212 protein-coding genes, 8 tRNA genes and 2 pseudogenes (1 of these 222 cut by a window edge) are annotated in these 230,686 nt (G+C 59.5%); 89 read left to right on the top strand and 133 right to left on the bottom strand.

The window, feature by feature from the left end; genetic code table 11:
• Positions 1-81: 81 nt before the first annotated feature.
• Together rhtA and ABH912_RS11675 are read left to right on the top strand one after the other, a co-directional pair.
• Positions 82-969, top strand: coding sequence for a threonine/homoserine exporter RhtA (gene rhtA, locus ABH912_RS11670; protein WP_429510730.1), 888 nt, complete (start codon positions 82-84; stop codon positions 967-969).
• A gap of 167 nt (positions 970-1,136) precedes the next feature.
• Positions 1,137-1,418, top strand: a complete 282-nt coding sequence (locus tag ABH912_RS11675) for a hypothetical protein (RefSeq protein ID WP_008156219.1) — start codon at positions 1,137-1,139, stop codon at positions 1,416-1,418.
• Positions 1,419-1,433: 15 nt separating this feature from the next.
• On the opposite strand, the gene ABH912_RS11680 is transcribed toward ABH912_RS11675, so the two are convergent.
• Positions 1,434-1,994, bottom strand: a complete 561-nt coding sequence (locus tag ABH912_RS11680; protein ID WP_429510731.1) for a TetR/AcrR family transcriptional regulator — start codon at positions 1,992-1,994, stop codon at positions 1,434-1,436.
• Positions 1,995-2,086: 92 nt separating this feature from the next.
• On the opposite strand from ABH912_RS11680, the gene ABH912_RS11685 reads away from it, so the two are divergent.
• Positions 2,087-2,815 carry an SDR family oxidoreductase gene (locus ABH912_RS11685; protein WP_429510732.1) on the top strand — a complete coding sequence of 243 codons (729 nt, stop codon included), beginning with the start codon at positions 2,087-2,089 and terminating at the stop codon, positions 2,813-2,815.
• Positions 2,816-2,850: 35 nt separating this feature from the next.
• Positions 2,851-3,441 carry a 2-hydroxychromene-2-carboxylate isomerase gene (locus ABH912_RS11690; protein ID WP_429510733.1) on the top strand — a complete coding sequence of 197 codons (591 nt, stop codon included), beginning with the start codon at positions 2,851-2,853 and terminating at the stop codon, positions 3,439-3,441.
• On the opposite strand, the gene ABH912_RS11695 is transcribed toward ABH912_RS11690, so the two are convergent.
• Positions 3,438-4,436, bottom strand: coding sequence for a zinc-dependent alcohol dehydrogenase family protein (locus tag ABH912_RS11695; RefSeq protein ID WP_429510734.1), 999 nt, complete (start codon positions 4,434-4,436; stop codon positions 3,438-3,440). The two genes, ABH912_RS11690 and ABH912_RS11695, sit on opposite strands and share 4 nt — an antisense overlap.
• Positions 4,437-4,540: 104 nt before the next feature.
• Between ABH912_RS11695 and ABH912_RS11700 the strand changes: the two genes are divergently transcribed.
• Complete coding sequence (locus ABH912_RS11700) at positions 4,541-5,461, top strand: LysR family transcriptional regulator (RefSeq protein WP_429510735.1); 921 nt, start codon at positions 4,541-4,543, stop codon at positions 5,459-5,461.
• On the opposite strand, the gene ABH912_RS11705 is transcribed toward ABH912_RS11700, so the two are convergent.
• The 4 genes from ABH912_RS11705 to ABH912_RS11720 form a co-directional block, all read right to left on the bottom strand.
• Positions 5,454-7,262 (bottom strand): aminopeptidase P family protein, encoded by a 1,809-nt coding sequence (locus ABH912_RS11705; protein ID WP_429510736.1) that lies wholly within the window; start codon positions 7,260-7,262, stop codon positions 5,454-5,456. The two genes, ABH912_RS11700 and ABH912_RS11705, sit on opposite strands and share 8 nt — an antisense overlap.
• A gap of 65 nt (positions 7,263-7,327) precedes the next feature.
• On the bottom strand, positions 7,328-8,485 hold the full coding sequence (locus ABH912_RS11710) for a cysteine desulfurase family protein (protein ID WP_429510737.1): 1,158 nt from the start codon (positions 8,483-8,485) through the stop codon (positions 7,328-7,330).
• A gap of 204 nt (positions 8,486-8,689) precedes the next feature.
• Positions 8,690-9,304: a LysE family translocator gene (locus tag ABH912_RS11715; protein ID WP_033059224.1), complete on the bottom strand. Its 615-nt coding sequence runs from the start codon at positions 9,302-9,304 to the stop codon at positions 8,690-8,692.
• 101 nt (positions 9,305-9,405) lie between these two features.
• A complete protein-coding gene (locus tag ABH912_RS11720) occupies positions 9,406-9,675 on the bottom strand; it encodes a hypothetical protein (RefSeq protein ID WP_429510738.1) in 270 nt (89 codons plus the stop codon).
• A gap of 402 nt (positions 9,676-10,077) precedes the next feature.
• Between ABH912_RS11720 and msuE the strand changes: the two genes are divergently transcribed.
• From msuE to ABH912_RS11740, 4 genes are all read left to right on the top strand, one after another.
• A complete protein-coding gene (msuE, locus tag ABH912_RS11725; protein ID WP_046049228.1) occupies positions 10,078-10,641 on the top strand; it encodes an FMN reductase in 564 nt (187 codons plus the stop codon).
• A 10-nt stretch (positions 10,642-10,651) separates the two neighbouring features.
• Complete coding sequence (gene ssuD, locus ABH912_RS11730; protein ID WP_033059220.1) at positions 10,652-11,797, top strand: FMNH2-dependent alkanesulfonate monooxygenase; 1,146 nt, start codon at positions 10,652-10,654, stop codon at positions 11,795-11,797.
• A gap of 195 nt (positions 11,798-11,992) precedes the next feature.
• Positions 11,993-13,195: an acyl-CoA dehydrogenase family protein gene (locus ABH912_RS11735; protein ID WP_429510739.1), complete on the top strand. Its 1,203-nt coding sequence runs from the start codon at positions 11,993-11,995 to the stop codon at positions 13,193-13,195.
• A gap of 23 nt (positions 13,196-13,218) precedes the next feature.
• On the top strand, positions 13,219-14,322 hold the full coding sequence (locus ABH912_RS11740; RefSeq protein ID WP_429510740.1) for a sigma-54 interaction domain-containing protein: 1,104 nt from the start codon (positions 13,219-13,221) through the stop codon (positions 14,320-14,322).
• Here ABH912_RS11740 and ABH912_RS11745 read toward each other — a convergent pair.
• Positions 14,319-14,684 (bottom strand): antibiotic biosynthesis monooxygenase, encoded by a 366-nt coding sequence (locus ABH912_RS11745; RefSeq protein WP_429510741.1) that lies wholly within the window; start codon positions 14,682-14,684, stop codon positions 14,319-14,321. The two genes, ABH912_RS11740 and ABH912_RS11745, sit on opposite strands and share 4 nt — an antisense overlap.
• Positions 14,685-14,779: 95 nt before the next feature.
• Between ABH912_RS11745 and soxR the strand changes: the two genes are divergently transcribed.
• Positions 14,780-15,235 (top strand): redox-sensitive transcriptional activator SoxR, encoded by a 456-nt coding sequence (gene soxR, locus ABH912_RS11750; RefSeq protein WP_033059214.1) that lies wholly within the window; start codon positions 14,780-14,782, stop codon positions 15,233-15,235.
• 152 nt (positions 15,236-15,387) lie between these two features.
• On the opposite strand, the gene ABH912_RS11755 is transcribed toward soxR, so the two are convergent.
• From ABH912_RS11755 to ABH912_RS11765, 3 genes are all read right to left on the bottom strand, one after another.
• Entirely contained in the window at positions 15,388-16,158 is a 771-nt protein-coding gene (locus ABH912_RS11755) for a MetQ/NlpA family ABC transporter substrate-binding protein (RefSeq protein WP_429510742.1), read from the bottom strand.
• A 76-nt stretch (positions 16,159-16,234) separates the two neighbouring features.
• Positions 16,235-16,900: a methionine ABC transporter permease gene (locus tag ABH912_RS11760; protein ID WP_429510743.1), complete on the bottom strand. Its 666-nt coding sequence runs from the start codon at positions 16,898-16,900 to the stop codon at positions 16,235-16,237.
• Positions 16,901-16,902: 2 nt separating this feature from the next.
• Positions 16,903-18,117 (bottom strand): SfnB family sulfur acquisition oxidoreductase, encoded by a 1,215-nt coding sequence (locus ABH912_RS11765; RefSeq protein WP_429510744.1) that lies wholly within the window; start codon positions 18,115-18,117, stop codon positions 16,903-16,905.
• Positions 18,118-18,382: 265 nt separating this feature from the next.
• Here ABH912_RS11765 and ABH912_RS11770 point away from each other — a divergent pair, with 265 nt between their 5' ends.
• From ABH912_RS11770 to ABH912_RS11815, 10 genes and pseudogenes are all read left to right on the top strand, one after another.
• Positions 18,383-18,841, top strand: a complete 459-nt coding sequence (locus tag ABH912_RS11770; protein ID WP_429510745.1) for a VOC family protein — start codon at positions 18,383-18,385, stop codon at positions 18,839-18,841.
• Positions 18,842-19,099: 258 nt separating this feature from the next.
• A pseudogene (locus ABH912_RS11775) lies at positions 19,100-20,061 on the top strand (IS110 family transposase).
• A gap of 264 nt (positions 20,062-20,325) precedes the next feature.
• Positions 20,326-21,525 (top strand): PepSY-associated TM helix domain-containing protein, encoded by a 1,200-nt coding sequence (locus ABH912_RS11780; RefSeq protein ID WP_429510746.1) that lies wholly within the window; start codon positions 20,326-20,328, stop codon positions 21,523-21,525.
• Positions 21,522-22,064 carry a hypothetical protein gene (locus ABH912_RS11785; RefSeq protein ID WP_008152768.1) on the top strand — a complete coding sequence of 181 codons (543 nt, stop codon included), beginning with the start codon at positions 21,522-21,524 and terminating at the stop codon, positions 22,062-22,064. Before ABH912_RS11780 ends, ABH912_RS11785 begins: the two co-directional genes overlap by 4 nt.
• Positions 22,061-22,390, top strand: a complete 330-nt coding sequence (locus tag ABH912_RS11790; protein ID WP_429510747.1) for a hypothetical protein — start codon at positions 22,061-22,063, stop codon at positions 22,388-22,390. The genes ABH912_RS11785 and ABH912_RS11790 overlap by 4 nt, the downstream gene beginning before the upstream one ends.
• Entirely contained in the window at positions 22,387-22,959 is a 573-nt protein-coding gene (locus ABH912_RS11795) for a DUF6162 family protein (RefSeq protein ID WP_429510748.1), read from the top strand. The genes ABH912_RS11790 and ABH912_RS11795 overlap by 4 nt, the downstream gene beginning before the upstream one ends.
• Before the next feature lie 35 nt (positions 22,960-22,994).
• The gene (locus ABH912_RS11800) at positions 22,995-23,921 is read left to right on the top strand and encodes a metal ABC transporter substrate-binding protein (RefSeq protein ID WP_429510749.1); all 927 of its coding nucleotides are present in this window, start codon (positions 22,995-22,997) and stop codon (positions 23,919-23,921) included.
• Positions 23,918-24,781 (top strand): metal ABC transporter ATP-binding protein, encoded by an 864-nt coding sequence (locus tag ABH912_RS11805; RefSeq protein ID WP_429510750.1) that lies wholly within the window; start codon positions 23,918-23,920, stop codon positions 24,779-24,781. The genes ABH912_RS11800 and ABH912_RS11805 overlap by 4 nt, the downstream gene beginning before the upstream one ends.
• Positions 24,781-25,680 (top strand): metal ABC transporter permease, encoded by a 900-nt coding sequence (locus tag ABH912_RS11810; RefSeq protein WP_003226663.1) that lies wholly within the window; start codon positions 24,781-24,783, stop codon positions 25,678-25,680. Before ABH912_RS11805 ends, ABH912_RS11810 begins: the two co-directional genes overlap by 1 nt.
• Complete coding sequence (locus tag ABH912_RS11815; protein ID WP_429510751.1) at positions 25,681-26,595, top strand: metal ABC transporter substrate-binding protein; 915 nt, start codon at positions 25,681-25,683, stop codon at positions 26,593-26,595.
• A 76-nt stretch (positions 26,596-26,671) separates the two neighbouring features.
• Here ABH912_RS11815 and ABH912_RS11820 read toward each other — a convergent pair whose 3' ends face one another.
• The 5 genes from ABH912_RS11820 to ABH912_RS11840 form a co-directional block, all read right to left on the bottom strand.
• The gene (locus ABH912_RS11820) at positions 26,672-26,899 is read right to left on the bottom strand and encodes an MbtH family protein (protein WP_033059194.1); all 228 of its coding nucleotides are present in this window, start codon (positions 26,897-26,899) and stop codon (positions 26,672-26,674) included.
• 81 nt (positions 26,900-26,980) lie between these two features.
• Positions 26,981-28,393: an aspartate aminotransferase family protein gene (locus ABH912_RS11825; protein ID WP_033059193.1), complete on the bottom strand. Its 1,413-nt coding sequence runs from the start codon at positions 28,391-28,393 to the stop codon at positions 26,981-26,983.
• Between the two features lie 77 nt (positions 28,394-28,470).
• Positions 28,471-28,956, bottom strand: a complete 486-nt coding sequence (locus ABH912_RS11830; protein WP_033059192.1) for a GNAT family N-acetyltransferase — start codon at positions 28,954-28,956, stop codon at positions 28,471-28,473.
• Between the two features lie 266 nt (positions 28,957-29,222).
• Positions 29,223-30,548 (bottom strand): ATP-binding protein, encoded by a 1,326-nt coding sequence (locus ABH912_RS11835; protein ID WP_033059190.1) that lies wholly within the window; start codon positions 30,546-30,548, stop codon positions 29,223-29,225.
• Positions 30,545-31,228, bottom strand: coding sequence for a response regulator (locus ABH912_RS11840; protein WP_033059189.1), 684 nt, complete (start codon positions 31,226-31,228; stop codon positions 30,545-30,547). Before ABH912_RS11840 ends, ABH912_RS11835 begins: the two co-directional genes overlap by 4 nt.
• Before the next feature lie 153 nt (positions 31,229-31,381).
• Between ABH912_RS11840 and dsbD the strand changes: the two genes are divergently transcribed.
• The 3 genes from dsbD to dsbG are packed head-to-tail and all read left to right on the top strand — an operon-like array spanning position 31,382 to position 34,730.
• Positions 31,382-33,118 (top strand): protein-disulfide reductase DsbD, encoded by a 1,737-nt coding sequence (gene dsbD, locus ABH912_RS11845; RefSeq protein WP_429510752.1) that lies wholly within the window; start codon positions 31,382-31,384, stop codon positions 33,116-33,118.
• Positions 33,118-33,984 carry a prolipoprotein diacylglyceryl transferase family protein gene (locus tag ABH912_RS11850; RefSeq protein ID WP_429510753.1) on the top strand — a complete coding sequence of 289 codons (867 nt, stop codon included), beginning with the start codon at positions 33,118-33,120 and terminating at the stop codon, positions 33,982-33,984. Before dsbD ends, ABH912_RS11850 begins: the two co-directional genes overlap by 1 nt.
• The gene (dsbG, locus tag ABH912_RS11855; protein ID WP_429510754.1) at positions 33,960-34,730 is read left to right on the top strand and encodes a thiol:disulfide interchange protein DsbG; all 771 of its coding nucleotides are present in this window, start codon (positions 33,960-33,962) and stop codon (positions 34,728-34,730) included. Before ABH912_RS11850 ends, dsbG begins: the two co-directional genes overlap by 25 nt.
• A 47-nt stretch (positions 34,731-34,777) precedes the next feature.
• On the opposite strand, the gene ABH912_RS11860 is transcribed toward dsbG, so the two are convergent.
• From ABH912_RS11860 to ABH912_RS11870, 3 genes are all read right to left on the bottom strand, one after another.
• The gene (locus tag ABH912_RS11860; protein ID WP_429510755.1) at positions 34,778-36,292 is read right to left on the bottom strand and encodes a hypothetical protein; all 1,515 of its coding nucleotides are present in this window, start codon (positions 36,290-36,292) and stop codon (positions 34,778-34,780) included.
• A gap of 154 nt (positions 36,293-36,446) precedes the next feature.
• A complete protein-coding gene (locus ABH912_RS11865; protein WP_429510756.1) occupies positions 36,447-37,271 on the bottom strand; it encodes an alpha/beta fold hydrolase in 825 nt (274 codons plus the stop codon).
• 211 nt (positions 37,272-37,482) lie between these two features.
• Positions 37,483-50,466, bottom strand: coding sequence for a non-ribosomal peptide synthetase (locus tag ABH912_RS11870; protein ID WP_429510757.1), 12,984 nt, complete (start codon positions 50,464-50,466; stop codon positions 37,483-37,485).
• 372 nt (positions 50,467-50,838) lie between these two features.
• On the opposite strand from ABH912_RS11870, the gene ABH912_RS11875 reads away from it, so the two are divergent.
• On the top strand, positions 50,839-51,387 hold the full coding sequence (locus ABH912_RS11875; protein WP_033059180.1) for an RNA polymerase factor sigma-70: 549 nt from the start codon (positions 50,839-50,841) through the stop codon (positions 51,385-51,387).
• 50 nt (positions 51,388-51,437) lie between these two features.
• Here ABH912_RS11875 and ABH912_RS11880 read toward each other — a convergent pair whose 3' ends face one another.
• The 3 genes from ABH912_RS11880 to ABH912_RS11890 form a co-directional block, all read right to left on the bottom strand.
• Positions 51,438-52,451 (bottom strand): GNAT family N-acetyltransferase, encoded by a 1,014-nt coding sequence (locus ABH912_RS11880; RefSeq protein WP_429510758.1) that lies wholly within the window; start codon positions 52,449-52,451, stop codon positions 51,438-51,440.
• 100 nt (positions 52,452-52,551) lie between these two features.
• The gene (locus tag ABH912_RS11885) at positions 52,552-53,358 is read right to left on the bottom strand and encodes a substrate-binding periplasmic protein (protein WP_429510759.1); all 807 of its coding nucleotides are present in this window, start codon (positions 53,356-53,358) and stop codon (positions 52,552-52,554) included.
• 94 nt (positions 53,359-53,452) lie between these two features.
• The gene (locus tag ABH912_RS11890; protein WP_008145910.1) at positions 53,453-54,079 is read right to left on the bottom strand and encodes a TetR/AcrR family transcriptional regulator; all 627 of its coding nucleotides are present in this window, start codon (positions 54,077-54,079) and stop codon (positions 53,453-53,455) included.
• A 190-nt stretch (positions 54,080-54,269) separates the two neighbouring features.
• On the opposite strand from ABH912_RS11890, the gene ABH912_RS11895 reads away from it, so the two are divergent.
• From ABH912_RS11895 to ABH912_RS11930, 8 genes are all read left to right on the top strand, one after another.
• Positions 54,270-56,060, top strand: a complete 1,791-nt coding sequence (locus tag ABH912_RS11895; RefSeq protein WP_429510760.1) for an acyclic terpene utilization AtuA family protein — start codon at positions 54,270-54,272, stop codon at positions 56,058-56,060.
• 12 nt (positions 56,061-56,072) lie between these two features.
• Entirely contained in the window at positions 56,073-56,942 is an 870-nt protein-coding gene (locus tag ABH912_RS11900) for an SDR family oxidoreductase (protein WP_429510761.1), read from the top strand.
• Between the two features lie 3 nt (positions 56,943-56,945).
• A complete protein-coding gene (atuC, locus tag ABH912_RS11905) occupies positions 56,946-58,562 on the top strand; it encodes a geranyl-CoA carboxylase subunit beta (RefSeq protein WP_429510762.1) in 1,617 nt (538 codons plus the stop codon).
• Positions 58,563-58,585: 23 nt separating this feature from the next.
• Entirely contained in the window at positions 58,586-59,743 is a 1,158-nt protein-coding gene (gene atuD / locus ABH912_RS11910; RefSeq protein WP_429510763.1) for a citronellyl-CoA dehydrogenase, read from the top strand.
• On the top strand, positions 59,740-60,537 hold the full coding sequence (locus ABH912_RS11915; protein WP_429510764.1) for an enoyl-CoA hydratase/isomerase family protein: 798 nt from the start codon (positions 59,740-59,742) through the stop codon (positions 60,535-60,537). The genes atuD and ABH912_RS11915 overlap by 4 nt, the downstream gene beginning before the upstream one ends.
• Positions 60,538-60,643: 106 nt before the next feature.
• Entirely contained in the window at positions 60,644-62,605 is a 1,962-nt protein-coding gene (locus ABH912_RS11920; RefSeq protein ID WP_429510765.1) for an acetyl/propionyl/methylcrotonyl-CoA carboxylase subunit alpha, read from the top strand.
• 71 nt (positions 62,606-62,676) lie between these two features.
• Positions 62,677-63,219 carry an exonuclease domain-containing protein gene (locus ABH912_RS11925; RefSeq protein WP_429510766.1) on the top strand — a complete coding sequence of 181 codons (543 nt, stop codon included), beginning with the start codon at positions 62,677-62,679 and terminating at the stop codon, positions 63,217-63,219.
• A gap of 69 nt (positions 63,220-63,288) precedes the next feature.
• Positions 63,289-63,573 carry a pyrimidine/purine nucleoside phosphorylase gene (locus ABH912_RS11930; protein ID WP_007940055.1) on the top strand — a complete coding sequence of 95 codons (285 nt, stop codon included), beginning with the start codon at positions 63,289-63,291 and terminating at the stop codon, positions 63,571-63,573.
• A gap of 84 nt (positions 63,574-63,657) precedes the next feature.
• On the opposite strand, the gene ABH912_RS11935 is transcribed toward ABH912_RS11930, so the two are convergent.
• The gene (locus ABH912_RS11935; RefSeq protein WP_429510767.1) at positions 63,658-64,464 is read right to left on the bottom strand and encodes an MOSC domain-containing protein; all 807 of its coding nucleotides are present in this window, start codon (positions 64,462-64,464) and stop codon (positions 63,658-63,660) included.
• Positions 64,465-64,554: 90 nt separating this feature from the next.
• Positions 64,555-65,490: a chemotaxis protein CheV gene (locus ABH912_RS11940; RefSeq protein WP_033059163.1), complete on the bottom strand. Its 936-nt coding sequence runs from the start codon at positions 65,488-65,490 to the stop codon at positions 64,555-64,557.
• A gap of 462 nt (positions 65,491-65,952) precedes the next feature.
• Between ABH912_RS11940 and ABH912_RS11945 the strand changes: the two genes are divergently transcribed.
• From ABH912_RS11945 to ABH912_RS11955, 3 genes are all read left to right on the top strand, one after another.
• A complete protein-coding gene (locus ABH912_RS11945; RefSeq protein ID WP_429510768.1) occupies positions 65,953-66,423 on the top strand; it encodes a hypothetical protein in 471 nt (156 codons plus the stop codon).
• A gap of 342 nt (positions 66,424-66,765) precedes the next feature.
• Positions 66,766-67,659: a sensor histidine kinase gene (locus ABH912_RS11950; RefSeq protein ID WP_429513093.1), complete on the top strand. Its 894-nt coding sequence runs from the start codon at positions 66,766-66,768 to the stop codon at positions 67,657-67,659.
• Positions 67,656-68,315, top strand: a complete 660-nt coding sequence (locus ABH912_RS11955; RefSeq protein WP_033059158.1) for a response regulator — start codon at positions 67,656-67,658, stop codon at positions 68,313-68,315. The genes ABH912_RS11950 and ABH912_RS11955 overlap by 4 nt, the downstream gene beginning before the upstream one ends.
• Here the strand turns inward: ABH912_RS11955 and yegS are convergent.
• A complete protein-coding gene (yegS, locus tag ABH912_RS11960; RefSeq protein WP_429510769.1) occupies positions 68,299-69,216 on the bottom strand; it encodes a lipid kinase YegS in 918 nt (305 codons plus the stop codon). The two genes, ABH912_RS11955 and yegS, sit on opposite strands and share 17 nt — an antisense overlap.
• Positions 69,217-69,445: 229 nt before the next feature.
• On the opposite strand from yegS, the gene ABH912_RS11965 reads away from it, so the two are divergent.
• Complete coding sequence (locus ABH912_RS11965; protein ID WP_429510770.1) at positions 69,446-69,760, top strand: hypothetical protein; 315 nt, start codon at positions 69,446-69,448, stop codon at positions 69,758-69,760.
• Positions 69,761-69,820: 60 nt separating this feature from the next.
• Here the strand turns inward: ABH912_RS11965 and ABH912_RS11970 are convergent, their stop codons facing one another.
• The gene (locus ABH912_RS11970) at positions 69,821-71,047 is read right to left on the bottom strand and encodes a molybdopterin molybdotransferase MoeA (protein ID WP_429510771.1); all 1,227 of its coding nucleotides are present in this window, start codon (positions 71,045-71,047) and stop codon (positions 69,821-69,823) included.
• Positions 71,031-71,570, bottom strand: coding sequence for a molybdenum cofactor biosynthesis protein B (gene moaB / locus ABH912_RS11975; protein ID WP_429510772.1), 540 nt, complete (start codon positions 71,568-71,570; stop codon positions 71,031-71,033). Before moaB ends, ABH912_RS11970 begins: the two co-directional genes overlap by 17 nt.
• A gap of 81 nt (positions 71,571-71,651) precedes the next feature.
• On the opposite strand from moaB, the gene mobA reads away from it, so the two are divergent.
• Together mobA and ABH912_RS11985 are read left to right on the top strand one after the other, a co-directional pair.
• Complete coding sequence (gene mobA / locus ABH912_RS11980) at positions 71,652-72,254, top strand: molybdenum cofactor guanylyltransferase MobA (RefSeq protein ID WP_033059148.1); 603 nt, start codon at positions 71,652-71,654, stop codon at positions 72,252-72,254.
• Between the two features lie 75 nt (positions 72,255-72,329).
• Positions 72,330-72,551, top strand: coding sequence for a YgdI/YgdR family lipoprotein (locus tag ABH912_RS11985; RefSeq protein WP_033059146.1), 222 nt, complete (start codon positions 72,330-72,332; stop codon positions 72,549-72,551).
• An 87-nt stretch (positions 72,552-72,638) separates the two neighbouring features.
• On the opposite strand, the gene ABH912_RS11990 is transcribed toward ABH912_RS11985, so the two are convergent.
• The 3 genes from ABH912_RS11990 to ABH912_RS12000 form a co-directional block, all read right to left on the bottom strand.
• Positions 72,639-73,529, bottom strand: coding sequence for a pseudouridine synthase (locus ABH912_RS11990; protein WP_033059144.1), 891 nt, complete (start codon positions 73,527-73,529; stop codon positions 72,639-72,641).
• Positions 73,530-73,600: 71 nt separating this feature from the next.
• Positions 73,601-73,918: a hypothetical protein gene (locus tag ABH912_RS11995; RefSeq protein ID WP_008145883.1), complete on the bottom strand. Its 318-nt coding sequence runs from the start codon at positions 73,916-73,918 to the stop codon at positions 73,601-73,603.
• A 169-nt stretch (positions 73,919-74,087) separates the two neighbouring features.
• Positions 74,088-74,324 carry a glutaredoxin family protein gene (locus tag ABH912_RS12000; protein ID WP_033059141.1) on the bottom strand — a complete coding sequence of 79 codons (237 nt, stop codon included), beginning with the start codon at positions 74,322-74,324 and terminating at the stop codon, positions 74,088-74,090.
• Positions 74,325-74,531: 207 nt separating this feature from the next.
• Between ABH912_RS12000 and ABH912_RS12005 the strand changes: the two genes are divergently transcribed.
• Positions 74,532-76,244: a cation:proton antiporter gene (locus tag ABH912_RS12005; RefSeq protein ID WP_429513095.1), complete on the top strand. Its 1,713-nt coding sequence runs from the start codon at positions 74,532-74,534 to the stop codon at positions 76,242-76,244.
• Here ABH912_RS12005 and ABH912_RS12010 read toward each other — a convergent pair.
• Positions 76,241-77,449, bottom strand: coding sequence for an ammonium transporter (locus ABH912_RS12010; RefSeq protein WP_033059138.1), 1,209 nt, complete (start codon positions 77,447-77,449; stop codon positions 76,241-76,243). The genes ABH912_RS12005 and ABH912_RS12010 overlap by 4 nt on opposite strands.
• A 305-nt stretch (positions 77,450-77,754) precedes the next feature.
• On the opposite strand from ABH912_RS12010, the gene ABH912_RS12015 reads away from it, so the two are divergent.
• The 8 genes from ABH912_RS12015 to ABH912_RS12050 all read left to right on the top strand — a co-directional run bounded on the left by ABH912_RS12015 (position 77,755) and on the right by ABH912_RS12050 (position 88,429).
• Positions 77,755-78,069 (top strand): DUF883 family protein, encoded by a 315-nt coding sequence (locus ABH912_RS12015; protein WP_033059137.1) that lies wholly within the window; start codon positions 77,755-77,757, stop codon positions 78,067-78,069.
• Position 78,070: 1 nt separating this feature from the next.
• The gene (locus ABH912_RS12020; RefSeq protein WP_008145878.1) at positions 78,071-78,460 is read left to right on the top strand and encodes a phage holin family protein; all 390 of its coding nucleotides are present in this window, start codon (positions 78,071-78,073) and stop codon (positions 78,458-78,460) included.
• On the top strand, positions 78,457-78,798 hold the full coding sequence (locus ABH912_RS12025; RefSeq protein ID WP_429510773.1) for a hypothetical protein: 342 nt from the start codon (positions 78,457-78,459) through the stop codon (positions 78,796-78,798). The genes ABH912_RS12020 and ABH912_RS12025 overlap by 4 nt, the downstream gene beginning before the upstream one ends.
• A gap of 193 nt (positions 78,799-78,991) precedes the next feature.
• Positions 78,992-80,320, top strand: coding sequence for a deoxyguanosinetriphosphate triphosphohydrolase (locus ABH912_RS12030; protein WP_033059133.1), 1,329 nt, complete (start codon positions 78,992-78,994; stop codon positions 80,318-80,320).
• A 183-nt stretch (positions 80,321-80,503) separates the two neighbouring features.
• Positions 80,504-80,896, top strand: coding sequence for a response regulator (locus ABH912_RS12035; protein ID WP_429510774.1), 393 nt, complete (start codon positions 80,504-80,506; stop codon positions 80,894-80,896).
• A 255-nt stretch (positions 80,897-81,151) separates the two neighbouring features.
• Positions 81,152-81,778 (top strand): response regulator transcription factor, encoded by a 627-nt coding sequence (locus ABH912_RS12040; RefSeq protein WP_033059130.1) that lies wholly within the window; start codon positions 81,152-81,154, stop codon positions 81,776-81,778.
• 8 nt (positions 81,779-81,786) lie between these two features.
• Positions 81,787-85,431 (top strand): transporter substrate-binding domain-containing protein, encoded by a 3,645-nt coding sequence (locus ABH912_RS12045; protein ID WP_429510775.1) that lies wholly within the window; start codon positions 81,787-81,789, stop codon positions 85,429-85,431.
• Positions 85,432-85,480: 49 nt separating this feature from the next.
• On the top strand, positions 85,481-88,429 hold the full coding sequence (locus ABH912_RS12050) for an HD domain-containing phosphohydrolase (RefSeq protein ID WP_429510776.1): 2,949 nt from the start codon (positions 85,481-85,483) through the stop codon (positions 88,427-88,429).
• On the opposite strand, the gene ABH912_RS12055 is transcribed toward ABH912_RS12050, so the two are convergent.
• Complete coding sequence (locus tag ABH912_RS12055) at positions 88,430-88,912, bottom strand: GAF domain-containing protein (RefSeq protein ID WP_429510777.1); 483 nt, start codon at positions 88,910-88,912, stop codon at positions 88,430-88,432.
• On the bottom strand, positions 88,909-89,799 hold the full coding sequence (locus tag ABH912_RS12060) for an ATP-binding protein (RefSeq protein ID WP_429510778.1): 891 nt from the start codon (positions 89,797-89,799) through the stop codon (positions 88,909-88,911). Before ABH912_RS12060 ends, ABH912_RS12055 begins: the two co-directional genes overlap by 4 nt.
• Positions 89,800-89,965: 166 nt before the next feature.
• Between ABH912_RS12060 and ABH912_RS12065 the strand changes: the two genes are divergently transcribed.
• Positions 89,966-92,287: a response regulator gene (locus ABH912_RS12065; protein WP_429510779.1), complete on the top strand. Its 2,322-nt coding sequence runs from the start codon at positions 89,966-89,968 to the stop codon at positions 92,285-92,287.
• On the opposite strand, the gene ABH912_RS12070 is transcribed toward ABH912_RS12065, so the two are convergent.
• The 3 genes from ABH912_RS12070 to msrB form a co-directional block, all read right to left on the bottom strand.
• Entirely contained in the window at positions 92,271-92,732 is a 462-nt protein-coding gene (locus tag ABH912_RS12070) for a MarR family winged helix-turn-helix transcriptional regulator (protein ID WP_429510780.1), read from the bottom strand. The two genes, ABH912_RS12065 and ABH912_RS12070, sit on opposite strands and share 17 nt — an antisense overlap.
• Positions 92,729-93,214, bottom strand: a complete 486-nt coding sequence (locus tag ABH912_RS12075; RefSeq protein WP_008002671.1) for a glutathione peroxidase — start codon at positions 93,212-93,214, stop codon at positions 92,729-92,731. Before ABH912_RS12075 ends, ABH912_RS12070 begins: the two co-directional genes overlap by 4 nt.
• A gap of 125 nt (positions 93,215-93,339) precedes the next feature.
• Positions 93,340-93,735: a peptide-methionine (R)-S-oxide reductase MsrB gene (msrB, locus tag ABH912_RS12080; RefSeq protein ID WP_033059242.1), complete on the bottom strand. Its 396-nt coding sequence runs from the start codon at positions 93,733-93,735 to the stop codon at positions 93,340-93,342.
• Between the two features lie 226 nt (positions 93,736-93,961).
• Between msrB and ABH912_RS12085 the strand changes: the two genes are divergently transcribed.
• Together ABH912_RS12085 and htpX are read left to right on the top strand one after the other, a co-directional pair.
• Positions 93,962-95,173, top strand: a complete 1,212-nt coding sequence (locus ABH912_RS12085; RefSeq protein WP_008145866.1) for a pyridoxal phosphate-dependent aminotransferase — start codon at positions 93,962-93,964, stop codon at positions 95,171-95,173.
• A gap of 316 nt (positions 95,174-95,489) precedes the next feature.
• A complete protein-coding gene (gene htpX, locus ABH912_RS12090) occupies positions 95,490-96,377 on the top strand; it encodes a protease HtpX (protein WP_008145865.1) in 888 nt (295 codons plus the stop codon).
• A gap of 65 nt (positions 96,378-96,442) precedes the next feature.
• Here htpX and ABH912_RS12095 read toward each other — a convergent pair whose 3' ends face one another.
• Positions 96,443-97,096: a thiopurine S-methyltransferase gene (locus ABH912_RS12095; protein WP_033059121.1), complete on the bottom strand. Its 654-nt coding sequence runs from the start codon at positions 97,094-97,096 to the stop codon at positions 96,443-96,445.
• 103 nt (positions 97,097-97,199) lie between these two features.
• On the opposite strand from ABH912_RS12095, the gene ABH912_RS12100 reads away from it, so the two are divergent.
• Complete coding sequence (locus ABH912_RS12100; RefSeq protein WP_429510781.1) at positions 97,200-97,967, top strand: DODA-type extradiol aromatic ring-opening family dioxygenase; 768 nt, start codon at positions 97,200-97,202, stop codon at positions 97,965-97,967.
• Positions 97,968-97,998: 31 nt separating this feature from the next.
• Here the strand turns inward: ABH912_RS12100 and ABH912_RS12105 are convergent, their stop codons facing one another.
• A complete protein-coding gene (locus tag ABH912_RS12105; protein ID WP_008145862.1) occupies positions 97,999-98,712 on the bottom strand; it encodes a UTRA domain-containing protein in 714 nt (237 codons plus the stop codon).
• Between the two features lie 349 nt (positions 98,713-99,061).
• Between ABH912_RS12105 and ABH912_RS12110 the strand changes: the two genes are divergently transcribed.
• The 6 genes from ABH912_RS12110 to ABH912_RS12135 all read left to right on the top strand — a co-directional run bounded on the left by ABH912_RS12110 (position 99,062) and on the right by ABH912_RS12135 (position 104,378).
• The gene (locus ABH912_RS12110) at positions 99,062-100,132 is read left to right on the top strand and encodes an ABC transporter substrate-binding protein (protein WP_033059118.1); all 1,071 of its coding nucleotides are present in this window, start codon (positions 99,062-99,064) and stop codon (positions 100,130-100,132) included.
• Between the two features lie 136 nt (positions 100,133-100,268).
• Entirely contained in the window at positions 100,269-101,075 is an 807-nt protein-coding gene (locus tag ABH912_RS12115; RefSeq protein ID WP_033059117.1) for an alkaline phosphatase family protein, read from the top strand.
• Positions 101,076-101,080: 5 nt separating this feature from the next.
• Positions 101,081-101,917, top strand: coding sequence for an ABC transporter permease (locus tag ABH912_RS12120; RefSeq protein ID WP_197281761.1), 837 nt, complete (start codon positions 101,081-101,083; stop codon positions 101,915-101,917).
• Entirely contained in the window at positions 101,904-102,704 is an 801-nt protein-coding gene (locus tag ABH912_RS12125) for an ABC transporter permease (RefSeq protein ID WP_033059115.1), read from the top strand. Before ABH912_RS12120 ends, ABH912_RS12125 begins: the two co-directional genes overlap by 14 nt.
• On the top strand, positions 102,701-103,690 hold the full coding sequence (locus tag ABH912_RS12130; RefSeq protein ID WP_033059113.1) for an ABC transporter ATP-binding protein: 990 nt from the start codon (positions 102,701-102,703) through the stop codon (positions 103,688-103,690). Before ABH912_RS12125 ends, ABH912_RS12130 begins: the two co-directional genes overlap by 4 nt.
• Positions 103,691-103,724: 34 nt before the next feature.
• The gene (locus ABH912_RS12135; RefSeq protein WP_046056551.1) at positions 103,725-104,378 is read left to right on the top strand and encodes an HAD family hydrolase; all 654 of its coding nucleotides are present in this window, start codon (positions 103,725-103,727) and stop codon (positions 104,376-104,378) included.
• 47 nt (positions 104,379-104,425) lie between these two features.
• On the opposite strand, the gene ABH912_RS12140 is transcribed toward ABH912_RS12135, so the two are convergent.
• Positions 104,426-105,388, bottom strand: coding sequence for a zinc-binding dehydrogenase (locus tag ABH912_RS12140; RefSeq protein WP_033059110.1), 963 nt, complete (start codon positions 105,386-105,388; stop codon positions 104,426-104,428).
• 182 nt (positions 105,389-105,570) lie between these two features.
• Between ABH912_RS12140 and ABH912_RS12145 the strand changes: the two genes are divergently transcribed.
• Positions 105,571-107,652 carry a carboxy terminal-processing peptidase gene (locus tag ABH912_RS12145; protein ID WP_429510782.1) on the top strand — a complete coding sequence of 694 codons (2,082 nt, stop codon included), beginning with the start codon at positions 105,571-105,573 and terminating at the stop codon, positions 107,650-107,652.
• A 162-nt stretch (positions 107,653-107,814) separates the two neighbouring features.
• Positions 107,815-109,605, top strand: coding sequence for a bifunctional diguanylate cyclase/phosphodiesterase (locus tag ABH912_RS12150; protein ID WP_033059107.1), 1,791 nt, complete (start codon positions 107,815-107,817; stop codon positions 109,603-109,605).
• Between the two features lie 57 nt (positions 109,606-109,662).
• Here the strand turns inward: ABH912_RS12150 and ABH912_RS12155 are convergent, their stop codons facing one another.
• The 5 genes from ABH912_RS12155 to ABH912_RS12175 all read right to left on the bottom strand — a co-directional run bounded on the left by ABH912_RS12155 (position 109,663) and on the right by ABH912_RS12175 (position 112,359).
• On the bottom strand, positions 109,663-110,070 hold the full coding sequence (locus ABH912_RS12155) for a sel1 repeat family protein (RefSeq protein ID WP_033059105.1): 408 nt from the start codon (positions 110,068-110,070) through the stop codon (positions 109,663-109,665).
• The gene (locus ABH912_RS12160) at positions 110,071-110,442 is read right to left on the bottom strand and encodes a hypothetical protein (protein ID WP_003223109.1); all 372 of its coding nucleotides are present in this window, start codon (positions 110,440-110,442) and stop codon (positions 110,071-110,073) included.
• Positions 110,439-110,780 (bottom strand): helix-turn-helix domain-containing protein, encoded by a 342-nt coding sequence (locus ABH912_RS12165; RefSeq protein WP_033059241.1) that lies wholly within the window; start codon positions 110,778-110,780, stop codon positions 110,439-110,441. The genes ABH912_RS12160 and ABH912_RS12165 overlap by 4 nt, the downstream gene beginning before the upstream one ends.
• A 113-nt stretch (positions 110,781-110,893) precedes the next feature.
• The gene (locus ABH912_RS12170; RefSeq protein WP_046056546.1) at positions 110,894-111,349 is read right to left on the bottom strand and encodes a YkvA family protein; all 456 of its coding nucleotides are present in this window, start codon (positions 111,347-111,349) and stop codon (positions 110,894-110,896) included.
• Between the two features lie 293 nt (positions 111,350-111,642).
• The gene (locus tag ABH912_RS12175) at positions 111,643-112,359 is read right to left on the bottom strand and encodes an FKBP-type peptidyl-prolyl cis-trans isomerase (protein ID WP_033059101.1); all 717 of its coding nucleotides are present in this window, start codon (positions 112,357-112,359) and stop codon (positions 111,643-111,645) included.
• 268 nt (positions 112,360-112,627) lie between these two features.
• On the opposite strand from ABH912_RS12175, the gene ABH912_RS12180 reads away from it, so the two are divergent.
• Both ABH912_RS12180 and ABH912_RS12185 read left to right on the top strand, forming a co-directional pair.
• Positions 112,628-114,436 (top strand): di-heme-cytochrome C peroxidase, encoded by a 1,809-nt coding sequence (locus tag ABH912_RS12180; RefSeq protein WP_429510783.1) that lies wholly within the window; start codon positions 112,628-112,630, stop codon positions 114,434-114,436.
• The gene (locus tag ABH912_RS12185) at positions 114,433-115,566 is read left to right on the top strand and encodes a catalase family protein (protein WP_429510784.1); all 1,134 of its coding nucleotides are present in this window, start codon (positions 114,433-114,435) and stop codon (positions 115,564-115,566) included. The genes ABH912_RS12180 and ABH912_RS12185 overlap by 4 nt, the downstream gene beginning before the upstream one ends.
• Positions 115,567-115,707: 141 nt before the next feature.
• Here the strand turns inward: ABH912_RS12185 and ABH912_RS12190 are convergent.
• The 4 genes from ABH912_RS12190 to ABH912_RS12205 form a co-directional block, all read right to left on the bottom strand.
• Positions 115,708-115,784, bottom strand: a tRNA-Asp gene (locus ABH912_RS12190).
• Between the two features lie 18 nt (positions 115,785-115,802).
• A tRNA-Val gene (locus ABH912_RS12195) sits at positions 115,803-115,878 on the bottom strand.
• Positions 115,879-116,079: 201 nt separating this feature from the next.
• Positions 116,080-116,156 (bottom strand) — tRNA-Asp (locus ABH912_RS12200).
• Between the two features lie 19 nt (positions 116,157-116,175).
• Positions 116,176-116,251, bottom strand: a tRNA-Val gene (locus ABH912_RS12205).
• Between the two features lie 160 nt (positions 116,252-116,411).
• Between ABH912_RS12205 and rdgC the strand changes: the two genes are divergently transcribed.
• From rdgC to sugE, 3 genes are all read left to right on the top strand, one after another.
• Positions 116,412-117,332: a recombination-associated protein RdgC gene (gene rdgC / locus ABH912_RS12210; protein WP_429510785.1), complete on the top strand. Its 921-nt coding sequence runs from the start codon at positions 116,412-116,414 to the stop codon at positions 117,330-117,332.
• A 115-nt stretch (positions 117,333-117,447) separates the two neighbouring features.
• Positions 117,448-118,413 (top strand): bile acid:sodium symporter family protein, encoded by a 966-nt coding sequence (locus ABH912_RS12215; RefSeq protein WP_033055287.1) that lies wholly within the window; start codon positions 117,448-117,450, stop codon positions 118,411-118,413.
• A 119-nt stretch (positions 118,414-118,532) separates the two neighbouring features.
• Positions 118,533-118,847, top strand: a complete 315-nt coding sequence (sugE, locus tag ABH912_RS12220) for a quaternary ammonium compound efflux SMR transporter SugE (protein WP_008151200.1) — start codon at positions 118,533-118,535, stop codon at positions 118,845-118,847.
• Positions 118,848-118,930: 83 nt separating this feature from the next.
• Here sugE and ABH912_RS12225 read toward each other — a convergent pair whose 3' ends face one another.
• The 7 genes from ABH912_RS12225 to ABH912_RS12255 form a co-directional block, all read right to left on the bottom strand.
• Complete coding sequence (locus ABH912_RS12225; RefSeq protein ID WP_429510786.1) at positions 118,931-119,692, bottom strand: TenA family transcriptional regulator; 762 nt, start codon at positions 119,690-119,692, stop codon at positions 118,931-118,933.
• Positions 119,693-119,770: 78 nt separating this feature from the next.
• Positions 119,771-122,230, bottom strand: a complete 2,460-nt coding sequence (locus ABH912_RS12230) for an EAL domain-containing protein (protein ID WP_429510787.1) — start codon at positions 122,228-122,230, stop codon at positions 119,771-119,773.
• Positions 122,231-122,512: 282 nt separating this feature from the next.
• Complete coding sequence (locus ABH912_RS12235; RefSeq protein ID WP_033055284.1) at positions 122,513-124,330, bottom strand: ABC transporter ATP-binding protein; 1,818 nt, start codon at positions 124,328-124,330, stop codon at positions 122,513-122,515.
• Positions 124,323-124,925 (bottom strand): DsbA family protein, encoded by a 603-nt coding sequence (locus ABH912_RS12240; RefSeq protein WP_177338865.1) that lies wholly within the window; start codon positions 124,923-124,925, stop codon positions 124,323-124,325. Before ABH912_RS12240 ends, ABH912_RS12235 begins: the two co-directional genes overlap by 8 nt.
• Before the next feature lie 39 nt (positions 124,926-124,964).
• Positions 124,965-125,906, bottom strand: a complete 942-nt coding sequence (locus ABH912_RS12245) for a rhodanese-related sulfurtransferase (RefSeq protein WP_095133037.1) — start codon at positions 125,904-125,906, stop codon at positions 124,965-124,967.
• A gap of 102 nt (positions 125,907-126,008) precedes the next feature.
• Positions 126,009-126,308 (bottom strand): BolA family protein, encoded by a 300-nt coding sequence (locus ABH912_RS12250; RefSeq protein ID WP_008151216.1) that lies wholly within the window; start codon positions 126,306-126,308, stop codon positions 126,009-126,011.
• A 12-nt stretch (positions 126,309-126,320) separates the two neighbouring features.
• Entirely contained in the window at positions 126,321-126,845 is a 525-nt protein-coding gene (locus ABH912_RS12255) for a DUF2059 domain-containing protein (protein WP_033055281.1), read from the bottom strand.
• A 192-nt stretch (positions 126,846-127,037) separates the two neighbouring features.
• Here ABH912_RS12255 and ABH912_RS12260 point away from each other — a divergent pair, with 192 nt between their 5' ends.
• Positions 127,038-128,432 carry a class II fumarate hydratase gene (locus ABH912_RS12260; protein WP_429510788.1) on the top strand — a complete coding sequence of 465 codons (1,395 nt, stop codon included), beginning with the start codon at positions 127,038-127,040 and terminating at the stop codon, positions 128,430-128,432.
• A gap of 102 nt (positions 128,433-128,534) precedes the next feature.
• Here ABH912_RS12260 and ABH912_RS12265 read toward each other — a convergent pair whose 3' ends face one another.
• Positions 128,535-129,494: a DMT family transporter gene (locus tag ABH912_RS12265; protein ID WP_429510789.1), complete on the bottom strand. Its 960-nt coding sequence runs from the start codon at positions 129,492-129,494 to the stop codon at positions 128,535-128,537.
• Between the two features lie 211 nt (positions 129,495-129,705).
• On the opposite strand from ABH912_RS12265, the gene ABH912_RS12270 reads away from it, so the two are divergent.
• Complete coding sequence (locus ABH912_RS12270) at positions 129,706-129,900, top strand: DUF6316 family protein (RefSeq protein WP_033055288.1); 195 nt, start codon at positions 129,706-129,708, stop codon at positions 129,898-129,900.
• Positions 129,901-129,967: 67 nt separating this feature from the next.
• Here ABH912_RS12270 and ABH912_RS12275 read toward each other — a convergent pair whose 3' ends face one another.
• Positions 129,968-131,152, bottom strand: coding sequence for a thiolase family protein (locus ABH912_RS12275; protein ID WP_033055277.1), 1,185 nt, complete (start codon positions 131,150-131,152; stop codon positions 129,968-129,970).
• A gap of 101 nt (positions 131,153-131,253) precedes the next feature.
• Positions 131,254-132,777: a polyphosphate:AMP phosphotransferase gene (gene pap / locus ABH912_RS12280; RefSeq protein WP_033055276.1), complete on the bottom strand. Its 1,524-nt coding sequence runs from the start codon at positions 132,775-132,777 to the stop codon at positions 131,254-131,256.
• A 189-nt stretch (positions 132,778-132,966) separates the two neighbouring features.
• On the opposite strand from pap, the gene mnmC reads away from it, so the two are divergent.
• The 5 genes from mnmC to ABH912_RS12305 all read left to right on the top strand — a co-directional run bounded on the left by mnmC (position 132,967) and on the right by ABH912_RS12305 (position 140,234).
• On the top strand, positions 132,967-134,949 hold the full coding sequence (gene mnmC / locus ABH912_RS12285; protein ID WP_429510790.1) for a bifunctional tRNA (5-methylaminomethyl-2-thiouridine)(34)-methyltransferase MnmD/FAD-dependent 5-carboxymethylaminomethyl-2-thiouridine(34) oxidoreductase MnmC: 1,983 nt from the start codon (positions 132,967-132,969) through the stop codon (positions 134,947-134,949).
• Positions 134,950-135,072: 123 nt separating this feature from the next.
• Positions 135,073-136,845: an N-acetylglutaminylglutamine amidotransferase gene (locus ABH912_RS12290; RefSeq protein ID WP_429510791.1), complete on the top strand. Its 1,773-nt coding sequence runs from the start codon at positions 135,073-135,075 to the stop codon at positions 136,843-136,845.
• Positions 136,846-136,848: 3 nt separating this feature from the next.
• Positions 136,849-138,594: an N-acetylglutaminylglutamine synthetase gene (gene ngg / locus ABH912_RS12295; RefSeq protein WP_429510792.1), complete on the top strand. Its 1,746-nt coding sequence runs from the start codon at positions 136,849-136,851 to the stop codon at positions 138,592-138,594.
• Between the two features lie 69 nt (positions 138,595-138,663).
• Positions 138,664-139,854 carry an osmoprotectant NAGGN system M42 family peptidase gene (locus ABH912_RS12300; protein ID WP_033055272.1) on the top strand — a complete coding sequence of 397 codons (1,191 nt, stop codon included), beginning with the start codon at positions 138,664-138,666 and terminating at the stop codon, positions 139,852-139,854.
• A 152-nt stretch (positions 139,855-140,006) separates the two neighbouring features.
• Complete coding sequence (locus ABH912_RS12305) at positions 140,007-140,234, top strand: YheU family protein (RefSeq protein WP_003199186.1); 228 nt, start codon at positions 140,007-140,009, stop codon at positions 140,232-140,234.
• Positions 140,235-140,238: 4 nt separating this feature from the next.
• Here ABH912_RS12305 and csrA read toward each other — a convergent pair whose 3' ends face one another.
• The 3 genes from csrA to ABH912_RS12320 form a co-directional block, all read right to left on the bottom strand.
• Positions 140,239-140,424, bottom strand: a complete 186-nt coding sequence (csrA, locus tag ABH912_RS12310; RefSeq protein WP_008151243.1) for a carbon storage regulator CsrA — start codon at positions 140,422-140,424, stop codon at positions 140,239-140,241.
• 153 nt (positions 140,425-140,577) lie between these two features.
• Entirely contained in the window at positions 140,578-140,910 is a 333-nt protein-coding gene (locus ABH912_RS12315) for a YnfA family protein (RefSeq protein ID WP_033055271.1), read from the bottom strand.
• A 66-nt stretch (positions 140,911-140,976) separates the two neighbouring features.
• Entirely contained in the window at positions 140,977-141,792 is an 816-nt protein-coding gene (locus ABH912_RS12320) for an SDR family oxidoreductase (protein WP_033055270.1), read from the bottom strand.
• Between the two features lie 280 nt (positions 141,793-142,072).
• Between ABH912_RS12320 and ABH912_RS12325 the strand changes: the two genes are divergently transcribed.
• Positions 142,073-142,231: a DUF3309 family protein gene (locus ABH912_RS12325; protein ID WP_174602692.1), complete on the top strand. Its 159-nt coding sequence runs from the start codon at positions 142,073-142,075 to the stop codon at positions 142,229-142,231.
• 60 nt (positions 142,232-142,291) lie between these two features.
• Here the strand turns inward: ABH912_RS12325 and ABH912_RS12330 are convergent, their stop codons facing one another.
• From ABH912_RS12330 to ABH912_RS12375, 10 genes are all read right to left on the bottom strand, one after another.
• Positions 142,292-144,385, bottom strand: coding sequence for an LTA synthase family protein (locus ABH912_RS12330; protein ID WP_033055269.1), 2,094 nt, complete (start codon positions 144,383-144,385; stop codon positions 142,292-142,294).
• A 1,031-nt stretch (positions 144,386-145,416) separates the two neighbouring features.
• Positions 145,417-146,022 (bottom strand): START domain-containing protein, encoded by a 606-nt coding sequence (locus ABH912_RS12335; protein WP_033055268.1) that lies wholly within the window; start codon positions 146,020-146,022, stop codon positions 145,417-145,419.
• Between the two features lie 41 nt (positions 146,023-146,063).
• Positions 146,064-146,318: a YkgJ family cysteine cluster protein gene (locus ABH912_RS12340; protein ID WP_033055267.1), complete on the bottom strand. Its 255-nt coding sequence runs from the start codon at positions 146,316-146,318 to the stop codon at positions 146,064-146,066.
• 163 nt (positions 146,319-146,481) lie between these two features.
• The gene (locus tag ABH912_RS12345) at positions 146,482-146,949 is read right to left on the bottom strand and encodes a hypothetical protein (protein ID WP_033055265.1); all 468 of its coding nucleotides are present in this window, start codon (positions 146,947-146,949) and stop codon (positions 146,482-146,484) included.
• 88 nt (positions 146,950-147,037) lie between these two features.
• Positions 147,038-148,477: a PLP-dependent aminotransferase family protein gene (locus tag ABH912_RS12350; RefSeq protein WP_008146981.1), complete on the bottom strand. Its 1,440-nt coding sequence runs from the start codon at positions 148,475-148,477 to the stop codon at positions 147,038-147,040.
• Between the two features lie 201 nt (positions 148,478-148,678).
• Positions 148,679-149,491 (bottom strand): OmpA family protein, encoded by an 813-nt coding sequence (locus ABH912_RS12355; protein WP_033055264.1) that lies wholly within the window; start codon positions 149,489-149,491, stop codon positions 148,679-148,681.
• Complete coding sequence (locus ABH912_RS12360) at positions 149,488-149,844, bottom strand: DUF4398 domain-containing protein (protein WP_033055263.1); 357 nt, start codon at positions 149,842-149,844, stop codon at positions 149,488-149,490. The genes ABH912_RS12355 and ABH912_RS12360 overlap by 4 nt, the downstream gene beginning before the upstream one ends.
• 9 nt (positions 149,845-149,853) lie before the next feature.
• Complete coding sequence (locus ABH912_RS12365) at positions 149,854-150,690, bottom strand: substrate-binding periplasmic protein (protein WP_429510793.1); 837 nt, start codon at positions 150,688-150,690, stop codon at positions 149,854-149,856.
• A gap of 81 nt (positions 150,691-150,771) precedes the next feature.
• The gene (locus ABH912_RS12370; RefSeq protein ID WP_415773734.1) at positions 150,772-151,701 is read right to left on the bottom strand and encodes an electron transfer flavoprotein subunit alpha/FixB family protein; all 930 of its coding nucleotides are present in this window, start codon (positions 151,699-151,701) and stop codon (positions 150,772-150,774) included.
• Positions 151,702-152,451 carry an electron transfer flavoprotein subunit beta/FixA family protein gene (locus tag ABH912_RS12375; RefSeq protein WP_033057000.1) on the bottom strand — a complete coding sequence of 250 codons (750 nt, stop codon included), beginning with the start codon at positions 152,449-152,451 and terminating at the stop codon, positions 151,702-151,704. It abuts the gene before it with no gap.
• Positions 152,452-153,000: 549 nt separating this feature from the next.
• Here ABH912_RS12375 and ABH912_RS12380 point away from each other — a divergent pair.
• Complete coding sequence (locus ABH912_RS12380) at positions 153,001-154,665, top strand: electron transfer flavoprotein-ubiquinone oxidoreductase (RefSeq protein ID WP_046056117.1); 1,665 nt, start codon at positions 153,001-153,003, stop codon at positions 154,663-154,665.
• A 198-nt stretch (positions 154,666-154,863) separates the two neighbouring features.
• Here the strand turns inward: ABH912_RS12380 and ABH912_RS12385 are convergent, their stop codons facing one another.
• Positions 154,864-155,754, bottom strand: a complete 891-nt coding sequence (locus ABH912_RS12385) for an AraC family transcriptional regulator (protein ID WP_429510794.1) — start codon at positions 155,752-155,754, stop codon at positions 154,864-154,866.
• A gap of 190 nt (positions 155,755-155,944) precedes the next feature.
• Between ABH912_RS12385 and ABH912_RS12390 the strand changes: the two genes are divergently transcribed.
• Positions 155,945-156,997 (top strand): NAD(P)-dependent alcohol dehydrogenase, encoded by a 1,053-nt coding sequence (locus ABH912_RS12390; protein ID WP_033056996.1) that lies wholly within the window; start codon positions 155,945-155,947, stop codon positions 156,995-156,997.
• Here ABH912_RS12390 and ABH912_RS12395 read toward each other — a convergent pair whose 3' ends face one another.
• The 6 genes from ABH912_RS12395 to ABH912_RS12420 all read right to left on the bottom strand — a co-directional run bounded on the left by ABH912_RS12395 (position 156,998) and on the right by ABH912_RS12420 (position 162,843).
• A complete protein-coding gene (locus ABH912_RS12395; protein ID WP_008152270.1) occupies positions 156,998-157,801 on the bottom strand; it encodes an IclR family transcriptional regulator in 804 nt (267 codons plus the stop codon). It abuts the gene before it with no gap.
• A gap of 60 nt (positions 157,802-157,861) precedes the next feature.
• On the bottom strand, positions 157,862-159,172 hold the full coding sequence (locus ABH912_RS12400; protein WP_033056994.1) for an MFS transporter: 1,311 nt from the start codon (positions 159,170-159,172) through the stop codon (positions 157,862-157,864).
• A 171-nt stretch (positions 159,173-159,343) separates the two neighbouring features.
• Positions 159,344-160,492 carry a galactonate dehydratase gene (gene dgoD, locus ABH912_RS12405; RefSeq protein WP_008152275.1) on the bottom strand — a complete coding sequence of 383 codons (1,149 nt, stop codon included), beginning with the start codon at positions 160,490-160,492 and terminating at the stop codon, positions 159,344-159,346.
• 46 nt (positions 160,493-160,538) lie between these two features.
• Positions 160,539-161,159, bottom strand: a complete 621-nt coding sequence (locus ABH912_RS12410; RefSeq protein ID WP_123364819.1) for a 2-dehydro-3-deoxy-6-phosphogalactonate aldolase — start codon at positions 161,157-161,159, stop codon at positions 160,539-160,541.
• A 19-nt stretch (positions 161,160-161,178) separates the two neighbouring features.
• Entirely contained in the window at positions 161,179-162,171 is a 993-nt protein-coding gene (locus ABH912_RS12415) for a 2-dehydro-3-deoxygalactonokinase (protein ID WP_429510795.1), read from the bottom strand.
• Between the two features lie 192 nt (positions 162,172-162,363).
• The gene (locus tag ABH912_RS12420) at positions 162,364-162,843 is read right to left on the bottom strand and encodes a GNAT family N-acetyltransferase (protein WP_033057004.1); all 480 of its coding nucleotides are present in this window, start codon (positions 162,841-162,843) and stop codon (positions 162,364-162,366) included.
• Between the two features lie 209 nt (positions 162,844-163,052).
• Between ABH912_RS12420 and ABH912_RS12425 the strand changes: the two genes are divergently transcribed.
• A complete protein-coding gene (locus ABH912_RS12425; RefSeq protein WP_429510796.1) occupies positions 163,053-164,258 on the top strand; it encodes an MFS transporter in 1,206 nt (401 codons plus the stop codon).
• A 101-nt stretch (positions 164,259-164,359) separates the two neighbouring features.
• On the top strand, positions 164,360-164,614 hold the full coding sequence (locus ABH912_RS12430; protein ID WP_033056985.1) for a hypothetical protein: 255 nt from the start codon (positions 164,360-164,362) through the stop codon (positions 164,612-164,614).
• A gap of 159 nt (positions 164,615-164,773) precedes the next feature.
• Here the strand turns inward: ABH912_RS12430 and ABH912_RS12435 are convergent, their stop codons facing one another.
• From ABH912_RS12435 to ABH912_RS12480, 10 genes are all read right to left on the bottom strand, one after another.
• Positions 164,774-165,703 (bottom strand): PfkB family carbohydrate kinase, encoded by a 930-nt coding sequence (locus tag ABH912_RS12435; protein WP_429510797.1) that lies wholly within the window; start codon positions 165,701-165,703, stop codon positions 164,774-164,776.
• Positions 165,696-167,162, bottom strand: coding sequence for a purine-cytosine permease family protein (locus ABH912_RS12440; protein WP_033056982.1), 1,467 nt, complete (start codon positions 167,160-167,162; stop codon positions 165,696-165,698). Before ABH912_RS12440 ends, ABH912_RS12435 begins: the two co-directional genes overlap by 8 nt.
• Positions 167,163-167,382: 220 nt before the next feature.
• Positions 167,383-168,381 carry an ADP-ribosylglycohydrolase family protein gene (locus tag ABH912_RS12445; protein WP_033056980.1) on the bottom strand — a complete coding sequence of 333 codons (999 nt, stop codon included), beginning with the start codon at positions 168,379-168,381 and terminating at the stop codon, positions 167,383-167,385.
• On the bottom strand, positions 168,378-169,091 hold the full coding sequence (locus tag ABH912_RS12450; protein WP_033056978.1) for a GntR family transcriptional regulator: 714 nt from the start codon (positions 169,089-169,091) through the stop codon (positions 168,378-168,380). Before ABH912_RS12450 ends, ABH912_RS12445 begins: the two co-directional genes overlap by 4 nt.
• A gap of 273 nt (positions 169,092-169,364) precedes the next feature.
• Complete coding sequence (gene araH / locus ABH912_RS12455) at positions 169,365-170,333, bottom strand: L-arabinose ABC transporter permease AraH (protein WP_076028213.1); 969 nt, start codon at positions 170,331-170,333, stop codon at positions 169,365-169,367.
• Between the two features lie 9 nt (positions 170,334-170,342).
• Positions 170,343-171,887 carry an L-arabinose ABC transporter ATP-binding protein AraG gene (gene araG / locus ABH912_RS12460; protein ID WP_033056976.1) on the bottom strand — a complete coding sequence of 515 codons (1,545 nt, stop codon included), beginning with the start codon at positions 171,885-171,887 and terminating at the stop codon, positions 170,343-170,345.
• A gap of 65 nt (positions 171,888-171,952) precedes the next feature.
• Positions 171,953-172,957, bottom strand: coding sequence for a substrate-binding domain-containing protein (locus ABH912_RS12465; protein ID WP_429510798.1), 1,005 nt, complete (start codon positions 172,955-172,957; stop codon positions 171,953-171,955).
• Positions 172,958-173,078: 121 nt separating this feature from the next.
• Positions 173,079-173,897: an SDR family oxidoreductase gene (locus tag ABH912_RS12470; protein ID WP_429510799.1), complete on the bottom strand. Its 819-nt coding sequence runs from the start codon at positions 173,895-173,897 to the stop codon at positions 173,079-173,081.
• 198 nt (positions 173,898-174,095) lie between these two features.
• Positions 174,096-174,971: an SMP-30/gluconolactonase/LRE family protein gene (locus tag ABH912_RS12475; protein WP_429510800.1), complete on the bottom strand. Its 876-nt coding sequence runs from the start codon at positions 174,969-174,971 to the stop codon at positions 174,096-174,098.
• Positions 174,972-174,997: 26 nt separating this feature from the next.
• Positions 174,998-175,714 (bottom strand): FadR/GntR family transcriptional regulator, encoded by a 717-nt coding sequence (locus ABH912_RS12480; protein ID WP_046049087.1) that lies wholly within the window; start codon positions 175,712-175,714, stop codon positions 174,998-175,000.
• 194 nt (positions 175,715-175,908) lie between these two features.
• Here ABH912_RS12480 and ABH912_RS12485 point away from each other — a divergent pair, with 194 nt between their 5' ends.
• On the top strand, positions 175,909-176,781 hold the full coding sequence (locus tag ABH912_RS12485; protein WP_429510801.1) for an esterase/lipase family protein: 873 nt from the start codon (positions 175,909-175,911) through the stop codon (positions 176,779-176,781).
• Between the two features lie 60 nt (positions 176,782-176,841).
• Here the strand turns inward: ABH912_RS12485 and ABH912_RS12490 are convergent, their stop codons facing one another.
• From ABH912_RS12490 to ABH912_RS12570, 17 genes are all read right to left on the bottom strand, one after another.
• Positions 176,842-177,402 (bottom strand): DUF1285 domain-containing protein, encoded by a 561-nt coding sequence (locus tag ABH912_RS12490; protein WP_046056103.1) that lies wholly within the window; start codon positions 177,400-177,402, stop codon positions 176,842-176,844.
• A gap of 17 nt (positions 177,403-177,419) precedes the next feature.
• Positions 177,420-178,028: a DUF4823 domain-containing protein gene (locus ABH912_RS12495; RefSeq protein ID WP_033056964.1), complete on the bottom strand. Its 609-nt coding sequence runs from the start codon at positions 178,026-178,028 to the stop codon at positions 177,420-177,422.
• 87 nt (positions 178,029-178,115) lie between these two features.
• Positions 178,116-179,084 carry a GTP 3',8-cyclase MoaA gene (locus ABH912_RS12500; protein ID WP_033056961.1) on the bottom strand — a complete coding sequence of 323 codons (969 nt, stop codon included), beginning with the start codon at positions 179,082-179,084 and terminating at the stop codon, positions 178,116-178,118.
• Between the two features lie 139 nt (positions 179,085-179,223).
• The gene (locus ABH912_RS12505) at positions 179,224-179,862 is read right to left on the bottom strand and encodes a TetR/AcrR family transcriptional regulator (RefSeq protein ID WP_008152317.1); all 639 of its coding nucleotides are present in this window, start codon (positions 179,860-179,862) and stop codon (positions 179,224-179,226) included.
• Between the two features lie 342 nt (positions 179,863-180,204).
• Complete coding sequence (locus tag ABH912_RS12510) at positions 180,205-180,990, bottom strand: TatD family hydrolase (protein WP_429510802.1); 786 nt, start codon at positions 180,988-180,990, stop codon at positions 180,205-180,207.
• 14 nt (positions 180,991-181,004) lie between these two features.
• A complete protein-coding gene (locus ABH912_RS12515; protein ID WP_033056958.1) occupies positions 181,005-181,361 on the bottom strand; it encodes a PilZ domain-containing protein in 357 nt (118 codons plus the stop codon).
• A 42-nt stretch (positions 181,362-181,403) separates the two neighbouring features.
• On the bottom strand, positions 181,404-182,393 hold the full coding sequence (locus tag ABH912_RS12520) for a DNA polymerase III subunit delta' (protein ID WP_033056957.1): 990 nt from the start codon (positions 182,391-182,393) through the stop codon (positions 181,404-181,406).
• Positions 182,386-183,018, bottom strand: coding sequence for a dTMP kinase (gene tmk, locus ABH912_RS12525; protein ID WP_008152325.1), 633 nt, complete (start codon positions 183,016-183,018; stop codon positions 182,386-182,388). The genes ABH912_RS12520 and tmk overlap by 8 nt, the downstream gene beginning before the upstream one ends.
• A 19-nt stretch (positions 183,019-183,037) precedes the next feature.
• Complete coding sequence (gene mltG, locus ABH912_RS12530) at positions 183,038-184,303, bottom strand: endolytic transglycosylase MltG (RefSeq protein WP_033056955.1); 1,266 nt, start codon at positions 184,301-184,303, stop codon at positions 183,038-183,040.
• A gap of 3 nt (positions 184,304-184,306) precedes the next feature.
• A complete protein-coding gene (gene pabC / locus ABH912_RS12535) occupies positions 184,307-185,122 on the bottom strand; it encodes an aminodeoxychorismate lyase (RefSeq protein ID WP_429510803.1) in 816 nt (271 codons plus the stop codon).
• Positions 185,122-186,366 carry a beta-ketoacyl-ACP synthase II gene (fabF, locus tag ABH912_RS12540; RefSeq protein WP_033056953.1) on the bottom strand — a complete coding sequence of 415 codons (1,245 nt, stop codon included), beginning with the start codon at positions 186,364-186,366 and terminating at the stop codon, positions 185,122-185,124. The genes pabC and fabF overlap by 1 nt, the downstream gene beginning before the upstream one ends.
• Positions 186,367-186,474: 108 nt before the next feature.
• Entirely contained in the window at positions 186,475-186,711 is a 237-nt protein-coding gene (gene acpP / locus ABH912_RS12545) for an acyl carrier protein (RefSeq protein ID WP_003442511.1), read from the bottom strand.
• A 191-nt stretch (positions 186,712-186,902) separates the two neighbouring features.
• Positions 186,903-187,646, bottom strand: a complete 744-nt coding sequence (gene fabG, locus ABH912_RS12550; RefSeq protein ID WP_033056950.1) for a 3-oxoacyl-ACP reductase FabG — start codon at positions 187,644-187,646, stop codon at positions 186,903-186,905.
• Between the two features lie 16 nt (positions 187,647-187,662).
• Complete coding sequence (gene fabD, locus ABH912_RS12555) at positions 187,663-188,601, bottom strand: ACP S-malonyltransferase (RefSeq protein ID WP_090186768.1); 939 nt, start codon at positions 188,599-188,601, stop codon at positions 187,663-187,665.
• A gap of 125 nt (positions 188,602-188,726) precedes the next feature.
• A complete protein-coding gene (gene plsX, locus ABH912_RS12560; protein ID WP_082459097.1) occupies positions 188,727-189,737 on the bottom strand; it encodes a phosphate acyltransferase PlsX in 1,011 nt (336 codons plus the stop codon).
• A 4-nt stretch (positions 189,738-189,741) separates the two neighbouring features.
• Positions 189,742-189,924, bottom strand: coding sequence for a 50S ribosomal protein L32 (gene rpmF / locus ABH912_RS12565; RefSeq protein ID WP_008152339.1), 183 nt, complete (start codon positions 189,922-189,924; stop codon positions 189,742-189,744).
• 13 nt (positions 189,925-189,937) lie between these two features.
• Positions 189,938-190,465 (bottom strand): YceD family protein, encoded by a 528-nt coding sequence (locus ABH912_RS12570; RefSeq protein WP_004371317.1) that lies wholly within the window; start codon positions 190,463-190,465, stop codon positions 189,938-189,940.
• A gap of 106 nt (positions 190,466-190,571) precedes the next feature.
• Between ABH912_RS12570 and ABH912_RS12575 the strand changes: the two genes are divergently transcribed.
• Positions 190,572-191,150 carry a Maf family protein gene (locus ABH912_RS12575; RefSeq protein WP_429510804.1) on the top strand — a complete coding sequence of 193 codons (579 nt, stop codon included), beginning with the start codon at positions 190,572-190,574 and terminating at the stop codon, positions 191,148-191,150.
• A gap of 48 nt (positions 191,151-191,198) precedes the next feature.
• Here the strand turns inward: ABH912_RS12575 and ABH912_RS12580 are convergent, their stop codons facing one another.
• Genes ABH912_RS12580 through rluC form a run of 3 tightly spaced genes read right to left on the bottom strand, consistent with a single transcriptional unit; the run spans position 191,199 to position 193,824 of the window.
• Positions 191,199-192,188 carry a S49 family peptidase gene (locus tag ABH912_RS12580; protein ID WP_033056943.1) on the bottom strand — a complete coding sequence of 330 codons (990 nt, stop codon included), beginning with the start codon at positions 192,186-192,188 and terminating at the stop codon, positions 191,199-191,201.
• Between the two features lie 24 nt (positions 192,189-192,212).
• Positions 192,213-192,875 carry an HAD-IA family hydrolase gene (locus ABH912_RS12585; RefSeq protein ID WP_033056942.1) on the bottom strand — a complete coding sequence of 221 codons (663 nt, stop codon included), beginning with the start codon at positions 192,873-192,875 and terminating at the stop codon, positions 192,213-192,215.
• Positions 192,862-193,824 (bottom strand): 23S rRNA pseudouridine(955/2504/2580) synthase RluC, encoded by a 963-nt coding sequence (gene rluC / locus ABH912_RS12590; protein WP_429510805.1) that lies wholly within the window; start codon positions 193,822-193,824, stop codon positions 192,862-192,864. The genes ABH912_RS12585 and rluC overlap by 14 nt, the downstream gene beginning before the upstream one ends.
• 700 nt (positions 193,825-194,524) lie before the next feature.
• Here rluC and rne point away from each other — a divergent pair.
• Positions 194,525-197,722 (top strand): ribonuclease E, encoded by a 3,198-nt coding sequence (rne, locus tag ABH912_RS12595; protein ID WP_429510806.1) that lies wholly within the window; start codon positions 194,525-194,527, stop codon positions 197,720-197,722.
• A 62-nt stretch (positions 197,723-197,784) separates the two neighbouring features.
• On the opposite strand, the gene ABH912_RS12600 is transcribed toward rne, so the two are convergent.
• The 12 genes from ABH912_RS12600 to ABH912_RS12655 form a co-directional block, all read right to left on the bottom strand.
• Entirely contained in the window at positions 197,785-198,375 is a 591-nt protein-coding gene (locus ABH912_RS12600) for a nucleotidyltransferase family protein (RefSeq protein WP_429510807.1), read from the bottom strand.
• Positions 198,372-199,355: an XdhC family protein gene (locus tag ABH912_RS12605; RefSeq protein WP_429510808.1), complete on the bottom strand. Its 984-nt coding sequence runs from the start codon at positions 199,353-199,355 to the stop codon at positions 198,372-198,374. The genes ABH912_RS12600 and ABH912_RS12605 overlap by 4 nt, the downstream gene beginning before the upstream one ends.
• A complete protein-coding gene (locus tag ABH912_RS12610; RefSeq protein WP_429510809.1) occupies positions 199,355-201,676 on the bottom strand; it encodes a molybdopterin cofactor-binding domain-containing protein in 2,322 nt (773 codons plus the stop codon). The genes ABH912_RS12605 and ABH912_RS12610 overlap by 1 nt, the downstream gene beginning before the upstream one ends.
• Complete coding sequence (locus ABH912_RS12615) at positions 201,673-202,143, bottom strand: (2Fe-2S)-binding protein (RefSeq protein WP_429510810.1); 471 nt, start codon at positions 202,141-202,143, stop codon at positions 201,673-201,675. The genes ABH912_RS12610 and ABH912_RS12615 overlap by 4 nt, the downstream gene beginning before the upstream one ends.
• A 244-nt stretch (positions 202,144-202,387) precedes the next feature.
• Positions 202,388-203,407, bottom strand: a complete 1,020-nt coding sequence (gene murB / locus ABH912_RS12620; protein ID WP_429510811.1) for a UDP-N-acetylmuramate dehydrogenase — start codon at positions 203,405-203,407, stop codon at positions 202,388-202,390.
• The gene (locus tag ABH912_RS12625) at positions 203,404-203,868 is read right to left on the bottom strand and encodes a low molecular weight protein-tyrosine-phosphatase (protein ID WP_033056931.1); all 465 of its coding nucleotides are present in this window, start codon (positions 203,866-203,868) and stop codon (positions 203,404-203,406) included. The genes murB and ABH912_RS12625 overlap by 4 nt, the downstream gene beginning before the upstream one ends.
• On the bottom strand, positions 203,868-204,632 hold the full coding sequence (kdsB, locus tag ABH912_RS12630) for a 3-deoxy-manno-octulosonate cytidylyltransferase (RefSeq protein WP_008152377.1): 765 nt from the start codon (positions 204,630-204,632) through the stop codon (positions 203,868-203,870). Before kdsB ends, ABH912_RS12625 begins: the two co-directional genes overlap by 1 nt.
• Positions 204,629-204,814 carry a Trm112 family protein gene (locus ABH912_RS12635; RefSeq protein WP_007945752.1) on the bottom strand — a complete coding sequence of 62 codons (186 nt, stop codon included), beginning with the start codon at positions 204,812-204,814 and terminating at the stop codon, positions 204,629-204,631. The genes kdsB and ABH912_RS12635 overlap by 4 nt, the downstream gene beginning before the upstream one ends.
• Positions 204,815-204,839: 25 nt before the next feature.
• Positions 204,840-205,850 (bottom strand): tetraacyldisaccharide 4'-kinase, encoded by a 1,011-nt coding sequence (gene lpxK, locus ABH912_RS12640; RefSeq protein WP_033056927.1) that lies wholly within the window; start codon positions 205,848-205,850, stop codon positions 204,840-204,842.
• On the bottom strand, positions 205,850-206,281 hold the full coding sequence (locus tag ABH912_RS12645) for an ExbD/TolR family protein (RefSeq protein WP_033056926.1): 432 nt from the start codon (positions 206,279-206,281) through the stop codon (positions 205,850-205,852). Before ABH912_RS12645 ends, lpxK begins: the two co-directional genes overlap by 1 nt.
• Complete coding sequence (locus ABH912_RS12650; RefSeq protein ID WP_033056924.1) at positions 206,278-206,913, bottom strand: MotA/TolQ/ExbB proton channel family protein; 636 nt, start codon at positions 206,911-206,913, stop codon at positions 206,278-206,280. Before ABH912_RS12650 ends, ABH912_RS12645 begins: the two co-directional genes overlap by 4 nt.
• Positions 206,914-207,011: 98 nt before the next feature.
• Positions 207,012-209,234 (bottom strand): DNA internalization-related competence protein ComEC/Rec2, encoded by a 2,223-nt coding sequence (locus ABH912_RS12655; RefSeq protein WP_429510812.1) that lies wholly within the window; start codon positions 209,232-209,234, stop codon positions 207,012-207,014.
• 135 nt (positions 209,235-209,369) lie between these two features.
• On the opposite strand from ABH912_RS12655, the gene ABH912_RS12660 reads away from it, so the two are divergent.
• Entirely contained in the window at positions 209,370-209,891 is a 522-nt protein-coding gene (locus ABH912_RS12660) for a DUF2062 domain-containing protein (RefSeq protein ID WP_429510813.1), read from the top strand.
• Between the two features lie 45 nt (positions 209,892-209,936).
• On the opposite strand, the gene ABH912_RS12665 is transcribed toward ABH912_RS12660, so the two are convergent.
• The 4 genes from ABH912_RS12665 to ABH912_RS12680 form a co-directional block, all read right to left on the bottom strand.
• Positions 209,937-210,716 (bottom strand): ABC transporter permease, encoded by a 780-nt coding sequence (locus tag ABH912_RS12665; RefSeq protein ID WP_429510814.1) that lies wholly within the window; start codon positions 210,714-210,716, stop codon positions 209,937-209,939.
• Positions 210,713-211,645, bottom strand: a complete 933-nt coding sequence (locus ABH912_RS12670; protein WP_008152392.1) for an ABC transporter ATP-binding protein — start codon at positions 211,643-211,645, stop codon at positions 210,713-210,715. The genes ABH912_RS12665 and ABH912_RS12670 overlap by 4 nt, the downstream gene beginning before the upstream one ends.
• Positions 211,646-211,778: 133 nt before the next feature.
• Positions 211,779-212,402: a glutathione S-transferase family protein gene (locus ABH912_RS12675; RefSeq protein WP_429510815.1), complete on the bottom strand. Its 624-nt coding sequence runs from the start codon at positions 212,400-212,402 to the stop codon at positions 211,779-211,781.
• Positions 212,403-212,445: 43 nt separating this feature from the next.
• A complete protein-coding gene (locus tag ABH912_RS12680; protein ID WP_033056916.1) occupies positions 212,446-213,105 on the bottom strand; it encodes a transglutaminase-like domain-containing protein in 660 nt (219 codons plus the stop codon).
• 249 nt (positions 213,106-213,354) lie between these two features.
• On the opposite strand from ABH912_RS12680, the gene ABH912_RS12685 reads away from it, so the two are divergent.
• Positions 213,355-215,802, top strand: coding sequence for an acyl-CoA dehydrogenase (locus ABH912_RS12685; protein ID WP_033056914.1), 2,448 nt, complete (start codon positions 213,355-213,357; stop codon positions 215,800-215,802).
• A gap of 65 nt (positions 215,803-215,867) precedes the next feature.
• Positions 215,868-216,275: a PA2817 family protein gene (locus ABH912_RS12690; protein WP_008152400.1), complete on the top strand. Its 408-nt coding sequence runs from the start codon at positions 215,868-215,870 to the stop codon at positions 216,273-216,275.
• 64 nt (positions 216,276-216,339) lie between these two features.
• Here ABH912_RS12690 and ABH912_RS12695 read toward each other — a convergent pair whose 3' ends face one another.
• Positions 216,340-217,338 (bottom strand): LysR substrate-binding domain-containing protein, encoded by a 999-nt coding sequence (locus ABH912_RS12695; RefSeq protein ID WP_429510816.1) that lies wholly within the window; start codon positions 217,336-217,338, stop codon positions 216,340-216,342.
• Positions 217,339-217,429: 91 nt separating this feature from the next.
• Here ABH912_RS12695 and ABH912_RS12700 point away from each other — a divergent pair, with 91 nt between their 5' ends.
• The 4 genes from ABH912_RS12700 to ABH912_RS12715 all read left to right on the top strand — a co-directional run bounded on the left by ABH912_RS12700 (position 217,430) and on the right by ABH912_RS12715 (position 221,493).
• On the top strand, positions 217,430-218,056 hold the full coding sequence (locus ABH912_RS12700; RefSeq protein ID WP_429510817.1) for an alanyl-tRNA editing protein: 627 nt from the start codon (positions 217,430-217,432) through the stop codon (positions 218,054-218,056).
• Positions 218,057-218,148: 92 nt separating this feature from the next.
• Entirely contained in the window at positions 218,149-218,919 is a 771-nt protein-coding gene (locus tag ABH912_RS12705; RefSeq protein ID WP_033056908.1) for a 2OG-Fe(II) oxygenase, read from the top strand.
• Position 218,920: 1 nt separating this feature from the next.
• A complete protein-coding gene (locus ABH912_RS12710; protein WP_033056907.1) occupies positions 218,921-219,556 on the top strand; it encodes a LysE family translocator in 636 nt (211 codons plus the stop codon).
• 197 nt (positions 219,557-219,753) lie between these two features.
• A complete protein-coding gene (locus ABH912_RS12715) occupies positions 219,754-221,493 on the top strand; it encodes a dipeptidase (protein WP_033056905.1) in 1,740 nt (579 codons plus the stop codon).
• A 148-nt stretch (positions 221,494-221,641) separates the two neighbouring features.
• Here ABH912_RS12715 and ABH912_RS12720 read toward each other — a convergent pair.
• The 4 genes from ABH912_RS12720 to ABH912_RS12735 all read right to left on the bottom strand — a co-directional run bounded on the left by ABH912_RS12720 (position 221,642) and on the right by ABH912_RS12735 (position 222,055).
• Positions 221,642-221,717, bottom strand: a tRNA-Gly gene (locus ABH912_RS12720).
• Between the two features lie 3 nt (positions 221,718-221,720).
• Positions 221,721-221,796 (bottom strand) — tRNA-Glu (locus ABH912_RS12725).
• Between the two features lie 105 nt (positions 221,797-221,901).
• Positions 221,902-221,977 (bottom strand) — tRNA-Gly (locus ABH912_RS12730).
• Positions 221,978-221,979: 2 nt separating this feature from the next.
• Positions 221,980-222,055: transfer RNA gene (locus ABH912_RS12735), tRNA-Glu, on the bottom strand.
• Positions 222,056-222,448: 393 nt separating this feature from the next.
• On the opposite strand from ABH912_RS12735, the gene ABH912_RS12740 reads away from it, so the two are divergent.
• A complete protein-coding gene (locus ABH912_RS12740) occupies positions 222,449-223,207 on the top strand; it encodes a hypothetical protein (RefSeq protein WP_429510818.1) in 759 nt (252 codons plus the stop codon).
• 529 nt (positions 223,208-223,736) lie between these two features.
• Here ABH912_RS12740 and ABH912_RS12745 read toward each other — a convergent pair.
• The 4 genes and pseudogenes from ABH912_RS12745 to ABH912_RS12760 form a co-directional block, all read right to left on the bottom strand.
• Positions 223,737-224,618, bottom strand: a complete 882-nt coding sequence (locus ABH912_RS12745) for a methyl-accepting chemotaxis protein (protein ID WP_429513097.1) — start codon at positions 224,616-224,618, stop codon at positions 223,737-223,739.
• Positions 224,598-225,701, bottom strand: a pseudogene (locus ABH912_RS12750) (HAMP domain-containing protein); the annotation flags it as partial. The pseudogene ABH912_RS12750 and the gene ABH912_RS12745, both read right to left, overlap by 21 nt.
• A 108-nt stretch (positions 225,702-225,809) precedes the next feature.
• Positions 225,810-227,201, bottom strand: coding sequence for a PLP-dependent aminotransferase family protein (locus ABH912_RS12755; protein WP_429510819.1), 1,392 nt, complete (start codon positions 227,199-227,201; stop codon positions 225,810-225,812).
• A gap of 183 nt (positions 227,202-227,384) precedes the next feature.
• The gene (locus ABH912_RS12760) at positions 227,385-228,146 is read right to left on the bottom strand and encodes an SDR family oxidoreductase (protein WP_429510820.1); all 762 of its coding nucleotides are present in this window, start codon (positions 228,144-228,146) and stop codon (positions 227,385-227,387) included.
• A 235-nt stretch (positions 228,147-228,381) separates the two neighbouring features.
• Between ABH912_RS12760 and ABH912_RS12765 the strand changes: the two genes are divergently transcribed.
• Positions 228,382-229,386 (top strand): NADP-dependent oxidoreductase, encoded by a 1,005-nt coding sequence (locus ABH912_RS12765; RefSeq protein ID WP_429510821.1) that lies wholly within the window; start codon positions 228,382-228,384, stop codon positions 229,384-229,386.
• Between the two features lie 138 nt (positions 229,387-229,524).
• Here ABH912_RS12765 and pyrF read toward each other — a convergent pair whose 3' ends face one another.
• Positions 229,525-230,223: an orotidine-5'-phosphate decarboxylase gene (pyrF, locus tag ABH912_RS12770; RefSeq protein WP_008148060.1), complete on the bottom strand. Its 699-nt coding sequence runs from the start codon at positions 230,221-230,223 to the stop codon at positions 229,525-229,527.
• 292 nt (positions 230,224-230,515) lie between these two features.
• Here pyrF and ABH912_RS12775 point away from each other — a divergent pair, with 292 nt between their 5' ends.
• Positions 230,516-230,686: the beginning of a response regulator gene (locus tag ABH912_RS12775; protein ID WP_033053235.1), read on the top strand. The gene runs 588 nt beyond the window's last position; only the first 171 of its 759 coding nucleotides appear in the window; its start codon is at positions 230,516-230,518; the stop codon falls past the right edge of the window.

Below are 230,686 nucleotides of genomic sequence, written 5' to 3' on the forward strand. Positions count from 1 at the left end.
TATATATAGACGCGCCCGCCATGAATGCGCAGTATATTGCCCAACAACACTCTCGCTTCCTACTTCGGACGATGCCACACCATGAATGACCAACCTCGCAGCCTTGCCTCGACCCTGTTTTCGGTTGGCCTGCTATTGATAGCCATGGCATCCATCCAGTCAGGAGCCTCCCTTGCAAAAAGCATGTTCCCCATTATTGGTGCGCAAGGGACCACCACCCTGCGGCTGATCTTCGCCAGCGTGATCATGATGCTGATACTGCGCCCCTGGCGAGCGAAGCTCACCGCAAAATCCCTGCGCACCGTCATCGTCTACGGAATGGCGTTGGGCGGCATGAACTTCCTCTTCTATATGTCCTTGCAAACCGTCCCCCTCGGTATCGCAGTTGCGCTGGAATTCACCGGACCACTGGCGGTAGCCATCTACGCCTCACGTCGCGCGATCGACTTTTTGTGGATCGCCCTGGCAGCCGTCGGCTTGTTGCTGTTGATACCTACGGGAGAAACCACTGCGGGAATCGATCTGGTAGGCACCGGTTATGCGTTGGGCGCAGGAGTCTGCTGGGCGCTGTACATTCTGTTCGGCCAAAAGGCCGGCGCCGACAATGGCGTGCAGACCGCGGCACTGGGGGTGATGATTGCGGCACTTTTTGTAGCCCCTATCGGCATCGTCCATGCTGGCGCCGCGCTGCTCACTCCCTCACTGATCCCCGTAGCCATCGCTGTCGCCATTCTGTCCACTGCCGTGCCCTACACGCTGGAGATGGTCGCCCTCACCCGAATCCCGACGCGGACATTCGGCACGTTGATGAGCATTGAACCTGCGATCGGCGCACTGTCAGGCCTGTTGTTTCTCCATGAGTACCTGTCACTGTCACAATGGATGGCCATCATGTGCATCATCCTGGCTTCCATAGGCGCAACCATGACGATGGGGAGTGCGGCCAAGCCTGCTGTCGCTGCAGATTGAAACAGGATTTGAAGGGGGTCTGGTATTTACCGCGCAATTAGGCCATGTTTAGGCCCGTAACCCAGTGTCAGACATGGATTTTTCAGATAGGGATATCAGAACGCTTCAAGCGAAAGCGAATGCAGCCAGACCCGGGCGCAAAGATCCGGGACGCTATAAGGACAGTAATGAAACGAATTTTGATACTGATCGCCGTACTTGCGGTTGCGGGCTGCGCGGCGACATCGAAAACCCAGGTAAAACACGGCAAGAGAGGGCTGCATATCAACTGTTCCGGGCTGTCGTCATCCTGGGACAAGTGCTACACCAGCGCTGCCAACTCATGCGCTCCCAAAGGTTACAAGGTCATCGCCAAGTCAGGGGACGCAGTGGAAGAACCAGGCGATTACCCGTTCGGCCTCAACCCGGCAGGCTATACCAGCCGCAGCATGATCGTCATCTGCAAATAGATTGATGCCGCCTTGTCAGGTTCGTGGACCTGCGATCTGGCGGCCAATCTCATCGTAACTGGACTTCAGCACCGCGTGCTGGATGTCTGGCGTGGCCAGCATTCGCGCAATGACCAATGCACCGATACATTGCGACAGAATCGCCCATGCCAGGCTGTCGCTTTCCAGAACCTGCGCCCAACTCTTCTGAAGTCGACAAATCCAGTTCTCCGCCTGCTGACGAATCATCACATCTGAACGTGCAATCTCAGCCCCCAATGTCGGCAAAGCACAACCGGATTCCGGGTGCTCGACATGGGCCATGCTCAGGTAGTGTTTGAGGCAGCGCTGGAGCTTCTCAGGACTCTGGTCCGCCCCTAAACGCTCCAGGCTTTGAGACAACTCACGCTCGACGATTGAAGCGAACAGCTCATCCTTCGACGAAAAGTGACTGTAGAACGCCCCGCCACTCAAACCGATCGCCTTCATCAAACCGTCGACACCCACCGTTGAAAAACCAGACTTCTTGGCCGACACCGCACTGCTTTCAAGTAGTTTCTCTTTGGTTTCCAGTTTGTGATTGGCCGAGTAACGCATTGCCTTGCCCTCAGGATTGATCGCCTTGACGCTTGCCGAATCGTAGCATAACGTTCGTTTAGTTAACGATCGTTTAGCAAAGGGACCTACCCATGAATAACAAGAAGGTCGTACTGGTTGTTGGTGCCGGGGATTCCACCGGCGGCGCAATTGCAAAACGTTTTGCGCAGGAAGGATTTGTGGCGTGTGTCACCCGCCGCAGCGCGGACAAACTCCAGCCGCTAGTGGACGCCATCAAGGCCAATGGCGATGAAGCCCACGGCTTTGCCTGCGATGCGCGCAAGGAAGAGGACGTGATCGCGTTGATTGAGCAGATAGAAAGCCAGATTGGCCCAATCGAAGCGTTCGTTTTCAACATCGGCGCCAATGTGCCTTGCAGCATTCTCGAAGAAACCGCGCGCAAATATTTCAAGATCTGGGAAATGGCCTGCTTCTCGGGTTTTCTCAACGCTCGTGAAGTGGCCAAGCGCATGGCCAAGCGTCAACGCGGGACTATCCTGTTCACCGGTGCTACCGCCGGCCTGCGTGGGGCCGCAGGATTTGCGGCGTTCGCCGGCGCCAAGCACGGAATTCGCGCCTTGGCGCAAAGCATGGCGCGTGAACTGGGGCCGATGAACATTCACGTCGCCCATGTTGTAGTCGACGGTGCCATCGATACCGATTTTATCCGCGAGAGTTTCCCCGAAAAGTACGCGACCAAGGACCAGGACGGCATTCTCAATCCAGAGCACATTGCCGAGAACTATTGGTACCTGCACAGCCAGCCCCGTGACGCATGGACCTTCGAGCTGGACCTGCGCCCCTGGAGCGAACGCTGGTAACCCCCCTTAAAAATAATAAGCAGAGCACATTGACCATGAGCAAAACCGTGGAGTTCTACTTCGACCTCGGCAGCCCCGCCACCTACCTGGCCTATACCCAACTGCCGAAGATCTGCGAGCAGACCGACAGCCAGTTGATCTACATACCCATATTGCTGGGAGGCGTCTTCAAAGCCACTGGCAACGCCTCCCCCGCGACCATCCCCGCCAAGGGTCGCTACATGTTTCAAGACCTGGACCGCTACGCCAAGCGCTATGGCGTGCCACTGAAGTTCAATCCCCAATTCCCTATCAACACCCTGATGCTGATGCGCGCCGTCACCGGCATGCAGTTGCGTCATCCCGGACGCTTTCAGGCGTTCATCGATTGCCTGTTTCACGCCCTCTGGGTTCAAGGCCGCAGCCTCGATGACCTGGCGACTGTCGCGTCAGTGCTGACACAGAACGGTTTCGATCCGAATGAGGTGCTGGCCCTGACCGCCGACGATGAAGTCAAAACCACTCTAAGGGACAACACAGAGAAAGCGGTGCAACGGGGCGTATTCGGCGCACCAAGCATGTTTGTCGATAATCAGCTGTTCTTCGGCCAGGACCGCCTGGACTTCGTCCTTGAAGCCCTGAGTTAAATCTCGACGACCAGCCGTCCCTGCGCAGCTCCCGAAACGAGCAGCTCATGGGCGGCTTCGGCGGTTTGCAACGTGAATTGCCGAGGGTCGAGCAACGGTTTCAACTGACCCGCCTCAATCAACTGCGCAGACTCCCGAAGTATCTCCCCGTGATGCTCGCGGCCCTTGCCAGTCAGCAGCGGCAACAAGGTAAACACTCCAGAATAAGTTGCCCCACTAAACGAGAGGGGCGCAAGACTGTGCTGCCCCCATCCAAGACAGCTCACGACATGCCCCTCGTAGACCCGGGCAGCCTTGAATGAAGCGTCCAGCGTCTCACCACCCACCGTGTCGTAGACAATATCGAAGCCCTCCCCCGCCGTGTGTTCAGCCACATACTCCTCGACCGAAGATTTGCGGTAATCAATAAATGTCGCACCGAACCCTTCAATGATCGCCTGCTGCCTGGCCGACCCGGTGGCAAACACGTCAGCACCGAAAGCCCGGGCGATTTGCACTGCCACATGCCCGACACCACCCGCACCACCGTGAATCAGGACTTTCTGCCCCGCCCGCACCCGTGCACGATCCACCAATCCTTCCCACGCTGTGATCAGTACCAACGGCAACCCCGCGGCCTCTCGCATGCTCAGATTGACTGGCTTGCGCGCCAGCAGTCGTGCATCGACGGCGGCGTATTCCGCCAGTGAACCCTGCGCGCCACCAATGCCGGTGGCCATCGCATAGACCTCATCGCCCAATAGCCATCCACTGACGCCCTCCCCCAATGCCGCCACTGTTCCCGCAAGATCAATACCCAATACCGCCGGCAACGGCTGGCGCGCATGAGCAGCCTGACCCGAGCGAATCTTTCCATCCAACGGGTTCACCCCACTGGCCTTGATCCTGACCAACACCTCACCGGCACCGGGCACGGGCCGTTGAATGGAAGCCAAGCGTAAAGGCCCATTGGCCGAATCAACAATCAGAGCACGCATTTCAAGTAAGTCAGTCATTTCGCAATTTCCCGTCAGAGGTGGCTGTGGGATTAATCTTCCTCCCCCTCACTCATGCCGATAAGACGCTATATAGCTATAGTGACCATGCCCATTTGGCATCAATGAGAAACCCCGTGGACAAACTCAATGCAATGGCGATCTTCGTGCGCGTTGTCGAACGTGGCAGCTTTTCTGCCGTCGCCCGGGAATTGCAGACCAGTCAGCCGACCATCAGCAAAGTGCTGCGCGCACTGGAAACTGAGCTGGGTGGAAAGCTGATTTCCCGCAGCACCCGACAACTGTCCCTGACTGACGAAGGTCAGCGGTACTACAGCGAATGTCGACAAATTCTGGCGGCTGTAGATGCCGCAGAACACAGTTTTCACTCCGGCCGCGAAGCTGTTGCTGGAAACCTGAAAATCGGATCGTCCGTGAGTTTCGGGCGCTTGCAGATTGCGCCGCGACTGCCGGCATTCCTCAAAAAACATCCCCAGGTGCACATTGATCTGCAACTGAGCGATCAAAATCAGGACCTGGTCAGTGAAGGACTGGACGTCACGTTCAGGATCGGCGAGTTGAACGACAGCGGATTGATTGCCCGCCGCATCGGCACCACCCACCGAGTGACCGTCGCAGCGCCCGACTACCTTGAGCAACACGGTCACCCGCAAACGCCCGAAGAATTAAGCGGGCACAACTGTCTGCTGTTCAACCTGCTGAACAGTCAGAACCTATGGGTTTACGAGAGAGAGGCCCTGCGTCACGAAGTGCGAATCAAGGGCAACGCACAAAGCAACAACTCCGAGGCCATCCGCGAGATGGTACTGGGGGGATTGGGGATTGCGCTGTCGCCGGTTTGGCTGTTCAGCGAGGACTTGAAGGCGGGACGCGTGTCAGCGATTTTGCTGGAATACAGCGCGCAGTCGCTGCCGATTCATGCCGTGTCCCCGGCGAATCGTCGCCAATCCGCCAGGGTCAAAGCCTTTGTCGACTACATGAGCCAGGCGCTCGAAGAAGCGCCTGAACTCCAACCGATCAAATAGCCGCAGTCCGGGTGTTCAACCACTCAAGGGCTGCACCGTCGAGCAACGGGCTCAAGCGCTGGCGCACCTCGGCGTGGTAGGCGTTGAACCACTGTTTTTCGTCGTCAGTCAGCAACGACGGTTCCAGGCAGCGAGTGTCGATTGGGCACAAGGTCAGGGTTTCGAACTTCAGGAACTCACCGAATTCGCTTTTGCCCGCCTCGCGGTTCAATACCAGGTTCTCGATCCGCACACCCCAGCGGCCCGGACGGTAAGTGCCCGGTTCGATGGACGTGATCATGCCCGGCTGCATGGCGGTTTGCGGTGCAGCAGCGGCCTGATAGGCGATGACCTGCGGGCCTTCGTGCACGTTGAGGAAGTAGCCGACGCCATGACCGGTGCCGTGACCGTAATCAACGCTTTCAGCCCAGATCGGCGCGCGGGCAATCGAATCGAGCAACGGCGAGAGAATGCCACGGGGGAATTGCGCACGGGACAACGCAATTACGCCTTTGAGCACCCGCGTGCAATCGCGCTTCTGCTCATCGGTCGGCGTACCAACCGGCACCATCCGCGTGATGTCAGTGGTGCCGCCCAGGTACTGGCCGCCGGAGTCGATCAGCAACAGACCGTCGCCTTCGATCACCGCGTGTTCTTCTTGGGTGGCGTGATAGTGCGGCATCGCGCCATTGGCATTGAACGCGGCAATGGTGTTGAAGCTCAGCGATACATAGCCCGGACGTCGGGTACGCGCGGCCGTCAGATGCTCGTCAATGGTCAGTTCGGTGATGCGCTCACGACCCAACGCCGTGTCCAGCCAGGTGAAGAATTCGCACAGCGCCGCACCGTCCTGCTCCATGGCCTGACGAATGTGCTCGGCATCGGCCAGGCTTTTCTGCGACTTGGCTAACGTCGTCGGGTTCAGGCCTTCGACCAGCTTCACGCCGCTGTCCAGGTTATCCAGTAAACCGGCGGTGACGCGCGCGGGATCGACTTGCAGGCTCGCCCCGCTCGGTACAGCGCGCAAAGCGGCGGCCACTTCGCTGTAGTCGCGCAGGGTCACGCCGTCCTGTTCGAGGATTGCGCGCAATTCGGCATTGACCTTGCTCAGGGCTACGAACAGGGTTGCCTGCTCTTGGCTGATCAACGCGAAGGAAACGAACACCGGGTTGAACGACACATCGCCGCCACGCAGGTTGAACAGCCAGGCGATGTCATCAAGGGTAGCGATGAAGTGCCAGTCGGCACCGCGATCTTGCAACACCTCACGCAGCTTGGCCAGTTTCTCGCTGCGGCTGACCGTCGCCTGAGGCGGCAGGTGTTGATAGATCGGCTCGTTCGGCAGCGTCGGACGGTCGCTCCAGACTTCGTTCAACACATCGATATCAGTGCGCAGACGTGCGCCGCGCTCTTCGAGCTTGCCACCCAACGTACGCGCCGAAGCCACGGCCATTACCGCACCATCTACCGCGACGACGCCGCCTTCAGGGGTTTGCTCGGCCAGCCAGTCCAGCGGGCCGGGTTGACCCGGTTGCAGCTTGACCAGCTCGATGCCGCTGCCCTTGAGTTCCTTGGTCGCTTGTTCCCAGTAACGGCTGTCGGCCCAGACGCCGGCAAAGTCTGGCGTAACGATCAGCGTGCCGACCGAGCCATGGAAGCCCGACAACCATTGCCGCCCTTGCCAGTAACCCGGCAGGTATTCCGAAAGATGCGGGTCGGCCGACGGCACCAGCAGAGCGTGAATGCCCTCCCGGCTCATCAGTTCGCGGGTTTGCGCCAGGCGTTGAGGCACCGATCCATTGATCGAAGGCTGCGTACTCATCATGTCTCCTGCTAATCACTTCATCATTATTGTTGAGTGCCGATCAATGCCGGCACTTTCAGACCTTATTGCCAAAATGCCGGAGCACTGGCGCAGGCCGCTTTGATCAGTTGTGCCGCTTGGTCGACGTCTTGGTCAGAGGTGAACCGGCCGAGGCTCAAGCGAATGGTGCGGCCCGCTGCGCGGGTGTCATGCCCCAGCGCCAGCAGCACATGGGAGGGCGCGTTGCTGGCGGAGTTGCAGGCCGAAGTCGCGGAAAACGCGATCGAGTGGCTCAGCGCCGCGGAATTGAACTCGCCTTCGTTGAAGGTCAGGCTCAGGGTATGGGGAATGCGTTGGGTCGGGCTGCCATTGAGGCGAACGCCGGGAATGCTCAGCAGTTGCTCAAGCAGGCGCTCGCGCAGCCGCACAATCTTGGCTTTTTCCTCTTCGAACAAGGCGGCCGCCAACGCGAACGCCACACCCATGGCAGCGATCTGGTGAGTCGCCAGGGTGCCGGAACGCAAACCGCCCTCGTGACCACCGCCGTGAATCTGTGCTTGCACACGCTGCTGCGCGCGCGGCCCGACGTACAGCGCGCCGATGCCTTTGGGGCCGTAAATCTTGTGGGCGGAAAATGACATCAGATCCACTGGCAACCGGGCCAGGTCGATCACCACTTTGCCTGCACCTTGAGCCGCGTCGACATGGAACAACGCATCGCGAGCACGCACGACGTCGCCGATAGCCGAGATGTCGTTGACGGTGCCCAGCTCGTTGTTGACCAGCATCAACGACACCAGAAAGGTGTCTTCGCGCATCGCTTCGCTGACCGCTTGCGGGGTAATCAGACCCTCGGCGTCAGGCACCAGATAAGTCACCGCGACACCGGCGTCCTGCAACTGCTTCGCCGTGTCGAGAATCGCTTTGTGTTCGATCTGGCTGGTGATGATGTGGCCGCCAGAAACGCCGCGAGCCTGGGCCACGCCCTTGAGGGCAAGGTTGTTCGATTCGGTGGCGCCGGAGGTCCAGACGATCTGCTCCGCCTGGGCGCCGACCAGTTCGGCGACCTGGTGCCGCGCCTGCTCGACCGATTGCCGGGCCTGTTGACCGAACGCATGGGAGCTGGACGCCGGATTGCCGAAGTTGCCGGTAAAACCCAGACACTCGACCATGACCTTGATGACTCGCTCATCCACCGGCGTGGTGGCGGCGTAGTCGAAATACAGAGGACGTTTATTCATAGAAGACTCGCAGAGCATGTTCCGGGATCAGGAGGCTCGTCACTGAAACGTCGAAGCGCAGCCTCGTGAGCTGCGCCGATCGTTCAGAGCGTTAGAAATACCTGATCGGAGGCCGTTAAAGAAGGACAACTTCATTTAAAAGTGCGTAGGAACGCTCCTGAAGTTGAGCTTAACAGGCATCGGGCAACCGGTTGAAGCAATGCGTCAGCTAAAACTTTCGAGCAACAACGGATACAGCGAAGCCACCAGCAGCAAGGCCATGCCCCAGTTGAACAGCCGCAACCAGCGGCGATCTTTCAGCACATTACGCAACAACGTGCCGCAACCTGCCCAGACACTGACGCTCGGCAGGTTGATCAAGGCGAACACTGCCGCAATCACGATCACGTTGGTGAAATAACCCTGCATTGGCGTGTAGGTGCTGATGGCTCCGATAGCCATGATCCAGGCCTTGGGATTGACCCACTGAAACGCTGCGGCGCCCAAATAGCTGATCGGCTTGCTCTCGCCCTTTTCACTCTCGGAAACCGGTCCCGACCGAGCAATCTTCCACGCCAGATACAGCAAATACGCCGCGCCGACGTAACGCAGCACGGTGTAGAGCAAAGGATAGGTTTGAAACACTGCACCCAAACCGAAACCAACCGCCACCACGAGCACGAAGAAACCGCAGGTGATGCCAAGCATGTGGGGGATGGTGCGGTTAAAGCCGAAGTTCACGCCCGATGCCAGCAACATCGTGTTGTTGGGCCCGGGGGTAATCGAGGTGACAAGCGCAAACAGGGCAAAGCCCAGCAGCAAATCGAGCGAGAGCGTCATGGGTGGCAGTCCATTGGGGTCAGTCAGGTGTTGACCCTATCGCAGGCCTTCAGGGAAACCCATGGACAGTTGCGTGAAACTTCAAGCGGTACAGTTTTCGATCAGCTAGGACGACCGTGAAGCTGTACAGCACGTTCGGCGTTCATCTCGCCTTGTTTGTCGAAACTGAACGACTTTTGCGGTTGGCCGAGCAATTCGGCTTTCTTCGCGTGGTACTCCTCGAAAGACAGACCGCGACGATTCAACGCCTCAAGTGCCAGTTCCTTGGTTTCTTCAGCGGTGTACGGCCGTAATTCCGGGGAAACATGGCTGGCACATCCGGCGAGCACGGAGACCGCAAGCAGCAAGAAAGTAGCGATTAGAGGTTTCATTGTTAGCGTCCTGACATCTGGGTTCGAGGCAATGAACACAGGCTACGCCGGGCATCCGATCAGCAGAAATCAACGCTCTCGATAGTGGCTATCGACTTTGACTAATGACGCTCAGGTAGAGCGCCTTATATCTCTAAACGATCTATAAATATTAATTTAAGGTCTTTTGAGGAATAACGCAGAGCCTTTATAACAACGGTCATCGCTTCACGCACTGTTGCCCAAGCAACTGTTTACCAAGCAACAGTCATTCAACAAACAGCTCTGCCATTCGTACAGCATCTACCGGCCAACGCGCTGAAAGCCCCGTAAATCGTGGCTCCGAAGGATTGGTACAGCTCTTGCTCTCTGTCAGTGACTACTCACTGCTCCCTGAGCAACTGTTTAAAAAAGGAACTGATCATGTCGCGTCCATTGAAAGTCGTTGCCCTCTCCGGCGGTACCTGGCGTCCGTCCCGCACGTTAGTGCTGACTCAGGCACTGTTGGCGCAACTGGCCGAGCAATTGCCGATTGAAAGCAAGCTGATTGAACTGGGTGACATCGCCCGACCGTTGGGTGCCGCGCTGTCCCGTCAGGAATTGAGTGCAGAGATCGAAGCCGAGCTGCAAGCGATCGAGAACGCCGACTTGCTGATCGTCGCCGCGCCGGTTTATCGCGGTTCATACCCTGGACTGCTCAAGCATCTGTTCGACCTGATTGACCTCAATGCGCTGATCGACACGCCGGTATTGCTGGCCGCCACCGGTGGCAGCGAGCGTCATGCACTGGTGCTCGATCATCAGTTGCGGCCGCTGTTCAGTTTCTTCCAGGCCCTGACGCTGCCGATTGGCGTGTATGCCACCGAAGCAGATTTTTCGAATTATCAAATAACCAGTGAGCCCTTGAAGGCCCGCATACGTCTTGCTGCAGAACGCGCCGCGCCGTTGTTTGGCGTGCACCCCAAAAATCTGCTGAAAATCGCTTAAGGATTTCTTCATGGATGTTTTCTGGTTTCTGCCGACTCACGGCGACGGCCATTACCTGGGTACCACTCAGGGCGCTCGCCCGGTGACACTCAACTACCTGAAACAAGTGGCCCAGGCGGCCGACAGCCTCGGTTACCACGGTGTACTGATTCCCACCGGGCGCTCCTGCGAAGATTCGTGGGTGATTGCTTCGGCGCTGGTGCCGCTGACCGAACGCCTGCGTTATCTGGTGGCGATCCGGCCGGGGATCATCTCGCCGACGGTCTCGGCGCGCATGGCCGCGACACTGGATCGACTGTCCAATGGCCGCTTGCTGATCAACGTGGTCACCGGCGGTGACCCGGATGAAAACCGTGGCGACGGCATCTTCCTCGATCACAGCGAACGCTACGAAGTGACCGACGAATTCCTGAAAATCTGGCGCCGGGTGCTGCAAGGCGAATCGGTGGATTTCGAAGGCAAACACCTGCAAGTGCAGAACGCCAAGGCGCTGTATCCGCCGGTGCAAAAACCCTATCCGCCGCTGTACTTCGGCGGTTCTTCCGAAGCCGCGCATGAACTGGCCGCCGAGCAGGTTGATGTCTACCTGACCTGGGGCGAACCACCCGCCGCCGTGGCGGAAAAACTGGCCGATGTGCGTGAACGTGCCGCGCGAAACGGTCGCACGGTGAAGTTCGGGATTCGCTTGCACGTGATCGTCCGCGAGACCGCCGAAGAGGCCTGGAAAGCCGCGGATAAACTCATCGAGCACATCAGCGACGAGACCATCGCGGCCGCGCAGAAGTCGTTCTCGCGCTTTGATTCCGAAGGTCAGCGGCGCATGGCGGCGTTGCATGACGGCCGCCGTGACAACCTGGAAATATCCCCCAACCTGTGGGCCGGTGTCGGTCTGGTGCGCGGCGGTGCCGGGACGGCGTTGGTGGGTGATCCGCAGCAAGTGGCGGCGCGAATCAAGGAGTACGCAGACCTGGGGATCGAGAGCTTCATCTTCTCCGGCTATCCGCACCTCGAAGAGGCTTATCGCTTTGCCGAGCTGGTGTTCCCGCTGTTGCCTGAGCCGTACGCCAGCCTGGCCGGGCGTGGGGTTACCAATCTCACCGGGCCGTTTGGCGAAATGATCGCCAATGATGTGCTGCCCACCAAAGCCACGGCCTGACTAACATCTCTGGAGGACTGGAGTTTTGTGGCGAGGGAGCTTGCTCCCGCTCGGCTGCGAAGCAGTCGTAAACCGGTAGATGCGGTGCTTCATACATACCGCTCCGGCCTGTTCAGGGACTGCTTCGCAGTCCAGCGGGAGCAAGCTCCCTCGCCACAAAAGCTCTGCTCCCACAGGGGATCTGTGTCGATTTTCATGAGGAACCCCCGTGTGACTGCCAAACCGCAAAGCGCCCTGATATCTCCCTTGCAGACCGCCCGGCGATTGGCCGCCGAGTTTGCCCTGACCGCTGTCGAGCGCGATGAACGTGGCGGTACGCCCAAAGCCGAACGTGATGCCTTGCGCCACAGCGGTCTGCTCGCGTTAAGCATTCCCGCCCAGTACGGCGGCCTCGGCGCAAGCTGGAGTGACACCCTGAGCATCGTGCGCGAGTTCGCCAAGGTCGACAGTTCGATTGCCCATGTCTTCGGCTTCCATCACCTGATGCTCGCCACCGTGCGCCTGTTCGCCCGGCCCGAGCAGTGGCAGCCATGGTTCGAACAGACCGCGCGCAAGAACTGGTTCTGGGGCAACGCCCTCAACCCGCTGGACACCCGCACCGTGGTAAAAAACCTTGGTGGCTGGCGTGAGTTTTCCGGCAAGAAAAGCTTCTGCTCCGGCGCCAGCGATTCGGAAATGCTGATCGCCTCGGCGGTGGACGAAAACGCTGGCGGCAAGCTGTTGATCGCTGCGATTCCCAGCGGTCGCAGCGGCATCACCCTGAACAACGACTGGAACAACATGGGTCAGCGCCAGACCGACAGCGGCAGCGCGACGTTCGAACGGGTGCGGGTTGAAGAGTCGGAATTGCTCCTCGATCCGGGTCCGCTGAGTACGCCATTCGCCTGCCTGCGGCCGTTGATTGCCCAACTGACCTTCACCCATATGTTCCTCGGCATCACCGAAGGTGCCTTCGAAGAAGCGCGGCAATACACCCTCACCGAGACCCGTCCGTGGCACAAATCCAGTACTCAGGATGTGCGTCAGGATCCTTATGTACTCGGCCACTACGGCGAATTCTGGGTCGCCCTCGAAAGCGTTCGACTGCTGGTGGAGCGCGCTGCCGGGCTGCTCGACAAGGCCTGGGCCAAAGGCCCGAACCTCAGCGCCGAAGAACGCGGGCACCTCGCTACCGCCATCGCCACGGCCAAGGTCGCCGCCACCCGCAACGGCCTGGAACTCTGTAGCCGGTTGTTCGAAGTGACTGGCGCCCGCTCAACTCATGCCTCACTGCGACTGGACCGCCACTGGCGCAACCTGCGCACGCAAACCCTGCACGACCCGGTGGATTACAAACTCCATGAACTGGGTGACTGGGCGCTCAACCAGTCCCTGCCGACTCCGACTTTCTATTCATAGCCTTCTATTCATGGAGCCTGCCCATGCAACTGCTGACCTTACCGCCCTCGCCCGCTCTGGCCACCTCGATCCGCGCCACGGCGCAGGTGTTCGAAGACCCTAAATCCCAGGCCTTGCTCGCCCACATCCAACAAGTCGCACCGAGTGAAGCCAGCGTGCTGATCATTGGCGAAACCGGCACCGGCAAGGAGCTGGTGGCACGACATATCCACAACCTCAGCGCCCGGCGCAACCGGCCATTCGTGGCGGTGAACTGCGGCGCATTTTCCGAATCCCTGGTGGAGGCCGAGTTATTCGGCCATGAAAAAGGTGCCTTTACCGGTGCGCTGAGCGCCAAGGCCGGCTGGTTCGAGGAGGCCGATGGCGGCACGTTGTTCCTCGATGAAATCGGCGATTTGCCGATGGCGATTCAGGTCAAGTTGTTGCGCGTATTGCAGGAGCGCGAGGTGGTGCGACTGGGTTCGCGCAAGAGCATTCCTATCAACGTGCGCGTGCTGGCGGCGACCAACGTGCAATTGGAGAAAGCCATCAACGCCGGGCATTTCCGTGAGGACTTGTATTACCGCCTCGACGTGGTCAGCCTGGAATTGAGCCCACTGCGCGACCGCCCCGGCGACATCCTGCCGCTGACCCGACACTTCGTCGAAGCCTACAGCCAGCGCCTCGGCTACGGCAGCATCACCATCAGCAAAGACGCCGAACTGAAACTGCGCAGCTACAGCTGGCCGGGCAATATCCGCGAACTGGAAAACGTCATTCACCACACCCTGTTGATCTGCCGGAACGGCGTGATCGAACGCGACGACCTGCGCCTGTCGAACATGCGCATCGAGCGTCAGGACGATTACCACAGCACCGTCGACGACTCACCGGAAGCCCTGCTCGATCGGGCCTTTCAAAAGCTTTTCGAAGAACAGGCCGGGGCGCTGCACGAGAAAGTCGAAGACGCGTTGCTGCGAGCCGCCTATCGTTTCAGCCATTACAACCAGGTGCACACCGCCGCACTGCTGGGCTTGAGCCGCAACGTAACGCGCACGCGGCTGATCAAGATCGGCGAACTGGCGGTGAACAAGCGCCGGCCCACGGAAAACCTTCAGGGCGAGCGTGTCATGCAGCTGTCGATCTAACCCACCAAGTTGCAGTGCAATGCGTTGTCGTGGCTGCGTTCCAGGCTGTGCAGCACCTGGAACGAGCCGAAGGTCACGGTTTTCGCCTGGTGAGCGTGGATCAGCTGCCAGAAATCCTGCTCGCCGCTTTCAAAGCTTTGAAACGCGGCTTCTCCCGCCTCGCGTGTTTGCCATTGCAGGTAGTTGAGCACCCGCCGGCCATCGTCGCTGGCCTGGATGCTGGCGCTCAGAAAACCGCTGTAACCCTGGGCGAGACGCTCGGTCTGCTTCGACAGTGCCGACACCAGTGCGGGCTGTTGATGGGGTTCGATCTCGAATTCAATCAATTGGGTGAAGCTGCGATTTTTCTCTGACAGTTGCATGAAGAGCCCCCACTGACCTGTAAGCCGGATCTTGCGATCCGAAGGCTTGCAGGGTAAAACCTCGAGTTAACTTGAGGTCAAGGGGCATTTTTTAAATGATCACCTCGGAAAATCTGCACAAGGAACTCACCGTCGGCCAAGTGGCTGCGCGCAGCGGTGTCGCGGTCACGGCACTGCACTTTTACGAGTCCAAGGGTTTGATCAAAAGTAATCGCAACCAGGGCAACCAGCGGCGTTATCCCCGAGAAGTGTTGCGGCGGGTGGCGTTGATCAAAGTGGCCCAGCGATTGGGCATTCCGTTGGCGGAGATTGGCGAGGCATTGAAATCGCTACCGGACAATCGGGCGCCGACGGCAGCGGACTGGAAGGTGTTGTCGGCGCAATGGAGTCGGGATCTGGATGAGCGGATCAATCAGCTGACCTTGCTGCGGGATCGGCTCAATGGCTGCATTGGCTGTGGGTGTTTGTCGATGGAGGCGTGTCCGTTGCGCAACTTTGGCGATGTGTTGGGGGAGAGAGGACCGGGGGCGCAGCTGTTGGAACAAAGTTGATCACACTCTGTGGCGAGGGAGCTTGCTCCCGCTGGGCTGCGAAGCGGCCCCAATCCAGGTATTGGTGTCCTTTCAGTGGAAACGCATCCTCTGGTTTTTACGACTGCTGCGCAGCCGAACGGGAGCAAGCTCCCTCGCCACAGTTATTGTGTTTAGAACCCCGGTGCAATCTGCCCTTTGTAGCGGGTCAAAATGAACTGCCGAACCTCATCCGAATTCAGTGCCTTGGCCAGCTTTTGCAAGCCTGGATCATTGATATTGTCCGGCCGCGCGACCAGAAACTCGATGTACAAACTCTTGCCCTTCTCGACAATCAGCGCGCTGTTGGTGTCGATCCCCGCTTCCAGTGCGTAGTTGGCAAAGACAAACGCCAGGTCCACCTGACTCACCGAACGGGCCAGCAGCGCTCCTTCCAGTTCACGAATTTTCAAGTGCTTTGGGTTGTCGATGATGTCGCGTTGAGTGGCCAGGGTGTTGCTCGGGTCCTTGAGTTTGATCAGGCCGGCTTCGTGCAGCAGAACCAGCGCACGGCCAGTGTTCACCGGGTCATTGGGAATTGACACCGTGGCGCCATCCTTCAGGTCGGCGATGTTTTTGATTTTGGTCGAGTAAGCACCAAACGGTTCGATGTGCACGCCGACCACCGGTACCAGATCGGTATGGCGGGTTTTGTTGAAATCATCGAGGAACGGTCGGTACTGATAATAGTTGGCGTCGAGATTCTTCAATGCCAGTTGCTGGTTGGGCTGGATGAAGTCCGTGATAACCTTGATGTTCAGGTCCACGCCTTCCTTGGCCAGGGTCGGTTTGACGAATTCGAGGATTTCCGCATGCGGCACCGGAGTGGCGCCGACGATGAGTTTTTCGTTGGCGTGAGCGTTGAACGACAGGACGGCAGCCAGAATGGCCAGGGTCTTTTTCATGGTGTGCTCCTAGGCAGATTGAGTGGCCGTCGTGGGGCGGACGTTGGGCCGATTTTTTAAGGGTTGAATCAAATTTTTATCGTCGGCTGTAGCGCGCGACCAGTCGGTCGCCGGTCATTTGCAGGGCCTGAACCAGGATCAACAAAAGCACTACGGTGACCACCATCACATCGGTCTGAAAACGCTGATAGCCGTAGCGGATCGCCAGGTCGCCAAGACCACCGCCACCAATCACCCCGGCCATTGCCGTGTAATCCACCAGCACAATCGCGGTCACCGTCACCGCCGCCAGCAACCCTCCTCGCGCTTCGGGCAATAAGGTGTGGCGGATAATCTGCCAAGTGGTGCCGCCCATGGCCTGGGTCGCTTCCACGACCCCGCGATCGACTTCGCGCAAGGCGGTTTCCACCAGCCGCGCGAAGAATGGCGTGCAACCCACCACCAGCGGCGGGATCGTCCCCGGCACACCGAGGGAAGTGCCCACCAACAGCGTCGTCAGGGGAATCAGCACGATCAGCAAAATGATGAAAGGCAGCGAACGCAACATGTTCACGATCACCGACAGCACCCGATAAACCCCGACCGCCTCATGCAATTGGCGCTTGCCGGTGAGGAACAGCACCACGCCCAGCGGCAGGCCCAGCAGCACGGTAAAACCGAGGGCGGCACCGAGCATGCTCAAGGTGTCGAGGCAGGCCTGGGCGATGTCGGCCCAATAGATGTTTTTCAACCACTCGGCCATGGTCAGGACCAGTCATGACGTGGTGGTTTGACGCCATTGAGCAGCCAGTTGCCGACCACGTGATACTTCCAGCGCACCGGATCATGCAGGGTATGGACCCGGGCGTTGCGCCAGTGGCGGTCGAAGTTGTGTTTCCTCAGGGTCGAGCGCGTGCCGCCGAGTTCGAAGAGCTTGTTGCTGGCTTCGATGGCGATTTCGGTGGTCAGCACTTTGGCTTTGGCGACGGCCAATGAGGCGTGCGCAACGTTGTGCTCATCAGGTGCCGAACGTGCAGCATCCAGCGCCCAACCGGCGCGTTCCAGCAAGGCTTCGGCCGCTTCCAGACGAATCTCCAGGCCGCCGACCTGAATGATGGTCAGCGGATCTTCGCTGGCTTTTTCCACACCCGCGTCGATCCATGGCCGGGCGAATTGTTGAACGAATGTGATGGTGTCGCGCAGGGCCGCACGGGCGATGCCGGCGTCGATGGCGGCGGTGGTCAACTGCGCGAACGGGCCCGCCAGGGTGGGTGTTTCATAAGAGCGATACGTCGGAAACAGATTGAACGCGGAGACGTGCAGGTCCTCAGCCAGCACCGTGCCGCTGGAAGTGGTGCGCTGACCGATGCTGTCCCAGTCATCGACGATCACCAGCCCTTGGGTGCCGCGCTCGACGAAGGCCAACTGGCCCTTCTGCTCTTCGTCCAGCGCCAACACCGCCAGCCAGTGGGCGTAGAGCGAACCGGTGCAATAACCCTTGCGACCGTTGATCACATGGCCGTCGCCGTAACGGCGGATGGTCGCCTGAATATCCTGCACGGTCTTGCCGCCGGTTTCCGACAAGGCATTGGCAAAGCGGTGGCCTTGCAGCGCCAGCCCGAAGAAGTGCGTTTGCTGCTCAGGCGTGCCTTGCAGGCGAATGTCTTCCAGGAGGCAATAGTGGTTTTGCGGGATTTGCCCCAGGGACGGGTCGGCCGCCGAGATGATCGCGATGACCTGCGCCAGCACCGCGTAGGACACCTGCGCGCCGCCAAACTCCTTCGGCACGCTGATGCCCCACAAACCGCTGTTGGAATACAGATCGACGATCTCGGCGGGCACTTGGCGGCTGCGGTCGCGCTCGGCGTCTTGCTCCAGCAACACCACGGCAATCTGTTCGGCGACGCGCAGGGCTTCGGCTTCGTCGGCGATCCGATGGGCGGCCGGTGGGTTGATCGGATAAACGGCAGATTCAGGCATACAAGTCTCTCGGCACCAATGTTTACCAGAGGGCATTGCAGCTTCTGTGCCGGACCGTTCGAGCCAGTGTTTTCGAGGCGTTCAGCGGTATTTTCGCGACCTCAGGATAACGAGCAAGAGCAATCTGCTGCTTCGCTGTTGATGGCTGAACAGTGGTGCTGCTCGTCGGACACTCGGTTGCAGAAAAGAGGCTGACCTATAGTTATCCGGCCGGAAAACGGCACAGGACCTTTCTCGACTGACTACAAAAACAGGGAGAACAGCCATGAGCGTCAAACCCATTCCAGAGGGTTATCACAGCATCACCCCGTATCTGGGCATTCAAAAAGCGGCCGAAGCCATCGAGTTCTACAAGAAAGCGTTTGGTGCCACCGAAGTCATGCGCCTGACCATGCCCGATGGCGGCATCGGGCATGCCGAACTGCGTATCGGCGATTGCCCGATCATGCTTGGCACGCCGTGCGATCAAGGGCCATTGAGCAATCCGGACAAGTCGCCGTCCGTAGGGCTGCATCTGTATGTGAACGATGTGGACAAGTCTTATAAACAGGCGATTGCGGCTGGCGGCACAGTGGTGTCCGAGGTCAAGGATCAGTTTTATGGCGACCGCTCGGGAACCCTGAAGGATCCCTATGGGCATCTGTGGTTTCTGGCCACTCGCAAGGAGGATCTGACTCAGCAACAGATCGAGCAGCGGGCGAAGGAGATGTTCAAACAGGGTTGAGCCCTTCTCTGACTGACAGGGCCCCATCGTCGGAACGCCGCCCGGAGCAAGCTCGCTTGTATGTTTAGACTTGAAGGGGTGGGCGTGACTAAAAGCTCGATTCCGACTCTAGCCAGTACGGACCGTGGGAGACTTCTCGTCCCGCCCTTTCTACCCAAAGCGCCGATAAGGAATTCATCGGTAAAACCGACGATAGAGGCAAGCCAGCGCAACGGTAGACCCCGACAAGCTCTTAAACCCTAGCTCCGAGGATTCGTCATGACAATCCTTACTTCGCAGACGGTTGTTGGCATCGATATCGCCAAGGCTGAAATAGTTGTCTATCGCTCCGACCTGCAATCCACTGACGCCATCAAGAACGATCGAACAGCCCTTAAACGCTGGCTTAAAACATTGCCCGCCCAAAGCGCTATCGCCGTTGAAGCCACCAACATCTACCACCTGGACACTGTCGAGCTGGCCCATGCGATGGGTCACCAGGTCTATGTCGTGGATGCTTATCGGGTAAGCAACTATCGCCGCGGCATCGGCCAGCGCGCCAAGAACGATCCCTGCGATGCCCGTCTGCTGGCGCGCTATTTGACGAACGAACAAGACGGACTACGGATCTGGAGCCCGCCACCCAAGGCCTACACCTCGCTGAAAAGCCTGCTCCACAGACGTGCAACGCTGATCCAGAACCATGCTGGCCTGATGCTGAGCTGGGCCAATGAACCCTTGTTGAAGAAAGTGCAGGCCGCCCAGCAAAAGGCCTTCAAGCAAGCGGATCAGGCCATTCAGAAACTGCTGCGCAAGGTCAGCAAAGAGGCGGGAATTGAAGAGAATATCGACCGCTGCAAAGCCATCGAAGGTGTTGGCGAACTGACTGCAACCGGGTTGGCGACGACCTTTATGCGCGGTGATTTTGCCAATAGTGATGCGTTCATCGCGTTTCTAGGGATGGACCTTACGGTCGATGACTCCGGGAAGAAGAACGGCCCCCGGCACCTGAGCAAAAAAGGGGATCCGGAAGTACGCCGGTTGGCTTACAACGCCGCAATGGCAGCCTGTCGCTCAGCTAAATGGAAACCGTTTTACGAGTCGTATTTGGCAAGAGGCTTCTCGAAAACCCAGGCATTGGTGGCCCTTGCCCGGAAACTCTGTCGGGTGGCATTTGCCCTGATGAAAAATCAGAGCGAATACCAGCCGGCCTGAAGTTGCAGGGTTGCCCTGCAACATAGAATCTCCCACAGTTGATCTTGGGTGTTCACAAATAATGTGATCACAGAAGATCCCTGTGGGAGCAAGCTCGCTGCCAGAAAAGCCAGCCCTCCAACAATACGAAACATTTTCTTTCATATCCCCCTTCGGGATTTTCGATGCTCATCCGTCTTATTTAGATGCAGTCGGCCCGCGTAGGCAAAAGCCACGGCCCGGCCTTACATGGACCTCATCGCCGGGAAGCCCGCAGCAGAGGCCCGCTCATCGAAACAAGACCTTTAATCATGTCGAAGAAATCCCGTTCAAAACTCTGGTTTCTGGTCCATAGCTGGCTGGCATTGCCGATCTGGTTTTTCGTGCTGATCGTCTGCGTGACCGGCACCCTGGCGGTGGTCAGCCAGGAAATCGTCTGGCTGGCCAACCCGCAAATGCGCGCCAGCCAACCCTCGGACGATGCGCCGCTGCTCAGCTATGACCAGATCATTGCTGCGATCAAAAAGGCGGAACCGAACACACTGGTCGAAGGCATCAGTCGGCCCGATGAATCGCACTTCGCCCTCGACGTGGACGTCAGCTACCCCGACGGTCGCTCGGTGACGGTTTACGTCAATCCCTACAGCGGCGTCATTCAGGGCACCGCCCCGCCATTCAATTTCAAGGCGTTTACCCGCGCGCTGCATGGCTGGTGGCTGGTGCCGTTCACCAACGGTTACAGCTGGGGCTGGTACCTGGTTTCGTTTCTGAGCTTGCCGCTGCTGGCTTCCTTGGTGACCGGGCTGGTGGTCTACAAGCGCTTCTGGAAAGGTTTCTTGCGACCGACCCTGCGCATTCGTCACGGTGCGAGGATTTTCTGGGGCGACTTTCATCGCCTCAGCGGCATCTGGTCGATCTGGTTTATCGCGGTGATTTCCATCACCAGCACTTGGTTTCTGATTCAGGCGTTCATGTTCGATAACCAGATTTCGATATCCACCGCGCCGGTGGCTGCGGTGGTTCCGCGTGAAAGTGTCCCGCTGACTGCCGACGGTTCGCCGGCGCCGATGATCAGCCTGGAGACGGCGATCCGCGAAGCCAAGGAACGTATTCCCGGCCTGGACGACAGCTTCGTCAGCCTGCCTGCCAATGCCTACAGCTACCTCTCGGTAGGCGGGCGCAGTTGGTATCCGCTGATGTTCCAGACCGCCGACATCAACCCGTACACCGGCGACATCGCCGCCACCCGCCTGCTGTCGGACCGGTCCGGCCTGGAGTTGGTGACCGAGTCCATGCGTCCGCTGCACACCGGGGATTTCGGCGGTATCTGGATCAAGCTGATCTGGTTCTTCTTCGGCCTGATCCTCAGCATGATGATCCTAAGCGGCCTGTTGATCTGGACCAAGCGTACCGCTCTCGCCACGGCCAACGCCCTCAAGCGCAGCCATAAACGCCCGCGCAGTCAGGCCGCTGCGGTCAACAGCCGTGAAACCACGGAGGTCAGCCAATGAGCCTGTTCGCCGCTGACAAACCGGGCTCGAAACTGAGCCGTTTCTGGCACAAATGGCGCTTCCACATCAACGTTCTGCTGTTGCTGGTGCCGCTGGGGTTCATGCCCAAGTACTTCGCCGACGCTGCGCTGTTTCGTGGTGACACCGGCCTGGGTGAGCGGGAGATCGGCGAGGTTCAGGTCGGCCCCTGGAGCCTGCGTCTGGCCGAACTGCGAAACGAAGCACCAACCCTCGATGGTCCGGCCGGCTACATGAAAAGCTTCAATGCGGCGCTGTGCGACAGCTGCCGCGATCAGGTCAAGGCGACGTACCTGCGCATTGGCAAACCACGCAGCCTGCGCGCTGCCGGGGTGATTTTCTTCGGCACGCCGTACCGCATGGGCGCGATGTTGCCGATCCCCGAGAAGACCAAAGCCGACGCCGAGCTGTGGATCACCATGGAAGGCTGGGACGGCGCCATGCATCAGGCCTCCGTCCCCCTGAGCCAGGCATCCCCGGCCACCCTCGCCTGGCTGAACCAACAAGGAGGCAAACCATGATCAACGTTATACGTCCTCTAAGCGCCGCGCTGCTGGTGCTCTGCGCCGGTTTCAGCGCCAGCGCCCTGGCCCACAACCCGATGTGCGAATGCAAAGCCATCGACGCCGAGCAGATCAAATGCACCGGCGGTTTCTCCGACGGCAGCGGCGCGCCGGGGGTGACCCTGGACGTGATCGGCTACGACGAAACCATCCTGGTGCCGGGCAAGCTCGGCGCCGATTCGACCCTGACCTTCAAGAAGCCCGGCGCCGAGTTCTACGTGCTGTTCGACGCAGGTCCCGGCCACGTCGTCGAGATCGACCAAGCGGACATCGAAGCCCCATGAGTACGCCGACTACGCAAATCGTCCGCCCGGCCGGTGCCGGCCATGAAACCCTCTATGTGTTGCTGTTGTGCCTGATGATTCTGGCGGTGGCCGGCTCGGTGGTCGCCTGGCGTGGTGAGTCTCAGGAAGTCAGCAGCGTGGGCAGCCATCAACTGGATGCCCGTCGTGACTTGAGCGCGTCCGAGCAAGGCATCTACGCCGACCTGCGGGTGACGCTCGACGAAATTCACCTGCTGCGCCAGGAGCAACAGGCGCTGCCCGCCCCCGCCGCCCTTGCCGATGAAGGTTTTGCACCGTTTGCCCAGGACGCCAGTTCCGTCAGCCGTGGCGGCCATGTCTGGCAATTGCTCGACGCCAAGGCTTACTTCGGCCAAAGCCAGACGCCCACCGTGGCGGGTTCGTTTCTGATGCGCTTGACCGCTGACGACGATGCTCCGGACGTCTGGCTCAACCGCGGCAAAGCCCTCGCAGCCCCGACCGACCTCACCGACGCCGCGCTCGAAAGCGCTGGCTGGCAGCAGATCGTCGCGCAATTCGATGCCGGCGTGACCCGCCAGCACCGGCACTGAACCCTCGCCTTCACCCGAGAGAAGACCGCTTTCCCATGCCTATTTCATCTCAACGTTGTTTCTTGCGCCTGCTGTTGGTCGGTTTACTGGCTTGTCTGCTGACCCCGCTGGCCAATGCCGACGAGACCAAACGCCTGCGCATCGGCATCACCCTGCACCCTTATTACAGCTACGTGGCGAACATCGTCGGTGACAAGGCCGAGGTGGTGCCGCTGATTCCCGCCGGTTTCAACCCGCATGCCTACGAGCCACGCGCCGAAGACATCAAGCGCATCAGCGGGCTGGACGTGGTCGTGTTGAACGGTGTCGGCCATGACGACTTTGCCGATCGAATGATCGCCGCCAGCGAAACGCCGAACGTCCCGGTAATCGAAGCCAACGAAAACGTGCCGTTGCTGGCCGCCACCGGCGTCACCGCTCGCGGCGCTGGCAAGGTGGTAAACCCGCACACGTTCCTGTCGATCAGCGCCTCGATTGCCCAGGTCAACAACATCGCCCGGGAACTGGGCAAGCTCGACCCGGCCAACGCCAAGATCTACACCCAGAACGCCCGCGCCTACAGCAAGCGCCTGCGGCAGATGCGCGCCGACGCCCTGGCGAAACTGACCCAAGCGCCGAACGCCGAACTGCGTGTGGCCACGGTTCACGCGGCTTACGACTATTTGCTGCGCGAATTCGGCCTGGAAGTGACCGCCGTGGTCGAACCGGCCCACGGCATCGAGCCGAGCCCGAGCCAGCTGAAAAAGACCATCGATCAACTGCGCGAACTGGACGTGAAAGTGATCTTCTCGGAAATGGATTTCCCGTCCACCTACGTCGAGACCATCCAGCGTGAGTCCGGGGTGAAGCTGTACCCGCTGTCGCACATTTCCTATGGCGAATACACCGCCGACAAGTATGAAAAGGAAATGACCGGCAACCTCAATACCGTGGTCCGGGCGATTCAGGAGTCCGGCCAATGACTGCCAAAGAAACCATCAGTGCACAAACCCCCGATCTAACTGACACCGAATCCCCTGTAGGAGCGAGCCTGCTCGCGAAGGCGTCCGGCCAGTCAACATCATCGCTAAATGACACACCGCAATCGCGAGCAGGCTCACTCCTACAGGGTTTGGGGCCTACTTTGGATTTTGCGGAGGTCAGTTTGACGCTGGGTCGCACGACGATCCTCGACAATGTGACCTTCCAGGTCCAGCCCGGCAGCGTGCATGCGCTGGTCGGCCCCAACGGCGGCGGTAAAAGTTCGCTGATCAAAACCTTGCTCGGGCAGATGCCGCATCAGGGGCGCTTGAGTCTGCAATGGCCCGGCACAGCTGGAACTATCGGCTACGTACCCCAAGCGTTGGAGTTTGATCGGGGTTTGCCAATGACCGTCGACGATTTCATGGCCGCGATGTGCCAGCGGCGTCCGGCGTTTCTCGGGTTGAGCAAGCACTACGCTGCCGCGATTGGCGAAGCGCTGGAACGGGTCGGCATGCAGGACAAACGCAAGCGGCGCATGGGTGCGTTGTCCGGCGGTGAGCGCCAGCGGGTGTTGTTGGCTCAAGGGTTGATTCCAGCGCCGCACTTGTTGGTGTTGGATGAACCGATGTCGGCTTTGGATGAGGCGGGAATTCAGGTGTTCGAACGACTGCTCGGCGACTGGCGCCAGAGCGGTATCACTGTGCTGTGGATCGAGCATGATCTGGAGGCGGTTGGACGGTTGGCGGATCGCGTCACCGGGCTCAATCGCCGAGTGCTGTTCGATGCCACGCCGAAACAGGCGCTGACCCCGGAACGCCTGCTGACCCTGTTTTCGACCCATCCACGGAGCGCTGCCTGATGAGTTACGAAGCCTTTCGCTTGATGGTCCAGGGTTGGGCCTCGTCAGGTTATCTGCCCGAGGCGCTGGCCTATGGATTTGTGGTTAACGCGTTGCTCGCCGGCTTGCTGATCGGCCCGGTGCTGGGCGGTCTGGGTACGTTGGTGGTGGTCAAGCGCTTCGCGTTTTTCTCCGAAGCGGTAGGCCACGCGGCGCTGACCGGCGTGGCCATCGGCATTCTGCTGGGCGAACCGTACACCGGGCCTTACGGCAGCCTGTTCGGCTACTGCTTGTTGTTCGGCATCTTGCTGAACTACCTGCGCAACCGCACGGGTCTGGCGCCGGATACCTTGATCGGCGTGTTCCTTTCCGTGTCGTTAGCGCTGGGTGCCAGTCTGCTGCTGATTCTGGCTGGCAAGATCAACGTCCACATCCTCGAAAACGTGCTGTTCGGTTCGGTGCTGACCGTCAACGGCAATGACCTGCTGGTATTGGCCATCGTCGGTTCGCTGGTCATGGCGCTCGCGTTGCCGCTGTACAACCGCATCATGCTGGCCAGTTTCAATCCGCAACTGGCGGCGGTCCGTGGTGTGGCGGTGAAGACGCTGGATTATCTGTTTGTGATTCTGGTGACCCTGATCACCGTGGCGGCGGTGAAAGTCATCGGCGCGATTCTGGTCGGTGCGCTGCTGGTGATTCCGGCAGCGGCGGCGCGATTGCTGAGTCAGTCGCTGAAGGGCTTCTTCTGGTGCTCGGTGCTGATCGCCACGGTGAGCACGCTGTGCGGGATTCTCGCGCCGATTGTGTTCGACCTGCCTATCCCGTCCGGTGCCGCGATCATTCTGGTGGCCGGTATCGCCTTCGCCCTCGCCGCCATTGCGCGTGGCGTTGTCCCCAGTCTGAAAGGGAATCTCGGATAAATGTCTTTTCCTCTGCGTCAACTGACCCTGGCCTTTGCCCTGTGTGGGCTGGTCAACACCCCGCTGCTCGCGGCGGACAGCGCCAAGCCCCTGCGCGTATTGGCGTCCTTGCCAATCACCTATGGTCTGGGCGAAGTCTTGCTCAAAGGCACCGACATCAACCTTGAACGTGCCGCGCCGGCGAACCTGCCCGGTAGCCGTCAGACTGCGTACTTCACGGGGCGTGGCGCTCCGGCGCTGGCCAAACTGGCGACCGACGCCGATGCAGTGATTGGCCTGCGTTCGCTGTGGGCGGATGACCCGCTTTACCTTATCTCGCGGCGCAGCAACATTCGTATCGTCGAAGTCGATGCCGCGCGCCCGGTGGACGGCGCCCTGCCCGGCATCGCCGTGCAACCCGGCAACAAAGTCGATGGTTTGAACAGTCAGCCGTGGTTGTCCAGCAACAACATGGGGCGGATGGCGGACGTCATGGCGGCGGACCTGGTGCGCCTGGCGCCCGCGGCCAAGCCGAAGATCGAGGCTAACTTGGCGACGCTCAAACAGCGCTTGCTCAAGCTCAGCGCTGACAGCGAAGCGCGGTTGGCCAGTGCCGACAACCTCAGCGTGATGAGCCTGAGCGATCACTTTGGCTACCTGATTGGCGGTCTGAACCTGGAACTGATCGGCCTCGATGCACGGCCGGACGCCGAGTGGACACCTGAAGCGCTCAAGCAATTGGGCGCGGCACTCAAGGACAATGACGTGGCGGTGGTGCTGCATCATCGACAGCCGTCGGAGGCGGTGAAAGTGGTAATCGCAGAGTCAGGCAGTCGGTTGGTGGTGTTGAGTGTGGATGCGACGGATCCGGTGGCTGAGCTGGAGGGGAATGTGGATTTGCTGATCAAGGGGTTGAGCGGCAAGCCATCGGCCTAAGATCTTTTGATGTTCAACCCTAACAAAAAGCCCGCTGACCGATATCGGTTCAGCGGGCTTCTTTTTGCGCGGTGACTTAGTGAGCAGCAGCCGCCTGCTCTTCCATCTTCTGGCGCAAGCTCAGCGGACGCATGTCAGTCCAGGTTTCTTCGATGTACGCCAGGCATTCCTTCTTCAAGCCACTCTTGCCCACGGTGCGCCAGCCTGCAGGCACGGCTTTGTAGTCGGGCCAGATCGAGTACTGCTCTTCGTGGTTGACCACGACCTGAAAGAGGATGTCCTCGCGGTCGAATACTGAAGTCATGGTGTTTCTCCATCGCTGTAGGGTGGGCTGCACTGCGTGCGCAGCCGTTATGTAGAAGGAACGTGTCAGAGGCTGAAAAATTTAGAGGCTGGCGTTGGCAGCGGCCATGGCCCGGCCGAAAATCTCGGCCACTTGATCGATTTCCGCTGCAGTAATCACCAGCGGCGGCAGGAAACGCACCACGCCGCCATGACGACCGCCCAGTTCAAGAATCAAACCGCGCTTGAGGCATTCACGCTGCACCAGCGGCGCCAGACGACCGAAGATTGGCGGATGACCCAGCGCATCCGGCTCGCCAGTCGGATCGACCAGTTCAACACCCAGCATCAAGCCGCGACCGCGAATATCACCCAGTTGAGGAAAGTCCCGTTGCAGGATGCGCAGGTGTTCGCTCAAGCGTTCGCCCATAGCGACGGCGTGCTCGCAGACCTTGTGTTCGGTCAGGTAACGCATCACCGCAGAACCTGCGGCCATGGCCATTTGATTGCCGCGGAAGGTCCCGGCATGGGCGCCCGGCAGCCAGGTGTCGAGCCAGTCGCGGTAGACCACCACGGCCAGCGGCAGACTGCCGCCGATGGCTTTAGACATGACCACCACGTCCGGAATAATCCCGGCGTGTTCGAAGGCGAACATCTTGCCGGTGCGGGCAAAACCGCTCTGGATTTCATCGACGATCAGCGCCACGCCGGCCTTCTCGGTAATCCGCCGCAGACCGCGCAACCAATCGAGATCGGCCGGGATCACCCCGCCCTCGCCCTGCACCACTTCGACGATCACCGCGGCCGGCAATTGCACGCCAGCCTCGGGATCATTCAGCAGGTTTTCCAGGTAATTCAGATTGACCTGCACGCCTTGCGCGCCGCCGAGACCAAACGGGCAACGGTAATCATAGGGATACGGCATGAACTGCACGCCGCTGCTGAGCAAGGCGCCCAAGGGTTTCTTCGGCCCCAGACTGCCCATCAGGCTCAGCGCGCCCTGGCTCATGCCGTGATAACCCCCCTGGAACGACAGCACGGTGCTGCGTTCGGTGGCGGTGCGCACCAGTTTCAGCGCAGCTTCCACCGCGTCGGTGCCGGTCGGGCCACAAAACTGAATCCTGGCTTCAGCGGCCAAAGCCGGCGGCAGCAGACCGAACAGGTCCTGGACGAATTGATCCTTGACCGGGGTGGTCAGGTCGAGGGTGTGCAGCGGCAATTCATCGGTCAGCACTTGCTGGATTGCTTCGATCACCACCGGATGGTTGTGCCCAAGGGCCAATGTCCCTGCGCCAGCCAGGCAGTCGATGAAACGGCGGCCTTCGACGTCTTCGACATAAATGCCCTTGGCACGCTTGAGGGCCAGGGGAATGCGTCGCGGATAGCTGCGGGCATTCGATTCCTGCTGGTTTTGACGGGCCAGCAGCGGCGAGTCATTGAACTGATAAAGCGTCTCGGTCGGCGCCGGAGTGATCCGGGCCGACTGATCTTCCATAAGGCTGGTAGCGACTGACATCTCTCGACCCCTCAATAAGGTTTTCCTGTTCTGGAAACGCATCAGGGCGCCGAGGATTTAGACCCTCGATCAGCTTTCTATGAAGGGGGTGTCAGCGCTTTGTGCATGGGGATGGCGTGGAGCCCCGCCACCGTGAAGGTTTCAGCGCAAGGCTGGTAACCCAGACGACGGTAAAACGCTTCGCTGGTGCGGGTGCTGTTGAGTCGGGCCTGGCGCAGACCCTGATTGGTCAACCAGCCTTCGAGGTCGCGCACCAGCGCTTGCCCGGCGCCGCGACGAAACCATTCCGGCTGCACGTAACAAAACGCGACCTTACCGCTGATCGCCGCCATCGCGACGCCGACCGGTTTGTCCTGCAACAGGGCGATGTTCAGGTACAACCGCTCGTCGGTCAGCCAAGGCTGCACGTGTTCGATGGTTTTGTTGTGGGTCCAGGTGGCGACGGTGAGTGGATCGTTGCGATGGTCGAGCGCGCAACCCACGCGAATGGAGCGCTCGACGATCCGGCTGATAATGCCGGCGTCGGCGGGGGTTGCCTTGCAGATGTGTAGGGGTGCATCCATGGCGCTGTTACCTCAATCCATTGAGAAAAAGCTGCCGGGGACGATAGCGCTGTGGGAGCAAGGTAGCTAATGGAGAGACGTTACATTTGGTGTGCCTGCAGAATCCCCCCTCACCCTAACCCTCTCCCCAAGGGGCGAGGGAATTGACCGAGGTGTTCTTAGAGCTACATCGACCTGAAAGTCCGAGTCGAACTCAGTTTTTGAAAAGCATGAAAATCGGCTCCCTTTCCCCTCTCCCCATTGGGGTGAGGGGTGGATTTTGAAGTTCACGCCGGCTGCAAAGGCATGGTCAACTCAACCCGCAACCCGTCCGGCCGACTGTCGAAATGCAGGGTGCAACCACAGCGCTGGACGATCGCCTGGACAATCGCCAGACCCAGTCCGCAGCCGGTGCTCTGGCCGTTGCGCCAGAAGCGTTGGGTCAGGTGTTGCAGATCGTCTTCAGCAATCCCCGGGCCGTGGTCGCGGACCAAAAAGCGCACACGGCTGCCAGTGGTTTCCAGGCTCAGCTCCACCGCCCCTTCGCCCGGGGTATGGCGCAGGGCGTTGTCCAGCAGGTTGCGCAACGCGGCAATCGACAGCACTGCGGGCATTTGCACCGGGGCGTGAGAGATTTTCGTCGGCATCTGAAATTTGATCCGCTGACGATCACCGCTGGCGGCGTCCTGAATCGCCAGTTTCGCCACCTGCTCGGCGCTGCATTGCACGCCGTCATCGAACGACAGACTGCCCTCGACCCGCGCCAGCAGCAGCAATTGTTCAAGGGTCCGGTGCAGGCGATCGGCGCCCTCTTCGGCCCGGGCCAGGGATTGATCCCGAGCCGCGCCGTCGGTCATGCGCGCCACTTGCAGGTGGGTCTTGATCGCCGTCAGCGGGCTGCGCAATTCATGGGCGGCGTCACCGGTCAGGCGGCGTTCCCGTTCGATGGTCTTGCCGATCCGTTGGAACAGCTGATTCTGGGTGTCCAGCAACGGTTGCAGTTCGCTGGGCAGCGGCTGGATCTGCAGCGGTTCCAGGGAGTCGGCGCTGCGGCGCATCAAGGCATCGCGCATGCGGTTGAGTGGCGCCAGCCCCTGGCCGATCCCCAGCCAGAGCAGGCACAGGCAACCGAGCAACGCCACGCCCACCGGCACCGAAGCCGCCAGCAGGATCGACATGTTCAGCGCCTCACGCTCGATCTGCCGGTCGGCCGTGGTGATGCGCACGTCGCCGCGGGCCAGGGTGAAACTGCGCCACGGTGCGCCGTCGATCATCTGGTCGTGAAAGCCCATTTTCTCGGCTTCCAGGGTTTGTTGCGGATCGGTGTGACTGCGGGCGAGGATTTCGCCGCGCAATGAACTGACCTGGCAAGCCATGCCGCCGGGGAGGTTCAGTTGTTCAGCGCTGAAATGGGTGCCCTCGCCCTTGCTCGGCAATGGCGGCAGTTGCTCCATCAGGCCGGCGACCATGCGTGCCGACGCCACCAGGCGCTGGTCGAGGGAAAACATCATCTGATTGCGCAGGTCGCTGAGCATCCAGGCCGCAGCCAAGGCCCAGATCAGGGCAAAAGCGGCGCCGAGTGTCAGGCTCAGGCGCAAACGCAGGCTCATCACTTTTTCAATTCCTCGCCACCATCGGCCGGCCCCAGGCGATAGCCCAGGCCGCGCACCGTCTCGACAATGCCATTGCCGAGTTTGCGCCGCAGGTGATGGATATGCACGTTGAGGGCGTTGCTTTCCAGCTCATCGTTAAAACCATAAACGCTGTCTTTCAGTTGCTCGGTGGACAGCACCCGACCCCGGTTATGCAGCAAGGCCTGCAACAGCGACTGCTCACGACGGGAAAGGTCCACCGGCTGGCCGCCGAGCATGGTTTCGCGGCTGCTCGGGTCGTAGGTCAGACGGCCGTGTTCGATCAGGTTGACGCTACGCCCCGCCACTCGTCGTAGCAACGTATGCAAACGCGCGGCGAGTTCACGCAGGTCGAACGGTTTGAGCAGGTAATCGTCAGCGCCGGCTTGCAAGCCGTCGACGCGGTCGGTGACTGCATCCCGGGCGGTGAGGATCAACACCGGGATTTCCAGACCGCTGTGTCGCAACTGCTGCAGCAGCTTCAAACCGTCTTCATCGGGCAGACCGAGGTCGAGCACCATCACATCGAACTCGGCGACCTTGAGCATCGCCCGGGCCGACGCTGCGGTGGCGACATGCTCTACCGTCAGGCCCTGAGCGGTGAGGCCGGCGACAATGCCGCTGGCGATCAACTCGTCGTCTTCGCAAACCAGTACGTGCATGGTGAGACCTGTTGAAAAAAGGTGATTAGGCCGGTGGCCGATTAAGCGGACATTATGCCGCAAGCGCCATTGCCACAAGGCCACTGTGGTTAATCATCGGTTAATCGCCGCCTCCCATTCTGCACCTCACTTGCACAGGGATAAGGCTTACCCATGCGTCGACTGTTTGTATTTTTTGTTCTCTTGATCTCGGGTCTGGCCCAGGCAGGGACTGATCCGTTTGCGACCAAAGCCGATTTTCTTCCCGTCGGCCAGGCGTTCATCTTTACCTCCGAACGTCTTGAATCCGGTGAAACCCAGCTCTATTGGCAGATCGCCGACGGTTATTACCTTTATCAGAAACGCCTGAAATTCGATGGTTTGCCCGCTGAGCACCATCCCGCATTGCCTGAAGGCGAAGCGCACAGCGACGAGTTCTTCGGCGAACAGCAGGTCTATCGCCAAGGCCTGGAACTGAAGATCCCGGCCGGCGCCACGGGCCAAATCAAAGTGGGCTTCCAGGGCTGTGCCGATGCCGGGTTGTGTTACCCGCCGCAAACTCAGGTCGTGGATCTGGGGGGCAAAGCCTCTATCGCTGCGGCAAACGAAGCGCCGGACCAAGCCCTGGCCAGCGGCCTGCAACAGCGGGCAATGGGCTGGAGTTTGCTGGTGTTCTTCGGTCTGGGGCTGTTGCTGGCCTTTACGCCTTGCTCGCTGCCGATGCTGCCGATTCTGGGCGGTTTAATCGTCGGCAGTGGCGCCACGCCCAAGCGCGGTTTCGCCTTGGCCACCAGCTATGTCGTGAGCATGGCGCTGGTGTATGCGGCAATGGGCGTGCTGGCCGCGCTGCTCGGGGCGAATCTGCAGGCGTTGTTGCAGAACCCTTGGTTGCTGGGCAGTTTCGCGGCGGTGTTTGTGTTGCTGGCGTTGCCGATGTTCGGCTTTTTCGAGTTGCAACTGCCGGTGGCCGTGCGTGATCGATTGGAAAACGTCTCGCGCAATCAACGCGGCGGCAGCCTGTTCGGTGCCGGTGTGTTGGGGGCCTTGTCCGGTTTACTGGTGGGTCCGTGCATGACCGCCCCGCTGGCGGGCGCCTTGCTCTACATCGCGCAAAGCGGCAACGCGCTGCATGGCGGGCTGATTCTGTTCGCCATGGGCATCGGCATCGGTGTGCCGCTGCTGGTGTTGGTCACCGTCGGCAATCGCTTCCTGCCCAAACCCGGCGCCTGGATGAACCTGCTCAAGGGCGTATTCGGCTTCCTGTTCCTCGCCACCGCGTTGCTGATGCTGCGCCCGGTGCTGGATGAATCACTGTGGATTGGTTTGTGCGGTGCATTACTGTTGATTGCCGCGTACAGCGCCTGGAAGCAGTCGGAAGGTTTCGGTCGCGTCGCCCATGTGTTCGGCGCCAGCTCACTCTTGCTGGGTGTGTGGGGCAGCCTGCTGATGATCGGTGCCGCCGGCGGCAGCGACGACCTGTTGAAGCCATTGCAGGTCTACAGCGCTTCAAACTCGAGCAGCGCCGCAAACCCGGTCGGCCACGACGCATTCACCACGATCAAGGACCCGGCAGCTCTGCAACGGGAACTCGACGCGGCACAGGCTCAGGGCCAGTGGGTGCTGCTGGACTACTACGCCGACTGGTGCGTGTCGTGCAAGGTCATGGAAAAACAGGTGTTCGGCAAAGCTCACGTACTGCAAGCCTTGAGCGATGTGCGCTTGCTACGGCTGGACGTCACCGCCGACAATGCCGCCAGCCGTGAACTGCTCGGCCGTTATAAAGTGCCGGGGCCACCGAGCCTGCTGTGGATCGGTGCCGATGGCATCGAGCGTCGCAGCCAGCGCATCACCGGTGAGGTCGATGCCGGCACCTTCCTGCAACGCTGGACCATTACCCGAGACGCCCGTTAATGCTGACCTTTACCCTCGGCACTTTTGCCATCGCGCTTAATCACCTGCTGCTGATCAGCGCCCTGGCGCTGGCGACCTTCATCGGCTGGCGGGTGGCCAAGCGCGGCGGCGAGAATCCGGAGTCGGTGTTGTTCAGCCTGTTCCTGCTCGGCATGCTGGCTGCCCGGGTCAGTTTTGTGGCTGTTTACTGGATGCATTATCGCGATGACCCCTGGCAGATCATCGACCTGCGCGACGGCGGTTTCCTCGCCTGGCCGGGTGTGATCGTGCTGCTGCTTGCCGCGTTGTATCGAGGCTGGCGTCGACCGGGCTTGCGCCGGCCGTTGGGCTTTGGCGTGGCCAGTGGCCTGGCGTTCTGGCTGCTGGCGACCTTTTCCCTGACCCTTTACGAGCAAGGCACACGCCTGCCGGAAATTACCCTGCGCAATGCCGCCGGTGAAACCGTGCAACTGGCGGACTACAAGGGCGGCCCGTTGGTGATCAATCTTTGGGCGACCTGGTGTCCGCCGTGCCGTCGGGAAATGCCAGTGCTGGAAAACGCCCAGCAACACCGCCCGGACCTGACGTTCCTGTTCGTCAACCAGGCTGAAAGCATGCAAAGCGTCAGTACTTTTCTGGAAACCCAGGGCCTGAGCCTGTCCAACGTGCTGTTCGACGGCAGTGGCCGATTGGGTCAGGCCGTCGGCTCCATGGCGTTGCCAACTACGCTGTTCTATAGCCCCGACGGTCGCCTGTTGGGCAGCCATCTGGGTGAGTTGTCGGAAGCCAGCCTGGCCCGCGCTCTGGAAAACTTCGACACCCCGAATCCTGCCGTACCGGCCACCTCTTCAAGGAAACTGCCATGCCCCGCCTCCGCCACCTGCTGACGTTGACCCTGGGCGCCGCCCTCCTGCATCTACCGTCGGTGCAGGCCGCCGAAGAATTGCCCGAAGCGATCAAGAAAATCGAAGCCAAGGGCGCGAAAATCGTCGGCCAATTCGACGCACCCGACGGCTTGCGCGGTTATGCGGCGAAGTACCAGAACCACGGCATAGCGTTGTACCTGACCCCGGATGGCAAGCACGTGCTGCTCGGCAATCTGTACGACGCCGAGGGCAAAGACCTGAGCAGCGCGCCGTTGCAAAAGCTGGTTTACGCACCGATGGCCAAGGAAGTCTGGGGCAAGATGGAAACCAGCAACTGGATCGGCGACGGCAAGAAAGATGCACCACGGATCGTGTACCTGTTCAGCGATCCGAACTGCCCTTATTGCAACGTGTTCTGGGAACAGGCGCGGCCATGGGTCAAGGCTGGCAAGGTGCAGTTGCGGCACATCATGGTTGGCATCATTCGCGAAGACAGTCCGGGAAAATCGGCTGCACTGCTGGCCGCCAAGGATCCGCAGAAAGCGCTGGAAGACCATGAGAAAGCAGGCAAGGACAGCTCGCTAAAAGCCCTGAAAAACGTGCCCCCGGCGATTCAGGCGAAACTGGCGGCCAACATGCAGTTGATGGAAGACCTGGAGCTGCAGGCCACCCCGGCGATTTTCTACATGGACGACAAGGGCGAGCTGCAACAACAGCAAGGCGCGCCGTCGCCAGACAAGTTGGTGCAAATTCTCGGGCCTAAGTGATAAAAAGGCCCGCGTTAAAACGCGGGCTTTTGCATACTCCTTGACGATCAACCACACATGGTGAAGAAATCCAGAAAGCTGTAGTCCTGAACAGTAACTTCCATGCTTGCTATGCGCCCTCGTTGAGGAGCCGAAAAATCGACCCAATGATGCAAGGGTTCACCTTGGTTAAAACCAGCAAAGCGCTGAGTACCGAGCAGGACATCACTTGAATCGAAATAGGCTATTTCACCAGGAAGATGATGGTGACTCCATGCGAAACTGATTCGGTCGTAATCGGTTTTAAACTCAACGCGCAAACACTGTGCAGGAATCTGCGTACCTACGTTCACACACATCCCAATTGCAGGTCCCTCCAAAATGCCTTTGGTGTTGGAGAAGGGCATAATCCCCGCAGTCCCCCCCCCCTTGATAAATTTAATGGTCATGGTCGCAATCTCAATAGATTGCCCCGAAGTAATCAACTGAGTCGGTTGCCCATCAAAATTTTCCCGGTGTTCATAACGTCGCCTCTGCACCGTCACCCGCGTTACTGGTGAGGGTCGTTCGATGTCGCTCCTAAGTACGCTGTAGTCAACCTCGACCGTTTTGCCCTCATTCGCACTAACCGCCAAGGCAGGAACAACGACCTTTATCAGTCCCAGATCAGAGCCCGGTCGACTCTCAAATATCGGAGTGCCGTTACCCGGAGTTCCGCTCCACCGCGGGATAATCGTATCGGTGCCTTTCATCCCGTCAAATTTGATAGTGATCGTGGCCCCCTCTGGGGTCCGATCCGGATCGAGAACACCCTCTGGTGCCTGTTCGACCGTCGGCGCCAGCAGATTGGTATCCGATATGCGCAGCAAATGAGTCGTGCGCGGCAGCTCGTGAGCGGTCTCCAAATCCGGGCTTGCATCGAAGGTCACTAAGGTCTTGAGCGTCAACGCCGATTTGTCGTCGAGCCCACTCAGCCAGGCACGAGGAATAACCAATTCCAGACCATTGCTGGCCTGCTCTGAGGTCACTTCTAGTGCCGTCACCAGCTCATGGGTCTCATGATTGGGATAACTGCGTTGCCCGATGGCGCTTATCCAAATCCGTTGCCCCAAAGCAATGAACATCCAGGGAACGAGCTGCACCCGGGCGTCCCCACTGAATCGACGCAGGTCCAGAAACTCCGTTCCCTCTATCTTAAATACATCGGGCAGCCGTGGTGCAGGCAGATCAGCTGGTGCGATGTGTTCCACCGTCAGATCAAGCTTGTGAGAAGTCATCGTGCACTCCTCCAAATTTGCTTCGTACCAAAGCGTTACAGTCTTGCCAATACAGGCCCCAATGACCCACTTCGGAACCACAAACTCGGTACCTGTACCAACACCTTGTAATTGGGCGGTGAAAACCTGTGTGCCGTCGGAGCGCTGCAAAAAAAACTGGATAACGTGATCGCTGGTAATACCCTCAAACTCAATCCTTACCCGGGCGCCATCCTGTGCTTTGCTTGGAGCCAGTGTGGAATTGTGCGAAGCCTCTACAACGATGGGGACCGGTAACTCCAAATCGCCGAGTTTCTGATTGGACATGGCAGACCTCCTGTCAGGGATAAACACTGGATAACCCAATGTGGGTGAAGCTATTAAGTCTGCTAACAGGAGGGTTTCGCTACTGTCAAAGTTGACAGTAATTAGTGCCAAAAACCGTGTATCCGACCGACGGTCTATAGACCAAAGATCAACTTCAAGCGCTGTGCTGATTCCGCTCAGACAGAAATGTCAGCAGCGCGTCGGTGACAAACTGCGGATTCTCCAGATTGGAGATATGCCCCGCTTCCGGCACCACCAGATACGGACAACCAATCAACTCGGCCATCTCCTTCGTCTCCGACGGCGGTCGCGGCTTGTCCTGATCGCCACACATCAGTAGCGTGGTGTCAGGATTCAACTCGCCCAGACGCGGCAACAGATCATCCCGTCCAAACGTAATCCGCCCCATCGGCACGATGCTCTCGCGCAGACGCTCCGGCGGCAGTGCGGCCAGTTTGGCGCGGAAATCCTGATACAGCGCTGACTGCGGATCGATGCCCGGGCGGAAGAAGATCGGCACGACGATGTCGAGCAGCTGCGGCGCGATCACGCCGGTGTCTTCGATCTGTTTGAACAGCGAGAAATAGTACTGGCGAGTCGGTTCCGGCTCGACGCCGACGTAGGTGTCCATCAGCACCAGACCGTTGATCCGCTGCGGCGCCGACAGCGCCAGACGCACGCCCCACATGCCGCCGACCGAGAGACCGACCAGCGTGACACAGTCGATGTCCAGATGATCGAGCAGCGCCAGTGCCTGGCGCGCAATGTCATCCAGCGAGTGTGTGCACTCGGGCATCCGCCCGGACTCACCGTGGCCCCAGAGGTCCAGAGCAATCACCCGGTATTGCTGCGACAGGGCGGCGATCTGCGGCGCCCACATGGCCTGGTCCCACAGATAACTGCCGGCTAGTAGAACGGCAGGGCCGGTGCCTTGATCAATGTAGTGAAGGGGTTGTCCATCAACCGTAACGAAGGGCATTGACTGTCTCCTTTGTGAATTGCGATCCACCCAAAAAAGCACAGGCAGCCTGAGCCGGTCCGAAGCGACAGTCAACGCGCAATTCCGCGCACATTTCAATGACGCCTTCGCGGGCAAGCCTCGCTCCTACAGGTCTGTGTGGTTACGAATGCACCACCGACCTGTAGGAGCGAGGCTTGCCCGCGAAGGGGCCATGACAGGCGCTAGAGAATCAAAACCCCTCCAACTCCGCCATCAAGCCATTCAAGCGATCCACCTTCTCCTCGGTGATGTCGCTCGCCGCCAGTCCGTCGATGTATTCGGCCAACTCCGCCACCGTGCTGCATTCGAACATCGCCCGCAGCGGTACATCACGTTGCAGGGCTTTCTGCACCCGCGAAGCAATCTGCGTCGCCAGCAATGAATGCCCGCCCAGCTCGAAGAAGTTGTCGCGAATACCGACCTTCTCGACCTTCAGCACCTCGGCCCAGATATCCGCCAGCGTCTGCTCCAGTTCATTGCGCGGCGCTTGGTAGTCCTGGCTCTGCAACTGGCCGATCTCCAGCGCTGGCAAAGCTTTGCGATCAAGTTTGCGGTTGGCGTTCAGCGGCATCCGATCGAGCCACAACCAATGCAGCGGCACCATGTATTCCGGCAGTTCAGCGCGCAGGCGTTGCTTGATGCGTTCCAGTCGCTCGGTTGGATTGATCAAAGCATCAGCCGCGACCAAATAGCCAACCAGGTGCTTGCCGTTCACGCCTTCCTGCACGCCGACCGCCGCTTCACGTACTTCCGGTTGCTCATGCAGGCGCGCTTCGATTTCACCCAATTCGATGCGGTAACCGCGAATCTTCACTTGATGGTCGATACGCCCGACGTATTCCAGCACGCCGTCACTGCGCCGACGGGCCAGGTCGCCGGTGCGATACAGACGATCACCCGGTTCACCAAACGGATTCGGCACAAACACCTGCGCGGTGCGCAGCGGATCGCTCACATAACCGCGCCCTACCCCGGTGCCGGCGACACACAACTCCCCCACCGCACCCAACGGCACCAGTTCCAAGGCACCATCAAGCAAGTACAAACGATTGTTGTCAGTCGGCGTACCGATCGGCAGGTAACTGCCACGAGTCGACGCCAGGTCGACGCGGAAGAACGCCACGTCGTCCGAGCATTCCGCCGGACCATAAGCATTCACCAGCCCGATCTCCGGGTAGCGAAGCAGCCATTGGTGCGCCAGCTCCGGTGGCATTGCCTCACCGGTCGGCAGCATCCAGCGCAGACCGTCGAGGCTCATGCGTTCCTGAGCGAGCATGCCCTGAATCAGCGACGGCACGCTTTCCAGCACGGTAATGCCCTGGGCCGACACATGTGCGAGCAACCCTTGCGGATCATGGGCGATGGTGTTCGGCACGATGTCCACCCGAGCGCCGAACAGCGGTGCGACGAGGAACTGCCAGACCGAAATGTCGAAACTTTGCGAGGCCGTTTGGGCGATCACATCGGCATCGCTCAAGTTCAGGTAAGGCACCTTGCTCAACTGGTTGTTGAGCATGCCGCGCTGTTCGACCATCACGCCTTTCGGCAAACCGGTGGAGCCCGAGGTGTAGATCACGTAGGCGAGGTTGTCCGGGGCGCTGTAGATGCCCGGATTGGCAACCGAAACATCGCTCGCTTGCACCTCTTCCCAGACCAGCAACTTCGGCCGATTGGCGCAACCGAACTCATCCAGCAGCGCCACCGCTTGTTCGCGGCAGGCTTGAGTGCAGACCAGCAACGGCGTGCGGCTCAGGTCGATGATCCGGCTCAGACGCTGACTCGGCAGCCCCGGGTCCAGCGGCAAATAACCCGCGCCAGCCTTGAAGCTGCCGATGATCATGCCCAACAGGTCGAGGTTACGTTCAGCCAGCAACGCCACCGGTTGGTCCGCCCTTACGCCAGCGGCGATCAAGGCATGACCGAGACGGTTACTGCGCGCATTCAGCTCAAGGTAACTGTGCTGTTGATCCAGGCAACTGGCGGCAATGCGCTGTGGATGCTCGGCAACCTGCGCTTCAAACAATGAGACGTAACTCTGTTCGAGCGGGTAATCGTGCTCACTCTGGTTGCAGCCGTGGATCAGGAAGTCCTGTTCCTCGGCGCCCAGCAACGGCAGATCGGCCATGTCGCCGTGGAAACCTTCGACCAGTGCCAGCAGCAACCGCTTGAACTCGCCGAGCATGCGCTCGACGGTCGACTCATTGAAATAACGCTGGTCGTAAGACAGGTGCAAGCCCAGGTCATCGCCCGGATAGCAGACCGCTGTCAGCGGGAAGTTGGTGTGGGTGCGGCCCGAATCCGAGGTCGCGTTGAGACTCTGCGCACGGTCCAGCACCGAGACTTCCACCGGGGCGTTTTCGAACACGAACAGGCTGTCAAACAACGGCTGGCCCTTGGGCAGTTCGCTGTTTTCCTGAATGCTCACCAGCGGCAGGTATTCGTACTCGCGCAGTTGCATGTTGCTGTCGAACAAACCGCTCAACCATTGACGAACACTGCAACGCTGATCGTCCTCGGGCATTTTCACCCGCAGCGCGATGCTGTTGATGAACAGCCCGACCGTGCGCTGCATCTCTGGCATGTCCACCGGACGCCCGGCCACCGTGACGCCGAACAACACGTCGCGATCGCCGCTCAAACGGCGCAGCACCAGCGCCCACGCCGCTTGGGCAAAGGTGTTGATGGTCAGTTGATGCGCCTGCGCCAGTTCGCGCAGTTGCGCACCGTCACGGGCATCGAGCCGTGTGTAGCAGTCGCCGACGATCATCCCGCCGCTTTCGCCGGCATGTTCACGCAGGAACGGCCGGTCGCTCGGAATCGGCGTGGTCCGCTCGAAGCCCTGCAGGTTGGTTTTCCACCACTGCCGCGCTTCGGCCAGGCTTTGACGTTGCAGCCAGCCGATGTAGTCGCGATAACGCGGCGGCACGGCCAGTTGCGCTTCCCGGCCTTCACCCAGTGCGGTGTAGATTTCGAAGAAATCGTTCATCAGCAGCGAACGGCACCAGGCATCGATGAGGATGTGGTGGTTGCTCATCATGAACCAGTAGCGCGCCGCGCCGACCTTGATCAGGCGCAGGTGGAACGGTGCCTGATTGAGCAGATCGAACCCTGCCTCGCGCTCGCTTTTGAGCAGCGCCTGCAACTTCGGCTCTTGCTCGTCTTCGGCAATTGCAGTCCAGTCCAAGTACTCGATTGGCGTGCTGCCCGGCTTGTGGATAACTTGCAGCATGTCTTCGCCGACGTTCCAGCAGAACGACGCGCGCAGAGCTTCGTGACGGGCGATCACCGTTTGCCAGGCCTGGGCGAAACGCTGCGGATCGAGCTCGCTGTTGATGCGGTAGCGATCCTGCATGTAGTAGAGGCCGGTGCCCGGTTCCAGCAAGGTGTGCAGCAGCATGCCTTCCTGCATCGGCGTCAGCGGGTAGACGTCTTCGATGGCGGCGGCCGGGATGGGCAGCGCGTCGAGTTGCGGCTGGGTCAGTTTCGCTAACGGGAAGTCTGACGGCGTCAGGCCGCCCGCATCGTTGCACAGGCAATGCTCGATCAGGCTCTGCAATTCGCCGAGGTAAGCGTTTGCCAATTCAGTGATGGTCTGCGGGTCGTGGCGTTCGGCGCTGAAGGTCCAACGCAGCACCAGTTCACCGCCATAGACCTGACTGTCGACGCTCAGCTCATTGGGCAGCGGCGCGCGAGGATCATGGGCCGCACCGACCGCTTCATCGAGAGGACGGAACAAGGCGTCCGCGCCGAAGCTCTGGTCGAACTGACCGAGGTAGTTGAAGGTGATCGGCGCCACCGGCAACGCAGCCATGGTCTGCCGGCTCGAGTCATCGGCGAGATAACGCAACACGCCATACCCCAGACCTTTGTGCGGCACCGCGCGCAGTTGCTCCTTGATCGCCTTGATCGAGGCGCCCTGCTCGTCCGCTGGCATCAGCCGCAGCGGATACGCGCTGGTGAACCAGCCGACGGTGCGGGTCAGGTCGATTTCGTCGAACAGGGTTTCGCGGCCGTGGCCTTCCAGTTGAATCAGCGCCGATGCGTGACCGCTCCAACGGCACAGCACGCGGGCCAAAGCGGTCAGTAGCAAATCGTTGACCTGAGTGCGATAGGCGCTCGGTGCCTGTTGCAGCAGTTGGCGAGTGCGCTCGATATCGAGACGCACGCTGACAGTTTGCGCATGACGATTCTGCCGACCACCCTCAGGGCGATCACACGGCAATTCGGCGCGTTCACCGGCCAGTTGCGACTGCCACCAACTTAATTCTTCACGCAGAGATTCGCTGCCGGCATACGCCGCCAAGCGTGCGGCCCAGTCCTTGAAGGCACTGGTTTTCGCCGGCAGTTTTGCCGACTGCCCTGCATCCAGTTGGCGATACACCGTTTGCAAATCGTCCAGCAACACCCGCCACGAAACCCCATCCACGACCAAGTGGTGAATGGCGATCAACAGCCGTTGTCGCCCCTCGGGACCGTCGACCAGCAGCGCGCGCATCAGCGGCCCACCCTCAAGGTCGAGGCTGCGCTGGGCATCGGCGAACAGTGCCGCGCATTGGTCCATGGACGAAACGCGCACTTGCCACAGCACCGGCGCGTCGGAAATCGCCTGGTGCTCGGCCTGCCATTGCCCTGCAATTTCAGAGAAGCGCAAACGCAAGGCGTCGTGCTGTTCGATCACTGCCAGCAGCGCTTGCTCCAGGCGATGAGGTTCCAATGCCACGGTCGGTTCCAGCAACAACGCCTGGTTCCAGTGTTGGCGCTGAGGGATGTCGGTGTCGAAGAACCAGTGCTGGATTGGCGTCAGACGCGATTCGCCGGTCAGCAAACCTTGTTCGGCGGTGACCTGCTCGGTACGGGTCGCCACGGCGGCCAGGGTCTGCACGGTCTGGTGCTGGAACAGATCGCGCGGGCTGAAGTGAATGCCCTGTTGCCGCGCACGGCTGACCACCTGGATCGACAGAATCGAATCGCCGCCCAGTTCGAAGAAGTTGTCGTTGAGGCCGACCTGCAGGACGTTCAGCACTTCGCACCAGATGGCGGCCAGCGTCAGTTCAAGCTCGTTGCTCGGCGCCACGTACTGCTGACGGTTCAACTCCGGGTCCGGGGCCGGCAATGCGCGGCGGTCGAGTTTGCCGTTGGCGGTCAGCGGCATGCTGGCCAGCAGGATCAAATGCGTTGGCACCATGTAATCCGGCAGCTGGGACTTGAGGTGCGCCTTGAGCTCCTCACGCAGTGCAGCTTGTTGCGCTTCGTCTTGCTCGGCGACTTCAGTCACCAGATAGCCGACCAGTTGCTTGCCGCTCAGGGCATCCAGCGCCAGTACCACGGCTTCACGCACGGAGTCGTGTTCCAGCAGACGGGTTTCGATTTCGCCCAGTTCAATGCGGAAACCACGAATCTTCACTTGATGGTCGATACGTCCGAGGTATTCCACCAGACCATCGGCGCGCTGGCGCACCAGATCGCCGGTGCGGTACAGACGCCCACCGTTGGCCGCAAAAGGATCGGCGACAAACCGCTCGGCCGTCATACCCGGACGCTGGTGATAACCCTGCGCCAGACCGGCGCCGCCGACATACAACTCGCCTGTCGCGCCTTGCGGCACCAGCGCCAGATCAGCGTCGAGGATGTAGGCCACGCGCGCGCCAATCACACTGCCGATCGGCACGCTGCCCAGCCCTTCTTCCAGTTGCTCGGGCGCCAGACTGGCCAGCGGCATGACCACGGTTTCGGTCGGGCCGTAGGCGTTGAAAAACTGGCTCGGCTTGAATGCCGCGCGAATGCGCGTCAGGTGCTCGCCGGTCAGCGCTTCACCGCCGGTGATGCACATGCGCACCGGCAGGATTTCACCCTGGGTCGCCAGCCACTGCGCCAATTGGCTGCCGTAGCTCGGGGTGAAGCCGAGGATGTTGATGTGGTGACGGCGAATCAGACCGCAGATTTCTTCCGCGTCCCACTGACCCTGTGCTCGCAACACAACCTGAGCACCACTCAACAGCGGCACCAGCAAACGCTCGGTGGCCGCATCGAAGTTGATCGAATAGAAGTGCAGTTCGCAATCGTCCGGGCGCATGCCGAAGCGCTCGATTACCGCTTGGCAGTGCATGGCGATTTCGCCGTGGGACACCACCACACCTTTCGGTTTGCCGGTGGAGCCCGAGGTGTAAATCAGGTAAGCCTGATGCTGCGGCAGGCTGATAAACGGCAGCTCGGTGCCCGGGTAATGGGCCAGTTCTGCTGCGTCCTCCTCCAGGCACCAACGAGCGACGGTTGCCGGCAGTTCACCGAGCGCGACGAACATCGCCGCATCGCTGAGCAGCAATCCGATGCCACTGTCTTCGATCATGTAGTGCAAACGATCTAGCGGGTACTCCGGGTCCAGCGGCACGTAGGCGCCGCCGGCCTTGAGGATCGCCAACAAACCAACGACCATTTCCAGCGAACGCTCAAGCGCCAGACCCACCCGAACCTGCGGCCCGACGCCACGCTCGCGGAGCATCCAGGCCAGGCGATTGGCGCGACTGTCTAGCTCGGCGTAGCTCAAGGTTTGCCCGGCGAAGGTGAGTGCTGGCGCGTCTTTACGCGCCAGGGCCTGCTCGCTGAACAGGTGATGAATGCACTGGTCGAGGCGATGTTCGCCCGGCTCGACGCCGAGGCTGTCGAGCAGATGTTGCTGTTCGGTGGCTTCCAGCAGCGGCAATTCACTAAGGCGCTGTTGCGGATCGGCCAGCAGCGCTTCCAGCAGGTTGCGCCAATGCCCGGCCATCCGCGCAATGCGTGGTTCATCGAACAGATCGGTGCTGTAGGTCAGGCAGCAACCCAGGCGATGGTCGAGGTCGGTGACCTCCAGGTTGAGGTCGAACTTGGTTGCGCGGGCATCGTTGGCCAGGTATTCGACGGTCATGCCGGCGAGTGTGCGGCTCTGCTGGAATTCCCAGCGCTGCACGTTGCACATCACTTGGAACAACGGGTTGTAAGCCGCGCTGCGCGGTGGCTGCAAAGCCTCCACCAAGTGATCGAACGGCAGGTCCTGATGAGACTGGCCTTCGATCACGGTGTGGCGAACCTGCTCGAACAATTCGTCGACAGACATCTGCCCGTCGAGCTGACAACGCAGCACTTGGGTGTTGAGGAACGCACCGATCAGCCCTTCGCTTTCCGGACGAATCCGGTTCGCCACCGGTGCACCGATGCGCAGGTCGGTCTGGCCGCTGTAGCGGTAAAGCAGCACCGCCAGCGCGGCGGTCATGGTCATGAACAGGGTCAGGCCGTTTTGTGCATTGAAGGCACGAACGCGCGCGGCAAGCTCATCGCTCAGGTCAAAACGGAACAGTTCGCCCTGATGGCTTTGTACCGGTGGACGCGGACGGTCGGCGGGCAATTCCAGCAGCGGATGTTCGCGGCCCAGTTGCGCGGTCCAGTAATCGAGTTGGCGCTGACGTTCGCCGGACTCCAGCCACTGGCGCTGCCAGACGCTGTAATCCAGGTAGTGCACCGGCAGCGGCTCCAGCGGCGATTCGCGGTCATCGACGAAGGCCTCGTAGAGCGCGCTCAGTTCCCGGGCGAAGATGTCCATCGCCCAGCCTTCGGTGACGATGTGGTGCAGGGTCAGTACCAGGTAATGCTCCTGCTCGGCGGTCTTGACCATACAGGCGCGCAGCAGGGGGCCGGTTTCCAGATCGAAGGGTTGATGCGCCTCGTCGTCGGCCAGTTGCTGGACGTGTTGTTCGCGGCGATCAACGTCGAGCGCGGAGAAGTTCTTCCAGTCCATGCGCATGCCGGTGTCCGGGTGAACCCGTTGCCGGGCCACGCCATCGATGCTCGGGAACGTGGTGCGCAGGGTTTCATGACGCATGATCAGGGCTTGCAGCGCAGCTTCGAAGCGCCCGACATCGAGCACCCCGCGCAGCCGCGCCATGCCGCCAACGTTGTAGGCCGGGCTGTCCGGCTCCATCTGCCAGAGGAACCACATGCGCTGCTGGGAATAGGACAACGGCACCGGTTGGCTGCGGTCGACTTTCTCGATCGGCGGCTGCTGGTTGGTTTTGCCGCTGGCCTGGATCCGTTGAACCTGTTCGGCAAACGCGCCCAGCTCACTGTTTTCGAACAGCGCGCGCAGCGGCAATTCGACGTCGCAGGCCTGACGGGTGCGGGAAATGATTTGCGTGGCCAGCAAGGAATGGCCGCCGAGGGCGAAGAAGTCGTCATGCAGACCGATGTGCGCGAGGCCTAATACTTCACGCCAGATGCCGGCGATTTGTTGTTCCAGCGCGGTAACCGGTTCAACGTACTCGCGCACTTGCCACTGAGGCTCCGGTAAGGCGCGGCGGTCGAGTTTGCCACTGGGGCTCAGGGGCATTTCATCCAGACGCATGAGCTGCGCCGGGACCATATATTCCGGCAACTCAGCCGCCAGCGCGGTTTTCAGACGGGCAGTTTGAACATCAACATCTTCTGTGGAATCGGTTGCGGTGTAGTAACCGATCAACTGCCCACCGGCCGCCGTTTCGCGCACCAGCACCACGGCTTGAGTGACGCCGTCCTGAGCCAGCAATCGTGCTTCGATTTCTTCCGGTTCAACGCGGAAGCCACGCAGTTTGACCTGCTGATCGAGACGGCCGAGGTATTCGATCACACCGTCGGCAGTCCAGCGCGCGCGGTCGCCGGTACGGTACAAACGCGCGCCCTGCTCGCCCAGCGGATCGACGACGAAGCGTTCTGCGGTCAGGCCCGGACGGCCCAAATAGCCACGGGCCAGGCCGATACCGCTGATGCACAGTTCACCCGGCACACCGGCAGGAACGGGATTGAGTGCCTCATCGAGCACGCGGCACAGCACATTGCCCAGCGGACGACCAATCGGCGAGCGTTCGCCATCGGCGGTTGTGCAGTGCCAATGCGTGACGTTGATCGCGGTTTCGGTCGGGCCGTAGCGGTTGTGCAATTGCACGGCCGGCAGGTGTTCCAGCACGCGGTTGCGCAGTTCGGCAGGCAAGGCTTCGCCGCCGGAAAATACGCGGCGCAGGCTGGTGCATTCGGCGGTCAGCGGTTCGTCGATGAACAATGAAAGCAGCGGCGGTACGAAGTGCAGCGTGGTCACGCCGAACTGTTGAACCAATTGCGCAATACGATGTGGATCGCGGTGTTCACCGGGGCCGGCGATCAGCAAGCGTGCACCGGTAATCAGCGGCCAGAAGCACTCCCACACCGACACGTCAAAACTGATCGGCGCCTTTTGCATCAGCACGTCGGTGTCGTTCAAACGATAGGTGTTCTGCATCCATTGCAGGCGTTCGGCGAGGGCTGCATGGGTATTGCCGACACCCTTCGGCTGGCCAGTGGAACCGGAGGTGTAAATCACGTACGCCAGGTTGTCGCCGTGCAAGTGCAGGCCCGGTGCATGGCTCGGCCAGCTCTCCAGATGCAAGGCGTCCATGGCGATCACGCTGACGCCATCGGTGGCCGGCAAGCGCTCGAGCAATTGGGTCTGGGTCAGCAGCAATTCGACGCCACTGTCGCTGAGCATGTAGGCCAGGCGTTCAGCCGGGTAGTCCGGGTCCAGCGGCACGTAGGCGCCACCGGCCTTGATGATCGCCAGCAGACCGATCAGCAACTGCGGCGAACGCTCGGCGGCAATGGCCACGCAGACATCCGGGCCGACGCCTTTGTCGCGCAGGTAATGGCCCAGGCGGTTGGCTTGGGTGTGCAGTTCGGCGAAGTCCAAGCTGCCACCGTCCCACATAAGAGCGGTGTGCTCCGGGGTCAGGCGAGCCTGTTCGTTGAGCAATTCCGGCAGCCAAACGCTGGCCGGTGCACACGGTGCGGCGCTCCACGATGCTTGCTGATCGTGCTCACTCGGGGTCAGCAGTGGAAGGTCGCCGATGGCGGTTTTTGGTTGTTCGCAAATGGCTCGCAGCAGGTTGCTGAAATGTGCGGCCAAGCGCTCGATAGTCGCCACGTCGAACAGTTCGCTGGCGTAGTCGAAGGACAGGCTGAGGCGACCCTTTGGGTCTTCCTCGCTGTGCAGTTGCAGGTCGAACTTGGCTTCGCGGCTGTGCCACGGCAGCTCTTCGGCGAGCAATCCAGGCAGGCGACGCAATGCGCTCAAGTCCCGTTGCTGGTGGTTGAACATGACCTGGAACACACCTTGTTCGCGGGCTTGCGGGAAGGCTTCGAGCAATTGTTCGAACGGCAGGTCCTGATGCGCTTGTGCGTCCAATGCGGCCTGACGGGTTTGCGCCAGCAATTCCACGAAAGGCCGCTGCGAATCCAGTTCGGCGCGCAGCACCTGGGTGTTGATGAAGAAGCCGATCAGCCCTTGGGTTTCCAGGCGCGGACGGTTGGCGTTCGGCACACCGATGCGGATGTCCCGTTGACCGCTGTAGCGGTGCAGCAGGCTCTGGAACGCGGCAAGCAACAGCATGAACGAAGTGGATTCATGGGCCTGGGCGGTCTGGCGAATCGCATCGCTCAGGGTCGCGCCCAACCGTACGGTGTGGCGCGCGGCGCGCTGAAGGTGTTGCGCCGAACGCGGATGATCAGTGGCCAGGCTCAGGGTCGGATGATCAACGCCCAATTGCGCTTTCCAGTAAGCCAGCTGACGCTCGCCCTCCCCTTGCGCCAGCCATTGACGCTGCCAGCTGCCGTAATCGGCGTACTGGGTCGGCAATACCGGAAGCGTTGCCTTTTGTCCTTGGGACGCGGCGGCATACAGGCGCGAGAACTCGTCGATCAGCACGTTCAGCGACCAACCGTCGGCGATGATGTGATGCAGCGTCACCAACAGTTGATGGTCCTCATCATCGAGGCGCACCAAGGTCACCCACAGCAGCGGACCTTTCTGCAGATCGAATTGAGTACGGGCTTCGTCTTCTCGGATTTGCTGCGCACGGACTTCACGCTCGGCAACCGGCAGGTCGCTGATGTCGATGAGTTGCAGGTTGAATTCGCTCGCTGCATCGACCTGTTGCAGCGCCACACCGTCACGTTCGAAGAACCGCGTGCGCAGGGATTCATGACGCTCGATCAGCTGTTGAAAACTGGCGCGCAAGGCGTCTTCATCCAGTTCGCCGCGCAGGCGCAAGGCGCCGGGAATGTTGTAGGCGCTGCTCTGCGGGTCGAGTTGCCAGGTGATCCACAGACGGTTTTGCGCGAGCGATTGCGGTATGGCTTCCGTGCGCGACAACGAGGTGATCGCGCCTTGGGCGAGTCCGCCGTCCTGCTGTTGCTGAGCGACTGCGGCGGCAAACGCGCCAAGGGTCGGCGCTTCAAACAGCAGGCGCAGGTTCAGCTCCAGACCGAGTGCCTCGCGCAGACGTGCGACCACCTGAGTAGCAGCAATAGAGTTGCCGCCCAGCAGGAAGAAGTGATCGTCGGCGCTGATCGGTTTGACCTGCAGTTGCTCGCACCAGATCTGGCCGATCAGGGTTTGCAGTTCGGAACCTGATTCAATCGCGGATTTGCTTTCGATGCCTGCCGACGGGAACAGCGCATAGCTGTCGAGGCTGCCGTCTGCCAGGCGATTGCGGCATGCCGAGCGTTGCAATTTGCCGCTGGAGGTCTTGGGCAACGCACCCGGATTGAGCAGCACCACCACGCTTGGCGCTTCCTGATACGCCTCGGCCACGGCTTGGCGGATGGCGTTGATCAGGGCGTCGGGCGGGAGGGTTTTCTGCACGCTGCGGCTGATTTCCGCCGCAATGCCGATGCATTCCTGACCCTCGATGTTCACGGCAAAAGCGGCAACACGACCTTTGCGCACCACCTCCACTTCGCGCTCGATGGTTTGCTCGATGTCCTGTGGATAAAGGTTGTGGCCACGGACGATCAACATGTCTTTCAGGCGACCGGTGATGAACAGTTCACCATTGCGCATAAAGCCCAGGTCACCGGTGCGCAGCCAGGTACGGCCAGCGTGCTGAACGAAAGTTTTGGCGCTGGCCTCCGGGTTGCGCCAGTAGCCGTGGGCGATACTTGGCCCTGCGGCCCAGACTTCGCCGACCGCGTTGTCAGCCAATTCGTTGAGGGCTGTTGGATCGACAATCAGCACCGCGTGCTCCGGCTGACTGATGCCGCAACTCATGATCGCGCTGCCGTCGCCCGGTTCGGCACGGTTTTGTGCCAGGGCTTGATCGTCCACACGCAGGTTGCCAATGCCCTGACCGCGAGGGCTGCCGGCCACGAACAGCGTCGCCTCGGCCAACCCGTAGGACGCCATGAAACTGTCTTGGGTGAAACCGCAGGCCGCGAACTGCTCGGCGAAGCGCTCCAGCGTATCGAGGCGAATCGGTTCGGAACCGGAATACGCCACGCGCCAGCCACTCAGGTCGAGGCGTTCCAGGGCCGATTCACTGACCCGCTCGCTGCACAACCGATAGGCAAAGTCCGGCCCGCCGCTGATGGTGCCGCCGTACTCGCTGATCGCTTCCAGCCAGCGCAACGGCCGGCCGAGGAAATACGCCGGCGACATCAACACGCAGGGCACGCCGCTGAAAATCGGCTGCAACAGACCGCCGATCAGGCCCATGTCGTGGTACAGCGGCAACCAGCTGACGATCACGTCGTCAGGATTCAGATCAATGCCGAAGCCGTGGCGGATCAGCAGTTCATTGGCCACCAGGTTGCCGTGGCTGACTTGCACCCCTTTCGGCAACGCGGTGGAACCGGAGGTGTATTGCAGGAACGCGATGTGGTCGCCTGCAAGTTCCGGCGCCACCCAATGTTCGGCCAATGCACTGTCGAGCGTATCGACACACAGCAACGGCGGCGCGCCCTCTATGTGCTGCAACGCATCGCGCAGACTGGCGCTGGTCAGCAGCAGACGCGGTTCGGCATCGTTGATGATCGACAGCAGACGCTCCTGATGATGACGACGCGCCGACTCCGGCGGATAGGCCGGCACCGCGATCACACCGGCATACAGGCAGCCGAAGAACGCCGCGACGTAATCCGGTCCGCTGGGAAATAGCAGCACTGCGCGATCGCCAAACGCAGCCTCGGCCTGCAACGCGCCAGCAATGGTCCGCGCCCGCTGATCCAGTTCGCGATAACTGAGCACCACAGCCTGATCCTGGGTTTCGGCGAGAAAACGCAAGGCCACCCGGTCCGGCGTCAGGGCCGCTCGGCGCTGAAGGGCTTGGACCAGTGTGCTGGGGAGTTCGAACGCGTCGGTCATGAGGTTTCCTGCCTGAATTCGGCTTGCAAGTGGAATCGGTTTTCTGACGTCACGCCCCTTCGAGGGCGTACAGGGCGCGGTCTTCGCCGACCGCGCGAGGCTTGGGAATGCTGTTTTGGCCGCAGCCGCTACCCGGAACCATTCACCAATGAGAACGGTTGACGTCTTTAAATAATTAGTCGGAAGGCCTGATCGCCAGCGGGGCTAAGGTGCGTCAGCGTGTCGCAGTTCTCACACTGCACCTTTGAGGAGCATTAGTTCTCTTTCTCATTTGACAATCATTATCATTAAGAATAATTTGTCGCTCGATGTGTTGGACGGCCCAGCCCCCGCTTGCCGTCCCACGAACCTATTGGCAGCAAGGTGATTTCCATGACGGAACAAGTGTCCACAAGCAGGTGCGATTCACCGCTACTTCAGGCATTCGTCGACAATCGACTGATCCTGGTCAAGATTGCAGCCCGCATTACCGGCTGCCGGTCGCGTGCTGAAGACGTGGTGCAGGATGCGTTCTTCCGGCTGCAATCCGCGCCGCAGATCACGTCTTCGTTCAAGGCTCAGCTCAGCTACCTGTTCCAGATCGTGCGCAACCTGGCGATCGATCACTACCGCAAACAGGCGCTGGAGCAGAAGTATTCGGGTCCTGAAGAGGAAGGCCTGAACGTAGTGATTCAGGGCGCTTCGCCGGAAACCTCGCACATCAACTTCTCGACCCTGGAAAACATTGCCGACGCGCTGACCGAGCTGCCCAGCCGCACCCGCTATGCCTTCGAGATGTACCGCCTGCACGGCGTGCCGCAAAAGGACATCGCCAAGGAGCTTGGCGTCTCGCCGACCCTGGTGAACTTCATGATTCGCGATGCGCTGGTGCATTGCCGCAAGGTGTCGGGCAGTCGCGTGGATACTTTTGCCCGTCGCTGATACTCAATCGCGCCTATAAAAAACGCAGCCCGAGGCTGCGTTTTTTTGTATCAAGCCAACGCACACCGATCAAAAAACCGCTCACGCCCCAACACCATCAACGCCGCGCGCTTGTGCGGGAAGTCGAACGCTTTCTCGCAGTGGAAACCCTGGTTCTGCATATGCCCGATCATCTTTGCGTTGTCGGCGCGAGGCTCGGCAACCACTCGCTGAGTGCGGGGATCGTCGAGAAACAGGTAATGCGTCAACGCCGATAACCAGCTCGCCACCTTGTGCGGACCTCGGTGATTTTCTTCACCCACCAACATGTGAATACCGCGGTCGTAATCGCCGGCGTCATAGAACGGCGCGATGCGATCTTCCTTGGCCCAATAGGCTTCAAAGTAGGCGAACGGCTGATCATCGAAACACCCGATCAGCGTCAACGTGTGGGGATCGGCTTCAAGTTTGCTCAGGTACTCGTGATGCTGCTCGAGGCTGCCCTCCTCCTGCCAGAAACTCGCCACGCGCGGGTTGTTCTGCCAACGATTGAAACGCGCCAGGTCCAGGTCGATGTCCACCGTGCGCAGGGAAATCCAGGTACCCAGGCGCGCATCAAAACGCCGATAGACTTCACCACGCGGTTTCACCGGACGCAGCGGATGACGCTTGCCACCACTGATGACCAGTTGCTGTGGATAACTCGATGTCTGTGACGCGCCCAGCCAAGGCTGAGGCAACTGCCAGAACAGCGTGCGCTCGCAACGATACTGGCCGACGATTTCGGTCGGAACCAGCAACCCGCTGAGCAATGCTTCGGTGGGGGCTTCATCGAGATGCCAAGTCAGGCGCTGGCAGGCCGGGGCACGGGCAAACAGCCAATAACAGGCCGCCCAGACAGCCCGATTGTCGGCGTGGTCGAAGCGCTCTTCTAAGTGCACTTGCAACGCGGGCTCGCGAGTCAGGCGCAACTGAATCAGCGGTTGCCCTTCAAGGCTGAGGCACAGACGGCTTTCGCTTTCGTCAGCTACAAGACGGCTTCCTGTCGGCAAGGCCAGGGCAGTCAGGTCATTCAGAGTGGACATGGGTCGGGCTCACGTTAATCGTCGACAGTTCAACGAGGTGACGTGAGCCAGTGCAGGAAATTTAAGAGAAGTCGGTCAATACGCGACCTGCGGTGCGATCTCAGTTACCCGGGACCGGAACGATGGCAATCTTGTAAGGATCGAAAATCTTCAGCATCTGACCATTGTCCCGCAACCCTTGCAGCAACTTGCCGAACGCCTCGCCACTGATCGGTGCGGCCGGCCGTAGGATGGCGTAGTGGTGATAAACCTGATCGATACGCTGGGACACCAGCAGCTGATCGGCGACTTTCTCGTTGCGCAGCAGGTAATCGCTCAGATATGAACGCGTCACCAGGGCAACGTCGGCACGCCCGCGCAGCACCATCAGCAAGTTACTGTCATGGGAATACGTCAGCGTGGCGTTGTAGTTTTGCGCGAGGAACTTTGGATCGGCATTGAAGTTGGCGAATTCGTAGTGATAGCCGCTGAACAGCGCCAGACGCTTGCCGGCGAGGTCGGCAAAATAATTCTGCTGACGAACCGGCTGGCCATCGGGCTGGCGTTGTGCGACGAAGATCTCGGCGTCTTCCAGCCCCATGTCGACTGTGGTGTGCGGGATGTCCTTCCAGCCCCAGTCCGGGTTCTCGAAAATCGCCATGTCCACCCGGCTTTGCTTGAAGTCACCGAAACGCCGGGGAATGGAAGTGGGCACCAACACAAACTGATAGTCGGTCTGCAAGGCATTGAGCGCCTCGACCAGCTGCGGCAGCAAACCGGTATCGGCACCGGATTCCGGGCGCACGGTATAAGGGGGGAAATGTGCGGCACCGACCCGCACCTGCTGTGCGGCCTGGGATGGAACCACGCATAACACCGCAAGCGTCGCCAGCAAAAGCCGCGAAGCCGTCCGAATTGGCGAAGACATCAAAACAATCCACTCCCCAAAAAAATACGCGTCAATGCATTCAAGCTAGGCGGTTTCGGCGACTTAGCCAGTTTCCTTCTGATTCAAAACAAACTTACTGCTTTTCTTCCAGCACGAGAATCAATGCCTCATCGGCCAATTGATCGAGGCTCATGCTGCCGCCGGCGCGAAACCAGGTGGTGGTCCAGGACAACGCACCCGTCAGAAAACGGCGGGTGATGAACACATCGCCGCGAATAAAACCGGCCTCCTTGGCTTCACCCAACACTTGCAGCCAGAGTTCTTCATAAATGTCGCGCAGCGCCAGCACCTGCGCCTGCCCGTCTGCGGACAGTGAGCGCCATTCATACACCAACACCGCCATAGCCTCGCCGCTGCCGCCCATGATCGACTGCAATTCACAACGAATCAGCGCCAGTACCCGCTCGCGCACACTGCCGGCTTCCGCCAGGGCTGCGCGCATCAACGCGGTGTTGTAGCGAATGGTTTCCTCCATCACCGCCCGCAGGATCTCGTCCTTGCTTTTGAAGTGATGAAAAATGCTGCCTGACTGAATCCCCACGGCGCCGGCCAGATCGCGCACGGTGGTGCGTTCGTAACCTTTGTTGCGGAACAGGTGAGCCGCCACTTGCAGCAGTTTGCCGCGAGCGCTGTCCGGGTCGGTCAATTGGCCGCTGTCGACCAATTCGCGCATCACCCTCAGGGCTTTTTGCTCGTCCACCCGTTCTCTCCTACAGTCGATCAATCAAATACGCCGCTCACCGCTAAAACTGCGGGGTTGCGCGGGCAATTTAAGCTGGCCGGAGCGACCAAGCAAGCGCTCGGGCAGAAGATATTTCAGCCGTTTACAAACCAAGCGCTTGCTTGGTAGTCTCGATGTACTTCTGTCAGGGGTGGTTATGGAGTCGACTGTGGCAAAAACAATCCGCATCGGTTGCGCCAGCGCCTTCTGGGGCGACACCTCGACCGCCGCCGCGCAACTGGTGGAAGGTGGGCGCCTGGACTATCTGGTCTTCGATTATCTGGCCGAAATCACCATGTCGATCATGGCCGGCGCGCGGATGAAAGATCCCCAGGCCGGTTACGCCAGCGACTTCATCGAAGTCCTCAGCCCGCTGTTGGGTCAACTCGCCGAACAGAACATCCGCGTCATCAGCAACGCCGGCGGGGTCAACCCGCAAGCCTGCGCCGCCGCCCTGCAAGCGGCTTGCGACAAGGCCGGGGTAACGCTGAAAATCGCCGTGCTGCTGGGCGATGACCTGCAGCCGCAGCTCAAACAGCTGAGCAGCCGCGGTATCCATGAAATGTTCAGCGGCGCGCCTTTGCCGCCGATGTGTGTCTCGACCAACGCCTACCTCGGCGCACCGGGCATCGTCGAAGCCCTGCGTCTGGGCGCCGACATCGTCATCACCGGACGCGTGGTCGACAGCGCCGTGGTCAGCGCCGCGCTGGTGCATGAATTCAGCTGGTCCTGGCACGACTACGACAAACTCGCCCAGGCCGCATTGGCCGGGCACATCATCGAATGCGGTGCCCAGTGCACCGGCGGCAACTTCACCGATTGGCACGAGGTGCCCGACTACGAACACATCGGCTTCCCCATCGTGGAAGTCAGCGCCGACAGCCAGTTCATCGTCAGCAAACCCGAAGGCTCCGGCGGGCTGGTCACACCGCTGACGGTCGGCGAGCAGATGCTGTATGAAATCGGTAACCCGCAGGCGTATCTGCTGCCGGACGTGGTCTGCGATTTCACTGAAGTCAAACTCGTGCAACAAGGCAAAAACGCGGTTCGGGTGCACGGCGCAAAAGGCTTGCCGCCGACCGATCAGTACAAGGTCAGCGCGACGTACCCGGACGGTTTCCGCTGCACCGCCAGTTGCCTGATCGCCGGGATCGATGCGGTCGACAAGGCGCGTCGAGTCAGCGAAGCCATCATCAACAAGACGTCGGAAATCTTCAGCCAGCGCGGTTGGGCCCCCTACAGCGAAGTGAACATCGAACTGCTCGGCAGCGAAGCCACTTACGGCCCCCACGGTCAGCGCCAGGACAGCCGCGAAGTGGTGATCAAACTTGCGGTGCGTCATCCGGGTAAACAGGCGCTGATTGTGTTCTCCCGTGAGATCGCCCAGGCCGCCACCGGCATGGCGCCGGGACTGACCGGGATCGTCGGTGGACGGCCGACGGTGTATCCGCTGATCCGGCTGTTCTCGTTCCTTATCGACAAAAACGCCTGCACGCTGGAAATTGATCTCAAGGGCCAGCGCCACCCCTGCGCCCTGCCCGCCGTGGATGTGCTCGACACCGCCGACTTGCCCGTAGCGTGCGCCCCACCGAAACCCTCAGACCGGGCCGATGCCAGCGTGGCCCTGGTCAAACTCGCTGTGGCGCGCTCCGGTGACAAGGGCAATCACAGCAACATCGGCGTCATGGCCCGCAAGCCGGAGTACCTGCCGTGGATTGCCGAAGCCTTGACCCCGGAAGTGATCGTCGACTGGATGAGTCACGTCCTCGACCCGATCCATGGACGTGTCGAACGCTGGTACCTGCCGGGCACCCACAGCCTTAATTTTCTGCTGGAGAACGCCCTGGGAGGCGGTGGTGTGGCCAGCCTGCGGATCGATCCGCAAGGCAAGGCCTTCGCCCAGCAACTGCTGGAAATCCAGATACCGGTGCCTCAGCGCATCGCCGACCAGGTCAACTAGAGGATTGTCGCCATGGCATACGATTCGATTTTCAAAGCCGATTTGTTTGCAGGCAAAAACATCATCGTCACCGGTGGCGGCAGCGGCATCGGCCGTTGCACCGCTCACGAACTGGCGGCCCTCGGCGCCCATGTGCTGCTGCTCGGGCGCAAGGCCGACAAGCTGAAAAACGTCGCGGCCGAGATTACCGAGGATGGCGGCAAGGCTGACTGGATGGTCTGCGACATTCGTGAGGAAGAAGCGGTCAAGCATGTGGTCAGCGAGTTGATCCGCAAGTACGGACCGATACACGGTCTGGTGAATAATGCCGGTGGGCAGTACCCGTCGCCGCTGGCGTCGATCAATCAAAAAGGCTTCGATACGGTGCTGCGCACCAACCTGATGGGCGGCTTTCTGATGGCCCGGGAAGTGTTCAACCAGTCCATGAGCAAACACGGCGGCGCCATCGTCAACATGCTCGCCGACATGTGGGGCGGCATGCCCGGCATGGGCCACTCGGGTGCGGCGCGTTCGGGCATGGACAACCTGACCAAGACCGCCGCGTTCGAATGGGGTTATGCCGGGGTGCGGGTCAACGCCGTGGCGCCGGGCTGGATCGCGTCCAGTGGCATGGACACCTACGAAGGCGCGTTCAAAGCGGTGATCCCGACGCTGCGTGAGCACGTTCCACTGAAACGCATCGGTACCGAATCGGAAGTCAGCGCGGCGATTGTTTTCCTGCTCAGCCCGGCTGCGGCGTTTGTCAGTGGCAGCACCTTGCGCATCGACGGCGCCGCCAGCCTGGGCGGGCGCGCCTGGCCGATACACAAGGCGCAGATCAGCGAGTCGTATAACGGCTTCCATCGCGCCTATTTGCCGGACGTCCTCAAGGATAAGGAATAAGCCATGCCGGTGATTCAGTCGCAAGTAGACCCCTTCAGCGAACAGTTCGCCCGCAATCGCGCGGCGATGCTGGTCGGCATCGAACAGGTCCGCCAGCTCGAACAGAACCTGCTGAACAAGGCAGCCGAAGCCAAACCCAGGTTCGACAAGCGCGGGCAATTGTTGCCCCGGGAACGCCTCAATCTGCTGCTGGACCCAGGCGCCCCGTTCCTCGAGCTGGCGAGCCTGGCTGGCTACAAACTGCACGACGACAAAGACGGCAGTTCGGCTGGCGGCGGATTGATCGCCGGGATCGGCTACGTGTCCGGCGTGCGCGTGCTGGTGGTGGCGAACAACAGTGCGATCAAGGGCGGGACCATTTCCCCCAGCGGTTTGAAAAAGTCCCTGCGCCTGCAACAGATCGCCATGGAGAACAAACTGCCGGTCATCACCCTGGCCGAAAGCGGTGGCGCCAACCTCAATTACGCAGCGGAGATTTTCGTCGAAGGCGCCCGCAGTTTTGCCAATCAGGCGCGGATGTCGGCCATGGGCCTGCCGCAAATCACCGTGGTCCATGGCTCGGCCACGGCGGGCGGCGCCTATCAGCCGGGGCTGTCGGATTACGTGGTGGTGGTGCGTGGCAAGGCCAAGCTGTTTCTGGCCGGCCCGCCGCTGCTCAAGGCTGCCACCGGCGAAGTCGCCACCGATGAAGCGCTGGGCGGCGCCGAGATGCATGCGCAAATCGCCGGCACCGCTGAATACCTGGCCGAGAACGATGCCGATGGCGTGCGCCAGGTCCGCGAGATTGTCAGCCTGTTGCCGTGGAATGATCAGTTGCCCTGGTTACCCGAACGTCGGTGGGAGGAACCTCTCTACCCCATCGACGAGTTGCTCGGGCTGATTCCTGACGACGCGAAAAAACCTTACGACGTGCGCGAAATCATCGCGCGGATTGCCGACGGCTCGAACTTCCTCGAGTTCAAGGGCGAGTTCGATCAGCAAACCGTCTGCGGCCATTTGCAGATTCAAGGCCGCGCCTGCGGATTCATTGGCAACAATGGGCCGATCACGCCCAAGGGTGCGAGCAAGGCGGCGCAGTTCATTCAGCTCTGCGACCAGAGCAAGACCCCGCTGCTGTTCTTCCACAACACCACCGGGTTCATGGTCGGCACCGAGTCGGAGCAGCAAGGCGTGATCAAACACGGCGCGAAAATGATTCAAGCGGTGGCCAATGCCCGCGTGCCTAAACTGACCATCGTCGTCGGTGGCTCCTACGGCGCCGGCAACTACGCGATGTGCGGCCGCGGCCTCGACCCCCGCTTCATTTTCGCCTGGCCCAACAGCCGCACGGCGGTGATGGGCGGCGCCCAGGCCGGCAAAGTGCTGCGGATCGTCACCGAGGCCAAACAGGCCAAGGACGGTCTGGTGCCCGACCCGAAAATGCTCGACATGCTGGAACAGGTCACCGCGCAGAAACTCGACAGCCAGTCCACCGCGCTCTATGGCAGCGCCAGTTTGTGGGACGACGGGTTGATCGATCCTCGCGACACCCGGACCTTGCTCGGGTACTTGCTGGATATCTGTCATGAGGCTGAAGTGCGGCCGCTGCAATCCAACAGTTTTGGTGTAGCCCGCTTCTAAGGACGATAAGGAGAACAATAAAAATGATCTTCACCCAGGAACACGAAGCACTGCGCCGCACCGTCCGCCAATTCGTCGATCACGAGATCAATCCTCACGTCGAGGAATGGGAAAAGGCCGGACGCTTTCCGATCCACGAGATCTTCCGCAAGGCCGGCGACCTCGGCCTGCTGGGGATATCCAAACCGGAAAAGTTTGGCGGCATGGGGCTCGATTACAGCTATTCGATCGTCGCGGCTGAAGAGTTCGGCACCATCCACTGCGGCGGCATTCCGATGTCCATCGGCGTGCAGACCGACATGTGCACCCCGGCGCTGGCGCGTTTCGGCTCTGATGAGCTGCGCGAAGAATTCCTGCGGCCGGCGATCACTGGCGAGCAGGTCGGCTGCATCGGTGTTTCCGAAGTCGGCGCAGGGTCCGACGTGGCCGGTTTGAAAACCACCGCCCGCAAGGACGGCGACGACTACGTGATCAACGGCAGCAAGATGTGGATCACCAATTCGCCGAGCGCGGATTTCATCTGTCTGCTGGCCAACACCTCGGACGACAAACCGCACATCAACAAGTCGCTGATCATGGTGCCGATGAACACGCAGGGCATCAGCCTCAGCTCGCACCTGGACAAGCTCGGCATGCGCAGTTCGGAAACCGCCCAGGTGTTTTTCGACAACGTGCGCGTGCCGCAACGCAACCGCATCGGCCATGAGGGCGCGGGGTTCATGATGCAGATGCTGCAGTTCCAGGAGGAACGGCTGTTCGGCGCGGCGAACATGATCAAAGGCCTGGAGTACTGCGTCGACAGCACCATCGAGTACTGCAAGGAGCGCAAAACCTTCGGCAGTGCGCTGATCGACAATCAGGTCATCCACTTCCGCCTGGCCGAACTGCAAACCGAAATCGAATGCCTGCGGGCGTTGGTCTATCAAGCCACCGAGCAGTACATCAAAGGCCAGGACGTCACCCGTCTGGCGTCGATGGCCAAACTCAAGGCCGGGCGTCTGGGCCGCGAAGTCAGCGACAGCTGCCTGCAATACTGGGGCGGCATGGGTTTCATGTGGGACAACCCGGTGGCCCGCGCTTACCGTGACGTACGGCTGGTGTCGATCGGCGGCGGTGCCGACGAAATCATGCTGGGGATCATCTGCAAACTCATGGGCATCCTGCCGGGGAAAAAGAAATGAGCACCCTGCCGGTTTGCCAGACCTTGCTGCTCGAACCGCATAACGGTGTCCTGCACATCACCCTCAACCGCCCCGAAAGCCGCAACGCCATGAGCTTGCAGATGGTCACCGAACTGCGTGCGGTGCTGGCGGCGGTGCGTGACGACCGAGCCATTCGCGCGCTGGTGATCGGCGGTGCGGGCGGACATTTTTGCGCCGGTGGCGACATCAAGGACTTGGCCAACGCACGCGCTCAAGGCCCGACCGCCTATCGCGACTTGAATCGCGCGTTCGGTGCGCTGCTGCAAGAGGTGCAACACGCGCCGCAAGTGGTGATCACGGTGCTGCAAGGCGCGGTGCTCGGCGGTGGTTTGGGTCTGGCTTGCGTCAGCGACGTCGCCTTGGCCGATCACCAGGCGCAATTCGGTCTGCCGGAAACCAGCCTCGGCCTGCTGCCCGCGCAAATCGCGCCGTTCGTGGTCCAGCGCATCGGCCTGACTCAGACTCGCCGACTGGCGCTGACCGCTGCACGTTTCGATGGCACGCACGCCCGGCGCATGGGATTGGTGCATTTTGTCGAGCATGACGCGCAAGCGTTGGCCGAGCGTCTCGATGAAATTCTGGCCCACGTGTTGTGCTGCGCACCGGAGGCCAATGCGACGACCAAAAAGCTGTTGCTGGCGAGCGCCGGACAGCCATCGAATGCGTTGCTGGATGAAGCGGCCGATTGGTTCAGCGAGGCGGTGACCGGGGCTGAAGGTATTGAGGGGACCATGGCCTTCGTGCAAAAGCGTAAACCGGGGTGGGCGCCTTAGAAGCTTCGCGGGCAAGCCTCGCTCCTACAGTCGCTGATACCTGTAGGAGCGAGGCTTGCCCGCGAATAGGTCCTTACATACACCGCAAAAACCAAGGGAATATCCCATGCCCGGACTCAGCAAAATCCTGATCTCCAACCGCGGTGAAATCGCCTGCCGCATCCAGCGCACCGCCCAGGCCCTGGGCTATCGCACGGTCGCAATCTTCAGCGATGCCGACGCCGATGCGCTGCATGTGCAGATGGCCGACGAAGCCGTGAACGTCGGCCCGGCCCCGGTGCAACAGTCCTATCTGAATATCCCGGCAATCCTCGACGCCGCCCGGCGCACGAGCGCTGACGCGATCCATCCGGGCTACGGTTTCCTCTCGGAAAACGCCGGCTTCGCCCGCGCCTGCCAGGATGCCGGCATCACCTTCATTGGCCCCAGCCCTGACGCCATCGAACTGATGGGCAGCAAACGCCTGTCGAAACTCGCCATGCTCGATGCCGGTGTGCCGTGCATCAAGGGTTATCAGGGCGAAGAACAGGACGACGCAACCCTGAGCCGCGAAGCCGCACGCATCGGCTATCCGCTGATGATCAAGGCCAGTGCCGGCGGTGGCGGGCGGGGCATGCGCCTGGTGCACGAGGCCAATGATTTGCTCGAACAACTGCGCACCGCCCGCTCCGAAGCGCTGCACGGGTTTGGCAGCGGCGAACTGATTCTCGAGCAAGCGCTGATCGACCCGCGTCACGTCGAAGTTCAACTGTTCGGCGACCAGCACGGCAATCTGATCTACCTTGGCGAGCGCGACTGCTCGATCCAGCGTCGCCATCAAAAAGTCATCGAAGAAGCGCCCTGCCCGGTGATGACCGCCGGGTTGCGTCAGGCCATGGGTGAAGCGGCACTCAAGGCCGGTCGCGCGGTGAATTACGTCGGCGCTGGCACCGTCGAGTTCCTGCTGGATGCACGCGGGCAGTTTTACTTTCTGGAGATGAACACCCGACTCCAGGTGGAACACCCGGTGACCGAATTGATCACCGGCCTCGATCTGGTGGCCTGGCAGTTGCACGTCGCCGAAGGACTGCCTCTGCCGTTGCGCCAGGAGCAAGTGCAGCTCAACGGTCATGCCATGGAAGTCCGTTTGTACGCCGAAGATCCGGCACACGGTTTTCTTCCACAAACCGGCCGCATCACTGCCTGGGAGCCTGCGTTGCAGGGCGGTGTGCGGATCGATCATGGCCTGATCGAAGGCCAGACCGTCAGCCCGTTTTATGACCCGATGCTGGGCAAGATCATCGCCCACGGCGCCACCCGCGAAGAAGCCCGGCGCCAGTTGCTGCGGGCGGTGCAGGACAGCGTACTGCTCGGCGTGCAAAGCAATCAGCGCTTGCTCGCCAGCCTGCTCGAACACCCGCAGTTCATCAGTGGCGAGTTCAGCACCGGGTTCATCCCGGCACACTTTGCCGAGCATCCCTGCCTGCATGCGCATGTGCCGAGCGCCGCAGAACTGGCCATCGCTGCTGCGCTGTTCTATCAGGCCTCAGCGCAGGTTCATCACGCGCCACTGGCCGGTTGGCGCAACAACGCGAGCGTGCCATTGCACTATCGAATCGGCCTTGAGGATCAGGATTGGCCGGTGGAATTGAACGCTGTGCCGGGTGAGCCGTATCGGATTCAAGTCGGCACAACGCCCTTTGAATTGAAGGTCATTCAGTGCGACGGACGCTGGGCCAGCCTGGAAATCAACGGCATCCGGCGACGTCATGCCTACCGTCTCGAGGCCGGGCAACTCTGGCTGTTCACCCGTCCCGGCAGTGTGCGGCTGGCGGACCGGACGCAGGCGTTGGTCAGCAGCCAGGCCAGCGTCAGCACCGGCACCCTCAAGGCACCGATGGACGGGGCGATCGTCGACGTGCTGGTGAGTGAGGGCAGCCCGGTCAGTAAAGGCCAGTTGTTGGTCGTGCTGGAGGCCATGAAAATGGAGCATCCGCTCAAATCAGGCATCGACGGCGTGCTCAAACGCTTGCAGGTCAGGGTCGGTGACCAGGTGAAAAATCGTCAGATTTTGTTGGAGGTCGAATAAGCCGCTAGGCGGATCCGCCGGGTTTGGCTACGCTCAAGCCCTATCAGGACGCGGATACCAGGAACCCTGCGATGCCTCATTGGCTGGTCATTGATCTAGAAGCCACCACCGATGAGGGTGGTTGGCCAGTAACGGAAATGGAAATCATCGAAATCGGCGCCACCCTGGTGGACCGCAAGGGGCGTGAACTGGATGCTTTCCAGCGTTTCGTCCAGCCGCTGCGTCGGCCCTTGTTGACGCCGTTTTGCCGGCAATTGACCCGCATCACCCAGGCCAACATTGACTCCGCGCAGCCTCTGAGTGAGGTCTGGGCGTCGTTCGAACACTGGCTCGGCCAGCATCACTCGCTCCTCGAAGGCTGGGCCAGCTGGGGCGATTACGATCGCAAACAGTTGGTTCAGGAGTGGGAGCGCCTGCAACTCGACAGTGCCCTGAGCCGGGTGCCGCACATGAACCTCAAACAGCGCTTTGCCAAGGCTCGCCGGCTGGAACGCCCGCTGGGGCTCAACGCCGCGCTGCAACTGGCGGGCATGCAGTTCAGCGGCCAACAACATCGGGCGCTGGAAGATGCGCGCAATACCGCACGATTATTGCCACTGGTTCTTCCGTCTTAGAGAGGTGACGCCAGCATGGGCCTTGTGCATACTGGCCGGCCCTTTTTAGCCCTTTTCGAGGAATCGCCCATGTTTAAAGTCAACGAGTACTTCGACGGCACCGTCAAGTCGATCGCCTTTGGCACCGCTGAAGGTCCTGCGACCATTGGCGTCATGGCACCGGGCGAATACGAATTCGGCACCAGCCAGCGTGAAATCATGCACGTGGTGTCCGGCGCCCTGACCGTCAAACTGCCAGACAGCAGCGACTGGGAAACCTTCGCCGCCGGCAGCCAGTTCAACGTACCCGCCAACAGCAAGTTCCAGCTGAAAGTGGCCGTCGACACCGCTTACCTGTGCGAATACCGCGGCTAAAACCCTGGGTTTCACAGCGACAAAAAAATGCCCGAGTCCTTGGACTCGGGCACTTTTTATTCAAGGGCAGTTGTTCAAATTGTCTTATTCCAGAACCGTCACCGGCATACCGACTTCAAGTTGGCCATTGCTGTCGTTGACCAGGTTCTGACCGAACATCGCACCATCGGCCTCGGCGCGGTATTTCTGCAACGTGGCCAGAGGTTCACGATCTTCGCTGCGCTCACCGGTTTGCGGGTCGATGGTGGTCAGAATGCAGCGTGAACACGACTTGACCACGCGGAACTCGACATCGCCAATGCGGATACGCTTCCAGCCATCTTCGGCATACGCCTCGCTGCCCTCGATCACCAGATTCGGCCGAAAGCGCAGCATTTCCAGCGGGCGGCCGACTTTTTGCGACAAGTCTTCCAGTGAGGCCTGGCCGATCAGCAACAACGGAAAGCCATCAGCGAAGGCCACCTGATCGTCATCCTTGCCATAGCCGGCCTGGGTGGTCCGTGCTCGCTCAAGAGGGACTTGCACCAGGCGAGTCGGTTTGCCAATGAATTCGCTGACCCAGGCACCCGCCTCATCACCGGCATCCGGCACACGCAACGTATCGCGCCAGATGGTCACGCCACGCAGTTCCGCGTCGCTGGCAGGCAAGGCGATATCGATCGGTGAGCGGCCCGGCGCACTGAGGGTCAAGCCACCGTCGGCATTCCACAACGCCGACAGCTGACTCATCTGCGCCACCGCACGTTGGGTCAGAAACCGCCCGCTGGCCTCGTCCACCAGCATCCAGCGTCGATCACCGTCCAGGCCCAGCTTGTCGAGGCTGACCTGCTGCAGGGTCTCGCCCTTGCCGGATTTCAACGGATAACGATACAGCGCGCTCAGACGCAACATGGCCAGCTCCCTGGTGGGCAAAAACGCCACCCTATACGAGCTTGATCGCCGAATCAAAGGCTGACTTCAGGCCAGCCTCTTGCACCGTTATCAGGCAGGCACTTCATCGAGCATCAAGCGCTGGCGCACCACATCGATGAGTTTGTCCGGCTGGAATTTGGAGAGGAAGTTGTCGCAGCCGACCTTCTTGACCATCGAGTCGTTGAAGCTGCCGGACAACGAGGTATGCAGAACCACGTAGAGGCCTCGCAGACGCGGGTCGTTGCGGATTTCCGTGGTCAGGCGATAGCCGTCCATTTCCGGCATTTCTGCGTCGGTGAAGACCATCAGCAGTTTGTCGGTCATGTTCACACCGGTATCGGCCCAGGCCTTGAGCATGTTCAGTGCCTTCAAGCCATCGCTGGCGATGTGCATCTTCACGCCCAACTGACCCAGGGTGTCACGCAATTGCGACAGCGCCACGTTCGAGTCGTCCACCAGCAGCACTTCACGGCCACGGGCACGTTCCAGAACCGGATCTTCGAGTTTGTCGCGCGATACCTTGGCGTTGTACGGGACGATTTCCGCCAGGACTTTTTCGACGTCGATGATTTCCACCAACTGGTCGTCGACCTTGCTGATAGCGGTCAAGTAATGCTGACGACCGGCGCTGGCCGGCGGCGGCAGAATGGCTTCCCAGTTCATGTTGACGATACGGTCCACACCACCGACCAGGAACGCCTGTACTGAACGGTTGTACTCGGTAACGATGATCGTACTGGTCGGGCTTGGCACCAGCGGACGCATGCCGATGGCCTGGGACAGGTCGATCACCGGCAGGGTCTGGCCACGCAGATTAACCACACCGCAGACAAATGGATGACGCTGGGGCATCAGGGTCAGCTTCGGCAGTTGCAGCACTTCCTGCACTTTGAACACGTTGATCGCGAACAATTGCCGTCCGGCCAGCCGGAACATGAGAATTTCCAGGCGATTCTCACCCACCAGTTGCGTGCGTTGGTCTACCGTGTCGAGAATGCCGGCCATCAATGACTCCTGGGCTTGTTCTGATGAATTCACTAAAGGGGGTTATCGGCTGTTTTCGCCGGACCTTGACCCTCCTGTAAAATGCCATGACCAAACATTGATGTCACATTAACATCATGCTTTACTGGCCAGGCAATTTCATCTGCCCCATTACCTGCCGCGAGACCTCGTTTCGTTCGGTTGGTTCCCCCGTGTAAGGGATTCCCCTAGTAGCAATCAGGTCCAACCTGATATTCGCAATATCCAATAGCCATTAATGTGACGCCATTCTCATTGCATGAACGGAGTCAGGCTTTTGTGTGCGATCGCAGGTAAGTGGCCATCCACCCTATCGAGCTCCCCAGCCTGCAGCCAGACAGGCCGGCGCGCGATCTCACGACGGCATGGCAATGCGGGGACTCTGATCGTCCCCGTCGACACACACGACATTCCCGCATTTGACATGACGTTGTGGAGATAAACATGCCGAACGATCGTAAAGAATGGGCTCACCGGCTCCCGCAGTTTCTCGTCGAAGCTGAGACACTCCTGGTTAAAACCGAGGAATGCCTGAGTCATTTGCAACTGATCAGCAATGACAAAGATGCCATCGACTGCATGCTGAGCACCCTGCTCAAACTGGCCAACAAGGCTGATGCCCTCGCTCTGGCAGCCGTTTCGGAGTTCTCGTTGCACATCCATGGTTTGCTGAGCCATGCCCAGAATCACATGGATTTACACGACCAGGCCCTGAGCGCGCTCAAGGACTGCCTGACGTTGATCGCCTGGCAACTCGAGCTCATCGATCAGAAGACCGGCCAACTCAGCCTTGATGACAGCGAACAGACATCCCTGATCGAAGCCTTCGCCTTTCAGGTCGGACACAGTCAGTTTCAGCCCCCCGCTAATTCCAAGCCGTTCACACTCGTTTCCTTTGCAGGTCGGCAAGCCTGAATTATCGGGCGCCTACGCTGTGCTGCGAATATTTATTGCCATGATTGCCTCTCTAACTTTAGCGGGCGCATGTCGCAATTGAATATCCCATACCTGCTTACGACAACTCGAAACAAATAAACCCTTCTTGCCAGCCAACTTTTTCCATTATGGAACTGCTGTCCATAAACGCTTATTTCCTGACTCGGCAGACCTATATACCAAACGCGACCAACGGTATCTTAAGTGGTATTATGCCGCCCATTAGTTGACGTCAATTAATGGCAGAGTGACTCCAGACAGAGACCCGTCATCCACGATGCCCGGTCTTCCCGCAGCGAACATCCATTGGCTCCATCCGCTATGTACGCCAGCCTCAAGTCGATCACCCTGAAGCCACCCTCCCGAAAAAACGCGCGCCTGGTCACGCTTGTTTTGTGTACCTGCTCGGCGCTTGGCTGTCTGCTGATTTATAACCTGTCAACGCCCCTGCCGCTGAGTCTGCTGGCACTCAATATTGCGGCACTGACCTGCGTCTGGGTGCAGTACTGTCTTTCGCGCAAGTCGATAAAGTTTGAACCCCAGGAGTTGGCTGACCGGTTGTTGGAGGTTCAGGAAAACGAACGACGCCGGCTCAGTCGGGAACTGCATGACGATATCGGCCAATTGCTGACCGCGGCAAAACTTCAAAGCGACTGGCTCAAACGCCGAATGCCAGAAGAACTTCAGGGCCAGTGTTCGGTGCTCTGCGATACGCTGGAAGAAACCCTGGCCAAAGTGCGAGATGTATCGGCCATTCTCAATCCGAGGCAGCTGACCAGTCTCGGGCTGGAAGCCAGCCTGCGGGCGCATTTACTCAAGACGCTGGCCAACACGCCGGTGCACTGGAGCCTGGAATGCCATCAGCGTTTGGCCGGTATACCGGAGGAAATGACGCTGGCCGCCTTTCGAATCACCCAGGAAGCGGTGACCAATATATTGCGTCATGCCGAAGCGAAAAACCTGTTGGTCCGCCTGCAACGACAGCCTCAGGGCCTGACACTGTTGATCAGTGACGATGGCCTGGGATTCGCGCCAGCGACCGATCCGGGTCGTGAGGGGCAACGTGGAATGGCAGGGATGTCGGAACGGATCAATCAGCTGGGCGGCACACTGAGCGTGACCAGCGAGCCGGGCAAAGGCACTCAAATCGAAGCACTCTTCCCCTGGGCGCCGCGTGCGCTCGAACGGGCCAGTACGAATAAGGTTATGCGTTGACTTGTAACTTACTTCTGGTGGATGACCACTCGCTTATCAGGGCAGGCGTGCGCGCTCTGGTGCTGGATATTCCCGGCTACGCGGTAATCGGTGAGGCCAATGACGGCTCGCAGTTGCTCGAGATGGTCGAGCAGCTGTCCCCGGACATCGTCCTGCTGGATATTTCCATGAAGGAAACCAGTGGCCTTGACGCCTTGCAGCGACTCAAGCGAGTACGCCCGCAGAGCAAAGTGCTGATCCTGTCGATGCACACGGATCCAGCACTGATCATGCAGGCACTGGAATCCGGCGCACATGGCTACCTGCTCAAGGACACCACGGCTACCGAGCTCGAACATGCCCTGGATGCCTTGCGTAACAATGAACGCTACCTGAGCCCGGCCATCGCCCACACGGTCATCAACCAGGCGCTGACCCGAACACAGAAAAACCAGCCGGAACCTGCAGACTCGCACAACCTGACAGCGCGTCAGCTGGAAATCCTTCGGCTGATCGTTCGCGGAAAATCCACCCGGGAAATTGCCAATGGCCTGGGCCTCAGCATCAAGACCGTTGAAACCCACCGCTCGCAGATCATGAAGCGCTTGCAGATCTACGATGTGGCGGGCCTGGTGCTGTTCGCCGTTCGCGAGCAGATCATCAGTCTGGATGATTGATCAATTGCGATGACCCCAGCAGCGGCGAGTTGTCAGGTAAATGCACGCGCAGTGCCGCTGGACGTGTCGAGAAACGCAAGTTGTCACCTTCCAGCGGTTCGCCATCGAGGTTGATGTAGAGGCCTTCCGAGACCTTGATTTCGACCCATGGCAACCGGACTCGCACAAACATGTTGTCGATGCCGAAGCCATCGGCGAGCAGGGTTTTCAAGGTGCCGACGACTTCCTGCGGCGCAGGCAGAATACTGATGTCCAGCAGACCGTCGTCAGCCAGCGCGTCTGGACACAACACATGTCCACCGCCGGCCTGCCGGCCATTGCCGATGCCCAATGCCAACAGGTCGCCACTCCACTGGAAATCAGGCCCCTGCAGCTCGCCATAGGCTGCATGCAACTCACTGAAGCGCGATAAACCGGTGAACAGGTAAGCCGCACCCCCGAGGACTTTTTTCAAGTCCTCCGAGGTGTTTGCCGTGACCTGACTGCCAAAACCGCCCGTGGCCATATTCAGGAACACCTGCCCGCCGACCTCCCCCAGATCAATGGCGCTCGGCGCAACATCGAGAAGTTCCAGCGCCTGCGCGGGCTCCAGAGGCACGCCGGCGGCACGCGCAAAATCATTGGCGGTCCCCAACGGCATCATCACCAGACTGGCCGGCGTCGAATGCGCCGCCATGGCTTCGGCAATATCGCGCAAGGTCCCGTCACCGCCACCGGCGATGATCTGCAGGTAGCCTGCCGCCAGCGCTTCATCCACCAGCCGCTGTGCGTCGCCCGCCTCCCAGGTCACTCGAACGGCCAGCTCCCAACCCTGTTTGCGCTTGTCCGCAACAGCAGAACGAACCGCTTCGTTGAGCGCTTGCTTGCCGTGCAGAATCAACAGCGCCTTGCGCTCGCTCATTAGTTGTCACTCCCATGATTGAATTCCGTATGGGAGATGTTGACCTCACCTCACCCCATAAAAGTCGCAAGAATTTGAATTATTTGAAGTCGAGCGCTATGGCGTCCTACAAGGCGGGACTTTTTCTTACAAGATGTGAGGAATCGGCTCAATTGACCGCCCCATGCGATTGGTACACCTTGGCGCCTGCAGTTATCTAACATCAGCAGGAACTACACAGGGACGTGCCATGCAAAGCCAAGAGATCAGGACACCGGTCATTCCGGTCGTACCGTTCGCAGAAAAACGCGCCAATCATCAAGCTGAATTCAAAAACAGCGCAAAGCCCACTGGAGAAGCTGCTTTGGAATCTCGCGTCGTTGAATTGGAGACACACCTCAAATACATCCGACGAGACATGGATGACGTCCGTAGTAACGTCAAATCCATAAAACACAGGCTTGCCTATTCGGCTATCGGAACAGCCGTGGTCATCGGGGTTCTGGCCTGGATCGCCAATAGCCGTTTCGACCAGGTCGTGACACTCCTGGCTCACCAAGGGTAAGCCATGAACGCAAAACCCGGTTCGATCAACCGGGTTTGCGCAGTAAGCCAGCGGCTGGAGTCAGCTCAGGACTTCGCTCAGCGGGATAAAGCTCACGCAGTCACCTTCGATCAGCGTGCGATCCTCCAGCACCTCAACCAGACCATCCGCCCAGGCAGCGCTACGCAGTACACCCGAACTCTGATTCCTGTAGATAATTGCCCGGCCATTCTCCAGACGTCCGCGCAAGTACTCGCGCCGATTGCCTGCTTTTGGCCATGCAAACCCTGCAGGCACCTGAAACTTCAGGGGTTCAACCTCTTTTACACCCTGTCGGCGCAAGAGATAGGGCCTTGCCAACAAAGCAAAGGTCACCAGCGTTGAAGCCGGATTGCCAGGCAAACCAATCACAGGTACGCCGCGAAAATGCCCGAATGTCAGTGGTTTGCCGGGTTTGATGGCGAGTTTCCACAACGTCAACTCGCCCTCTTCACGCAAGGCAATGCCCAGAAAGTCAGCCTCTCCGACCGAGACACCACCGGTGGAAAGGATCAGATCGACATCCTTCAACTCACCGAGGCGAGCACGAGTGGTTGCTAAATCATCCGGAAGAATTCCGGCATCGATCACCTCACAGCCCAAGCGCTGCAACCAACTGCACAGCAACACTCGATTGCTGTTGTAGATCTGTCCCGGCCCCAGAGCCTGACCGGGTTCAATCAGTTCATCCCCGGTGGACAGAACAGCAACGCGAACCTTGCGAATCACGTCCAGCTCTGCGCATCCCAGCGATGCAGCCAACCCCTGTTCGATCGACCCGAGGCGCGTGCCGGCTGGCAGAATCAATTCACCAACAGTGGCTTCCTGGCCTTGAGGACGAATGTTTTGTCCTGCGGCCATGGTTTCGGTGAAACGTACTCGCTCATCCGCCTGAACCTCGGTGTTTTCCTGCATCTCGACGCAATCTGCACCTGCGGGCACTGGCGCACCGGTGAAGATTCGTGCACAGGTGCCAGGCTTCAAGGGCTCCGGTGCTTGACCGGCAAAAATCTTCTGGCTGACCTCAAGTGGCTCTCCAATCCAGTCGGCCACGCGCAAGGCATAGCCGTCCATGGCACTGTTGGGCCACGGTGGCAGATCAAGCGTCGAAACCAGATCATCTGCCAGCACCCGGCCCTGAACCTGCGCCAATGGCAAGCGTTCACGCTCACGAATCGGTGACGCTTCGGCCATTGCCAGCAGGCGTGCCAGTGCCACTTCGACAGCCATCAGACTGCCAGTCTTGCCTGGCTTACCCGCGGGATTCACAGGGTGCCGCCTGTTTGAGATGGGCCACGAAATTGCACGGGCGGTGCCGCGAATCCAGCTGCTCGACAAGAATGCCATCCCAACCGGTGCGCACGGCATTGGTCGAACCGGGCAAGCAGCAGACCAGCGTGCCATTTGCCAGGCCGGCCAAGGCACGGGACTGAACAGTAGAGGTGCCAATATCCGCCACCGATATCTGCCTGAACAGCTCACCAAAACCGTCGACTTGTTTGTCCAGCAGGCAACTCACCGCTTCCGGAGTGCTGTCGCGTCCGGTAAAACCGGTGCCGCCAGTGATCAGCACCACCTGCACGACATCGTCGGCAATCCAGTTGGCAACTTGCGCGCGAATTTTGTAGAGATCATCTTTAAGCAGAACCCGGGCCGCCAGGTTATGGCCGGCAGCGCTCAAACCGTCGACGAAGACCTGGCCTGAGGTATCGTTTTCCAGGGTACGGGTATCGCTGACCGTCAGCACCGCGATGTTGAGCGGTGCGAAAGGTACATCAGCCTTGGCTTTCATAGGCTCATCCAGTTGTAGGAGAAACAGCCCGGTGTTATATCACAGCGCCTCATTTTTTCGCCGCCCCCATGGAGACCTGCCATGACCTCGAATACACATCTGCCGCCCTGCTCCATTCTGCTCCTGGCCGGTGGTCGTGGCCAACGCATGGGCGGTCAGGACAAAGGGCTGCTGGAATGGCATGGCGAGCCATTGATTGCCCACTTGCACCGCAAGACCCGTTCGCTGAGCGATGACCTGATCATCTCCTGCAACAGAAACCTGGAAAAGTACGCGCCCTACGCCGACCAGCTGGTTCACGACGATGAAGGCGACTTTCCTGGCCCCCTGGCCGGTATTCGCGCAGGCCTGAAGGCCGCCCGCCATGCGCATCTGCTGGTGCTGCCTTGCGACGTGCCGCGTATCGATGCCCCGCTGCTCAATAGCATGCGTGAAGCCGCCAGCCAGCACCCGGACCAACCGCTGATGCTGCGCCATGATGAACACTGGGAACCCTTGTTGTGCATTATCCCCGTGGCACTCCTGGCCGATTTCGACAGTGCCTGGAACGACGGCGAACGCAGCCCGGGTCGCCTCATGCGCAAACTGGGCGCTACCGCCCTGCAATGCCCCGACAATGACCCGCGCCTGGCCAACCTCAACACACCAGAACTGTTAAGTGCCCACAACTCTGTGTCAGACTGACAGGAGAAGGAACTTGCACGCGCTGAACACGTCTCAAGCTCAGCAACCAAAAGAATTCATATTCGGAGACACACCATGACTCAACGGACCCTCGCCACTTTCATGCTCGCACTGGGCCTCGCTACCCTCGCCGGTTGCGCCTCGCCTACAGTGATCACCTTGAATGACGGTCGAGAAATCCAGGCTGTCGACGCGCCAAAGTTCGATAAGGATTCGGGTTTCTACGAATTCGAACAACTGGATGGCAAGCAGACCCGCATCAACAAGGATCAGGTTCGTACCGTCAAAGAGCTGTAATTTTTACGGTGACAACCGGATATGAAAAAGCCCGCTTTTGCGGGCTTTTTCGTGGCTGAAGCTCAGCAGACTCGCTGAACTTCGTGATCACCACTGCAGGGTGATCGTGCTTTCGAATGCTCTTTCCTGGCCGGTGACCGGGTCCACAAACCGTAATCCCTGAGCGAGCAGTTTCAAAGGATTGGCGTAGTCATCCTCAACATCCTTGAGTACCTGTGGATAAAACGGGTCGTTGCAGATGCTGGCGCCCAAGGCTGTCATGTGCACCCGTAGCTGATGCTTCTTGCCCGTCACCGGGTAAAGCGCATAACGCCAGAGATCACCGTTCTTCTCCCTGACTTCGATAGCCGTCTCGGTATTGCTGACGCCCGGACCTTCCTGCATGCGGAAGAAAGGCTCGCCATCGATGAGCCGGCTCTTATGGACCAATGGAAAAGAGCGTTCAGGCAACGCTCGGGCAATGGCCTCGTAGCGCTTTTCTATCTGCCGTGTAGGAAACAACGACTGATAGGCAGATCGGCTCTGAGGGTTGGCGGAAAACAGCACCAGTCCCGCTGTGTGCCGATCAATGCGATGCAAAGGCACCAGATGCGGGTTATCGAGTCGACGAATCAGCCGTCGTAACAGGGTCTGCTCCACGTATTCACCCGCGGGAGTCACTGGCAGAAAATGCGGCTTGTCCGCCACGACCAGATGCTCATCCGCATACAGAATCGACTCAACCACCGGGATCGGCTTTTCGTCCGGCACCTCACGGAAGTAATGAATCCGCAAGCCTTCCTTGTAAGGCAGATCAAGGGCGATCGGCATGCCGTGACCGTCGAGGACACGACCGCGAGCGATTCTGTCCAGCCATTGTTCACGACCGATGGCACTGAAGTGTTCGCACAGACAATCGAGTACGGTCTGCCACGGACCAGGCGGCAAGTAGAGCGTGCTGGCCTGGTTGTGTGCAGCAGAAAAAGATGAAGTGGACATACGAAAGTTCTAACCCTCAATACAGGGCGGTATTATCCAACAGCGGCCGGAACGAACCTAGTAGAGAATCCTCAAGCCGGTATCTGCGTGCGCGCTGCCGCTTCGGTGAACTCCTTGAGCCAGCGCAGCACATCGACTGCCTCCCAGCGACCAGGGTCATATAGCGCATACAACAAGCCTTGATAGCCCACGACATCCAGCTGCCGGTGATAACCCGCGCGCTGGAACAAGGCTTCGATTTCGGCGAAACAGGTATTGAAATGCAGTTTATTGAAGGGAGTTTTTCCTTCTGTCACCAGACCATCCAGACGTAATTCGAGGACAGCCTCGCGCACCACGTCCGCCGACATCCGGTTCACGCTGTTCTTCAATTGTTCGACATTGACCACGATTCATCCCTCTCACGCCCGGACTGCCTGGCCAAACCCGAAAACCAGGGACGACAAGGCAGGCACCACGAATAACTGTATGCGCATACAGTATCCGATCAGTACCGGTAAAGCCAAGGGGATCCATCGCAAAGTTCGACAGGCGGAACATCGCCACCGCAACAACCGCTTAACGCAGGAACGCCACTACCTGATCGGCACTGAACGGCCAGCCCAGTTCAGCGCCAGTATCGACCCGCCGTAACACCGGAATACGCAGACTGTAAGCTTCGAACCATGTTTCGTCTTCAGCGATGTCCACCAGTTCCACCAGCAGACCGCGCTCGACAAATTCCATCAGCATGGCTTCTGCCACTTCACAGAGATGACACCCAAGGGTGCCGAACAGCTGACATTCAGGAAGCATGAGCGCTCAACCGAAAAAATTAAGTCATCATTCTAGGCCTGCCCCGAAAAGCCGTCGAGCCATTGAATGCTCTACCTTTGCGCCATAACGGCAACGGATCTCGGCAATACGCTGACGCACATCAGTCGTCTTCAATACCCATTGCGCGATGCTCACGGACTATTTGCCTCTACGCTTGAATGGCCAGCGTCCATCACCGGAGTTTTTGTGTTTGCCAATCTGTTGATCATCTTCGCCTCCTCCCTGGTGGTGATTGCGCTGTTCCAGCACCTGCGATTGCCACCGGTGCTGGGCTACTTGTGCGTGGGGCTGATCGTCGGGCCAACGGCATTCAACTGGGTGAATGAAAGCGAAGAACTGCCGGACCTCGCCGAGCTGGGCGTGGTGTTTCTGCTGTTCTCCCTCGGGCTGGAGTTTTCCCTGTCGAAAATGCTCGCGTTACGCCGAGTGGTGTTCGGGCTTGGCAGTCTGCAGGTGCTGTGCTCAGGGATTCTACTAGGCGGTTTGCTGATGCTGCTCGGCATGCCGATCACGCCTGCGCTGTTACTCGGCGCCGGCCTGTCGCTGTCGTCCACGGCCATTGTCAGTAAAGAGCTGAGCAGCCTCGGCGAGATTTTCAGCAGCCACGGCCAGAATGCCATCGCCGTGTTGCTGTTCCAGGACGTCGTCGCAGTATTGCTGCTGACGCTGGTGCCGGTGTTCGCTGGCAGCAGCGACCAGGCCTGGTATTGGGCGCTGCCACTGACGCTGGGTAAAACCGTCGTGTTGTTTGTCGGCCTGTTGCTGGCCAGTCGCTGGTTGCTGCCGCGGCTGTTCCATGAAGTGGCGGCTGCCCGCTCCCCGGAACTGTTCGTGCTACTGGCGCTGGTGATTGTTCTGCTGACGGCGTGGTTGACTCACCTGCTCGGCCTCTCCCCTGCCCTGGGTGCGTTTCTCGCTGGCATGCTGTTGGGGGAGAGCCACTACCGGCATCAGATCGAGGCCGACATCCGGCCGTTCCGCGACATCCTGCTCGGGCTGTTCTTCGTCAGTATCGGCATGCTGATCGATTTGCAGTTGTTCGCCAGCCACGGCCTGCTGATTCTCGGCCTGACCCTGGGGTTGCTGGTACTCAAGGGCAGCGTCGTTGCGCTGCTGGTCAAATGGCGTGGCAGCGATGGCGAAACCGCCTGGCGCAGCGGCCTGGCATTGGCCCAGGGCGGCGAGTTCTGCTTTGCGCTGATGGCCCTGATGCAGCAGAACAAACTGATGCCCGCGGATTTGGGCGGCCTGTTGCTGGCGGCGACCTTCTGTTCGATGCTCGTCACGCCGTTGCTGCTGCGCGCCGCGCCCCACATCGCCACACGCCTGCATCGCAAACCCAACGAAGAAGCAAAACTTGAAGAAATCAGCGCGCTCAATGCCGGGTTACACAACCATGTCGTGATTTGTGGCTACGGCCGCGTCGGTCAGTCCATCGGACGCGCACTACGCAACGCGCAGCAACCCTACATCGCACTGGATTCTGATCCGGTGCGTGTCCACGAAGCCGCCCTTGGTGAAACCTGTGTGCATTATGGCGACTCACGTCGTGGTGAGCTGCTGGTCGCGGTAGGCCTGCAGCGCGCCAGGCTGTTGGTGATCGCCGTGGATCAGACCGACGTCGCTTTGCTGATCCTCAAGGAAGCGCGGCAACTCAATGCGACCGTACCGATTCTGGTGCGTACACGCGACGACAGCCAATTGGCCGAGTTGAAGGCAGCCGGCGCCAGCGAAGTCGTGCCTGAACTGCTGGAGTCGAGCCTGATGCTCGCCTCCCACGCGCTGATCATGCTGGGATTACCGGCGCATCAGGTACAGGAGCGGGCCGATCAGATTCGGCACGACCGCTATCGTCTGTTGCACGGTTTCTATCCAGGCGCTGACGACGAAGAGACCTAGTCCTGGCTCACAGCACCAATCTTGTGCACCGACAAGTCAGCGCCGTAATACTCTTCTTCCTGACTCAGGCGCAGACCATGGAACACCTTGATCGCGCCATACACGGCAAAGCCACCGGCCAGCGCCACGACCACTCCCAGCGCGGTGCCGATCAACTGACTGATCAGGCTCACGCCGCCCAGTCCACCCAACGCGCTCTGGCCGAAAATGCCGCAGGCGATCCCGCCCCAGACGCCACACAAACCATGTAACGGCCAAACCCCCAGTACATCGTCGATGCGCCATTTGACTTGAGCCGCCGTGAAGCACCAGACAAACAATGCGCCGGCGATGACGCCAGTGATCAGCGCGCCCACCGGGTGCATCAGATCAGAACCGGCACAGATCGCCACCAGTCCGGCCAGCGGGCCGTTATGCAGAAAACCCGGGTCATTGCGTCCGACGATCAGCGCCGCCACGGTACCGCCGACCATGGCCATCAGCGAGTTCACCGCCACCAGTCCGCTGACACCTTGCAGGGTTTGCGCGCTCATCACGTTGAAACCGAACCAGCCAACGATCAGGATCCACGACCCCAGCGCCAAAAAGGGAATGCTCGAGGGCGCGAATGCCACCAGTCGCCCTTCGCGATAACGACCATTGCGCGGCCCGAGCAACAGCACCGCCGCCAAAGCCAGCCAACCACCCATGGCATGGACCACCACCGAGCCGGCGAAATCATGGAAGCTGGCGCCAAAGTGCTCCAGCAACCAGGCTTGCAGGCCAAAGTTGCCGTTCCAGATCATGCCCTCGAAGAACGGATAGATGAACGCCACGATCAGTGCCGTCGCGCACAACTGCGGGACAAACCGGGCACGCTCGGCGATGCCGCCGGAAATGATCGCGGGTATCGCCGCAGCAAAGGTCAGCAGAAAGAAAAACTTCACCAAGCCGTAGCCATGATCAGCATTGATCACCGCCGCCGGTTGCATGAAGGTCACCCCATAGGAAATCCAATAGCCTATAAAGAAGTAAGCCAGGGTCGAAATGGCGAAGTCGCTGAGGATCTTCGACAAGGCATTGACCTGGTTCTTTTGTCGAACCGTGCCGACTTCAAGAAAGGCGAAACCGGCGTGCATCGCCAGCACCATGACCGCGCCGATCAGAATGAACAACGTATTGGAGCTATGGACCAGACTGTCCACAGCGCTTTGCAGATTTTCCATGGGGTTGGCAGACCTGAAGGCTAAAAAGCACCAAAGCAGTTCGCGCAGACAATTCATGCACCAAGTTGCGACTTGCCGGGATCAGCAGATTGATCCCGATGAGCCACTTTGGCGCACAAGGTTGGAACCTTTGCGCGAGTTTTCATTATTTGAGATAAGGTTTTGCTCGAATCCTGCCCGGCAACAGCGCAACGGCGCAGGCAGACGCACCACGACGTAGCAAAAGTTGTACCAGTCATTTGTACTGAACCTTCGCGCAAGGCTCATACTCGAACGTTTCAGAAGCCACTTACGGAGATCCACCCATGGCCAGCATCAAGGCAAAGACTGCTCAAGAAATCCTGATGAATGATTTTCAGACTCTGGTCAACGACACCGAACGGTTGCTGGAACACACCGCAACGCTGGCCGGCGATCAGGCTGATGAGTTGCGCGAGCAAATCCACGACAGCCTGCTGCGTGCGCGCGAAACCTTGAAGTTGACCGAAGACACCCTGCGCGAACGCAGCAAGGCTGCCGTTACCGCCACCGAAGACTATGTCCAGGCCAACCCGTGGCAATCGGTCGGGATCGCGGCTGGCGTGGGTTTCCTGCTTGGCTTGCTGGCCACTCGGCGCTGATATGGCGATCGGCGAATCCGGCTCGTCCGCGACGGGCCCAAGCTCCTCACCGCGGCGCCTGGGTGCCGCTTTTCTTGGACTGCTGCACAGCCATGTCGAACTGTTCGGCATCGAATTGCAGGAACAAAAAGCCCGCACCGTAAGCCTGTTGCTATTCGCGGGCCTGGCGCTGGTTTTTGCCTTGCTGTTGCTGGTGGGGTTGTCGACGCTGGTGTTGATCCTGTTTTGGGACACCTATCGCCTGGCGGCCATCATCGGGCTCTGTGTTTTCTACACACTGGCGGCCATTTTCTGTGCAATGCGCTTGAGAGCGGCGATTTTCGATGAATCGTCGCCCTTCCACGGCACACTGGAAGAATTGGCCAACGATCGGGAGCGTCTGCTGCCATGAGCCTGCCTGAACTGCCTCACAACAGCTCGCGCACCGAAATGCGCAAAGCGCTGATTCGCCTGCGCATGGAAATGCATCGTCAGGAAATCCGCCACGAATCCGCGCAACTGCTGCAACCCTTGCAGCGCGTGCGCGGGATGACGCGAAACCTGCAAGATGGCTTTGGCATCAAGCACGCTCCACTCTGGGGCATGGCAGCCGTCACCTTGCTGGGTTTTCTGACAGGTAAGGGCGCCAAGGGCGGTGGCGTCAGCAGCCTCACTCGATTGGTTCGTCTGGGCGCCACGCTGGGGCCATTGATCAAGCTGATGATGCAAGGCTCTTCGCGTAACCCCTAAGGCCATTATCTGGCTGCATGCTTGCGACATCGGGATTGAACCTCTTTATCGAGGGGTTCCATCCTGCGCGCCTGCTTCACCGCCGACTGCTGCTCATCGATATCGACGCCGCCGGGCTGTAGTTCCGCTTGCAGGTCCGGACGCGAACCCGGAAGCTAGGCATTCATCAGTCACCTGACGGAGTGAACCAGCCTTGGATTGGCAAACCCTGCTTACCCGCGAGCGCCTCGGAAAGCCTCTGCACAGCCCGGAAGAACTCGGCCGTAGCCCTTTCCACAAAGACCACGACCGGATCATTTTCTCGGGCGCGTTTCGCCGCCTCGGGCGTAAGACCCAAGTCCATCCGGTCACCAGCAACGATCATATCCACACGCGCCTGACCCACTCGCTGGAAGTCAGCTGTGTCGGCCGTTCGCTGGGTATGCGCGTCGGCGAAACCATCCGCAGCGCCCTGCCTGACTGGTGCGAGCCCAGCGACCTGGGCATGGTGGTGCAATCGGCTTGCCTGGCCCATGACATCGGCAATCCGCCCTTCGGCCACTCCGGCGAAGACGCGATTCGCCACTGGTTCCAGCAAGCCGCCGGCCGTGGCTGGCTGGATGCAATGAGCGAAGTCGAACGCCATGACTTCCTCAATTTCGAAGGCAACGCCCAAGGCTTCCGGGTACTCACCCAGCTGGAATATCACCAGTTCGACGGCGGCACCCGGCTGACCTACGCCACGCTGGGTACTTATCTGAAGTATCCATGGACGGCAAAACACGCGGACTCACTGGGCTACAAGAAACACAAGTTCGGCTGCTATCAGAGCGAATTGCCGCTTCTGGAACAAATCGCCCATAAACTCGGCCTGCCGCAACTCGAAGAACAGCGTTGGGCGCGCCATCCGCTGGTGTATCTGATGGAGGCTGCCGATGACATCTGTTACGCGCTGATCGATCTGGAAGACGGTCTGGAAATGGAGTTGCTGGAATACGCCGAAGTCGAGTCCCTGTTGCTGGACCTTGTGGGTGACGATCTGCCGGAAACCTATCGCCAGCTGGGTCCACTGGATTCGCGCCGACGCAAACTGGCGATCCTGCGAGGCAAAGCCATTGAACACCTGACCAACGCCGCAGCACGGGCCTTTGTCGAGCAACAGGACGCGTTGCTGGCCGGCACGCTGCCCGGTGATCTGGTGGAGCACATGCACGGCCCTGCCAAGCGATGCGTACTGAATGCCAAGGACATGGCGCGCAAGAAAATCTTCCAGGACAAGCGCAAGACCCTGCATGAAATCGGCGCCTACACCACACTGGAAATCCTGCTCAACGCCTTCTGCGGCGCGGCACTGGAACAGCATAACGGTCGAACGCCGTCCTTCAAGAGTCGCCGAGTCCTCGATCTTTTGGGTAACAATGCGCCCGATCCTCATGGCCCATTACACGCCTCGTTTCTACGGATGATTGATTTCATCGCCGGCATGACCGACAGCTATGCCAGCGAAATGGCGCTGGAGATGACCGGTCGTTCGAGCCACTGATGAGACCTGGGTGATCAGCCATTACGCCGCCTGTAATGGTTGATTTGCCTCTCAAACGCCAAGTGCACTCAACGTTCGCCGAATTCCCCTACAACATGCGCTGAGCTAACTGATCGATTATTCGGTAACCTCGCGAAATAATCTCGCTTCCTTCAGCTCGACAGAAGAAGCGTGAATACTCCTATGTTCAAAGACGATCTGCGCATCTTGCTGGTGGAAGATCATCCCTTCCAACTCCGGGCGACTCAATACCTGCTTGAGAGTTACGGTTTCACCCAACTGACCACTACCGACAGTGCCTATGGCGCCTTGCAACAAATGCTCAAGGCTGCGCAACCCTTTGATATTCTTTTGTGCGATCAATGCCTGCCCGACCTCTGCGGGCTTGATCTGGTCGAATTCGCCAGCCACCGGGGGATGATCAGACAGGCCATACTGTTAAGTAGCCTGACATCCGCCGAACTGGACGAACTTGAAAAAAAGGCCAACGAACACGGACTGCCATTGTTGGGGTACTTGATAAAACCGCTGAAACAATCCGAATTCAGAAACCTGCTAACCTTGGCCTCATTGTAAAAAAATGCATATCAAACACATTAAAAACCCAACCCAAACACCACTCAAAACTTACAATTAAACACTTCCGATCTTTCGACTAACCATCAACAACCTTCACCCTTCTTCATAAAAAACCTAGTTGATACGTAGTCCCATTCTTCTTCAGCTGTAGGATTGTTCCTATATTGCCGCTGCAGGTCCGTGAGCTCATGCGTCGCCTCAATTATCTGAGCTAAGGTGCGCGCTTTATTAGTGCTCGCATGGGATTTGATTATGAACTCCGTTTTTATTGTCGACGATCACCCGGTTATCCGCCTTGCCGTCAGAATGTTGCTTGAACATGAAGGTTACAAAGTCGTCGGCGAAACTGATAATGGGGTCGATGCCATGCAGATGGTTCGCGAATGCATGCCTGATCTGGTCATTCTCGACATCAGCATTCCCAAACTGGATGGGCTGGAAGTTCTCGCCCGTTTCAACGCAATGAGTACCCGTCTGAAAACATTGGTGTTAACAGCACAGTGCCCGACACTTTTCGGTATTCGCTGCATGCAATCCGGCGCATCGGGATATGTGTGTAAACAGGAAGAGCTGAGTGAACTGGTCAGCGCTATAAAGGCCGTATTGTCAGGTTACAACTATTTCCCAAGTCAGGCCTTGAATCCTGTTCGCTGTGATGACGCGCGATTCGCCGACCTGGAACTGTTCAAGTCAGTCAATGACCGGGAACTGATGGTATTGCAACTCTTTGCCCAGGGTCGCACCAACAAGGAAATTGCCAAAGGCATGTTTCTGAGCAACAAGACGGTCAGCACTTATAAAAAACGCCTCATGCAGAAACTCAAAGCCAAATCCCTGGTTGAACTCATCGATATGGCAAAACGTAACGCGTTAGTGTGAGAAGCAGGATGCCCAGTCGTATAAAGGATTATCTGACACTCATGGCCGCAGGATTATGCCTGACCGCCTCAGTGGCCGCTGCGCAGACCGTCAGCGAGAACTACACCCTGATGAGTCGCTCAATGGCCGGACACCAGGAAGTCCAACTGGATAACGCACAACGACAATGGATTGAGAATAAACGGGAACTGATCCTCGGCACGTCAGCCCCGGACTACCCCCCTTTCGACCTGACCATCAGTGGTCACGACTACGAAGGTTTTACCGCGGATTACGCAGGTATCCTTGGCAAAACAACCGGTTTGCCAATCAAGGTTCTGCGCTTTGCGTCCCGGGAGGCCGCTATAGAGGCACTCGAAAACGGCAAGATCGATTTGCTGGGGACCGCCAATGGATTCGAAGCTCACAACGCTGACATCGTACTTTCCACCCCCTACGCCGTGGACCAGCCGGTTCTGGTGACCCGCGAAGGTGAAACCAGATCCTTGACCGATGGCCTGGCCGGTCTGCGCCTGAGCATGGTGTATCACTATTTGCCGCAGGAGGAAGTGAAGGCCATGTATCCGAGGGCGATCATCACGTCCTTTCCGTCTTACCAGAATGCGATCAATGCCGTTGCCTTCGACCAGGCTGACGTTTTTCTGGGTGACACCATTTCCACCCATTACATGATCAACAAGGGGTATCTGAACAACATCCGCATGGCCAACTTCGGCAAACACGAAGCGCACGGTTTCAGCTTTGCCGTGCACAAGGACAACCCGCAACTGCTCGGCATCATCAACGCAATACTGATGGCCATCCCCAGCAGTGAACGGGACAACATCGCCAAACGCTGGAGTGCCGGCAGTGACATGCTGCTCACCGATCAAAAACTGCAACTCACCCACAATGAAGAACGCTGGCTGGCGCAACACCCGGTCGTGCGTGTGGTGGTCAATGAGGCTTTTGCGCCGCTGACGTTTTTCGACAGTGATGGCAACTTTCGTGGGGTTAGCGCCGACTTGCTCGAGCTGATCAGATTGCGCACCGGTTTGCGCTTCGACGTCCGTCGCAGCCGCAGTGATGACGAGATGATCGAGCAGATCAGGGACAATAAGGCCGACTTGATCGCCGCCCTGCTCCCCAGCGCCCAACGTGAGTCGACGCTGAACTTCACCCGCCCCTACCTGCAAAACTCTTTTGTCCTGTTGACTCGCAAAGCCGCCGACAGTCCGACAAGCCTTGCGCAGTTACAGGACAAACGCCTGGCAATCGCCCAAGGCAATCCCCTGGTGGATTACCTGCGCAGCGAGTTCCCGCGGATCAGGCTGATTGAAACCCCGGACACGTTCAGCGCCGTGGAGTTGCTGGCCGAGGGCAAGGCAGAAGGTGCGGTGAATTCACTGGTGATTGCCAACTACTTCATCTCATCGCAGCTCTTCGAACACACCCTTCAAATCAGTACCACCATCGGTACCCGGCAGGCCGCGTTCTCCCTGGCCACCGGCCGAGATGCCAAAGAACTGAACGCCATCCTCAACAAGGCACTGCTCAGTATTGCTCCGGAAGAACTGGGCATCATCAACAGCCGTTGGCGCGGCTATTCGGCGTCCTCGCAAAGTACCTGGCGCAACTATCACCGACTGTTCTACCAAATCGTTATCGGTGCCGGGGGGCTACTGCTGATTTCCGTTGCCTGGAACGCTTACATGCGTCGCCAGATAAAGCAGCGTCAGGCAGCCGAGCGTGCATTGAACGATCAACTCGAATTCATGCGATCACTGGTCAACGGCACGCCTCATCCTATCTACGTCCGCGATCGTCAGGGACTGCTGCAAAGCTGCAACGACAGTTACCTGCAAGCCTTCTGTGCGAGACGTGAAGACGTCATCGGCAAAGGCGTCATACAAGGCAACCTGAGCAATGCGTTCGAAGCCCGGGAGTATCAGGCCGATTACCAGCGCGTCGTGGCCGAGGGCAAACCGCTGATTCTCGATCGTGCGCTGCACATCGGCGGCCGCAGACTGACGATTTACCACTGGATTCTTCCCTACCGTGATTCGAGCGGTGAAGTGCAAGGCATCATCGGCGGCTGGATCGACATCAGCGAACGGCGGCAACTGTTCGATGATCTGCGCTATGCCAAAGAGCGCGCCGATGAAGCCAACCGTGCCAAAACCACGTTTCTGGCGACCATGAGCCATGAGATCCGCACCCCGATGAATGCGGTCATCGGCATGCTCGAACTCACGCTGAAACGCATCGATCATGAGCACCCGGATCGCCCGGCCATCGATGTGGCGTACAACTCGGCGAAGGACCTGCTGGAGCTGATCGGGGACATTCTCGACATTGCACGGATTGAGTCCGGACAGCTGAGCCTGAGTCCGGAACGGGTCAATCCAAGTGAAATCGTGGCCTCGGTGGTCCGGGTCTTCGATGGATTGGCACACCAGAAAAATCTTCGGTTGCTGGTGGAGTTCCGCCCTTCAAAGCCGCAGTTTGATGTCCTGTTGGACCCGATGCGCTTCAAGCAGGTCTTGTCCAATCTGGTCAGCAATGCCATCAAGTTCACGGAGCAAGGCCACGTCAGGATCATCGTCGACCTGCACCCAACCGCCGAACCTGAGCGGGTGCGGATGCTGTTGCAGGTTCATGACAGTGGCATAGGGATCAGTGAACAGGATCAGCGGCGGTTGTTCGAACCTTTCGCTCAGGCCGATCACTCCGGGCAGTCAGCCAGAGGTGGTGCGGGGCTTGGGCTGGTGATCAGCCGCAGCCTGTGCGAAATGATGGGCGGCAGCCTGCAATTGAACAGCCAGCCGGGTGTCGGCACTCACGTCGAGGTGTCGTTGCACCTGGCAACACTGCCACTCGTAGAGATGCCGGAGACTGCTGAAGCGCAAATCCGCACCACGACGACCCCGTTGAATGTTCTGGTGGTTGACGATCACCCCGCCAATCGCTTGCTCATGTGCCAGCAACTGGCGTTTCTGGGCCACCTGTTCAGCGTCGCACCGGATGGCCAGGCGGGATTTCAGGCATGGGAAGCCGAGCCGTTCGATCTGGTGATTGTCGATTGCAACATGCCGATCATGAATGGCTACGAACTGGCCCGCGCCATTCGCCGACATGAACAAAAAACGCACCGCCCGCCCTGTACCGTGCTGGGTTTTACCGCCAACGCACAACCGGAAGAAATACAACGCTGCAAACAAGCCGGGATGGACGACTGCCTGTTCAAGCCCCTTACCCTGACAGCCTTGAGTCAGTGGTTTGAAGGCATCAGGCCAACCGTCCGCGATCCTGCGTTCAGCCTGCAAGGATTGCGTCTTTTGACCGGCGGAGATCCGGTATTGGACCAGCGACTGTTGACCGAACTGTTGAACAGCAACCGTCTGGACCGACAAGAACTGCTGGCGCTGTCCCCCTCCAGAGAACCTCAGCCCTTTCTCGACGTCGCCCACAAAATCAAGGGCGCCGCCCGAATCGTCCAGGCCTCCCGGGTGATCGACAGCTGCGAGGCGCTGGAAAAGGCCTGCCACGAAGTGTTTCATCACGACGAAGTGGCCGATTGCAGCAAGGCTATAGAGCGCGCCATGCTCGAATTGGAGCAAGCATTGCAGCAACAGATCGGCCAAAACGACAACAGCAGAATGACAGAGCCTTAACTATGCTTGGACGCTGAGCAGTGTGTTAACCATCATGGAGAGACCTGCAATGCACAGCCCACTGCGCCCGGATCAACGGCGGTTTCCCCTGCACGTCCATATCAGCGTGATGTTCACTTTCCTGCTGTTGCTGACTGGCGTGGTGCTGGGCCTTTTCAACTACCAGCAAACCACGCAGATCATTCTTTCCAGCAGTGAAAAGCTCTTTAACCGCATCGAGCAGGACGTCCGTCTCGACTTGCACGCCACTTATGAACCGATTCGCCATCTGCTGTCCCTGCTGGCGGAATATCCGGCGACCCAGGCGCCTGACCTGGAGCAACGCCTGGCGCTACTCAAACCCTTCAGCCAGTCGCTCAAGGACAATCCCGACCTGGCTTCGTTGTATCTGGGCTATGGCAACGGTGATTTCTTCATGGTTCGGCCCTTGCGAACCCCCGACCTGAAAACGCTCCTCAAGGCACCGGATACGGCGGCTTATCAGGTGTGGAGCATTGAGCGAACAGGCAACAGCGGTCAGGTCCGCTCCCAATCATTGTTTTTCGATCAGGATCTGGCCCTCATCAGCCGCCAGGACAACCCCGACGAAACCTATGATCCGCGCACCCGCGCCTGGTATGCCAACGCCCGCGGCGACAGCGATCAAATCACCACCGAACCCTACCTCTTTTTCTCCACCCACAATGTCGGCACTACCCTGGCCCGGCGCAGTGGCGAACAGGCTGTCATGGGTGCCGATCTGACCCTGGCGGAACTCTCCGCCACCCTGGCCAAACATGTCGTGACGCCCAGTACCGAAATCGTGCTGTTCGATGCCGAAGGGAATGCCATCGCGTATCCCGACCGCAGCAAACTGATCATCGACGATCAGACTGCCCGCCTGATCAAAGCCGCTGACCTCAGCCCCGGCCTCGGCGCATTGCTCAACAATCCCGCCGCAGGTAATCGCCTGGATGTCGCCGGTCGTCAATGGATCGTTGCCCGCAGCCGCATGCAGGAAGGCGGCCCCCAGGGACTGCAACTGGCGCTGCTGGTGCCGGAAGATGAGTTACTCGTCGATGCCTACCGTATGCGCTGGCAAGGCGCGCTGATTACCCTGGCCACGCTGTTGCTGTGCCTGCCGCTGGGCTGGTTGACCTCGCGAATTCTGGTCAAACCCCTGCACGCGCTGGTACGGGAGGCTGACGCGGTTCGCAGTTTCGACTTCAACTTTCCGGCCTCACGTCGCTCTCCCGTACTCGAAGTCGACCAACTGAGGGTGTCGATGACGCGCATGAAAGACACCCTGGCAAGTTTTTTCCAGATCACCGACAGCCTGAGCGCCGAGACCCGCTTCGCCCCCTTGCTCGAACGGGTGTTATTTGAAACCGTGAAAATCGGCCAGGCCCAGGCCGGTCTGATCTACCTGCGCGAAAGTGATGGCGATCGCATGGAGCCCCATGGCCTGGTCGTCAACGGCACCTCACGGGCATTGCCGTCATTTGATCTTCGAGGACATGAACTCCAGGCTCCGCAAAGCCCTGCATGGCTACAACAGCTGTCGACTGCCGACAACGTCGTCACCACGCTTGGTTTTGAACAGGCCGGGGATTTGCAGAAGGTGTTGCTTGCGCTGGAGTGTCCCCGCGTTCATCTGATCGGTATTCGGCTGCACAATCGTCATAACGAAACCGTGGGCCTGCTGATCCTGCTGCTGGCCGACACCGGCAACCAGAGCGACCTGGAGAAACTTCGTCCGGACCGCATCGCGTTCCTCCAGGCTGTATCCGGCGCGGCCGCGGTGAGTATTGAAAGTCAGCGTCTGCAAGCCAAACAAAAACAACTGCTGGATTCCTTCATTCAACTGCTGGCGGGTGCGATTGACGCCAAAAGCCCCTACACCGGCGGTCACTGCCAGCGAGTGCCGGCGCTGACCCTGATGCTCGCCCAAGCCGCCGCTGCCAGCCAGGACCCGGCCTTCAGCGGCTATCAACCCACCGACGATGAGTGGGAAGCGCTGCACATCGCCGCCTGGCTGCACGACTGCGGCAAGGTCACCACTCCGGAATATGTGGTCGATAAAGCCACGAAGCTGGAAACGCTTAACGACCGCATCCACGAAATCCGTACCCGCTTCGAAGTGCTCAAGCGCGACGCCTGGATCAGCTATTGGCAAGCCATGGCCCTGGGCGGTAACGAGCGACACTTGGCAGAACTGCGCAACGCCACGCTGGCGGGGCTGGACGATGATTTCGCGTTCGTTGCCCGCTGCAACCTGGGTGGAGAGGCGATGGCCGAGTCCGACCAGCAACGCCTGCGCAGCATCGCCCAACGCACCTGGACCCGAACCCTGGATGACCGGCTGGGTGTTTCCTGGGAGGAGAACCGGCGTCAGGCGCGGACCCCGGCACCGACACTGCCGGTCAGCGAACCATTGCTGGCGGACAAACCCGAACACCTGTTCGAACGACCCGAAGCCGAACTGATTCCGGAGGATAATCCGTGGGGGTTCAAGCTCGATGTGCCGCCCTACAAGTACAACCGGGGCGAGCTCTACAACCTGAGCGTTGCCCGAGGCACCCTGACCCGCGAGGAGCGTTACATCATCAATCACCACATGGTGCAGACGATTCTGATGCTCAGCCACCTGCCCTTCCCCGGCCACCTTGGCAACGTCGCGGAAATCGCCGGCGGCCACCACGAGAAAATGGACGGCACCGGGTATCCCAAGCAATTGAAGCGCGAAGAAATGAGCCTGCCGGCGCGGATGATGGCGATTGCCGATATTTTCGAAGCACTGACCGCCGCCGATCGCCCCTACAAGAAAGCCAAGTCCTTGAGCGAAGCGCTGGGCATCATGGCCACCATGTGCCGGGATGCCCACATCGATCCCGAGTTGTTCGGGCTGTTCATCAACGCGCAAATCTACGTGCAGTACGCCGATCGATTCCTCGATCCCCAACAGATCGATGCGGTTGATCCGACAAGCCTGCTGGTCAAGGCAGGCTTGAGGGCATGATCAGCAGTCGGTCAGGCGCAGGAAAATCGCCGCCAACTGCTCGATACCGGCCTGATCTTCAGCGGTAAAACGCGCCAGTTTCGGACTGTCGAGGTCCAGCACGCCGATCAGGCGACCGTCCTTGACCAGAGGCACGACCAGTTCGCTGTTCGACGCACTGTCGCAAGCGATGTGTCCGGGGAACGCGTGCACGTCCTCGACCAACTGGGTCTGCAAGGTGGCCGCCGCCGCTCCGCACACGCCCCGACCGAACGGAATCCGCACACAGGCGATCTGCCCTTGAAACGGGCCAAGGACCAGTTCTTCGTTGCGATTGAGGTAGAACCCGGCCCAGTTCAGGTCCTCGAGCTGGTTGTACAGGAACGCCGAGAACTGCGCGGCGTTGGCAATGAAATCCCGCTCGTCCGCCAGCAACGACTCCAATTGCGCCCACAACATGCCGTAGCCTTCGAGGCCCTGGCCGCTCTTTTGTAAATCGATCATGCCTTGTGCTCCAACAGCTTCAGCCCGACCCAATAGCGGGCAAATTGATACGCGCAACGTCCATTGCGATTACCGCGGCCCGTGGCCCAGCGTACCGCGAGGATGTCCAGTGCTTCGTCTCGCTGCCACTCAAGGCCCGCCTTGTCGGCCAGTTGACCGATCCAGTGTTCGACGACGTTGAGGAAGTGTTCCTGGGTAAACGGATAGAACGACAGCCACAATCCGAAACGGTCCGACAGTGCAATTTTGTCCTCCACCGCTTCGCTGGGATGGAGTTCGCCGTCAACGCGTTTCCAGTTTTCGTTATCGCTTTCCTTTTCCGGGACCAGATGGCGACGGTTGGACGTGGCGTACAACAAAACGTTATCCGGGGCCTGTTCGAGAGAGCCGTCGAGCACGCTCTTGAGCACCCGGTAATCACCCTCGCCCGACTCGAACGACAGGTCATCGCAGAACAACACGAAACGCTGTGGCAGCTTGGCGATCTGTTCGACCACGCGTGGCAAGTCCGCCAGGTGATCGCGTTCGATCTCGATCAGCCGCAGACCGGCCTTGGCGTGTTCGGCCAGCAAGGCGCGAACCAGCGACGATTTACCGGTGCCGCGCGCGCCCCAGAGCAATGCGTGGTTGGCCGGCATGCCATCGAGGAACTGTTGGGTATTTCGCCCCAGTTGCTCCAGTTGCCGGTCGACACCGATCAGATCGGACAAGCGCATGTCGAGGCTGACTTCCAGCGGCAACAGAAACCCGCTGCGCCCCTCGCGTTGCCAGCGCGCGGCCAGGCAATGATTCCAGTCGATAGCTTGCCGAGGTGCAGGCAGCAGCGGTTCGATACGGGCCAAAACGGCATCGGCGCGTTCAAGAAAAGCATTTAATCGGGAATCCACGTCTTCTCCTCGGGCTCGTTCACAGTAATGATGGCGATACAGCGACGAAACACAGCGTTCGGTGTCCAGTTCATCCCTTTACACAAGGGCTCGCGAGAACATCGGTATCCATGCATGATCGACTATGCTTGAGCAGCGAAGGGAAACGGAAGTGGTTCAACACCCCATGGATATCAAGTTCACCAACCGGCTGTCCTACAAGCAAGCCAGGCTTACTGTGCTGGTCGGTTTCATTCTGGGCACGCTGCTCAGTCTGCTGCAAATAGGCATCGATTATGCCAGTGAAGACGCCTCCATCAACCGAGAAATCCTGTCTTTGCTGGAAATCAGCCACAACCCCGCGTCCCGCATTGCCTACAACATCGACGCCGAACTCGCTCAGGAACTGACCCTGGGCCTGTTGCGCTCGCCGGCGATCATCGGCGCGCAGTTGATCGACAACAACGGTAACGTGCTCGCCAGCGTCAAACGCCCGGGCGTGCAAAACGGTTATCGGGTGATCAGCGACTTCCTGTTCAGCGCCAACCGGCAGTTCGAAGACCGTCTCTACCTGGATCACTTGCCGACCGAATCCCTCGGCACCCTGAGCCTGGACGTCGACACCTATTCATTCGGCAACCGGTTCCTGCGTCGGGCCGAGGTGACCCTGCTCAATGGCTTCGCTCGCAGCCTGCTGCTGACCGGCATCCTGCTGGCGCTGTTCTATGTGATGCTGACCAAGCCATTTGTGCGGGTCATCCGGGAACTCAGCGGCCGCGACCCGCGAAGCGTGGAGCCGACGTCACTGGAATGTCCGACGGGCCATGAAAAAGATGAAATCGGTGTACTGGTCAAGGTTGCCAATCAACAATTCGAAAACATCGCCACCGAAATCCAGCAGCGACGCAACGCCGAAAACCGCCTGACCGACTACCTCGGGCAACTGGAGAACATCGTTTCGGCCCGCACGGCGGAACTCAAGGCGATCAACTCGCGGCTCAGCCAATCCAATCAGGAGCTGGAAGTCGCCCGCCGCACCGCTTTGGACATGGCCGAAGCGCGCTCGGTGTTCCTGGCCAACATGAGCCACGAGATCCGCACCCCGCTCAACGGCCTGCTGGGGATGATCGCGCTTTCCCTGGACGGCCCGCTCAATGCCGAACAACAGCAACAGCTGTCCATCGCCCATGACTCGGGCAAAGTACTGGTGGAATTGCTCAACGATATTCTCGATCTGTCGAAGTTCGATGCTGGCCAACTTGAGCTCGAACATATTCCGTTCGACCTTGGCTCGCTGATCGAGGACACCGCCAACCTGCTATCGCAAAACGCCGCGCCGAGTGTCGAGCTGAGCTGCCTGATCGACCCGCACTTTCCGGCCCTGGTGCTCGGGGATCCGACCCGGGTCCGACAGATCGTCAGCAACTTGCTGTCCAACGCCCTCAAGTTCACCCGTTTCGGTCGTGTCGATGTGCGCCTGTCGACGTTCGGGGACGGCGTCAGAATCGAAGTCTGCGACACCGGCATCGGTATCGCCCAGGACGCCCAGGTCAAGATCTTCCAGCCATTCACGCAAGCGGGTGCCGGCATTACCCGGCAATTCGGCGGGACCGGCTTGGGCCTGGCACTGACTTACAACCTCTGCGAAGCCATGCAAGGGCGTCTTACCATCAGCTCGGAAGCAGGCTTCGGCAGCGTGTTCTGTGCGGATCTGCCGCTGCCCAGCCACACCCGCGCTCTTCCCCCGGCCTCATTACAGGGCAAGGTTATCGCAATCACCAGCGCCAGCAGCGGTCTGGCAGAACTGCTGAACGGCGTGTTGCCCGGCTGGGGGCTCGACTATGAGCAGCGCTCGATCGATGACTCGTTGCTGGGTCTGAACCCGGATGTACTGATTACCGATTGCCCCGAATGCCTGTTTGGCCTGCGCCCTTCGTGTAAAGCGCCCATTCTGCTGGTCACCGCTTACGGCAGTTTCATGCCCAGCGAACAAGCCCTCGCCCTCGCCCCCTTGCAGCAACAGGCGCGGCCTCTGGCACGCAACGCGCTGTACCAGACGCTGCGGCGAGTCCTGCAGCCGGAACTCAACACGATCAACGGTGCCCGACTCGACACCCTCTGCCCACAACGACGCGGACGCGTGCTGCTGGTGGAGGACAATCCGGTCAACCAACTGGTGGCCAAGGGGATGCTCGGAAAACTCGGTTGCGAGGTGATTGTCGCCGGTCACGGTGGCGAGGCGCTGGATCAGTTGGAGCAGAGCGAATTCGATCTGGTGCTGATGGACTGCAACATGCCGGTGATGGACGGCTACGAGGCCAGTCGGCAAATCCGTCGCAGCGGACGCTGGCCACAGCTGCCCATCGTCGCCCTGACCGCCAACGCCATGTCCGAAGAGCGTGAACGCTGTCGTGCGGCAGGCATGAGCGATTACCTGGCAAAACCCTTCCGCCGGGAAGAGTTGGCTGCCCTGCTGGACTTGTGGGTCCCTACTACGACAGTGCTTTGATTTGCCCCAAAAGGTGATCAAGACCCTCGCGCAGATCATTCAGGCGATTCAGATCCACACCGCTGTCGCATAACAGGCGGGCCTTGAGCGGCCCGACCTGATCGCGCAAGGCCTTGCCGGTTGGCGACAGGCTCAAGTGCACTTCACGCTCGTCCCGCGCCGAACGCTGACGCTGAACCAGTTGCAGTTGCTCAAGACGCTTGAGCAACGGCGTCAGCGTGCCGGAATCCAGCGCCAGGCGTTCGCCCAACGCCTTGACCGTCGGCTGCTCGGGGGCAGCCTCCTGCCATTCCCACAACACCAGCATCGCCAGGTATTGCGGGTAGGTCAGGCCGAGCTGATCAAGCATCGGCTTGTAGGCGCGGATCACTGCCCGGGAAGCGGCGTACAGCTTGAAGCACAGTTGACTGTCAAGCTTCAGGGAATCGACTGACAAGGTGTTCATTTGAGCAGGGCTTCGATCTCGCGGGTCAGGTCCTGCGGCTTGGTCGCGGGGGCGAAGCGCTTGACCAGCTGGCCATCCTTGCCGATCAGAAACTTGGTGAAGTTCCACTTGATGCCCTGGGAACCCAGCACACCCGGCGCGCGTTTTTTCAGTTGAACGAACAGCGGGTGGGCGCCAGCGCCATTGACTTCAATCTTTTTGAACAGCGGAAAACTGACGCCGAAGTTCAACTCGCAGAACTCGGAAATCGCCCCTTCGTTGCCCGGCTCTTGCTTGCCGAACTGGTTACACGGAAAACCCAGCACCACCAGGCCTTGATCCTTGTAGGTCTGCCATAACTCTTCAAGGCCTTTGTACTGCGGGGTGAAGCCACATTTGCTCGCGGTATTGACCACCAACACGGCTTTGCCGGCGAAATCCGCCAGGGTCTTTTGCTCACCCTTGATGGTGGTGCAAGGGATGCTCAGCAGGTTGTCGCTCATGGTTCGGACTCTGAATGAGGGGGAGATGAGACAAACATAGCGAGCAATTGAATTGTGTGCAATTTAATAAATCGATTGCCGATTAATAGTAAGCGCTGCCGGAGGCAGCGCCTACAGGGCTCGCATTACGAGCGCGGCACCAGGTCCAGGCACACTGAGTTGATGCAATAACGCAGGCCGGTCGGTGGCGGGCCGTCCGGGAACACGTGCCCCAGGTGCGCATCGCATTTGGCGCAGACCACTTCGGTACGGATCATGCCGTGGCTGACGTCACGGATCTCGACCATGGCGCTGTCACCGATCGGTGCATAGAAGCTTGGCCAGCCGCAGCCGGAGTCGAATTTGGTCTTGGAGTCGAACAGCGGCTCGTTGCAGCAGATGCAGTGGTAAACGCCATCGACCTTGCTGTCGTTATATTTGCCGGAGAACGGCCGTTCGGTGCCTTTGAGGCGGCAAACGTTGTACTGCTCCGGGTCGAGCATCGCTCGCCATTCTTCCAGGGTTTTTTCCAACTTTTCCATCATCACACCTCAGCAGCTGAAAAAGCCCGATCTGTACCTTTTCCACGGATCGGGCGGCACGTATGATTGCGCCTCGTCAAACGCCAGTCTGGCAGCCAGACCACGCGCATTCAAACGGATTTATGAGTGCCGCCACTCGAGGCGTCAGGCCTGTGTGAATACGCAGGATTCCCAGCACGGTCGTTCATACGCCGCCTGGATCGTTCATTTTCGGGAACACATCGCCATGCAGGTCAGCAAATCGAACAAGCTCGCCAACGTCTGCTACGACATTCGCGGCCCAGTGCTCAAGCACGCCAAACGCCTGGAAGAGGAAGGCCATCGCATCCTCAAGCTGAACATCGGCAACCCGGCGCCTTTTGGTTTCGAAGCGCCGGATGAAATCCTCCAGGACGTCATCCGCAACCTGCCGACCGCTCAAGGCTACAGCGATTCCAAAGGCCTGTTCAGCGCCCGCAAGGCCGTGATGCAGTACTACCAGCAAAAGCAGGTAGAAGGCGTCGGCATTGAAGACATCTATCTGGGCAACGGCGTTTCCGAGCTGATCGTGATGTCGCTGCAGGCCCTGCTCAACAACGGCGACGAAGTGCTGGTGCCGGCCCCGGACTACCCGCTGTGGACCGCCGCGGTGAGCCTGTCGGGCGGTAACCCGGTGCATTACCTGTGCGACGAGCAGGCCAACTGGTGGCCGGATCTGGCCGACATCAAGGCCAAGATCACCCCGAACACCAAAGCACTGGTGATCATCAACCCGAACAACCCGACTGGCGCGGTGTACTCCAAAGAAGTCCTGCTGGGCATGCTGGAACTGGCCCGTCAGCACAACCTGGTGGTTTTTTCCGACGAGATCTACGACAAGATTCTGTACGACGATGCCGTGCACATTTGCACGGCCTCCCTGGCGCCAGATCTGCTGTGCCTGACGTTCAACGGTCTGTCCAAGTCTTATCGCGTGGCGGGTTTCCGCTCCGGCTGGATCGCCATTTCCGGCCCGAAACACCACGCGCAGAGCTACATCGAAGGCATCGACATGCTGGCCAACATGCGTCTGTGTGCCAACGTGCCGAGCCAGCATGCGATCCAGACCGCCCTCGGCGGCTATCAGAGCATCAATGATCTGGTATTGCCCAACGGACGACTGTTGGAACAGCGCAATCGCACCTGGGAACTGCTCAACGACATTCCCGGCGTGAGCTGCGTCAAGCCAATGGGCGCGCTGTATGCGTTCCCACGGATCGACCCGAAAGTCTGCCCGATCCATAACGACGAGAAATTCGTGCTCGACCTGCTGCTGTCGGAGAAGCTGTTGGTGGTGCAAGGTACCGCCTTCAACTGGCCATGGCCGGACCATTTCCGTGTGGTGACCCTGCCGCGCGTGGACGAACTGGACATGGCCATCGGACGTATCGGCAACTTCCTCAAGTCCTATCGCCAGTAACCTGCCTGTCACCGTGCGACGCTTGCGCACGTCGCACGGTGATTGATTCAGCAACATTTCTTTGTACCCTGCCGAACATCGCTTCTTAAATCGCTGACTGATGATTCGTTGCGCGCTCTCGTCTAACAACGGCGGGGCTTACGACGCTAATTGGCTGACAAACGCTTCCCGCATCGACGTCGGAAATGCCCTTCAAACAGCTAGACTGTTGCCGTAGGACACAGTTTGAAATAGTCACCCGGTTGAATAGCCCGGGTCAGCACCTTATATACCCCGCAGTACGCTACATCTTTAGCATGAGGAGATTTCTACAACCATGATGCGCATCCTGCTGTTTTTGGCCACTAACCTGGCGGTCGTGCTGATTGCCAGCATCACCCTGAGCCTTTTCGGCTTCAACGGGTTCATGGCGGCCAACGGGGTTGATCTCAACCTCAATCAGCTGCTGATTTTCTGTGCGGTCTTTGGTTTCGCCGGTTCGCTGTTCTCGCTATTCATCTCCAAGTGGATGGCGAAGATGAGCACCAGCACCCAAATCATCAGCCAGCCGCGCACACGTCACGAGCAATGGCTGCTGCAAACCGTCGAGCAATTGTCCCGGGAAGCCGGGATCAAGATGCCCGAAGTCGGTATTTTCCCGGCCTACGAGGCGAACGCCTTTGCCACCGGCTGGAACAAGAACGACGCGTTGGTCGCGGTCAGCCAAGGGCTGCTCGAGCGTTTCTCGCCAGATGAAGTGAAGGCCGTTCTGGCCCACGAAATCGGCCACGTAGCCAATGGCGACATGGTCACCCTGGCATTGGTCCAGGGCGTGGTGAACACCTTCGTGATGTTCTTCGCACGGATCATCGGCAATTTTGTCGACAAGGTGATCTTCAAGAACGAAGAAGGCCAGGGCATTGCCTACTACGTGGCAACCATCTTCGCCGAACTGGTCCTGGGCATTCTGGCCAGCGCCATCGTCATGTGGTTCTCGCGTAAACGCGAATTCCGTGCAGACGAAGCCGGTGCACGCCTGGCCGGTACCGCCGCAATGATCGGCGCCCTGCAACGCCTGCGAGCGGAACAGGGGCTGCCGGTGCACATGCCGGACACCCTGACGGCTTTCGGCATCAACGGTGGCATCAAACAGGGGTTTGCCCGCATGTTCATGAGCCACCCACCGCTGGAAGAGCGTATCGACGCGTTGCGTCGTCGGGGCTGATGGCTCTGCGCTGATACAAAAAGGGGCGATCATCTGATCGCCCCTTTTTTTGCCTTGCTGTTCCATCAACTCATCAAGCGATAAACCCGCTCTTCAAGCCGCGTAACACCGCTTTCCGCGAACTTCCAGCTCTCGCCCAGAACGTCCTGGTCCTCCAGAATCTTCAACTCCCACGAAGCACCGAACAACCGTTGCACTTCGTCATCCAGCACTGCAAAGGGCGGCCCCTCCCTTTGTGCCTGGTCGTAATCCAGGGTAATCAGCAGCCCCAGCGAATCCTTCGGCAAAATCCGCTTCAGGTGCTCGGCGTATTGCTCCCGCATCTTCGGCGGCAAGGCGATCAACGCGGCGCGGTCGTACAGCGCACTGCAATCGGCGACATCGCCGGCCGTCAACGCGAAGAAATCACCACACCAGATCTCGATCGAGCCCGCCCGATAGACCGTGAAGGGGCCTTGATCGCTGACGTCCGGATCAAATTGATGCTCGTGGAAAAAGTCTTCCACCGCTTTTTCCGACAACTCGATGCCCAGCACCTCGTGACCGCATTTTGCCAGCCACAGCAGATCCAGGGTTTTCCCACATAGCGGCACCAGTACGCGCGCGCCCTCTTCCAGGCCCAGCTGCGGCCAGTACCGTTGCAGATATGGATTCACTTCCGGCAGGTGAAAGCCGATCTGATTCGACGTCCACCGCTTGTGCCAAAACTCCGGCTGCATAATTAATCCCGAAAATTCGATCAAAAGACTCTAAAACTTATATTAGATTTAGATCAATGATCTGACTGAAGATGATGCCATCTTACCCCTCAGGAGCTCATTCATGTTCCCCAGCCTGTACATATCCCATGGCTCGCCCATGTTGGCACTGGAACCAGGCGCCAGCGGGCCTGCTCTCGCTCGCCTGGCCACAGAATTACCGAAACCCAAAGCCATCGTAATTGTTTCTGCGCATTGGGAAAGCAATGAATTACTTGTCAGCGGCAATGCCCAGCCTGAAACCTGGCATGACTTCGGCGGGTTTCCGCAGGCGTTATTCGACGTGCAATACCCGGCGCCCGGCAATCCACAATTGGCCGCAGAGGTTGTCGAACTGCTGAACGCTGACGGCCTGCCCGCACGCATCGATGCCAAGCGGCCGTTCGACCACGGGGTTTGGGTGCCGCTGTCATTGATGTACCCACAAGCCGATATCCCCGTGGTGCAAGTCTCGCTACCCACACGCGGCGGCCCGGCCCTGCAGACCCGCGTCGGCCATGCGCTGGCCAGCCTGCGCGAACACGGCGTGCTGCTGATCGGTTCCGGCAGCATCACCCACAACCTGCGCGAACTGGACTGGCACGCCAGCACAGAGAGCGTCGAACCCTGGGCTCAGGCATTTCGTGACTGGATGATCGAAAAACTCGCTGCCAACGACGAAACCGCGTTGCACGACTACCGTCAGCAAGCACCGAATGCGGTGCGCAACCATCCGAGCGATGAACATTTGCTGCCTTTGTATTTTGCCCGTGGCGCCGGAGGAAACTTCAGCGTGACCCACAAGGGATTCACCATGGGGGCCTTGGGCATGGACATTTACCGCTTCGGATAACGTAAAAACTCACAGTTTGTGGCGGCCAGGCTCAGACCACGTCAACCCCGACATGAATCGCGTCGTGCCGCCAAAACTCCAGATCACAATCGATCAACCGCTCATGCTGATCGTAATTGACCCGAGCGATGCGCAACCCCGGACTCCCCACCGACACCCGTAAAGCCGCCGCCGCATCCACCGACAACGCCGTCGGCACAATCTCGAAACGCACCCGACCGTAGTGCAAATCGTAATGTCGCGCATACAGCTCGGTAATCGACTGATTCAAATCGAAATCCAGAATCCCCGGAAAAAACTGCGGATTCAAATAGTGCTCCACGTACAACACCAGCCGCTCATCGATCCGCCGCGCCCGGCAAATCTGAATCACGCTGGACAACGCCGGCAGCTGCAACCACGCACAGACCGCCGCCGACGCCGGTTGCAACCGCGCTGAAATCACCTCGGTGGACGGCACCCGCCCCTGCGCACTGACCATCGCGTGAAAGTGACTGCGCTGCATCAGGTTGTAGGCTAGGCGCGGTGGCGACACGAACCAGCCACGGCGCTCCTCCCGATAAATCTGTCCCTGGGCTTCCAGTTGCAACAACGCTTCACGCACGGTGATCCGCGTGGTACCGAACAACTCACTGAGCTTGCGCTCGGCCGGTAGTTTGCTCCCGGGCGCCAACAGGCCATGGTCGAGCTGTTCCTGCAGAACCTGCCCGATGGCTGTCACCGCTTTGGTTGTCTCGATGCGCATCAACGTTACCTATCTGGACTAGACCAGCACTGTTTCGGGGCGGAACCATGACTTAAATCGGTTCCCTCAACTCCCGACAAGCCTAGGCACTGCACATGACTGACAGATGACAAAGCCGCCGAACGGTTGATCCAGACGCCTGCAATTTCACGGCCAAGTCCTTTTATATCAGCCTTTTAGCCATGGTCTACGCTTACTCCGAAGCCTGAGCATTGCCGCTCAAAAAATATAGGCCGACCAGTCGTCGACATCAAAATGTCATCAGAGGCGCCTAAATTGGCTCAGGTATTGCTGACCTAGACCAACACAACCGCAATCGCAGCGTTGAAAACGCCCAAAGGAGCTTCGGATGAAACAGCTTTTCCTGGCCTCACTGTTAGGCTCGACCATTGCCATGTGCACCGCCGCGATGGCGGCTGATACCGATTTGAAAACCCTGGAAGCCGCGGCGAAAGCGGAAGGTGAGGTCAACAGCGTCGGCATGCCCGACAACTGGGCCAACTGGAAAGGTACCTGGGATGACCTGGCCAAGAACTACGGCCTGAAACACATCGACACCGACATGAGCTCGGCCCAGGAAATCGCCAAGTTCGCCGCTGAAAAAGACAACGCCACTGCTGATATCGGTGATGTCGGTGCAGCGTTCGGTCCGATCTCGGTGAAGCAAGGTGTTGTACAACCTTACAAGCCAAGCACCTGGGATCAGATCCCGAGCTGGGCAAAGGATAAGGACGGCAACTGGGCGCTCGCCTACACCGGCACTATCGCGTTCATCGTCAACAAAAAGTTGCTGCACGGCTCCGACGCGCCGACCAAATGGGCTGACCTCAAGGACGGCAAATACAAAGTGTCCATCGGTGATGTGAGCACCGCGGCCCAAGCGGCCAACGGTGTTCTGGCTGCCGCGCTCGCCAATGGTGGTAATGAGAAAAACCTCCAGCCGGCGCTGGATCTGTTTTCCGAGATCGCCAAGCAAGGCCGCCTGTCGATGGCCAACCCGACAATTGCCACCATGGAAAAGGGTGAAATCGAAGTCGGTGTGGTCTGGGACTTCAACGGCTTGAGCTACAAGGCCAAAATGGTCAACCCGGATGACTACACCGTGCTGATTCCATCCGATGGTTCGGTGATTTCCGGTTACACCACCATCATCAACAAATACGCCAAGCACCCGAACGCCGCCAAGCTGGCCCGCGAATACATCTTCAGCGACGCCGGCCAGATCAACCTCGCGAAAGGCAACGCTCGTCCGATCCGCGCCGAGCATCTGACTCTGCCGCCCGAGGTTCAGGCCCAGCTCCTGCCTAATGAGCAGTACAAAAAGGTCACGCCGATCAAGGACGCAGATGCCTGGGAGAAGACCTCCAAAGCCCTTCCTCAGAAGTGGCAGGAAGAAGTCATCGTCAATATGAAGCAATGATGTATCCGTAGGAGCTGGCGCAGGCTGCGATCTTTTGATCTTTCACTCGACACTCAAGTGAAGGCAAAAAGATCGCAGGCTCCGCCGGCTCCTACGACGATCAGATTCAGTTTCGCTTTTCGGAGTTCCAGCCCCTATGAAGCACAACGTCATCCTTGTCGTGCTCGACGGCCTCAATTACGAGGTTGCCCGTCACGCCATGGGGCACCTGCAGGCTTATGTCGGCGCAGGACGCGCGGCGCTCTACAAACTGGAGTGCGAACTGCCGGCGCTGTCCCGACCGCTTTACGAGTGCATCCTGACCGGCGTCACACCGATCGACAGTGGCATCGTCCACAACAATGTCTCGCGCCTGTCCAACCAGCGCAGCATCTATCACTACGCCAGCGATGCCGGTCTTGTAACCGCCGCCGCGGCCTATCACTGGGTCAGCGAGCTGTATAACCGTTCGCCGTTTATTGCCGCGCGGGATCGACACACCGACGACCCCAACCTGCCCATCCAGCACGGTCATTTCTACTGGAGCGATCACTACCCGGATTCGCACCTGTTCGCCGACGCCGAAAACCTGCGCCTGCGTCATGCGCCGAACTTTTTATTGGTCCACCCCATGAACATCGACGACGCCGGGCACAAGCACGGCCTCGACACCCCGCAATACCGCAACAGCGCCCGCTCGGCCGACATTATTCTGGCCGACTACCTGCAAGGCTGGCTCGTCAGCGGTTATCAAGTGCTGGTGACCGCCGACCACGGCATGAACAACGACCGCTCCCACAACGGCCTGCTGCCGGAAGAACGCGAAGTACCGCTGTTCGTCCTCGGCGACGCCTTCAGCTTCAATGCCAACGCCGCACCGAAACAGACTGAAATCTGCGGCACCGTCTGCGAACTGCTGGGTGTGGCCCACGACAAACCAGTGTGCCGGGAGCTACTCAAGTGAACACCATGACGCGCGGCAAATGGCTGGCAGCCTTGTGCCTGGTGCCTTTCGCACTGTTTTTTATCGTGTTCCAGATCGCCCCGCTGTCCTGGGTGATGATCAATAGCCTGCAATCGGAAGAGTTCGGCTGGGGCATCGCCAACTTCACCAAGATCTTCAATTCGAAGTTCTATCTGCAGGCGATCCAGTTCAGCCTCGAGATCAGTTTCTGGTCCAGCGTGTTCGGGATCATCATCGCGGTGCTCGGCGCCTACTCCCTGCGCCGGGTCGACTCGAAACTGCGCAACTTCGTCAACGCCTTCGCCAACATGACCAGCAACTTTGCCGGCGTGCCTTTGGCCTTCGCGTTCATCATTCTGCTGGGCTTCAACGGCAGCTTCACCATCATGCTCAAGCAGGCCGGGATCATTCAGGACTTCAACCTGTATTCGAAAACCGGGCTGATCATTCTCTACACCTACTTCCAGATTCCGCTGGGCGTGCTGCTGCTCTATCCGGCCTTTGATGCCCTGCGCGAAGACTGGCGTGAATCCGCCGCGCTGCTCGGCGCCAATGGCTGGCAGTTCTGGCGGCACATCGGTTTGCCAGTGCTGACCCCGGCGCTGCTCGGTACGTTTGTGATCCTTTTGGCCAACGCCCTGGGCGCGTACGCCACCGTGTATGCCCTGACCACCGGCAACTTCAACGTGCTGCCGATCCGCATCGCGGCGATGGTTTCCGGCGACATTTCCCTGGACCCGAACCTGGCCAGTGCCCTGGCCGTGGTGCTGGTGGCGTTGATGACCCTGGTGACCATCGTGCATCAGCTGCTGTTGAAGAGGAGCTACCATGTCTCGCGCTGAGTTGGGGCCCGTCGGTGTCTATCACCGCGTCGTGGTGTATTTGCTGTTTGCCATTCTGTTGCTGCCACTGGCCGGGACGTTGATTTACTCGATCGCCAGCAGTTGGTCGGCGACCATTCTGCCCAGCGGTTTCACCGTTAAATGGTACGTGGAGCTGTGGAGCGATCCGCGGTTTCTCCATTCGTTCGGTCAATCGCTGCTGGTCTGCGTCGGCTCGCTGATTCTGTCCGTGGTGCTGATTCTTCCGTTGCTGTTTGTGGTGCATTACCACTTCCCGAAACTCGATGCGCTGATGAACATCCTGATCCTGTTGCCCTTCGCGGTGCCGCCGGTGGTGTCGTCGGTGGGCCTGTTGCAGCTCTACGGTTCCGGGCCGTTCGCGATGGTCGGGACGCCGTGGATTCTGATCGGTTGTTACTTCACCGTGGCGCTGCCGTTCATGTACCGGGCAATCACCAACAACTTGCAGGCGATCAACCTGCGAGACCTGATGGACTCCGCTCAACTGCTCGGTGCCAGCACCTGGCAAGCGGCGTTCCTGGTGGTGCTGCCAAACTTGCGCAAAGGTTTGATGGTGGCGTTGCTGCTGTCGTTCTCGTTCCTGTTCGGTGAGTTCGTGTTCGCCAACATCCTCGTCGGGACCCGCTACGAAACCCTGCAGGTCTACCTCAACAACATGCGCAACAGCAGCGGCCACTTCACCAGTGCGCTGGTGATTTCCTATTTCTTCTTTGTGCTGGTTCTGACCTGGGCTGCCAATATCTTGAACAAGGACAAAAGCCAATGAGCTTCGTCAGCGTCCAACACCTACTAAAAAGCTACGCGGGCACCACGGTGTTCAGCGACATCAACTGTGAAATCCAGAAGGGTGAGTTCGTCACCCTCCTCGGCCCGTCCGGTTGCGGCAAGTCCACACTGCTTCGCTGCATCGCCGGACTGACCTCGGTGGACGGCGGCAAAATCCTGCTCGATGGCCAAGACCTCGTTCCATTGAGCCCGCAGAAACGCGGGATCGGCATGGTGTTCCAGAGCTACGCGCTGTTTCCGAACATGACGGTTGAGCAGAACGTCGCCTTTGGTCTGCGCATGCAAAAGGTCAATGCCGACGACAGCCATAGGCGTGTTGCCGAAGTACTGAAACTGGTGGAACTCAACGACTTCGCCGCACGTTATCCGCATCAACTGTCCGGCGGCCAATGCCAGCGAGTTGCCCTCGCGCGCTCGTTGGTGACCCGGCCACGTCTGTTATTACTGGATGAACCGCTGTCGGCCCTGGATGCGCGGATTCGCAAGCACTTGCGCGAACAGATCCGTCAGATCCAGCGTGAACTCGGCTTGACCACGATCTTCGTCACTCACGATCAGGAAGAAGCCCTGACCATGTCCGATCGGATTTTCTTGATGAATCAGGGAAAGATCGTACAAAGCGGCGACGCCCAGACCCTTTACACCGCACCCGTGGATGTTTTTGCTGCCGGCTTCATCGGCAACTACAACCTGCTGGACGCCAACAGCGCCACAAAACTGCTGCAGCGACCGATTACCCACCGCATCGCAATCCGCCCGGAAGCCATCGAACTGAGCCTGAACGGCGAGCTTGACGCGCAAATCCGCAGCCACAGCCTGTTGGGCAACGTGATTCGCTACCGGGTCGAAGCCCGGGGCGTGGAATTGGTGGTGGATGTGCTGAACCGCTCGGCGGCCGATCTGCATCCCGATGGTCAGCGTCTGGCGCTTTCCATCGATCCGACGGCCCTGTGTGAGGTAGCCTGATGACTTTGCTGATGTTGAAGAGAGAACCGCACTGATGGCCCTGGCAATTTTTGATCTGGACGAAACCCTGATCCACGGCGACTGCGCCACCCTCTGGAGCGAGCAAATGGGCCGCCTGGGTTGGGTTGATCCCGAGTCGTTCATGCGTCAGAACAATGAACTGATGGACGCCTACAGCCACGGCAAGCTGCGGATGGAGGAGTACATGACCTTCAGTCTGGAGCCGATGATCGGGCGCACGCCGGAAGAGGTCGACCATTTGGTAGGGCCTTGGGTAGAAGACTTCATCGAGCCGATCATTTTCAGTGACGCCACCAAAGCCATCGCGGCCCATCGCAAGGCCGGCGACCGGATTTTAGTGATTTCGGCGTCGGGCACGCACTTGGTCAGGCCGATTGCCGACCGCTTGGGTATCGACGAGATTCTCGGCATCGAGCTGGAAGTGACACATGGGGTTTATAGCGGCAACACGGTGGGCACGCTGACCTACCGCGAAGGCAAGATCACGCGCTTGCTGGAATGGCTGGATGCGGAAGAGGAAAACCTTGAAGGCGCCAGTTTCTACTCCGACTCACGCAATGATTTGCCGTTGCTGCTGAAGGTGGATTTCCCACACGTGGTAAACCCGGATCCGGTGCTGCTTGAGCACGCAGAAAAGGCCGGCTGGCCAATCCATCTCTGGAAGTAACCCTTGACCAGATCTTTCCCACGCTCCGCGTGGGAAAGATCTATCTATCAAGTCAGGCTTTCGTCGATCACCAGCACCAATTTCCCCGACACCTTATTAGTCGCCAACTCCGCAAACGCCGCTTCGGCGTCCTTGATCGGGAAGGTCTTGGCCAATTGCGGACTCAAACGCCCTTCAGCAAACAGCGGCCAGACATGCTGGCTGAGATCGCTGAACAGATCCGCCTTGAACTGTTCGTCGCGACTGCGCAAGGTCGAACCCAGCAGCTGCACGCGCTTGGCCAGTACCTGCGCCAGATCCAGCTGCGCCTCACGACCGCCCATCAGGCCAATCAGCACCCAACGACCATCGCGCGCCATCAATTTCAGATTCAGCGCGGCGTAGTTGCCACCCACCGGGTCGAGAATCACATCGAACGGGCCCAGGTCGCTCAAGCTGTCCAGATCCCCATTGCGCACGACCCCACCTTGCGCGCCCAGCGCTTCGCAGTAAGCCAAACGCTCGGCGGAACCGACGCTGACCCAGCACGGGTTGCCAAACGCCTTGCACAGCTGAATGGCAGCTGAACCGATTCCACTTGCTCCGGCGTGCAGCAGAACTTTCTCACCCGGCTTGAGCGCAGCCAGTTGAAACAAATTCAGCCAAACGGTCGCATACACTTCTGGCAGCGCTGCCGCCTCAGCCAGGGACAAACCTTCGGGAACCGGCAACACATGCCGTCCGTCGACAACTACCTCCTCGGCCATCCCGCCCCCGGCCAGCAAGGCGCAAACCCGATCTCCGACCTGCCAGGACGAGCCCGCCCCCACCTCGCTGATGACCCCGGAGCACTCAAGACCCAGTATCTGGCTGGCTCCCGGTGGTGGCGGATAAAGACCCGCCTTCTGTAACAAATCGGCGCGATTGAGACCCGCCGCCGCCACTCGAATCCGAACTTGTCCTACATCGCATGTAGGACTGGGCTCTTCAACCCACTCCACTTGACCTTCAACGCCTTGCAATGCTTTCACAGTGCCTCCATAGTGAGTCTGGACTGAGCCCGTAGCTGTAGCGCCGGGCTTTCTTGCATTATGCGACCGGCCCTGGGGCCTATACGAAAGCTAGCAGGCAGCTTTCGTACAGAGTCTAGTGGTACCGGCGACTTCAAAGACGGCCTAATATGCGTGATCAATTGTCCCCGCGTCGAATCAGCATGAAGCATTTTTTCCCCAGCACCGCCCTAGCCCTATTCATTGGTATCGGTCTGTTGCCGATGTCGACCAATTCGTTTGCAGCCAATAGCTGGGACAAGCTTCAGCCTGATCGTGACGAAGTGATCGCCAGCCTGAACGTCGTCGAATTGCTCAAGCGCCATCACTACAGCAAGCCGCCGCTCGATGACGCGCGCTCCGTGATCATCTATGACAGCTACCTCAAGCTGCTGGACCCGTCGCGCAGCTACTTCATGGCCAGTGACATTGCCGAATTCGACAAGTGGAAAACCCAGTTTGACGACTTCCTCAAAAGCGGCGACCTGAATGCCGGGTTCACCATCTACAAGCGCTACCTGGACCGCGTCAAAGCGCGTCTGGACTTCGCCCTTGCAGAGCTGAACAAAGGCGTCGACAAGATCGACTTCACCGCCAAGGAAACCTTGCTGGTCGATCGCAAGGACGCCCCTTGGCTCAAGAACACCGCAGAACTCGATGACCTATGGCGCAAACGCGTCAAGGACGAAGTCTTGCGGCAGAAGATCGCGGGCAAGGACTCCAAGCAGATCCAGGAAACCCTGACCAAGCGCTACAAGAACCAATTGACGCGCCTGGACCAGACCCGTGCGGAAGACATCTTCCAGGCGTACATCAATACCTTCGCCATGTCCTACGACCCGCACACTAACTATCTGTCGCCGGATAACGCGGAAAACTTCGACATCAACATGAGCCTGTCCCTCGAGGGCATTGGCGCCGTGTTGCAGAGCGACAACGACCAAGTGAAAATCGTGCGTCTGGTGCCAGCAGGCCCGGCCGACAAGACCAAACAAGTTGCACCGGCCGACAAGATCATCGGCGTTGCCCAGGGCAACAAAGAAATGGTCGACGTGGTCGGCTGGCGCCTGGACGAAGTGGTCAAGTTGATCCGTGGGCCGAAAGGCACCGTGGTGCGCCTGGAAGTGATCCCGGCCAGCAATGCGCCGAACGACCAGACCAGCAAGATCGTCCCGATCACCCGCGAAGCGGTGAAGCTTGAAGACCAGGCGGTGAAGAAGTCGGTTCTCAACCTGAAACAGGACGGCAAGGACTACAAGCTCGGCGTCATCGAGATCCCGGCCTTCTACCTGGACTTCAAGGCTTTCCGTGCTGGCGATCCGGACTACAAGAGCACCACTCGCGACGTCAAGAAACTGCTGACCGAGTTGCAGAAAGACAAAGTCGACGGCGTGGTCATCGACCTGCGCAACAACGGCGGCGGTTCCCTGCAGGAAGCCACCGAGCTGACCAGTCTGTTCATCGACAAAGGTCCGACCGTTCTCGTGCGTAACGCCGATGGCCGGGTCGATGTACTGGAAGACGAAAACCCGGGGGCCTTCTACAAAGGGCCGATGGCGTTGCTGGTCAACCGCTTGTCTGCCTCGGCTTCGGAGATTTTTGCCGGCGCCATGCAGGACTATCACCGCGCGTTGATCATCGGCGGCCAGACCTTCGGTAAAGGCACCGTGCAGACCATTCAGCCGCTGAACCATGGCGAACTGAAACTGACCCTGGCCAAGTTCTACCGGGTTTCCGGCCAGAGCACCCAGCATCAGGGCGTACTGCCGGACATCGATTACCCGTCGATCATCGACACCAAGGAAATCGGCGAAAGCGCACTGCCCGAAGCCATGCCGTGGGACACCATCCGCGCGGCCATCAAGCCTGCGGTCGACCCGTTCAAGCCATACATTACTCAGCTCAAATCCGAGCATGACGTACGTTCGGCCAAAGACGCGGAGTTCGTGTTCATCCGCGACAAACTGGCCCTGGCGCAGAAACTGATGGCGGAAAAAACCGTCAGCCTCAATGAAGCCGATCGTCGTGCACAACACGCCGATATCGAAGCCAAGCAACTTGCCATGGAAAACATCCGTCGCAAGGCCAAAGGTGAAGAGCCGCTCAAAGAGCTGAAGAAAGAAGACGAAGACGCGATCGCGGCCGAGCCAGACAAGACCAAGCCAGAAGACGATGCCTACCTGAGCGAGACCGGGCGGATTCTGTTGGACTACCTGAAACTCAATACCACGGTAGCCAAGCACTAGGTTGTTACGAGCAAGGTTGTTACACGCAAGATGATGGCAATTTAATGCTGACGCTCCCCGGAGCGTCATCAAACAGTCATCATTCTGTCGTGAAATAAAGGACTGGGAGCCCTCTTTAACCAAGAGGTGCTCCCAGTCCTTTTTTTATCGCCAGAGAAAGCCATGACCACCACAGAACAGCTGAGTGCCTTGAGTTCCATACTGGCTCAAAGCGGTTTGCACAGCTTGTTCCAGCCGATCATTTCCCTCTCTGAGCGACGCATTATCGGTTACGAAGCCCTTAGTCGCGGCCCCTCCAACAGCCCGCTGCACTCTCCCCTCGCACTGTTCGCCGTCGCCCGTCAGGCCGGCCGCCTGAGCGAGCTGGAAATCGCCTGCCGTCAAAGCGCCTGCCGACGTTTCAATGAGCAACAACTGCCCGGCAAATTGTTCCTCAACGTTTCCCCCGAATCCCTGCTCGAAGCCGCGCACCAACACGGGCGCACCCTGCAACTGCTGCAGGACTTCGGTATACCGCCGAGTCAGGTGGTGATCGAACTGACTGAACAAACGCCAACCGACGATTTCGAGCTGCTGCAAACCGCGCTGCATCACTATCGAGCGATGGGGTTTTCCATTGCTCTGGATGATCTGGGCGCAGGCTATTCGAGTTTGCGGCTGTGGTCTGAGTTGCGCCCGGACTACGTGAAGATTGATCGACACTTCATCGACGGCATTCACCAGGACGCCCTCAAGCGCGAATTCGTCGGCTCTATCCTGCAAATTGCCAAGGCCTCACGGGCACAGGTGATTGCCGAAGGTATCGAGCTGCCGGAAGAACTCGCGGTATTGACCGAGATGGGCGTCGATCTGGTTCAGGGTTATCTGCTCTGCCGCCCCCAGGAACATCCACCTCGTGATGCCCGAGCCCTGATGCCGAAACGGGAAAGCACCGCGGTGGCGTTGAATGATGAAGTCAGCGACCTTAGCGCTTTGCTCAACGACCAACCGGCTGTGGGTCGCGATACACCGACCGCCACGGTGCTTGAAGCCTTTCGCCGCCAGGCCAACCTGAACTCCCTGGCGGTAATCGACGAGCAAGGCCAGCCCTGTGGCATCGTCCACCGGCATTCGCTCTCCGACGCGTTGCTCAAGCCTTTTGCCACCGACCTGTTCGCCCGCAAGCCGATCAGCCGTTTAATGAGTGATGACTTCCTCGCCGTTGAGATGAGCCAGTCATTACAGCAAGTGAGCCGACTGATCACCAGCCGCGCGCGGCAGCGCATCGAAGAAGACTTCATCATCACCCTCAACGGCGGTTACCTGGGATTGGGTCGAGTGATCGACGTACTCAAACTGATTACCGAACTGAAGATCCAGCAGGCCCGTTACGCCAACCCGCTGACCCTGTTGCCGGGCAACGTACCGATCCAGCAATGCCTGACGCGAGTGCTGCAACAGCAACGGGAGTCGGTGATCTGCTACGTCGACATCGACAGTTTCAAACCCTTCAACGACATCTATGGCTACGGCCGTGGGGACGAAGTCCTGCTGTGCCTGGCGCAATGCCTGAATGACCGCGTCGACCCTTCCCGCGACTTTGTCGGCCATATCGGCGGCGATGACTTCCTGCTGGTGCTCGGCCCAGAAGACTGGCGCAAACGCTTGAACCAGTTGCTGGACGACTTCCAGAGCCAATGCCGACGCTTTTATCGCAGCGAACATCTGGAAGCCGGCTGCTTCATTGCTCCAAACCGTCAGGGTGTGCGGCAGGAGTTTGCATTGTTGTCACTGTCGATCGGCGTGGTGCATTTACATCCACAGGCCTGTGGACAACTCGATGCGAGCCAGCTGGCGGAGATGGCATCGCAGGCCAAGCATCACGCGAAGAATGTGCCGGGGTATAGCGTGCATGTGATCGATAGTCTGGCGGTGCCTGAAGCCGAAGAAGAATTGCTCGTCGGGCAGCGGTGATTGCTGATGCGATCTTGATCGTTCCCACTCTGCGTGGGAACGATCATTACCTGGGAGTTATTGCGCAGAACCGCGAGACGCCAACTCTTTCAGTTTAAGCTCGGCCAGTGGATGCCCAGCCTTCGCAGCAATCTCCCAAAACCGCGCAGCTTCAACCGCATCCGGCGCCTTGCTCGGCGTTCCGGCGAGACTGATCACGCCCACCTGATACGCCGCTTTGCCATCCCCCGCCAACGCCGCCAGGCGCAGCAATCGCACTCCCTCTTCGCGAGCCCCGAGGCCGACGCCGCGAAAGGTCAGGATGTGGCCATAGAAGCTCTGGGCGCCAACATCACCCAGGTTCGCCATGCGTGCGAACTGGCCTTCGAGCCAGCTCCAGCCACGCGGTTGGCGCACAAACCATGACCAGTGAAACAACCTGCGCGCCAGCCAATAACTGGCCTTCGCCTTGAGTCGCAGAAACACTCAGGCCTCTGCCGATTCGGGGTATTCGTACTCGAACACCCGCACCACTTCCGAGGCATGCCAGGACGCAGCGGCTACACCATCGGACGGGCCGGAGAAACGCCCCAGACGCTCGACACACTCAAAGAACCCGGTGCGCGGCAGGCGGCTGGCGCCCTGGCTGATCACCAGCGAACTGCGCAATGGCTGCTCAGCCTTGGCGTCCAGCGCGGCCAGATGTTCAAGCGCGGCGGTCAGGGTTTGCATGGCTGGCGTGGGCAGTTGCAAACGTTCGAGCAACGCCCGGTATGTCAGAAGATGACGCTGGCGGCGCGCCTGATCCAGTTCGCCCAGCAACCCGTCCCAATGTTGACGACTGATGCGTACGCTCACGATTCATCCCTCCACCCTGGCACCGTCAATTCCCAGGCCAGGCTGCGGCGAATCGCAGCGTCGGGTAGACGCTCGCCACTTTCGATCAAGGCCAGATAAGACGGGCTGATGCCTACCGTGCGGGCCAACGCCTCGATGGCGATGCCCTTCCCTTCGCGCAAACTGCGTAGTTGATCCAGCCCCGGAAGAATCTGGTCTGGTGTTGCCGCGTGACGCTCTGGGGCGACCTGCGGCGGTTGTTCATTGATGCCTGCTGCTTTTAGTAGAGCCTGATACTGAGCCCATGGCAGAACCGCATACTCGGGCTCTCCTTCGCGTGTAATTATCTGAATATCCATGACTACCCCGTAGGACAACAACACTTAGCGAGTCGGCACTTTTCCCTAGAAGTGTAATCCTAACAGCGGCCAAGGTCGCGGGGGTATCAATCTATGGATGAGATTGAATCAGTTCAGTTTTTTTTCGGCCCCTGAAGTTGAAGTTGCTCCGGGGTATCGGGCAGGCGTTCGACCACCGCAAGCTTTTCCGGCATCTGACGCTTGCGCCAGGCGCGGAAGGCGTTGAGTTCATCGTCGAGAACTTTCATCAGCCAGGCCAGCACTGCGATGTCATCGAGCATGCCGAACACTGGAATGAAGTCCGGAACGGCATCCAGCGGACTGAGGAAGTACATCAGGCCAGCCACCACCGATATCAGGGCTTTGGGGCTGATGGCCCGATACTCACCGCGCCAGTAAGCCAGGCAAAGTGCCTGTAACAGGCGCAGATCATCCTTGAGCTTGCCCAGCCGGTTACCCTGGCTGGCACCTTTGCTGGCCACCGCGAAGAGCAAGGTCGGCAAACGTCCACGCGCGAGCAGGCGTCCGGCCAGAGGCAGGAAACGAGCGAAATTCCAGGGTGTTTTCATCATTCCTCCCACTGAAATGTTATCCACACAAATTGTGGATAACCTTGTGAACAGAGCTGCATTTCACGGCTGAAAGCCCCGTTTCATAAGGGCCTGACTCAGATCGGGCGTTTTTTACTCACATAAAAAAACCCAAGATTTCATTGACTTGGCGCTCTGGCGCGGCTAGCACAGGCGTCCTCAATGGCTATGACTCCAGCCTACAGCATCTGTTCGCTTTGTTTACCTTTGCTGAACGCCAGATGCAACAACGCCCCGCATAAGCGAGGCGTTGTTTTTAGAGCAGACGCTGATTACTTGGTAGCGGCGTCTTGTTTTGCTGGATCCTTGATTGCCAGCAGTTCCAGATCGAATACCAGCACCGAGTTGGCTGGAATCGCTGGACTTGGGCTTTGGGCGCCGTAAGCCAGCTCGCTAGGGATGTACAGTTTGTACTTCTCGCCAACGTGCATCAGTTGCAGGCCTTCGACCCAACCCGGAATCACACCGCTGACCGGCAGATCGATCGGGCTGCCACGCTCGACGGAACTGTCGAAAACGGTGCCGTTGGTCAGGGTGCCGGTGTAGTGAACGGTCACTACGTCGGTCGGCTTAGGCTGTGCGCCATCGGCTTTCTTGACCACTTCATACTGCAGGCCCGAAGCGGTGGTGGTTACACCGGCTTTCTTGGCGTTGTCTTCGAGGAATTTCTTGCCGGCAGCTGCCGACTCTTCGCTCATTTTGGCCATACGCTCTTCAGCACGCTTTTGCAGCGCTGCGAAGGCTTCGACCAGTTCGTCATCCTTCAGCTTCTGTTCTTTCTTGCCGACGGCATCTTCGATGCCTTGGGCTACGGCTTTGGAGTCCAGATCATCCATGCCTTCCTGAGCCAGGCTCTTGCCCATGTTCAGGCCAATCCCGTAGGAAGCTTTTTGCGCCGGGGTTTTCAGCTCTACGCTGGTCTGCGAATCACAACCCGCAAGTACCAGGCTAACCAGGGCCACCGCCGCCGCCAACCGATGCTGTTTCATGCTATTTCCTTGTTCATGCGCCTAAAGGGCAATCGAGTAAAGCCGCGAGCTTATCAGGCGGCCACGACCAATGGCTACCGGCATGAGAGCAGGAAACTTCTGATAAGTTCAGGTGTTTTAACGCATTTCGGGAATGGGACGATGAAGCTTCTGTCATCTTGCGCTCACAGAGACCGATAGCAGAACCCCAGCATCTGGCGTAATGGCCACTTGCCGCATCTCAGGTGCTAGGGCATAAGGAAGCTACAAATCGACAAGGATGTTTATCTTGCGCCTCCTCTTTCGCTTGCTGGTGCTGTTCGCAGTCCTGCTGGGGCTGGGCCTCGCCGTGGTTCTGTACTACGTCGCCAACCCGAAACTACCGGCCTGGTCACCCGTGCAGCAGGTGCATTACCTGGAGCAATGGAGTGCCAGCGACCGCGAAACTTACTACTTCACGCCCCAGGGTACTCAGGTCAAAGGCTTGCGCTATGACTGGTTCAAGGCCCTCGAATTACCGTTCTCGCAACAGCGATTCGCCGCTCCCGAATACCTCGCCCGCTTCGGTTTTCTGATCGACCCCAGCCAGAGACCCACGCCGAACAACCCCGGCAATCTGCCAGTGGGCTTCGCCCGTCATCAGAACCCTGGAAGCCAGGACGAGTTTCTCGACATCACCTGCGCCGCCTGCCACACCGGCGAACTGCGCTTTAACGGCCAGGCCGTGCGCATCGATGGCGGTTCGGCGCAGCACGTTCTGCCATCCAGCGTTCCTACGTTGCGCGGTGGCAGTTTCGGACAAGCGCTGGTAGCGAGTCTGACGTCGACTTACTACAACCCATGGAAATTCGAACGTTTCGCACGCAACGTGTTGGGCCAGGACTACGAGGCCCGGCATCAACAACTGCGCGAAGACGTCAAAGTCTCGCTCGACACCTTCTTGAAGGTGGCCTGGAACGACACCCATCGCGGGCTCTATCCCACTGAAGAAGGCCCCGGCCGCACCGACGCTTTCGGGCGCATTGCCAACGCCAGTTTCGGCGATGCGATTTCCGCCACCAACTACCGCGTGGCCAACGCTCCGGTCGACTATCCGCAACTGTGGGACATGTGGACCTTCGACTGGGTGCAGTGGAACGGTTCGGCGCAACAACCGATGGCCCGCAACATTGGCGAGGCCTTGGGGGTGGGCGCCACGCTGAATTTCTTCGACGCTGACGGCCAACCGCTTAAAGGAGACGCCCGTTATCCGTCGAGTGTCCGCTTGGGCGATCTGCACCTGATCGAACAAACCCTGCAACGGCTAAAACCACCGGCCTGGCCGGAAGAACTGCTGGGTGCCATCGACAAAACCCAGGCTGCAAAAGGTCGCGAATTATTCACCGAGAACTGCGCCGGCTGCCATGTACCTCGATCAGTTCAAAGCAACGGGCGCTGGGTGCAGCATCTGAAAATGCTGCCCGTGGAGTTCATTGGCACAGACGCCGGCGCAGCCAATAACATTGCCGACCATCGCTTCGACCTCACAGCCTTGCAATGGGCCCCGGCAGAACTGGCGCAACTGGATGTGCAATTGCAGCCGACACCCACTGAATCGCTGGATTTGAGCAAGCTCTCATCGGCTAAAGGGTTGGCCTACGTCACCGCTTTCGTCGGAAATCGGGCCTACCGTGAAGCAAACATTCCTACAGCCGAACGACCGGACATGGATGGTTTCGGCCTGCCGATTGGCGTGCGCGAATTGCGCGCCTACAAGGCGCGACCATTGGCGGGAGTCTGGGCCACCGCACCGTTTCTGCATAACGGTTCGGTGCCGAGCATTTATCAGTTGCTCTCGCCCCAGGATGAACGCGCAACCACCTTCTACAAAGGCACTTTCGAGTACGACCCAAGGCACCTCGGCTATCGCACCGAGACCTTCGCCAATGGCTTCATGTTCGACACGCGCATCACCGGCAATCACAACAGCGGCCACGAGTTCCGTGCTGGCAAGCGTGGCAACGGCGTTATCGGCCGCTGGCTGCAGCCGGAGGAACGCTGGGCGTTGCTGGAGTACTTGAAAGTATTGGGCGGCCCGCTGGAGGCGCAATCGCCATGAGTAGACTCTGGATGCGTTTTGGCGCCTTTCTCGGCAAAACCCTGCTGTGGTCGCTGGGCCTCGGATTACTCGGCTGGGCGCTGGCCACGGCGTGGTTTGCCTGGCAGCACAGCGGCCCGGTTTCGGCTGAAGAACTGATTCCGGATGGCGAATCAGCGATGACCCAAGACATCATCCAGACGGCCGTGCGCATCGTCGATCAGCACCGTGAAAGCACCCGTTACCTGCGCGACGCCCATGCCAAGGCCCATGGCTGCGTGAAGGCCGAGGTTCAGGTGTTGCCGGATCTGGCGGGTGAACTGCGTCAGGGTGTGTTCAGCCAACCCGGCAAAACCTGGCAAGCGACGATGCGGCTGTCCAACGGCAATGCCTACCCGCAGTTCGACAGCATCCGCGATGCACGAGGCATGGCAATCAAGTTGCTCGACGTGCCCGGTAAACAACTGCTGCATGATCAACAGAGCCGTGGTGAACAGGACTTCGTGATGTTCAGCCATCCGAACTTCTTCGTCAGCGATGTCGCCGAGTACCGTCAGAATGTAGCCGCACAGGCTGACGGCAAGAAGCTGATGGCGTTTTTCCCGGGTTGGGACCCACGGACCTGGCAGGTTCGCCATCTGTTTATCGCGCTGGCGACACTGTCACCCGCCCCGAAAAGCCCGACCCAGACGACTTACTTTTCGGTTTCGCCCTACAAATTCGGCGAAGCCAATGCCAAGTTCCGCGTCATGCCCGATCCGGCAAGCTGCCCGACTTACACCCTGCCTGCGCAAAACCAGAAGTTGCCGAACTTCCTGCGCAATGCGCTGAACCAGCAACTGTCGACTGACCGGATACCGGCCTGCTTCGTCCTGCAGATTCAGCGCCAGGACCCGGCTAAGTACATGCCGATCGAAGACGCGAGCATTGAGTGGCAGCAAAGCGATGCCCTGTTCGAGACCGTGGCGCGGGTCAAAGTACCCGCCCAGGACTTCGATACGCCTGCGCTGAACGTGCAATGCGATAACCAGTCGTTCAACCCCTGGTTTGGCCTTGAGGCTCACCGCCCGATTGGCGGCATTAACCGGTTGCGCAAAGCCGTGTATGAAGCCGTGAGCGACTATCGACACAGCCGCAACGCCGAACGATAAGGAGGCAGAACGAAAAAAAGCGACCCGAAGGTCGCTTTCTCGGTGGCGCCTCGGCAGAAGCCAAACCCCAGACAGCAAAAAGCCCGCATTAAGCGGGCTTTCTGTGGTGACCTGGCGTTCAGCGTTCCAGGTGACCGAATATGGCGCAGCGGACGGGACTCGAACCCGCGACCCCCGGCGTGACAGGCCGGTATTCTAACCGACTGAACTACCGCTGCGCGTAGCGTTGAAAGTAGTGGTGGGTGATGACGGGATCGAACCGCCGACATTCTGCTTGTAAGGCAGACGCTCTCCCAGCTGAGCTAATCACCCTTTACCTTCGTTGCGGGGCGCATTGTGCCACAGATTTTCATAAAGTGTTGATTTAATTGATTAATTTTTCAAAAAAATCTGAAAACCCATAAAACGACGCGACCTGCAGGAACAACTTACAAACTTTTGGACAGAAAAAAACCCGCGTTAAGCGGGCTTTTCCGTGGTGACCTGGCGTTCAGCGTTCCAGATAACCGAATATGGCGCAGCGGACGGGACTCGAACCCGCGACCCCCGGCGTGACAGGCCGGTATTCTAACCGACTGAACTACCGCTGCGCGTAACACTGGAAGCGAATGGTGGGTGATGACGGGATCGAACCGCCGACATTCTGCTTGTAAGGCAGACGCTCTCCCAGCTGAGCTAATCACCCTTCACTTTCGGTGTGGCGCGCATTCTACGGAGCGACCACATCTCTGGCAAGCACTTTTTTAATTAATTTTTTCAGGCCTTCCAAAGGCTTAGAGAAGGGTTGGCCTATCGCGCCGCGAAGAGAATAATGCCCCCCTTTGTATAAAGGAGAGACTCGCCCCATGTGGTTCAAAAACCTGCTTATCTATCGCCTGACCCAAGATCTGCCTTTTGATGCCGAGGCGTTGGAAACTGCACTGGCCACCAAACTGGCGCGTCCATGTGCAAGCCAGGAGTTGACCACCTACGGTTTCGTCGCGCCATTCGACAAGGGCGAAGATGCTCCGCTGGCGCACGTCAGTGGCGACTTCCTGCTGATCGCCGCCCGTAAAGAAGAACGCATTCTGCCGGGCAGCGTCGTGCGTGACGCGGTGAAGGAAAAGGTCGAAGAGATCGAAGCCGAACAAATGCGCAAGGTCTACAAAAAGGAACGCGATCAGATCAAGGATGAAATCATCCAGGCTTTCCTGCCGCGCGCCTTTATTCGTCGTTCGTCGACTTTCGCTGCCATCGCGCCGAAACAGGGCCTGATCCTGGTCAACTCGGCCAGCCCGAAACGTGCCGAAGACTTGCTGTCCACCCTGCGTGAAGTCATCGGCACGCTGCCGGTACGTCCGCTGACCGTGAAGATGTCCCCTACCGCGACCATGACTGAGTGGGTCACCACCCAGAAAGCCGCGGACGATTTCTTCGTGCTGGACGAGTGCGAGCTGCGTGACACCCACGAAGACGGCGGCATCGTGCGTTGCAAGCGCCAGGACCTGACCAGCGAAGAAATCCAGCTGCACCTGAGCACCGGCAAAGTGGTCACTCAGCTGTCGCTGGCCTGGCAAGACAAGCTGTCTTTCGTGCTTGACGACAAGATGGTGGTCAAGCGCCTGAAGTTCGAAGACCTGCTGCAAGACCAGGCGGAACAGGACGGTGGCGAAGAAGCCCTCGGCCAACTGGACGCCAGCTTCACCCTGATGATGCTGACCTTCGGCGACTTCCTGCCGGCGCTGGTTGAAGCGTTGGGCGGTGAAGAGACTCCGCAGGGGATCTAAAAGCTGGTGATTGCTAATGTGGGAGCGGGCGATGTGGCGAGGGGATTTATCCCCTCGCCACATGGCTCGTTCCCACATTGGTTTTATGGTGTTACTCAAGAATAAGGATCAGGCCATGCGCGCACTGGCTGCATTGAGTCGTTTTGTCGGCAACACCTTCGCTTACTGGGTACTGATTTTCGCCGTCGTGGCGTTCCTGCAACCGACCTGGTTCATCGGCCTGAAGGGTGCGATTGTGCCTCTGTTGGGCCTGGTGATGTTCGGCATGGGCCTGACCCTCAAACTCGAAGACTTCGCCGAAGTCGCTCGCCATCCATGGCGCGTGGCCCTGGGCGTGGTTGCGCATTTCGTGATCATGCCCGGTGTGGCGTGGTTGCTTTGCCAGGCTTTCCACTTGCCGCCGGAGATTGCTGTCGGCGTCATCCTGGTCGGCTGCTGCCCTAGCGGCACCTCGTCGAACGTGATGACCTGGCTGGCCCGCGGTGATCTGGCGCTGTCGGTGGCCATCGCCGCTGTCACCACCCTCCTCGCCCCGCTGCTGACGCCGGCTCTGATCTGGTTGCTGGCCTCAGCCTGGTTGCCGGTTTCGTTCATGGAGTTGTTCTGGTCGATCCTGCAAGTGGTGCTGTTGCCGATCGTGCTTGGCGTGGTTGCCCAGCGCCTGCTGGGTGATCGGGTTCGTCACGCGGTGGAGGTGCTGCCGCTGATCTCGGTGGTGAGCATCGTCATTATCGTCACAGCCGTGGTGGCTGCCAGCCAGGCGAAGATTGCCGAATCCGGCCTGCTGATCATGGCCGTAGTGATGCTGCACAACAGCTTCGGCTATCTGCTGGGTTACTTCACCGGGAGGCTGTTCAAGTTGCCACTGGCCCAGCGTAAATCCCTGGCGCTGGAAGTCGGCATGCAGAACTCCGGGTTGGGTGCGGCCTTGGCCAGTGCGCACTTCTCGCCGCTGGCGGCGGTGCCGAGTGCGTTGTTCAGTGTCTGGCACAACATCTCCGGGGCGCTGCTCTCGACCTATTTCCGCAGGATGAGCGAGAAAGAAGATCGTGAGGCGGCGGCTCAACAGGCCACCGACTGATCCGCAAACTTGATCCCCAGGTTAATGATGGGCACTCTATTGCAAAACGCGAGGACGACCTCGCGGCTCGATCGAGTCATTAATCTGGGGACGACCCCGTCAATCGATGGAGGTCTCTCATGTCCTGGATCATTCTGTTTTTCGCCGGCCTGTTCGAAGTTGGCTGGGCCGTCGGCCTGAAATACACCGATGGCTTCAGCCGCCCTCTCCCCACCGCATTGACCGTTGCCGCCATGGCCATCAGCCTTGGTTTGCTGGGCCTCGCCATGAAGGAATTGCCGCTGGGCACGGCCTACGCGATCTGGACGGGTGTCGGTGCGGTCGGGACGGTCATTGCCGGGATCATTCTGTTCGGTGAATCCATGGCGCTGTTCAGGCTCGCCAGTGTGGCGCTGATCATTTCCGGGCTGGTCGGATTGAAGATCAGCGCCTGACTGATTGCTGCCAGTACGAAAAAGCCCGCCCCCTTTCGATACAGACAGGGGAGCGGGCTTTTTCAATGGCGTGTATTAAACGATCAGCTCTCGGCCAGCTCCATGCGCTCACGCGCGACAGGAGCCTTTCCCGCCTGCTCAAGTTGCATGCAGCGCTCCAGGAACAGGAACATATAGTCGTAGCTTTTGCAGACCGCCTGACGCAATTCCGCTTGCAGGGATTGGCTTGGGTTCATGCCCGCCAGCGTGCAGATGATTTCCAGGGCTTCCCACGGATGGGCATCGTCGTACTGGGCATGCATTTTCAACCACTTCATGGCCCGCTTGCGATCTTCCTCGAGGAATGATGCCGCGTAGACGCCACTGGAACAGACCAGCGCCGACCACTCCCCGGTCGCCCCTTCAATGGCGTAGTTGGTGGCGGCAATGGCAACGATCAGCGAATCCGACGAACTGGTGTGCCAGCACCAGTGGCTCAAGGCGTGAAGTTCAGGGGCAACCTTTTGCGCTTGCAAATCTTCCAGGCTGACACCGTGAGCACGGCTCCAGTGCACCCAGTAATCGGCATGGTTCAATTCGACGCGTATGTTACGCATTAGCCAGCGACGCGCCATGTCTTCACCTGGATGTCGGGCAAAGCGAGTCTTGGTCAGGTTCTGTGCCATATATAACGCGAACTGTTCGACTACCGGCCAGCCACCAATCAGGTACTGACGCATGGTCTTTGCACTGAGTTTGTTATCACGCAGACGCTTATACAGTTCGTGTTCGACAACCCGGCGTTTGCTCTCGCTGCAATCCTGGATCAGGCGTTGAGCCCACGCGGGATAACTTGCAGCTTCCATGAGTGGTCCGGTTCGGTTGAATGTGTCGATCACTGTCGAGCTCCTTTTGATTGTGATTATAAGGATCAGCAAGAGATTTCAACGGAACGTGCCAGGCGCCTTGAACAACAAAGGCTGAGGCCTGGCTGGACGACTTTGTAAACTGTCGCAGGTAAACAAATGCGGGCGTTCAATAACATACCCTTGAGCGTAATCCACCCCGATCTCCAGCAATGCCTGCTCGATCTGGGGTGTTTCAACAAACTCGGCAATTGTTCGCTTACCCATTACATGACCGATGTGATTGATCACTTCGACCATGGCGCGGTTAATCGGGTCGTCCAGCATATCCTTTACGAAACTCCCGTCGATCTTCAGGAAGTCTACAGGTAAATGTTTCAAGTAGGCGAACGAGGACATTCCGGCGCAAAAGTCATCCAGTGAAAAGTGGCAACCTAAACCTTTGAGTTCATTAATAAATTTAATTGCACTTCCGAGATTTGAAATAGCACTGGTTTCAGTGATTTCAAAACAAATCATTTCAGGCGGTATGGAGTAAGTAACAAACTGTTCACGCAGGAAGTGCAGAAACGCCTCATCTCCGATAGTTGTGCCTGACAGATTAATCGCACACATGGCCAATGGTCCTTTGCGCTGTTCGGCTATGCATTGGGCAATAATCTTGAAAACGTTCTGTACAACCCAGCGGTCAAGGGACGTCATCAAACCATAACGCTCGGCAGCCGGAATAAAACTGTCGGGCAAAATCATGCGTCCGGCTTCATCGTGCAGGCGCAACAGAATTTCGATATGTCCACCGACCCGCTCGACATGACCAAGGGGGGCGATTTCCTGTGCAAATAGACAGAAGCGGTCTTCTTCCAGCGCCATGTGCAAACGCTGCACCCAAGCCATCTCGCCGAAGCGCAGGGACAGTTCCGAATCATCGGCGTGATAGACCTGAACCCGGTTGCGGCCCTTTTCCTTGGCCATGTAGCAGGCCATGTCGGCAGCGCGCAGCGAGGCTTCGAGAGTGGTCGGATTCTGAGCGACGTGTACCAGCCCGATGCTCACAGTGGTCACGAAGGGTCGGCCTTTCCAGACGAAGTGCAGGTTCTGCACAGTCTGACGCAGGCCTTCGGCGATTTTCTCGGCGGCTTCCGGGGCGCAGTTCTGCAGCAGGATGCCAAACTCGTCGCCACCCAACCGGGCCAGGGTATCGCCTTCGCGCAAACCGGATTGCAACAGAGCGCAGATATGCCGCAGCAACTCGTCACCCGCCGCATGGCCGCAGGTATCGTTGACCAGTTTGAACTGATCCAGATCGAGGAACATCAGCGCATGGCGCCCCGACTGCCGTGTCAGGTTGTGCAGCGCTTGCTCCAGGCGATATTCGAACTCGCGGCGGTTGGCGAGCCCGGTCAAGGCGTCATGGGTCGCCTGCCAGGACAGATTGGCAATGTATTGCCGCTCTTGGGTCATGTCGTGCAGCACCAGCACCGTGCCGCTGACCTTGCCGGCGTTGCGGATCGGCGCACCGACCAGGGTGACCGAAACCGTGCTGCCATCCAGTCGCTGGATCAGTTTTGAGTGTTCGCTGCCACCGCTGAGCTGTCCGCTCAAAATGTGCTCGATCAGCGTGAAGCCATCGGCCTGAGCGTTCTCGTCCAGCAGATTGAACAGCGCCGCCAGCGGCAAACCCGTCGCCTGCTCGGCCTTCCAGTGGGTCAGCGCCTCGGCGGCCGGGTTCATGTAGGCGATCGCGCCGTCGACATTCGTGGTGATTACGCCGTCGCCAATCGATTGAAGGGTGATCTGCGCCCGGTCCTTCTCCAACTGCAGGGCCTCGGCGAACGCATGGCGCTGCTTCAGCAGTTTGTGAGTACGCATCAGTGCTAATGCAATCAAGCCCAGGGCGGTGGCGAGGTTGGTCACCAGCAGCAGCCGCAGGATCACCCGCGAACCTTCGCCCAAGGCATCGCTGAAGGCTTTCGCCGCCGGTGTCACACCCTCATTGATGGCGAATATCTGGTCTTTCCAGCGCTTGATGTCGGCCTCGGCGGCCTGATTGCCAGGAATGTGCTGATGCATTTCCTTCGCAACGTCATCGAGTTGCACCAGGTACGCGTCGCCCACCGTCCAAAGGTCGATGGCTTTTTCGAGGTAACTGAAGTGCCGGAAATTGAGGTACAGCCAGATCACACTGGAGACGTCATCCGGGTGGTTGCCGCCCTTGAGGATCGCCACCCGTGCCGCTTCGATATTCGGTGGCCGATGATCCAGCGCCACACGCAACTCGTGGCCCCCCTGCGGTACGGCAATGGCGTTCTGGTATTTGAGGAAAATCGTCTCGTCGCGGTTTTCAGCGTAGAGATTGAGGTAATAGATGGCGTCTTTTTGACCTTTGGACCACAGGCTTTCGCCGGCAACATAGCCGCGAACCGCCGACAGAACATACAGGCTGACGCCGCCCAGCAAGGCTTGAAATAACACGACGGCAATAAATGGCCAGACGATGCCTAACAACCGTGGCGTTCCGAGAGTCCGCGTTTGATTCATGAGGTCCCTTGTTTTAGCACTGCCAGATCATCATCCACCATGATCGCTACAGCTAGACTAGGGTGCGTTCCCGGTTCAGGCAAGCAGAGGATCGGCCTCAATGCCGTACATGTGCGCCTCCTATAGATATATACCGCCAATGCCGGTTTCGAGATCTATTTACTAGGCACTTCGGGCTCCCCCTATCCGTTGCGGGAGCCCTTTCAAAAGAGTGCTCGGTTGTTATCAACAAATTCGGTTTCGACGACCGTGAAAATGCGCTGAACGTCCTCTGGCAGAGATCTAATGTTGCTGCAAATGCCCATAAAGCTTGGCATACAACCCACCATCGGCAATCAACTGCTGATGGTCGCCATCCTCGGCAATCTGCCCGCCGTCGAACACCAGCACCCGGTCGGCCTGCTTCACCGCGGACAACCGGTGCGCAATGATCAGCGTGGTGCGGTTGCTCAGGAACCGCGCCAACGCCTGGTGCAGGTTGTATTCGGTGGCGGCATCCAGTGCCGAAGTGGCTTCGTCGAGGATCACCACTTTGGGCTCGGCCAACACCATTCGCGCAATCGCCAGGCGTTGGCGCTGCCCGCCGGATAAACGCACGCCGGAACGTCCGACAATGCTGTCCAGGCCGTTGGGCAACTCACGAACGGTGTGGTGCAACTGAGCGATCTCCAACGCCTGCCAGCAGGCTTCGTCGCTGCGTTCGCGGCCCATGGTCAGGTTGGCGCGAATGGTGTCGTTGAACAGCGCCGGGTGTTGCAGGACCACGGAGACATTTTCCCGCACGGTTTCCAGGCCAATCTCTTGTTGGGTCGAGCCGCCGAAGCGGATCGTCCCGGCCAGTGGCGTGTACAGGCCCAGCAACAACTGCACCAGGGTACTTTTGCCGCCACCGCTGGCGCCGACAATCGCAACTTTTTCGCCGGGGGCGATCGACAGGTTCATCTGGTTCAACACCAGCTCGTCGCCGTAACCGAAACTCAATCCCTGGACTTCGATGCCAACGGTTTCGCGACCGTTGAACGGGTCGACACCGCCCGGGTATTCAGGCTCATCGGCCCGGGCCAGCAACTCGTTGATCCGCGACAGCGCGCCGCCGGCCGCGTAATAGGCGTACTGCAGATTCAGCAGCTGTTCCACCGGACCGATCATGAACCACAGGTAGCTGAACACCGCCAGCATCTGGCCGATGGACAGGTCGGAAAACAGCACGGTGAGCATCGCCGCCGCACGAAAAATATCGATGCCGAACTGGAACAGCAAGCCGCTGGCACGGTTCGAGGCATCGGTTTTCCACTGCGAGTTCACCGCGTAATCGCGCACTTCCCGGGCGCGCTGACCCAGGCGTCCTAGGAAAAATCCCTGACGGTTGCCGGCGCGCACTTCCTGAATGGAGTCTAGGGTTTCGGTCAGCGCCTGGGTAAAACGCGAGGTGCTGTCGTTCTCGAGTTTCTTCAGGTGTTTGACCCGTTTGCCCAACTGTACGGTGGCATAGATCACCAACGGGTTGAACAGCAGGATCAGCAACGCCAGCTTCCAGTGCATCCACATCAAGATGGAGGCGGTACCGACCAGGGTCAGCATGGCCACAAGGAAACGACTGAGGGTTTCGCCAACGAATTTGTCCAGCGTGTCCAGGTCGGTCACCAGGTGGGTGGTGACCGTGCCGCTGCCCAGGCTTTCGTATTCACCCAGCGAAATACGCTTGAGCCGTTCAATCAGACGAACGCGAATGCGGTAGACGATGTCCTTGGCCAGCGCCGCAAACAACCGCGCCTGCACCACGTTGAACAGCAATGCAGCGCACCGCAGTCCCAACGTCACCAGCAGCATCAGGCCGATGTAACCCGCGGCTTTCTGCCAGTTGTCGGGCAGCGCGTGATTCATGATCTTCAGCGCGGCGTCGCCGTGACCCAGTAGCACTTCGTCCACCAGCAACGGCAGGAGCAAGGGAATTGGTACGCTACACAGGGTTGCCAGCACCGCCACGCCGTTGGCGATCCACAAGGATTTTTTGTGATGCAGCGCCAGGCGACGAATTTCTGCCCAGCTCAGACGGTCGACACGTGAAGGAGCTGGCGCGTCGTCGGGCAGATCATGCACAGGCAGCGCGCTCCAGCCAGCGGCCGAGCAACGGAGACAATACGCTGAGAGGCTGATAGCCATTGGTCAATAGCGCCAATTGACCATCACGCTCAGCCAGTAAGGTAGGGAAACCGGCAATGCCCAAGTCCTGGACCCAGGTGAAATCGGCCGCCGTCGCGGCGTGCTGATCGGCGCGGTCGAACGCGGCGGCAAACTCGATACGCGGCAGACCGGCCTGCTCCGCCAGCTCCACCAGAACACTGGCATGCGTGACGTCGCGACCTTCGGCGTAAAACGCGTGCTGAATCAGCCCGAGCAGTTTCCACGCGCAATCCGGCGCCAGGCTGCGCGCGGTCACCAGCGCCCGACAGGCAGGTTCGGTGTCGTAGACAAACCCGTCGGGCAACGCGCCTTCCAGCTTGAACGGTTGACCCGTGGCCTCGGTGACCGCCTGCCAATGCTCAAGGATGTAGCGCCGGGTGGTCGGCTCCAGCGCGGAACCGCTGCCGGTGCGCAAACCGCCCACCACCAGATGCACGTCCACCCCCGCTGCTTGCGCCTGCTCGACCAGCGCGTTGGCCACCGGCGCGAAGCCCCAGCACCAGGAACACATCGGGTCCATCACATAGAGCAGGCGTTGCACGGACATGATTCAAGCCTCGGAAGGAGTTTGCTTGTAGTTGTAGCCGATCGGATGAGGCAGGTTGCGAGCCTTCGCCAGTTCGATCTGCTTTTGCCGGTCGATGGCACTGCGACGGGTCTTCTCGCTCAGCTTATCCCAGCAATGCGGGCAACTGATGCCGGCCACGTAGTGCTCGGATGCACGGTCTTCGACGCTGATCGGTGTACGACAGGCATGACATTGATCGTAGTCGCCTTCGCTGAGGTCGTGGCGCACGGTCACACGGTTATCGAACACGAAGCAGTCGCCCTGCCATTTGGTTTCTTCCTGCGGCACCTCTTCGAGGTACTTCAGAATGCCGCCCTTGAGGTGATAGACCTCATCGAAGCCCTGGCTGAGCATATAGCTCGACGCCTTTTCGCAACGAATGCCGCCGGTGCAGAACATCGCGACTTTCTTGTGCACGGCCGGGTCGAAATTGGCTTTGATGTAGTCGGGGAATTCGCGAAAACTGGTGGTCTTCGGGTCGATGGCGCCTTCGAAGGTGCCGATCGAGACTTCGTAGTCGTTACGGGTATCGATCAACAGCACTTCCGGATCGCTGATCAACGCGTTCCAGTTCTCTGGATCGACGTAGGTGCCGACCTTTTTGTTCGGGTCCACGCCTTCGACGCCGAGGGTGACGATTTCTTTCTTGAGTTTGACTTTGGTGCGATAGAACGGCTGGTCGTCGCAGTACGACTCTTTGTGGTCGATGTCGTCCATGCGCGGGTCGTTCTTGAGCCAGGCCATCAGCCCGTCAATGCCTTCGCGGCTGCCGGACACGGTGCCGTTGATGCCTTCTTCGGCGATCAGCAGCGTGCCTTTGATGCCGTTGTCTACCATCGCTTGCAGCAGTGGCTCGCGCAGGGCGACGTAATCTTCCAGGGTGACGAACTTATACAGTGCCGCCACGACAATCTGTTGTGTCATGGGTGATTCTCCAGGTGGCTACCCTCGTAAGGGGTGAACCGGATGCGAAAAAAAACGCGCCGGGTGAGCGGCGCGTTGCGGATTCTAGCAAAAAACCGATGCTTAATGCTTGCTGCCGCCAGCACAGGTCGGCGAGGCCGGAGCCGCGTCGATCTGTGCCCATTCCTCTGGCGTGTAGGTATGCAGCGCCAACGCATGGAACTCGCCCATCAGCTCGCCAAGCGTGCCGTAGACTTTCTGGTGACGCTTGACGCGGTTGAGCCCTTCGAACTGCTGGCTGACCACCACGGCCTTGAAGTGGGTCTGCAACCCACGGCTGTGCATGTGGCTTTCATCCAGCACTTGCAGATGCTGCGGCTGCAACAGGCCCAGCGTCGATTCGATGCGTTGTTGCATGGTCATACCGAACTCCGCTTAAGGCTTTTTCTTGGCTGGAGCGGCGGCGCCTTTAGGCTCCAGCTCGGCCGTCATGTCAGCCAGCAGTTTGTTGACCACGGGCACGGCGCTTTCCAGCTTGGCTTGAGTCATCTGGGCCGATTGCTGAGTCAGCTGCGGCATTTTTTCCAGGACTTTCTTGCCCAGTGGCGACTGGTAGAACGCGACCAGGTCTTTCAGCTCGGATTCGCTGAAGTTGGTGGTGTAGAGCTTGACCATGTCCGGCTTCAGCTTGTTCCAGCCAATGGCTTGGTCCAGCGCGGCGTTGGCTTTGGCCTGGTAGGTTTCCAGCAAGGCCTTTTTCGATTCAGGGGCTTTGGTCTGTTCAAAGCGCTGAGCGAACATTTGCTGCACTTGCATGTACACCGGAGTGCCCAATTTGTCAGCGTGCGCCAGGGTCAGGAAAGCTTCGGCACTGGCGTTGTGGCTGGCGGTATCGGCAAAAACAGGGCCGCTGGCGCAAACCAGTGCAACCGCGGTACAGATGGCACGAAGACGAGTCATCGAGTTTCCTTTTCTAGCAGGCGAGGTAAAACCCCAAGGGCGTCCATTCTGCGCCTAAAAAAGTGTGTCGCTCAACCCCAAGCCTTGTCAGGACTGATTTAGAGGGGTTGAACGGTCAAATTCCAGACTGATGGAACCACGACCGGCGATCACGGCCTAAACTGCGCTATCAGACCTACAGGAGTGTGCATGATGAGCCGTATCGAAACCGACAGCCTTGGCCAGGTGGAAGTCCCGGATGAAGCCTACTGGGGCGCTCAGACGCAACGCTCGCTGATTAACTTCGCGATTGGCAACGAACGCATGCCGCTGGCGGTGCTGCACGCCCTGGCGCTGATCAAGAAAGCCGCGGCGCGGGTCAATGACCGCAACGGAGACCTGCCCGCCGACATCGCCCGGCTGATCGAACAGGCCGCCGACGAAGTGCTCGACGGCAGCCACGACGACCAGTTCCCGCTGGTGGTCTGGCAGACCGGCAGCGGCACCCAGAGCAACATGAACGTCAATGAAGTGATCGCCGGTCGCGCCAACGAACTGGCCGGTAATGTTCGCGGCGGCAAGTCGCCGGTTCACCCTAACGATCACGTCAACCGCTCCCAGAGTTCCAACGACTGTTTCCCGACGGCCATGCACATCGCGACAGTCCAGGCAGTGCAACAGCAATTGCTGCCGGCGATCAACGAACTTTCGGGCGGATTGGCCGAGCTGTCCGCGCGGCACATGAAACTGGTCAAGACCGGTCGCACCCACATGATGGACGCGACGCCGATTACCTTCGGTCAGGAACTGTCGGCGTTCATCGCGCAGCTGGATTACGCCGAACGGGCAATCCGCAGCGCGCTGCCGGCCGTCTGTGAACTGGCCCAGGGCGGCACCGCGGTGGGCACCGGGCTGAATTCGCCCCACGGTTTTGGCGAAGCCATCGCTGCCGAACTGGCCGCCCTCTCCGGCCTGCCGTTCGTCACCGCCCCCAACAAATTTGCCGCCCTGGCGGGCCATGAACCGCTGACCACGCTGTCCGGCGCGCTGAAAACCCTCGCCGTGACCCTGATGAAAATCGCCAACGACCTGCGCCTGCTGGGCTCCGGGCCGCGCGCAGGCTTCGCCGAAGTGAAACTGCCGGCCAACGAACCGGGCAGCTCGATCATGCCGGGCAAGGTCAATCCGACTCAGTGCGAAGCGCTATCGATGCTGGCGTGTCAGGTCTTGGGCAACGACGTCGCCATCGGGTTTGCCGCGAGTCAGGGGCACCTGCAACTGAACGTGTTCAAACCGGTGATCATCCACAACCTGCTGCAATCGATCCGCCTGCTCGGCGATGGCTGCAGCAACTTTCAGCAGCACTGCATCGCCGGTCTGGAACCGGACGCAGAGAAAATGGCTGAACATCTGGAGCGTGGGTTGATGCTGGTGACAGCGCTGAACCCGCACATTGGTTATGACAAATCGGCGGAGATCGCCAAAAAGGCTTACGCCGAAGGGCTGACCCTGCGTGAGGCGGCGTTGCAACTCGGGTATCTGACGGATGAAGAGTTTGATGCGTGGGTAAGGCCGGAGAATATGCTGGAGGCTGGGGCCAAGGGCTGAGTTTTGTAGCGCCTGACACTCAGCTTTCGCGAGCAGGCTCGCTCCCACAGGTAATCGCATTCTCCTGTGTGCGAGCCTGCTCGCGAAGAACGATAACGCGGTCTAACTGGCCGCCATCCGCACCTTCCGGGCCCTGAGCCCGGCAATCAACGAAGGTCCCAACGCCACCAGCGCCGACCCCAGCACCACCAGCACCGCCCCGCCATACCCCAGACCATTGATCGTCTCGGTCTGCACAAATTCCGGCCACAACCACGCCGCCACGGCCACCGCAGCAAATGTCACCAACGGCGTAATCGCCAGCGTCGCACTGACCCGCGATGCCTCCCAATGCGCCAGAGCCTCGGCAAACGCGCCATAAGCAATCAGCGTATTCATGCAGCACGCCAGCAGCAGCCAGCCTTGCAGCGGACTCAGTTGCAACGCTTCCAGCGGATGCACCCACGGCGTCAGCAACATCGCGCAGAACAGGTAGATCACCATCATCACCTGCAGCGAATTCCACACCGTGAGCAATTGCTTCTGGCCCAGTGCGTAGAACGTCCAGACCGTGGACGCCAGCAACACCAAAAGCACGCCGGCGGTGTAATCGGTCAGCGAGGTCAGCAATTCGGCCAGCCGCTGATTGAAAAACAGGGCAAAGCCGATCAACAGCACCAGCAGGCCAATCCCCTGCCCCACGCTGAACCGTTCCTTGAACACAAACAAACTGGCGATCAGCAACATGATCGGGCCCATCTGCACCACCAGTTGCGCGGTACCGGCGCTGAGCAGGTTCAGGCCCATCAGGTACAGCACGTAGTTGCCCACCAGGCCGAGCACCGCCATCAGCACCAACCAGCCTCCGCGCGGCCCGAGCACCTTTCGGCTCGGCAGGCGTTTGGTCGCTGCCAGATAAATGAACAGGCACCCGCCGGAGACGATCAGGCGAAACCAGGTCACCGTCACCGGGTCCATGACCAGCAGGACTTGTTTGAGTTTGATTGGCAGGATTCCCCACAACAGCGCGGTCAGCAAGGCCAGGAACAGACCGTAAACCCAGCGACCCGATGAAATGTGCATTGCGAACCCCGAAGCCAAGTGGCGAGAAAGGTCATTCTAGGCTTAGAGCTGTTCGGCACACAGGGACAGTTGGGCGTTGGCCGCGAATGAAACTGTGCAGGTCGCACCATTAAATTGGCGCTATGCCGTCGATCGGTTGGCCAGGCGCTGCAAGTGGTTCATGCATAAGCTCATGGAATTCGCCAACAGGAACATTCCTCAGGAGATCGCCATGTACGGCAAACGCGCCCAGGACAATGCCCCCGCCACGCACTTCCGTTGTGACCGGGTGTGTCGTGTGAATGGGGATTTGTATTTCAGCACCCGGGAAAACACCCTCGAGGGGCCGTTTGAAAACCCGGAGAAATTGGCGCGGGAGGTACAGGCTTACATTGAGCGGATGCTGCTTCTGCGGATGAGCCTGTAGACCGCGGCGCCGCTATCGCAAGCCTGCTCGCGATAGCGGTTAACCAGGCAACACAACTCTTGCAGTCTTAACGCACCGCTTCAAACAACCCGGTCGCGCCCATCCCGCCACCCACACACATGGTGACGATGCCGTAACGCACGTTGCGGCGCTGCAATTCACGCACGAGATGCCCGACCTGACGCGAACCGGTCATGCCGAACGGATGGCCGATGGAAATCGAACCGCCGTTGACGTTGTACTTGTCGTTATCAATCCCCAACCGAATGCGGCTGTACAGGCATTGCGAGGCGAACGCTTCGTTGAGTTCCCACAAATCAATATCGGCAACCCGCAACCCCTTGGCCTTGAGCAACTTCGGCACCGAGAACACCGGGCCGATACCCATCTCATCCGGCTCGCAACCGGCCACGGTGAAACCACGGAAGAAAGCCTTCGGCTTCAACCCCAGTTCCAGTGCTTTTTCCAGGCTCATCACCAGCGTCATCGACGCGCCATCGGACAGCTGCGAAGAGTTGCCGGCTGTCACCGAACCGTCTTCGGCAAACACCGGTTTCAATCCCGCCAGGCTTTCCAGGGTGGTGCCCGGGCGATTGCAGTCATCGTGATCGACGACACCGTCAAGGATCTGCACCTGACCGGTGGCCTTGTCTTCAACCCGATATTTCACCGCCATCGGTACGATTTCGTCGTCAAACAATCTATCGGCCTGAGCCTGAGCGGTACGTTTCTGACTTTGCAGCGCGTACTGATCCTGTTCTTCGCGACTGACGTTGTAACGACGAGCGACGATTTCGGCCGTCTGGCCCATCGGGAAATAGATGCCCGGCACCTGCTCTTTGAGCAGCGGGTTGATCAGGTTGTCGGTGTTGATGCTTTTCATGGTCAGGCTGATCGACTCGACGCCACCGGCGACGATGATGTCGCTGCAACCCGAAGCAATCTGGTTGGCGGCGATGGCGATCGCCTGCAAGCCCGACGAACAAAAACGGTTGAGGGTCATGCCGGCAGTGCCGGTGCCCAGGCGCGACAGCACCGCGATGTTGCGCCCGATGTTGAAGCCCTGGCCACCTTCGTTGGAACCGGCACCGACGATGCAGTCCTCGACGCTGGCCGGATCGATGCCCGAACGCGCCAGCAGCGCATTGACGCAATGGGCCGCCATGTCGTCCGGACGGGTCAGGTTGAACTTGCCGCGAAAGGATTTGGCCAGGCCAGTCCGCACGCTGTCGACGATCACCACTTCACGCATGGCATACCTCATTGTTGTTGTCGGTTGAGAGTGGACCGAGCATAAGTCCAGTGCATTACCGACCGCGACAATCATTCACCCCGCGTATGCGTAACCATCGCTCACTTCTTGTGCTGTTTCACTTTCCTCTCGCGTTTATCGGACTTTTCAAACGCCTCTTCCAGCGCCAGATTGATGGTGCGCAGGACTTTGACCCGCGCCCAGCGCTTGTCATTGGCTTCCACCAGCGTCCAGGGCGATACCTCGGTGCTGGTGCGATCGACCATGTCACCAACCGCCGCGCGATAGGCGTCCCATTTGTCACGATTGCGCCAGTCATCTTCAGTGATCTTGAAACGCTTGAAGGGAATTTCTTCCCTTGCCTGGAAGCGTTCGAGTTGCGTCTGCTTGTCGATGGCCAGCCAGAACTTGACCACGATCACCCCGGCCTCGGCGATCAGCTCTTCAAAATCATTGATTTCACTGTAGGCCCGCAACCAGTCCGCCGGCGGGCAGAAGCCTTCGACGCGCTCCACCAGCACCCGCCCGTACCACGAGCGATCGAACACCGTGAACTTGCCCTTGGCCGGGATGTGCCGCCAGAAACGCCACAGATAAGGCTGCGCCAGTTCCTCTTCGGTAGGCGCGGCAATCGGCACGATGCTGTATTGACGCGGATCGAGGGCCGCCGCAACCCGGCGGATCGCCCCGCCCTTGCCTGCCGCATCATTGCCCTCGAACACCGCCACCAAGGCGTGCCGACGCATGCGTTTGTCACGCATCAGACCGGAGAATCGCGCCTGCTCGGTAATCAATTGTTCTTCGTAATCGTCCTTGTCCAGGCTCAGGGTCAAATCCAGACTGTCGAGCAGGTTCAACTGATCGACATGGATGGGCAACGGCGCGGCATTGACCTTGTCGGGATGGACTTCGGGACGCTTCAGGGCATTTTGCAGGCCTTCGAGCAGGATCTTGCCCACCGCCAGGCTGCGGTAATGAGGGTCCACCCCTTCGATCACATGCCAAGGCGCGTAATCACGACTGGTACGGCGCAACACGCGTTCGCCGTACTTCACGAATTTGTCGTAGGTTTTCGATTGCTGCCAATCCAGCGGGCTGATGCGCCAGCTGTGCAGCGGGTCATCCGCCAAGGCCTTGAGCCGCGCCTTCATTTGTTTCTTGGAGAGGTGGAACCAGAATTTGAAGATCAGTGCGCCTTCATCGCAGAGCATTTTTTCAAAGCGCTCGGACTGGTTGATTACCTGATCCAGCACCGGGTCCTTGAACAAACCATGAACCCGGCCTTGCAGCATCTGGCTGTACCAGTTGCCGAAGAAAATCCCCATGCGGCCCTTGGCCGGGAGCATCCGCCAGTAGCGCCAGGCCGGTGGCCGCGCCAGCTCTTCGTCGGTCTGCTGATCGAACGTGCGGACCTCGATCAGGCGTGGGTCCATCCATTCGTTGAGCAACTTGACCGTCTCGCCCTTGCCGGCGCCTTCGATGCCATTGATCAGAATGATCACCGGAAAGCGGCGTTGCTGGTGAAGTTCGAACTGCGCTTCGAGCAAGGCTTCACGCAGGGCCGGTTCTTCGGCGTCGTAGGTTTCTTTGTCGATGGCGTGACCGATTTCGGCGGATTCGAACATGGGACGGCTCCTTCCAGAATTGAGCAAGACTAGCGGATTGAGTTGTTTCCCGTGGGAGAAATCCCTTACTTCGCAGCAACAATAGTTTCTACAGATTTTCAGCGAATCTGCGAACGCACACGTTGCCATGGATCAAGCACCAACCCGGCGATCGGCTAGAATGGCCGCCTTGCCGTTGCCGAGCCTGCCATGAAACCTGTATTGCCCCACGCCCAGCTCGACTGGGACGACCAAGGGCTCCCGCGCTCGCGGGTGTTCGATGATGTGTATTTTTCCGATCTGTCGGGGTTGGACGAAACCCGCTACGTATTCCTCGAACAGAACGCTTTGCGTGAACGCTTCGCCGCGTTGCCGGCCGGCGGTCGACTGGTGATTGGCGAAACCGGTTTCGGCACCGGATTGAATTTCCTTTGCGCCTGGCAGCTGTTCGAACAGCACGCGGTGGCCGGGGCGCGGCTGCATTTTGTCAGTGTCGAAAAGTACCCGCTGAGCCTGCCCGATCTACAGCGTGCCTTGGCCCTGTGGCCGGAGCTCAAACCGTTTGCCGATCAACTGCTGACGCAATACGTCGCCATCCACCCAGGCTTCCAGCGTCTGGTGCTGGACAACGGTCGCGTGACCCTGACCCTGCTGATCGGCGATGCCCTGGAACAATTGCCGCAACTGGACGCGCAGATCGACGCCTGGTTTCTCGACGGTTTTGCCCCGGCGAAAAACCCCGACATGTGGACCGCCGAACTGTTCGCCGAACTGGCACGTCTGGCGGCGCCCGGTTCGACCATCAGCACCTTTACCAGCACCGGTTGGGTGCGCCGTCTGCTGAACGCGGCGGGCTTCAAGATGAAACGCACGCCCGGCATCGGCCACAAATGGGAAATCCTGCGAGGTGTGTTCCTCGGCTGGCCTGAGGAAGTCCCGGTGCCCGCCGTGGCTAAACCGTGGTTTGCGCGTCCGACGCCACTGAACGGCGAGCGTCGTGCCTTGGTGATCGGCGCCGGCCTGGCCGGTTGCGCCAGCGCCGCCAGCCTGGCGGCGCGGGGTTGGCAAGTGAGTCTGCTGGAGCGTCACGATGCGCTGGCGCAGGAAGCCTCGGGCAATCCTCAAGGCGTGCTGTACCTCAAGCTGTCGGCCCATGGCACCGCGTTGTCACAGTTGATTGTCAGTGGGTTCGGCCACACCCGGCGCTTGCTCGAACATCTGCAACGGGGCGTCGACTGGGACGATTGCGGGGTCTTGCAACTGGCCTTCAACGCCAAGGAAGCCGAGCGTCAGGCGCAATTGGCCGGCGCCTTTTCACCAGACCTGGTGCACTTGCTCGATCAACCGCAAGCCCAGGCTCAGGCCGGGATCGCCCTGGAGCACGGCGGTTTATTCTTCCCGGAAGGTGGCTGGGTTCATCCGCCGGCGCTGTGCCATTGGCAGGCGTCTTCGGCGAACATCCAGTGGCTGCCCCATCGCGATGTACTGGAACTGCGCAAGGTTGATGACCAGTGGCAGGCCTGGGACGGTGATGATTTGCTGGCCAGTGCCCCCGTGGTGATCCTGGCCGGCGCTGCCGAAATCAAGCGTTTCCCGCACAGCGCCGAACTGCCCCTCAAACGCATTCGTGGCCAGATCACCCGACTGGCGCAAACCCCTGAAAGCCAGAGTCTGGCCACCGTCGTCTGCGCCGAAGGCTATGTGGCGCCGGCTCGGCTGGGCGAACACACCCTCGGCGCCAGCTTCGACTTCAAGAGCGATGACCTGACCCCGACGCTCGCCGAACACCTCGGCAACCTGGCCTTGCTCGAGGAAATCTCCCCCGACCTGAGCACGCGACTACATGCTCAGGCACTGGACCCGCAACAGCTTGAAGGGCGCGCTGCATTTCGCTGCACCAGCCCGGACTACCTGCCGATCGTTGGCCCGTTGGCCGAGCAAGCAGCGTTCACCGACGCCTACGCCGTACTGAGCAAGGACGCCCGACAAGTGCCGGACATTCCCTGCCCTTGGCTTGAGGGTTTTTACGTCAACAGCGGCCACGGTTCTCGCGGCTTGATCACCGCGCCACTGTCGGGTGAATTACTCGCGGCATGGATCGAAAACGAACCTCTGCCCCTGCCCAGAACGGTCGCCGAGGCCTGCCATCCCAACCGTTTCGCGGTGCGCCAGTTGATCCGCGGAAAAGTCTGACGGCGCGACTTATAACTTATCGGTCTAAAACTCCGGGGATTCAGCCGGGTCAGTTTCTGAGTACCCGCCGTTTTGGCGCGGTATCGATTGACCCTCCCCAACGGAAAAACCGGTAAGGAATTTATGTGCGGATTAGCTGGCGAGTTACGCTTTGATCATCAACCTGCGGACCTCGCGGCCGTTGAACGAATCACCCATCACCTGGCCCCTCGTGGCCCTGACGCATGGGGCTTTCATGCCCAAGGGCCGATTGCCCTGGGCCATCGTCGCCTGAAAATCATGGACCTGTCGGACGGTTCGGCGCAGCCGATGGTCGACAACCAACTGGGCTTGTCCCTGGCCTTCAACGGCGCGATCTACAACTTCCCGGAACTGCGCACCGAGCTTGAAAGCCTTGGTTACGCGTTCTATTCCGGTGGTGACACCGAAGTGCTGCTCAAGGGTTACCACGCCTGGGGCGAAGCACTGCTGCCCAAGCTCAACGGCATGTTCGCGTTCGCCATCTGGGAGCGCGACGCCCAACGCCTGTTCATTGCCCGCGACCGTCTGGGCGTGAAGCCGCTGTACCTGTCGCGCACCGGCCAGCGCCTGCGCTTTGCCTCGGCGTTGCCGGCACTGCTCAAGGGCGGCGACATCAACCCAATCCTCGATCCGGTGGCACTCAATCATTATCTGAATTTCCACGCGGTGGTCCCGGCCCCGCGTACCTTGCTGGCCGGCATCGAAAAACTGCCACCGGCGACCTGGATGCGCATCGAAGCGGACGGCACCACTGAGCAGAAAACCTGGTGGACCCTGCCCTACGGCCCACACGCCGACGAGATGAATCTGACGCTCGAAGACTGGCGTGACCGTGTACTCGACAGCACCCGTGACGCCGTGGCAATCCGTCAACGGGCGGCGGTCGACGTCGGTGTTCTGCTTTCGGGTGGCGTCGATTCGAGCCTGCTCGTCGGTCTGTTGCGTGAAGTCGGTGTTGAAAACCTGTCGACCTTCTCCATCGGCTTCCAGGATGCCGGCGGCGAGCGCGGCGACGAGTTCCAGTATTCGGACCTGATCGCCAAGCACTACGGCACCCAGCATCACCAACTGCGCATCGATGAAAAAGAGATCATCGAGCAACTGCCCGCAGCGTTCCGCGCCATGAGCGAGCCGATGGTCAGCCATGACTGCATCGCCTTCTATCTGCTGTCTCGCGAGGTGGCCAAGCATTGCAAAGTGGTGCAGAGCGGCCAGGGCGCCGACGAACTGTTCGCCGGTTATCACTGGTACCCACAAGTCGACGGTGCCGAAGATCCGTACGCCGCCTATCGCGATGCGTTTTTCGACCGCAGCTACGACGACTACGCCGCCACCGTGCAGCCGAAATGGCTGACAGCGAATGACGCGGCCGGTGACTTCGTTAAAGAACATTTCGCACAGCCCGGTGCCGATGCAGCGGTGGACAAAGCCCTGCGTCTGGACAGCACGATCATGCTCGTGGACGACCCGGTCAAACGCGTCGACAACATGACCATGGCCTGGGGCCTGGAAGCGCGTACGCCGTTTCTCGACTATCGCCTGGTGGAATTGTCGGCGCGCGTGCCGGGCAAATTCAAACTGCCGGATGGCGGCAAGCAAGTCTTGAAAGAAGCGGCGCGACTGGTGATTCCGAGTGAAGTGATCGATCGCAAGAAAGGCTACTTCCCGGTCCCTGGCCTGAAGCATTTGCAGGGCGATACGCTGAACTGGGTGCGCGAACTGCTGCTCGATCCGAGTCAGGATCGCGGTCTGTTCAACCCGGCCATGCTCGACCGCCTGCTGACCGACCCACAAGGTCAATTGACCCCGTTGCGCGGTTCCAAGCTGTGGCAATTGGCGGCGCTGAACCTGTGGCTCAGTGAACAAGGAATCTGATCGATGAAACCCCACGCCACGGCCTACAGCCAACGCTTGTTGCGCGGTCAGACGCCCTCTTACGAACGCTTGCAGGCACGCCTGGCCGAAGACGGCAGTGAATTGGGCACCGCACCGATCGCAGTGCATTGCGGCTGGGGCCGGTTGCTGATCGGCCATACCTTCCCGGATGCGGCGAGCCTGGCCCAAGAGCTGCTCAATGAACAGTCAGGTGAACGCGACATCGCCCTGTACGTGGCGGCGCCTCAGCAAGTACTGGGGCTGGAGCCGGCTCAGTTGTTTCTCGACCCTTCCGACACCTTGCGCCTGTGGTTCAGCGACTACCGCCAATCCACTCGGGTGTTTCGCGGATTTCGCATCCGTCGAGCCCAGAGCGATGCGGACTGGCAGGCGATCAATCAGCTGTATCAGTTGCGCGGCATGCTGCCGATCGACGCGAGTCTGCTGACTCCGCGTCATCACGGTGGCCCCGTCTATTGGCTGGCCGAAGATGAAGACAGCGGCGCAATCATCGGCAGCGTCATGGGCCTCAACCATCACAAGGCGTTCAACGATCCGGAAAATGGCAGCAGCCTGTGGTGCCTGGCGGTCGACCCACAATGTTCGCGACCGGGCGTCGGTGAAGTGTTGGTGCGGCATTTGATCGAGCACTTCATGAGCCGTGGGCTGAGTTACCTGGACCTGTCAGTGCTGCACGACAACCAGCAGGCGAAAAGTCTTTACGCCAAGCTGGGGTTTCGCAACCTGTCGACCTTCGCCATCAAGTGCAAAAACGGCATCAATCAGCCTTTGTTTCTGGGCCCGGGTCCCGAGGCCGAATTCAATCCTTATGCGCGGATCATCGTCGAGGAAGCTCACCGTCGCGGCATCGATGTACAAGTCGATGACGCCGACGCCGGGATGTTCACCCTCAGCCATGGCGGGCGCCGGGTACGTTGCCGCGAATCCCTCAGCGACTTGACCAGCGCCATCAGCATGAGCCTGTGCCAGGACAAAAGCCTGACGCACAAAGTGCTCAAGGCTGCCGGTTTGAACCTGCCAGCGCAGCAACTGGCCGGCAACGCCGATGACAATCTGGCGTTTCTCGACGAGCACGAACGGGTGGTGGTCAAACCGCTGGATGGCGAACAGGGCCAAGGTGTCGCGGTGGATTTACGGACCATTGAAGAGGTCCAGCAAGCCATCGAATCTGCTCGCCGGTTCGACAGTCGAGTGCTGCTGGAGAGCTTCCACGAAGGCCTCGATTTACGGATTGTGGTGATCGGTTTTGAGGTGGTCGCCGCAGCGATTCGTCGGCCGGCAGAAGTGGTGGGCGACGGTCAGCACTCCATCGGTGCACTGATCGAAGCCCAGAGCCGGCGTCGTCAGGCGGCGACCAGCGGTGAAAGCAAAATCCCACTGGACCATGAGACCGAGCGCACCTTGCACGCGGCGGGTTTTGACTACAGCAGCATTCTGCCGGCGGGCGAGCATCTGTTCGTACGGCGTACGGCGAATCTTCATACCGGCGGAGTTCTTGAGGATGTGACGGCGATCCTGCATCCGACGCTGGTGGATGCGGCGGTGCGCGCGGCGCGTGCGCTGGACATTCCGATGGTCGGGCTCGACCTGATGGTGCCCGCCGCCGATCAACCGGAGTATGTGTTTATCGAAGCCAATGAGCGTGCCGGGTTGGCTAACCATGAGCCGCAGCCGACGGCTGAGCGGTTTGTGGATTTGTTGTTTCCGCATAGTCAGCCGGCGGTCTGACATTCCTCTTCATGATCGTTCCCACACGCTGCGTGGGAACGATCAGCGCTTAATTCATCAGGAGTTTCCATGACCAGCAACATTCCAGAACCGGATCTGAACTACCTGCAAAAAGTCCTGCTGGAAATGCTCGCCATTCCCAGCCCGACCGGGTTCACCGACACCATCGTGCGTTATGTCGCCGAACGGCTTGAAGAGCTGGGTATCCCCTTTGAGATGACTCGCCGCGGCACCATCCGCGCCACCCTCAAGGGCAAGAAAAACAGCCCCGACCGGGCGGTCTCCGCTCACCTCGACACCATCGGCGCGGCGGTTCGCGCGATCAAGGACAACGGCCGTCTGACCCTGGCGCCTGTCGGTTGCTGGTCCAGCCGTTTTGCCGAGGGCAGCCGGGTCAGCCTGTTTACTGACAATGGCGTGATCCGTGGCAGCGTGCTGCCGCTGATGGCGTCCGGGCATGCGTTCAATACCGCCGTGGATGAAATGCCGATCAGTTGGGATCACATTGAATTGCGCCTGGACGCCTATTGCGCCACGCGTGCCGATTGCGACTCGCTGGGCATCAGCGTCGGTGACTTTGTCGCCTTCGACCCTTTGCCGGAGTTCACCGAAAGCGGCCACATCAGCGCCCGACATCTCGACGACAAGGCCGGCGTTGCCGCGTTGCTGGCGGCGCTGAAAGCGATCGTCGACAGCGGCGAAGAGCTGATGATCGACTGTCATCCGCTGTTCACCATCACCGAGGAAACCGGCAGTGGCGCGGCGGCGGCGTTACCGTGGGACGTCAGCGAATTCGTCGGCATCGACATTGCCCCGGTCGCGCCGGGTCAGCATTCCAGCGAACACGCAGTGAGCGTGGCGATGCAGGATTCCGGCGGACCTTACGACTATCACCTGTCGCGGCATCTGCTGCGCCTGGCCAGTGACAACGAATTGCCGGTACGTCGCGACCTGTTCCGCTACTACTTCAGCGATGCTCATTCGGCGGTCACTGCCGGGCATGACATTCGCACCGCCCTGCTCGCTTTCGGCTGCGACGCCACTCACGGCTACGAACGCACTCACATTGACAGCCTCGCCGCCCTCAGCCGCCTGCTCGGCGCCTACATTCTGAGTCCGCCGGTGTTTGCCAGCGATGCACAACCGGCCAAGGGTTCGCTGGACCGGTTCAGTCATCAGATCGAACATGAGACGCAGATGGAAAGCGATACGCGGGTGCCGTCGGTGGACAGCCTCGTAGGGCAGCGGTCCGAAAGCTGATCCAGTTTTTGGGTCGCCAGGTAGATTGTCATCGTCGGAACGCCGCCCGGACCAAGCCCGCGATGGCGATCGATCAGGCAAGACTTGAGGCCCAGGCTAGCCCCAACCCTTCATTCGCCGTAGCATCGCGCCATTGTTTAGCCGAGGTGCTTATGCTGATTCCCCACGACCAACTTGAAGTCGACACCCTCACCCGCCTGATCGAGGATTTCGTGACCCGTGACGGTACGGACAACGGCGATGACACGCCGCTGGAAACCCGTGTTCTGCGTGTTCGCCAGGCGTTGACCAAGGGCCAGGCGCTGATTGTCTTCGACCCGGAAAGCGAGCAATGCCAGTTGATGCTCAAGCACGATGTGCCCAAGCACCTGTTCGACTGAGGCCTCAGCGTCCTTTGTTTTTCGCCAGTTTGACCTGGATGCGGTCGTAGACCTCGGAGCGGTGCACGTTGACGTTCTGCGGCGCTTCGACACCGAAGCGCACACTGCCTCCGTTGACGGCAAGAATGCGCACGGAAATGTTGTCACCGATGGAAATCAATTCGCCCACAACGCGACTGAGTACAAGCATGGCATTCGTCCTTCAGGGTTATCGAACCCTGAAGATGCCCTGCACTCGGCGGGCCTACAATGCGACAGCTGCAAATCAGTCCCGCCCTACAGCGCACTCCGAACAGCTCCTATGGAAACGTCCCACAAAGCCATTGAATGAAGGACCGATCCTTCAGGAAGCGGAGAAGCGTGGGCCGAAAAGGATGATGCTCGCCCCGATCACACACAGCGCCACACCGAGCCAGTCCGAGCCCAGCGGACGAATCCGCTCGACCACCGCCAGCCAGCCGATCGACGCGATGATGTAGATGCCACCGTAAGCGGCATAGGCGCGGCCGGCGTAGGTCGCTTCGATGCGGGTCAACAGCAGCGCGAACAAGGTCAGGCTGAGCAGAGCCGGCACGACCCACCAGGCGCTTTTGCCCTGGCGCAGCCACATCCAGAAGGCAAAGCAGCCGGCGATTTCAAACAGCGCGGCGAGAAAAAACCACAGGTAATTGAGCATGCAAAATGTCTCGCGAGGATGGCCGATGGCGGCCACCCTAACGACGGTGTTGTGCAGGGGGCAAGCTCAACCTGCGGATTGTTTGGCCTTGGCGCGCATTTTGTCGGCCATGACGGTCATTTCGTCGTAGAGCAATTGCGGGTTCTTCTGCTTGAGTGCCCAGGCCATACGGCCCTGTTCGTGAGGCAGGATCATGAATTCGCCGGCGGCAACGTGTTGATAGATGTAGTCGGCAATGTCCGCCGCGCTGATCGGCGAGCTTTCCAGCAACTTGCCGACCTGGGCTTTCATGGCCGGCGTCGGGCCACGGAAGGAGTCCAGCAGGTTGGTCTGGAAGAACGACGGGCACACCACATGCACGCCGACTTCCTGCTGCGCCAGTTCGATCAACAGGCTTTCAGACAACGCCACCACGCCAGCCTTGGCCACGTTGTAGTTGCTCATGGCCGGGCCTTGCATCAGGGCGGCCATCGACGCGATGTTGATGATCTTGCCTTTGCTTTTTTCCAGCAGCGGCAGGAAGGCCTTGCAGCCCTTGACCACGCCCATCAGGTTGATTGCGATCTGCCAGTCCCAGTCTTCCAGGGACAGTTCACTGAAGAACCCGCCCGAGGCAACGCCGGCGTTGTTGACGATGACATCGATGCCACCGAGTTTCTCGTCGCAGGCTTGGGCGAAAGCGGTCAGCTGGCTGTAATCGCGCACGTCGCAACGCTGGATAAAACCGTCGCCGCCGGCTTCGCGAACCCGTTTCAGGGTTTCCTGCAGACCGGGTTCGCTGACATCCGACAAGGCCAGCTGCCAGCCTTCACGCGCCCAGCGCAGCGCGATTTCGCGACCTAAGCCCGAGCCCGCACCAGTGATCATCATGCGATTTTGCATAGCAAACAGCCTTGTTGTTCCGGGGAAGATGCATCGAGTGTAGCGAAGGACAATGCCCGACCCACGCTCCATCAGATTGCTGAATGGCCCGAGCAAACCGGGAGAGTGCCTGAACCAACTTGTGCCATAAAAAACGAAATAAGCCTTTCTTCGAAAAACATTAAAAAAACTTGGAATTTTCTTTCATTTGCCACAGTCGGATTTTGTAAGCAGCCCGGTTTTATATCAGCCCGGCTGACGGTTAAACGCCAGGTAATTCAAGAACACTTCCAACAAGGAAATAGACATGGGCACAATTCTAATCATTATTCTGATCCTCCTGCTGGTAGGTGGTTTACCGGTCTTCCCGCACTCCAGAAGTTGGGGTTATGGCCCGTCGGGTATCATCGGCGTGGTGTTGGTGGTGCTGTTGATCCTGCTGTTGCTCGGCAAGATATAAAGGTTTAACAGGCAAAAAAAAGAGGCCCTTTTCAGGGCCTCTTTTTTATTGCATCAAGACTTAGTCCGGCTTGCCATCAACCACACCGGCGGTGTTGTCGATCAGGCTCTTGGTCGCCGTTTGCAGGAAGGCTTCGAGCTTGAGTTTCAGCTCAGCGGTACGCGGTGCATCCGGAACGATCTCGGCGTGAGGTGTTGCGCCCAGTTCGTACTGGTACATCTTCGGCGCCATTTCCTTTTCCTTCGGCAGCACCAGAATCTGATCAGCCGTGATGATGGCGGTGGTCTGCTCGCTACCCGACGGCTTGATCACGCCAAAACCGGTGTCGCCTTCAGGCAGGTTGAGCAAATCGCGGCCCCAGCACTGATGACGCACTTCGCCACCGATGCGGCCCATGATGGTCGGCACGATGTCGATCTGAGTGCCTACGGTATGGTCACGCTGGCCGAATTTTTCCTGGATGCCCGGTGCGATCATCAGCATCGGCACGTTGAAGCGGCCCAGGTCCATTTCGGTGATCTGGCGCTCATTGCCAAAACCGTGGTCGCCGACGATCACAAACAGGGTTTCCTTGAAATACGGCTCCTTGCGGGCCTTTTCAAAGAACTGGCCCAGCGCCCAGTCTGCGTAGCGCATGGCGGTCAAATGCTCGTTCAGACTACCGCGATCGGTCACGCGCTCAACCGGCAATGGTGTCGGCAAGGCATAGGGCGTGTGGTTGGACAGGGTTTGCAGCAGCGCATAGAACGGCTTGCCGTTTTCCCGTGCCTTGAGCTCCACCAGACCACGGTCGAACATGTCCTGGTCGGACACGCCCCAGGTCGGATCGGAGAACACCGGGTTCACGAAGTCGTTACGACCAATGAAGTTGGTCATGCCCTGGTTGCTGAAGAAACCCGACTGGTTATCCCAGGCGAAGTCGCCGTTGTAGACGTACACGTCTCCATAGTCACGGGCACTGAGCAATTGCGGCAGGCCGGACAACTTGTGGCTGCCTTCCGGCGTCTGCATCAGGTATTCGAAACCCGGCAGGTTCGGGAAGCAGGCCATGGTGGCGAACATGCCCTGGTGGGTATGGGTGCCGTTGGAGAAGAAGCGGTCGAACAGCAGGCCTTCTTTCGACAATTTGTCGAGGTACGGCGTGATGTTGCCCGGTGCGCCCAAGGCGCCCACCGAGTGACCGGCCATGCTTTCCATCAGGATCACGACGACGTTCTTGATTGGCAGGGTCTTGTCGGCCGGCGGCGTGTAGTCGCGACGCACGGCTGCAGTTTCGGCATCCACCAGTTTGTCGTCTGCCATTACCAGCATGTCACGCACGATTTTCTGCGCTTCAGGCTGTGGCAACGTGGCCTTCCAGACGTTGTCGCGATCTTCGGACATACGGCTCTTGGCCGCGGCGACCAGCGACAAGGTGCCGTTGAGGCCCAACTGGTTGGCGAAGTTCGAGTTGGTGGTGTAAACGTCACCCCAACGCAGCGGCGGGCCCTGACGCAGGGTGCCACGAGCGGCGACCACGCAGACCAGCAGGCAGACGACGAACACTGTGAGGCGCGCATACCAGGGGGCGATCTGGCGCGTGCCGATGCTGCCGCCGCTGAAGGGACCGCGAGGCCGGGTGGCGCGGTCGGCGCCTTTGAACGCCAGGGTCAGGATCAACGTGCCCACGGCCCAGGCCAGCAGGTAGCGAACCACCGGGAAACCGTACCAGAGCATGCTCATCACAGTTTTCGGGTCTTCCTTTACATATTGGAAGACCAGGCCGTTGAGGCGCTGGTGGAACTCGCGGTAGAAGTCCATCTCCATCAGGCCCAGGAACAGCGCGATGCTCGAGGCGATGGTCAGCCAGAACCGGAAGAATCCGCGTGCGGCCATCGCCCGGGCGCTGAACAGCGCCAGCAGCAATGGAATGCTGAGGTAGACCACCAGGCGCAGGTCGAAACGCAGACCGTTGGCGAATGCTTCGAGAAAGGTCGAGGCCGGGGTGTCGAGGATCATCTCGCGGTTGTATACCAGCAGCGCAACGCGCAGCAGGCTGAACATGACCATCATGACCAGGGCACACAGCAGCGTGTAGGCCAGATGCGATTTGACGGTCGGTTGCAGCAGGCGACTAGAAGCTCGCTGCTGACTCAGGGCGTCCGGGTTTGCCATGTCGTTTTAGGACCCATTGGAAGTTGAAGTTTCAAAAATACAGCGGCGCCTTGCCCTCTGTTGGCCAGTTCTCGGCCCCGGGGCTTGCGCGGTGCGCAAATGTTGCACGATCACTCGCGGCATTGCCATTGATTACTGTCCGCATGTTGGCGCGGGCGAATTGTCTTGGAGGCTTTGTGAAAATTTCGTGCAACGTATATTCGGAAACAAAATAAAATTCCTAGCTCCGAATGCCCGTTAGTTCGGGGGTATATCCGTTTCTTCGGTAATAGCTGCTCTTTGATCGGGGGCATATCCGTTTCTGCGGTAACGGCCGCTTAGGGTTCCGCCCTTACGGCGGGTCACTTGGAAAAGCCCCAAGTAACCAAGGGCTCTTGCCCCGCCATTCGGTGCCTCGCCCAGGCTCGGCATGCCCTCACTCCGGCATTGCTCCGGGGGCCCGCCGCCATCGGCCATCCATGGCCGGGGGCGGCTACCGCGGCATCCTTGCCGCGGTGCCCCCTGCGCAACGCCTGCGTTCGGCCTCTGGGAAAGGGGCGGCAGATCTGAAGCCAAAGCAAAGCAACAGCAACAGCAACAGCAACGGCAAGATCAACAGCTTCGCGAGCAAGCCCGCTCCCACATAAAGCAGATCGGCGGACAGCTTTTGCTCCTCACCACTCAACAGGCCGAGCGTTAGCTCGCCTGCAGCTTTTGATCTGGATGCACCGCCGCCTCGAGAGGCCGAGTGGAGGTTCTGCGCAGTGGGCAACCCGGCATGGATGCCGGGTTAGCCGCCCCCGGCCATGGATGGCCGATGGCGGCGGGCCCACGGAGCAGGACCGGAGCGAGGGCATGCCGAGCCTGGGCGAGGCACCGAACGAAAGGGGCAAGAGCCCTTGGTTACTTGGGGCTTTTCCAAGTGACCCGCCGTAAGGGCGGAACCCTAAGCGGCCATTACCGCAGGAACGGATATGCCCCCAATCAAATAATCCGCCCCACCCAATAGAAAACGCCCCAAACAAGTCAGGGCGTTTTATCAAAAAGAGCGATTACTTCTCGGCGCGTTCTTTCAGGGCTTTCAAGGTATTGAACGGCGCATCGACCACAAACTTGTTGGCCACCATCGACGGAATGCTACCGCCCGGCTCAGTGTGCACCTGATAAGTCACTTCAATCTGATCGCCCTTGGGCACGAACTTCCAGAAACCGTCGACCTTGGTAACCCGGACGAAGCCTTTTTCTTCGGGAAGGTACTTCGGTACGCCTTCGAGCTTGCGGGTCAAGCTGCCGTCAGCACCCTCGATGGTGGTCACATGCAGCACCGAATCACGCTCAGTAACCGGCCAAGGAGTATTGAACTGGGTGTAGGTCCAGCTCTGATCACCTTCGTGCTTGAGCAATTTCTGGGTCTTGCATTCGTGAATCCAGGCACAGGCCCCTGGCACGTCTTCCTGCAATGCGCGCAGTTTGGCCACGGTGGTCTTCATCAGCGTGACACCACGGTAGGCCTTGTAATCTGAGCCGGCCACCTCGCTCAAGGAGATCTTGATGCCGTCCTGTTCCTTGGCGACTTTCCAGTCTTCGGCGTGAGCAGCCGTGGTGGCGAACATTACCGTCAAACCACACAACACAGCCATACGATGCAGCGAACCCATAATCTTATTCCTTATTGTTGAAGATCCGTTCGTTGAACACATCACGCCGCCGTCATTTGCTCCCACCAACCCAGCAATTTGATCGCTTCGTCACTGCTGTTTCCGCAGACTTCGATGTCGGCTTCGAACGCCGAACACACTGCAGGACGTTCCGGTTTGCCGAAAATGCCGCACAGGTTATCGACAGAGAGTTGTACGCAACGTTCTCCGGCGGGCTTGCCATTGGGCATGCCGGGAATCGGTGAACTGATGGAAGGGGCAATGCAACAGGCGCCACAGCCTTCACGGCATTTCATGACGACGAGCTCCTCGAAGGGCGATGTGTTAAAGGACGTGGCACAGAGTAACCGCTAAAACGCTTGTTTAAAATTGTCTGGACCCGGGTTTTTACGCTTAAAGGAGCGTGACTGACCAGTCTCCGACAAAGCGTCTGGCCATCGGGTCACGGACGGGAAGAAATTATCGTTTGAACTCGAATTCCAGCGCTGCGCCTTCGACTTCACGGCGCTCTTCGTTGCGCAGTTGCAACTTCATTTCGTTGCTGATCAACCTCCCGTTGAGCTGAAACGGACCCGCCTTCTCACCAAACATTTGCGGCAATACTGCATCGTGCCGTGGCAACGCTACCGTACCGAGCGGTTTCAGCTCCTCGGCCATGTCTTGGGGCAGGCTCAAATCCAGGTCGGCCGAAGGAAGCTTGGTTTTCGCGATTTCACTGGCGGATTTAGACTTGGAGGCAATCGGCGGTCGCTTTTTCACCTTGGCCGCTTTGTTTTTGACCGGCGCGGCTTTCTTGACCGGTGCCGGTTTTTTCGCGGTGGCGCTGGCTGCCGGTTTTTCTTGAACGGAAGCCGCCAATACGCCTTCTGTCTGGAAGGTCATCAGCAGGCAGATCGATAGCCAGACAGCGGGAAAAATCGGCTTCATGGACCCAACGGTACAAACGGCAGGAGCCATATGCTCGCCTGTTGCACGCGACATGACAAGCGCGGGCAGAAATAACCTGCCCGCCCCCTCAAAAGCCCCCGACCATCTCCTGACAGAGCTGGGTAGCGAGCATGCCCAGGGTCATCAACGCACGCTCGGCTTCACGGTTCCAAGGCGTGCCGCAGTTCAACCGAATGCAGTGATTGAACTGCTCGGTGTTACTGAAAATAAGCCCCGGCGCGATGCTGATGCCCTGCTGCAACGCACGAACATGCAGCTCCTGGGTGTTGACCCGCCCCGGCAGGCTGACCCACAGAATGAAGCCGCCGGTCGGCCGGGTCATCTGCGTGCCTTCCGGGAAGTATTGCTGCACCGCCAGTTGGAAAGCGCTGAGGTTCTTGCGGTACTCCTGACGGATATAGCGCAAATGCCGGTCGTAACCACCGTTCTCCAGGTAGGCCGCAATACCCATCTGCGTGACACTGCAGGCCGAATGGGTGCTGAAGGTCTGCAAACGCTGGATTTCCTGCTGGTACTTGCCGGCAATCATCCAGCCGATCCGCACGCCCGGCGACAAGGTTTTGGAGAAGCTTGAGCAATAGATCACCCGATCCAGTCGATCGTAGGCTTTCAGTGATTTGGTGCGACCCTGCTCGAACATCAGTTCGCCGTAGATATCATCTTCGACAATCTGGATATCGAAATCCGAGGCCAGCCGCAGCAGTTGCTTCTGCCGCTCTTCGGGCATGGTGCCGCCCAATGGATTGCTCAGACGAGTGGTCAGCACCAGCGCCTTGATCGACCACTGGTTGGCCGCCAGCTGCAACGCTTCGAGGCTCATGCCGGTGGCCGGATCGCTCGGGATCTCAATGACCTTGAGGCCCAGCAAGTCAGCCAGTTGCAGCAAACCGTAGTAGGTCGGCGATTCGGCGGCGATCAGGTCGCCCGGGCGAGTCAGCACTCGCAGGGACATCTGCAACGCATCGACGCAGCCGTGGGTAATCACCACTTCCGACGGATCGACCACCACGCCGGCATCGCGCATGCGGATCGCCACTTGTCGGCGCAACGGTTCGAAACCGGGGCTGAACATGTAACTGAACGCCCGCGGGCTATGGAAACGGGTGACTTTGGCCAGTTGCTGATGCAGCGCCCGCACCGGCAGATAATCAACGCTCGGTACCGCCGCGCCCAAGGGAAACACACCCTCGCGGCGGGATTCGACCAAGACTTGTTGGATGATGCTGCTGCGAGTGACCAGACCAGGACGCTCGACCCGGGCGATGTCCGGTGTCGGCGCGGTCAGGGCCGGGGTCTGGTGCACGTAGTAACCCGACTGCGGCCGGGCGCGGATCAACCCCTGATCCTCGAGGTTGGCGTAAGCCTGCAACACCGTCGCATGGCTGACGTTGAGCTGCGAGCTCATCTTGCGCACCGAAGGCACGCGTTCCCCCGGTTGATAGACGCCACGGCGGATGTCTTCGGCCAGTTGCTGAGCAATACGTTGGTAGAGCAAGAGATTGGTCATGACGCAGCACTCGATTTCACGGGCATTTTATTCTTGTGTGAAACAATACCGGAACAGTTTAGAAGTGTACTGGGACAGTTGCCACAATAGTCGACCGTACAGCGCAGTGTCAGCAAAAACTGTACTGTTTTGTGAGTTGATTAGCAGGCGTAAAAAAACCCGGCGCTGACGGGCAGGCCGGGTTTTCCAGTGACGCAGCCCTTAGCGGGCAGCGCCGAGCTGGCCTTTTTCGTCAGAGAACACAATTTCTACCCGACGGTTCTGCGCACGTCCCCGTTCGGAAGCGTTCACGTCGACCGGATATTCATCACCGTAGCCTTCGACCTGGATGCGTTTATCGTCGATGCCCAAATCCATCAGCACGTCCGCCACCGATTGCGCACGGTCACGGGACAGCTTGAGGTTTTCCTGCTTGCCGCCGGTACTGTCGGCGTAGCCTTCGATGCGCACCACGCGCTTGGGGTTGAGCTGCAGGAACTGCACGATCTTCAACACCACGCGGTTCGCCGAGTTTTTCAACTCCGCTTCGCCCGTGTCGAACAACACGTCGCCCAAGGTCATCACCAGACCACGGTCGGTCTGGGTGGTCGCCAACGCGACAATCTGTTCTTCGAGCCACTTGCCCTGCTGCTGCACGCTGAGCAGTTTGGATTCGCGCAGGGCCAGTTGCAGGCGCTGACGCTCCAGTTCGAGCTTCGCCGCACGTTCTTCGTTGAGCACCTGGTTGGTGTGTTCGCGCGCGATTTCGCTATAGCGCTCACTCAGGTAAGCGTAATGCAACACGTCCGTTCCACTGCCCCAGTAACTGGACAGACGATCGGCGCGGGCCAGCGACTCACCGGCACGAATCACGTCCTTGGGCGCGATTCGCAGCACGTTGGAATCTTCCTTGACCTTCTGGAAGTCAGTACTGGCCTGCTGCAACGCGGCCTCGCTGTGCTGACCGGCACAACCATAGAGGCTGGCGCAGCCTGCCAGGATCAAACCGCCCAGGGCTTTGGTCTTGAGGCTCATTGGGCATCTCCCAGTTGCTTGCGCAGGCGAGTGATGCGGGTATTAAGCACGTTCAACTGCTCCTCGCTCTTGAGGGTCAGAACCCGGGCTTCGGCCAGACGCGCGTCCAGCTCGGCCTGCTCGGCCCGCATGCGCGCGTTCTTGAAGGATTGGTCGTTCATGCTGCCCTTGGCGCGGTTGAACTTGTCTTCGGCCAGTTTCATTTCCGGCACGTCGGCGGAGGTGGCGCCCACGGCCTTGGCCTGCTCGAGTGCCTGTTCGGTCAGGCGCATTTGTTCATTCGGCGCCGGATCGGCTGCACAACCCGCCAGAGCCAGAACGGCCAGGGCAGCGAAAAGAGGTCGAATACTCACTAAAAATCCCTACTGTTTTGGGGTACTGACAGGTTGTTGCTGCGGTTGTGAGAGCTGCGCCTTCCAGCGCTCGATATTGCGTTGCAGCACGGCTTCCGTCAGTCCGGACGCGGGCAATTCTGTCATCTTTTTGGCCAGCTGTCCGCGCAACCACGGATCGTTGCAGGCGGAGTTGTGGGAAACCGCGAGGAACAGGCCAGGTTTGTCGATCGGTTGAGGACGGGCGATCAGGTCGTTGGCCAGGTTCAGTGTCTGCGCGGCCGCCATGCCCGAGTAGCGTCCGGCAAGGACAAATTCCACCTCACCCAGCAGCAATTTCTGAAAGGCCTGGGTCAGGTTAGGCGTACGGGCTAGGGTCAATTGCTGCTCGGCAAACGTGCCAAATGCCGGGGTCATACGAGACTTTTCCGACAATGCGCCGGGATGGCCGTGAAGGTCCTGCGCTTCGTTGTAGACCAGCGTCGAGTCTTTTCGGGTCCAGACCAGGTAATCGTTTTCCAGTAACGGCGGATGAATGTAATCCAGGGATTCCAGTTGACTGACCGTCAATGACGCATCCGCCAGCATGTCCATTCGCCCACTGCGCACTTCGTCCAGGGCCTGAGAGCGTTTGCCGGCGTAAAGCAGTTCAACCTTGATCCCCAACTCCCCCGCCACCTGCTGCAACAAATCTGCACTGGCGCCGATCAGGTGCTTGGGGTTTTGCGGGTCTTGCCACAGGTACGGCGGTGCGTCCGGACTGCCGGTGACCACCAGGCGTTCGCACTTGCCCGCGGCGACGGACAGCGCCGGCAACACCGTCAGACCCAGCAGCAATGACCAGCCGTAAACGCGGCGCAGATCCATGGCAATACTCTCCCACTCAAATCCGGAACAAAAAAAAAGCCCGACCAAAAGGTCGGGCTCTTTATAAGTCAGGCCGCTGGATTAGACCAGCTTCTCGAACTCAGGGATTGCTTCGAACAGGTCTGCCACCAGGCCGTAATCGGCCACCTGGAAGATCGGCGCTTCTTCGTCCTTGTTGATCGCGACGATCACTTTGGAGTCTTTCATGCCGGCCAGGTGCTGGATCGCGCCGGAGATACCGACGGCGATGTACAGCTGTGGAGCAACGATCTTGCCGGTCTGACCGACCTGCATGTCGTTGGGTACGAAACCGGCGTCGACCGCGGCGCGGGAAGCACCGACGGCAGCGCCCAGCTTGTCGGCCAGGGCGTACAGGTGTTTGAAGTTGTCGCCGTTCTGCATGCCGCGCCCGCCCGAAACAACGATCTTGGCAGCGGTCAGTTCCGGACGATCGGACTTGGCCAGTTCTTCGCCGACGAAGCTGGAAATCCCCGCATCGTGAGCAGCGGCAACGGCTTCAACAGCCGCCGAACCACCTTCAGCAGAAACCGGGTCGAAACCGGTGGCACGCACGGTGATCACTTTGACCGCAGCGTTCGATTGAACGGTGGCGATGGCGTTACCGGCGTAGATCGGGCGCTTGAACGTGTCAGCGCTTTCGACCGAGATGATCTCGGAGATCTGGTCAACGTCCAGCTGAGCGGCAACGCGCGGCAGGATGTTTTTGCCGTTGGAAGTGGCAGCAGCCAGGATGTGGCTGTAGCCCTTGCCCAACTCGGCCACCAGAGGAGCAACGTTTTCCGGCAGTTGGTGAGTGTAGGCAGCGTTGTCGGCCACCAGCACTTTCGCCACGCCAGCGATTTTCGCAGCGGCTTCAGCCACGGCGCCAGCGCCCTGACCTGCAACCAGAACGTGGATGTCACCACCGATTTTAACGGCGGCAGCCACGGTGTTCAGCGTGGCCGGGGCCAGCACTTTGTTGTCGTGTTCAGCAATAACCAAGATAGTCATTTAGATTACCTTCGCTTCGTTTTTCAGTTTCTCGACCAGTTCAGCCACCGACTTGACCTTGATACCCGCGCTGCGTGCAGCTGGCGCTTCGACTTTCACGGTCTTGTTGGTGGAGGCGGTGGAAACGCCCAAAGCGTCCGGAGTCAGCACTTCGAGAGGCTTCTTCTTGGCTTTCATGATGTTCGGCAGGGACGCGTAGCGCGGCTCGTTCAAACGCAGGTCGGTGGTGACGATGGCCGGCAGTTTCAGGGAAACTGTCTGCGCGCCGCCGTCGACTTCGCGAGTCACGGCAACGCTGTCGCCACTGATGTCGACTTTGGACGCGAACGTGCCCTGACCGTAGCCGCTCAATGCCGCGAGCATCTGGCCAGTCTGGTTGTTGTCGCTGTCGATGGCTTGTTTGCCAAGGATCACCAGCTGAGGCTGTTCCTTGTCGACAACAGCCTTGAGCAGCTTGGCAACGGCCAGCGAAGTCAGGTCTTCAGCGGATTCGACGAGGATGGCGCGGTCGGCACCCAGAGCCAGCGCGGTGCGCAGTTGCTCTTGAGCGGTGGACGGGCCGATGGAGACGACGACGATTTCAGTCGCAACACCTTTCTCTTTCAGGCGTACGGCTTCTTCCACTGCGATTTCGCAGAACGGGTTCATCGACATCTTGACGTTGGCGAGGTCGACGCCGGAATTGTCCGCCTTGACGCGAACCTTGACGTTGTAATCCACAACGCGTTTGACAGCTACAAGAACCTTCATGGATTCCTCGTTACTCTCCGGTGAAAAGAAAGTCGCCTAGGCGAACCTGGCGGTTTGATGCTCATCGGCGCAAGGGCACCTCTAAAAACGCTGGCAAAGGTGTCAAGTGACAAGCGCTCACGATGAAGATGACCGTTCGTCAGTGGTGACTGACGAGTCATTCATTATCGCGGCGTGTAAACTGCGCGCCAGAATCTGCACTGCGCATCACCTTGTACTGCCATCGCCCTGTCTTTAGAGGTGCTCTTGATACCAACAGTCAGCCTACGGCGAGCGCAAAACCGACCGTATCTTGACCGCAACGCCTATTCCGGTCAATACGGCAAAATGGCCAGTCATAAGCCGCGTGACTTTGATTTCTCTGGCTTTGAGCCGATTCAAACAAACGTTTGTATTGGACGCTAGGAGTGGTGTAGATATAATGCGCCACCTTAGAGAGAAAGGTGGCTCATCGATTGTCCTCTTCCTGCATTGCGCAGGAATTCATGGATGCGACACCAAACCTCCAATTAGAAAAAAAACTGTTGAGCCTTGAGTAGGAGATAACCTGTGGAACGCGAATACATGGAATTCGACGTGGTCATCGTCGGTGCCGGCCCCGCTGGTCTTTCCGCCGCCTGCCGATTGAAGCAGAAGGCCGCCGAAGCCGGTAAGGAAATCAGCGTCTGCGTGGTCGAAAAAGGCTCCGAAGTCGGTGCTCACATCCTGTCCGGCGCCGTGTTCGAACCACGCGCCCTGAACGAATTGTTCCCGGACTGGAAAGAACTCGGCGCCCCGCTGAACACGCCGGTCACCCGCGATGACATCTTCGTTCTCAAGAACGCCGACAGCGCGCAGAAGATTCCCGACCTCTTTGTGCCCAAGACCATGCACAACGAAGGCAACTACATCATCTCCCTGGGCAACCTGTGCCGCTGGCTGGCCCAGCAGGCCGAGAACCTGGGCGTGGAAATCTACCCGGGCTTCGCCGCTCAGGAAGCGCTGTTCGACGAGAACGGCGTGGTTCGCGGGATCATCACCGGCGATCTGGGCGTTGACCGCGAAGGTCACCCAAAAGAAGGCCTTTACACCCCGGGCATGGAACTGCGTGGCAAGTACACGCTGTTCGCCGAAGGTTGCCGTGGCCACATCGGCAAGCAACTGATCAAGCGCTTCAACCTCGACAGCGATGCCGACGCCCAGCACTACGGCATCGGCCTGAAAGAAATCTGGGAAATCGACCCGGCCAAGCATCAACCCGGCCTGGTGGTCCACACCGCCGGCTGGCCGCTGGACATCATGGGCACCGAGAACACCGGTGGCTCGTTCCTCTATCACCTGGAAAACAACCAGGTTGTAGTCGGTCTGATCGTTGACCTGTCCTACAGCAACACTTACCTGTCGCCGTTCGACGAGTTCCAGCGCCTCAAGCATCACCCGGTGCTCAAGCAGTACCTGGAAGGCGGCAAGCGCATCAGCTACGGCGCTCGCGCCATCTGCAAAGGCGGCCTGAACTCGCTGCCGAAAATGGTCTTCAAGGGCGGCGCGCTGATCGGTTGCGACCTCGGCACCCTGAACTTCGCCAAGATCAAAGGCAGCCACACCGCCATGAAGTCCGGCATGCTCGCCGCTGAATCCGTGGCCGAGGCGCTGTTCGCCGAGAAAGACGGCACCGAAGAGCTGACCACTTACGTCGACGCGTTCAAGAAGAGCTGGCTCTACGACGAACTGTTCGCCAGCCGCAACTTCGGCCCGGCGATCCACAAGTTCGGCGCCATCGTCGGTGGCGGTTTCAACTGGCTCGACCAGAACATCTTCGGCGGCAAACTGCCGTTCACCTTGCACGACACCAAGCCGGATTACGCTTGCCTCAAGCTTGCGGCCGACTGCAAGAAGATCGACTACCCGAAACCGGACGGCAAGATCAGCTTCGACAAACTCAGCTCGGTGTTCATCTCCGGTACCAACCATGAAGAAGAACAGCCATGCCATCTGAAGCTGGCCGACGCGAGCATCCCGATCGCCAAGAACCTGCCGCTCTACGATGAGCCTGCCCAGCGTTACTGCCCGGCCGGCGTGTACGAAGTGGTGACCAAGGAAGACGGCGAGAAGCGCTTCCAGATCAACGCCCAGAACTGCGTTCACTGCAAGACCTGCGACATCAAGGACCCTGCACAGAACATCACCTGGGTAGCGCCGGAAGGCTCTGGCGGCCCGACTTACCCGAACATGTAAGTCGAACGGCTGAACATCAAGGCTCCCGAACGGGGGCCTTTTTGTTGCCTGCCATTTAAGCCACACCACAATCCCCCTGTAGGAGTGAGCCGGCTCCGGGCGGCGTTCCGACGATTGCGGTGTGTCATCCAGAATAGATGTCGACTGACCTACCGCAATCGCGAGCAGGCTCACTCCTACAGGGGCCTCATTGCCAACTCAGGCCGCGCGTTCATCCCCGGGATTACGCTCGAAGTAGCGCTTGTACTCGCGACTGAACTGCGACGTACTTTGATACCCGACCCGATGCGCCACCTGCGCCACGCCCAATCCCTCGCCCAGCAATAACTGCTGGGCCCTGAGCAAACGCAAACGCTTCAAATACTGCACCGGCGACAACAAGGTGCTGCGTTTGAAATGCTCGTGAAACGTCGACGCACTCATGTTCGCGCAACTTGCCAGGGTTTCGACGTTCAGCGGCTCGGTGTAATGCGCATGCAGATGGCTGAGCGACGCCGCGATCCGGGCGAACTGCCCCTGTTGCTCGACCAGCGCCCGCAGCACATCGGCTTGCGGCCCGCGCAAGGCGACGAACAACAACTCGCGCAATCGCGCCTGCCCCATCACCTGGCATTCCAGCGGATCGTGCAGGCAACGCAGCAGCCGTTCAACACAACCACGCATCGCATCGTCGAGCACCGCCGAGGTCATGGACGCTGGCGTTTGCGCCGCAATACTACGCCCGGGCGCCAGCCCCATGGCCAAGACCAACTCACCGAGCAACACCCGGTCAATGGCGATGGAAACGCCCAGCATCGGGCCATCGGGTGCTGAAAACGTCTCGCACTCGAACGGCACCGGCAATGCCTGAATCAAATAATGCCCGGCGCCGTATTCCAGTGTACGCGGCCCCAGATACGCCAGTTTGCTGCCCTGGGCGATGATGACCAGGCTCGGCTCGTAAATCTGAGGGCCACGGGCCACATCGCAACTGGCCCGCAAAACCTGCACACCCGGCAACGCCGTGGGCGCGAAACCGTCGCGATTAGTCAAAGGCTGAATCAGCGAAACCAGCGTGGCATTGGCATCCAGATGACGGGTCAACAACATGAGAGCTCTTCACAAAAAAGTCGCGGAAACAGGGATGAAAGCATCATCGCAGGTCTGATGACCAATGCGACCCATTGAAGGCTGATGCCGGAGGATTAGGCATGACACCCGGAGGAATCGCCATGGCCGATGGCCGGTGCGGCGCCCAGAATGCGCCACCTCACCCGTCACAGCTTTTGCGAGGTTCATCATGTACACCGCCATCGGATACGCCGCCCAGTCGGCCACCACTCCCCTCGCCCCCGTGAAATTCGAGCGCCGCAGCCCACGGGCTGACGACGTTGCAATCGACATTCTCTACTGCGGCGTCTGCCATTCCGACATCCATCAGGCACGCAACGAGTGGGGCATTGCCGTTTACCCACTGATGCCCGGCCACGAGATCGTAGGCAAAGTTACCGCCGTCGGTGCGAATGTCACCAAGCATAAAATCGGCGATCTGGTCGGTGTCGGCTGCATGGTTGATTCCTGCCGCAGTTGCGAAGCCTGCCAGTCGAACCTCGAGCAATACTGCCTCGAAGGTCCGACCATGACTTACGCCACCCCGGACCGCGTCGATGGCAGCAACACCATGGGCGGCTATTCCGACAGCATCGTGGTCAGCGAACATTTCGTGGTGCGCATCCCGGAAAAACTCGACCCGGCCAGCGCCGCGCCGATCCTGTGTGCCGGCATCACCACCTACTCGCCGCTCAAGCACTACGGCGTGAAGGCGGGCGATAAGGTCGGAATTCTCGGCATGGGCGGCCTCGGCCACATGGGCATCAAGTTCGCCAAAGCGATGGGCGCCGAAGTGACGCTGTTCACTCGCTCGGCGAGCAAGGCTGAAGAAGGTCGTCGCCAGGGTGCGGACCACGTGATCGTGTCCACCGATGCCGAACAGATGAAGGCTGCGGCAGGACATTTCGACTTCCTGCTGGACACCATTCCGGTGCAGCACGACCTCAATCCCTACCTCGATACGCTACGTTTCGACGGCGTGCACATTCTGGTGGGCTTGATTGAACCGATCGATCCACCGGTCCACGCTGCCAAACTGGTATTGGGCCGCCGTGTGCTGGCCGGCTCGCTGATCGGCGGCATCGCCGAAACCCAGGAAGTGCTGGATTTCTGTGCCGAGCACAACATCACCTGTGACATCGAAATGCTCGACATCCGCCAGATCAACGAGGCTTACGCCCGCATGATCGCCGGTGATGTGAAGTACCGCTTTGTGATTGATATGGCGACGCTGAAAGTCTAATCAGACCTTCGCGCCAAGCTCCGCCGACAGCCGGGCTGTGACCCCTTTGATCAGGGGAATCAGCTCGGCCATTTTCTCCAGCGGCATGTACGGCACAGTGCTGGCGATGCTGATGCCGGCAACGATGCGTTTGCTGGCATCGCGGATCGGCGCCGCTACACAGCGGATCGACGGTTCGTTGTCTTCCAGATCGAAGGCATAACCGCCTGCCACATACTCCACCATACGCTGCTGAAACTGCTCCCAGGACTGCTCCGGGTGCTGCGGCCAGAACTGATTTTTCCCACCCGCCGGCAAGCTGACTTCGTACAGCCGCTGCCATTCTTCCTGCGTGTCATCGAGCATCAGCGCCTTGCCGATCCCGGTGCGCGCCAATGGCATGCGATGGCCAACCCGCGAACGCATTTCCGGGCCATTGCGCCCCGGATTCTTGTGCAGGTACAGCACCTCGTCGCCTTCGCGAATCGCCAGGTGAATGGTGTCGCCGGTCAACGCCGACAACTCATCCAGATACGGCCCGGCCAATGTGACCAGCGGCAATTCTTCACGCGCCTGGAAGCCCAGCTCGATCAACTTCGGCCCCAACAGATAGCCGACTTGCGGCACCACGCGCAGATAACGCTCGTCCACCAGGCAACTGGCCAGTCGATGAGTGGTGCTGCGCGTGGTGCCGATCAGCCGGGCGATCTCCTTGAGATCGCGGGCACCACTGGCCACGGCCTGAACCACACCCAAACCACGAAGCAGTGTCTGGGTGCCGGTCGGGGCAGCGTCCTTGGCGATTTTTGGGGCGTCTTCCTGCATATCCAGCCTTTACCGTTGAGCGAGTGAACGGGCGGCATTATGGTCGCCCGCATGCCGCAACTACAACTTGATACGCTCGACTTTGCCGACCAGCAAGATGTAGGAAAGCGCGCCAATCAACGCCAGAACCGAGATATAGGTGATCGCCGGGGCGAACGAATCACCGGTAGCGAGGAAACCGATGACGATCGGCGTGGTAATCGCCGACAGGTTGCCGATGAAGTTGAACACCCCACCGGTCAACCCGAGCAATCGTGCCGGGGCCAACGTTGAAACCAGCGACCAGGTGATCGAAGCCAGCCCGTTACCGAAGAACGCCAACGCGAGGAAGGCAATCACCAGCGGTGTCGACTCGACGAAGTTGGCGCCGATAATCGAAGTGGAAATCAGCAGGCCGCCAATGATCGGTAACTTGCGGGCGAAACCTACGGTGTAGCCGCGGCGGATCAGCCAGTCGGAGAAAAACCCCGAACAAAGCACACCGACGAAGGCGGCGAGAAACGGCAGCGACGCCAACAGGCCGGACTTGATGAAGTCCATGCCGCGATATTTCACCAGGTAGGTCGGGAACCACGTCAGAAAAAACCACAACGTCGAGTTGAGGCAGAACTGGCCGAGATAGATGCCCCACAACTTGCGTTTGGTCAGCACGATGCCGAGGTCGGTCCAGCTGAATTTGGCTTTGACTTTGGCTTGTTCAGCCTGGATATCCACCAGCCCGCCGCCCTCGCGGATCAGGTCGATTTCGGCGTCATTGGCGCCTTTGAAATCCCGTGGCTCGCGATACACCGCGTACCAGATCACCGCCCAGAGAATGCCCACCGCACCGGTGCTGACAAACACCATGTGCCAGCCATATTGATGTTGCAGCCAAGCCAATACCGGTGTCAGGAACGCCAGTCCGACGAACTGCCCGGACGTGTAGAAACCAATGGCGGTAGCGCGTTCGCGCTCGGGGAACCAGGTGGTGACCACACGGCTGTTGATCGGATACGCCGGCGCTTCCAGTGCACCGACTGCCATGCGCAATACGAACAGTGCGATGAAGCTAGCCGCGAAGCCGAGCATGACAGTGGCGATCGACCATAGCAGCAACGCGACGCTGTAAAGGATGCGCGGCGGAACGCGATCCACCAACCAGCCGCCGGGGATTTGCATGGCGGCGTAGGTCCAGCCGAATGCCGAGAAAATCAGTCCGACGTGGATCGGGTCGATGCCCAGTTCGCTGGTGAGTGCCGGAGCGGCGATGGACAGGTTGCTGCGGTCCAGGTAGTTGATCACCACGGTGATAAACAGCAGCACCATGATGAAAAAACGCTTGCGACTGGGCGTCACCAACGACGCCTGCCCTGCGAGGGTTTGCGGTTGCATGGGGAATGCCTCTTCTTATGTTTATTGAGGTCGATTTGAAGGCTTGCGCTGCACCCTGTGGGAGCGGGCTTGCCCGCGATGGCGGCGGCACATTCGGTATTGATGTGACTGACAGGACGCTATCGCGGGCAAGCCCGCTCCCACAGGGACTTGTGGTAGATCAGAGATCGATCACCACTCGGCAAAACTGCCATCGGCATGGCGCCAGATCGGGTTGCGCCAGCGGTGGCCGACGGCCGCGCGTTCGATCACGTATTCCTCGTTGATCTCGATCCCCAGGCCCGGGCCATTCGGGATTTTCACGAAGCCTTTGTCGTAGTCGAACACCCGCGGATCCTTGACGTAATCCAGCAGGTCATTGCTCTCGTTGTAATGAATGCCCAGGCTCTGTTCCTGGATGAACGCGTTGTAGCAAACCGCATCCAGCTGCAAACACGCCGCCAGTGCAATCGGGCCCAGCGGGCAGTGCAGCGCCAGCGCCACGTCGTAGGCTTCGGCCATGTTGGCGATCTTGCGGGTTTCGGTGATACCGCCGGCGTGAGACGCGTCCGGCTGGATGATGTCGACGTAGCCTTCGCTGAGCACACGCTTGAAATCCCAGCGCGAGAACAGCCGCTCACCGAGGGCAATCGGGGTGCTGGTCAGCGGCGCCAATTCTTTCAGCGCTTCGTAGTTTTCGCTGAGTACTGGCTCTTCGATGAACATCAGTTTGTACGGATCAAGTTCCTTCATCAGCACCTTGGCCATAGGCTTGTGCACCCGGCCATGGAAGTCCACGCCGATGCCGACGTTCGGCCCCACCGCATCGCGCACGGCGGCGACGTTGGCCAAGGCCAGGTCGACTTTTTCGAAGGAATCGAGGAATTGCAGTTCTTCGGTGCCGTTCATTTTCACCGCAGTGAAACCACGCTCGACGGCCTCTTTCGCGGCGCGAGCGGTGTCTGCCGGCCGGTCGCCGCCGATCCACGAATAGACACGAATCTTGTCTCGCACCTGCCCGCCCAGCAGATCGCTGACCGACACCCCCAGGGCTTTGCCCTTGATGTCCCACAACGCTTGATCGATACCGGCCAACGCGCTCATGTGGATTGCGCCGCCCCGGTAGAAGCCGCCGCGGTAAAGCACGGTCCAGATGTCTTCAATGTTGCGTGGGTCTTTGCCGATCAGGTAGTCGGACAATTCTTCAACGGCAGCCGCCACCGTGTGGGCACGACCTTCGACCACAGGTTCGCCCCAGCCCGTCACGCCCTCGTCGGTTTCGACCTTGAGGAAGCACCAGCGCGGCGGAACGATGAAGGTGGTCAGTTTGGTGATTTTCATCTCATTGTCTCTCTTATAGATGTAGCGCTCGCAGCGCCAAAAAGTCTTAGCGAAGGGCTTTCCAGGCAGCGACATACGCCTTGGCGTTTACGGCCACTTCCTCTGGCGTCATCCCCGGTTTGAATAACCCGGAACCGAGGCCGAAACCTTTGACGCCCGCGTCGATAAACACCTGCATGTTGTCCGGTGTGATCCCGCCGACCGGCGCCAGAATCGTTCCCGCAGGCAGCACCGCGAGCCAGGCTTTGACGACTGCCGGGCCCATCTGCTCGGCCGGGAACATCTTCAGTACGTCCGCCCCTTCGGCCAATGCAGCAAAGGCTTCAGTCGGTGTGGCCACACCCGGCGACAGGAACAGCCCCGCCGCTTTCGCTGCGCGCAACACCTTGGCATCGCTGTGTGGCATGACGATCACCTGACCGCCCGCCGCTTTCACTTGCTCGACCTGCTCCGGCGTCAACACCGTGCCGGCGCCGATCAGGCAATCGGCGGGCAAGGTACTGCGCAGGATGCGGATACTTTCGTACGGTTCAGGGGAATTGAGCGGCACTTCGATGACGCGAAATCCGGCGGCATAAAGGACTTCGCCGATGGCTGCCGCTTCTTGCGGGCGCAGGCCACGCAAAATCGCGATCAGACCGTTTTGCGCCAATGCTTGCTTGAGCATGTCAGACCTCCAGTCAGGTTTAACGGGATGGGTTGGGTGCGATCAGTCCGGCGGCAACCGCCAGTTGCCACAAGCCGCGCTCGGTGGCTTGTTCGGCCAGGGTCACCCGGGCAAAACCACAGGCGTCGAGCGCCCGGCTGTAGCGGGCACAGAGTTGGGCGTTGCCGATGAGGATGATCGAAGGCAGATGAACGCTGTTGCGTCGGCGGCGCTGAACACTCGCCAACGCTGACAGTTCATGGCCGATCAACAGACCGGACAAGTAATCCGGCTGGGCAGTGGCGCTGAGTTCGCCCGTCAACCCGAGGCTGCGGGCACTGAACAATGTCGACAGCGGGCCGATCTCGCCATCCGCCGACAGGGCCACCTGCACACCACGATCGAAGGCGTGGCCATCGAAGGACGCGCCCTTTTGCTGGGTGCGCCCCAGAATGCTGTGTTCGCTGAGCACGGCGAAGACTTCGCCGGTCATGAAGGTATCGAACCGCACGATGCAGCCGTCAGCCACTTCCACCCATTTCGAATGACTGCCCGGCAGGCCGATCAACAGATCGCCACCCGCCTCGGCCGGCAGATTCTGCAGGACGCCGAGCACTTGGGTTTCTTCGCCGCGCATCACGTTTGGCAAGCGAGACCGCTGAATCACGCCCGGCACGATGTGCACATCGACACCGCGAAGACTGCGAACCGTTTGTAGGGAGGTTCCGAGATTGGCGACGTTCGCCGGCGTATCGCAGTAGGCCGCTTCACGCCAGCCTTGTGCGCTGCCGACCATACCGCAAGCAATCACCGGCAAATCGGGCTGCGCGTCGAGCCAGTCACCGCAGGCCTCATCGAAGGCCAGTTCAAAACCGTCGGTACATTCCTGACCCGCGATCATTCGCGGCGTACCGGGCAGCTGCATGATCCCCGACGACAGCGAACGCTGTTCGAGCACCTGGCCACCCGTGGTGAGTTTGTAAGCACGTAATGAGGTTGTCCCCCAATCGAGCGCGATCAATTGCGCCAGCATCGCTTCACCTGTTTTGTTTATTGGCAGTGAGTGAGCTGGACTATAAACCCGGACGCAACAAAATCTCAATATATAAATATCAATCCCATATATTGAGATGAAACCAAAAAAAGATCGCAGCCTTCGGCAGCTCCTACGGATAGGTGTAGGAGCTGCCGAAGGCTGCGATCTTCAATAGACGCCGGTTGCGATCTAGCCCTCGGCAAACTCCCGCAACACCGCCCCGTCCATCCGATACCGCACCCACTCTTCCTGCGGCTGCGCGCCCAACGATTTGTAGAATTCGATCGCCGGTTTATTCCACTCCAGCACGCTCCACTCAAATCGACCGCAATCATTGGCGCAGGCGATTTTCGCCAGGTGGCGCAGCAAGGTTTTACCCGCCCCGCCGCCACGTTGTTCGGGGGTGATGTAGAGGTCTTCGAGGTACAGGCAGTTGCTGCCCAGCCACGTGGAATAACTGAAGAAAAACACCGCAAAGCCAATTGGCGAGCCATCGCGTAGGCAGATCAGCCCGTGAGCGGTGGCGCCTTCGCTGAACAGGCTGCGCTCGATGTCGGCGACACTAGCGATGACTTCGTGGCGGGCACGTTCGTAGTCGGCCAGTTCGGTGATGAACCCGAGGATTTGCGGTGCATCGCTCGGGGTCGCCGGGCGGATCTCGATCGTCATGGACGTGCCTTCGTCAAAAGAGGAAAACGCCATACTAAGTCGGCGCGCGTCGCTCGTCACATGGCAAAGCCAAAACGTCATCCGCCGAACCCGCCCAAGGCTTTACTCCGGCCAGCGCTAACCCTGAAATCGATAACCTCATACCTGACATCAGCGCCTTGCGTGATAGATAGATGAAGCTCTCTTCTATCGGGTCAAGGAACCGCGTCATGCCTAGTGCAACACCTCAAGTCTCCAGCAGATTGTTCGGCCTGTTTTGCCTGGCCAGCTATTTGCTGTCGCTGTCCTATGGCTCGACCTTTTTGCTGTCGTTGTTGATCGGTTCCCGCGGCGGCAACGAGCACGATGCCGGCAGTGTTATTTCGGCGGCGATGCTCAGTACGTTTGCAGCGGTGATCGTCTCCGGGCACTTGTCCGATTTGCTCGGCGCGGCGCGTTCGATTGCGTTGTTCGGCATTCTGCTGGTGGCCGCCAGCCTGGGCTTCGCCTTGGCGCCAGGCTTCGGCAATTTGCTGTTGTTTTTCGGGCTATTGCTGGGACTGGGTTGGGGCGTGTTCTATACCCTCGGCCCGATCATTGTGGCGAGTCTGGTAACGCCTGCCCAACGGGCGAAATACTTTGCGCTGCTGTCGGGCAGCATGATGACCGGGATCGGCAGCGGTCCCTTGTTAGGCCGCGCTGCCAGTGCCCTCGGGTATCCGATCACCGCGGCGTTTCACCTCGCGGCGCTGGCCAGCCTGATCGGTGTGCTGCTGTTCTGGCGGTTGGATTCGCAGCTGAAAAAAGCGCCGGGGCACTCGGCAGCGGTGTCACGAATTTCCTGGCGTGCGGCGGTGCAAGTGCTGTCGTCCAGAGCGGTGTTCCCGATCATCATGGTCGGCCTCGGTGGCTGCGTATTCGGCGGTCTGTCGAGTTTTCAAACCAGTTACGCGGCGGCGCGTTCACTCGACTATTCACTGTTCTTCCTCGGCTTCATGAGCGCAGCGATCAGCAGCCGCATGCTGATCGCCGGTTTCGTGGTCAAGCGCGACCCGTTCCGGGCGTCCTGCCTGCTGTCGGGCTTGATGATGGGCTCGATCCTGATGTTCGCTTTTGTGGTCAACGACGGCTTCAGCTACGTGCTGGCGGCGGTGATGCTCGGGGTCGGTTACGGGCTGACCTATTCGGTGATCAACGGCCTGGCGGCCAACGAGGCACCGAACGGCACCACCGCGCAATCCTTGCTGCTGTTCAGCCTGTCCTACTTTATCGGCGTGTTTGGCTTTCCGTTGCTGGCCGGGAAAATCATCGTGGAACAGGGGATGGCGACGCTGTTGCTCACGGTGTTAGGGGTTGCTGTATTGAATTGGCTGATCAGCGTCGGTCGTCTGATCTGGCGTCGGGCCGTTACCAGCAAAGCGTTGCAGCAGGCCTAGACCGTTCGTCGTTCATCAGGCACCAATCCAAATCGGGGGCTGACCAATATCAGATAAGGACTCTAATTAAATGGACCTATCCACACCACGAAGAGGTAACCATGAACGCCGATAAAAACCTTGAGAATGAAGTCCTGACCCGTCTGCTGCATGCCCATCCAAGCGGTTTGGGCAAAGAGGTCCTGGACAATTACCGCGGGGAGAGAGTCGTGGCCAGCACCCTCGCCACGCTGCAGGATCGTGGATTGATCCAGCATGGTCATGTGATCTGCAACGAGGCCGGTGAGCACTCGTTGAACCTGCCGATCAAACTCAGTGCCGCAGGGGTTGAGGCGGCGCGCAAGCTGGACGTTTAACAAGACGAATCAGGTCGCAGTCGTGCGCGGCTGCGACCAGGTAAGGTCAGGATTGATGTTGAATCTTATGGCCTCATCGCGAGCAGGCTCGCTCCTACAGGGGATTTGTGTCGTTCACAGATTCAGTGTAGGAGCGAGCCTGCTCGCGATGGCGGCCGATCAGGCGCCGGAGGTCTGGCTGATTAACGCATCCACTTCCGCAGCCCCCGGCGAAGTCGCCGGCCCCCATCGAGTCACCGCCAACGCCGCCGCCGCATTAGCCCGCCGCGCCGCGTCAACCGGGACCAACCCTTGCGCCAACTCGGCCACAAATACCCCGGCATGCGCATCCCCCGCGCCATTGCTGTCCACCGCCTCAACCTTGAAACCCGGCACATGCTGGCGGTCTCCGCGCTGGCTGATCCAGCACCCTTGCGGGCCGTCACGCACCACCATCAACACGTCGGCCGGCAGGTGATCGGCCAACCGGCTCAAGGCCTCGGCAATGTCCGACGCACCGGTAAACTTCAACGCCTCGACACTGTTGCTGGTCCATAGATCGATGCGCGCCAGCAAGGCTTGCATCAACGGCTCATCCGGTGAATCCACCAGTGGGCCCGGATCGAACACCACGTTGATTCCTCGCGGCAAATCCAGCACCCAATCCACCAGTGCCCGGGCTTTGCCGCCATGCAGCAGGCTGTAGCCGCTGACGTAGACATAGTCACCCGCCCTGGCCGGCACGCTGGCCAAATCCTCGGCATTCAGCTCACCTTCAGCACCGATATAGGAAATGAAACTGCGCTCGGCCGAGGCTTCGGTCAACGCGACGCACAATCCCGTATCCCGTTCGGCGCGGTGAGTGATGCCGATCCGAATACCTTCAGCGTTCATCGCCTCACGGGCAAGATCACCGAAACGCCCGGTGCCGTGGCGACCGAGGTACACCACCGGCAAGCCATTGCGCTGGGCGGCAGCCATCACATTGAAGCCGCCGCCAGCCTCGAAACTGGCGGATTGCGCCAGCACGTCGCCGCCCGAATGCGGCAGTTTATCCACGGCCATGACCAGGTCGATCATGACCTGGCCGGTGTGCAGCAATCTAGGCATGAGCGTTCTCGACCAACGCAGCGCGGCGATCCTTGGCCCCGCCGAGTACAAAGTAAATGCCGCCGGCCACCAGGAACGTCACGATCCAGCCGAGGCCGTTATGGCCCAGCCAAGAGTCGGACAGGAAACCGCGGAACCAGACAGTTTGTTCGGTGGTGCCGATGGTGGTGAAGCTGAAGCCCAGCACGATTGCCACCGCCCATGCACCGAAGGCACGCCACTCGATACCGCCGCTGTACCAGTAAGCGCTGCTCGGGCTGACGTCCAGCAGGTCTTGGGGGCTGTAGTAATGACGATGGATCAGGTCGACGACGAAGATCCCGACCCACGCGGTGATCGGCACCGCCAGCAGCGAAATGAAGGTAATGAACGGGCCGTAGAAACTGTCGGCGATCAGCATGAAATAGATCGAACCGGCGAAAATCGCAACGATGTCGACGACCACCGCGTAAACGCGTTTGACCTTCAGGCCGAGGGTCAGCGTGGTCAAACCGGCGGAGTACACCGACAGGTTGTTCGACAGCAGCAACCCGCCGAACGCGGTGATCAGGTACGGCACGGCCATCCAGGTCGGCAGCATGTCGCGGATGGCAATGATCGGGTCAGTGGCGGAGGCCAGGTCATTGTTGCCCACTGACAGCAGACCGCCGAGGGTGATCAGCAGCACCAGCGGAATCCCCGCGCCGAACGCTGCCGACGCCACCAGGCGTGCGGCTTTGACGCTGCGGTGCTGGTAGCGCGACATGTCGGCACCGGCGTTGGCCCAACCGATCCCGGTGCCGGCAGCCATGGTGCCGACGCCGATAATCATCGCGCTCAGCGGTGCCGGTGTGGCGTTGAACACCGCGCTCCAGTCGATGGTGGCGCAGAGGAAACCGCCGACCAAAATGTTCAGCGCACCGAACACGTAGGTTGCCCACTTCTGGATGACCAGCAAGGTGGCGTGACCAAGACCCGACACCGACAGGGTCAGCAGCACGAAAATCGCAATGAAGATCAACGTCAGCACAGGCGCGCTTTTGGCTTCCACCGGCGAGCCGAACAGGATCGAGCACAGCGACAACAACACGAACGCGGCGGTGGTGGTGTTGACGGTTTCCCAGCCGAGACGCGACATCAGCGAGACCAGGGTCGGGCCGATGTTGCCGCGTACGCCGAAGATCGCTCGCGACAACGTCAGGCTCGGGGCGCGACCACGGCGACCGGCAATGGAGATGATCCCGACCACCGCGAAGGAACCGGCAGCCCCCAGGATCGCGACGATGATCGCCTGCCAGATCGCCAAGCCGCGAAAGGCTACAAGGGTCGCACCCAGCGGCAGGCCGAGGATGGAGATGTTGGCAGCAAACCAGACCCAGAACAGTTGCAACGGATGACCGTTGCACTCTGCTTCCGGCACCGGTTCGATGCCACGGGTTTCCAGTTGCCCGGCGCTTGGCCCGGCGTTTGTTGAACTCATGTGAAATGCTCCTGTTGCCTTTGTTGTGGTTGTGGGCAATTGCGGAAGTCGACATAACATCCCGGCGGTCCTGGCCGTGTTTGTGCGATCCATTGCGGTGAAAAATTCAAGTAGGCGGCGCGCCTATCGCGAGCAAGCTCGCTCCCACAGGTACGGCGTGTACCGTGCGGCCTGCACTATCCCTGTAGGAGCGAGCCTGCTCGCGAAGAGGCCAGTCCAGTCAGCGCAAAGCCAGTAGACCCTGCACCAACGGTTCCAACTCCAGCGAGTTAACGGTTTTGACCTTGTCGATCATCGCCGCCGGCCAACTCTCAAGGCCCAGGCAGGCCCCGAGCATGGCGCCGAGAATCGCCGCGATGGTGTCGGTGTCGCCGCCAAGGCTGGCGGCCATGCACAGCGCTTCGAACGCGTTCATTTCACCGATAGCCACTTGCTGGGCCAGGGCAAACGAGACCACCACCGATTCCTGTGACGCCACCGAAGTGCCGATCACGTCGTACATCAAATCCGCCAGCAATGCCTTGTCGCTGTCGACACTGATGGTCCGCGCCCAGCTGATGCGCGAGGCGATGCGTCCGCCAGCCACCCAGTAACCGTGGCTTTCAGCTTGCTGAGCGATTTGCTGGCCGAGGTTCAACGCTTCGCCCAGGTCCATGCCGTTGATACCGGCCGAAACCACCGCCGCCACCGCCGCCGCGCTGGAAATGCCCAGCGTGGTGTTGTGGGTGACCTGGCAAGCCTGCACGACAGCGTTGATGAAACGCTCAGGGTTGGCGACATCCGCCGCGATCCCCACCGGCGTGATGCGCATCGCCGCGCCATTGGTGGTGCCGTAGCGCCCCGCTTCTTCCGGCGAGTGGCCGGCGAGGATCATTTCGATGGCACGTTTGGTCGAAGGGCCGAGCAAGTCTTGCGAGCCCTTGGCCTGCATGTCGGCTTCCCATTCGATCAACCGCTGGGCTAGCAGGGACGGTTCAATCCGGCCCTGGCCTTCAACCAGCAATTGGCCGACCAGAATCGCCTGTTCGGTGTCATCGGTGATCGAGCCTTTGAGCATGTTGGCGGCGATCGGTTGATCGGGACCTGCGTCTTCCAGGTCAGTGATTTTGCCGAAGCGCACCTTGATCTCGGCGCGGCTCAGGGATTGGGTCGGCATGCCCAGCGCATCGCCCAGGGCCAGTCCGTAGAACGCGCCCAATGCACGATTGAGCGCGGTCACTTTGACTCTCCAAATTGCAGGTGCAGGCGAAAATGCACCGGGTCGAGCAGGCTTTCGACCTGTTCCATAAATCGGTTTTGCCGGTCGTAGGTGGTACGCAGGGCCTTGAGGAACACCGTGCCTTCCGGACGGCCGAGCAGTTTGGCGTCTTCGGCGTTCAAGGGTTCGGCGCCGATCCATTGATCGCCGCGCTCGCCGATATAGCCGTAGGCGGCCAGGGTAATGGTCAGGGAGTTGTCGATAAGGCCGACCCGCGGCAGGCTTTCCAGGCCTCCGGTGGCGGGCATCAATGAGCGTTCAAGGGAGACCAGCTTGCCTTCGTTGGAACGGCGGCGGCGGTCGAGGGTGATGAATTGGTCGGTGCCGAAACGCGGCAACAGGTCAGGACGGGTGACCGCCTCCAGCCGCAGCACTTCGGTATTGATCAGCGCCCCGCTGTCGGCCAGGGCCTGGGCCCAGCCGCTGCGTTGATCAAGCACCACGCCGTCGAAGGTGACGATGGAACCCACCCCGCTTTGCGTCGCGATGTAGTTGCGCCGTTTCAATTCAGCCAGGGCTTCGCGCAGCGTGCCGCGGCTGACTTTGAATTCTTGAGCCAATTGATGCTCGCCCGGCAACAGAAAGCCGTCCTCCATGAGGCCGCTTTCGATGCGCCGGATGAGTTCGTCGACCACCCGTTGTTTCTTGTCAAATCGTACCTGTCTAATCATGTACAACGAAATACCTGAAACGGGGTTGGGCGGGCAAGGAATATTTCAGGGAAGTGACGGGAGGTGGGATGTTCGGAGGTGGGGTGTCAGGTGAATCCACCCCTCACCCCAACCCTCTCCCCAAGGGGTAGAGGGGGCTGACCGAGGAGTTTGGAGGATTTACTGCGACCTGAAATAGCAAGTCGAACTCAGGTTTTGAAAGGCTTGAAGATCTGCTCCCTTTCCCCCTCTCCCCACTGGGGAGAGGGCTGGGGTGAGGGGTGGATCTTGATCTCAGCGTTGTTTGAGGCGGTCGATGACCACGGCCAACAGCAAAATCGAACCGCGAATCACGTACTGGTAGAAGGTATCGATGTTCTTCAGGTTCATCGCATTCTCGATGATCGCCAGAATCAACACCCCGGCAATCACATGCCGGATCATGCCGATCCCGCCGCTCAACGACACCCCGCCCAACACACAGGCAGAAATCACCGTCAGCTCAAAACCCTGGCCAATCATCGGCTGGCCCGACGTCATGCGCGACGCCAGGATCACCCCGGCCAACGCCCCGATCAACCCGTGCACGGCAAAGATAATGATCTTGGTCCGATCAACGTTTACCCCCGCCAGCAGCGCCGCTTCCTGGTTACCGCCGATGGCCATAGTGTTGCGCCCGTAGGTGGTGTAATTCAGCAGCCAGCCGAAAAACAGGAAGCAAACGATGGTGATCAGGATCGGCACCGGCACACCCAACAACTGGCCATTGCCGAAGACGAAGAACTGCTCTTGCGACACGCCCACCGCTTTGCCGTTGGCGAAGATGTAAGCCAGACCGCGAACGATCTGCATGGTCGCCAGCGTGGTGATCAACGCATTGACCCGCAGCTTGGCGATCACGATGCCGTTGATCAACCCGACGATCAGCCCCATGAACAGCGCCGCCGCCACACCGAGAAACACGCTGTCGGTGTCGCGCATCACCACCGCTGCAACCACACCAGCGCAGGCAATCACCGAGCCCACCGACAAATCGAAATGCCCGGACGCCAGGCAATACAACATGGTGCAAGCGGCAATCCCGGTCGTCGAAATCGCCAGGCCCAGGCCGCGCATGTTCAGCGGCGAGAGGAAGTTGTCGATCAGCAAGGTGCAGAGCACGAAGATCCCGACGGCCGCCAGCAGCATCACCCAGTCATCGAGAAAGCGCCGCAGGTCCAGAGGTTTGCGTTGGGTGGGCAAAGCATTGTTTTGAATTGTCATAGTCACCTCTCAGTTCGCCACGCCGTCAGCGCGTTGGCGCGGCAAAGCCAGTTGCAGCAGGTTGGATTCATTGGCCTCTGCGCGAGACAACTCGCCGCGCATCGCGCCTTCGCAGAGCACCAGGATGCGGTCGGAAATACCCATCACTTCCATCAGGTCGCTGGAGACCACGATCACCGCGATGCCGCTGGCGGCCAGGTTGTGGATGATCTGGTAGATCTCGGCTTTGGCGCCGATGTCGATACCGCGAGTCGGTTCGTCGAGCAGCAGGACTTTCATCGGCATCGACAGCCAGCGGCCGAGAATGGCCTTCTGCTGATTGCCGCCGGACAGGTACATGATTTTCTGCGCCGCGTTGGGGGTCTTCACTTTCAGCGCCTTGATCTGCTTGTCGGCGTTGTCCTTCTCCCACAAGCCACGCAACAGGCAGCCGAAGGTGGAATGGGCGCCGCGGGCGCTGATGTTGATGTTCTCGGCGACGCTGGCGAGCGGCAGAATGCCCTCTTTCTTGCGGTCCTCGGGGCACAGCAGAATCCCGGCGGCAATCGCATCGCGGGGTGAACGCAACTTCAGTTCATGACCGCGCAATTCCAGGCGTCCGGCAGTGTTGCGCTCAAGGCCACTGAGCATGCGGAACAGCTCGGTGCGACCGGCGCCGACCAAACCGAACAATCCGAGAATCTCGCCTTTGTGCACCTCGAAACTCACCGGCTCACGCAAACCCGGCCCCAGCAAACCGTCGACCTTGAGCGCCACCGCGCCACGCTGACGGTGGCGGTAATCGTAGATGTCCTGAATGTCGCGACCGACCATGCAAGTCACCAACTGATCGTGAGTCAGTTCGCTCATGTCCTCGAAAGTACGCACAAAGCGACCGTCCTTGAACACCGTCACCGCGTTGCAGATGCGGAACACTTCTTCCATCCGGTGGGAGACGTAAAGCACCACTTTGCCTTCGTCGCGCAGGCGACCGATGATCGCCATCAAGCGATCAATCTCCCGCGCCGACAGGCTGCTGGTCGGTTCGTCGAACGCGATCACATGCGCACCACGGGACAAGGCCTTGGCGATTTCTACCAGTTGCCGCTGACCGAGGGACAAGCGCCCTACTTTCTCTTGCGGATCGATTTCATCGGCCAGGCCCTTGAGGCAGGCCAATGCCTGTTGCCGCAACGCGCCGCGATTGATCAGGCCGAAACTGGCCGGCAGATGCCCCAGGAACAAGTTCTCTGCCACGGTCATTTCCGGGACCAGGTGCAGCTCTTGATGGATCACGGCGACGCCACTGCCGATGCTGTCGGCGGTGGACTTGAAGACCATCGCTTGCTCGCCGATCTGCAGGTCGCCGCTGCTCGGGGTGTAAGCACCGCCGAGGATTTTCAGCAGAGTCGATTTGCCGGCGCCGTTCTCGCCCATCAAGGCGTGAACCTGCCCCGGGTGGGCGACGAAGCTGATGCCATCCAGTGCCTTCACCCCGGGAAAGGTCTTGCCGATCCCGTTGAAGCGCAAGCTGCCGCCGGCATTGTGTTGTTGTGTTTTTGATTGCGCGTGCATAACCCACCTCTTCACACAGATCAGGCAGCCCCGTCGCCAGGGCCACCGATGAAATCAACCGTGCCTCAGTTCCAGAGGCCGATCTTTTCCAGTTCCTGCTTGAAGTTCTCGCGAGTGATCAGTGTCACGTCGTCCATCGCGGTGTACTTCGGCGGTTCTTTGCCGGTGGTGACCCACTCGTGCATCATGCTCGCGGTGTTGTAGCCCTCGATGTGCGGGCTCGGCAGCATCGAGCCGAAGAAGCCGCTGTTGGCCTTCTTCAATTCGCCGATGGCGTCGGTGCCGTTGATGCCGATGCCGATCACATTGGCCGCGGCAAAACCGGCGCTCTCGGTGGCGCGCACGCCGCCCAGTACGGTGTTGTCGTTCATGCCGCCAATGATCAGGTTTTTCGCCGCGCTCGGCAGTTTCACCAGCGCCGAGTTGGTGGCGTCCATGCTGCCGGGTACGTCGAGGGTTTTCAGCGCCGAGAACAGAATGTGGTCTTTCGGCATGCCGGCGTCTTCCAGCGCTTTGACCGAACCGTCGGTGCGTTTCTTGCCGGTGTCGAGTTCGTTGAAGGTGTTGATCACCGCGTAGGTGTCTTTCCAGTCCCAGCCGCGTTTCTTCGCTTCGGTGGCCATGGCGCTGCCCTGCTTCTGGCCGACTTCGAACGCGGCCATGCCGAGGTACGGAACGTCTTCCATGAACTTGCCGCCGGCATCGACAAAGCGGTCATCGACAGCGATGACTTTCAAACCGTTGAGTTTGGCTTTGGCCATGATCGCCGGGCCTAGGGATACGTCTGGCGGGCAGATCACAAAGCCCTTGGCACCGTTGGCGGCGAGGCTGTCGATGGCCGAGAGGGTTTTCTCGCCGTCAGGCACGGCAATCTTGATGACGGTGAAGCCCTTCTCTTTCCCGGCCTTTTCGGCAAATGCCCATTCGGTCTGGAACCAGGGCTCTTCCGCCTGCTTGACCAGGAAACCGATCTTCACTTCCTCGGCCGCCAGCAACGTACTGCTCAGGCTGACCGCGGTGACCGCCAAAGCGGCACAGCACAGGGAACGGATCCCACGACGACGATTCATAAGCTGACTCCTTGTTATTTTTTTGAGCGTTATTTGAAAGCCAATCAAACTGTGCAGCTAATAGTCATATCATATGATGATTGAATTTCAGACGTAGTTCCGCGCCTGAAACCCGATTGACTCAGTCGTGATACATGACCGAGCGACCACCATCGATGGTGATGCACGAGGCATTGATGAACGGCGCTTCATCGCTGGCCAGGAAAACAGCGGTCATCGCCACTTCAATCGGCTGACCGATGCGACGTGGCGGATGCAGATCGAAAGCGCGCTGACGCTCGGCATACGGATCGGCAAAACCGTTCCAGTAATCGACGTTCAGTTGGGTTTCGATGTAACCCGGCGCGATGGCGTTGACGCGAATGCCCTTCGGCGCGTATTCGATGCCCAGGGCGCGGGTCAGGCCGAGCAAACCGTGCTTGGCCACCGGGTACGGGAAGCAACCGGGAATAATGTGAGTTGAATGGGTCGAGGCGATGTTGATGATGCTGCCGATGCCCTGCTCGATCATTTGCGGCAATACCGCTTTGCAGCCATACCAGGCGCCGTCCAGGTCGATGGCGAAGCAACGGCGCCAGTCTTCTTCGGTCATTTCCAGTGGATCGCGGAACACGTTGACCCCGGCGCAATTGACCAGCACGTCGATCCGACCGTGCAGCTCGATCGCCAGTCTGGCCATGGCGTGCAGGTCTTGCTGGCTGGAAACGTCAGCCTTGATTGCCTGAACGTCGAAGCCTTTGTCGCGCCAGTGAGCTGCGACTTTTTCGACTTTCTCTCCCTGGATATCGCTGATGATCAGCTTGGCCTGCTGGGAAGCAAAGGTCGCGACAATCGCCTCGCCAATACCCTGAGCGGCGCCGGTCAGCAGCACGACCTTGTTTTTCAGGCGCTCACCCTTCGGTGGTTCGGGCACCGGTGGCAAGGATAGAGGTTCAGCCATGGATCAAAACTCCTTTTTGAAGGCACGCCAAAAACCGGGCATCTGTCGATGTCCGGTCAAAAGGCTTTTTGGAAAATCGCTGCATCACTTCACCTGTTTTGTTTTTTTAAGTGTGAGTGCGTGTAACTGATGGAGCCGACTATAAACCCGACCGCCAAATAATCTCAATATATAATTTTACATCCCATATTTTGGGAATCATCCCGCAAACCGAGTACAGGCTTTTCCGGGCACATCGACTTGAATCGACAACAACGCGCCGTCCAACGGATGGTTGAGCGGGCTCGCGGCGCTGGTGATGTACAGGGTTTTCAGGTCTTCCCCCCCGAATACGCAGCTGGTGGGGCGGCTGATGGGCAGCTCGATCACGCGATCAACCTGTCCGTCCGGGGTCAACCTGAACAGACAGCTGCCATCCCAGCGGGCGTTCCAGAGGTAACCTTCGGCATCCATCGCCGAGCCATCCGGCACGCCGCGTTCATGTGGTTCGAACCAGACCCGGGCCGGGTCGAGGTTACCGTCGGTGCGGATAAAATACTGGTAGAGCGTTTTGTCGAGGCTGTCGGCGAAATACACGGTGGTCGCGTCGTCGCTCCACAGCAAGGTGTTCGGGATGCCCAACCCTCGAAGCAACGGCGTGACCCGAGCATCGCGATCGATGCGAAACAGGCCACCGGAACGCCGCACGATGGGCACGTCTTCGCCCTGCTCGCCGATGTTGTTCTGCATGGTGCCGAGCCAGAGCCGGCCCTGAGCATCGCAGCGGGCTTCATTGGCGCGATTGCCGGGTTGTGGATCGGCGACACAGAGCAAAGTCAGTCGCGGCTCCAGGCCGGGGGAATCGAGATCGAGTCGATACACGCCGCTGTTCAACGTCACCAGCGCATCGCCGCTTTCGCAGGGGATGAAGGCAGACACATGCTCGGGCATCTGCCAGATCTGCACGTTGGCACCCATCAGCCGCAGCGCCTGTTGACCAGCGATATCAACCCAGTACAGCGCCTGGGTCGGCGCATCCCAGAAGGGGCCTTCACCCAGTCGTGCCCGGTGTTCGGTAACCGCAGTCCACGTCATGAAACCTCCTGCTTTCTTATTTGTTGTCAGCTGGCCTTCTTGTCGGCCATGACTTGCGGGTAGAAACGCTTGATGGCCAGGTCGGCGTTATCGATCAGGGTCATGCAGGCCCAGACGCCCCGCGCGGCATCCCGGGCGGCGATGGCCTCGGCCATGTCTTTGTGTATCGGTAGCGTGCGGCGCAGTTCGTCCGGGTCGGCGGCGGACACTTCAAAAGACACCGCCAGCAGCGCGCCGAGGGCCGGGACCATTTGTTCGATGAATTGATTGTGGCTGGCCGCGAGGATGCACTCGTGGAAGAACTGGTCAGCGCGGTTGTAATCGACGCCGCTGTCCACTGCCCGCTCCAATGCGTTGTAAGCCTGAAGGATGGCGTGAACCTGCTCGACGGTAGCGCGCTCACAAGCCCAGCGTACGGCCATGGGTTCGATGGTGCGGCGCAGGTCGAGCAAGTCGTCGACGAAGTTTTCCGGCAAGCCGCTGCGTGACAGCCAGCCTACGACTTGCGGATCGAAGAGGTTCCAGCGACGCACCGGCAACACTCGCGTGCCAACCTTCGGCCCGACTTCGAGCATGCCCTTGGCGACCAGGGTTTTGATGGCCTCGCGGATAACGGTGCGGCTGACACCGAGTTGCTCGCCCAGGTCGGCTTCGACCTTGAGCGTCTCGCCCGGTTTGACCTGCCCCGTGGCGATCCAGCAACCCAGCCAATCGACCGTCGACGCATGAAAACTGCTGGACATGGACACCTCGATTCAGGGACGGCACAAAGCCGTTCGCGATGGATGCTTACGCTAATCATCATATGATTGGGTGTCAATTTGATTTTTCTGTCTGACGGCGTTCAGGCGAGCGATTTGAACGAACCTACGTTGTGACCTACGGTTAGCCGCGACAGATCAAGCGTAACTAAAGTCCGCTATCGACAGGTATAAGCATGAACATGGATGCGTCTACGCAATACCCGATTGTTTTGGTCCACGGCCTGTTTGGCTTCGATAAAATTGCCGGTTATCCCTACTTCTTCGAGATCAAGGAAGCGCTGGAACACGCTGGGGCCAAGGTGTTTGCCGTTAACATCCCCTCTGTTAACGGAAACGAGGAGCGCGGTAAAAAACTGCTCGAACACGTCAATCGAATACTGCTGGAAACGGGAGCGGCCAAGGTCAACCTGATCGGCCACAGCCAAGGTCCATTGGCTGCACGCTACGTAGCGGCGCTACACCCGGAAAAGGTCGCGTCAGTCACTTCTGTCAGCTGCCCCAATCATGGCTCCGAGATTGCCGACCAATTGCATAAGGCGCTGACGCCTGGGGAGTTGCCCGAAGCGCTCGTACTGGTTCTGTTCAAAGCAGTCGGCACCTTGATTTCGTTGATCAGCGACCATCCGGAAAACCCTCAGGACGCTCAAGCGGCTTTCGAATCCCTGACCAGCGCAGGATTGGCCGCTTTCAATCTCAAGTACCCGCAAGGGCTACCGCAACATTGGGGCGGGGAAGGCAACGAAATTGAAAACGGCGTGTACTACTACTCCTGGAGCGGGATCCTGCAAAACTTTCAAAGTCTGCAACCGCTCGATCCGTCCCACTTGAGTTGTATCGTGTTGTCGAAGTTTTTTTATAAAGAGAAACACGCCAACGATGGGCTCGTCGGACAGTACAGCTCGCACCTGGGCAAAGTCATTCGTTCGGATTACCCGATGGACCATTTCGACGCAGTCAATCAAATGGCCGGGATCACGAGCTGGAACGTCAGCCCGGTCCACCTCTATCTTGAACATGCTGCTCGGCTCAAGGACAAAGGTTTGTAGGCAAAAAAAATGGCCCGCTTGAATAGCGGGCCATTTTTCAGAACACAGCAACCTGGCGATTTACGGCTCAAGCCCGATGGGGAAGAACTCGCCAGCGCTCCACACGCCTAACCAGCGCTGCCCGTCGATCTCGCGGGTGACGGCCAGCTCCACCAGTTGGTAGAACACGTTGCGATGGATCAGGGCTTCAAGGTTGGTGCGCACATGCACGTAGGGCGCCGGCTCCTGCGTGACCGGGTCGATCACCACGCGCATGGGGTGTTCGGGGCCGGCCTCGGCGGTCTCGTCAACATTGGTGGTGAAGCGCAAGACCTGGGTTTCACCCTCGCCTTCAACCTCCACGGCAATCGCCACGAAGGGCGCGTCGTCGACCTTGATGCCAACCTTCTCGACCGGGGTGATGAGGAAGTAATCGTCACCATCGCGACGAATGATGGTGGAGAACAGCTTGACCATCGGCTTGCGTCCGATCGGCGTGCCCAGGTAATACCAGGTGCCGTCACGGGCGATCCGCATGTCAATGTCGCCGCAGAAGTCGGGGTTCCACAGGTGAACCGGCGGCAAGCCTTTGGTTTTGGGGATTTGCCCCAACAGATCGTTGGCTTTTTGCGGGCCACTCATGGCGTTCTCCTTTTGAATTACTGATCGCTGAGCCCCAGCAGGCTGCGCGCGTATTGTTCCAGCGGCGGGCCCATCAGGTCTTCTGGCTTTTTGTCGTGGAACGTCAGTAAACCGCCACGACCCTTGATGCGTGCAGTATCAATCAAATACTGGGTGCTGGTCTCGATCAACATGATTTGAATGACACCACCGTCGATACCGAGGCGATCCAGGGCTTCCTGATCGAGCCACTCGTCCGAGTTGCCGATACGGTCATCAGACTTGGCGAACCGGGTATAGAGCAGGTAATGGGCACCGGCGGCACGGGCTTCGCCCATGGCTTGATCAAGACCTTCCGGGGCACGGGCGCGGCGGACCATGGGGAAGTATTCGACAAAACCATCGAAGGCGACTTCGGCAATCACGTTAGGTCGTGGGTAGACAGTACTGCCTGGCGGCACAAAGGCGCCCTGGGCGATATAGACGAATGAGTCCGGTTGAATGCGCAGGTTATTCACACGGCGGCTGTCGCTATGGTCGAGCAACCCCGCGTCGCTCATGTGGTAGCGAGTCCCTTCAGCCAGATCGCTGACATTCATGCAGCCACCAAGCGCCAAAACGGCCAGCAGCAAAACCAGGCTACGCATCCTACCCTCCAGAGGCCGGTGACGGAAAACCGGCGAATGGCCATGGGATGCAGCTTCCGCGCCATTTCGGCGTGGCAGGATCGGAGTTTAGCCGCCGATGATTTTCATCACGGTAGCGCCACCGGAAAATGCCACTTCCTGCTTATCCCCCAAGGCTTTCACCAAGAGTCTCTGCAAGGCGGGCAACGCTTGATGACGGGGCTTGTCCAGCAGGTCGCCGACATAGTGGCGGTTGCTCGACGACAAACAGCCGTGCAGCCAGCCCGTGGAGGACAGACGCAGCCGCGAACAGGTGCGGCAGAAAGGAACGCTTTCGTTGGCGATAACGCCGAAGTAGCCCTGCCCCGGAATCTGGTAACGCACAGCGGTGGCGTCTACCGGCGCATCGGCCTGAAGGTATTCGTAGCGCTCGCCGATCAGGCTGAGCAACTGCTGGAGGCTGACAAACTGTTGCAGGAAAGCATTGGAGTCGCTGGCCAGGTGACCCATGCGCATCAACTCAATGAAGCGAAGCTCATAGCCGCGCTCCAGACAGTAATCGAGTAGCGGCATCACTTGATCGAGGTTCTGCCCACGCAGCGGCACCATATTGACCTTGATCTTCAGGCCGGCGGCGCTGGCCTGATCCATACCGTCGAGCACTGTTGCCAGATCGCCGCCACGGGCAATGCTGCGAAAGGCGCTGGCATCCAGGGTATCGAGGGAAACGTTGATGCGACGAATGCCGGCATCCACCAGCAGCGGCAGTTTCTTCGCCAGCAGCTGACCGTTGGTGGTCAGGCTGATGTCCGCCAGGCCCATCTGCCCGACGGCAGTCATGAAGGTTTCGAGTTTGGGGCTGACCAGCGGCTCGCCGCCGGTGATGCGCAAACGCTCGATGCCGGCGGCCTCGATCAGATAGGCCACGCCACGCGCCATGGCCTCGGCCGACAATTCATCCTGCGCAGCGACCAACCGCTTGCCGTTGGGCACGCAGTAGGTACAAGCGTAATTGCAGGCTGAAGTCAGACTGATTCGCAAATTGCGAAAACGCCTGCCTTGACGGTCAACGATCATGGACTACTCCGGCGGAAGAATATTCGGACCGCTAAAACTTGACTCACAAATCAAGTTTTAGCAAGTCCTATGCCTGAGTATATTCCTGCGGTACTGCACCACGTAGCGAAATCATGGCGCAATAAGGCAACTGAATGGTTCAGCTGCTCGGGGTGTCGGTATCGCGCTTGCGCTTGTTGCCCATGCGCACGCCGATGTCCATCAGGAACTGGAAGAAACCTTCCTGATCTTCCAGCACATTGCTCCAGAATGGCGAGTGGTACAGCGCCACGGCACCGTGCACCAGCGCCCAGGATGCGCAGTAATGGAAATAAGGCGGTACGTCTTCAAGTTTGCCTTCGCTGATCCGGCCCTTGATCAGCAGGGTCAGGCGTTCGAAGTTCGAGGCGCGAATCTTGTGCAGTTCCTCGACCATCTCCGGCACCTGATTGCCCTTGACCACCTTCTCTTCCAGGCGATCGAACAAGCGATAGCGTTGAGGGTCGCGCATGCGGAATTCGAAGTAGGCCCGGGACAGGGCTTCCTTGTCCTTGTCGACATCGGCCGAATGCAACAGCTCGTTCAAATCACGCTCGTAATCGAGCATCAGGCGCAGATAGATCTCGGCCTTGGATTTGAAGTGCTTGTAGATTGTGCCTTTGCCGATACCGACGGCATCAGCAATCATCTCGACGGTGACACTGTCTTCACCTTGATCGAGGAACAGCTTGAGCGCGGTATCGAGAATTTCTTGCTCGCGGCGACGAAACTCACGGACCTTACGAGGTTCTTTATGCATAAGAAAAGGTCTGTAGGGGTCAAAATTCGAAGCCGCGTATTATGCCTAACTTGCGCAAAAATGCACGGATCATCCGACCATATATGTGTTTCTTGATGAATTCCGGCAGCCTCGCAGATGAATGAGAACTCAACCGAAGCGCCCGTATTCCAAATTTGTTTAAAAACCGGCGCCGGTAAACTGGACTAGGCGCAATAGTGATCAATACTTCAACTGTCGGCGGGACATCTCCCCCAAGTGTTGCGCCGATATAGGTACCAACGGACCGCGTGCCTTTGTTTTACTCCTAATGGTCTTAACCCGGATTCACCCCCCAGAACCCGGGTTTTTTTTGCCTGCGATTTAACCTTTCACGTGCGCCAGCGGAAACAGTCGCTTGAAATTCTCGGTGGTTTGCTCGGCAAACCGCTCGTAGGGCTCACCTCGCAACATTGCCAGAAATTCCGCTACGTCGCGCACGTACTGCGGCAGGTTCGGCTTGCCGCGATGAGGGATCGGCGCCAGGTAAGGCGAGTCGGTTTCCACCAGCAATCGATCAGCCGGCACTTTACTGGCCACGTCACGCAGAGCGTCGGCATTGCGGAAAGTGACAATCCCGGACAAGGAAATGTAATACCCCATGTCCAGTGCGGCTTTGGCCATGTCCCAGTCTTCGGTGAAACAATGCAGCACGCCAGCCTGGGGCAGCGCTGCTTCACGCAGGAGGTTCAACGTATCGGCGCGGGCACCACGGGTGTGAATGATCACTGGTTTGCCCGTCTGCTGCGCGGCGTGCAGATGCAGACGAAACGACTCCTGCTGCAACTCCGCCGCTTCCGGCTCGTAGTGGTAATCCAGACCGGTTTCACCGATCGCCACCACACGCGGGTGGTTGAGTTCGCGCAACAGCCAATCAAGTGCTGGCGCGGCACCCGGCTGCACATCCAGCGGATGCACGCCAACCGAACAGTCGACATCGTCATAACGTTCGGCCAGGGCTTTGACGTCGGCGGCATTCTCGACGCTGACGCCGATACACAGAAAGTGCCCAACCCCACGCAGACGGGCCGCATCGAGTGCGGCATCCAGGGAGCCGTCGTGGGCGGCGAGGTCGAGGCGATCAAGGTGGCAATGGGAATCTACGAGCATAAAAGGGCTGCAACTTACATCGTATGAGTGGGACGGTCGGACTTCAGGGCTCCGGCCAGATGGGTTTCGATTCGACTGCGCGCGGTATTGTCGCCATCGTTGAATTGTACGCCGACCCCGGCGGCCCGGTTGCCCTGCGCACCTTTGGGGGTGATCCAGGTGACCTTGCCGGCCACCGGAATCTTCTCCGGCTCGTCCATCAGGTTCAACAGCATGAATACCTCATCGCCCAACTTGTAACTCTTGTTGGTCGGGATAAACAGGCCACCGTTCTTGATGAATGGCATGTAGGCCGCGTAAAGCACGGACTTGTCCTTGATCGTCAGGGACAAAATGCCGTTGCGCGGCCCAGGATTGACGAGTTCATTCATGCTGACCTCCGTTGCTGATGCTCAGAGTCTAGGCACAGGCGGTCACTTCTGGGTAGGTAAACCCACCCATTGCACCAACAGCGCCTCGAGCAACAACACCCGATTGAGGTTGGCTTTGCTCATTACTTTCTGGCGCTGGGCGAGGATCCAGTCCTGAATATTCAGGACTTTGTCCTGGCCGGCTTTCTGCGCCAGGTACTGAATCACCTTGCGCATGTCCGTCAGCCCCAGGCCTTCTTCGTCCTGAGTCAGCTGATAGCGCAGGATCAGGCTCGACCAATCGCAGAACCAATCGAACAGCAACAACAGCGGAATCGCATTCCAGCCTTCGGCCAGTTGCGTCGGTGACTGTTGCTGCTTGAGCAACTTCTTCACGCCATCGACCACCAGCGCCCGTTGCTCACGCACACCCTGGGCCTGCAAGTTGACGGCGGCCAGTGGCGAACCGGCGGCCAGGGTCAGCAACTCGACACGCTCTTCTTCCGAGCAGTCCGGCAAGGCTTTCGCCAGCCATGCAAGACTCATGGCTTCGCTCGGCAATGGACAAGCCTGCTGCACGCAACGGCTCTTGATGGTCGGCAACAGACGACTGGTCTGGTGGCTGACCAACAGCAAAACGGTATCGCCGGAAGGTTCTTCAAGGCTTTTGAGCAAAGCGTTGGCGGCGTTGATGTTCATCGACTCGACCGGCTCGATCAGCACCACTTTGCGGCCGCCCATCTGCGCGGTCTGCACCACGAAGCTGACCAGATCACGAACCTGATCGACCTTGATCGCCTTATCGGCTTCTTCCGGTTCCAGAATGTAGTTGTCAGGGTGACTGCCGGCCTTGAGCAGCAAGCAGGATTTGCATTCGCCGCAAGCATCGTGGGCGGCGCTAGGACGCTGGCACAGCAAACTGGCCATCAAGCGCTCGGCCAGCGCACGCTTGCCGATCCCGGCCGGACCGTGCAACAGATAGGCGTGAGCATGTTGCTTGCGACCGGCCAAATGCTGCCAGAGACTGTCCTGCCACGGATAGGCTTCAGCCACGAGTCAACTCCAGCAGGCGCGGCAGCAAGGCATCCAGTGACTGCTGAACCTGCGCCAACGGCTGGGCGGCATCGACCAGGACATAACGCGCAGGATCCGCTTCAGCACGCTTGAGGAAGGCACTGCGCACCGCATCAAAAAAGGTTCGGCCTTCGAGTTCGAAGCGATCCAGACGACCGCGAGCGCTGGCGCGGGCCAGGCCCACTTCCACCGGCAGATCGAAAATCAACGTCAGGTCCGGGCGCAGATCGCCCTGGACGAAGGTTTCCAGGGTCGCGATACGCTCCAGCGACAGGCCGCGACCGCCACCCTGATAGGCGTAGGTCGAATCGGTAAAGCGATCACACAAGACGACCGCGCCGCGGGCCAGCGCCGGGCGAATCACCTCGGCCAGATGCTGGGCTCGCGCGGCGAACACCAACAGCAACTCGGTGTCGGGGTTCATGACTTCGTCAACCGGCGCCAGCAGCACTTCGCGGATCCGCTCGGCCAACGGCGTGCCGCCTGGTTCGCGAGTCAGCACGACCTCGATACCGGCGGCGCGCAGGCGCTCGGCCAGGTACTCGCGATTGGTGCTCTTGCCGGCGCCTTCCGGGCCTTCCAGGGTAATAAACAAGCCAGTCACAGGCAGTCCTTAGTCAGAGTCATTGCGGGCTTTGCGGCGCAGGTGCATCCGGTTCGGGCGCGGGTGCGGCTGCGGGCTCTTGAGTGGGTTCTGAAGCAGACTCCGTTGAGAGCGACGGGTCAGGCGCTTGCGGCGCTGCTGGCGCCGCCTGAGCAGGCTCTTGCGGCGGCACTTGCGGCAAAGCCTCGGGGGCCGTGTCGGGCGAAGCAGCCGGAATCGGTGCCTGCTCATCCGTCGCCTCTGGCGCCGTAGCCGGCGCCGGGCTGGATCGGTAGTCGGCACGGCGCTTGATCTGGAACTCACGCACAGCGTTATTGTGCGCGTCCAGATCATCGGAGAACACGTGGCTGCCATCACCGCGAGCAACGAAATAGAGGCTATTGCCAGCCACCGGATTCAGCGCTGCATGAATCGCTTCGCGACCGACCATGGCGATCGGGGTCGGCGGCAGTCCCGAAATCATGTAGGTGTTGTACGGCGTCGCTTCCTTGAGATGGGCGCGAGTCAATTTGCCGTTGTAACGATCACCAAGGCCGTAGATCACGGTCGGATCAGTCTGCAACAACATGCCCATTTCCATGCGCCGTACAAACACCCCAGCGATTTGCCCACGCTCCTGCGGCACACCGGTTTCCTTCTCCACCAGCGAGGCCATGATCAGCGCCTGATAGGGTTCGGTGTACGGCACATCAGCGGCGCGCTGGCTCCATTCCTTGGCCAGGACTTCGTCGAGGCGGTCGTAGGCTTTTTTCAGCAGCTCGACATCGGTCATGCCACGCACGAAGCGATAGGTGTCAGGGAAGAACCGTCCTTCCGGAAAAATCCCGGTGTGGCCGAGTTTGTCCATCACCTCGCTATCACTCAAACCGTCGAGGGTCTTTTCGAGTTTTTCATCCTTGGCCAGAGCAGCGCGGACCTGATGGAAATTCCAGCCCTCGACCAGCGTCAGGCTGTACTGAACCATTTCCCCGCGCTTCCACAGGTCAATCAGGCCTTCGACGGTCATGCCGGGCACCATGCGGTACTCGCCTTTGTGCAACGGTTGTTTGGCGAGATTGAAGCGCCAATACACCCGCAACCAGAACGCGTCCTTGATGACGCCATCGGCTTCGAGTCGATAGAAGGTGCGCGTCGGTGTCGTGCCTTTGGGCACTTCCAGCAGCTCTTCCTGAGTGATGTTCAGCGGCTGTTCCAGCGCCGAATGGATTTTCCAGGCGGAAGCGCCCAGACACAGCCCTGCCAGAACCAATCCGGTTTCCAGCAGCAGCAAGAATTTACGTCTCACGTATCAAGCATCCAGTAGCGCGCGGGCAATGGTTTGGAGTTTACGGGTGAGCGGACCAACCGGCCAGCTCAGTGCGGCATAGGCGCGCACCGGCCAAACGCCATACACGCTGTTGCAGACAAAAACTTCATCAGCCCATTGCAGCTGATCGAGGGTGATATCGGTGGTTTGCGTGGGGATCCCCAATGTCTCGGCTTGAAACAATAATTCGGCACGCATCACGCCGGCCACGCCGCAGCGCTTCAAATCAGCGGTGATCAGCACGCCATCGCGAATCAGGAACAGATTGCTGAACACTCCTTCAATGACGCGCCCGGCCTGATCGAGCATCAAGCCTTCGGCATGATCGGTGTCTTGCCATTCGGAGCGGGCGATGACCTGCTCAAGACGGTTCAGGTGTTTGAGTCCGGCAAGCAGTGGCTGTTTGGAAAGCCGCGTCGCACAGGGGAACAGGCGAACGCCCTGCTCCGCATTGGCCGCAGGATAAACCGCAGGAGGGTTGCCCAGCATGATGCGGCGCGCCTGAGCCGAAGGGTCGGGCGCATAGCCGCGCGCGCTTTCGCCACGCGTAACGATGAGTTTGAGCACGCCTTCGCCCAACGCTTGGGCATAGGTCAGCAACTCAGTGCACACAGCCGCATGATCGAGATTAATTGCCAACCGCTGGCAACCCTTGACCAAACGCACCAGATGCCGATCCAGCAGCACAGGACTGCCGTTGTGTACGGCGATGGTCTCGAACAGACCATCACCGTAAGCCAGGCCGCGATCCTTCAGCGACAAAGCGTCAGCCGGCTGACCGTCGACCCAGCTGTCCATCAGTCAGCGAACCGGCGGAACACCAGCGAGCCGTTGGTACCGCCAAACCCGAAGGAATTGGACAGCACCACATCGATATCCATATTGCGCGCGGTATGCGGTACGAAATCGAGGTCGCAACCTTCGTCCGGCTCATCAAGGTTGATGGTCGGCGGCGCTACCTGGCTGTTGATCGCCAGCACACTGAAGATCGCTTCGACCGCGCCCGCCGCACCCAACAGGTGACCGGTCATGGACTTGGTCGAACTGACCGCCAGCTTGTAGGCGTGATCGCCGAACACCGACTTGATCGCACAGGCTTCGGCAAGATCGCCGGCCGACGTCGAGGTGCCGTGGGCGTTAACGTACTGGACCTGGTCGCCATTGATCTTGGCATCGCGCAGCGCATTGGTGATGCAACGTGCAGCACCCGCGCCGTCGGCCGGTGGCGAAGTCATGTGGTAAGCATCGCCACTGGTGCCAAAGCCGATCAGCTCGGCATAGATGGTCGCGCCGCGGGCTTTGGCGTGCTCCAGTTCTTCGAGAACCAGAGCGCCGGCACCGTCGGACAGCACGAAGCCATCACGGCCCTTGTCCCATGGACGGCTGGCGCGGGTCGGTTCGTCGTTGCGGGTCGACAGTGCGCGGGAGGCACCGAAGCCACCCATGCCCAGACCGCAAGCCGCCATTTCAGCGCCGCCGGCAATCATCACGTCGGCTTCGTCGTACATGATGTTGCGTGCCGCCATGCCGATGCAGTGCGTACCGGTGGTACATGCGGTGGCGATGGCGTAGTTAGGTCCCTGTGCGCCCAGATGGATGGACAGGAAACCGGAAATCATATTGATGATCGAGCCAGGCACGAAAAACGGAGAAATCCGTCGTGGGCCGGAATCATGCAGGGTGCGGCTGGTTTCTTCGATATTGGTCAGTCCGCCGATACCCGAGCCCATGGCCACGCCGATGCGCTCACGGTTGGCGTCGGTGACTTCCAGACCGGAGTTACGAACGGCCTGAAAACCTGCGGCCAGACCGTATTGAATGAACAGGTCGAGCTTGCGAGCTTCCTTGACCGACAGGTATTCCTCGACATTGAAGCCCTTTACCGAGCCGCCAAAACGGGTGGAATAGGCAGAAAGGTCGGTGTGTTCGATCAGACCAATGCCACTGCGGCCAGCCAGAATGCCCTGCCAACTGCTCGGCACATCCGTGCCCAGTGGCGACAACATACCCATACCGGTGACTACGACGCGTCTACGCGACACAGCACTCTCCTTTTTCAAATGACGACTTTGCATCAGGCCTAAAGAAAAAACCGCACGCCGTGATGGCAGTGCGGTTTTTCCATGACAGCAAGCAACGATTACAAGCTATTAAGCCTGGTGGTTAGTAACGTAATCGATTGCGGCTTGTACAGTAGTGATCTTCTCAGCTTCTTCGTCAGGGATTTCGGTCTCGAATTCCTCTTCCAGAGCCATCACCAGCTCAACGGTGTCAAGGGAGTCGGCACCCAGGTCTTCAACGAAGGAAGCAGTGTTGACCACTTCTTCTTCTTTAACGCCCAGTTGCTCAGCAACGATTTTCTTGACGCGCTCTTCGATGGTGCTCATACCTTGTTTTCACTCCTAATGGACAAATTCAGGCAGCTGGCCAGTGGGTAAGTGTATAGAAAGACTTTTCAGTTTTTCAACTGAAAGCTTCACTCCTCAAACCCGACGACCCTCTGCCTATAAATAGATTGCAGCTTTATAACGGATTTTAGACAGCTCGTATGACATTTTTTTGAAGCGATCCGTCACATTTAACTCATGTACATCCCGCCGTTCACCGGGATTGTAGCCCCAGTAACGTAAGCCGCACCGTCGGATGCAAGAAAAGCGACCACAGACGCGATCTCTTGAGCTTGTCCCAAACGGCCCAGCGGAATCTGCGTCTGCAAGGCTTCACGCTGTGCCTCGGGCAGTTCGCGGGTCATATCGGTGTCGATGAACCCAGGGGCCACCGAGTTTACCGTAATCGAACGCGAACCGACTTCACGCGCCAATGAACGGCTGAAACCTTCCAGACCGGCCTTGGCGGCTGCGTAGTTTACTTGGCCTGCGTTGCCCATGGCACCCACAACCGAGCCAATACTGATAATTCGTCCCCAACGGGCTTTGGTCATACCGCGCAAAACACCCTTGGACAGGCGGAACAGACTGTTCAGGTTGGTATCGACGACGTCATGCCATTCGTCATTTTTCATGCGCATCATCAGATTATCGCGGGTGATACCGGCATTGTTGACCAGGATCGCCGGCGCACCGAACTGCGATGTAATGCTCGCCAGTACTGCAGCAACGGATTCGTCGCTGGTGACATTGAGTTCCAGGCCAGTGCCTTGAATCCCGTTTTCCGTCAGGGTTGCCGCAATGCGCTCGGCACCCGAGGCAGATGTCGCGGTGCCGATAACGATGGCGCCCTGACGGCCCAGTTCCAGGGCGATAGCCTGGCCGATACCGCGGCTCGCGCCAGTGACCAGTGCAACTTTACCTTGCAGACTCATGCAGGCTTCTCCTGATTCAGGCCAGCGCTGCGCGAGCGGCAGCGAAGGCGTCGGGGGTATTGAGGTTGGATGTCGACACGCCTTCGGCGCAACGCTTGTTCAAGCCAGCCAGCACTTTACCTGGGCCGCATTCGACCAACTGGGTAGCACCTTTGGCGGCCAGCGCCTGAACCGATTCGACCCAGCGTACAGGCTTGTAAAGCTGCTCAAGCAGATCGCGCTTGAGGGTTTCCAGATCGGCCGGCACGCTGGCGCTGACGTTCTGAACCACCGGAATCTGCGGCGCCTGCCAGTCGATCGCTGCGATCGACTCGGCGAAACGCTCGGCCGCCGGACGCATCAGCTCGCAATGGGACGGCACGCTGACCGGCAATGGCATGGCGCGCTTGGCACCACGGGCCTTGCAGCCTTCGATGGCGCGCTCGACCGCTGCCTTGGCACCGGCGATGACCACCTGGCCAGGGGAGTTGAAGTTGACCGCACTGACCACTTCGCCTTGTGCCGCTTCGGCACAGGCAGCCAGCACATCAGCATCGTCCAGACCGAGAATGGCGGCCATGCCACCTTGCCCGGCCGGAACAGCTTCCTGCATTAACTGACCACGGCGCTCAACCAGCTTCACCGCGTCGCCCAGGCTCAGGCTGCCCGCAGCGACCAGAGCGCTGTATTCACCCAGGCTGTGACCGGCAACATAAGCCGGACGCGCGCCGCCTTCAGCCAGCCACAGACGCCACAAGGCAATCGAGGCGGTCAGAATGGCCGGCTGGGTTTTATCGGTTTGATTGAGTTGCTCTTCCGGCCCTTGCTGGGTCAGTGCCCACAGGTCGTAACCCAGAGCATCGGAAGCTTCTTTGAATGTTTCGAGGACAATCGGATGTTGCGCGCCCAACTCGGCCAGCATGCCGAGGGACTGCGAACCCTGTCCCGGAAAGACGAATGCGAGGGAAGCAGACATGTAACAAGCCCCTAATGATCTTGTCGTCGGAGAATTGACGTCCCGCTGGGGGGACGCAAGAAACTGACAGTTGGATGGCAAATTGAACTGAGCGGTCACATTTAAGCATTGTCCGACGAAAACGCCTAAAGCAACAAATCCTCCAGGCGACCGTGAATACGTTCCGGCAGGTTTTCCTGGATCTCGATCAAGGCACGCTGAATCGCACTCTGGAAGCCCTGAACCCCCGCCGAACCATGGCTTTTCACCACAATCCCCTGCAACCCGAGGAAGCTTGCGCCGTTATGCCGCGCAGGCGCCAGATCAGCTTGCAAGCGCTTCATCAGCGGCAATGCCAGAGCGCCGACCACTTTAGACGCGAGGTTTTTCTTGAACAAGGCTTCGATGCGCCCGGCAATCATGGTCGCCAGGCCTTCGCTGGACTTGAGCAGGATATTGCCGACAAAACCGTCACATACCACCACATCCGCCTCGCCACGGTACACACCGTCACCTTCGACAAAACCGATGTAATTGATGCCGCGAGCACTCTGCAACAAGGTGGCCGCCAGCTTGACCTGCTGGTTGCCCTTGATGTCTTCAGTACCGATGTTCAGCAGCGCCACCCGCGGACGAACGATGCCCAGGGTTTCCGCCGCCACCGAGCCCATCACAGCGAACTGCAACAGGTGCTCGGCGCTGCAATCGACATTGGCGCCCAGGTCGAGCAACTGACAATAACCCTTCTGCGTCGGAATCGCCGCCACCATCGCCGGCCGATCAATGCCCGGCAAGGTCTTGAGCACGAAGCGCGACAACGCCATCAGCGCACCGGTATTGCCGGCACTGACGCAAGCCTGGACCTTGCCATCGCGCAGCAACTCGAGCGCCACACGCATCGACGAGTCGGGCTTGCCGCGCAGGGCCTGCGCAGGTTTTTCGTCCATGGTGATGACTTCGGACGCCGGAGCAATCGACAGGCGCGAGCGATCCACAGCCGATTGGCCAGAGAGCAATTCTTCAAGAAGGGAGGGTTGACCGACGAGGGTCAGGTGCAGCGAGGGCGTAGCAGACAGACAAGCAAGGCTGGCCTGAACAATGCTGCGGGGACCGAAGTCCCCGCCCATTGCGTCAATCGCGATGACTTGAGCAGACAAGTGATTACTCGTCAGCGCCCTTGTCGATCACTTTACGGCCACGGTATACGCCTTCTGGCGATACGTGGTGACGCAGGTGAATTTCACCGGTGGTTTTTTCTACAGACAGAGTGCTTGCCGTCAGGGCGTCGTGCGAACGACGCATGTCACGGGCAGAGCGGGATTTTTTGTTCTGCTGAACAGCCATAATTGATTAACTCCTAAACGTTTGGGTCACGCTTTAACTGCGCCAATACACTGAACGGGTTGGACCGCGTTACCTCGTCCTCGCTCGGTTCGGGCTCATCGAGACCCGCCGGCTGCTGGCATTCTTCCGGATGATGAGCAGGCACAATGGGCAAGGCGAGCAGAAGCTCCTCCTCGATCAGTGACTGCAGATCCAAAGGATCTTCGCCCAGTTCCAGCACGTCATAACCTTTCGGCAACGACTGGGTATTCGCACCCTCCTTCACCACAGCATAACTGCATTCGCTATGGATCGGCAGGGTGACCAGCTCAAGACAACGCTGGCAAACCATTTTGACTTCGGTGTCGATAAAGCTGTGGATTACCACAGACTTACGTTCATCTCGTTCAAAAACGAATTTAGCCTGCACCGTACCGACAGTGTCGGAAAGCGGGTCGCAGAGTCTCTCCAAATCGGCCAGCAGCAGTTCACCTTGAAGGGTGGTGCCACGATCAGCCAATTTGCGCGGGTCAACGTGAGGTGGAATCGGGTCATTCAACATAGGCGCAGCATTATAGGGATGCCCCCAGCCATGTCAAAGGAAATTCAGCCCTGTCCGTCACTTGCAAGCCTCCGCTAGAATTCGCGCCTGTCTTCTGGAGATGCGCATGCTGCCTTTATTACTCGCTTCAAGCTCGGTTTATCGCCGGGAATTGCTGGCCCGCTTGCAGCTGCCGTTTATCTGCAGCTCGCCGGATATCGACGAAAGCCATCGTCCGGGCGAGTCCGCCATCGAGCTGGTCAAGCGCCTCGCCGAGGAAAAAGCACGTGCGCTGGCCGGCAGCCACCCCGCTCATCTGATCATTGGCTCCGATCAGGTCGCAGCGCTTGGCGAGCGGATTATCGGCAAACCCCACACCTTCGAAAAGGCCCGCGAACAATTGCTGGCTTCGAGCGGTGCCAGCGTGACCTTCCTCACCGGCCTGGCCCTGCTCAATAGCCAGACTGGCGATTGCCAGGTCGATTGCGTGCCGTTCACCGTGCACATGCGCACACTCGATCAGGCGCGCATCGAACGCTACCTGCGCGCCGAACAGCCCTACGACTGCGCTGGCAGCTTCAAGGCCGAAGGTTTGGGGGTGAGCCTGTTTCAAAGCACCGAAGGCCCTGACGCCACCAGCCTGATCGGCCTGCCATTGATTCGCCTGGTAGACATGTTGCTGGCCGAAGGCGTGCAAATCCCCTGAAGACAAAAAACCGGCCACGAAGGCCGGTTTTTGATGCCACCAGGAGTATCAGCGCAACGAAGGTCCCTGGAAGCCCATCCACATTGCCAGATGCTCAGCCACGCTGGCACCGAGCTTTTTCGAGAAGCGATCGAAAGGCGACTCCTGAACAGTGAAATCCACCAACTCTTTCTCGCCGATCACGTCACGCGCCACCGAACTGGCATTACCCAGACCATCGATCAGACCCAACGGCAGCGACTGCTCGCCGGACCAGACCAACCCGGAGAACAGCTCTGGATGCTCCTTGTCCTTGAGGCGGTCACCACGACCTTTCTTGACGCTGTTGATGAATTGCTGATGAGTGGTGTCGAGCACGCCCTGCCAGAACTGAGTTTCTTCAGGCTTCTGCGGCTGGAACGGATCGAGGAATGATTTGTGCTCGCCGGAAGTGTAAGTGCGACGCTCGACACCCAGCTTCTCCATCGTCCCGACAAAGCCATAACCGGCCGCCGTCACACCAATGGAACCCACCAGGCTCGCCTTGTCGGCGTAGATCTGATCCGCCGCACTGGCGATGTAGTAAGCACCGGAAGCGCCCAAATCCGAGATCACCGCGTAAAGCTTGGTGTCCGGATGCAGGCCGCGCAAACGCCGGATCTCGTCATAGACATAACCCGACTGCACCGGACTGCCGCCCGGACTGTTGATTCGCAGGATGACACCTTTGACCTTCTCATCCTCGAACGCCGCACGCAGACTGCCGACGATGTTGTCAGCGCTGGCAGGCTCCTTGTCGGCGATCATGCCGGTCACGTCGATCAGCGCGGTGTAGCTGCCACTGCGGGTGGCCGCTTTTTCCATGTCCATCAGCGGCGTGAACAGGACCAACGCGCCAAACAGGTACACAAAGGTCAGCAGCTTGAAGAAAATCCCCCAGCGACGGGACCGGCGCTGCTCCTGCACGCTGGCCAGCAGGGTCTTTTCCAGCAGCTTCCAGCTTTTCTCGTCACCGCTCTCCGCGCTTGCCTTGGCGGGCGCTTTCCATTCGTCGGTCATGACATCTACCCCAGCAAAAACCTATTAAGCCCGCTGACTCAGCCAGGCATGCAATTCCGAAAAACGATCAATGGCCAGTGCCGGCTCGAACACCTTCAACGCTTCTATCGATTGCGCGCCATAACTGACGGCCACCGAATCCATGCCAGCATTGCGCGCCATCTGCAAATCAAAGGACGAATCGCCCACCATCAGCGCTTGTTCCGGGCGAACCCCGCAGTGAGCGAGGATCTGCTCGAGCATCAGCGGATGGGGTTTGCTGGCGGTTTCGTCGGCTGCACGGGTGATGTCGAAATAATCTTCCCAACCGTGAGACTTCAGCACCCGATCCAGCCCGCGACGAGCCTTGCCGGTCGCGACCGCCAAGTGATAACCGTCAGCACGAAACGCTTCCATCGACTCGACAACGCCTTCGAACAACGGCGAAGGCACGGCTTCTGACGCAATGTAGTGATCGGCGTAATGCTCACGGAATGCGATCAGTTCGGCATCGCTGATTTGCGGATACAAGGTACGAATCGCTTCCGGCAGGCCCAGGCCGATGATGCCCTTGACGGCACAATCATCGCGCAACTGAAATCCGGAGCGCTCGGACGCGACATGCATGGCCTCGACAATCCGACCAATGGAATCAGCCAGCGTGCCGTCCCAATCGAAAATCAGCAGCTTGTAATCAGATGGGCGCACTCAATCGCTCCACGGTTTTAGCCCACATCTCGTCGACCGGCGCCTGCAACTTCAGCTCACTACCATCCGGCAGCGGCACGGTCAGCATGTAGGCGTGCAGGAACAGGCGCTTGCCGCCCAGGTCACGAATCTCTTTGCTGAAGCCTTCATCGCCGTACTTGGTATCGCCAGCGATGCAATGCCCGGCGTGCAGGGTGTGGACGCGGATCTGGTGAGTCCGGCCGGTGATCGGCTTGGCTTCGATCAGGGTGGCAAAGTCGCCAAAACGGCGCAGGACCTTGAACACGGTCACGGACTCCTTGCCCTCCTCCTCATCGACCTCGACCATACGCTCGCCGGAGCGCAGATTGCTCTTGCCCAGCGACGCCCGGACTTGCTTGATCGAGGCCGCCCAGTTGCCGCGAACCAGCGCCATATAGCGCTTATCGACGCCATCACCGCGCAATGCCGTGTGCAAGTGACGCAGCATGCTGCGCTTCTTGGCAATCATCAGCAGGCCGGAGGTGTCACGGTCGAGACGGTGAACCAGTTCGAGCTCCTTGCAATCGGGCCGCAACTGACGAAAGGCTTCGATCACCCCGTAAGTCAAGCCGCTGCCACCGTGAACCGCAATGCCGCAAGGCTTGTTGATCACGATCAACGCCTTGTCCTCGAACACAATCGAGGCTTCGAGGCGTTGGAGCAGGCCTTGTGCCAGTGGCACCGGCTCGTCGCGCTCAGGCACGCGAACCGGCGGCACGCGCACGATATCGCCCGCCTGCAGCTTGTATTCGGGCTTGATCCGACCTTTGTTCACTCGCACTTCGCCTTTGCGCAAAATGCGGTAAATCAAGGTCTTGGGCACGCCTTTGAGCCGAGCGAGAAGGAAGTTATCAATACGTTGGCCGGCATATTCCGGCGAGACCTCCAGCAGTTGTACGGCTGGGGTCGAAGGGGCAGTAGTCGTCATGGCGCGGATGATAACAATTTTTTATGGAATTGAAGCACTTAATCATTGCTGCTATAGTCGCGAACGCCGCCAAAAGTGGCCTGGACAGCGGACTAACGGTCAAAAACCGGCCCTGACCAACGCAATTCACGAGGACGAGAGGCCGTCCTACGGGGCTTTCGCTACGAAACGGTAGAGTTTGCAGTTGTAACGAGCGCAGGTGACATGAGGCCTGAAGCATGCCGCAAAGCAGAGTTTTCACTCGCCTTGCGAGCAAATATTCACGGCCAGTTCACAAAGTGCAGTCAGCTACGAGCAACCCCGAGCGAACGCTTCGGAAACAACGCCTAAATTAGCCATGATGCGTGACCTCCCCTTTCGGAGCTCACGGTAAATGCCAACCCGCTGCGGATTCTGCGCGCGGCAGCACCCGAATTATCAGGGATACGTGTAGGGTGGAGATGCACAACCGCTGGACTGTGTAGCAATAGGCTTTATCAAGACGCTTCATCTCGTCCACAGCCGCTGGTTGATTCCTCCTCCTGACTGAGTGCTTAAGTAGCCACAGCAAGCAGGACGCGTACGTCGCGACGCCGGCCCAATTGGTCGGGGTTCGCTAGACACTGGAGTGTCCAACCACTCCTGACGCACCTGACACCGACCATGAGAAGTCGTGTGTGCCGAACGCCGTTTCCGGCAGCCCGGAAACCGACGGTACTACATGAAAAGAATGCTGATTAACGCAACTCAACCCGAAGAGTTGCGTGTTGCACTGGTAGATGGCCAACGCCTCTACGACCTGGACATCGAATCCGGTGCACGCGAGCAGAAAAAGGCCAACATCTATAAAGGCCGGATTACTCGCATCGAACCAAGCCTTGAGGCTGCCTTTGTCGATTTCGGCTCTGAGCGCCACGGCTTCCTGCCCCTCAAAGAAATCTCCCGCGAATACTTCAAGAAAGCCCCAGAAGGCCGCGTCAACATCAAGGACGTCCTGAGCGAAGGCCAGGAAGTCATCGTTCAGGTCGAAAAAGAAGAACGTGGCAACAAGGGCGCAGCCCTGACCACCTTCATCAGCCTGGCCGGTCGCTACCTGGTTCTGATGCCGAACAACCCGCGTGCCGGCGGTATTTCCCGTCGTATCGAAGGTGAAGAGCGCAACGAACTGCGTGAAGCCCTGAACGGTCTGGTTGCACCAGCCGACATGGGTCTGATCGTTCGCACTGCCGGCCTTGGCCGCAGCAGCGAAGAAATGCAGTGGGACCTCGACTACCTGCTGCAACTCTGGACCGCCATCAAAGAAGCCTCGCTGGATCGCTCCGCGCCGTTCCTGATCTACCAGGAAAGCAACGTGATCATCCGCGCCATCCGCGATTACCTGCGCCAGGACATCGGCGAAGTGCTGATCGACAGCGTTGAAGCCCAGGACGAAGCCCTGACTTTCATTCGCCAGGTAATGCCGCAGTACGCCAGCAAGATCAAGCTGTACGAAGACAGCGTTCCGCTGTTCAACCGTTTCCAGATCGAAAGCCAGATCGAGACCGCTTTCCAGCGCGTCGTTGAACTGCCTTCCGGTGGTTCCATCGTTATCGATCCGACCGAAGCCCTGGTGTCCATCGACATCAACTCGGCGCGCGCCACCAAAGGCAGCGACATCGAAGAAACCGCCCTGCAGACCAACCTTGAAGCCGCCGAAGAAATCGCCCGTCAGTTGCGCCTGCGCGACATCGGCGGCCTGATCGTCATCGACTTCATCGACATGACCCCTGCCAAGAACCAGCGCGCCGTGGAAGAGAAAGTCCGCGAATGCCTGGAAGCCGACCGCGCTCGCGTGCAAGTCGGTCGCATCTCGCGCTTCGGCCTGCTGGAAATGTCCCGTCAGCGCCTGCGTCCATCGCTGGGCGAAAGCAGCGGCATCGTTTGCCCGCGTTGCAACGGCACCGGCATCATCCGTGACGTTGAATCGCTGTCGCTGGCGATCCTGCGCCTGATCGAAGAAGAAGCCCTGAAAGACCGCACTGCCGAAGTTCGCGCACAAGTGCCGATCCCGGTCGCCGCGTTCCTGCTCAACGAAAAACGCAACTCGATCACCAAGATCGAACTGCGCACCCGTGCCCGCATCGTCATTCTGCCGAACGATCACCTCGAAACGCCGCACTTCGAAGTTCAGCGTCTGCGCGATGACAGCCCGGAAGCCGCGGTCGGCCAGTCCAGCTACGAAATCGCCGCTGCCGCTGCCGAAGTCGAAGAAGTCCAGCCAGCCGCTGCGACCCGCACCCTGGTTCGCCAGGAAGCCGCGGTCAAGACTGCTCCGGCCCGCGCCAACGCTCCGGTTCCGACCGAAGTCGTCGCTGCCGCGCCAGTGCCTGCACCGGTCGCCGCGCCAGAGCCAAGCCTGTTCAAAGGCCTGGTGAAGTCGCTGGTCAGCCTGTTCGCGAGCAAAGAAGAGCCTGCTGCCCCGGTTGTGGTTGAAAAGCCAGCGACCACCGAGCGTCCGGCCCGCAACGAAGAGCGTCGCAACGGTCGTCAGCAGAGCCGCAACCGTAACGGTCGCCGCGATGAAGAACGCAAGCCTCGTGAAGAACGTGCACCGCGTGAAGAGCGCGCACCACGTGAGCCACGCGAAGCCCGCGAAGAAACCCCGGCAGTCGCCCGCGAAGAACGCGCTCCACGTGAAGAGCGCGCACCACGCGCCCCTCGCGAAGAACGTGCACCGCGCGCTCCTCGCGAAGATCGCAAGCCACGTGGCGATCGTGAAGAGCGTCCGGTTCGTGAACTGCGCGAGCCTCTTGATGCTGCTCCGGCCGCTGCTGCTGCGACTACTGCTGAAGAGCGTCCAGCCCGTCAGCCACGTGAAGAACGCGCTCCACGCCCACCGCGTGAAGAACGTCAGCCACGTGCCGAGCAAGCCGCTGCCGCAGTAGCTGAAGAAGAGCTGGTGACCAACGAAGAGCAACTGCAGGAAGACGGTCAGGAAGGCGCCGAAGGCGATCGTCCACGCCGCCGCTCCCGTGGCCAGCGTCGTCGCAGCAACCGTCGTGAGCGTCAGCGCGATGCCAACGGTAACGTGATCGAAGGTTCGGAAGAATCCGACTCCGCCGAAGGTAACGAAGCTGCCGAAACCAACGAAGCGCCAAGCGCTGCCGATCTGGCCGCCGGCCTGGCTGTTACCGCAGCCGTTGCCAGCACCGTGATCAGCGCTCCAGCCGAAGCACAGGCTAACGAGCAAGCTGAACGCGCGACTGCCGCCACCCTGGAAACTGCTCCAGTGGAAGCGCCAGTGGTTGAAGCAACGACTCCGGTCGAAGCCACCGCCGCTCCGGAAATCGAAGTCGCCCCGGTTCGTGAAGCACAGCCTGTCGTTGAAGCTGTCGCTGAGCCAGTGGTTGCCGCAGAACCGGTTGTCGAAACATCCAGCGAAACAGTGACTGAAGCTGTCCGTGAAGTTCGCGAAGAGCAAACCGCGTTCAACTGGGTTGCCGAGCCAGCCGCCGCCGAAGCGCCAGTAGCCGAGGACATGGTGTCCGAGCCAGTGGTTGCTGCCGCCGAGCCTGCTCCGGTGGTTGAAGCTCCGGTTGTTGCCGAAGTGGCTGCACCGGAAGTCGAAGCCGCCCCTGCCAGCGCCCTGACGCCAAGTGGCCGTGCGCCGAACGACCCACGTGAAGTGCGTCGTCGCAAGCGTGAAGAAGAGCGTCTGCAGAAGGAAGCCGAACTGGCTGCCGCTGCTGCTCCGGCTGTTGTCGAAGCGGCACCGGTTGTCGCTGAAGTCGTCGAGGCAGCTCCTGCCCCGGCTGCTGAAGTCGCTGCCGCCGAACCCGCTGAATCGGCGATCAACGAAGCACCGCGCTCCGTTCAGGAAGCGGTAGAGCAACACGAGCAAGCCCTGGAAAAAGAACACGAGCCTAAACCTCTCGTCTGATTCCATCGGCCACTAAAAAGCCCCGCCTGGTGATCCAGGCGGGGCTTTTTTATGCCCAGTGTCTACGTGAACACTAACTTCTCAGGCACATCCACATCCCACAACACCCCAGGATCGTCCACCGCGACCTCGACCACCCTCGCCTGCGCAAACAATGCCTTGGCCCCTCGATCACCGGACAACGCTATCAACGCACTACCAAAGCTGCGCCCAAATCCCACCGGATGCCCAAACTCACCTTGATGCACCGGAACACTGACGGCGTCATCAGCAATCCCCGCCACCACACGCTCAATACTCGTTGGAAGGATGAACGGCATATCCCCCAGCACAATCAGCCAGCCGCCGAGCTGCGGACATGCCGCCACCCCGGCCGCGATGCTGTCGCCCATGCCGGTCGATTCGATCAGCACAATCTCGCAGCCATAAGCCTTGGCCATGCGGATCACTTGCGGTCGATCCACAGTGGTCACCAGGACACGCTTCTCAAGGGAGGCCGGCAAATTCACCAGCACTTGCTCGATCATCGAATGGACAGCACCCTCGCGCCCCTTACAATCCGCCACCAGTTTGTCCTTCTCGGGACCGGCCTCCTGTCGAAACCGACTGCCCTGCCCAGCTGCCAAAACGATGACGCCGATGGGTTCGCTCATACCACCTCCTGCGACGGCTTCTTCTGCTTCAGTTCGACGCCATTCTTGATCGCGACGATTTCGGCCAGCAGCGACAAGGCGATTTCCGCCGGTGTGTGACTGCCAATGTGCAAACCGATCGGGCCGTGCAACCGCTCGATTGCCTCTTGTGACAAGCCTAGCTGAGCGAGGTTGTCCCGGCGTTTCTGGCTGTTGACCCGCGACCCCAGCGCACCGACATAAAACGCCTTGGAGTCCAGCGCCGTCAGCAGCGCCATGTCATCCAGTCGCGGATCGTGGGTCAGCGCGACGATGGCCGTGCGCTCGTCAGTCTGGATGGTGAGCACTGCTTCATCGGGCATGCCCGAGACAAACCGCCCGTGCTGCTCTTCCCAGCCGTAGACAAACTCGGTGCGCGGATCGCAGATCAGCACTTCAAAATCCAGCAGCCGCGCCATCTCGGCGACATACCGGGACAACTGCCCCGCACCGATCAGCAGCAGCCGCCAACGCGGACCGTAAATGGCACGCAGGGTTTTGCCGTCAAAACTCAGCGTATCGGTCTTGTTTGCCGGTTGCAGAACCACTTCACCGGTCGTGAGATCAAGCGAGCGAGCCACGATTTCATGCGCCTCGCAGCGCGCCAGCAACTCAGCGACCCAATCAGGATCGCCGACCCGCTCCTCAGTCAGGCGCAAGGTGCCGCCGCACGGCAAACCGAAGCGCGCAGCCTCCTCACGGGTGACGCCGTAAGTGATCAATTGCACCGGCGGCCCATCGGCCGGAATACGACCGTCGTGCAGCCGGGCAATCAAATCGTCTTCAACGCACCCGCCGGACACCGAGCCAATCACCACGCCATCTTCACGCAAGGCCAGCATGGCGCCAGGTGCCCGCGGCGCGGTGCCCCAGGTCTGGACCACGCTGTACAACACCACCCGCTGACCGGCGCAGCGCCATTCGAGCACGCTGCGCAGGACGTTCAGATCGACGCTGTCCATCAGGCTTGCGCCTTCTGCCAGCCTTGCAGCTGATAGCGAACCGGCAGGTTGCGGATGCGCTTGCCGGTGGCGGCAAAAATGGCGTTGCACAGTGCTGGCGCAATCGGTGGCACGCCGGGTTCACCGACACCGCCCAGTGGCACATTGCCGGGCGGTGTGACCAGATGAACCGCCACTTCCTTCGGCGCCAGCGACATGCGCGCCACTTCGTACATGTGGAAGTTGTCCTGCTGGACCTTGCCGTCCTTGAAGCTGATTTCCCCCAATACCGCGTTACCCAGGCCCATGACACAGGCGCCTTCGAACTGCGCACGAATCCGCTCGGGGTTGATCTGCGGACCGCAATCCACCGCGATGTCGGCCTTGTGCACGATCAGCGTGCCGTCGTCTTTGACTTCAACCTCGATCACTGCCGCCACATAGGTCACAAAGCTGTAATGCACCGCCAGACCCAGGCCTCGGCCCTTGGGCAACTCGCGACCCCAACCGGCAGCTTTCGCAGCGGTTTCCAGCACCGTGCGCAGACGCGCCGTGTCGATCGGATAACGCTCGGGCGATTCGCCGTAGTTCCACTCTTCACTCAACGTGCGCGGATCGATCTGCCGGTCCGGGCCGAGCAATTTGATCTGGTACTTGAGCGGATCCTGGCCGGCCTTGTGCGCCAGTTCATCGACAAAGCTCTGAATCGCAAAACCGTGAGGAATGTTCGATACCGAGCGATACCAGCCGACGCGGGTATGGACCGTCGCTTCCGGGTTTTCCAGGCGCACGTTAGGAATCGCGTAAGCCATGTTGGTAAAGCCCATGCCCAGCTCGAAGGCCGCCTCATGGTTCATGCCCGGCGCAAACAGCGCGGTGATGCTCGGCGCCACGGTGCGGTGCAACCAGCCGGACGGCAGGCCGTCATTGTTCAGGCTGGCTTTCAGGTACTCGGCAGACACCGTGTGGAAATAGGAGCAGTGGATGTCGTCTTCACGGGTCCATTGCACTCGCACCGCCTTGCCGGGGAATTCCTTGGCAAGGATGGCCGCTTCGATAATGAAGTCAGGCTTGGATTTACGACCGAAACCGCCGCCCAGCAAGGTGACATTGAAGGTGACGTTATCGAAGGGAATGCCGAGGCGTTCGCCAATGCGTTCGCGGGTGACTTGGGGAGCCTGGCTTGGGGCCCAGGCTTCGCACACGCCGTCCTTGAAACGGGCGATGGCGACCATCGGTTCCATTGGCGCTTGTGTGAGGTGCGGCAGGTAATAGGACGCTTCGAGCGTGCTGTCGGCGCTGCCCATCGCGTCATCGATGTTGCCGGTATTGCGCACCACTTTGCCGGGTTTGAGGGAAGCAGCCTCAATTTCCTTGCGGTAGGCGATCGAGTCGTAACTGGCGTTGGGGCCATCGTCCCACTCGATTTTCAGCGCATCGCGGCCCTTGATCGCCGCCCAGGTATTACTGGCGACCACGGCCACGCCGCCCAACGGCTGAAACTCCGATGGCAGAGGATGGCCTTCGATCTGCACAACCTTGATCACGCCCGGGACTTTCATCGCCGCGCTGGAGTCGACGGACTTGACCTTGCCGCCGTACACCGCAGGGCGTGCAATGGTGGCGTAGAGCATGCCGTCGAAATGTACGTCTGCACCGTAAACGGCGCGGCCATTGACGATGTCGGCACCGTCGATGGCCTTGGTGCCTTCCTTGCCGATGTAGCGAAATTCCGACGGCTGCTTGAGCCGCAGGCTGTCACGCGCCGGTACCGCCAGCGCACCGGCCGCGGCGGCCAAGGCGCCGTAACCCAGCTCACGACCGGTCGGTTGGTGAATGACTTTATGCAGTTGCGCGCGGCATTCGCTGACCGGCACTTTCCACTGCTCGGCTGCGGCTTGTTCGAGCATGGTCCGCGCGGCAGCACCGCAGCGACGCATCGGCTCGAACCAGTGGCGCATGCTGCGCGAACCATCGGTGTCCTGGTTACCGAAGCGCACTTCGTCGCCCGGCGCCTGCTGCACCTTCATCATCGCCCAGTCGGCTTCCAGCTCATCAGCCACCACCATCGTCAGGCTGGTGCGCACACCCTGGCCCATTTCCGAACGGTTGCAGACCACGGTCACCGTGCCGTCAGTGGCGATGCTGACGTACACCTTGGGATCGTCGATCCAGCCGTTGGGCATGCCATCGGCGCCGAATTTCTTGTCTTTCTCGGCAGCAAAAGCGTCTTGCCAGCCCCAGCTCGCCACCAGAACCAACGCACTGGTGGCACCGACACCCTTGAGGAAACCACGGCGACTGAGGTTGCTCAGCGCGAAATCATTTGGTAACTGGCTCATGCCTTGGCCTCCTTCAGGTGAGTGGATGCCTGGCGGATGGCGGTCTTGATGCGGTTGTAAGTGCCGCAGCGGCAAATATTGCCGACCATCTCCTCTTCGATCTGTTCGTCGCTGGGGTTCGGGTTGGTCTTGAGCAGTGCCGTGGCGGACATGATCTGCCCGCCCTGACAGAAACCGCACTGGGCCACGGCGGTGTCGAGCCAGGCTTGCTGGACGATTTGCCCGACCGGGTCGACGTGCAGGTTGTCGATGGTGGTGACGTCCTGGCCGACCACGGAACCGATCGGCGTGATGCAACTGCGTGCCGGGGCGCCGTCGATAAGAATGGTGCAGGCACCGCACAGGCCCATGCCGCAGCCGAATTTAGTGCCGTTGTAACCGGCCACGTCGCGGATCGCCCAGAGCAGCGGCATGTCCTCGGTGACATCGAGTTGATGGTCTTGACCATTGAGCTTCAGGGTAATCATGGGCACGCCCGCATAGTTATTGGTTATGGGGTCGAGCAATCTGCCGCCGAGGGTTGGCGGTTGGCATCACGCAGATCGGCTCAGGCTAATGGGGCTCTCTTATGCGGACGGTAGCGTCTGCATCGGGCCTTTGATGGAGCAAACGTTTGCATCGTTAGGTGGCTAAGTTAACCCAGCATTAACAAAAAAGCCCTGCACCGTTAAACGAGTGCAGGGCTTTGAAATCAGTCTTGAAAGCGTAGCCTCAATACCGATTGGGCTCCATTTCCAGGTCGACATGGAAACGTTCTGAAATGTCTTTCTGGATGCGTTGCGCCAGGTCCAGCAATTGCAGACCCGTCGCGTTGCCGTAGTTGACCAGCACCAGCGCCTGCAATTTATGCACGCCGGCGTCGGCGTCACGGAAACCTTTCCAGCCGGCTCGCTCGATCAGCCAGCCCGCCGCCAGTTTCATCTGCCCGTCAGGTTGCGCGTAGGCCACCAGATCCGGGTATTCACCTTTGAGTTGCGCGACCAGCGCCGCTGGCACCAAAGGATTCTTGAAGAAGCTGCCGGCATTGCCGAGCACTGCCGGGTCCGGAAGCTTTTCGTTGCGGATGCTGCAAATCGCCTGGCTGACATCGGTGGCGGTCGGGTGATCGATGCCTTGCTCGGTCAGGCGCTGACGCACCGGGCCGTACTCCAGATGCAGGTGCGCGGCGCGGCCCAGGATGAAACGTACCCTCAGGATCAACCAACGCCCAGGTTCCTGCTTGAACAGGCTGTCGCGGTAGGCGAAGTTGCATTCTTCCAGGGTGAAATCCCGCAAGTCGCCGGTCTGGCGATCCAGCGCGGTCAGGCCGGCGAACACGTCCTTGATCTCCACGCCATAGGCGCCGATGTTCTGCATCGGTGCCGCGCCGACCGTGCCGGGAATCAGGCTGAGGTTTTCCAGGCCCGACAAACCTTGCGCCAAGGTGTGCTGCACGAACGGGTGCCAAGGCTCGCCGGCCTCGGCTTCGATCACGACCTTGCTGCCGTCATCGCTCAGGATGCGAATCCCGCGCGTGGCCATGCGCAGCACCAGCGACTGGATATCGGCCGTCAGCAGCAAATTGCTGCCACCGCCAATCACCAGCAGCGACACGTCATGTTCCACCGCATAGGCCAGGGCTTCACGCACGTCGGCATCGCTGTGGGCCTCGGCAAACAGCCGGGCCTGAACGTCAACGCCGAAGGTGTTGAACGGTTTGAGCGAAACCCGGGGTTGAACCTGCAAACTCATAACCGTCCCTTCAATTCGATCACCAGCAAATCACTGGCGCGCTCGATCAGGTCCAGCACCTGCTCAAAGCCTTGGTCGCCGTCGTAGTACGGATCCGGTACTTCATCGATTTCCGACTGGTAGCGACGCAGGAACAGGTCCAGCTCGGCCTTGCCCCTGGCCGGTTGCATGGCCTCGAGATTGCGCAGGTTGCTGTGGTCCATCGCCAGAATCAGGTCGTAGGTGGCGAAATCGGCGCGGGACACTTGCTGGGCGCGCTGAGCGGACAGGTCATAACCGCGCCGCTTGGCCGCCGCCTGACTGCGCTTGTCCGGGGCCTTGCCGACGTGCCAGTCACCGGTGCCGGCGGAGGCAACTTCGATTTGATCGGCCAGCCCCGCTTCGCGCAGTTTGTGTCGTAGCACGCCTTCGGCCGTCGGAGAACGGCAGATGTTGCCCAGGCAGACAAACAAAACCCGCATCAGGCCTCCAGCAGGCGACGAACGCGCTCAAGGTCTTCAACGGTGTCGACACCGGTTGGCGGTGCGATCAGTGCATCGGCGACGTGAATCCGCACGCCGTGCCACAGGGCACGCAGTTGTTCCAGGGATTCGGTATTTTCCAGCCAGCACGGGCCCCAGCTGACGAAGTCATGCAGGAAACCGGCACGGTAGGCATAGATGCCAATGTGGCGGCGATACGGCACGCCTTCCGGCAATTGCTCGCGGCTTTTGGCGAACGCGTCCCGGGCCCACGGCAACGTGGCGCGACTGAAAGTCAGCGCCAGGCCATTAAGGTCGCTGACGACCTTAACCACGTTGGGATTGAACAGGGTTTCCACGTCTTCGATCGGCTCGGCCAGCGTGGCCATGCGCGCTTCGGTGTGGGCGGCCAGGTTGGCGGCAACCTGATCGATCACACTCGGCGGGATCAGCGGTTCGTCACCCTGAACGTTGACCACAATGGCGTCGGGCGCCAGGCCCAGCTTCGCGGCGACTTCCGCCAGACGGTCGGTGCCGGAATTGTGATCTTCGCGGGTCAGCACCACTTCAGCGCCAAACCCTTTGCAGGCCTCGACGATGCGCGCATCGTCAGTAGCAACCACCACGCGCTGGGCGCTGCTTTTGCTCGCCTGTTCCCAGACGTGCTGGATCATCGGCTTGCCGGCGATCAGTAGCAGCGGTTTGCCCGGCAAGCGGGTGGAGGCGTAACGCGATGGAATGACAACGGTAAAGGCTGTGGTCATTTATCCAGGCGCTCGTCGGTGGTCAGGGTGCGGGCTTCGGTCTCGAGCATCACCGGGATGCCGTCGCGAATCGGGTAAGCCAGGCCTGCGCCCTTGCTGATCAGCTCGGTTTTGTCGGCACTGAGCTTGAGCGGGCCTTTGCAGACCGGGCAAGCGAGGATATCGAGCAATTTGGTGTCCATGAGCATTCCCTGGATAAAAACGGATTTAAGGCAAAAGACGAGCCGGCAACAGGCGCATCAGCTGCGTATCGAACCAGGCCACGAAGGCCGGCGATGGCGCAGCATCGACCGCCAGGTACCACCAATCGGCGGCGGCGAAGGCACGGCACTTCACCGCGTCCTTTTCGGTCATCACCAACGGCAATGACGGTGTGAAATTCAAGGCCTGCACGCTGTATTCGGCGTGGTCGGCAAACGCATGCGGCACTGGCTGCCAGTGTAGCGTTTCGAGGGTTGTGAAGAAACGCTGCGGATTGCCGATCCCGGCCACGGCGTGCAGTGCCTGGCCTGCGGGGAAGTGATCGAGGGGACGCCGCTCGCCGCTTTGCAGATTGATCAATTCGGTGGGTTGAAGCTGAAAGGCAAAACCGCCGTCGCGATCGGCATCGGCACCGTTGTACAGCACCGCGTCGACACTTTGCAGACGCTCGACCGGTTCGCGCAACGGCCCGGCGGGCAGGCAACGCTGGTTGCCCAGGCCGCGGGCGGCGTCGATCAACACCAGCTCCAGGTCGCGGGCCAGACGGTAATGCTGCATGCCGTCATCGGACAGGATCAGGTCCAGTGGCTCACTTGCCAGCAGGGCTTTGACGGCGCTGCTGCGGTCCGGGTCGATCATCAACGGAACGCCGGTGCGCTGGACGATCAACAGCGGTTCGTCGCCCGCGATATCGGCGCTTTGATCCGCCTCAACCCGCCACGGCAGTTGCGGCGGTTTGGCGCCGTAACCGCGGCTGACCACGCCGACCCGCAGGCCACTGCGCTGGCAGTGCTGGATCATCCACAGAATCAGCGGCGTCTTGCCGGTGCCACCGACGGTGATGTTACCGACTACGATCAGCGGCACTGGCGGTTGATAGATCTCTCCCTCACCCGCCAGAAAACGCTTGCGCTTGTTATTGACCACGCGCCGATACAGCCACTCAAGTGGCTGCAACAGCTTCAGGGCCGGATGACCTTGGTACCACGCGGCGAGCAAGCGGTCGGACATGGCCATCAGGGCGCGGGCGGCGCCGCCTCGACAGTGGTCATGCGCAGGTGACTGAAACCGAGTTTGCCGGCGGCGTCCATGGCGGTGATAACAGACTGATGCTGAGTCTTGCCATCAGCGCTGATGGACAGTGGCAGGTTGGTGTCGCCACTGGATTCTTTTTGCAGCGCATCCATCAACGAGGCCAGGTCGTTTTTCGGCAACAATTGGTTGTTCACCGAAAATACGCCCTCGGCACTGATGGCAACGTCCAGATGCTTGACCTGCTGGTCTTCGGCAGGTGAACCGCTGACCGCTTCCGGCAGATCGACACGCAATTGGGTTTCACGGGTAAAGGTGGTGGTCACGACGAAAAACAGCAGCAGGATAAACACCACGTCGATCAGCGACGCGAGGTTGATGTCTACCGTTTCCCGCGGTTTGCGGCGGAATTTCACGCTTTGCCCCCATTAAGGTCAACATCGCGGTCGCCCTGCACCACCTCGACCAGTTTGATCGCTTCCTGCTCCATGCCCACCACCAGCTCATCGATCCGGCGTTGCAGGAACCGGTGGAAGAACACCGCCGGGATGCCGACCATGAGGCCTGCGGCTGTGGTTATCAGCGCCTTGGAGATACCACCGGCCAATACGGCGGCGTTGGTGGTCATGCCCGAACCCATGAATGCGCTGAAGATATCGATCATGCCCAACACCGTCCCCAACAGACCCAGCAACGGGGCCATGGCGGCGATAGTGCCCAGCGCATTGATGTAGCGCTCGAGTTCGTGAACCACTCGCGCGGCGGCTTCTTCTATGCACTCTTTCATGATCTCGCGACCATGCCTGGAGTTGGCCAGGCCGGCAGCCAGGATCTCGCCCAACGGCGAGTTGGCGCGCAGTTCCTTGAGTTTGTCTTTATTGAGTTGTTTGTCCTTGATCCAGACCCAGACCTGCCCGAGCAAATGCTCCGGGGTCACACGGCTGGCTCGCAGGGTCCAGAGACGTTCGGCGACGATCGCCATGGCTGCGATGGAACTCAGAATGATCGGTATCATCATCCATCCGCCGGATTTGACCAATTCCCACACAGTGACAGTCCCCTCGAAAAAGTGCGCCACTCTAACATAGGGGGTGAGCGCACCGAAGACCGTGATGTCGCATCCAGTCGGTCTTTGATCACTCCGGGTTACTGCGCAGAGCGCCAGAAACGCCGTTCTTGACGCATCGTCCATGGCGGCTTGAAGCGTCCCAGTTGCAGACGGATGGCACCCTGCTCGGCGCTGTCATGGATCGATAGGCCGCGCTTTCGATAGCGCGCCATGACCGTGGGATGGGGATGACCGAATGAATTGCCCTGACCGCGGGAGATCAGCACTGCTTTGGGTTGCAGCCCGGCAAGCAGCGCCATGGAAGATGAACTGCGACTGCCGTGGTGCGGCGCCTGCAACCAATCGGTGGTGACGGCCAGTGGACTGTCGAGCAAAGCTTGCTCGGCTGCGGCGTCTATATCACCGGTCAGTAACAGACGCTCACCGTTGGCCTCGATCTGCAGGACGCAGGATTTTTGATTGCTGTCGCTGGCCGAAGACCATTGCCAGAGCTGGAACCTCACATCATCCCAGACCCATTGCTTACCGCTCTCGCAGCCTTCTGCCTGCAACTCGGCCGACAGCGCCGGGGGATCGCCACTGACCACCCGTTTCACCGGCAGGCCATTGGCAACGGCCCGGGCGCCGCCCGCATGATCGGCGTCAGCATGGCTGATCAGCATCAAATCGAGCCCATTCACACCCAGTTTGCGTAATGTCGGCAGCACCACCCGCTCACCCAGGTCGAAATCGCCGAAACGTGGCCCGGTGTCATACAACAGTGTGTGATGGCGGGTGCGCACCAGGATGGCCAAACCCTGGCCGACATCCAGCTGCCAGACTTCGGCGATGCCTTCAGGCAAGACCTGCCGGGGTGGAAAAACCAGCAACAGCAGCATCGGCCAACCCAGCGAGCGAAACGGCACACCTCGAGGCATCAATAGTAGAAAGGCACCGAGTGTGCCGAGTGCCCAGATCCACAACGGGATGGCCACCGGCACCCACGCGGGCAAGTACCCGGCCATCAGCGTCAGGCCGTTGAACAAGAGGTCGATCAAACCTCCCGCCAACCACAGCAACCCTTCGCCCACGTAAGGAAGGGGTAAAAGCAACGTACCCAGCAATGCCGGAGGCAGCACCACCAGGCTGATCCACGGCACCGCGAGCAAATTGGCCACCGGCCCGCTGAGACTGATCGGCAACCCGAGCACCAGCAGCAACGGGCACAGACCGATCGCGATCAGCCATTGGGCGCGGGTCCACGTTTGCCACCAACGCCATGGGCCCAGCCGACCGCCGAAGGTGAAGATCAACACCGCCACTGCCGCGAACGACAGCCAGAAACCCGGTTGCAGACTCGCCAGTGGATCCAGCAGCAAAACACCGTCGAGCGCCAGCAACAGCGGCCACCAGGCGCCGAGGTGACGAAATCGCAGGCGCCACAACAGCACCAGACCGATCATCACGCAGGCCCGCCGCACTGGCACCTCGAAACCGGCCAGCAGCCCATAACCGAGAGCGGCCGCGAACGCGAGTCCACAGGCCCACGGCAGCCAAGGCAAGCGTTTCGGCCACAGGCCATAACGGGCCAGCCCGGCGATCAGCAGATACACCAGCCCTGCCAACAACCCGATGTGTTGTCCGGAAATCACCAACAGATGGACGGTGCCGGTGTCTTGCAGCACCTGCCAGTCTTCGCGACTCAGTCCGGCGCCGTCCCCCAGCACCAACGCCGTCAGCGCACCCGTTCGCCCCTGGGCATCCACGGCCTGCAAGCGCTGACGGATGCCGTCGCGCCAGGCCCATTGAGCTTCCTTGAGTCGCTCGCCATCCTTGACCGTCCCGGTAGCCCCGATGCGTTGCGCCAGCAGCCAGGCGTCGTAATCGAAAGCATGGGGATTGAGCAGTCCCGCGGGACGCTTCAACTTGACCGCCAGTCGCCAATGTTCGCCGCTGTTGACCGGCGGCCCGTCATACCAGGCCAGGCGCATCCGTTGCGGCACCTTGCCATGCCTCGACCGGGCGTCCGCCAACTCGAAACGCACGACGGCCTCATTGTTCTGGGGCAATCCCGTCACCCGCCCTTCGACCCAACGGGTTTCGCCATCGAGGCTCATCGGCAGCCGATCATCCAGCGCCCACTGTGCATTCGCGCCTGCCCAACTGAAGCCGAACAGGAAAAATGCCAGTGGATAGCTGCGAAACGGCAGCACCATCAAACCGATTACCGGCAGCAACATCCATAACCAGACCGGCGGTAATACCGGTAAAAAACGCAGGATCAACAGACCCAACGCCAGCGCCATCATCCCTGTGCGCATACGCCCGTCCTTGAGAGTCCCCTACTAGGCATAGCCGGCTAATCGCACGGGCATCGTTATTAATTGTCACAAAGTCTGAATGGGCGGGTCATAGAATCCAGACATACTTGCCGCCTTAACCGACCGAGAAGCCTTATGCCCCGGCGCTTATTCAAACGTTACATGCCAGACCCGACCAGCATCAGGGAACACAAGTCCTTACGCTTTCTCGGCACCCTGCTGCATGACCCGAACCTCTGGCACCTCAACCGCCATTCCGTCGCACGGGCCATGGCGGTGGGTTTGTTCGCGGCGTTCCTGCCGATTCCACTGCAGATGCTGGTCGCCGCCATTCTCGCCATCATGGTGCGCGGCAACATGCCGATTGCGGTCAGCCTGGTCTGGCTGACCAATCCGATCACTATGCCGGCGGTGTTCTTCTGCACTTACCAGACCGGTGCCTGGCTGATGGACGTTCCCACTCGCCATTTACCGGACGAATTGACCTGGGAATGGATCAGCGGCGAACTCTCGACTCTTTGGCAGCCGTTTTTACTCGGTTCGGTGGTGACGGGACTGGTGCTCGGCGCGCTCGCCTATTGCCTGACCATGATGTACTGGCGCTGGTGGGTCGGACGGCAGTGGCGGCGGCGCCAGAAAAGACGAACGCAAGAATAAAAAAACGGCACCCTGAGGTGCCGTTTCTGATTGAGCAGTGCGCGATTACGTGCGCATCCCGCGACCACTGACCAGCAGCCGTGCGCAACCGATGTACAACACCACGGTCGCCACCAGCATGAAGGTGATCGCCACGCTGATCTTGATGTCAGAAACGCCAAGAATGCCGTAACGGAAAGCGTTGACCATGTGCAGCACCGGGTTGGCCAGGGACACGGTCTGCCAGAATGGCGGCAGCAAGGAGATCGAGTAGAACACCCCGCCCAGGTAAGTCAGCGGTGTCAGCACAAACGTCGGGATGATCGAGATGTCATCGAAGTTGCGCGCAAACACGGCGTTGATGAAGCCCAGCAGCGAGAAGATCGTCGCCGTCAGCACCACCACCAGAACGGTCACGCCCAGGTGATGCACCTGCAACTTGGTGAAGAACAGCGAAAGGAGGGTCACGATGAGCCCGACCATCAAGCCACGCAGCACGCCGCCCAGGGTGTAGCCGATCAGAATCGTATGCGGCGACACGGGCGACACCATCAATTCTTCGATGGATCGCTGGAACTTGCTGCCGAAGAAACTCGAGACCACGTTGCCGTAGGAGTTGGTGATCACCGACATCATGATCAGCCCCGGCACGATGTACTCCATATAAGTGAAGCCACCCATGTCACCGATCTGCCGGCCGATCAGATTGCCGAAGATCACGAAGTACAGAACCATGGTGATGGCTGGCGGCAGCAACGTCTGCGGCCAGATCCGGGTAAAGCGTTTGACCTCTCGGTAAACGATGGTGTTGAGGGCAACGAGGTTGGGTTGCAGCTCGGAACTCATACCGCCACCTTCGACAGATTTTTCTCCACCAGGGACACGAACAACTCCTCGAGGCGATTGGTTTTGTTACGCAGGCTCAACACTTCGATGTTCTGCTGCGCCAATTGGGTGAACAGCGCGGTGATGCCCATGGCCTTGTCGACCTGAACTTCCAGGGTGTGGCTGTCGAGCAACTTGGTCGGGTAACCGAGCAACTGCGGCGCGGTTTGCACAGTGTTTTTGAGGTCGAGCAGGAACGTTTCCACATGCAGTTGGCCGAGCAACTGTTTCATGCTGGTGTTCTCGACGATGGTGCCGTGGTCGATGATGCCGATGTTGCGGCACAACTGCTCAGCCTCTTCCAGGTAGTGGGTGGTGAGAATGATGGTGATGCCTTTCTTGTTCAACTCGGTGAGGAACGTCCACATCGAGCGACGCAGTTCGATGTCCACACCCGCCGTCGGTTCGTCGAGGATCAGCAGGCGCGGTTCGTGAACCAGCGCACGGGCGATCATCAGTCGACGCTTCATGCCGCCGGACAGTGAACGCGATGGCGTATCGCGCTTGTCCCACAGGCCCAGCTGGGTCAGGTACTGCTCGGCGCGTTCCTTGGCGATTTTCGGCGGGATGCCGTAATAACCGGCCTGGGTCACGACGATGTCGAAGGTTTTTTCGAACTGGTTGAAGTTGAATTCCTGAGGAACCACACCGATGGAGCGCTTGAGTTGCGCAGGATTCTTGTCCAGGTCGTGACCGAAGATATTCACCGTCCCGCTGGTCTTGTTCACCAGGGTCGAGAGAATGCCGATGGTCGTGGATTTGCCGGCGCCGTTAGGGCCGAGCAAGGCGAAAAAGTCACCTTCGGCGACGTCCAGATCGATACCACTCAGGGCCTGGAAACCGTTGCCGTAGGTTTTGGTTAGCTGCCGGATGGACAGAGCGGAACTCATATCGGATTTACGCACCAAGAAGGGAAGAAAGGGACAAATCAGGGCGGGCGGCGACTAATACAACCGCGGCGCACGAGCGCAATGGTGCTTGTCGCCGCCACACAAGTACAGTCAAGTGTGTCGATAGTGAGTATTAAGTCAACGCGGTCATAACCGCTTTCTGATACGCCGGACGCTGTTTCAGTCGTGCATACCAGGCTTGCAGATGAGGCTGCGGTGCGCGCTCGATCGGCATCTCGAACCAGGCATAAATGAAGCTGCCCAGAGGAATGTCGCCCATGCCGATCTCATCGCCGGACAAGTACGGTTGGGTCGCCAGCGCCTGATCAGCCATGGACAGCAGGCCATCGCACTCCTTGATCGCAGCGTTGATGGCCGGCCAGTCCTGCTGGTCTTCCGGGGTGCGCAATACGCCCCAGAACACCGTGCGGAACGGCCCGGCAAAACTTGAAGTGGCCCAGTCCATCCACTTGTCGGCAGAGGCCCGGGCTTGCAGATCCTCTGGATACCAGGCGGTGCCGTTGGCGTGGCGAGCCATCAGGTAACGCACGATGGCGTTGGATTCCCACAGCACGAAACCATCGTCTTCAATCACCGGCACGCGACCATTGGGGTTCATCGCGCGGTACTGCGGCGTATCGACTACACCAAAGGCGCCGCCCGCATCGATGGCTTCATAAGCCAGGCCCAGCTCCTCGGCGGCCCACAAAGGTTTTCTGACATTCGACGAGTTTTTCCGACCCCAGATCTTCAGCATGACCGCCTCTTTATGGATGAATGCGCAGGCAGCATACGCCGGATCAGGCGTGACTCAAATCGCTCTGCATGTCACCCAGCAGCACGGGCAGTGTGTCGCTGAACAGATGCGGATAGCACTTCTCCAGATGCTCGAAAAAGAACGCTTCAGGCACGTCGGTGAACTGGCCGTGATCGATCAGGTACTCCATCAATTGCTCGCCGTCGCGATTGAACGGATGGAAAACGCTGTCGTTGATTCCGTCGAATTCCAGGGGGGCGACATTGAACAATTCGCACAAGCCTTGGTTGAACGCTGGCGTGGCTTTGACCCAACGACCATTCAGATACAGCTCCGTATAGCCGTGCATGGCGAACACGTCGCTCTTGAGCAATTCAAGCAAACGTGGCGTCGATAAATGATTGCGTACATCCGCCAGGCCGATCCGTGCAGGGATCCCGCAATGACGGGCCGCACCTGCCAGCAGCGTGGCTTTGGGCACGCAATAACTCTCCCCCGCCGCCAACGCATAACTACCGCGCAAGGTGCCCGGGTCGCGACTGAAGGTGTAAGGGTTGTAACGCACGGCTTCGCGCACGGCGTAATAGAGATTGATCGCCTGCTCTAGAGGATCGCGATGACTGCCGCGATGTTTTTCGGCGAACTCCACCACCGACGGGTGGTCACTATCGATGAAGCGGCCGGGACTCAGATACTCGTGCATGAGAACAATCTCCTGGGGAAGCCACGAGTCTAGCGACACGCTCAGCACAGAGACAACGACGTTTCGGCCAAACATGGACGCTTTGCCGCCCGCCCAACGAACGATTTCCGAGGCCTGTTGCCCGCAAGGCCTACAAAACTCATCCATGGTTTCCCACGAATTCAATCACATCGCTCTGACCAACCTGTTTTGCGGATGCCGTCTAAGCTCTGAACGTTGGTTTTGCCCTGGTTTCACGGAGGATTAAATATGCTGCTGTTGTGGATACTGGTTCTGGTTGTCGGGATTGCCTATTTAGCCCACCGACGCATCGCGCCACTGCCTGCCCTGTGCGTCGTTGCCGTTTACGTGGTGGTGATGGGCGCTTTCAGCCACGCGCCAGGCTGGCTGTTGCTGATTTTCTGGGTGCTGATCGCGGCCGTGGCTGCGCCTTTGTTGTTGCCCGACCTGCGCCGCAAATTTTTCAGCGCACCGCTGTTCAGCTGGTTCCAGAAAACCCTGCCGCCGATGTCGCAAACCGAACGCGATGCAATCGATGCGGGCACGGTGTGGTGGGACGGCGAACTGTTCAGCGGTCGCCCGGACTGGAAAAAACTGCTGTCCTATCCAAAAGCGCAGCTGAGCGAAGAGGAACAGGCCTTCATCGACGGCCCGACCGAAGAACTCTGCGCCATGGTCAGCGACTGGCAGATCGGTCAAGACATGGACCTGCCTCCCGAAGCCTGGGCCTACATCAAGGAAAACGGCTTCTTCGCCCTGATCATTCCCAAGGAGTTTGGCGGCAAAGGTTTCTCCGCCTATGCCCACTCTCAGGTGGCGATGAAACTGGCAACCCGCAGCGGCGACCTCGCGTCCACCGTGATGGTCCCCAACTCCCTCGGCCCGGCCGAACTGCTGCTGCATTACGGCACCGACGAGCAACGCAACCACTACCTGCCACGACTGGCGCGCGGCGATGACATCCCGTGCTTCGCACTGACCGGGCCACTGGCCGGCTCCGATGCCGGCTCCATGCCCGACACCGGGGTGATCTGCAAAGGTGAATGGGAAGGCAAGGAAACCTTGGGCCTGCGCCTGAACTGGGAGAAGCGTTACATCACGCTGGGACCAGTCGCCACCCTGCTCGGCCTCGCGTTCAAGGCCTACGACCCGGACCACCTGCTGGGTGAGGAGGAAGACCTGGGGATCAGTCTGGCGTTGATCCCGACCGATACCGCCGGTGTTGAAATCGGCCGCCGTCACTTGCCGTTGGGCGCTTCATTCATGAACGGCCCGAACTCCGGCAAAGACGTCTTCGTACCGTTGGAGTTCCTCATCGGCGGCCAGGAAATGATCGGCAAAGGCTGGATGATGCTGATGAACTGCCTGTCGGTCGGGCGTTCGATTTCGTTGCCAGCGGTCGGCACCGGCGCCGCCAAGTTCACCAGCCTGGTGACCGGCCAGTACGCTCAGGTCCGTGAACAGTTCAACGTTCCACTGTCGGCCTTCGAAGGGATTCAGGAAGCGATGGCCCGTATCGGCGGCAACGCCTGGATGATGGACGCGGCGCGGATGCTCACGGCCAATGCGGTGGATTTGGGCGAGAAGCCGTCGGTGCTGTCGGCGATTCTCAAGTACCACCTCACTGAACGCGGCCGCGAGTGCATCAGCCACGCCATGGATGTTCATGGCGGCAAGGCAATCATCATGGGGCCGAACAACTACCTCGGTCGCAGCTGGAACGGCGCGCCGATTTTCATCACCGTGGAAGGCGCGAACATTCTCTCGCGCAACCTGATGATCTTCGGTCAGGGCGCGATTCGCTGCCATCCATTCGTGCTCAAGGAAATGGCCCTCGCCAGTCGTGAAGACAAGGACCAGGCCCTCACAGAGTTTGATGGCCTGCTGCTCAAGCACATCGGTTTCGCCGTGAGTAACGCCGCCAGCACGCTGGTGCTGAACCTTGGTTTCGGTCACTTCGAACACGCGCCAGGCGACAAGCTCAGCCAGGGTTACTTCCGTGCCCTCAATCGCCAGGCTGCTGCGTTCGCCCTGCTCGCCGACCTGAGCATGATGCTGCTGGGCGGCGAATTGAAACGACGCGAGCGTCTGTCGGCGCGTCTTGGGGATGTGCTCAGCAACATGTACCTCGCCTCCGCCGCACTCAAGCGTTACCACGACCTCGATTCGCCGGAGCACATGGCACCGCTGTTTACCTGGGCCATGGAAGAAAGTCTGGGTCAGTCGGAACGAGCGATGGATGAACTGCTGACCAACTTCCCGAACAAGGTGTTGGGTTGCCTGTTGCGGGTGATCGTGTTCCCGTTCGGTCGTCGCCACAAAGGGCCATCGGACAAACTCGGCGCCGAAGTGGCGGCGGTGATCGGTCGCGCCAAGGGCGATCCAACCCTGGAAGAGTTGCTCGGCGGTTGCTACCGGCCGCAATCCACTGATGACCCGGTCGGCGCCCTGCAACATGCGTGTAACCTGCTGAGTGCCGCGCAACCGTTGCGTAAAAAGCTTCATGTCGCGCTCAAAAGCGGTCAGGTCAAACCGGTCGCCGGAGAAAACGTCATCGATACAGCGCTTGAGGCGGGCGTGTTGCAGCCCGTGGAGGCGCAGACCCTGCGTGACGCCGAAGCGGCGCGGCGCAAGGTGATCGATGTCGATGATTTCGACAAAGACGAACTCGCGCTGGCCGACGGAAAGGTCCGCTGATCCTGTAAAAATGGGCGCGAGAGCTTTATACTCCCGCGCCCGTTTTGCTCTTGAGGACTTATCTCGTGTCCAATGTCGTTGCCGATCATCTTGTCTTGCTCGACCACCTGCGCAGCATCCTGGTCGCCGTAGGTGAGGCCGAACAGGTTCCCGAAGAAAGCCATGCCTTGTTCCTGGAGCGCTTCGACGAACTGCGTGCGTTGCTGCCGGTCGACCCGATCGAAAGCCAATACCTGGGCCAGGACATTCTGTGCCAGGTGATCACCCGCTACCCGCAAATCGCCCACCTGGTCCCGCGTGACCTGCTGTGGTACTTCGCCGGTGACTGCCTGCATTACATGCCCGACGATGAAATCGACTTGTACCAGGCGTTGGAGGAACGTCGTTTCGAAGCAGAACAAAACGACGAACCTTTCGACTGGAACCAGGAAAAACAGCTGCTGGCGATGTCGAAAGACGACAGCAAGCACTGATCCTCGGTCAGAAATGCAAAAGGCCCGCATGGTTGAACATGCGGGCCTTTTTTTGATCTTCGCTTCAGAGCAATCCATCACTCTCGGGCAACTCATAATGCGCAGCGACTTTTCCCAACGCACTGGGCTTGCCCGGCTTGCTCAGGGTCGGCTCCTTTTCCAGGCACTCCACCAGATAGTCGATCAGCACCCGTAACTTCGGTGGCAGATAACGGGTTGGCGAATGCAGCAGCCAGGCACCGCCGTGGTATGACGCCAGAAAGGTCCAGTCCGGCAACACCTGCACGATCAGCCCCTGCTCCAGCGCATAACGTGCGGTGAAGTACGGCAGGCTGCCAATCCCGATGTGCTGCAACACTGCGCCCAAGCGCACGCCGGTGTGATTGGCCGCATAACGTCCGCGCACGCCGACGGTGACAGCCTTGGTGCCTTTCTTGAACTTCCAGCGGGCATCGCTCGGGGTTTCGCCCAGATAGATGCAGCTGTGGTTGAGCAAGTCGTGGGGATGGGTCGGTGTGCCGTGTTCGGCCAGGTATTGCGGCGTTGCACAGAGCATATGATCGATGGTGAGCAATTGCCGGCCGACCAGTCCAGGGGGCGGCCGATCTGTAATTCGAATCGCCAGATCAACGTTGTCGTCGATCAAATCCACCTGGCGGTCTTCAAGCAACAGCTCCACATCCACTTTGGGATAGCGACGCAAAAATTCCGGCATATGCGGATGAATCACGAAACGCCCCACCGCCTTCGGCACACTGACGCGCACCAGTCCCTCCGCTTCCTGGGTGAACTGACCGCTGATCTCCATCACCGACTTGGCTGCGCTGACCATCTCCTGGCATCGCGTGAACACCTCTTCACCACCGTCGCTCAAGCGCAACTTGCGCGTGGTTCGCTGCAGTAATCGGGTGGCGAGTGCCTTCTCCAGGCGCGAAATGCTGCGACTGACCGCCGAGGGGGAAGAACCCAACTGTCGAGCGGCCTCGGAGAAGCTGCCGGTCTCGACAACCTTGACGAAAATCGCCATTTCACCAAGCAGCGGTAGTGGAAGATTTATGCTCACAGCGCAACAGTCCTTTGATGTTTGAACGGATTATCACGCAATTCCACGCTCCATATAATAAAAAATAGAATTTTTAATAAGGGCATGGAATATGACGCTTCGCCTCTTTTTCCATAGTGATGACCTCAAGGCCAATGTGGAAGTCCTGGATTGCACGCCCCACGAGAACGAATTTGCCGTGGTATTGCGCGCCACATTGTTTCATCCCCAAGGCGGTGGACAGCCCTTCGACACCGGCTGGATCGGCGAAAGCCAGGTGCTGCGCGTGGTTCAGGATCCGGACCGGATCATTCATTTTGTCGACCATCCGATAAAACCGGGCATGACTCAGATTCGGGTCGACGAACAACGCCGCCAGTTCAATTCACGCATGCATTCCGCCGGCCACCTGATCGGCCACTTCGTCCAGGCCATGGGCTGGATGCCGATCAAGGCTCATCACTGGCCCGGCGAAGGACGCGTGCAATTCAAACCGGCAGAGTCGGCAAAAGAGGTAGATGCCGAGATGATTCAACTCGGCATCGAGCAGTGGATCGCTGAAGATCTGCCGCGCCTCTCGTCGATGCGTGAAGGCGCCCGGGAAATCGGTTTCGGTGAACTGCCCGCCTACGGCTGCGGCGGCACCCATGTACGTAGCCTGAAGGATTTGGGCACGGTCACGATCGCTTCCCTTTCACTGAAGAAGGGAACGCTGTCAGTCCACTACAGCGTGGATTGAGCATTTGGGCGATGCCGTTCCTGTCATCGCCTGACGCCGGGGGAACCTGCGGTCGCGGGTTCTGTTGACTATTTGTTAGATGGACCTAAGACATGATGCTTGACGTCGAGCGTCTCGATGAGACGTGCATAAAAAAACTGGCCAACGAAGAAGTCCTCGCCATCCGCGTCAAAGGCTTGTTGCCCAAGCCACTGGCGATTCAGATTGGCGACAAGATCCTTGCCCCTGGCTTCGAAGGCTATATCAATGCGCCGAGCATCGGTCGCATCGGCATGGCGTTTTATGAAGCGGAAAACCAGCCGCTGCTGATCGAAGATTATTTCGAACGCGCCACCCGCAACATTGCGGAGTTGCGCAACCGGTGTGCGCCCTATTCGTCCCCCGTCGACACCCTGCGCTGCATGCTCGACGAGTCCTGGCCGGCGGGTGCGCACCTGGAAAATCTCTACGGTCGCAAGATGTATGTCGGGCTGTCCCGGGTGGTGAAACCCGGGATCTGTTTTCTGGCCCACCACGACATTTTCGCCAAGGACGCCCCGGACAGTTACCAGGCCAAAAGCCTGGAAGCGCAGTTCGCCTGCAATGTTTACCTGAACATGCCCACCGAGGGCGGGGCACTGCAGATGTGGGACCACGACATCTCCCCGGACCAGTTCGACGAAATGCGTGGCGACAGTTACGGCATCGATCCGGCGCTGCTCGGGACTCCGACCCTGGAGATTCTTCCCGAGCCGGGTGATTTCATCATGTTCAATTCGCGCTGCATGCACTCGGTGACCCCGGGTGTGGCTGATCCGCGCTTGAGCCTTTCGTTCTTTGTCGGCTATCGCGGCAATGCTTCACCCCTTACTTTCTGGAGTTGAAATGCTTTCGAATTACCTGGGCGAGTTTCTGGCGCTGGCAACGATCCACTTTCTGGCCGTGGTTGCACCCGGACCGGACTTCGCAGTGACCATCCGTCAAAGTGTGCGCTTCGGTCGACTGGTCGGGATTTGCACGGCGCTGGGCATCGGTGCGGGCATTTCCGTGCACGTGCTTTACACCTTGCTCGGGGTCGGCGCGTTGATGCACACGACGCCTTGGCTGCTGACGGTGGCCAAGGTTGTGGGTGGCGCTTACATTTTGTACCTCGGCGTCAGCCTGCTGCGCAGCAAGCCCAAGACCGTACTGGAAGGCGACAAGCCTGACGAACCGGTCGTAGAACAGACATTGCTGAAGGCATTTACCACCGGTTTCCTGACCAACGCGACCAACCCGAAAGCCACACTGTTTTTCCTGGCGATCTTCACCACCATCATCAGCGCCACAACGCCACTGAAGATCCAGGCGCTTTACGGAATCTGGATGTGTTTTGTGAATGCGCTGTGGTTTGTAATCGTCGCGCTGTTCTTTTCCAGTGCCCGGGTACGGCTGCTGTTTATGCGCATGGGGCACTGGTTTGAACGCACCATGGGGGTGATTCTGATCCTGTTCGCCGGGCGCCTGATTCTGTCGATGTAAAACCTGCGCCCATGCAAAAGGCCCGCTCAGTCGGCTGACGGGCCTTTTTCGTTTCTGCGTCGCTTTTGCATTTCTGTGCGACAGATCTCACTTCTGGTACTCCCGTACTGCTCACTCCTGGTGTTAGTTTGGGAACGTTTTTTTGTCCCATCGATCAGAAACTTCTCATAAACGCCTGCAAAGGAATGCCCCCAGCAATGAATTTTTCTCTCAAGCACCTGGCCGCGACCACCCTGGTACTGGCCGGCCTTTCGTCGCTCACCACGCTCGCGCACGCCAACATCAGCCCGCAACAGAGCGCGACTATCCTCAAGACCTTCAGCGACGCATCGGTAACGGATTTCAGGCAATTCCTGGGAGGCGTGGTCAAGAGTGACCTGGCCAAAACCGCCAACCTCGGCCCGGCCATCAGTGCCTTTCTCGACAACAAAACCCTGTCTGCCGAACAGCAGAACGAGATCAATCGCCTGCTGGGTATTTATGCCCGGGTGAAATATGGCAGCGCGGCCACCGAGACCCTGCGTGAACTGGTGGAAATACCGACCTTCCAAGTGGACGGTGTAGCCCAGCACGACAACCCTGAATTCATCAAGATCGCCGACAAGATCAAGGGCCTGGCCCAGGCCTTCAACCTGAACTTTCGCAACATCGATAACCGCGTCTACGAAATCTCCCTGGAAGGCAGTGGCGATGAAGTCGTGGGCATCCACGCCCATGCCGATGTGGTGCCCGTGACGCCGGAGAACTGGGTCCTGAAGGACGGCACCAAACTCGATCCGTTCAAGGTCACTCTGATCGGCGACCGCATGTATGGCCGGGGCACCGAGGATGATAAAAACGGCATCGTGGTGGCGATGTACGCCATGAAGATCATCAAGGAAGAGAAGCTGCCGCTGGCCAGGAACTTCAAGCTGTTAGTCGACACCACCGAAGAAACCACCGGCGACGCGATCCCTTATTACTTCGAACACAACCCGACACCCAACTACAACCTGGCGCTGGATGGCGGCTATCCGGTGGTGATTGCCGAGAAAGGCTACGGCACAGTCATGGCCAACTTCCCGCGACGTAATGGTCAAGGCAAGGGCGCCGAAATCATCTCGATGACAGGCGGGATGGCCACCAACCAGATTCCTTCTGCTTCGGTGGCCACCCTTGTCACCGACAAGCCCGCCGAACTGGCCGCCAGCCTGCAGAAAGCCGGTTCGGATTATGCCAAGCGCAATGGCGGTAACTTCGAGGTAAACGCCAAGGTCGACGGCAAGGACGTCAAGCTGACCGTCACCGGCGTTTCCGCTCACTCCTCCGAGCCCGAGTCCGGTGTTAACCCAGTGGCCAGGATGCTGGGCTTCATCCATAGCGTTGATGGAAAAGTCGCGCTGAAGCACAACCACATCACTGACGCTGCCCGCTACGCCGCCGACAACTGGGGCCTGGATTACCTGGGTGGCAAATTGGGGGTCGGCTTCTCCGATGCCTTCATGGGCCCGCTGACCACTTCCCTGACTTTTGTCGGGATGGATGACAAAGCCTTCAAGCTCGCGGTCAACCTGCGCGTGCCGAAGGGCGAGTCCCCGGAAGCGCTCAAGGCGAAAATTGCTGAAAAGATTGGCGCCTGGAGCAAGAAGTCCCACGTAGCGGCGACCTTCACCTACTCGATCGCCGAGCCGATGTACCGCAACCCTGAGGGTGAATGGGTCAAGGCCTTGCTGGCGGTGTCCACTGAAAACCTGGATATGGAACACAAGTTCGGCAGCTCCGCCGGCGCAACGTCGGTTCATGAACTGCCCAACGGCGTGCAATTCGGCCTGGCCAGGCCCGAGGTCAAGTACACCGGCCACACCGACAACGAGTTCAAGACCGTCGACCAGTTCCTCCTGGACCTGCAGATCGTGACCGAGATGATGGGGCGCATCGGGCAGTTGCCGAAGCTCTGATCCCTTTCGGACCCGCCATTTTTGGCGGGTCCAACGCTTTGATCGTCTTGATTCCAACTCAAACAAAAAAAGGACCTTAAGGTCCTTTTTCATGGATGACGCACAAACAAAAACGCCGCTCATTGCTGAGCGGCGTTTTTGTTAAATATGGAGCGGGAAACGAGACTCGAACTCGCGACCCCGACCTTGGCAAGGTCGTGCTCTACCAACTGAGCTATTCCCGCAAATGGCGTCCCCTAGGGGACTCGAACCCCTGTTACCGCCGTGAAAGGGCGGTGTCCTAGGCCACTAGACGAAGGGGACACGCTAACTGAAACACATGGTGTGTATTTCAGTGCCCAAATCCGCATCCGAAGATGCTGGTTCTGGTTTCACTCAGCCCTGCCCGAAAGCAACGCTGTTTAAAATTGGAGCGGGAAACGAGACTCGAACTCGCGACCCCGACCTTGGCAAGGTCGTGCTCTACCAACTGAGCTATTCCCGCATTGGCGTCCCCTAGGGGACTCGAACCCCTGTTACCGCCGTGAAAGGGCGGTGTCCTAGGCCACTAGACGAAGGGGACACACGTACAACATTCACTCCCTACCGCGTTTCGCTGTGTGCTTTACGCTGTAAGTGGCGCGCATTCTATGGATGGATTGAGGGGTCGTCAACCCCCAGATATAAATTTATTTAAATCAATGACTTCGCCCTGCTTTGAGACACTAATCCGGCCTTTCCGTCGTCCGGCGTTTGACGCCTATATTCTGACACCCGCCAAGACGTTATAGTCCACCCACGCCAAAGATGATGGCAATGTGCGCCTAGCACGCTATTACTTATATAAGCAGGAACGCGGCCGATACAGGCAGTGCAGTAGCTGATTGAACTCGCTGAGCGGCGCTATGCGTCCCAATGCCAAGCCACTACACTCGCACGCGAACCCCATAAAGAGGTCTTACCGGTGACACCACTCATGATCACCCTGCTAGTCGTAGCCGGGATCGCACTATTGATCGCCATTGGCTACATGAACCATGTGGTGGAAAACAATAAGCTGGAAAAGGCCCGCGCCAAAGTTGAGCTCAACGATCGTCTGCGTCGTTGCGGCGAAATCACCGAGACCTTCCCCGGCCAATTGATGACACCGTCACTCAAGCTGCTGTTGACCCGTCTGGAACTGAACGTCTGCCAACGCCTGCTCAACCTGGAAAAAACCAGCTCCAACCTCAAGGCACGAATTGGCGAACTGAGCGCTCTGGTTGGCCAGGGCGAATCGATCCCGGTCAACAACCCGCCGGCACCGATCCAGACCGAAGCCAAAGCCAAGGACGTACGTTTCCTGCTCGAAGCCCTGCACGGCCAAATCACCCGCGCCGCACAGGACGGCTTCCTGCCGACCAACGAAGCCAAACGCTGGATCCGCGAAGTTCGCCACATCCTGGTCCTGCTGCACATCGAATTCTTCAACAACCTCGGCCAACACGCCCTGCAACAGAACCAGCCCGGCCAGGCCCGCCTGGCATTCGAACGCGGCGTGCAATACCTGCGCAAACAACAGGAACCGCAGGTCTACGCCGAACAACTGGAATACCTGGAAAAACTCCTGGCTCGCGCCAACGCACAAGTCATGGACAACATCGCCCCGGTAGAAGGCGAAGTGAACCAGCTGACCGAAGGCCTCAAAGACGTCGAGGCCGATGCGGACTGGAAGAAAAAAGTGATCTACGACTGATCAGAGAAAGCAGAAAAGCCACCTAAGCAGGTGGCTTTTTTTTTGCGTTGAGTTTGATGGTCGGGTACAGCCAGGACAGAAAGGTCGACTATCAGGCCGCCATCGCAGGCAAGCCAGCTCCCACAGGGGATCGGTGTTCGCCTTTCGCCTTTCGCTTCTCATCACTCAACAGGCCGAGCGTTAGCTCGCCTGCAGCTCTTGATCTGGCTTTTGATTTTGATCTGCCCGCCCCTTCGGGAGGCTGAGTGGAGGTGTTCATCCGGGGAGTGGCGCGCAGCGCCGTTCGACGCAGTCGAACACGCTGCATGTAGGTCGTCGCGAAGCAGACCGGAGGGCAGTGTCCCCGGATGGATACCGGAACGAAGGAACGCCGAGCCTAAGCGAGGGGCCGGACGCTTGGGGCGAGCCTTTTTTTGCTTACTTATTTTTGGCGTTTGAAAAAAAAGTGAGTCGCCGTAAGGGCGAAACCCTAAGTGGCCGGTACCGCAGCAACGGATATGTACTCAATCAACAAAACATAGCTCCCACCTCAAAGCCGAAAGTGCCCCACCATCCCCTTCAACTCAACCCCCAACTGCGCCAACTCAATACTGGAAGCCGCATTCCCCTGCATCGCCAACGAAGACTGATCCGCACTGGCCCGAATACTCGTGACACTGCGATTAATCTCCTCAGCCACCGAACTCTGCTCCTCGGCAGCCGCTGCAATCTGCTGGTTCATCTGCTGAATCAAAGACACTGCCGCCGCAATACTCCCCAGCGCACTCTCAGTCTGCAACGCATCACTCACCGCCAGCTTCACCAGCTCGCCACTGTTCTGAATCTGCTGAACAGAAGACTGAGCCGCCGAGCGCAAGGCACTCACCAGTCGTTCAATCTCCTCAGTCGATTGCTGAGTACGCTTGGCCAGGGCCCGCACTTCATCGGCCACCACCGCAAAGCCCCTGCCCTGCTCGCCGGCTCGAGCCGCCTCGATCGCGGCGTTGAGGGCCAACAGATTGGTCTGCTCTGCCACACTCTTGATGACGCTCAGCACCGTACCGATGTTCTGGATTTCCGCACTCAAACTTTCGATGCTCGAACTGGCCGAGGTGGCTGAATCCGCCAACTGTTCGATCCGCGCCATGCTCTGGCGCACCACCTCCTGACCACTTTCAACCTTGTCGTCCGCTGTCTGCGCCGCCTGAGCGGCCTCCTCCGCGTTGCGCGCAACGTCGTGCACGGTGGCGGTCATCTGATTCATCGCGGTAGCGACCTGTTCGGTTTCTTCCTTCTGGCTGCTGACTTCAAGATTGGTCTGCTCGGTCACCGCCGACAGTGACTGCGCTGAACTGGCCAACTGTTCGATACCCGCCTGCAAACCGCTGACAATGCTGCTAAGCCCCGCGCCCATCTGCTGCATGGCCTGCATCAGCTGCCCGATCTCATCACGACGGGTCACCTCAACCGTCGCACTCAAATCGCCAGAAGCAATCTGTTGAGCAACACGGATCACACTGCGCAGCGGTGCCACGATCAACCGGGTAATCACCCAGGCCGCAATCAGCCCGACCAGCAGCGCCAGCGCCGAGGAACCGATGATCAGCAGCGCGTTCTTTTTCAGCTCCGCCTGCATCGACCGGTCTTCGGCAACATAGGCCTGATCCACCCGCTCCACCACCTGAGCGGCGCGCTGATGGAGTTGCTCAGAGACGGTTTTTTCCTGCGCCAGCAGGCCGGTGTACTCGGCGAGTTTTTCGCTGAATCCGCCAATGTGCCCGACCACCTCATTGAGGACCGTCTGGTAACCCTCATCCTTGACCGTGGTTTTCAGCTGCTCGGCCTGGGCCAGTGCCTGGTCGGCCTGCTCGATCTTGCCCTGCCCTGCACTGTCGTCGCCCTTGCGGCTCAGGTCCAGGCGCACACGCGCTTCGTTCATGGCTTGCAACATCAACCGCGACACCTGGCTGACCTGATTGGCCTGTTCGATGAACTGACCACCGTCCTTGCCTTCGGATTCCTTCAAGGTATAAGCGCCGTCATCGGCCAGCCCGGCCTGCAGCACGTCGAGGTTATTGGCCACGCTGGACACCGACCAACTGGCCATCTCCAGTGCCAGGTCCTTGCCCTGGCTGAGCGAGACGAACTCGTCAAAGGCCTTGCGGTAAGCCCCCAAGGACTGCTCGACGTCATTCATCACCGGCACGTTGGCCGCAGACGCCGCTTTCAGTTGGGTTGCCAAGGCGATCAGGCCGTCAACGCCCTCACGCAGCGCATCAGCGGTTTTCGGGTTGCCGTGCAAGGCGTAATCCTGCTCGATCAGTCTCACCTTGAGCAAACCGCTGTTGAGCGACGACATCTGCTTGAGCCCGTCGAAGCGCTGGCTGATGGTTTGCAGGGACCATACGCCGATGGCCGCCACCAAGGCGGTCAACAGCAGCACCAGTACAAACCCGACACCCAGTTTTTTCGCCATACCGAGGTTGGCAAAACGTCCTTGCACGGCCGAAATCATTGCACTTAGTCCCCTGACATAGTCTGTTGACGCAGATTCGCAACGGGCCTGTATCAACACAAGTCTCCGGCGTCGGAATAATGGCAAAAAGCTACGCTCACGTCGTTTTCAGAACGCTTGAGGTCGATCCAGAGCGGTGGCCTGAAAAAACGCCCGGGCTCGCGGATCACAGGCATAGGCCACATTGATACGCTGCCAGTCACTGGCTTCTGCGGTGGGACTGAATGCCGTCGCAGAAGACAACAGGACACCGAAGCGCTGGGCTTGTTTACGCACCTGAGCGTAGTCGGACATCCGCGATCGCGCCCAGATGAACAGGCCTCCAACCGGCTTGCCGAAAACCTCCCATTCGGCGTCTTCAAGCACTTGCAACGCCGCCTCCCGGTCATTGCTCAAACGCTGGCGCTGGCGCTGGACCAGTTTGCGGTAGGCACCGCTGGCTAAAAGGCTTGCCAGCACCGACTCGCAAAACCGTGAAGCGCCCATGCTGCTGATCATCTTGACCTCGGCCAGCCGCGAAACAACCCCGGCGCTGGCCACTACAAAACCGACCCGCAACGAACTGCTGAGGGTTTTGGAGTAGCTGCCGACGTAGATCACGTTGTCATCGATACCCAACGCAGCGAGGCGCATACCGGGGCCGCTGTGCAAATCCGCGTAGACGTCATCCTCGATAACCAGAACGCCATAGGTTTTGGCCAGTAGCACAACCCGCTGCGCCACCGCCGGCGCCAGGCTGCTGCCAGTGGGATTGTGATAGAAACTATTGATGAAGATCCCGCAGGGCCTGTACTTAACCAGCAGCGCCTCAAGCGCTTCAATATCCGGCCCGTGCGGGGTTCGCGGTACCTCGACCATGCTGACACCGTGCAGCCTGAGCAAATCGAACAGCAAGGAATAACCGGGATTCTCCACCACCACACAATCACCCGGCTTGAACAAGGTCCGCACGATCAGGTCCAGCCCCTGACTGGCCCCCGCCGTTGTCAGGATCCGGCTTTCCTCCACCAGGATATCGAGCTGTTTAAGGCGCTTGCGGATCTGTTGGCGCAAGGCTGGCAGCCCCAGCGGCGTGCTGTAGTTGAACAGGCCGACCATGTCGGTGCGGCTGACCTGGCGGATCGCGTAGCTCAGGTCGTCAGTTTCGCGCCAGCTCTCGGGTAGCCCGCCACACCCCAGTTTGAGTTCGCCCGAAGTGCCACCCTGCTTCCTTTCTGCCCCCTCGAACCAGGGGCAATCCTGTTGCCCCTGAGCGGCCAGCGCTGGCATGGCGACAATGAAACCGGCGCCATGCCGCGACGCCAGCACCCCTTGAGCCACCAGACGCTCACAGGCCTCAACGACGCTGGACTGACTGAGCAAATTGACCCGGGCGATTTGCCGCACAGAAGGCAAACGCGTCCCCGGCGGCACCTCGCCACGGCAAAGCCAGCAGGCTAGCGCGTCGACGATTTGCTGTACGACCGGCACCAATGCCTGTCGATCGATTCTCAACTCCATGAGCAAGCAAACTCCTGTCCGTTTTGCGGGAAACAGTTAATCACAGGAGTGGTCAATCAGCTGTGCGACAACGCCGCTAAAACCATCGGTTCTAACCATTTGAAACACATTGTCCGGTACCTTTGAGGAACCGAAAAAAAACCCGCACAAATGCGGGTTTTTTCCTACGTTGCAGTGCGTGGTTCAGAACGCCGTGACGCCACCGTCCACCGCCAGCGAATGCCCCGTGGTGAACGCAGCGCCGTCGCTGCACAAGTACAGCACCGCACTGGCAATTTCCTCGACCTTGCCGATGCGCCCGACCGGGTGCATGGCATTGGCGAACTCGCCTTTCTTCGGGTCGGCTTCATAGGCACGGCGGAACATGTCGGTGTCGATCACTGCCGGACACACCGCGTTCACGCGAATCTTTTTCTTGGCGTATTCGATGGCTGCCGATTTGGTCAGGCCGATCACCGCGTGTTTCGACGCCGCGTAAATACTCATCTTCGGCGCAGCCCCAAGGCCCGCTACCGATGCGGTGTTGACGATTGCACCGCCGCCCTGGGCCAGCAGCAGTGGCAACTGGTACTTCATGCACAACCAGACGCCTTTGACGTTGACGCCCATGATCGCGTCGAACTCGTCGACCGTGCCTTCGGCCAGTTTGCCTTTCTCGATCTCGATGCCGGCGTTGTTGAAGGCATAGTCGAGACGGCCGTAGGTATTGATCACTTCGTCCATCAGATTTTTTACATCGCTTTCCAGCGTGACGTTGCAGCGCACGAAGGTGGCTTCACCGCCAGCGGTACGAATCAGCGCCACCGTGCCCTCACCACCCACCGAGTCCAGGTCGGCCACTACCACTTTCAAGCCTTCAGCGGCGAACGCCTGGGCAGTCGCGCGGCCAATGCCATTGGCGGCGCCCGTTACAACGGCGACCTGGCCAGAAAACGTCATGCTCATTGTTATGTCCTCGAAGAGAAGGTGCGGGGGATCGCGTGTTCGCAATCTAGCCACAAGGGCCTGCGGCGCGGCAGCACTATCAGAAGGCCGGTTGGGCGCCCATGAGTGACAGTGATAAAACCGCCCGTGTGACTATCACTGCACTGGATCGATATGCATTCGCCGCATCAGCCAAACTTGCGGCATCGATCATGAAGGTCTATCAACAAGTCTTCATTCATCTTGAGTGCCTGTCATGACTACCCAGACCAATCGCCAGTTCCTGCTCGCCAAACGTCCGGTGGGCGCGGCGACCCGCGAGACCTTCACCTATCAAGAAGTACCGGTCGGCGAACCGGCTGCGGGTCAGATCCTGGTCAAAAACGAATACCTGTCCCTGGACCCTGCCATGCGTGGCTGGATGAACGAGGGCAAGTCCTACATCCCGCCGGTCGGTATCGGCGAAGTGATGCGCGCATTGGGCGTAGGCAAAGTCGTTGCCTCGAATAATCCGGGTTTCGCGGTCGGGGACTACGTCAACGGTGCCTTGGGTGTGCAGGATTACTTCCTCGGCGAACCACGAGGCTTCTACAAGGTCGATCCGAAACTGGCGCCTCTGCCGCGCTATCTGTCGGCACTGGGCATGACCGGAATGACCGCCTATTTCGCCCTGCTCGATGTCGGCGCGCCAAAGGCTGGCGACACCGTGGTGCTGTCGGGCGCGGCCGGTGCGGTGGGCAGCATTGCCGGGCAGATTGCCAAGATCAAAGGTTGCCGCGTGATCGGCATTGCCGGGGGCGCGGACAAGTGCCAGTTCCTGATCGACGAACTGGGTTTTGACGGTGCCATCGATTACAAAAACGAAGACGTCCACGCCGGCCTCAAGCGTGAATGTCCGAAAGGGGTCGATGTGTATTTCGATAACGTCGGCGGCGATATCCTCGACGCGGTGTTGAGCCGCCTGGCCCTGAAGGCGCGGGTGGTGATCTGTGGCGCCATCAGCCAGTACAACAACAAGGAAGCGGTCAAGGGCCCGGCCAATTACCTGGCGCTGCTGGTCAACCGCGCACGGATGGAAGGCTTTGTGGTGATGGACTATGCCGCGCAGTTCGCCGCCGCCGGGCAGGAAATGGCCGGATGGATGGCCAAGGGGCAGCTCAAGAGCAAGGAAGACATTGTTGAAGGACTGGAGACGTTCCCGGAGACGCTGATGAAATTGTTCAGCGGCGAGAATTTCGGGAAGTTGGTGTTGAAGGTTTAACCCAGTATTTCAATACACCACAAACCAATGTAGGAGCGAGCCTGCTCGCGATAGCGGTGTATCAGTCAACATAGATGTCGACGGATACACCGCTATCGCGAGCAGGCTCACTCCTACATTTTGGTCTTCAGTGTTTGATCAGGCGAGCTCGGCGACTACGGCGGCCAACGCCTTGGCCGGGTCTGCAGCCTGGCTGATCGGACGGCCAATCACCAGATAATCGGAACCGGCATCCAGCGCCTGACGCGGGGTCAGGATGCGGCGCTGATCGTCCTGGGCACTGCCTGCCGGACGAATCCCCGGGGTCACCAGTTGCAACGACGGGTGCGCCGATTTCAGGGCCTGGGCTTCCAGGGCCGAACAGACCAGACCGTCCATCCCGGCTTTTTCCGCCAACGCGGCCAGGCGCAACACTTGCTCCTGCGGCTCGATATCCAGACCGATACCCGCCAGATCCTCACGCTCCATGCTGGTCAGCACGGTCACGCCGATCAGCAGTGGTTTCGGACCGGTGCGCTGGTCGAGCACTTCGCGGCACGCGGCCATCATGCGCAAACCACCGGAGCAGTGCACATTGACCATCCACACGCCCATCTCGGCAGCCGCCTTGACGGCCATGGCGGTGGTGTTCGGGATGTCATGGAACTTGAGGTCCAGGAACACTTCGAAACCCTTGTCACGCAGGGTGCCAACGATTTCCGAAGCGCAGCTGGTGAACAATTCTTTACCCACTTTGACCCGGCACAGCTTCGGGTCCAACTGATCGGCCAGCTTCAGTGCGGCGTCACGGGTGGGGAAATCCAGGGCGACGATGATAGGAGTCTGGCAGGCGGACATGAGTGGGCTCTCAGGCAGGTCGAAATCGGCGCGCATTGTAGCGGAACCAGCGCCTCTGCGGGACCCGATGATCGGTAATTCGTCGAGGCGGCTCAAGCAAGACTAGTCCTTGCCCTCATTGTGTCGAGTCGGATACACACATGACACGCCTGCAACACCCTTCAACGTTACCTTCGGCAGCCGCAACACGTCCTACAGCACTTCCCGCCTCCGGGCCGGACGCCTATGCTGAAACCACAACCTCGCAGCCCATCTTTGTGGTTGGTAGCCTACCTGGCAGATGAACGCACGCATGCACAACCTCCACGCACCTGTGAACGACGATCAAAAAGCGCCCGGCGACGACAAACGCTGGAGCATTCGCGCCCTGATCGTCGACGATGACGTCCCGATCCGCGAACTGATGATCGACTATCTGGCCCGGTTCAACATTCACGCCAGCGGCGTCACCGATGGCGCCGCG

The organism is Pseudomonas sp. BT76 TE3572, assembly GCF_050435365.1.
Lineage (GTDB): Bacteria > Pseudomonadota > Gammaproteobacteria > Pseudomonadales > Pseudomonadaceae > Aquipseudomonas > Aquipseudomonas fluorescens_W.

Coding starts and splice junctions, on each gene's coding strand:
- rhtA (WP_429510730.1), top strand. CDS start 82: ATGAATGACCAACCTCGCAGCCTTGCCTCGACCCTGTTTTCGGTTGGC.
- ABH912_RS11675 (WP_008156219.1), top strand. CDS start 1,137: ATGAAACGAATTTTGATACTGATCGCCGTACTTGCGGTTGCGGGCTGC.
- ABH912_RS11680 (WP_429510731.1), bottom strand. CDS start 1,994: ATGCGTTACTCGGCCAATCACAAACTGGAAACCAAAGAGAAACTACTT.
- ABH912_RS11685 (WP_429510732.1), top strand. CDS start 2,087: ATGAATAACAAGAAGGTCGTACTGGTTGTTGGTGCCGGGGATTCCACC.
- ABH912_RS11690 (WP_429510733.1), top strand. CDS start 2,851: ATGAGCAAAACCGTGGAGTTCTACTTCGACCTCGGCAGCCCCGCCACC.
- ABH912_RS11695 (WP_429510734.1), bottom strand. CDS start 4,436: ATGACTGACTTACTTGAAATGCGTGCTCTGATTGTTGATTCGGCCAAT.
- ABH912_RS11700 (WP_429510735.1), top strand. CDS start 4,541: ATGAGAAACCCCGTGGACAAACTCAATGCAATGGCGATCTTCGTGCGC.
- ABH912_RS11705 (WP_429510736.1), bottom strand. CDS start 7,262: ATGAGTACGCAGCCTTCGATCAATGGATCGGTGCCTCAACGCCTGGCG.
- ABH912_RS11710 (WP_429510737.1), bottom strand. CDS start 8,485: ATGAATAAACGTCCTCTGTATTTCGACTACGCCGCCACCACGCCGGTG.
- ABH912_RS11715 (WP_033059224.1), bottom strand. CDS start 9,304: ATGACGCTCTCGCTCGATTTGCTGCTGGGCTTTGCCCTGTTTGCGCTT.
- ABH912_RS11720 (WP_429510738.1), bottom strand. CDS start 9,675: ATGAAACCTCTAATCGCTACTTTCTTGCTGCTTGCGGTCTCCGTGCTC.
- msuE (WP_046049228.1), top strand. CDS start 10,078: ATGTCGCGTCCATTGAAAGTCGTTGCCCTCTCCGGCGGTACCTGGCGT.
- ssuD (WP_033059220.1), top strand. CDS start 10,652: ATGGATGTTTTCTGGTTTCTGCCGACTCACGGCGACGGCCATTACCTG.
- ABH912_RS11735 (WP_429510739.1), top strand. CDS start 11,993: ATGAGGAACCCCCGTGTGACTGCCAAACCGCAAAGCGCCCTGATATCT.
- ABH912_RS11740 (WP_429510740.1), top strand. CDS start 13,219: ATGCAACTGCTGACCTTACCGCCCTCGCCCGCTCTGGCCACCTCGATC.
- ABH912_RS11745 (WP_429510741.1), bottom strand. CDS start 14,684: ATGCAACTGTCAGAGAAAAATCGCAGCTTCACCCAATTGATTGAATTC.
- soxR (WP_033059214.1), top strand. CDS start 14,780: ATGATCACCTCGGAAAATCTGCACAAGGAACTCACCGTCGGCCAAGTG.
- ABH912_RS11755 (WP_429510742.1), bottom strand. CDS start 16,158: ATGAAAAAGACCCTGGCCATTCTGGCTGCCGTCCTGTCGTTCAACGCT.
- ABH912_RS11760 (WP_429510743.1), bottom strand. CDS start 16,900: ATGGCCGAGTGGTTGAAAAACATCTATTGGGCCGACATCGCCCAGGCC.
- ABH912_RS11765 (WP_429510744.1), bottom strand. CDS start 18,117: ATGCCTGAATCTGCCGTTTATCCGATCAACCCACCGGCCGCCCATCGG.
- ABH912_RS11770 (WP_429510745.1), top strand. CDS start 18,383: ATGAGCGTCAAACCCATTCCAGAGGGTTATCACAGCATCACCCCGTAT.
- ABH912_RS11780 (WP_429510746.1), top strand. CDS start 20,326: ATGTCGAAGAAATCCCGTTCAAAACTCTGGTTTCTGGTCCATAGCTGG.
- ABH912_RS11785 (WP_008152768.1), top strand. CDS start 21,522: ATGAGCCTGTTCGCCGCTGACAAACCGGGCTCGAAACTGAGCCGTTTC.
- ABH912_RS11790 (WP_429510747.1), top strand. CDS start 22,061: ATGATCAACGTTATACGTCCTCTAAGCGCCGCGCTGCTGGTGCTCTGC.
- ABH912_RS11795 (WP_429510748.1), top strand. CDS start 22,387: ATGAGTACGCCGACTACGCAAATCGTCCGCCCGGCCGGTGCCGGCCAT.
- ABH912_RS11800 (WP_429510749.1), top strand. CDS start 22,995: ATGCCTATTTCATCTCAACGTTGTTTCTTGCGCCTGCTGTTGGTCGGT.
- ABH912_RS11805 (WP_429510750.1), top strand. CDS start 23,918: ATGACTGCCAAAGAAACCATCAGTGCACAAACCCCCGATCTAACTGAC.
- ABH912_RS11810 (WP_003226663.1), top strand. CDS start 24,781: ATGAGTTACGAAGCCTTTCGCTTGATGGTCCAGGGTTGGGCCTCGTCA.
- ABH912_RS11815 (WP_429510751.1), top strand. CDS start 25,681: ATGTCTTTTCCTCTGCGTCAACTGACCCTGGCCTTTGCCCTGTGTGGG.
- ABH912_RS11820 (WP_033059194.1), bottom strand. CDS start 26,899: ATGACTTCAGTATTCGACCGCGAGGACATCCTCTTTCAGGTCGTGGTC.
- ABH912_RS11825 (WP_033059193.1), bottom strand. CDS start 28,393: ATGTCAGTCGCTACCAGCCTTATGGAAGATCAGTCGGCCCGGATCACT.
- ABH912_RS11830 (WP_033059192.1), bottom strand. CDS start 28,956: ATGGATGCACCCCTACACATCTGCAAGGCAACCCCCGCCGACGCCGGC.
- ABH912_RS11840 (WP_033059189.1), bottom strand. CDS start 31,228: ATGCACGTACTGGTTTGCGAAGACGACGAGTTGATCGCCAGCGGCATT.
- dsbD (WP_429510752.1), top strand. CDS start 31,382: ATGCGTCGACTGTTTGTATTTTTTGTTCTCTTGATCTCGGGTCTGGCC.
- ABH912_RS11850 (WP_429510753.1), top strand. CDS start 33,118: ATGCTGACCTTTACCCTCGGCACTTTTGCCATCGCGCTTAATCACCTG.
- dsbG (WP_429510754.1), top strand. CDS start 33,960: ATGCCCCGCCTCCGCCACCTGCTGACGTTGACCCTGGGCGCCGCCCTC.
- ABH912_RS11860 (WP_429510755.1), bottom strand. CDS start 36,292: ATGTCCAATCAGAAACTCGGCGATTTGGAGTTACCGGTCCCCATCGTT.
- ABH912_RS11865 (WP_429510756.1), bottom strand. CDS start 37,271: ATGCCCTTCGTTACGGTTGATGGACAACCCCTTCACTACATTGATCAA.
- ABH912_RS11870 (WP_429510757.1), bottom strand. CDS start 50,466: ATGACCGACGCGTTCGAACTCCCCAGCACACTGGTCCAAGCCCTTCAG.
- ABH912_RS11875 (WP_033059180.1), top strand. CDS start 50,839: ATGACGGAACAAGTGTCCACAAGCAGGTGCGATTCACCGCTACTTCAG.
- ABH912_RS11880 (WP_429510758.1), bottom strand. CDS start 52,451: ATGTCCACTCTGAATGACCTGACTGCCCTGGCCTTGCCGACAGGAAGC.
- ABH912_RS11885 (WP_429510759.1), bottom strand. CDS start 53,358: ATGTCTTCGCCAATTCGGACGGCTTCGCGGCTTTTGCTGGCGACGCTT.
- ABH912_RS11900 (WP_429510761.1), top strand. CDS start 56,073: ATGGCATACGATTCGATTTTCAAAGCCGATTTGTTTGCAGGCAAAAAC.
- atuC (WP_429510762.1), top strand. CDS start 56,946: ATGCCGGTGATTCAGTCGCAAGTAGACCCCTTCAGCGAACAGTTCGCC.
- atuD (WP_429510763.1), top strand. CDS start 58,586: ATGATCTTCACCCAGGAACACGAAGCACTGCGCCGCACCGTCCGCCAA.
- ABH912_RS11915 (WP_429510764.1), top strand. CDS start 59,740: ATGAGCACCCTGCCGGTTTGCCAGACCTTGCTGCTCGAACCGCATAAC.
- ABH912_RS11920 (WP_429510765.1), top strand. CDS start 60,644: ATGCCCGGACTCAGCAAAATCCTGATCTCCAACCGCGGTGAAATCGCC.
- ABH912_RS11925 (WP_429510766.1), top strand. CDS start 62,677: ATGCCTCATTGGCTGGTCATTGATCTAGAAGCCACCACCGATGAGGGT.
- ABH912_RS11930 (WP_007940055.1), top strand. CDS start 63,289: ATGTTTAAAGTCAACGAGTACTTCGACGGCACCGTCAAGTCGATCGCC.
- ABH912_RS11935 (WP_429510767.1), bottom strand. CDS start 64,464: ATGTTGCGTCTGAGCGCGCTGTATCGTTATCCGTTGAAATCCGGCAAG.
- ABH912_RS11940 (WP_033059163.1), bottom strand. CDS start 65,490: ATGGCCGGCATTCTCGACACGGTAGACCAACGCACGCAACTGGTGGGT.
- ABH912_RS11945 (WP_429510768.1), top strand. CDS start 65,953: ATGCCGAACGATCGTAAAGAATGGGCTCACCGGCTCCCGCAGTTTCTC.
- ABH912_RS11950 (WP_429513093.1), top strand. CDS start 66,766: ATGTACGCCAGCCTCAAGTCGATCACCCTGAAGCCACCCTCCCGAAAA.
- yegS (WP_429510769.1), bottom strand. CDS start 69,216: ATGAGCGAGCGCAAGGCGCTGTTGATTCTGCACGGCAAGCAAGCGCTC.
- ABH912_RS11965 (WP_429510770.1), top strand. CDS start 69,446: ATGCAAAGCCAAGAGATCAGGACACCGGTCATTCCGGTCGTACCGTTC.
- moaB (WP_429510772.1), bottom strand. CDS start 71,570: ATGAAAGCCAAGGCTGATGTACCTTTCGCACCGCTCAACATCGCGGTG.
- mobA (WP_033059148.1), top strand. CDS start 71,652: ATGACCTCGAATACACATCTGCCGCCCTGCTCCATTCTGCTCCTGGCC.
- ABH912_RS11985 (WP_033059146.1), top strand. CDS start 72,330: ATGACTCAACGGACCCTCGCCACTTTCATGCTCGCACTGGGCCTCGCT.
- ABH912_RS11990 (WP_033059144.1), bottom strand. CDS start 73,529: ATGTCCACTTCATCTTTTTCTGCTGCACACAACCAGGCCAGCACGCTC.
- ABH912_RS12000 (WP_033059141.1), bottom strand. CDS start 74,324: ATGCTTCCTGAATGTCAGCTGTTCGGCACCCTTGGGTGTCATCTCTGT.
- ABH912_RS12010 (WP_033059138.1), bottom strand. CDS start 77,449: ATGGAAAATCTGCAAAGCGCTGTGGACAGTCTGGTCCATAGCTCCAAT.
- ABH912_RS12015 (WP_033059137.1), top strand. CDS start 77,755: ATGGCCAGCATCAAGGCAAAGACTGCTCAAGAAATCCTGATGAATGAT.
- ABH912_RS12020 (WP_008145878.1), top strand. CDS start 78,071: ATGGCGATCGGCGAATCCGGCTCGTCCGCGACGGGCCCAAGCTCCTCA.
- ABH912_RS12025 (WP_429510773.1), top strand. CDS start 78,457: ATGAGCCTGCCTGAACTGCCTCACAACAGCTCGCGCACCGAAATGCGC.
- ABH912_RS12035 (WP_429510774.1), top strand. CDS start 80,504: ATGTTCAAAGACGATCTGCGCATCTTGCTGGTGGAAGATCATCCCTTC.
- ABH912_RS12040 (WP_033059130.1), top strand. CDS start 81,152: ATGAACTCCGTTTTTATTGTCGACGATCACCCGGTTATCCGCCTTGCC.
- ABH912_RS12045 (WP_429510775.1), top strand. CDS start 81,787: ATGCCCAGTCGTATAAAGGATTATCTGACACTCATGGCCGCAGGATTA.
- ABH912_RS12050 (WP_429510776.1), top strand. CDS start 85,481: ATGCACAGCCCACTGCGCCCGGATCAACGGCGGTTTCCCCTGCACGTC.
- ABH912_RS12055 (WP_429510777.1), bottom strand. CDS start 88,912: ATGATCGATTTACAAAAGAGCGGCCAGGGCCTCGAAGGCTACGGCATG.
- ABH912_RS12065 (WP_429510779.1), top strand. CDS start 89,966: ATGGATATCAAGTTCACCAACCGGCTGTCCTACAAGCAAGCCAGGCTT.
- ABH912_RS12070 (WP_429510780.1), bottom strand. CDS start 92,732: ATGAACACCTTGTCAGTCGATTCCCTGAAGCTTGACAGTCAACTGTGC.
- ABH912_RS12075 (WP_008002671.1), bottom strand. CDS start 93,214: ATGAGCGACAACCTGCTGAGCATCCCTTGCACCACCATCAAGGGTGAG.
- msrB (WP_033059242.1), bottom strand. CDS start 93,735: ATGGAAAAGTTGGAAAAAACCCTGGAAGAATGGCGAGCGATGCTCGAC.
- ABH912_RS12085 (WP_008145866.1), top strand. CDS start 93,962: ATGCAGGTCAGCAAATCGAACAAGCTCGCCAACGTCTGCTACGACATT.
- htpX (WP_008145865.1), top strand. CDS start 95,490: ATGATGCGCATCCTGCTGTTTTTGGCCACTAACCTGGCGGTCGTGCTG.
- ABH912_RS12095 (WP_033059121.1), bottom strand. CDS start 97,096: ATGCAGCCGGAGTTTTGGCACAAGCGGTGGACGTCGAATCAGATCGGC.
- ABH912_RS12100 (WP_429510781.1), top strand. CDS start 97,200: ATGTTCCCCAGCCTGTACATATCCCATGGCTCGCCCATGTTGGCACTG.
- ABH912_RS12105 (WP_008145862.1), bottom strand. CDS start 98,712: ATGCGCATCGAGACAACCAAAGCGGTGACAGCCATCGGGCAGGTTCTG.
- ABH912_RS12110 (WP_033059118.1), top strand. CDS start 99,062: ATGAAACAGCTTTTCCTGGCCTCACTGTTAGGCTCGACCATTGCCATG.
- ABH912_RS12115 (WP_033059117.1), top strand. CDS start 100,269: ATGAAGCACAACGTCATCCTTGTCGTGCTCGACGGCCTCAATTACGAG.
- ABH912_RS12120 (WP_197281761.1), top strand. CDS start 101,081: ATGACGCGCGGCAAATGGCTGGCAGCCTTGTGCCTGGTGCCTTTCGCA.
- ABH912_RS12125 (WP_033059115.1), top strand. CDS start 101,904: ATGTCTCGCGCTGAGTTGGGGCCCGTCGGTGTCTATCACCGCGTCGTG.
- ABH912_RS12130 (WP_033059113.1), top strand. CDS start 102,701: ATGAGCTTCGTCAGCGTCCAACACCTACTAAAAAGCTACGCGGGCACC.
- ABH912_RS12135 (WP_046056551.1), top strand. CDS start 103,725: ATGGCCCTGGCAATTTTTGATCTGGACGAAACCCTGATCCACGGCGAC.
- ABH912_RS12145 (WP_429510782.1), top strand. CDS start 105,571: ATGAAGCATTTTTTCCCCAGCACCGCCCTAGCCCTATTCATTGGTATC.
- ABH912_RS12150 (WP_033059107.1), top strand. CDS start 107,815: ATGACCACCACAGAACAGCTGAGTGCCTTGAGTTCCATACTGGCTCAA.
- ABH912_RS12165 (WP_033059241.1), bottom strand. CDS start 110,780: ATGGATATTCAGATAATTACACGCGAAGGAGAGCCCGAGTATGCGGTT.
- ABH912_RS12170 (WP_046056546.1), bottom strand. CDS start 111,349: ATGAAAACACCCTGGAATTTCGCTCGTTTCCTGCCTCTGGCCGGACGC.
- ABH912_RS12175 (WP_033059101.1), bottom strand. CDS start 112,359: ATGAAACAGCATCGGTTGGCGGCGGCGGTGGCCCTGGTTAGCCTGGTA.
- ABH912_RS12185 (WP_429510784.1), top strand. CDS start 114,433: ATGAGTAGACTCTGGATGCGTTTTGGCGCCTTTCTCGGCAAAACCCTG.
- rdgC (WP_429510785.1), top strand. CDS start 116,412: ATGTGGTTCAAAAACCTGCTTATCTATCGCCTGACCCAAGATCTGCCT.
- ABH912_RS12215 (WP_033055287.1), top strand. CDS start 117,448: ATGCGCGCACTGGCTGCATTGAGTCGTTTTGTCGGCAACACCTTCGCT.
- sugE (WP_008151200.1), top strand. CDS start 118,533: ATGTCCTGGATCATTCTGTTTTTCGCCGGCCTGTTCGAAGTTGGCTGG.
- ABH912_RS12225 (WP_429510786.1), bottom strand. CDS start 119,692: ATGGAAGCTGCAAGTTATCCCGCGTGGGCTCAACGCCTGATCCAGGAT.
- ABH912_RS12230 (WP_429510787.1), bottom strand. CDS start 122,230: ATGAATCAAACGCGGACTCTCGGAACGCCACGGTTGTTAGGCATCGTC.
- ABH912_RS12240 (WP_177338865.1), bottom strand. CDS start 124,925: ATGTGTTCCTGGTGCTGGGGCTTCGCGCCGGTGGCCAACGCGCTGGTC.
- ABH912_RS12245 (WP_095133037.1), bottom strand. CDS start 125,906: ATGACACAACAGATTGTCGTGGCGGCACTGTATAAGTTCGTCACCCTG.
- ABH912_RS12250 (WP_008151216.1), bottom strand. CDS start 126,308: ATGACCATGCAACAACGCATCGAATCGACGCTGGGCCTGTTGCAGCCG.
- ABH912_RS12255 (WP_033055281.1), bottom strand. CDS start 126,845: ATGACTCGTCTTCGTGCCATCTGTACCGCGGTTGCACTGGTTTGCGCC.
- ABH912_RS12260 (WP_429510788.1), top strand. CDS start 127,038: ATGAGCCGTATCGAAACCGACAGCCTTGGCCAGGTGGAAGTCCCGGAT.
- ABH912_RS12265 (WP_429510789.1), bottom strand. CDS start 129,494: ATGCACATTTCATCGGGTCGCTGGGTTTACGGTCTGTTCCTGGCCTTG.
- ABH912_RS12270 (WP_033055288.1), top strand. CDS start 129,706: ATGTACGGCAAACGCGCCCAGGACAATGCCCCCGCCACGCACTTCCGT.
- ABH912_RS12275 (WP_033055277.1), bottom strand. CDS start 131,152: ATGCGTGAAGTGGTGATCGTCGACAGCGTGCGGACTGGCCTGGCCAAA.
- pap (WP_033055276.1), bottom strand. CDS start 132,777: ATGTTCGAATCCGCCGAAATCGGTCACGCCATCGACAAAGAAACCTAC.
- mnmC (WP_429510790.1), top strand. CDS start 132,967: ATGAAACCTGTATTGCCCCACGCCCAGCTCGACTGGGACGACCAAGGG.
- ABH912_RS12290 (WP_429510791.1), top strand. CDS start 135,073: ATGTGCGGATTAGCTGGCGAGTTACGCTTTGATCATCAACCTGCGGAC.
- ngg (WP_429510792.1), top strand. CDS start 136,849: ATGAAACCCCACGCCACGGCCTACAGCCAACGCTTGTTGCGCGGTCAG.
- ABH912_RS12300 (WP_033055272.1), top strand. CDS start 138,664: ATGACCAGCAACATTCCAGAACCGGATCTGAACTACCTGCAAAAAGTC.
- ABH912_RS12305 (WP_003199186.1), top strand. CDS start 140,007: ATGCTGATTCCCCACGACCAACTTGAAGTCGACACCCTCACCCGCCTG.
- csrA (WP_008151243.1), bottom strand. CDS start 140,424: ATGCTTGTACTCAGTCGCGTTGTGGGCGAATTGATTTCCATCGGTGAC.
- ABH912_RS12315 (WP_033055271.1), bottom strand. CDS start 140,910: ATGCTCAATTACCTGTGGTTTTTTCTCGCCGCGCTGTTTGAAATCGCC.
- ABH912_RS12320 (WP_033055270.1), bottom strand. CDS start 141,792: ATGCAAAATCGCATGATGATCACTGGTGCGGGCTCGGGCTTAGGTCGC.
- ABH912_RS12330 (WP_033055269.1), bottom strand. CDS start 144,385: ATGGCAAACCCGGACGCCCTGAGTCAGCAGCGAGCTTCTAGTCGCCTG.
- ABH912_RS12335 (WP_033055268.1), bottom strand. CDS start 146,022: ATGGGTTCGCTGCATCGTATGGCTGTGTTGTGTGGTTTGACGGTAATG.
- ABH912_RS12340 (WP_033055267.1), bottom strand. CDS start 146,318: ATGAAATGCCGTGAAGGCTGTGGCGCCTGTTGCATTGCCCCTTCCATC.
- ABH912_RS12345 (WP_033055265.1), bottom strand. CDS start 146,949: ATGAAGCCGATTTTTCCCGCTGTCTGGCTATCGATCTGCCTGCTGATG.
- ABH912_RS12350 (WP_008146981.1), bottom strand. CDS start 148,477: ATGACCAATCTCTTGCTCTACCAACGTATTGCTCAGCAACTGGCCGAA.
- ABH912_RS12355 (WP_033055264.1), bottom strand. CDS start 149,491: ATGAGCCTCAAGACCAAAGCCCTGGGCGGTTTGATCCTGGCAGGCTGC.
- ABH912_RS12365 (WP_429510793.1), bottom strand. CDS start 150,690: ATGGATCTGCGCCGCGTTTACGGCTGGTCATTGCTGCTGGGTCTGACG.
- ABH912_RS12370 (WP_415773734.1), bottom strand. CDS start 151,701: ATGACTATCTTGGTTATTGCTGAACACGACAACAAAGTGCTGGCCCCG.
- ABH912_RS12375 (WP_033057000.1), bottom strand. CDS start 152,451: ATGAAGGTTCTTGTAGCTGTCAAACGCGTTGTGGATTACAACGTCAAG.
- ABH912_RS12385 (WP_429510794.1), bottom strand. CDS start 155,754: ATGTTGTTGACCCGTCATCTGGATGCCAATGCCACGCTGGTTTCGCTG.
- ABH912_RS12390 (WP_033056996.1), top strand. CDS start 155,945: ATGTACACCGCCATCGGATACGCCGCCCAGTCGGCCACCACTCCCCTC.
- ABH912_RS12395 (WP_008152270.1), bottom strand. CDS start 157,801: ATGCAGGAAGACGCCCCAAAAATCGCCAAGGACGCTGCCCCGACCGGC.
- ABH912_RS12400 (WP_033056994.1), bottom strand. CDS start 159,172: ATGCAACCGCAAACCCTCGCAGGGCAGGCGTCGTTGGTGACGCCCAGT.
- dgoD (WP_008152275.1), bottom strand. CDS start 160,492: ATGAAAATCACCAAACTGACCACCTTCATCGTTCCGCCGCGCTGGTGC.
- ABH912_RS12410 (WP_123364819.1), bottom strand. CDS start 161,159: ATGCTCAAGCAAGCATTGGCGCAAAACGGTCTGATCGCGATTTTGCGT.
- ABH912_RS12415 (WP_429510795.1), bottom strand. CDS start 162,171: ATGCTGGCGCAATTGATCGCGCTCGATTGGGGGACAACCTCATTACGT.
- ABH912_RS12420 (WP_033057004.1), bottom strand. CDS start 162,843: ATGACGATCGAGATCCGCCCGGCGACCCCGAGCGATGCACCGCAAATC.
- ABH912_RS12425 (WP_429510796.1), top strand. CDS start 163,053: ATGCCTAGTGCAACACCTCAAGTCTCCAGCAGATTGTTCGGCCTGTTT.
- ABH912_RS12430 (WP_033056985.1), top strand. CDS start 164,360: ATGAACGCCGATAAAAACCTTGAGAATGAAGTCCTGACCCGTCTGCTG.
- ABH912_RS12435 (WP_429510797.1), bottom strand. CDS start 165,703: ATGCCTAGATTGCTGCACACCGGCCAGGTCATGATCGACCTGGTCATG.
- ABH912_RS12440 (WP_033056982.1), bottom strand. CDS start 167,162: ATGAGTTCAACAAACGCCGGGCCAAGCGCCGGGCAACTGGAAACCCGT.
- ABH912_RS12450 (WP_033056978.1), bottom strand. CDS start 169,091: ATGATTAGACAGGTACGATTTGACAAGAAACAACGGGTGGTCGACGAA.
- araH (WP_076028213.1), bottom strand. CDS start 170,333: ATGACAATTCAAAACAATGCTTTGCCCACCCAACGCAAACCTCTGGAC.
- araG (WP_033056976.1), bottom strand. CDS start 171,887: ATGCACGCGCAATCAAAAACACAACAACACAATGCCGGCGGCAGCTTG.
- ABH912_RS12465 (WP_429510798.1), bottom strand. CDS start 172,957: ATGAATCGTCGTCGTGGGATCCGTTCCCTGTGCTGTGCCGCTTTGGCG.
- ABH912_RS12470 (WP_429510799.1), bottom strand. CDS start 173,897: ATGGCTGAACCTCTATCCTTGCCACCGGTGCCCGAACCACCGAAGGGT.
- ABH912_RS12475 (WP_429510800.1), bottom strand. CDS start 174,971: ATGACGTGGACTGCGGTTACCGAACACCGGGCACGACTGGGTGAAGGC.
- ABH912_RS12480 (WP_046049087.1), bottom strand. CDS start 175,714: ATGTCCAGCAGTTTTCATGCGTCGACGGTCGATTGGCTGGGTTGCTGG.
- ABH912_RS12485 (WP_429510801.1), top strand. CDS start 175,909: ATGAACATGGATGCGTCTACGCAATACCCGATTGTTTTGGTCCACGGC.
- ABH912_RS12490 (WP_046056103.1), bottom strand. CDS start 177,402: ATGAGTGGCCCGCAAAAAGCCAACGATCTGTTGGGGCAAATCCCCAAA.
- ABH912_RS12495 (WP_033056964.1), bottom strand. CDS start 178,028: ATGCGTAGCCTGGTTTTGCTGCTGGCCGTTTTGGCGCTTGGTGGCTGC.
- ABH912_RS12500 (WP_033056961.1), bottom strand. CDS start 179,084: ATGATCGTTGACCGTCAAGGCAGGCGTTTTCGCAATTTGCGAATCAGT.
- ABH912_RS12505 (WP_008152317.1), bottom strand. CDS start 179,862: ATGCATAAAGAACCTCGTAAGGTCCGTGAGTTTCGTCGCCGCGAGCAA.
- ABH912_RS12510 (WP_429510802.1), bottom strand. CDS start 180,990: ATGCTCGTAGATTCCCATTGCCACCTTGATCGCCTCGACCTCGCCGCC.
- ABH912_RS12515 (WP_033056958.1), bottom strand. CDS start 181,361: ATGAATGAACTCGTCAATCCTGGGCCGCGCAACGGCATTTTGTCCCTG.
- pabC (WP_429510803.1), bottom strand. CDS start 185,122: ATGGACAGCTGGGTCGACGGTCAGCCGGCTGACGCTTTGTCGCTGAAG.
- acpP (WP_003442511.1), bottom strand. CDS start 186,711: ATGAGCACCATCGAAGAGCGCGTCAAGAAAATCGTTGCTGAGCAACTG.
- fabG (WP_033056950.1), bottom strand. CDS start 187,646: ATGAGTCTGCAAGGTAAAGTTGCACTGGTCACTGGCGCGAGCCGCGGT.
- fabD (WP_090186768.1), bottom strand. CDS start 188,601: ATGTCTGCTTCCCTCGCATTCGTCTTTCCGGGACAGGGTTCGCAGTCC.
- rpmF (WP_008152339.1), bottom strand. CDS start 189,924: ATGGCTGTTCAGCAGAACAAAAAATCCCGCTCTGCCCGTGACATGCGT.
- ABH912_RS12570 (WP_004371317.1), bottom strand. CDS start 190,465: ATGTTGAATGACCCGATTCCACCTCACGTTGACCCGCGCAAATTGGCT.
- ABH912_RS12575 (WP_429510804.1), top strand. CDS start 190,572: ATGCTGCCTTTATTACTCGCTTCAAGCTCGGTTTATCGCCGGGAATTG.
- ABH912_RS12580 (WP_033056943.1), bottom strand. CDS start 192,188: ATGACCGACGAATGGAAAGCGCCCGCCAAGGCAAGCGCGGAGAGCGGT.
- rluC (WP_429510805.1), bottom strand. CDS start 193,824: ATGACGACTACTGCCCCTTCGACCCCAGCCGTACAACTGCTGGAGGTC.
- rne (WP_429510806.1), top strand. CDS start 194,525: ATGAAAAGAATGCTGATTAACGCAACTCAACCCGAAGAGTTGCGTGTT.
- ABH912_RS12600 (WP_429510807.1), bottom strand. CDS start 198,375: ATGAGCGAACCCATCGGCGTCATCGTTTTGGCAGCTGGGCAGGGCAGT.
- ABH912_RS12605 (WP_429510808.1), bottom strand. CDS start 199,355: ATGGACAGCGTCGATCTGAACGTCCTGCGCAGCGTGCTCGAATGGCGC.
- ABH912_RS12610 (WP_429510809.1), bottom strand. CDS start 201,676: ATGAGCCAGTTACCAAATGATTTCGCGCTGAGCAACCTCAGTCGCCGT.
- ABH912_RS12615 (WP_429510810.1), bottom strand. CDS start 202,143: ATGATTACCCTGAAGCTCAATGGTCAAGACCATCAACTCGATGTCACC.
- murB (WP_429510811.1), bottom strand. CDS start 203,407: ATGAGTTTGCAGGTTCAACCCCGGGTTTCGCTCAAACCGTTCAACACC.
- ABH912_RS12625 (WP_033056931.1), bottom strand. CDS start 203,868: ATGCGGGTTTTGTTTGTCTGCCTGGGCAACATCTGCCGTTCTCCGACG.
- kdsB (WP_008152377.1), bottom strand. CDS start 204,632: ATGACCACAGCCTTTACCGTTGTCATTCCATCGCGTTACGCCTCCACC.
- ABH912_RS12635 (WP_007945752.1), bottom strand. CDS start 204,814: ATGGACACCAAATTGCTCGATATCCTCGCTTGCCCGGTCTGCAAAGGC.
- lpxK (WP_033056927.1), bottom strand. CDS start 205,850: ATGGCCATGTCCGACCGCTTGCTCGCCGCGTGGTACCAAGGTCATCCG.
- ABH912_RS12655 (WP_429510812.1), bottom strand. CDS start 209,234: ATGCGCACAGGGATGATGGCGCTGGCGTTGGGTCTGTTGATCCTGCGT.
- ABH912_RS12660 (WP_429510813.1), top strand. CDS start 209,370: ATGCCCCGGCGCTTATTCAAACGTTACATGCCAGACCCGACCAGCATC.
- ABH912_RS12665 (WP_429510814.1), bottom strand. CDS start 210,716: ATGAGTTCCGAGCTGCAACCCAACCTCGTTGCCCTCAACACCATCGTT.
- ABH912_RS12670 (WP_008152392.1), bottom strand. CDS start 211,645: ATGAGTTCCGCTCTGTCCATCCGGCAGCTAACCAAAACCTACGGCAAC.
- ABH912_RS12675 (WP_429510815.1), bottom strand. CDS start 212,402: ATGCTGAAGATCTGGGGTCGGAAAAACTCGTCGAATGTCAGAAAACCT.
- ABH912_RS12680 (WP_033056916.1), bottom strand. CDS start 213,105: ATGCACGAGTATCTGAGTCCCGGCCGCTTCATCGATAGTGACCACCCG.
- ABH912_RS12685 (WP_033056914.1), top strand. CDS start 213,355: ATGCTGCTGTTGTGGATACTGGTTCTGGTTGTCGGGATTGCCTATTTA.
- ABH912_RS12700 (WP_429510817.1), top strand. CDS start 217,430: ATGACGCTTCGCCTCTTTTTCCATAGTGATGACCTCAAGGCCAATGTG.
- ABH912_RS12705 (WP_033056908.1), top strand. CDS start 218,149: ATGATGCTTGACGTCGAGCGTCTCGATGAGACGTGCATAAAAAAACTG.
- ABH912_RS12710 (WP_033056907.1), top strand. CDS start 218,921: ATGCTTTCGAATTACCTGGGCGAGTTTCTGGCGCTGGCAACGATCCAC.
- ABH912_RS12715 (WP_033056905.1), top strand. CDS start 219,754: ATGAATTTTTCTCTCAAGCACCTGGCCGCGACCACCCTGGTACTGGCC.
- ABH912_RS12740 (WP_429510818.1), top strand. CDS start 222,449: ATGATCACCCTGCTAGTCGTAGCCGGGATCGCACTATTGATCGCCATT.
- ABH912_RS12745 (WP_429513097.1), bottom strand. CDS start 224,618: ATGCAGGCCATGCAGCAGATGGGCGCGGGGCTTAGCAGCATTGTCAGC.
- ABH912_RS12755 (WP_429510819.1), bottom strand. CDS start 227,201: ATGGAGTTGAGAATCGATCGACAGGCATTGGTGCCGGTCGTACAGCAA.
- ABH912_RS12760 (WP_429510820.1), bottom strand. CDS start 228,146: ATGAGCATGACGTTTTCTGGCCAGGTCGCCGTTGTAACGGGCGCCGCC.
- ABH912_RS12765 (WP_429510821.1), top strand. CDS start 228,382: ATGACTACCCAGACCAATCGCCAGTTCCTGCTCGCCAAACGTCCGGTG.
- pyrF (WP_008148060.1), bottom strand. CDS start 230,223: ATGTCCGCCTGCCAGACTCCTATCATCGTCGCCCTGGATTTCCCCACC.